Here is a 230,686-nt window from a genome sequence, read left to right on the forward strand (position 1 = left end):
AACAATCAACAACTCGCTAAAAAATCAATACATACAATCGGCGAAACTCAACGGAAAGCCTTTTAATCAAACTTTTATAGACCATTCGATCATTCTGAAGGGAGGAACTTTAGAGTTCGTGATGGGAGCTAAACCCAATAAGTCTTGGGGCAGTAAAAAGACACCGCCTTCCATGAGCAATTGAAAAAAGTGAGAAAGCTTTTACGTAACAAATTACGAGAGCCTGAATAGAAGTGTATTTATGAATTATCAAAAGTTTTGGTTTTTAATATTCATCGGATGCGCAAGCATCCATTCCTGTAATCAAATGGAATTTAAAAAAGAGATTCAACTGACACGTGACCTCACATACAATCACGATTTGGACAACAACGATAATTTTTCTCCTGACGACCTGTGGCTGGTCTATGATACAAGAACCGAATCGGGCGGCATTGGCGGTAATGCGACCATCGAAAAGGTGCATGTGGCAACGGGCGAAAAAAAGGTGCTTTACCATATTCCCGAAAACACGGTGCACGGCCCTGGTGTAGGAGCCGTTAGTTACAGTCACACTAAAAACCAAGTGGCCTTTATTCACGGACTTCTGAATTGTTTTGAGACCAGCCCCTACGAACAGTGGCGGCGTAGTGGTGTTATCATTGATGAAAACAGTTCTGAAGCTCGTATTTTTATGGATGCTCGCGATGTGGAAGCACCTTTTACTGTTGGTGCCCTTAGAGGAGGTACGCACCGGCACGAATGGAGTGGCGATGGGAAATTTATCGGCTTTACCTATAACGATGCCATCATGAAGCAATTGGAAGATTCTACTGGAAGCATTCATAATCTCAGAACTATCGGTGTCTCTAAACGCAATTCTCCCGTAGTTGTGAAAAATGAGAATGCCGAAAATTTTTCGGGAGAGTGGTACAGTGTTTTGGTGGTCAGCGTCGTACCAGAACCCGCTCCCGGAAGTGATGAAATAAGCAGGGCAGCTGGAGATAGTTGGGTCGGTCATAACGGATACATAAAAAAAGATGGAAAAAGGCAAAGAGCGCGAGCTTTTATCGGAACCGTTAAAAATTCAACAGGGGAAAATGTAGATGAGGTATTTATTGTAGATATTCCGGAAGATATCACTCAACCAAATGAAAATAGTCCTTTAGAAGGAACGGAAACTAGCTTGCCCGCTCCACCAAAAGGAGCAAACCAACGGAGACTGACCTTCACTTCAAGGAACGATTACCCAGGCTGCGAGGGTATTGTACGTTCCTCTATCGATGGTTCTCTATTAGCTTTTTTAGCCTATGATAAGAATCACGTAAAACAGGTTTATGCCATATCACCTCTTGGCGGAGAACCCCAACAGCTTACATTTCACAAAAACGATGTTCAAACTGGGGTTCGCTGGCATCCTAGTAGGCAAGAGATTATCTATGTGCAGAATAACTCCATCCACCGAAAAAAAATCAATGCGCAAGAGTCAGAGGTACTCACCCAGCCTACCAATGATGTCCCCACCAATTTGGTATGGTCACATGATGGCCAAACCATTGCCTACAATAGAATGGTCAAAAATTCCAAGGGGGAAAAAACCAAACAGATATTTTTAATCAATTTATAGACCTATTGTTTGATTAGCCAAACATCTGTGACCCGTGACTGCTTGCGCCAGTTTAGGTGCTTCTCATCAGGCTTGTCAAAGGTAATTTTCAAATTACCGTCAGCAATCAATTCTTTCGGCAAGGGAAATTCTTTGAATTCTTCGAAGCCTTTTTCATATTTGGTGGGCTCTAATCGTTCCCCATTCGCTCGTAAGAGCGCCTCTCCGTAACCAGCTACCCTTATGAGATAGTCCGTTTCGAAATTTAAGCCCTCATATTCCAAAACAGGGGAAAATTGAAACAGTTGGGTCGACAACCTCTTTCGGCTTTTTCCATCATGCTCCCATAAGTAGTCAATGGCATCGTCCGTTTCTGAAGTTACGTGCTTTGCCGCCGCACTTGAAATATTGTCATAAAAACTGCCCTCACCCGGACTTTCATACGTTCTTATAAAATCCAATCGGGCTATTTTTTCTTCTTCCGTAGTTAGTTTTTTCACCTTTCCAAACTCATCTTCTAACCACCACCTGTTATTTAAAGGGATATCAAGAAAATCTAAAATAGCGCCCCGTTCGGCACCCCTCGCTTGATATTTTTCTACACTTGTCTGAGCTCCAACGGACTGAAAGAGCTCTTCAGCATACCACTCGATTTTCTTTCGAAGATCTCGGCCAGTTTGCGCCGAATCGGTGGATTTTAAAATTATAAGGGCTTTTTCCATGGCCGCTTCAGCACCCATTTCCGCAGCTTCTGACAGCACTTTATAGGACTTTTGCTCTAAACCTGATTCAAAAACAAGTTTTGCTTTTACATAAGCATCATAATAAGCTCGTAAAATCAGCTGCTGCCACCTCCAGTTTTCTGAAAGTTCAGGATGATTTTTCTCTAAGCTTTTCCATTTTTCAAGCGTACTATCGATTCCTTCATTTTCTAAAATGGGCCCTTTCCAATTTTTTTCCAGTGCAAAAATGCCCTCGGAAGCCTTATCGGCTACTTCCGTACCAAAGAAAAATTGACAATATTCTTTAACCACATCCTCGGTATTTACTTTAGAATTCCATCCTAATTGACTCCATAACACTTTGTTCACATCGTCGTGGGAACCGTCAGAATAGGTGATAAATCCATCGGTTTTAGAAACATCTCTTCTAAAATATTGAGTATATAAATTCGGTTGTGGACTGATAGGTTCCCTACCCAAGGTAAGCGCATAGGCCTGATCCCAACGTAAGGCGGGGTAATGGCATCTCACCGTATGGGTGATATCAGGGTAAAAACGATAAGCGTATTTCTCTGGTAATTGCTCCCTTTCAAAATCAAGCGGTGGACTACTAGGTCCGTTTACCAAACCGGCCAGCCAATCCGGTTTTTCTTTTTGTAGGTATTCAAAAAAATAAGAAGTCTTCTCTTCATTAAAGCCCTGCAAAGAGACCCAGATACCGGCCTCTGGATGGTATTTATGCAAGATAGTGGCCAGATCCTTTAAATAAGGAATCAATACCGACGGATGGTTTTCACCAGGATCACCACCAGGAACAAAAACGGCGTTCAATTTGGGAGTTCTGGCATAAAAAGCTTCTTGTTGTATAAACCCTTCTTCGTGTGCATTAGCTTCCGTTAAATCTTTGGGAGCGGGCGTCCATACCCAATAATCCACCCCGTATTTCTGACATATTTCACTCAATGCTACCTCCATCTCTTGAGGATGCACCTTAAAATGTGGACTCGAACCTGCTTCTTGAAAAGGGATGTTTTCAAAACTGTTAGCACCAAATAGTATTTGTTCACGAAAATGTTGGTCAAATTGCTCCACCGTCCATGCATCCCAAGAATTGGCCGTATTCCGATATCCGAACTGGTGGCCCCGCAGCGGGTACTCAGGTTCAGATACCAGCTTTATACCCTTTTCTAATGTAAATTTATCCCTCGACAGCTGAGCAATTCGCAATAACTTGCCAATTCCGTACAAAAGACCTCGTTCATCGGCACCAACAATCCAAAGGACATCTTGGTCTTCGAGGACTTCATGGTACAGACGAAACCCTTCTTTTTTTAGGCTAGTCTCCAAGAGGAAGCTAGGTACCTTTGAGGATTCAAAGAGGTCTATCTCTCTTTGTAATGCCATTTTGATGACCGTTTTCGCATCTGTAGCATCTCCTTTGTGCAAATTAAAACCGGTTCTCTTAGCAATTTCCTCGGTCAAAACAGCAAAAAGGGTTGCCTGCATTGTTTTATCCACCCCACTGGATATTATTACTACCGCTTTCGATAAATCTAAATGGTCATTCTCAACCTCTGATTTACAACCTAGCAGAAGAACAACTATTCCAATAAAAAAAATTCTGGTTTTCAATGCAGTTTGATAAAATGATAAAAACAAGATAATAGTGCTATCTATCGTTTGTATGCTAAAAAATTACCCGGGGCCAAAACCCCAGGTAATTAAAATAATAAACTAACTCAACAATTAATAATTCTCAAACATCGCTTAGTAGACTACCAAGGTTGATCAACCCCCTGCAGTACCCAAGGTTTTGACCAAGGGGTATCATTTTGAATATAACCTGGTACATCATCCGTATGCTCCGTTTCTTCTAAGCTGTTCAATGCGCTGTAATAGTTTTCACGGTTAAGGGTACTGTTTTCGGTGGGATAAACAAATCTTACGGGAATCACATCGGATTTAGCGAAGGGCCCCGGTCTTAAATCTGGAAGTCCTGTTCTTCTCCAGTCCAAATAGGCTTCCGATGCCGAACTAAAATTGGCTATCCATTTTTGCTCCATCAATTGTTCCAAGGTTCCATCATAGGCAACCCCTTCATTATCGATATAATCTTCATAGGCATCGGCCAATCCCCAAGTTTCTAAAGAGGCCTCCACCCCTTTGTTATAATTACCCTCGGCATCGGTACCCCATCCTTTTAAGGCGGCCTCGGCCTTTAAGAAGCACAATTCAGCATAGGAAAATACCCGTGCTTTTAGATTAGGGCCTTCAAGTTCATTGAACATAGGATTCATTAGGGAAACATGAATATTACCCCCACCCTGTACCGGACTCGGATTCAAGTTATAGGTATAAGGTTCTGTACCTTGGTTAGACACCGGTAAGCCCACAAATACGCCATTGGTATCGATCATAGTAAGCCCTGCCTCACGATCTGCATACCAAGTTGCAGGGTCATAAATGGCCAAGTTTTTACTCGCTAGAGAATCGTTGTTAATATATCGCAATCCGTTGGAAATCTCTAGAAAAGTAGATGGCCCAGAAGGCATTTCGGCGGGAGCGACCACTTGCGTAGGTACCTCAACAGCATCGAACCAGATATCACTTCTAGGGTCATCTAGTTCCTCTAAAGCGTAAATCAATGTGGCACATGGCTTTACCCGAGTAAAATTAGAAGGTGTAGCTGACAAACCGTTACTAGGCTGCGAATCTCCGGGACTAATGCCTAAATAGGAAACAGCAAGCTCATCATCTACACTTTCCATTAGTGGTTTTGCCAAAGTATTTTGGACGCCGGTACTAGCAAATGCAGGGTCTTTTTCAGACAATCGCATGTAATACCTCAAAGCAAGTGAATTAGCGTATTTCTCCCATTTTTCGGCATCACCTCCAAAGAAAATATCCTGAGAAGGGCTTATGGTTTCCAAACTGGACATATTAGATGAAATCAATTGGGATGCAGCTTCAAAATCGGCTATTGAGCCCTTGTAAACCGATTCTTGAGAGTCGTATTTAGGTAAATCGACCCCATCAGCATCTGCCCCTTGCAAGGCTTCCGTATAGGGCACATCCCCATAAAAGTCGGTTAAGAGAGCAAAATTGTGTGCCCTTAAAATCATTGCAATTGCCTCATGAAAAACCAGTCCGGATTCTTGTGAGCGCTCCAAGGCCAGGTTTACGGTTCTTAAATTGTTGTAATAAGTTTCCCATCCGTCGCCTTCCCAATCGTAATCATTGGTGCCCCAAGAATCTTTCTGAATATATTGAACGTAGGCGGCCAAAGGATTGCTATAACCCTTATTGCCTACATCCATAGCCGTATTTACCATAACATCGGTCAACAAAAAGCTAGGATTACCTTCTTCTAGATTGACCCCATTCGGATTGATATTACGCTCCGTAATATCATCATCACACGAACCGAGCACTACTAGCACAGCTAAAAGAGCCAGGTTCATTATTTTATTTAAAGTCTTCATAACTATATCTAATTTTTTATTGAATTGACCTGATTAAAATCCTACACTTAATTTAAATCCAACAGGAATTGCCCACGGATTTACATTAAACCTTTCAATACCTTGCTTGAATTGGATGCCACTTCTTCCCTGCTCGCTAGATTCCGGTTGAAATGCCATTTCTGGATCGATACCAATATCGGCTTTCGTCCAGAGAATCACGTTTCTACTGTACAGGGAAATAGCCAAGTTTTGCAATCCGATTTGTTTAATGGACTTAGAAGGTACGTTGTAGGTCAATGAGATTTCCCGAAGCTTTACATAATCGGCATCAAATGTGGCATTTCTTGTAAAATCCCATCCATAGTGATCTTGGTAACGGGTGTATACCGTTCCGGGCCCGCCTAAATTTTCAGCGGTCGCTACGAAGTTTCCATTTTCGTCATACTCTCCTAGTACACCAGGCATAAACACGCCGTCACTAAGAGTTACGCCTCCTTCTTCTACGGGAAAGCCCCCATCAGCAGCAGTAGGTCCTCCTACCAGTACATAGAATTCACCATCAGGAGAAAGATATTGGTCCGCATTTTCTTTTAAATATGAGGGCAAATCACCTACATCACTAAAGTTGTGCAACTTATCTAACCACCTTTGCGTGTGCATATCAGACTCACCGTAACGGTGGGTTTGGGAAACAAACTGACCACCTTTTCTCCAGTCAAAGTTCATAGAGAGTGTCCAATTTTTATAGGATGCCGAAGTGGTCATACCCAAGTTGAAATCTGGATTGAAATTTCCTATGATGGGTGCTACCCTATTTCCATCTTCATCTTCTCTAGTACGGTCACTACTTTCAAATCCTTCCTCATCGATTATAGGCCATCCAAAATAAGGTGAATTAGGGTCTTCTACCCGAACCATAGCGGCATCAAAAATATTACCGATTTCTTCACCGATCCAGGTGATGGCACCACCACGAGCATCGGTCCAAAGAGTAACGGAAGTCATACCATCCGCCAACTCCATTACCTTGGTACGGTTACGGCTAAAAATAAAGCCCATATCCCAGTTCCAATCGTTTTTGGATACTATAGTCGCGTTCAAACCTGCTTCGATACCTTCACTGGTAATCAGACCGGCATTAATGAACTTAGAGTTATACCCTGACGAAATGGGCGTATTAACCGGAAAAATCTGGTCTTTATTATCGCTTTCATAATACGTAAAATCAAATCGCAACCTGTTACTGAAAAAAGCTAGGTCTACACCTGCTTCCCAAGAATTTTGTTTTTCAGGTTCTAGTTCAGGATTTAGAAGGTTACTGGATACTGATAACAAAGAACCTCCATCCCAAGAGTTTCCACTATTCAAAATAGGTACTAATTTGTAAGGATCTGTATCGTTTCCGACTTCAGCATAACCCGCTCTTAATTTCACCATTGAAACCTTATTCCCCATATTAAGGGCGTTGTTCAACAGCAAACTTGCAGATACCGACGGGTAGTCATAAGCATTTTTGCCTACTGGCAACGTACTGGACCAATCTTTACGGAAGGTAACATCTACAAAGAAAGTATCCATAAAACCAATATTTGCCAGGCCGTATAAACTGTTTACCTGTCTTTCTGTATTATAGGAATTGTAGTTCAAGTTTTCAGGAGCGATATTACTTAAAGTAAACAAGTTAGGCGTCAGTAGCCCTTGCCCCCTATCCTTGGTAGAATTGGTTACCTGAGACGTTCTATTTACCCTTCTGTTACCTCCGAAGGAGGCCGAAAAATCCCAATTATTGAATTTTTTAGCGTAGGTCAAAAGAAAATCGATATTGGTCTCATTTCTAAAAATATCGGTGATACCGTAGGCCCCGTTCATTTCGTTGGTATATCCATTCGAGATCTTAGTTTCACGAACTTCATTAACCTCATCAAAGTTGTAACGGACCATGCCTGACAATTCACTGGTTATCTGCCAGTCTGCCTTTACATTCCCATAAAATCGGTTTCTTTCAAAACTGTTATTGACCTCGTTGGCCAAATAATATGGATTGTTCCATTCTGTCTCCGTTGGGTCATCTCCAAAGGCGTAGGGGGAATTTTGACGAAGTCCTTCATAATCCGTAAGCCAATAATCTTCAAGGTCCCTAACATCAATGTGGGGTGCCAGCTCATACATCGCCTGAATAGGATTGGCTCCCCTATTACCTGCCGGCCTATTATCACTGGCCGTTTTCGTATAATTAAGACTTGAGCTTACGGTAATGTTATCTACCAATTTGAGGGAAGAGTTCAAATTGATGCTGTTCTTGCTCAAATCGGAATTAGGTATAAAACCTTTGTTCTCCAGATTGGTATAAGAAAGCCTATAATTAAGCCTTTCGGTATTATCTTGAATGGAAATGTTGTTGGTTGATGTAATTGCCGTGTTAAAAAAGTTGGCGGCATTGTCATACGATTTCAATTCTCGAGGTACGGGAACCCCGCTTGCAATTTCTTCGGCAGTGTAGGGCCAATGAATGGCATTGATTCCCTGATCCAAAGCAGGACCGGCCCAAGCCGATGAAGTCTCACCTATGAGTATGGCCCCATATTCATTTGAGGGAAAATTATCTTCAGTATATGGTCTTGAGCCCGCAGCAAATCTTGTGTGCGTATCAAGGTATCTGTACGGGATGTCAAATACCGTACTGGAATTAATGGTAACGCCCATCCCCTTTTTGGCCTTTCCGGATTTGGTAGTAATCAATACCACCCCATTACCGGCACGAGAACCGTACAAAGCGGCTGCACTGGCCCCCTTTAAAACCGTCATGGTTTCAATGTCGTCGGCATTAATATCCGAAATAGCATTACCATAATCGACTCGGTTATCGCGACCAACGCCACCCACGTTGTTCAAGGAGTTATAAACCGGAACTCCATCAATTACAAAAAGCGGTTGGTTATCGCTTGAAAGGGAAGTTGCTCCCCTAATAACCATACTTACGGAAGAGCCCGGTGCTCCTGTACTATTGATCGCTACCCCGGAAACTTTTCCCGAAAGGGCGTTCAAAGCATTTTCTTGTGGTACATTGTCCAGTGCATCTCCATCGACCTCACTTACCGAATACCCCAAGGATTTTTTCTCTCGGGAAATACCCAGTGCAGTGACCACCACCTCGTCTAAGGCTTCAGAACTGGGCTCAAGTGAGACATTCAAGGTATTTTGACTTCCAACAGGCACTTCTTTGGAAGACATTCCTATGTACGAAAATAAAAGAATGGCATCATTGCCGGGCACATTAATACTGTAGTTACCGTCAAAATCGGTGCTTACCCCTGTAGTGGTTCCTTTAAGAACCACGGATACTCCGGGTAAGAGTTCTCCATCTGTACTGCTGACAGTTCCGGTAATTTCCCTTTGTGCCATTACCCCTGTTACGGAGAGAACGAAAAAAAGAAAAAGTAACGAACGAATCATTGGTTTTTTCATCTTGGTAGAATTAGTTAATTAGGAAATTGAATGAAATGATGTTTAATTCCTAACAAAACTATCCGATTCTGCCTTTCAAAACATATGGTATATTATTAATTACATATGTAATATTGACCAATATTTTCGCTGTTTTACCACAAGAAAAAATTATGGTTAATATATCATTAATTTTTAGTCAAAAATCATAAGCAAATGAACTAGTGAAAAGACTTATAAGGGCTATTTCCGCCAATTGTAAGACTCAAAATCAATTATAATAATCCAACATTTCTACCGAAATCGATGGTTTGAGTTCTTTTTGAATAAACTACGGAAAGAAAATTGTCCAATGCTCTAAAGACTACTTAATTCCTTATAAGATATTTTAACCTATCCCGACACATTTAAAAGAATAAATCATTGATTATGTTAAAATTTCACGTAAAGTGTATAAAATATAAGAAATGAATTGAAGTCTATTGAGCGTACTTTGTAAGCAATCAAACTATACCATCTATGCTTGCCGGAATCGACTATTTTATTGTCATCGCCTATATCGTAGGAATGCTGCTATTAGGACTTTACTTTAAGAAATTTGTAAATACCTCAGAAGACTATTTTCTGGGTGGCAAAAGCTTGCCCTTTTGGGCCATCGGTATGTCGATAGTCGTATCTGATATTGGGGCACTCGATTTTGTAGGCGTTTCCGGTCAGGCCTATAGATATGGTGTATCAGTAGGTAACTTTGACTGGGTTGGTTCCGTACCGGCCATGCTATTGGCCGCCTTTATTTTTATTCCCTATTTCTGGCGTGGTGGCATGTACACCATTCCCGAATATCTGGGACGCAGGTACAACAAATCGGTCAGAACGATTGCTTCCGCTACTTGGATACTTTTCTTTGCTCTCGATCTTGGTGTACTCTTTTGGGCAAGTGCCGTATTGCTCAACGTGCTCATGGGTTGGCCCATTTGGATTTCAATTCTTTCCACCGCCGGAGTGGTTGGCCTTTATACCTATTTCGGTGGAATTACAGCGGTTATCATGACCGATGTAGTTCAAATGATAATCATGTTCGTAGGTGGATTTGCCCTCGTTTTCTTAGGATTGCACGCCGTTGGTGGATGGGAAAACATGGTAGAGAAAATAAGTACCATGGGACCAGAATACCAAAGCCATTTTGATATCATTCAACCTTCGGACACCACTTCTCCATTTCCGTGGACAGGAATTCTTTTCGGTCTGACCTTTGTAATGGCAAATGCCTACATGATCGGTAATCAGTCTATTGTTCAACGATGTCTTACAGCTAAAAATGAGTGGCACGCCAAAGCCAGTATGATTTTTGGATCGGCCTTAAAAATGTTCATTCCTATTTTGGTGCTATTTCCGGGGTTGATGGCCGTGGTGGTACACCCAGATTTGGCAGATGGTGACCAGGCATTGCCCATGATGATAAAAAGTATTTTGCCCCCAGGATTGGTAGGTCTTATGTTCGCTGCTTTTTTTGCCGGACTTATGTCGAGTGTCGATTCGCTTTTGAACTCTACCGCCACCCTGTTTACCAAAGATATTTATGAGCCTTTTATTAAAAAAGGCGCAAGTGACAAGCATTATTTAAAAGTTGGGCAAATAACCACTTTGATTTTATTGATTTTTGGGGTGGCGACCTCACCAATCAGTAGTGATTTCCCGGGAATATATGTGGCTATACAGACCTTTATGTCCTATTTCCAAGGCCCCCTCTTCGCCATTCTCCTATTGGGCATTTTCTGGAAAAGAACTACTCAATGGGGCGGACTTTCAGCATTGATAATCGGAATTGCCTTTGCCGTTTTCTTAAATGTCTTTAAAGAACACTTTTTTCATATTGAAGACCCCTTCCTCTATATTTCATGGTGGTCTTTTTTAGTGGGATTTGTCATCAATATCGTAGTAAGCCTTTGTACCAAAAAACACTCGGAAAAAGAGTTACAAGGCTTGGTCTTTAACGCGAAAATAGTCACCGAAAACACCTCTATATAATTATGTTGAATTTTGATTGGGCTGCTGGAATATCGCAAGAAACCGCAAAAATGATATTTTTCGGTCTCTATCTAATAATTGGGGCCTTGGTATTGCTTTTGCCTACAGAATACATTTATCAAGGCATTCCAAAAGAAAAAAGATCTTGGTACCATAATCTAAAAATTTGGTCGTGGGCCGTTCTAGGAATTTTGGCAACCGTTTACTACTTATTTTAAAATTTCAACTATGACCGAAATAGAGCTATTGAACAAAATCAAAACGGCCAAGATAAATCGAGCCCTTGGAGTCTTTATATTAATTTTTGGCCTTATGGTGTTAGTTGCCATAGCCTTTACCGAAACTTTTGTGCAACAAATGACCGATTTGGTAGCTGGCATGGTATTGATCCTTATTGGCGGAGGTATGTTTTGGAAATCACAAATGAACTTGGTTCAGCTAAGTACTAAGAATAAATCGCTGTAATATGGCCTTTTATAATTGGGAACTTACAGATAATTGGAGGTTAGAATCCTCTTCAAACATAAAGTATGACGGTAAAGAATTATCGTCACAGGGTGAATGCTCAAATGATTGGATGCGTGTTGATGTTCCGTCTACTGTTTTAGCGGCATTGGTCAAAAATAAGGTCTACGAGAACCTCTATGTTGGTGAAAACCTAAAAACCGTTCCTAAAGAAATTTTTACTGTTCCCTGGTGGTATGTCAAAACTTTTGAACTCAGCAAAAAGCAGGCTAGCCTTTTTGATGAACTTGTTTTTGAAGGAATTAATTACAAAGCGAATATCTGGTTGAACGGAACGAAAATTGCCGATTCCAATTTAATTGATGGAGCATATCGCATTACGACTATAGAAACCAGCGAACACTTAAAAGAAGGCGAGAACCTATTAGCTGTAGAAGTGATTCCTCCTATACCCGGAGATTTTAGTACCGGATTCGTTGACTGGAATCCAAAGCCTCCTGACGGAAATATGGGAATTTTTAGGCCTGTAAAACTACTTTTGCACGGCGGCGTCCTTCTCAGTAAACCATTTGTTAAAACCTATTTAAATGATTTTGTAGGCTCTTCTGCCGAGGTTCATATTTCTGTGGAAGTTGAAAATAAATCGGACACTTCAATAACTGGAGACCTGTATGCAACATTTGGTGATATTAAAATCGAAAAAAAATTACATTTAGAGGCCCATAGCAGTACGATAATTCATCTGAAACCAACAGAATTTGACCAACTGAACATTAAAAACCCGAATCTTTGGTGGCCTGCAGACATGGGAGAACCTCATTTGTATGAACTTCACATGCAGTTTTCCTCTAATAAGAACATACACAGTGTTTGTCAAACCAACTTCGGAATAAGAAGTGTCACCGATTATTGGCTTGATGGCGAACACCGCGGATTTAAGATCAATGGTAAAAAACTATTGATCAAGGGTGCCGGTTGGACGGATGATTTGCTGCTCATGGATTCCCCTGAAAAACTGGAAGCGCAAATTAAATATGTGCGCCATATGAATCTCAATTGTGTTCGACTCGAAGGTTTTTGGGGAACAGATCAAAAATTATATGATCTCTGCGACACTTACGGCATTCTGATTATGGCGGGTTGGAGTTGTCATTGGGAGCATGAAATTCACATGGGAGTTCCTGTCGACGAACGATTCGGAGGTGTTTATAAGCCTGAACACATCGAGCATGTAGCCAAGGCTTGGCAAGACCAAATTACTTGGTTAAGAAATCACCCCAGTATTTTTGTTTGGACGGTAGCTAGTGACAAAGTACCTATTACCGCACTCGAAGAGCAATATATCAAGATCTTTGATCAGTACGATAATACGCGACCTTACCTGAATTCTACAGGAGGCGTTGGCAGTGACCAACATGTGATTGGCAGTGAAGATGTCATTAGCGAAATTAGCGGCTCTTCAGGCGTAAAAATGCTCGGCCCTTATGATTATACGGCGCCAGTCTACTGGTATACGGATACTAATTTTGGTGGTGCCTATGGTTTTAATACCGAAACGGGGCCGGGTGCTCAAATTCCGGAATTGAGCAGCATTAAGAAGTTTATTCCAGACGACAAGATGTGGCCCATTAACGAGGTGTGGAATTACCATTGCGGACTTTATGAATTCGCACATCTCGACAGATTTAAAGAGGCCCTGATTGCCAAGTACGGCGAAGCAAAAAATTTTGACGACTTCAACAGAAAAGCCCAAGCATTAAACTATGAGCTGATGCGCCCCATGTTTGAGGCGTTTAGGGTGAACAAAACTAAAAGTACAGGTGTGATCCAATGGATGCTGAACGCGGCATGGCCCAAAATGTATTGGCAATTATACGACTATTACCTGATGCCAACGGCAGCTTTCTACGCCGCTAGAAAAGCCTGTGCTCCCCAACAGTTAATCTATGAATACGGAAGTCGTTCTGTGTACTTGGTCAATGACCTATTTGATGTAAGTTCTGATTGTATCGCAAAAATTAAAGTTTTTAATATTCATTCAGAATTAATTTTCAGTGTCGAGCACCAAATCATTTCTGAAGCAAATAGCTCGACTCAGTTGTATGAATTAAGTGACATCAACAATTTATCGACTACCTATTTTTTAGATCTCAGATTGTTCGAGAAGGACAAGAATGTGATTAGTTCTAACTTTTATTGGCTATCCACACAAGAAGAGATTTTGGATTACGAAAAAAATTTAGGTGAATTCGCCTTTCATACCCCGAGCAAAAAATTCTCCGATTATACCCTACTACAACAATTGGAAGCACTTGAACTACAAGTCAATTACGAAATAAAATCCAATCAAATAAAGGTAGCGTTAACCAATACCAACAACGCTATAGCATTTCAGATTTCATTGTTTCTTTTGGATGAAAAAGGGAATGATATTCTTCCTATTTTTTGGGATGAAAACTACCTCTCCCTTCTGCCGAACGAAAAGAGAGCGATAAAAGTCCATTTTAATTATCATGGAACTGTCCAATTAAAAATTTCTGGATGGAATATTAAAGAATTTAGAACCGAAATTTATCCAAAAACGATACCAATTTAATCAAACTGAACTATGGAACAACTGGCACTTTTGGATGGGCCATCCGTAAAAAACATATCTAAAGACCCCTGGCCTCAATGGCCTGTTTGGGGTAAAGAAGAGGAAAAAGCCCTCATTGAAGTACTGAATAGCGGGGTCTGGTCTTATAATGGCCCTAAAGAGACGGAATTTAATCAACTTTTTGCTGCTTTCACTGGAACCAAATATTCGGTATGCACCGTAAACGGAACCGTCACTTTACAGATTGCCTTGGAAGCCCTTGAAATAGGTGTGGGAGACGAAGTTATCATTCCCGGTCTTACGTGGCAGGCTACGGCAGCGACGGTCATTGATGTAAATGCGACTCCAATCATTGTCGATGTTCTTGAAGACACTTGGTGTATTGACCCCGAAGCCATTAAAAAAGCCATAACCCCGAGAACCAAGGCAATTATTCCTGTTCACTTGTATGGCGCCTTTGCGGACATGGACTCGATAATGGCTATAGCGAATGAACATGGTTTGCACATCATTGAAGACTGCGCCCACAAACATGGAGGCGAATGGAAAGGGAAGAAAGCCGGAAGTATCGGTGATATAGGAAGCTTCAGTTTTCAACTTTCAAAACATTTGACCGCTGGCGAAGGTGGCGCCGTTACTACCGATGACCCTAATTTGGCAGAACGACTTGACGCCTTAAGAAACTGCGGGAGGAGGCCGGAAGGCAGTTTTAAAAGTGGGGATAAAGGAATTGGTGATTATGGTGACGATGGCAACTTCTTGCAATCGGGTAACTTGAGAATCACCGAGTTTCAAGCAGCTATTTTAGTGGAGGGTCTCAAAAGATTGCCGAAGCAAAATGACACAAGAGACCGAAACGGAGAATATCTCAACGAGCTTTTGAAAGAACTACCCGGCATTCTCCCTTTGAAAAGGGATTCTCGAGAAACTAAAAAAGCCTATTTCAATTTCGCATTTAGATACATAAAAGATGAATTTAAAGGTTTGCCAATTAATAAATTTAGAAAAGCGTTGGAAGCTGAACTAAATATTGTGGTAGACGCTTGTTATGAACCCTTGAATCAATGCCCTTTATACGTACCCCATACAAAGCCGGCCAGACATAAACTCACTGAAGATTATTGGGCTCAAATAGACCCGAAACGATTTCAATTGCCCGTTTGCGAGCGTATCTTTCATGTAGAATCTGTTTGTTTACACCACAAGGTCTTAATGGGAAGCAAAGAAGATATGAGTCTGATTGCAAGTGCCGTTAAAAAAATATATGACCAAGCGGAAACATTAATGGGGTTGTAAATGAAATACCTGCTTTCTATACTAGTAATACTAAGTCCCTTTATCTTGATAGCACAGGAAATGAAACTACCTAAAAAGGGAGTTTGTGCCCACAGAGGTGCTACTGAGAACCATCCTGAAAATACCCTGCCAGCCTTCGAAGAAGCTATTCGGTTAGGTGCCCAAATGATAGAATTTGATGTACAACTTTCAAAAGATGGTGCCTTGGTAGTTATTCATGACGATACGGTAAATCGCACCACCGATGGAAACGGACAAGTATCTCACAAAAATTTAAATGAACTGCGACAATTAGACGCCGGTTCATGGAAATCTATCCAGTTCAAAAATACCCGAATACCCACCTTAGAGGAGGTTTTAGGCCTTATTCATAATAATGTTTGGTTAAATGTGCATTTAAAAGGGGGTGAGGAATTGGGAAGAAAAGTGGCCCTTCAAATTTTGGAATCCAATAAAGAACAGCAGTCCGTCATTGCCTGTGGAAAGGAAGCCTTCGCCGGTGTTCAATCCGTAAATAAAAATTTAATGGTCTGCAACATGGATCGGACTACCACCCGTGACCAATACATTTTGGAAACCATCGATGGTAATTTCAAATTTATCCAATTAAAAAAATCAAGGGAACATGGAAACCTCGCAAAGGAGCTTGCTTTACTAAAAAAGAAAAATGTTCGGGTCAATTATTTCGGCACCGATTCCATACAAGAAATGAAAAAGTTAATCGATTCGGGCGTAGACTTTATTTTGACAGATAGGCTTTCATTATTATTAAGTGCATTTAAAAAGTTAGAAATTGAATCAGATTACCGTTAAATAACTTTCTAATGAAAAGTATAAAAGTAGCATTTATTGGAGCAGGCTATATTGCAGACTACCACGCTAGAGCTATTCAAAAAATAGCACACGTAGAAATGCTCGCCGTAGTGGCCAGAACTTTAAAAAGTGCCCAAAGATTTGCTTCAAAATATAAAATACCACAGGCCTATGATGATATTAAACCCCTACTAGAAAATAGAGCCATTGATGCGGTTATTCTAAGTACGCCTAATGCCCTACACACCCCTCATGCTTTGGCTTTTTTGGATTATGGAAAGGATGTTTTCATTGAAAAACCTTTGGCTATTTCCGAGAAGGAAGCTCTAAAAATAGAAACTGCCGCAAACAATATCCACAAAAAAGTAATGGTTGGCCATATGTGGCGTTTTGATCAAGAAGCTAAATATCTAAAAGAGGTTATCGAAAGAGGAGACTTAGGTAAAATCATTAAAACCAAAGGGTATGGTATACATGAAAATTGGGGTCCCTCAGGGTGGTTTACCGATAAAAAGTTAGCAGGTGGAGGGGCTTTAGCAGATATGGGCGTACATGCCATTGATACGGTACGTTTTCTTCTAAACGACCCCAAACCTGTAAAGGTTTATGCCAGGATCGCTACCAATTTTGGTGATTATGAAGTGGACGACACCGGGATTTTGGTTATCACTTGGAGTAATGGCACTGAAAGTATTATTGAAAGTGGTTGGTGGCAACCCCATATGGATGGCCCTGAGGCCAGCACAGCAATTTTTGGTACCGAGGGTTATGCAAGACTTTTTCCTACATCGTTAAAATTTAAAGACGGGGATTCTAGAGAAATTTTGTCACCCACATTTTCTAAAAAAAATGAACATTGCGATCAAACCATCTATGATAAACAAATGGCTTATTTTATTGACTGTATTCAAAAAAACAGAATCCCAGTACCAGGTTTAAAAGAAGGGATAGTTGTAAACAAAATTGTTGATGCCGCCTATAAATCTTCTAAACTAGGTGAAGCCATAAATATTTTATTTTAAGATCTCATCAGTATTTCCTTATAAAGAAATTTAAAATTGGACAGTCCTTCTGCAAACGATTTCGCACCATTTATTCCACATTGATTTACAGTAAGTTGTAGTTGCCACACAATATTCGGACTAACTTTTCATTATATTTAGTATAGGGCAATTATAAACTACCATCATGAACATTCTATTTATTGAAGACGATGCCATTGAGACCATGAAATTTAAACGTACTCTGGCAAAACTAAATGTTAAACATAAAATTACCGAAGCCAAAAATGGAGAAGAAGCTCTTGAAGTTTTGGGTTCTGGAGACCAATTACCAGATATCATTCTGCTGGATTTGAATATGCCCAGAATGAGCGGCATTGAGTTTTTAAAAATCTTAAAAGCAGATGAACATTATAAATATCTTCCAACAATAATGCTCACAACATCTCAAAATAGGGCAGATTTGCTGGAATGTTACCGTATTGGCATAGCTGGGTATATCTTAAAACCCTTAAAATATGAGGAATACGAAGAAAAACTCATTAAGGTGGTCCATTATTGGGAAGTTAGTGAATTAGTGAAAGCATAACGTTTTTCCTACATTTTACAACATTTTTATTTGATTAAGAAGTCTTTTTCCTACATTTATCGTTAATTAAAAGACCGAATCAAAATTCAACTTAAACCCAATTAAATGAAAGGAATAGTCTTTACCGAGTTTCTTGAGATGGTGGAAGAAAAATTTGGACTCGAAGTAGCCGACTCCATCATTGAGAATTCTGACTTACCCTCCAATGGAATTTATACGGCCATAGGTACGTATGAATTTAATGAAATGCTAAGTTTGATTACCAACCTCAGCTCTGAGGTCAAAATTGATATAGATACTCTAATTTATACTTTTGGCCATTATCTTTTTGCCAGTCTTGGTAAAGCGCACCCTGAGGTAATACAGAGTTATAATAATCCTTTAGGGCTTATTTATGCCATTGAAGACCATATTCACGTTCACGTGCAAAAAATCTATCCAGAAGCGGAACTACCCACATTTAAAATATTGGATAAAACAGACCATTCTCTTTCTATGGTGTACGCATCTTCAAGGGGACTTTATAGATTGGCACACGGTTTAATTGAACGCTGCTTTGAGCATTATAACAGTTCTGCCCAAGTAACATACAAATTATTAAAAGAGGATGGAACAGAAGTACAGTTCGACATCGTCCAAAATGGATAGTAAAGAGGTACAGATGCTTAAACGGGCTTTGGAGCGTCAAAAATTGGCGCGCCAACAGGCCGAAAAGATTCTTGAGGAGAAATCCAAAGAACTTTATGACATGACCCGTCATTTACAAGCTGCCAATAATAAGTTGGAGGGTTTGTTAAACAAAAAGCAGACAGACCTTAGTGATTCTTTTATGGACATCATTGATCCATATGTCATTCTGGACATGGATTACAATGTGGTTACCATGAACGATTCGGCTATCAAGTTTTTAGGGGTAGACCACCGTAAAGAATCCATTAACGTAGGGGCCATGGTACATTATGACTATGTTAATTACACTTTGGAAGCTTTTGGGTCCCTTAAAAAGATTGGTATCCTTAGAAACTATCAAGCCAAAATAGTACTGAAGGACAAGGTTCAAAAATTTATACAGATAAACGCCAGTCTCATTTATGATGCGGAACAAAACCCTATTGGGATTCACGGAATCATGCGAGATATTAGCCGAGAAATGGAAATTAAAGAGTTGTTGGATGAACAACGCAGGGAACTTAATATCATTGTAGATAATTCTCCCCTAGGAATAGCACTGACCGTGGACGGTAAGATAATAAAAGCCAACCCCACTTTCTCACAGCTGCTAGGATATACAGAAAATGAACTGATCAACACCACTCCTCAAGATATCACCACCTGCTATGATGAAGAAGAGTGCTATGAGTTTGTGGAGACTCACAATCAATCCGGTCAGGACAATATTTCGGTGACAAAAGAATACATAAGAAAGGATGGAAGTACCTTTTTTGCCAAAACAAACATAAACGCCGTTAGAGACCAAAAAGGCGAAATTAAATTTCAGGTAGTTGTCATAGAGGACATCACTTTAGAAAAAGAACTACAAAAACAAAAAGAACAACTTTTAGTTGACTTGGAGGCTAGTAACAAAAATCTTCAAGAATACGCACATATAGTTTCGCATGATTTAAAATCACCGCTCCGCAGTATAAGTGCCCTCGCCTCATGGATAAAAGAAGATTACCATGATAAGATTGATGAAGCCGGACAAGAACAACTTTCGCTGCTACAGGAAAAAGTTGCTTCCATGGACAAACTCATCCAAGGGATTTTGGAATATTCTACCGCCAATAGTTCCCAACTATTATCCAGCGAGGTGGACTTAAATGAAGTAATAGATACCATTAAGGAAACTATTTTCATTCCAGACCATGTAAATGTGACCGTTCCTGATCCGTTACCTACTATCATTGGTGACAAGACCAAGATGCAACAGCTTTTTCAGAATATAATAGGCAATGCCGTAGTGCATATTGAAAGGGAAGTAGGCCATGTGCAAGTTCTTTTTAAGGACACCAAAGAATTCTACCATTTTACCATTGAGGATAATGGTGTAGGTATTCCAAAGGAATACCATGAAAAGATCTTTAAAATTTTCCAATCTATAGGAAATAAAGAAAGATCAACAGGCATTGGTCTTTCCATTGTAAAGAAAATTGTAGACCGCTATGAAGGTGACGTATGGGTAGATAGTGAAGTGGGAGAAGGAACGCAGTTCCATTTTACCCTTAAAAAGTCTGTATTAACCGATGAAAATAAAGGGGCATGAAAATAGTTCAAGCAAAAAAAACAAAAGATACTAGCTGGGAGTTTAGCACAGAGAAATCCATCTTAAAAAACCCTTTGGTCCTCGTATTTGGCGACCGGTTTTTATTGGAAGAAGAAAACTGTTTTGAGGAAATTTCACAATTATTTCCAGATGGCCATATAGTAATAGGTTCCACAAGCGGGGAGATTCTAAAAGAGAATGTATTTGAAAAATCAATAGTTCTCACCGCTATAGAATTCGAAAAAAGTAGCTATTTGGTCAAAAGCAAGAATTTAGCAGATTTTGATGGGGATGATAAGTTATTGGGAAAGGCTTTAATGGAAGAATTTCCTCAAGAAAATCTTAAACACATTTTTGTAGTCTCTGAAGGAAGTTCCGTAAATGGAAGCAGCCTAATTGATGGACTTGAGAAAACAAAACAAGCCAACGTCGGGCTTAGCGGCGGCCTTTGCGGAGATGATGCGCGATTTGAAAAAACACTTTCTTCTTATAATACGGCTCCCAAGGAAGGGGAAATTATTGCAGTAGGCCTTTACGGCGAAAGTTTAGAAGTTACTAGTGCCAATTATGGAGGCTGGTCCGTTTTTGGCCCTAAAAGAACTATTACCAAATCTGAAGAAAACATTTTATTTGAGTTGGATGGTAAACCCGCTTTAGACCTTTACAAACAATATTTAGGGGACAAAGCAAAAGATTTGCCCTACTCTGCACTTTTTTATCCGTTAAACGTAGACCAACATGATGGTTCTCAACCACTGGTGAGAACCATATTGAACATAGACGAAGCATCAAATTCCATGATTTTGGCAGGAAATGTCCCCCAGGGATCTTCCGTACAATTAATGATGTCTACCGTAGATGATATTGCGGATGGGGCAAGGGAAGCTGCAAAATTGGCGGTTGAAATTAGAGAAAAGAAAACAGAATTGGCCTTGTTGGTAAGTTGTGTTGGCCGTAAATTGGTTATGGACCAAAGAACGGAAGATGAAGTGGAAGAAGTAATTGATGTCATTGGGGAACAAGCCGCAGTGACCGGTTTTTATTCCTACGGGGAAATGGCACCTTTTGCGGGCCAAGGCGCGTGCAAACTACATAACCAGACTATGACCTTAACCCTACTTAGCGAATAATGCATTCCTTATTAAAAAGACAAATAAGAAAATTTCTCCCAGATGATTTACGGGAAAACGAAGGTCTCCATAATTTTCTAGAAGCGGTCCAAAGGTCCTATCAAGATCAAGACGATAAGCTGGCCATGATTCAAAGGGCAACGGCCATTAGTTCCAAAGAGCTTTATGAGGCAAACAGGGAATTAGAAGCGGAAGCACAACGCCAGAAAAAAATTATAGACGCCCTTGAAAAAGCATTAAAAAGTTTAAATGAAAACTTGAATATCAAAAATGGGAGTCGATCAAGTATTCTAGATGTTGAAAAGTTAGCTACCAAAATTGGCGAGCAAGCAGAGCAACTTTCTAGAATGAGTACGGAGCAGAGCAAATTGATGAAGGAATTGGAATCTCAAAATGAATCCCTCAACAACTACGCCCATGTGGTTTCCCATGACCTAAAATCTCCCATAAGAAACATTAATACGTTGCTGACTTGGATCATGGAGGAAGAGAGAGAAAAATTCTCTGAGGATAGCAAAGCCAATAGCGAAATGATTTCCCAAAATTTAGTAAAGATGGATCGGCTGATAGATGGCGTTCTCAAACATGCCACCGTTTCTACCTTGGAAGAAGAAAAAGCCAATATCAATATTTCAAATTTATTACAGGAAATAGAAAATACCATCTATGTACCTGAAAACGTAACTTTAGATTTTTCGGGGGAATTACCAATCATCCACGGACAAAAATATACCCTTGAGCAACTTTTTACCAATTTAATCACCAACGCTATTACCGCTACGGAAGAGCAGGAAAAAGGAATCATTACGATAAATGCGAAGGAAAATAAATATTATTACACCTTTGAAATAACCGATAATGGTAAAGGAATACCAGAACATCATCAATCCAAGATATTTGATATGTTCAGTAAGCTGAGTAATGAAAACAATGCTACAGGAATTGGACTTTCCCTGGTTAAAAAAATAGTCAATCTATATGAAGGAGATATTAGCCTAACTTCAAAGGAAGGTGAAGGAACCACTTTTTACTTTACCCTAAAAAAACAGAAATAGCTATGGAAACACCTAACAAAAACTATATAAAGCAACTGGCCGGAGATGACTTGGAATTTGAACAACAATTCATCAATATTTTAAAGGAAGAATTTCCTGTAGAAAGAAACGAATACCAAAAAACATTACAAAATAAAGAATATCAAGAAACGGCCCAGCTGGTGCACAAAATTAAACACAAGTTCAATATTCTTGGTCTAGAGGAATCCTATCAATTGGCACAGGATTATGAAGCAGAATTGCTTAAGAGTAAAACTGATATGCAAACAAAATTTGAAGCATCTTTAAATCTGGTGGAAGAATACATTCAAACTATTTAACCTCATACAGTTATTGACAGAAAAAAGATGGGAATCCCCATCTTTTTTTATTTAATCAGGCCCTGTATTCCTAATAGGGTTAATTATCAAGCTTAGCGTAAAAAATTGGTTTTTCCTGTAATTGCCATTTTACCTTCAATCCTACTTCCGTAAATTCAAATCCGGCAGCAGTCGCAGACGCGATATTACTGTATTTTCCATAAAGGTTTCCACTTAACCTCTTATTAAATTGATGGGTAATTCCTGCCTCTGCTCTAAAAATAGCGGTTTGAGGGTCGTTTTGCACACGCTGTAAGCCCGTGGCAGCGCTAAAATTATACTTGGTCTTTTCAGAAAAATCACCACGTAAGTCCGCAAAAACCTCTCCAGCCCTATAAATCTCTGGGCTAAAATAAATTGTGGGTACTTGGTCCTTAAAAGTGATGTATTGATAATTTAGTCCAACTTTGAGAGCTGGTTTACGAAACACGGAATAGTATAGTGAAGTAAATAATAAATTACGAATATTATCATCTGACTGTCTGGTGTGCATTAGCTGCGTGTACCATCCCAAGTTGATGTTGGTTCCTAAATTATAAGTGAGGCCATAGTTATCCATTACTATTTCCCTTTCAATCAAATCGGCATTAAAACTTTGCATTTCACGTTGGTAACCCAATTCTAAATTTTGCAAGCGATAGGGCTTAAGGGCCAATTTAAAATTTAGAACGGGCTGACTATAACTTGTTTCAAACCTACTATTGTTAACTCCAATAAGACTGCTCAGGTTCACATTGGGCATTAACTTGTAGTCTACACCCAAAGTAAACACATGGGATTCCGCTTTGTTCTGGGTAATAGTATTTTCGGTATTTCTATATTGATAACTAACTGAAGTCTTAAATTTTGTACTCCAAGGGACCAAGCCGTTGATGGTATTTGAAAAGGCCACATTGTTACCGTTATCAAATGTATAGGCCGCATGATCTTGTACGGTAGGAACATGCAAACCATTTAGCTTTTCTATAAATCCTTGGGCATCCTTTTGGTTTTTAAAAATTCTCAGGGTCTGGAAGGCCGCACTATAGGCAGGTTTTATTCGATCAGAAGCAAATAATGCGTTGGCCAAACCTAGGTTGCCATCAAAAGAAGTACTATCCTTTTCCAAAATTTCCCTGTAATTTTTAAGGCTCATCTTAAAGTTGGCCGTATACATGCCCAACGTAGCCTTTGAGGCCCTGATCCAATTCCTATCAGGGTTGGTTTTTTCCAGTAGTTCTATTTGCTTTTTTGCCTTGCCAAATTGCCTATTCCAGATAAGTGCTTGTACATACCTATTATTGGTGCGTTCTATTAATTCCGTGTCGTTTACGGAATTCAAACTCTCCATGGCCCGTTGGGAAACTTTCAAGGCTTCCTTGTCATTTTCAGCAATATGCTCTGCTAAAGCAATACCGTTTCTAGCAGTTATAGAGTCTTTTTTATTGGTAGCAAAACGCCAGTAGATTGCTTTGGCCTTATCGGTCTCTTTTGTAATCAAATAAAGATTGGCCAAATTGGTGAGGGCGTCTTTATCCTCTGGAAAATCCTCAAAAATTTGTAACAAAAGATGTTCTGCCTCTTTATATTTCTGGGCATTTGTATATTCATTGGCATACCCTAACCGTATATATTTTTTGGAGACTTTAGCACTAGGGTTTTCCGGGTTAAGATCAATAGCTTTATTCACCCAAACCAAGGCTTCCTCATATTCCTTTAGATTGGAAAGGGTATTTGCATAGCCAAGTACTGCCCCAAATTTATCTGGATAGTCCGTTACTAAATCCTTGTACAAAGGTTTGGCCTTTTCATACTGCTTATCCCATAAAAACGATTCGTTGTAATTGATAGTTACTTCGTAATCGTTGGGGTAGGAATCTTTTAAGGACCCAAATAGTGCTGTAGCTTTCTTAGGATCCCCGTTTAAACCAACCGCTCGACCGTAACAAAGCTTTGCTGTCTTATTTTGTGGATCCTGTTCTAGATAGTCCTCAAAAAAGCTTTCGGCCTTATCAAATTTACCATTTTCCAGTAGTTGAAATCCGGGAGCCATATCCTCTTGTGCCAACAAGTTGGAAGTGATCAAGGTTAAGCCGATTATTGCCAGGAATCGTAACATCAATTTACGTAGGTTTTTATTTACAAAAACTATAACGCAGTATTTACAAAATTATGTTGTCAGGTTTAAAAAATATCGGACCAAGGTCCCCAAAGTATTGAAAGAAGAGAAGTCAATATGGTTCTACCGCTCTATTTATGATACTTGCAGGTATTTTGGGTATAGTCAATACCCATGAATCAATAAACGTTTAATTAATTCTCAATTTACAATTACCCATCGCTAAAACATAAGACTTATCCTACAATAAAAAACAAAATAAACGTTTGTATACTATAAATGATTCGTTGTTTTACACGACTGCCATCATTTTTAAAGACGATAAATCAACATATTAAACAATAGTATGACGGCCATTAGACTAATGCTTCGAAAAGTATCGCAAGAGCAGTTATTTATGTTAAGCGTTCTAATCGTCAACGGTGGTAACTATTTGTACAACCTATTACTGGGAAGGTTCTTAGGCCCCGAAGCATTTTCCGAAGCTGCTCTGCTCATTACCTTGCTACTAGTACTTTCGTTTCTAGGAATGACCTTTCAATTGGCCGTAGCCAAATTTGCGGTACTTTTTACCGGTAACGAATGGCGAATATTCAAAAATAATAGTTACAAACAATCAGCAATTATTGGAACAATAGTTGGGCTTATCATAACTATTTTTTCCAGTAAACTACAAGTCCTCTTCAATGCCCAAAGCCAGTGGATGTTTATCATTTTTGGAATTGGCATACCTATCTATTTTTTCATGAGTGTCAATAGAGGTACGTATCAGGGAAATCAGGAATTCAACAGACTTTCCATCACCTATCAAACAGAAATGTGGAGTAGGCTACTTATCACTATGTTATTACTGATACTCCTTGATTTTGAACCTGGAATTTTGGTATCCACGGGTATATTAATTTCCTTCATGTTTGGACTTTATCCATCTGATATGCAAGGGGTCTCTTTGAACACTTCGGAAAAGTTAAGCCCAGAAAACGCAAAGAAAGTCTCCCAATTTGTCGTACTCACAGCATGTTACGAACTAACACAGATCATCATCAACAATAGCGACATCCTAATGGTCAAACATTATTTTGATGCTCTGGATGCCGGTCTTTATGCTTCTCTAGCCTTAATTGGCAGAGTTGTATATTTTGTTGCTTGGATGTTTGTAATGCTCCTTTTACCTGCCGTAGTACAAAAACAAAAGGATGGTGAACCCACAGCTCCTATCCTATTCAAATACGTAACCTATATAGGCCTGTTATCCGCAGCAATTGTAATCAGCTGCTATTTATTTCCAGATTTGATCATAACCTTAATGTTCGGGGAGTCTTATTTAAGTATGGCCAACCTTTTATGGCAATACGCCTTGGCAACATCGCTCTTTGCCGTATCCAATATTTTTGCCTACTACTTTTTATCCCTTGACCATTACGTACCGGTAATTATTTCCGGAATTCTTGGACTTTCACAAATAGTATTGGTGGCCCTTTTTCATGAAAACCTGGCCACGGTAGTACACATGCAAATCATTGCCATGTCTACCTTGCTTGTTGTACAGATTATCTATTTTTTAAACAAAGAACTGAATAAAAATAACCGACTTACGGACTAATAAATACTAAAATGAAATTAGCAATTGTTACCGCCTATCCCCCCAGCAAAGTTACTCTAAACGAGTATGCCTATTATTTGGTAAAGCACTTTAGGCAACAACCAGAAGTGTCTGAAATTATATTGATGACAGACAGTACCCCTAACCCAAAGGACTTAGATTTTAAAGAACAAGGTTGCCCCATCATCGTTGAGGAATGTTGGGATTTCAATAGCTATAAGAACCTTTTTAGGGTGAACAAAGCAGTGAATAAACATCAACCGGATGCGATTCTTTTCAACTTACAGTTTCTTAAGTTTGGGGATAAAAAGATTCCTGCGGCACTAGGATTAATGTTACCCTATATGTGCAGGCGAAAAGGTATTCCTACTATATCCCTCCTACATAATATTTTGGAGAAAGTTGATTTGGGAAGTGCTGGTTTTACGAATAATAAACTACTGCAGTATGCCTATAATTTTATTGGAACCAATCTTACAAAGTTTATTTTAGCTTCTGATATTGTGGCGGTTACCATAAGCAAGTATGTTTCAACTTTAGAAAAAAAATACAAAGCAAAAAATATTGCGCTTATACCCCATGGATCCTTTGAAACTCCCCCACTTCCAAATTTCAACCTCCCGGAAGGGCCAAAACAAATAATGGCATTTGGAAAATTTGGCACATATAAAAAGGTAGAAGTTCTTATTGAGGCTGTAGAAGTTATCCGAAGCCGTACACATGAAAACATTGAAATAGTTATTGCTGGTACGGATAGCCCTAATACTCCAGGGTATATTGAGGAAATGATGAAAAAATATAGCCATGTAGATCAACTTAGGTTTACGGGTTACGTTGCGGAAGAGGATGTTCCCGTAATTTTTGGCGAAAGCGCTGTTGTGGTCTTCCCCTATACCTCCACTACTGGAAGTTCCGGGGTACTGCACCAAGCCGGAAGCTATGGGAAAGCCGTGGCATTGCCAGACCTTGGCGATTTAAGCATTCTAGTAAGGGAAGAAGGTTATAGAGGTGAATTCTTTGCTCCCGAAGATAAATACTCTTTGGCCGATGCCATTGAAAAGATAATCTTGGATGATGCGCACCGTATAGAATTGGCACAAACCAATTACAAAGCAGCATGTTCTCTTCCTATGAGTACTATTACGAAAATGTACATAGATTACTTCAAAGCCATTCAGGTTCAAAAATCCGAAGGTAGAGTAATAGATGTTAACTCCATAAAACTGTCCCCTGAAACAACAGACGCTTAATTATATCGAGTTACCCTTTAAAAAGCGGAGTTTTTACTCCGCTTTTTTATTTTGCATCAAATACTTTGTTGCAGGTTTTGGCTTGCCTTCCATATCAAAACAACCATAAAATTGCTGTGGTTTTTTACGCCAAGGTAAACGCCCTACTACCGCATTTGGCACCTGGCTAAAGTCATAAAGGGTCCAGAAAAGAAACGGGATATTTTTTTCCTCTAAAATGCCCTGTATTTCTTTGTAGTAATTGGCTTGGTCTTCTTCTGACCCTCTATAAAAATTCCAAAGCCCTCCATAGGAAGAAAGACCGTACTCTTGTAGAACAATAGGTTTTTCAGGATCAGTGACACCCTCCTCAAGTTGATTGTAGGCTTCTTTAAAATCCTTTAATTCCCTATAATAATGAAAGGAAATGAAATCCAATTTCTCGTTTAGGTTCAATGCCCCTTCAGGGGTTGCCCAACCAATAGTAACCGGATGCTTGCCATCCCATTTTCTAACCTCATCTATCATTTGATCAAGCCAGGCCATTACCATTTCCTTTCCTCGAGATTCAAAATCTAAATCAGGTTCATTCTTTATATCCCAGGCCAAAATGGCTTTATGGTCCTTTAAGGCCAAAACCACCTGCTCTACGTGACGGTGGGTCAATGTCCAATCAAAAACATCATAATTTCCGTAAAAATCAAATAAGGTAACCACTACCTTCAGCTCATTTTCGTACGCCTTATCCAATAGCGACTTCACCTTGTCAATTTTCTTCCCATCTACAAATGCTGATCCAAAATCTTCATAAGGAATAAAAATTCTTATGGTATTGAGTCCCATTTCCTTAATTAACCCAAAGTCCTTGGATATAATACTATCGCTGTATTTTTTCCCAAAAACATCCCATGGGGTATCCTTAGGATAGTAGTTAAGACCTTTAATATCCTGAACCAAGGATTTAATACTATCTGTTAATTTTGATCGTGGCTGTGCCGGTTCTATTTTATTTTCCCTTTTGGTAAAATGACGAATTCTCCAAAATCCATCCTCCAAAAGCATTATGACTTTATACGATTCCTTTTTCTTCGATTCGAGGATAGTTTGATTGTTTACCAAGCTTTCTTGATAGATGTCTACATTATGGTCCGTAAAGTAAACTTGGGTTCCATCTGCACTATAAAAATCAAGTTTTGGAAAGTGATTTAAAGTAGTCTGCCTAAACGAAGCTTGTTGCTCTCCATTAAAATCAAGGATACGGTTCACTTTTACCCTTGCACTATCAGTAAAATAATCTGAAAGACCATATCTTTTATTGGTCAACAGAGAATTGTTTTTTACGTACCACCCATTTAGATAGTCTCGCTCAATTGCCGCTAAGGTTAATGGCTCCATGGGCCTTCCTTCCACTTTGGAGGTATCCCACTCCACTTTGGGCAAATACGTTCGTACCTCCTCTAAATTCAAATGCAATCGCGAAGACCTTTCGGCCCCTGTATTTAAATAAGACCAAACAGAACTTATACCAAAAAGAATAAGGGCATTGACACCTAAAAAGGTGATTATTAGAAAACATCTTATGAGTAACCTATTCCAGTTCATTAGTTCCTAAAGCTACTTTAAATTCTTTTTGTAAACCAGCAGTTTCAATTTGTAAGGTATAGAGTCCATTTTCATAAAACAGTTCTTCTAATTCAAAGGAGGCTTTGCCCTTGCTGGAGTTGGTTAATTTGGTGTCCACCAACTCACCCTTATCATTAAACAACTTTAACGTGATCAACAACCCATCAGGAACTAATTGTTCCATAAAACCGTGAATAGGTCCCACCTCAATCAAACGGTTATCATGTAAAAAAGAAACCTCATAATCCTTCACCGCTGGTTTAAATTGTAGCTGAGTCTCGTTACTTTTTGATTCTCCCGTAACATAAGCGGTAACCTTCCAATTACTGGCTTTTGTGGGGTGCAAGAGTTTACCGGTAGCTATACCTGCCAAAGTAGACCCGGCGGTTAGCAATCTAGCCCCATCTTGATCCGTAACTTGAAAATTAACTAATGTTCCATCTGCAACCGTATTGCCAAACCTGTCTTGAATTTCATCTGTTATAAATTCTATTACCTGATTACCATCTGCATAATCATGCACTCTTTTGTAATCAATCTGGAAATTAACTGAATTGGATGGTGCTATCATACTAGTGAGTTCTTTGGAGCTTATTTGATTAACTGTGGCGCTCACCAGCATTCTCCCGGCATAGTTAGAACTAAACAGGTTATGCCATAGATATCCATTTTTTAATTCTCCCTGTATGCTATCTTGAGCATTGTCCATTTGCCTTTTGATAATTACAGATGTTCCGTCTGGTAAAGGATTATCATACACATCTGTTGGTACCATAAATAACATTGAAAAATCATCTCCTCCGGCCCTAATACTTCTAGGACCAAAATAGGTTTCTATTTTGGTTGTCAATTCTTGCTTGGGCAACACCTTTAAATTGCCACTTAACACTACTTGTGAATTATTAATAAGTTCCCATTCATATAAACCTGCTTGCCTGGTATACATTTTCTCTAAAGTGAAAACCAACTTGTTATTGTCCAATCTAGGTTGTAAAATCATTGGGCCCAAACCTTGATGTAACAATAAATATGGATTACCCTTTCCTTTAACTTCAAACGAAAATTGGGCGATTTCCCCAGCGACAATGGATGTAGGTTGCTCATGACCAACAACATTAATATCCTTAGGTACCACAGTCTTTATTTCCTCTCCTCTGCAAGAAAGAATCAAAAAAAACAGGATAATATAAAAATGGCGCCCCAACATGTTTTATTTCGGATTTCCGATATAACTATTCAATTCTAGTTTAACAAAATCAAAACTATTTCCTTTAAGGGGTTGTAATTGGTCCCATTGATGGGTTTGGTTCCTATCAGGAATTACCTTCTCCGCTATAGATTCATTGGGCAATCCATTTACAAAACAATTTTTTAAACTACTGTTAATCGTACTAACATCATCTACATTCAATAAATTATATTGAAAGGGTTGTTTTCTTTGTACCCTAACCCCGTCCTTAACAAATTGATGATCAACCCAAATTAGTTCTTTATTCTCATCATAGTAGGAAATCAATAACAAGGGAATAGTTACTTCCTGAATTCCAGAATTATAGAGTTCCCCATCAATTTGTTGCTCCCCAATATGAAGTGATTGCACTGTTAATCCTTTATAAAGATCCGTATTGGCTACATTGCCTGCACACTGCAGATTAAATTTAGTGGGTTGCTCCTCCAATTCAACCGGCGTAAACTCATCTGGATTAAATGTTGGAGGTATGGTATCTTTTGTCTGCGACCACGCAATTCCTTCAAAATTTATTTTGAACGAAGTAGATTCCATAGGCATTAACTTGTGTTTCATGTGATATTTGGCATCGTAATTGGCCAACTCTTTATTGGCGTCATTATAAAGGGTGGCCTTAATTACCACGTCTGACGGAATATTATCCACATTTTGTATCTCTCCTATAACGGAATATTGACCATTATATTTAACCAGTTTTGCAGTCAACACTTCTAAAACTGGCTGTTTGAGCACATCTTCGTGATAAGTCTGTTGGGTGGTTATTCTACGCCTACCATGGTTATAAAATTTGGTGTCATTACTACTAAAAAGTTGATCGGGTGGTATATCCGTATCTAAATAAGATGGCATAATAAACCAATTGCCATTTCTTTTGACCAAATCATGATGGTAAATCTTCTTCACTCTTTCTAAAGGGGTAACCCAGTCGGTGTCTACAATGGCCTTTGCTCCAAATTCTGTTTCTTCGCTAATGGTAATATCCATTGCATCCAGCTTGGCATAAGAACTTAAAATGCCATCTGTTACTGAAACTTCAAGCATATATTGGGCAATGGGAACTTCCTTCTCCTTATCCAAAAAAGAGTGAGCTGTTTCAAACTCCTTAAAATCCAGAGCATTATAGTATGCTGTAAGTACATTTTCCGGAGATCTCTGGCTCGCATTGTGAATGTAAAACTTGTACATCCCAAAAGCCAAACAAATCAAGACAATTACAGCCCAAATATGATTGATTACAATCATAAAACCAGGAAAACCTTTGTAAGTCACTCGGTACTTAAAATAATCCGGCAAGGGTAATTTTTTTGATTTTAGGACACGGTACCATAACATCTGTACATTGATAAAAAAAGCTACGAGTACTGTTAAAATGGGTATTACCCCCCACATTATTTTAGACCACTTTGGCACATCGTCCTTAGGAAGTATCGCCGGCATTGGCGGTACATTTAATTTTTCCCAGACCATAATCCCGTTTTCCAATTGCTGTAGCCGTTGCCAACCACAGAAGTATAATAGAGGGTCATAAAATTTGTCATTGCTAAAGATGTACTTTAGATTGTATTTTTCAGGTACGGTTAAAAATTGCTGTAAGGAACCAATACCTTCAACTCCCCTAAACTTGGAGTTTTCCAACCTCTCTATGGCCCTTGTAGTTAATTCTGGCAATCGTCTTGCAGAATGATAATTTCCATCTACCGTCATTGCCTTGGTCTGTGCGGACAACCAAGCCATTTGATCACCAAAACCTAGAGGTAAGTATCGCCAGCGATCATGCTGATCTTGATTCAAGAAATTTACGATGGGAAGCATTTTGATTTTTGCCGGTTGCGATGGTCTAAAATATCCTAAACTCATGGTGAAGATGACCATAAAAAGAACACCGCCAGCTATAAAACCACCAAGAATCCTATGGTAAACAGAACCTAATCTTCTCTGAATTTTTTCTTTTATATCACCCTCTACCATTCTAAAAGCAAACTCCCCAAAAATGGGAAGCGCCATAATGGTGGCCCATAAAGTAAACCTATCCAATGTTAGGATATTAAAGGCAGTCTCTCCCAAAAGCATTAAAGGCACGGGCGTGGTTCCCCCTGTTCCTAAAATAGTGAGCATGGTCATGGATAATCCAAAAAACAAATAGCGCTTGCTATAAAACCGGTAAAAAAGATACGGAATGAGAAAAAGTAAGATTCCCCAAGGAATCATGAAAAAGACCAAACCCGAAGAGGTTACTTCCAAAAAATTATCTCTAGAGCCATGAGGTATAGGAACTTGAGTAATAGGATTCTTTTTGGAATTGATCCAATAGGGTAAAATACATGTAACAATAAGTATCAACGAAAAGAACCCAAAACTTACTATTCTCCAAAAAAGCTGTCTGAAGGAATTCCAAAACACTTTGAACCTTAATTCCTTATAAGAATTAACTTTATCTCTGGATACATCCATTACCACCATGCCTATCAATGGAAATATGAAAAAGACCATTCCGAAAATAGGTGTTACATGATGTGAGGTAACCGTTACTGCAATTAAGGATAGACTGGTAAAAAGATAAACACGTTTTCCTGTTTTAAGCCATAAGTATATTTCTGTGAGGGAATGCATTAATATGGATAATGCCGAAATACTAGGAAGCTGTCCAAAAATATGAAGGGTCTCAATAAAAGTAGAGGAAAAAACCGCTAAAATGGCCGTATAACCAGCAACTTTCTTATCACCGGTCATTAAAAGTCCAAACCTATAGGCACCGGTTACATACAGCAAAATGGCCAATAACCCAACTGTAAAAAGCCCAAATTTTAAGCCACCAATATAAGATAGTATACCAATTAATTGATGTACCAAAGGTGGGTATCCTTGAACTGTAAAACCTGTATACCAGCGGTAATCCCAAGGTTCAAACCAGCTGTTGGCATAATGGTCCGCAAAGAATAGGTGTATTAAAGCGTCATAGGTATATTCCAGTGTAAAGAATATACTGGACCCATGGAATGCAAGCCCTATAAATAAGGCTACCACCAACAATACGTTTGTTCCCTTCATTAAAAATGCATAATTGTAAGAAATAACAACAATAATTAGATGAAATTATTGTTATACACTTGTAAAATTGACCTTTTCTAGTGATATAGCAAAACAAATCAATCACCGAAAAGAATATATAGGTCCCAAACCTTATAATTATGAAAATACTAGCTATTGATGACCAGCAACTGATATTGATGTCGGTTAAAAAAAGATTGACCGAGATAGGCTATCAAGTAGAAGTTGCAAATAATGGAGAAAAAGGAATCGAATTATTCGACGCCTTGGAACCGGACTTAGTATTGGTGGATATAAATATGCCCGGAATGTCTGGGTTGGGTGTGGTACAGCATATAAGACAGACCAAAAAATCCCAAACTCCCATAATCATTATGTCAGGAAATACGGATGAAAAAGTAATTGTAGACGGTTTTGATTTGGGAATCAATGACTATATGAAAAAACCCGTGAGCCTGGATGAAATGTCCGCAAGGATTAAACGTATCATAGGAGCTCCTGAGATTACCGGTAATTCCAAGGTTTCTACAGATACACAAATGTTACAAAAGCATTGTGTGGGAGTGGTCATTCCCTGTTATAATGAGGAAGAAAGGCTCTCTGGGGAGGAGTTCAAAAAATTTGCCCATCAAAACCTAGGATATCATCTATGTTTCGTGAACGATGGCAGTACTGATAATACCTTAGGTGTACTTCAAGAACTTCAAAAAGAAAACCCCAGTAATATAAGTGTATACAATTGTGAGAAAAATGGAGGAAAAGCCGAGGCTGTAAGACAGGGCGTCCTTCATATGGTCAAAGATGAACAGTTGGATTATATTGGTTATTTGGATGCTGACCTTTCAACGGATTTCAGGGACTTTGATGATCTGGTAAAAACCTTGGAGAATTCCAACTTTAAAATAGTCAGTGGAAGCCGTATAAGCAGAATGGGAGCTAACATTACAAAGGAGTCTGCCCGTAAAATTATAAGTATGACCATTAATATGATTATACAAAAGATTTTAGGCATGCCCTTTAAAGATACCCAATGCGGAGCCAAGATTATGGATCGAGAAATAGTTACACAAATGTTTCAAAAGAAATTTGTTACCAAATGGTTGTTTGACGTTGAAATATTTATGAGAATGCGCAGGTACTATGGTAAGGATGAAGCAAAAAGATTGATCTGTGAGCAACCCTTAAAACGTTGGATACACGCAGATGGTTCCAAGCTTTCCATGAAAGACTCCGTTAAGATTGTTGGGCAGTTAGCACAAATTGCCATCAAGTACAGATAAAACAATTATTTTTTAAGAAATTGGGAAGTTAGTATCAAAGAAATTTGATTTTAACTTCCTTTTTTTTTAAGCCATTTTAAAGAATTAAAACTTTCATAGAAAATCTATTTTGATGATATTTGCGGGCCCAAAGCAATCATTGCTTTACCGTTCTATTTTTCTGCGCACGTGGCGGAATTGGTAGACGCGCCAGCTTGAGGGGCTGGTGACCATTAGGTCGTGGAAGTTCGAGTCTTCTCGTGCGCACAAAAAGCCATCTTTATTAAATGAAAGATGGCTTTTTTACTATCTTTTTTTAACTCATTTCAATAATCCGACTCTTTTTTTAACTATCTTTTAAGAAATCCTACCAATCAAAGGGTTGTACATTCAGATTAATTTATAAATTTGTTTAACAATATTTATAAAAAGATGAACAACATAAAGAAACGGTTCAGCATACGAGATCTTGAAAACCTTTCGGGTATAAAAGCACACACCATTAGAATATGGGAAAAAAGATATGAGCTGTTATCCCCCGAAAGAACGAGTACCAACATTAGAACCTATTCTTTAAGTAGCCTTCAGAAACTACTGAACATTACCCTTCTTTACAACCACGGCCATAAGATTTCTAAAATTGCCAAAATTCCAGAGCAGAACATACCTGACATGGTAAGGGAAATGGTGGCATCAAATAGCGTAAAAAGTCATAGCATAAACGCCTTTAAGCTATCCATGCTTCACTTTGACCAAGCTCTCTTTATGAAAACGTTTAATGACTTGAGTAAAGACAAGAGTTTTCATGAAATATTTAAGGAAGTTTTTATTCCTCTTATGAACGAAATGGGTGTTTTATGGCAAACGGATACCATCTCCCCTGCCCATGAACACTTTATTACCAATTTGGTAAAACAAAAAATTGTGGTGAATACAGAGGCCTTTCAAACTTTGGAACCTCAACGAAATGACAAGGTATTTGTTCCCTACCTCCCAGATAACGAAATACATGAAATAGGTCTGCTATACTTAAATTACGAGATTGTTAGAAGAGGTTACAGGTCAATTTATTTAGGGCAGTCCGTACCAATGGATAATTTGAACGAGGTATTAAAATATTTTAACGGTGTACATTTCTTATCCTACTTTACCGTAGTTCCTACCAAAGATTATATAGAAAAATATATTGAGGACTTTCAAGCATTTGCCAGCAAATTTGAAAACCCTAAACTGTGGCTTTTAGGGCATCAAGTTCAATATCTAAAGAACAAACAACTACCAGAATTTGTGAGCACCTTCACCTCAATTGACGAAGTGGTCAATCAACTATAATTTTACAATGTCAAAAAAAATAATCGTCATAGGTTCAGGTTTTTCTTCGCTTTCCGCATCTTGTTATTTGGCAAAGGCCGGTTTTGAAGTTGCTATCTACGAAAAAAATTCTACTGTGGGTGGAAGAGCTAGACAGTTCAAAGAATCTGGATTTACTTTTGACATGGGTCCCAGTTGGTATTGGATGCCAGATATTTTTGATAAATTCTTTTCCGATTTTGACAAAAAAACATCCGATTACTATCAATTGGACAAACTTGATCCTGCTTACAAAATTTTCTTTACCGATGAGCAACTGACCATTGGAGATTCTCTGGATAAAATTTGTATGGAATTTGAGCGCATAGAACCAGGAAGTTCTGTTCATCTTAAAGAATTTATATCCAAAGCGGAAACCAATTATGACATAGCCATTAATAAGGTGGTACTTAGGCCCGGCCTCTCCCCTTTAGAACTTGTTACCCCTGAAACTATCATGCGCGTAGATCAGTTCTTTAAAACGATTAGCGGAGAAGTTAGAAAGAAATTTAAAAACCCAAAATTAGTCTCCACATTGGAGTTTCCTGTGTTGTTCTTAGGAGCTAAACCAAGTCAGACCCCGTCTTTCTATAGCTTTATGAATTATGCCGATTTTGGTTTGGGTACTTGGCATCCAAAAGGTGGAATGTATGAAATAATCAGGGCCATGCATAATTTGGCCAAAGAATTGGGCGTAGAAATACATACGGACAGTCCGGTAGAAAAAATTACAACTATCAATGGTGTTTCTAACGGTATAGTTGTCAACGGAAACCAAATAGCGGCGGATGCTGTTTTAAGTGGAGCGGACTACCATCATTCTGAAAGTCTGTTAGCCCCCAACGAAAGACAATATTCAGAAACGTATTGGAAAGACAAGGTTTTTGCCCCTTCATCCCTGCTTTTTTATATAGGTTTCAATAAAAAGATTAACAATGTCGTGCATCACAACCTTTTCTTTGATACTGATTTTGAAAAGCATGCAAGAGAGATTTACGACAATCCTTCTTGGCCACAAGACCCATTGTTCTACGCCAACTTTCCTTCCGTATCGGACAAATCAATGGCACCCGAAGGTTGTGAAACAGGATTCTTTCTTATTCCAATAGCCCCGGGATTGAAAGATAATGAGGAATTAAGGGACCAGTACTTTGATATTGTAATGGATCGTTTTGAAAGAATTACACGCCAAAGCGTTAGAGGTAATATGCTTTTCAAAAGGTCCTTTTGCGTTAATGATTTTCTAGGTGAATATAATTCGTATAAAGGCAATGCCTACGGTATGGCCAACACTCTCACCCAAACGGCTTTTTTACGCCCTAAACTTAGGAGCAGTAAAGTAAAAAACTTATTCTTTACCGGGCAATTAACGGTGCCCGGGCCGGGGGTCCCTCCCGCTTTGATTTCAGGAAAATTAGTTTCCGATTTAATTATGAAAAACCTTAAGTAATAGATTATGAAGGCATTATTTGATCAAGTTTCGTACAATTGTAGCAAGATTGTGACCAAATCCTACAGCACTTCCTTTGGTTTGGCAACTAAAATGTTGGCGCCTTCCATTAGGGCAGATATTTACAACATTTATGGTTTTGTTCGTTTTGCGGACGAGATTGTAGATACCTTTCATGATTATGACAAAGAAGAACTTTTCAAGGAGTTTCAAAGGGATTTAGACAGGGCACTTGAACATAAGATTAGTTTAAACCCAATTTTAAATTCCTTCCAGCATACCTATCACAAATATCAAATACCTTATCACTTGGTTTCCTCCTTTATGAAAAGTATGCGTACGGACCTTTACAAAAACACTTACTTGACAGAAACCGAGTTTAAAGAGTACATTTATGGTTCTGCTGATGTTGTAGGTCTCATGTGCCTAAAGATATTTGTAAGAGGTAATGATGAAAAGTACCATGAATTAAAGGAGACCGCTATGGCTTTAGGTTCGGCATTTCAGAAGGTAAATTTCTTAAGGGACCTTAAGGCAGATTATGAGGAACTGAATAGAAGTTATTTTCCCAATACCAATTTTAAAGAATTGGACGAAGCCACCAAGGAACTTATTGTGGAAGAAATAAAGGCAGATTTCGCTTTGGGCTATTCAGGTATAGTGAAATTGCCCGCAGAAGCCCAATTTGGGGTATATACAGCTTACAAGTATTATTCCAGACTACTTAAAAAATTACAGAATACGCCACCATTGGAAATCAAAAATGTTAGAATACGTGTTCCCAACTATGAGAAATTTGGATTGTTGGCACAGTCCTATGTAAACTATAAATTGAATTTGGTATAATATGAAGTTTTTAATTTGGATGCTGATTTTTCTCGGTACTTTCTGCTTTATGGAATTTATGGCATGGTTTACCCATAAATATATCATGCATGGCTTTCTATGGAGTCTACATAGGGACCACCACAAAAAGGACCACGATTCTTGGTTTGAACGCAACGATGCCTTTTTTATATTTTATGCCATTGTAAGCATGGTTTTGTTTTACCTGGGTGCGCAAACATCATTTTGGTATGGTTGGCCTTTAGGGTTTGGTATCCTAGCTTATGGCATTGCCTATTTTTTGGTGCATGACATCTTTATCCATCAAAGATTTAAAATGTTTAGAAAAGCTGATCATTGGTACGCTAAGGGAGTAAGGAGAGCACATAAAATGCACCACAAACATATTGGAAAAGAAGATGGAGAATGCTTCGGTATGCTATTCGTTCCTTTCAAGTATTTTAAGAACGCCAAAAGTAGCTGATTAATTAATTACCAATCGCATCTAGGATTTCCTTAATTTTATCATTATACCAATCCTTAGAGTCCCTTGACTTCACCCAAATAGAACCTTTTGAGTCAATAATATAGGTTCCAGATGGTTCCAATATTTCAACCGGCGCAGGCTCTCCAACAATTCTATAGGTAAAAGGAAAGGTATATTTGTTCTTTCCCAAAAATTCTTCCACAGGCTCGCGCTCTTCGTTGGTAATAATATAGAAATCCACTTTTCCCTTATATTCATCGTACAGTCTTTGTATGTCATCCAATTCAGAAGAACTGGGCAAATGCCATGACGCCCAAAAATGAATGAATAACGGCTTCCCTTCCGATGTCCTTAAATTAAAATAATCCCAATCTGCGTCCTTTAGTCTCCAATCATATTCTTGCATCTTGGTTCTATCCGCCTGTGGTATAAGCTCAGGGGAAGGTGCAAAAACTTGCATTAATTTTTTCTTGGACCAATACCCTACAGGTGTAATAAAAAAGGATAGGATGAATACAATTAGTAGAAGCGTAAGTACAGTTTTTCTTTTCATGAAGTTATCTTGACACTTTTATACAAGCGTTCCAAAACTAAAAAACTCCCGTTTAAAGCGGGAGTTTTTCTATCGATTATTATAACAGCGATTAAGCAGCGTTTTCTCTCTTGATTACATTTAAGGCAGACCCTTCATTAAACCAACCAATTTGCGCATTGTTATAAGTGTGATTTGCTTTTATAGTATCCTTACTACCATCAGCATGTACTACCTCAATAGTTAACGGCTTATCTGGCGCAAATTCTGCCAAATCAAGGAAGTTAAACGTATCATCCTCTTGTATAAGGTCATAATCACTCTCATTCGCAAAAGTAAGAGCCAACATTCCTTGCTTTTTCAAGTTGGTTTCGTGGATACGGGCAAATGATTTCACCAATACAGCTGCAACACCTAAATGCCTTGGTTGCATGGCTGCATGTTCACGAGAAGATCCTTCGCCATAGTTGTGGTCACCCACTACAATGGTTTTTATACCCTTCTCTTTGTATTCTCTCTGTACATCTGGAACTCCTCCATATTCCCCGGTCAACTGACTTTTTACAAAGTTGGTTTTCTTGTTGAAGGCATTTACAGCCCCTATTAAAGTATTATTGGCAATATTATCTAAATGACCACGGAAACGTAACCATGGTCCTGCCATAGAGATATGGTCGGTTGTACATTTACCAAAAGCCTTGATCAACAACTTGGCTCCTTTCATCTGCTCTGGCTGAATAGGTACGAAAGGACTCAACAGTTGCAATCTTTCCGATTCTGGGGAAACGATCACTTCTACATCAGAACCATCCTCTTTTGGAGCCAAATAACCAGCGTCTTCCACCTCAAAGCCTTGAATTGGTAATTCTATACCCATTGGTTCATCTAGCTTCACTTCCTCTCCATTCTCGTTGATTAAGGTATCGTTCATTGGATCAAAATCCAATTTACCCGAGATAGCAATAGCAGCGACCATTTCTGGGGAACCCACAAAGGCGTGTGTATTTGGGTTGCCATCGGCGCGCTTAGAGAAGTTACGGTTAAAGGAATGTACAATCGTATTTTTCTCCTCGCCTTTCAGGTCACTTCTGTCCCACTGTCCAATACATGGTCCACAAGCATTGGTAAATACGGTAGCTCCTAAATCTTCAAAAATTTGAAGTAATCCGTCCCTTTCAGCGGTAAACCTAATTTGTTCCGACCCAGGGTTGATCCCGAAATCGGATTTTGGTTTTATCTTTTTGGTAATTGCCTGTTTTGCAATGGAAGCGGCACGTGTCAAATCTTCGTAGGAAGAGTTGGTACAAGAACCGATTAATCCCCAATCAACATTAATTGGCCATCCATTTTCTTTAGCCTTTACACCCAATTCACCAACAGGAGTAGCTAAATCTGGAGTAAAAGGTCCGTTCAAATGCGGCCTTAATTCATCAAGGTTTATTTCAATAATTTCATCAAAGTATTCACCAGGATTGGCGTATACCTCTTCATCTGCAGTAAGATACTCGCGTACTTTATTAGCTTCATCCGCTATGTCACTTCTATCGGTAGCTCTTAAATAGCGCTCCATAGAATCATCATAACCAAAAGTAGAGGTGGTAGCACCCACCTCGGCACCCATGTTACAGATGGTTCCTTTACCCGTACAAGAAAGGTTTTTGGCACCTTCTCCAAAATACTCAATGATAGCTCCAGTACCTCCTTTTACGGTTAAAATGCCTGCAACCTTAAGGATAACATCTTTTGCAGAAGTCCATCCAGAGATATTTCCGGTCAATTTAACTCCAATCAATTTAGGGAACTTAAGCTCCCAAGCCATACCGGCCATTACGTCAACTGCATCTGCACCCCCAACACCAATGGCCACCATTCCCAGTCCACCGGCATTTACGGTATGAGAATCCGTTCCGATCATCATTCCCCCAGGGAAAGCATAATTTTCAAGAACAACTTGGTGAATAATACCTGCACCAGGCTTCCAGAAACCAATTCCATACTTATTGGAAACCGACTCCAAGAAGTTAAAAACCTCAGCACTTGTGCTATTGGCAGACTGCAAATCTTTTGCAGCACCGCTTTTTGCTTGAATCAAGTGATCACAATGTACCGTTGTTGGCACGGCCACTTTCTTTTTTCCGGCCTGCATAAACTGCAACAAGGCCATCTGGGCGGTAGCATCTTGGCAAGCAATACGATCTGGAGCAAAATCCACATAGTCCTTACCTCTTTTAAAGGCTGTGGTAGGATTACCATCCCACAAGTGGGAATATAAAATTTTCTCCGAGAGGGTAAGAGGTTTTCCAACTATTTCACGGGCCTTATCAACACGCTCGGCCATGTTGGCGTACACCTCTTTAATCATATCGATATCGAATGCCATTGTCTTTTTACGTTTTAGGTTATTGTAATCCTACAAAATTACTAAAATACAAAGTGTTTTAAAATTTTTTAGAGAAGGTTTATTGTGTTTTTATTGAATTTAAATAACACAATGCATTTTGTTATAAACCCACTATTCCAGTAGTACTAAATAAGATAAGTTCCAATTTGGCAAACAAAGGCTGCTGGAGTACCATTTATTAACAAAAAAACGTTGACATACCAAATCCAAAAGAGATAAGGAAAAAGTAGCTTATAACAGTTGTTGGATGATTTTTTCTTCGGATATACCTTCGGCCTCTGCCTTGTAGTTCTTAATTATCCTGTGTCTCAAAATACCTGTAGCAACGGCCTGTACATCTTCCGCATCAGGAGAATATTTTCCATTGATGGCGGCATGGGCCTTAGCGGCAAGAATTAAGTTTTGGGAGGCTCTTGGACCTGCACCCCAATCCAGATACTGCCTAACAAAATCAGAAGCCGTCTCTAAATTAGGCCTCGTAGAATTTACAAGCTTTACAGCATATTCCACGACAGCATCAGGAACGGGAATTCTTCTTATCAAATGCTGAATATCCAAAATTTCGGACGCGTTGAACATCGAATTAACATGGGTGACATCATCTGAAGTTGTAGCTTTTACCACCGCAATTTCTTCCTCAACTGAGGGATATTTAAGCTCGATGGCAAACATAAACCTATCCAATTGAGCTTCTGGCAATGGGTATGTCCCTTCCTGTTCTATAGGGTTTTGAGTGGCCAAAACAAAATAAGGAAGTTCCAATTTATGCTGTTTCCCTGAAATAGTAACCGCCCTTTCCTGCATTGCCTCAAGCAGAGCCGCCTGGGTTTTTGGAGGGGTACGGTTAATTTCATCGGCCAAAATAATATTACCGAATACGGGGCCTTTAATGAACTTAAAGTTTCGGTTTTGATCCAAAACCTCACTTCCAAGAATATCACTGGGCATTAAATCTGGAGTAAACTGAATTCTCTTAAAATCGAGCCCTAAAGTTTTGGCAATGGTATTGACCATTAAAGTCTTTGCCAAACCAGGAACCCCTATAAGGAGGGAATGCCCTCCCGTATAAATACTTAGAAGAATTTGATTGATTACCTCCTCTTGGCCAACTATAACTTTGGCTATTTCCTTTTTAAGTGCTTGGTGTTTATCAACTAGCTGATCGATTGCCGCTACATCTGACATGCAATTAATTTTTTACCCAGTTGTTGGCAAAATCGCATTCGTGATTGGACTCGTTTACGCTAATATAAGTTTCCTCGATATGCTCGTCCATCCACTCTTTTATGGCTTTATATTGCTTTTCGGTCTTTGCCAGTTGTTGAATCTTTAGATAATCCTTGGCAAAATCGGCCTCATGCTCATCAAATCTATTGGTTACTTTTAAGATTTTATATTTAGGACCGCCTCCCCGTGGGTCTTGCTCCAAAATAGGATATGAAATTTCATCATCCTTTAGATTTCTTACTTGATTGTACAAGGTTGGATCCATTTTGGTAAGTTCAAAACGGGAATCAAAAGTGGTTGGGTTTCTTAGTAGCCCGCCATCATATTTTGTTTCCTTCTCGTCTGAAAAATTCATGGCTGCTTGGGCAAAAGTATATTTTCCTTCCTCTATATGACTTCTAATGGAATCAAGCTCAGATTTGGCATCATCCAATGCCTTTTGGGAAATTTCAGGCTGCATTAAGATATGCCTTAAATCCAGTTCCTGCCCCCTTATCTTTTCTATATAGATAATATGGTAACCAAATTGTGTTTCAAAAGGTTCTGAAATCTCACCTTCCTTAAGACTAAAGGCCACATCCTTAAAGGTCTTGTCAAAACCGGTTTCCTTTGTAATACTGTAAAATCCACCTTTTGACTTTGACCCGGGATCTTGTGAATAAAGAATGGCCTTAACGCTAAAACTAGCATCATTATCCTCAACATCTGCTTTGATCGCATTGAGCTTGTCAATAACATTTTGTTTTTCTTTTTCTGTTGGCTTTGGAGATTTAACTATTTGTGCAATTTCCATCTCCGCACCAAAAACAGGACGCTCATCTTCGGGTATTTTATTGAAGAACTGTCTCACTTCTTCAGGCGTTATTTCAACTTCTTCAACGATACTCCCCTGCATTTTTTCAGAAAGCATTCTAAGTTTGTTGATTTCGTTGATATCCTCCCGCAAACTTGCCTCGTCTTCTTTTTTGTAGAATTTCAACAATTTTTCCATGGAGCCTATTTGCTGCACAAAACCTTGAATTTGTCTCTCCGTAGTAGCGGCAACTTCATCATCGGAAACCAAAAGACTATCTTGAACTGCCTGATGGGCATATAAGCGGTCTTCCATCAATTTCCCCAACAAACCACAACGGGTGACATCGGCAGTTGAAACACCTTGACTTTTTAAATCTATCAGTGTTTTTTCAATATCGGAGTCCAAAATTACGTAATCACCAACCACTGCGGCAATACCATCTAACTTAACCCTTTTAAAATTTCTAACGGTATCCTTCATTACGGCCACCTCTTCCGTTTCAACTGAAGCCATAGCCTCATCCTGACCATCCAGAACGCTTACATCTTCTTGAGCGTAACCAAAATGGATCACCCCCAATATGAAACAAAATAATCCAAAAAGTTTATTCATCTTCTGCATAAATTTCAAATTCATTCTTTTTAATTGCCTCATCCAGCACCTCTGTTTCCAATTGCCTTAGAAAATCCAATTTTCTCCTGCTCAACAAAACCTGTTTTATTTGAGGCTCTACAAAGGAAAGTGGCGCTGTGTCATTAATATTCTTTACATCTACCACTTTGGCCAAATATACCCCGTTATCATCCTCCATCTCAAAAAATTGTGATTTTTTTAGATGTTTATCGGCGTTTTCAAAAGTTAAGGGAGCAATTTCACCAATAACCCTAGGAGCACTCACCCAAATGCTATCGTTAAAGTTCAACTTCTTGAATTGCACCCCAATAGAATCCAAATAGGTTTGATCTTCAGGTTTAAAGCTCTTCAGTTTATCAATAACTTGATCTTTGTTCAAAAATTGTTTGGGAAGCTCCACAAACCTAATTTGAACCACCTTTTCCTTTAATTTAAAGTTCTCTTTCTCAGACTCGTAAAAATTTTCTAATTGAGATTCCGTAATAATGGTATCTATTCCATGGCGCACCAAAGCATCCTTGTAGGCCCTAGTGTACAGGTCTGCTCTATAATCCGCCACCAGAGCATCATATTCACCTAATTTTTCTTCCGGTAGATTGATTTTTGCCCTATCCAACAACAACTGTTTAGATGCCCAATTGTTTATGTAATTAGTTACGAACGAAGCACTATCTTCTTTAGACATTCCTTCTATCAGAAGTTTTTTGATATCTTCTTCAAAAAGATAGTTTTCGCCAACTCTCGCCACAAAGCTAGGCTCCTTCTTTTTAAATAGGGATTCGCATCCTATATTTAAGAACACCATTAACAAAAGGAATGTGTACCATCCCCCTTGTTTTCCCAAGGAATGTGAAAATTTCATCCCGCAAAAATAGCAAAACTGTAATCTCGCACAAAGTCTAATCTATTACTTAACAGATTTTTGGCGTGCGCCCCATTAATTCATTACTTTACAAATATTTTAATCCAACCAATGGAACAACTTATAAAGTTAATTTGGGATTTTCGAGGTCCGGCAGCCAAAAAAACAGCTGAACACCATGAAATACACTTAAAAGAATATATTGACTTAGAAAAAACCAACCTCACTATCACTGGATTCAAAGAGCTAACAGAATTACACAGTATCGCCTTTATGGTGGTAACCAAGTCTGAAATGATTGCCGTAAGAGATGCCCTTAAACCCCATAGAGGAGAGATATACAACCAACATCCCAAAAATGAATAGACTACTTGCCTTGCTACTTGTTTCCGTCATCTATGGTTGCTCTGAAAAAAAAGTTGTTTTAAATCCCTTGGAAGCTGCGTTAACATCTGACCATCCAAAAATCAAAAGGGTGATGGATAGTGTAGAACAGTACGAAGTACAGATACGTTTTACCCAAATAGACCGAAGTACAGGAAAACCACTCTTTAAAAATTATGACTTTCAGGTTAATGAAAATAAATACTTCTACCCCGCAAGTACGGTAAAATTTCCGATTGCAGTACTGGCCTTGGAAAAACTAAACAACATAGATTCCATAGATTTGAATAGTAGGTATTTTGTTGAAGGAGATTCTGTTGAATCCAATTTTGCAAAGGATATTTCACAAATATTCGCTGTAAGTGACAATTTGGCCAATAATAGATTGGTTGAGTTTATGGGGATGGACCACATTAACCATCAATTGGACAAAAAAGGCATTGAGCCAGTTAGAATTTCCCATAGGCTGGGCTACCATTCAGATGACCCTAGTACAAAACCATTGATTGTTTTTGAAAATGACAGTACCACTTACCTGATGGAAGGGACCATCAATACCACGGCAGAACCATTAGACTTATCAGGAATTAAAAAAGGTAAGGGATATTTTGAAGAAGGGGAGCTCATAAACGAAAGTTTTGATTTCTCGCTTAAAAACTACTACCCTATTACGGCACAGCACGAAGTTTTAAAACGTGTGGTTTTCCCAGAAGCGTATGCTAAAACAGAGCGGTTTGAACTTTCTCCCCAACAACATGAGTACTTATTAGAAACTATGCACACGGTTCCCAGAAAAGCGGGGTATGATGAGGCTACCTATTATGATGGTTATTGTAAATTTTTCATCTACGGTGATACCAAGGAGAGAATTCCTGATCATATAAAAATCTATAACAAAGTAGGATTTGCATATGGAACCTTAACGGACTGCGCTTACATAGAGGACGAAAAAAACGATGTGGAATTTTTGCTAACAGCAACCATACTTGTCAATAAAGACGGGGTTTTCAACGATAACCAATACGAATATGATGAAATTGGCATTCCTTTTTTGGCAGAATTAGGAAGACAAATCTATGGGTTAGAGCTAGAACGAAAGAAATAAGACCTTTATCACTTGCTTTACCAGACCCAATCAATGACCCTTTAGATTATGTAGAAAGAATTTTAGATTCTTTTAAATTTGTACTACTAAACAGCGTGGCGTGCAAGAACCCAAACAAACAAGAATTAATAAATATTTGAGCGAAGTTGGCTTTTGCTCGAGAAGAGCTGCAGACAAACTTATTGATCAAGGCAGGGTTACCATTAATGGAAGCGTACCCGAAATGGGTACTAAAATTACCAATGGAGATGAAGTAAGGGTAGACGGAAAACTTATTTCTGAACCTAAGGATAAGCCTGTTTACATTGTATTCAACAAACCGGTTGGCATTGTGTGCACCACCGATACTAGAGTGGAAAAAGATAACATTATTGATTTTATCAACTACCCAAAAAGAATCTTCCCGATCGGCCGGCTGGACAAACCCAGTGAAGGACTTATTTTTTTGACTAATGATGGTGATATAGTCAATAAGATTTTAAGAGCCAGAAACCATCATGAAAAGGAGTATTTAGTAACCGTGGACAAACCAATTTCGGAAGACTTTTTAAACAAAATGAGAAACGGAGTACCCATTCTGGACACTGTCACCCGAAAATGCAAAGTGGAGAAAATAGGTGCTTTTGAATTTAAGATTATCCTCACCCAAGGCCTTAATAGGCAGATTAGGCGAATGTGCGAGTACCTGGATTACCATGTAACAAGACTAAAAAGAATCAGGATAATGAACGTTTCGTTGGATATTCCCGTAGGGAAATGGCGAGACTTAACTGACCAAGAGCTAAAGGAAATCAATCGCTTGGTATCTGCGTCCTCCAAAACCCACGATTAACATAACAAGTTTGAATTACTTTTCATATACCCACAACAATACCTTTTTTTTAACATGGTATCAAGCTAAAAATTAGTAACTTAGAGAGACTCAACTCCTCAAATTAGATAGACATGTTAGGCTCACTAGGTTACATAGCAAGAAATCATTGGATTAATTTGTTGTGCACTGCGTTGTTCTCCGTATTCGTTGGCACAGAATATTCGTTCGCTCTTTTTCAGGAAGAACTCCAGGAAGAAACTAATTTTAAGCTCTACAAGGGTGAAGTAGTTGATTCCGACACTAAAAAACCTTTGGTTTTTGCTTCGCTAATGGTTGAAAAATCCAACATTAGCACCATTACCAATACAGAAGGCGAATTTTCTTTAAAAGTTCCGGAAGATATTACAGATGCCAATATCATAATCTCCTTTTTGGGGTACAAAACCAAGACTATTGCCTTAGGTCAACTTAAAAATGGTGACAACCGTATCGCTATGGATATTTCGGTTACAGAACTTCCAGAAATTAATGTGTCCATTCCAAAAGACGCAGAAAATCTGGTACGGGAAACCCTAAAAAGAAAAGGGGAAAACTATTTTGAAGACCCCACCCTAATGACTGCGTTCTACCGGGAAACGATTAAAAAGAGAAGACAGAATGTTTCACTTTCAGAAGCGGTCGTAAATATTTACAAAACCCCATATACAAGTCTTAAACAAGATGGAGTAAAGCTCTATAAAGCACGCAAAAGTACAGACTATAATAAATTGGATACGGTAGCACTTAAGCTACAAGGAGGACCTTTTAATGCCCTTTTTGTAGATATTATGAAATATCCGGAGTATATTTTTTCACCGGAGTCCATCGATTATTACGACTTTAAATTTGATCGCTCCACCTTGGTCAACAACAAATTAATCTATGTTATAGACTTTGCTCAAAAATCATACATTCCAGACCCTTTGTACAAGGGAAAACTATATATAGATGCCGATAACAAAATTCTTACCAGCGCTATATATAGCCTGAATATAACGGACAAAGAAATTGCATCCAGACTCTTTGTTAAACGAAAACCGGCCAATGCCAAGGTCTGGCCCAATGAAGTGGCTTACCGAGTAGATTACCGAGAAAAAAATGGAAAATGGTATTATGGCTATAGCAATGTCTTATTGGAATTTAAAATAAACTGGGACCGTAGACTTTTCAACTCCGTTTACACCATGACCTGCGAGATGGCAGTAACCGATTGGAAAAAGAACATGGCTGCAGATTATCCAAAATCCCGAGATCGCATAAAGACCTCCATAATACTAAGTGATGAGGCTATAGGGTTTACTGACCCAGATTTTTGGGGTGAATACAATATAATAGAACCTGAGAAATCCATTGAATCTGCCATTAAAAAAATCCAACGGCAACTTAGAAGAGCCAATTCGAGCGGTGGCGCTTCCGTTCCTTGACCCTTATTCAATCCATAAATTAAAACGGTCCTAGTGGCCGTTTTTTTTATTCTTTTTAAATTCACGTTTTTAAACCAAAGCATATGGCCAACCGTAGAAAATTCTTGGGTACTGCTCTTACCGGGGCAGGGGCATTTTTAGCACCCCACGTCTTATCCGCCCACAAACCACTTTTTTTAGAGCAACAGGAAAGAATACTGCCCAAAAAGTTAAAAAAAAGGGATACAATAGGTTTGGTGGCTCCAGGTTATGCCGTAAAGCCCGAAGTACTCAAAGACGCTATTGAAACACTGGTCAAAATGGGCTTTAAACCGCATTACACCAAAAGGATAATTGGTAACCACGGTTATTTTAGCAATACGGACGAGGAAAGGGCAAAAGACCTGAACGAAATGTTTGCCAATCCTGAAATAGATGGTATACTTTGCGCTCGGGGAGGTTATGGGTGCACCCGTATTATGGACATGATCGACTATGACTCCATTCATAAAAATCCAAAAGTACTGGTTGGCTTCAGTGATATCACGGCACTTTTAAACGTCATATTTAAGGAAACGGGTCTGGTAACCTTTCACGGACCTGTAGGGAGTACGCTTAACGATGCCTACAGCATAAATCATTTAGAAAATGTTTTGATGCAGCCAAAGGAAAACTATGAACTCACCAACGTAGAATTGTCTCAAGAGCAAAGTCTAAATCCAGAATACGAACGTTATACCATCACTTCTGGAAAGGCAAAAGGAAAACTATCAGGAGGTAGTTTAACACTGATCAATGCCTTAATTGGCACAGCTCACGAGATAGATTTTACCGATACCATTGTCTGCATAGAGGATGTAGAAGAGGCGCCTTATAGAATAGACCGTATGCTCACTCAATTAATTGAAGGCAAAACATTCAAAAATGCTGCAGCTATAGCAATTGGAGTTTGTGCTGGATGCAATTCTTCCAATAATGACCTATCATTTTCTTTAAGAGAAGTCCTTGTAGACAGACTAAAACCTCTAGGGATTCCGGTAGCTTACGGTCTGAGTTTTGGCCATGTAGAGAACAATTTTACGTTCCCAATTGGAATTGAAGCAGAAATGGATGCGGATAGGCTATCACTTACATTGTTGGAAAAGGCGGTTAGTTAATCCAAATAGATAAAAGCTTTTAAAAGAAAAAGGGTCCTGAAATACTATTTCAAGGACCCTTATTATCAGTTTAATAACCTGAAGGCTAATTAGCGACCTCGCTAATGAATTTAAGACGGTAAAGCCTTAACTCTTCATCCTCGTAATCACCATCAAATTCCTGCATTGCATCTTCTAAATTATCGCTTTCCGCCTCTAGAAAATAATCATGTATTTCTTCTTGTTGATCCTCATCAAGTATTTCATCGATCCAGTAATCAATATTCAGCTTGGTACCGCTGTAGACAATTAACTCCATTTCCTTGATCAACTCCGGAATTTCAAGTCCTTTGGCATCCGCAATATCACTAAGTGGCAACTTTCTATCCACATTTTGAATGATATAAAGCTTCAATGCCGAATTGGCCCCTGTACTTTTAACTACCAAATCATCGGGTCTTACCACATCATTTTCCTCAACATAGTCAGAAATAAATTCCACAAAAGGTTTACCATACTTCTTAGCCTTCCCCTCACCTACTCCATTGATATTGGTCAATTCTTTTAGCGAAATAGGATATTTCATGGCCATATCTTCCAAAGAAGGATCCTGAAATACCACAAATGGGGGTACGCCCAGCTTTTTACTTTGAGATTTTCGAAGATCACGAAGCTGCTTAAGCAAATTATCATCTGCCACGGCGGCCGTTCCCGCACTAACAATAGCATCATTTCCAGTACTGGTATAGGTGTGGTCTTTGGTCATCATAAAAGAGTCTGGCTTGGCCATGAAATCCTTCCCTTTCTGGGTGACATGGAGAATTCCATATTGCTCAATTTCCTTTTTAACAAGCCCGGCCACAATCATTTGACGTATAAGCGCCATCCAATGCTCCTTCCCTTTATCTGACCCAGAACCAAACACATCCTTGTCATCAACCTTATGGGAGGTAATCAACGCGTTTACTTTTCCCGTAAGCGTTTTTACTACTTCCTTGGACTTAAATTTTTCATTGGTACCCTCTATAGCCTTTAAAACCTTGACTACATCTTCAGTGGCTTCAACTTTTTCCTTGGGGTTTCGGGCATTATCGTCCATATCGGCCCCATCTCCATTTACCTCATCAAACTCTTCCCCGAAATAATGGAGCATAAATTTTCTGCGACTCATGGATGTTTCGGCATAGGCCACCACTTCTTGTAAAAGGGCGTTACCTATTTCTTGTTCGGCCACCGGTTTATTAGACATAAATTTTTCCAATTTTTCTATGTCCTTATAAGCGTAGAAGGCTAAACAATGCCCTTCACCGTCATCCCTTCCTGCGCGACCGGTTTCCTGATAATAACTTTCAATACTTTTAGGAATATCATGGTGAATCACAAAACGCACATCTGGCTTGTCTATTCCCATTCCAAAAGCAATGGTCGCCACTACCACATCCACATCCTCCATAAGAAACATATCTTGATACTTAGACCGGGTTTTGGCATCAAAACCAGCATGGTAGGGAACGGCACTCACCCCATTGACCTGAAGTACCTGTGCCAACTCTTCCACTTTTTTACGGCTTAGACAATACACAATTCCTGATTTTCCAGAATTTTTCTTTACAAAGCGAATAATATCGGAATCAATGTTGGCTGTTTTTGGACGAACTTCGTAGAATAAATTGGGCCTATTAAAAGAGGCCTTAAAAGTCTTGGCTCCCGTAATGCCCAAATTTTTAATAATATCTTCTTGAACTTTAGGCGTGGCAGTGGCCGTTAAACCAATAACCGGAATGGAGTCATCTAACCGGTTCACTATATTCCTAAGGTTCCTGTATTCCGGTCTAAAGTCATGCCCCCATTCAGATATACAGTGAGCCTCGTCTACCGCTATAAAGGATAGCTTTACACTTTGTAAAAACTCTATATTTTCTTCCTTGGTAAGAGATTCCGGAGCCACGTAAAGCAATTTGGTGACCCCGTCTAAAATATCTTGCTTTACCTGTCTAATTTCCGTCTTTGTTAAGGAGGAATTTAAAACATGGGCAATACCGTTTTGGTCCGAAATACCTCTTATGGCATCTACCTGGTTCTTCATCAAGGCGATCAATGGCGATACCACAATGGCCGTTCCTTCTTGCATAAGCGCCGGTAATTGGTAACATAAAGACTTACCACCTCCGGTAGGCATGATGGCAAAAGTGTTATTACCTTCTAAAATACTGGTGACGACGTCTTGCTGAAGCCCTTTGAACTCTGCAAACCCAAAATACTTTTTGAGCGCCGCATGCAATTCGCTATCATTAACAACCGGTCTATCACTCGCCATAAGCTATATTATAATGTTGATTGTTGAAAAACAAGTTAAGAGAATTCATTTTTCTTGCGCGGGGGAATTAAGGTTTGAAATAAATTAATTTCGAAGGAGTGAAACTCCCTATAGTTAGTTTTGTAATTTTGTAACTTTAAATATAGCACAATCTTTTCTAAACCATTGGCTTTTTGTATAGTTTTAGGAAAAGTGCATGATTATGCGTTAAAAAGCGCGCAAAGTTAACAACCTTCTAACATTGAATCTAATTTGAGCAATACAAAAGTTATTCTCTCGATTGCTAAAAAAACCATTGAAACGGAGGGGAATGCCATCCTCAATTTAGGCAACCTTTTAAATGAAGATTTTGCAAAATCCGTGGATTGCATTCTTAAATCCAAGGGCAGGGTAATTGTTACCGGTATTGGCAAAAGTGCCATTGTAGCCTCTAAAATTGTTGCCACCTTAAATTCGACTGGAACCCCAGCTATTTTCATGCATGCCGCGGATGCTATTCATGGGGATTTAGGTACTATACAGCAAGATGACGTAGTTATATGCATTTCCAACAGCGGCAATACTGCTGAAATTAAATTATTGGTACCGTTGCTTAAGCGCGCGGATAATCCATTGATTGCCATGACAGGCAACCAGGAATCGTACTTAGCGTCCGAATCAGATTATATCCTAAACACCTTCATTGAAAAGGAAGCCTGCCCCAATAACTTGGCTCCTACTACGAGCACTACGGCACAAATGGTCATTGGCGATGCATTGGCAATTTCCCTATTGGAAATTAAAGGATTTACCAGTAAAGATTTTGCCAAGTACCACCCTGGCGGCTCCTTGGGCAAAAAGCTCTATTTGACCGTAGCGGATATTGTGGCAAAGAACCAAATTCCGCAAGTACATCTTTCCACCGGTGTAAAAGAAGTAATTGTTGAAATTAGCCAGAAGATGTTAGGGGTCACTGCTGTAACCGAAAATGAACAGTTGGTAGGTATTATTACTGATGGGGATATTAGGCGTATGCTAAACAAGTACGATAACATAAGTGGCTTGATTGCCAAGGACATCATGACTTCAAACCCAAAAACCATATCCACTAAGGTTTTGGCTATTGAAGCATTGGAGACCATGCAGGAAAATGGCATTTCACAATTATTGGGTGTAGAGGGTAAAAAATACGTGGGAGTTGTACATTTGCACAATTTGATAAATGAAGGCATATTATAATGGCGAAAGTTAATAAGAAGTCTCCCGACGAAATGTCGTTTCTGGACCACCTTGAAGAATTACGTTGGCATCTAATCCGCTCTACCATAGCAGTTGTCCTTATTGGAAGCGTCGCATTTCTCGCAAAGAGTTTTATTTTTGATACGGTCATTTTCGGACCATCTAAAATGTCCTTCCCCACTTATAAGTTGTTCTGTGATATTGCCACTTATTTAGGTTTTGATTCTGCCTTTTGTGCAGATAAATTACCCTTCAGCATACAGAGTAGACAAATGTCCGCTCAATTTTCCATGCACATTTGGACGTCTATTTGGGCTGGTTTTATTCTGGGCTTCCCCTATATTCTTTATGAGCTTTGGAAATTTATTAGTCCGGGACTTTATGAGAAGGAAAGAAGACATTCCAAAGGATTTATTTTGATAGCCTCCCTCCTATTTTTCATGGGTGTGCTTTTTGGATATTATGTAGTAGCCCCATTATCCATTAATTTCTTAGGAAGTTATCAGGTAAGTGCCGAAATTCTAAATGAATTTGATATTGACAGCTATATCGGAACGGTAAGATCAGCCGTCATTGCATGTGGTATTCTTTTTGAACTACCTATTATCATTTTCTTTTTGACCAAGGTGGGTTTGATTACGCCGGAAATCATGAAGAAATATCGAAAAATAGCTTTGGTAATCGTGCTCATCCTATCTGCAGTAATTACACCTCCAGATGTGGCGAGCCAAATTATAGTGGCGGTACCGGTTTTAATACTTTATCAAATAAGTATTTATATTTCCGGTTACGTCCTTAAAAAAGATGCCAGAAAAGAGCAAAAAGGGTTAAAGAAAACGTAAACCCCTCGCAGTGTGAAAAGTTTCCCTTTTCTTTGATGTCACTTAGAAAATGTATCGACTTTTACTTTTATAAACAATTGTATAAATGAAGTTACGAGCAGACAATATAATGAAATCCTATAGGGGCCGTAAAGTGGTAAAAGGCATATCACTAGAGGTAAACCAAGGAGAGATTATTGGTCTATTAGGCCCTAATGGCGCCGGTAAAACAACTTCATTTTACATGATTGTAGGTTTGGTTAAACCAAACGGTGGCAAAATATTCTTAGATGGTACGGAAATTACCAATTACCCCATGTACAAAAGGGCACAAAATGGTATTGGCTATCTAGCCCAAGAAGCCTCGGTTTTTAGAAAGTTAAGTATTGAAAAAAACATACTAAGCGTTTTACAGTTGACCAAACTGAGCAAGAAAGAACAGCACATGAAAATGGAGTCCCTGATAGAGGAGTTTGGTCTTGGTCATATAAGAAAAAACCGAGGAGACCTACTTTCCGGTGGGGAAAGACGTAGAACTGAAATTGCCCGGGCATTGGCCACGGATCCTAAATTCATCTTATTGGATGAACCTTTTGCCGGGGTTGACCCTGTTGCAGTTGAGGATATTCAGCGTATTGTGGCCCAATTAAAGAACAAAAACATTGGGATTCTTATAACGGACCACAATGTTCAGGAAACCTTGGCAATTACAGAAAGGTCCTACCTAATGTTCGAGGGAGGTATCTTAAAATCGGGAATTCCCGAAGATTTGGCGGCAGATGAAATGGTACGTAAAGTATACCTAGGCCAGAATTTTGAACTACGTAAGAAGAAATTGGATTTTTAATACCCTATTTATTGCTCCCCAATTTTACGACCACAGAAGCAATTATATAAAAAGCTATTATAAACGGTATTGCCAAGTACTCCAAGGTTGCCAACAGCACCAAGCTCAATACTATAAAGATATACCTTAGGGCATTATCCTTAAAACCCCAATTTTTAAATTTTAGGGCGAAAAGCTCAATTTTAGAATTTAGGAGGTAAGCACTTAGGAAGGTTAAACCAATTAAAAACCATTGATTTAAAATAATGCTGTTTAAAATATCGCTTCCATTATGGAATAAAATTAACGGAAGGGATAAAATTAAAAGCGTATTAGCAGGCGTAGGCAAACCTATAAAGGATGAAACCTGATTTTCATCTATATTAAACTTCGCAAGCCTATATGCCGAAGCCATGGTTATAACAAAGCCCAATAGTGGCAACGGTCTAAATACCATGGATATATTTCCGGCAGCTGAACCGGCTTCCATAAAGCCTCCGGCATTCCAACCACCGGTTTCGCTCATTCCTAAAAGCTGAAACATAACGATACCAGGAACAACTCCACTTGTAATCATATCTGCAAGCGAGTCTAGCTGAACACCTAGGTCACTTTGTACCTTTAAAAGCCTGGCCGCAAGTCCGTCAAAAAAATCAAAGAATATGCCCAAGAACACGAAAAGAGCGGCAAACTCCAATTGATTTAAAACTGCAAAAACTACTGCTATACAGCCACAGAAAACGTTCAATAAGGTGATTAGGTTAGGTATATGTCTTTTCATACATGCAAAGTTTCTCAAAAACCCTGAGAATTAAACTAATTGAAATTCCGAATTTGAGTTAAAAAAAGGAAAATTTAAAACAATTTCCCCCCCTTTTTTATAGGATTACGAAGTAAAAATAACACAATTTAACATCAATCAGGTAAGACCATAATTTATTCGCATCTTTGCCCCATTAATTGCCATAACAAGAACGCCATTGAGACAAGTATTTCTGTTGTTACTTACGGCACTCTGCCTAAATGTATATAGCCAAAAAGTAAAACTTACTCCACAATCGCAACTTAGTATTATCACATGCGGACCGGGTGACCAAGTGTATTCATCCTTTGGTCATAGTTCCATTAGGGTTTATGATGCCTCACAAAAAATTGATGTAGTATACAACTATGGTACATTTGATTTTACCACCCCAAATTTCACTTTAAAATTTGCAAGAGGTAAACTTAATTACACTTTGGCCAGACAAAATTTTCCCTATTTTCTATTAAGCTACGAAGAGGAAAACAGGTGGGTCAAGGAGCAGATTCTTAATTTAAACCTTCAGGAAAAGCAAAAACTCTTCCAATTTCTTGAGAACAATTATAAACCGGAAAACAGGGATTATAAATATGATTTCTTTTATGATAACTGTTCTACCAAAATATGGGATATTTTTAAAGAAAACTATGGAAACGAACTACAGTTCAAGGATGACTATTTAAAAAATAAACCTGATGTTTCGCACAGGGCGCTTATCAGGAGTTATGTGTCCATTAATTCATGGCTGGGCTTTGGAATTGATTTGGCCTTAGGCTCTTTAGTAGATGATAATGCCACACCTTTTGAGCATATGTTCCTACCGGATTATACTATGGAACAAATTGCGGTAGCCACCTTAAATGACAAGGCGTTGGCCCAAGATGCCAAAACACTCTTTGAAAGCAAACCAGTAGACAGGTCAACATTTTTTTTACTCTCCCCTGCCTTTTGGTTTCTACTAATATTAATTGCGGTATTATTACTAACCTTTTTGGATTTTAAGAACAATACTCGAAGAAGATGGCTAGATTTTGTGCTTTTTCTAGTACCCGGTCTCATTGGTGCCGGTATTATCTTTCTTTGGTTTTTTACCGATCATACACAGACTGCGGACAATTATAACATCTTATGGGCATTTCCAGCACATCTTTTTGTTGCCTTTATTGTTTCAAAAAGAAAAGGCCCCAATTGGGTTGCTAAATATGCCCTTTTCTCCCTAGGCCTAATCCTGGTAAGCGCAATTGTGTGGCTTGTGGGATTGCAATCTTTTTCACCCGTTTTCATCCTACTTTGGCTTACCTTAGCCGTTCGGTACTTATTTTTATTCTGGTCTTATCAGAAACCTTTATTAGCTTAAAATGAATTTACTTACGGTTCAAAATATTTCCAAATCCTATGGAGAGCGCATTCTTTTTCAAGACCTTTCTTTTGGTGTAAACAACGGTCAAAAAATTGCTTTGATTGCCAAGAATGGTACGGGAAAGACCTCCATATTAAATATCATGTCCGGTGATGACACACCAGATTCCGGTCAAGTTAATTACCGAAAGGATATTCGTGTGAGCTTTTTGGCACAAGAGCCCAATTTAAATCCAGAGTTAACGGTTGAGGAGACCATTTTTGCATCGGATAACGAGATTCTTAAGGTAATTCATTCTTACGAGAAAGCACTGGAAAATCCTGAGGACACAGATACCTACCAAGCTGCTTTTGAAGCAATGGAACGTTTCAATGCATGGGACTTTGAGACGTTGTACAAACAAATCCTTTTCAAGCTAAAGCTAGAAGATTTAAATGCCAAGGTGGGTTTACTTTCCGGAGGACAAAAAAAACGTTTGGCTTTGGCAAACGCCCTTATAAACAAACCAGACCTCTTGGTTTTGGATGAGCCTACCAACCATTTGGACCTTGAGATGATCGAATGGTTAGAAGATTATTTTGCCAAGGAGAATATGAGTCTATTTATGGTGACCCATGACCGCTATTTTTTGGAAAGAGTCTGTAACGAAATTTTGGAATTGGACAATGGACAACTCTATCCCTACAAAGGTAATTACTCCTATTACCTAGAAAAAAAAGAAGCTAGATTAGAGCAAGAAGCTGTAGAACAGCACAAATCTGAACGCTTGTTTAAAAAAGAACTAGATTGGATGCGCAGACAACCCAAGGCGCGTACCACTAAATCCAAATCAAGAATCGATGACTTTCAAACTATAAAAGAAAAAGCGGGCCAACGTAGAAAAGACCATGAAGTTCAGCTAGAAATTAATATGGAACGCATGGGAAGCAAGATTTTAGAGCTTCACAAAATCTCTAAAGCTTTCCCTGAGAAAACCATTTTAGACCAGTTTAACTACACTTTTAAAAAAGGGGAAAGAATTGGTATCATTGGAAAAAACGGTACAGGTAAATCTACCTTTCTCAATATATTGACTGGCAAAGATCAGCCAGATGCCGGTAAGGTTGTCATAGGGGATACCATTAAATTTGGCTATTATACCCAAAAGGGTATAGAGCCCAAAGAAGGTCAAAAGGTAATTGATATCATTCGTGATTTTGGGGATTTCATTCCCCTTAAAAAGGGAAGGCAAATATCGGCACAACAATTACTGGAGCGTTTTCTGTTCGATCGTAAAAAACAATATGATTTTGTAGATAAATTAAGCGGAGGTGAGCGAAAAAGACTTTACCTCTGTACCGTACTAATACAAAACCCTAACTTTCTCATTTTAGATGAACCTACCAATGATTTGGATATTGTTACTCTAAACGTTTTGGAAAGTTTTCTGTTGGATTTTCCAGGTTGTCTAATGGTAGTCTCCCACGACCGCTATTTCATGGATAAAATTGTCGATCACTTATTTGTTTTCAAGGGCGATGGACTAATTGAAGATTTTCCAGGAAATTACTCGGACTATCGAGTTTATGAAGATAGCAAGGTTGCAGAAGAGCGATTGGAAAAAGCAGAAACCAACAAGGAAGCCAAAATTACCGCGGATAGCTACACAAAGGACAAAAGGAAAACCCTTAGCTACATGGAGCAAAAGGAGTTCAAGAATTTGGAAAAGGAAATTGAGAAACTTGAAAAGAAAAAAGTAGAGATTCAACAGCAATTTACAGACGCCGGACTAACCGGGGAACAAATTGATGAATTATCCATTAAGCTCCAAGAAACAATGGACAGTATTGACCAAAAGACCGAAAGGTGGTTTGAACTTTCCGCCATGCTCGAAGATTAAAAATTAGAACCTTGTACCAATTTTTACAATTCTGTCAGTTCCTTTATAAATCTTCCAATGAGCACGGGGTACACTCCCCTTTTGTATTTACCTATGTTACCAAATGTCTTTATTCAAAATCCAAACTGCATAATGATAAAGGGGTGAATGCCCTTTTAAAAAGTTTGGAGTATTTTAGTATTAAAACCGTTAGTATTATTGAGGAGGGCCAGCAGTTTAAAGAAACATTCGAGGGAAATACAGACATTAAAACAACTGCAAAAAATGCTTCTTTTTTGATAATTGACCACCCTAAAAATTTGCCGTTAGACAGTATTTCATATAAAAATGACCTTACTAATGGAACCATGATGTACATACATTCTCCCTATACAAACAAAGCAAAAAAAGAATCATGGGAAATTGTAAAAAATGATTCTCGAGTAACTGTTACGGTAGATATGTTTTATGGGGCTATGGTTTTTTTTAGAAAGGAACAGGTAAAGGAGCATTTTAAGATTAGAATATAATACGCTAATTTTAGGTTGAGTTTAAGCTATGGGAAATACCATTTACATTATTTTGGGTGTAGTTGTCGTCATCTACCTATTCATATCCGTTACCAATCGGAGGCAACACAAGGAAAGAAAAAGCAGAAAATTTATGGAGGGCTATAAGCGTAAAGAGTCCAAAGAAATTGAGGAATAGATCCTACCCTTTCAAAATCTTCATTTAATTTTCTAAATCCATTTTTTTGATATGAAAATCTACACCAAGACCGGGGATAAAGGAACCACATCATTAATAGGTGGTACCCGGGTAAAAAAACACCATATTAGAATAGATAGTTATGGCCATATTGATGAATTAAATTCATGGCTAGGACTAATCAGAGATCAAAATATAGATGGTAATCACCTCAAAATTCTGAAAACTATTCAAAAAGAATTGTTTGTTGTTGGTGCACAATTGGCGTTGGACCCAAATAAAAAAAGTAAAAATAGTTTTCAAATTCCTGAATTCACTGGAAGTAGCACACAACTGCTGGAGTCTCAAATAGACCAAATGAACGAGCTTCTCCCGGCAATGACCCATTTTGTACTTCCTGGAGGACATCCAATTGTGTCATACTGTCATTTAGCCAGAACAGTTTGTAGAAGGGCTGAACGAGCTTGCACGCTGCTAAATGAAGATGAACCGGTAGCGGAGAATATTCTTGTTTTTTTGAACCGGCTAAGCGATTATCTATTTGTATTTGCACGAAAATTGTCACAGGATTTGGAGGTAGAAGAAGTTAAGTGGATTCCCTAAACGTAGGTAATTTCAACATCTCCCACCTACGGAAATAATTAAGGAGGCAATTATTTGCATTTCTCTAATAAATTGATTATTTCTTCGTTATCAAACTATTAAAACAAAAATAATAGCTATAAAATGGTCATTTTTACTTGGCTATGTGTACAGAAAAATTATTTTTGCAAAAATTTTAAAACCGATTTATTACAATGTATTGGACATTAGAACTAGCATCTTATTTAAGTGATGCGCCATGGCCGGCCACCAAAGACGAATTGATCGATTATTCCATTCGTACAGGTGCGCCTTTAGAGGTCGTCGAAAATTTACAGTCCATGGAAGAGGAAGGCGGTGAAATTTACGAGTCTATTGAAGAGATCTGGCCCGATTATCCAACTGAAGAAGACTACCTTTGGAACGAGGATGAATATTAATTATCCTACACCAAAAAAATTATAAAAAAGGCCCCTTTTAGGGGCTTTTTTTGATGAACTTAGTTAAGGAACAAATTGAATTTTAATATATTCCTTTATAGAGGTTTCTTAGAACACAATTTGTTAAATTCGCCACACGTGGCATACAGGCCGGTAACTTCTCTGTAATTTTGGCAGTCCAGTATAGTATTTACCAATTAAATCCATACTGGAACAGCTTTTGAAGAGTAAAGCCAAATAGTTTGAAGATACCTGCACATCACTGTATTCCTGAGTGCTTCAATCATAAAAAAGACAAGATGAGTTTTTTAAATTCCGTACTAAAAATATTTGTAGGCGACAAGTCTAAAAAAGACGTAAAAGAACTTCAGCCTATACTTGATAAAATAAAATCCTTTGAAAAAGAACTGGAAGGGATAAGCCTTGATGAATTAAGGGACAAAACCAAGACTTTCAAGTTAAAGATTGCTGAAGATATTAGTGAGATAACGGCCAAAATCGAGGAATTGGAAGCAGAGGTAAAAACCTCTACTGACATCGATAAAAATGAAGAAACATACGCCGAGATAGACAAACTAAAAGAAGAGGCTTACGCGATTACGGAAAAAACATTGAACGACATCCTACCGGTTGCGTTCGCAGTTGTGAAGGAAACTGCCAAGCGTTTTGCCAAAAACGAAACGCTAACGGTTACAGCCTCTGAATATGACAGGGAACTTTCAGGCAGCAAAAGCTATGTTACCTTAGATGGTGACCAGGCCATTTGGGCCAATTCTTGGGATGCGGCAGGTAAGCAGGTTACTTGGGATATGATTCATTATGACGTACAGCTTATAGGGGGTATTGCTTTGCATCAAGGGAAAATTGCAGAAATGCAAACAGGTGAAGGTAAAACTTTGGTAGCTACCCTGCCACTCTATTTAAACGCTTTGGCGGGTCACGGATCGCATTTGGTAACCGTTAACGATTATTTGGCGAAAAGGGATAGTACTTGGATGGCCCCAATATTTGAATTTCACGGCCTATCCGTAGACTGTATAGATAAGCACAGGCCCAATTCTGCGGGTAGAAGGGCTGCGTATAATGCCGATATTACTTACGGAACCAATAATGAGTTTGGCTTTGACTATTTAAGGGATAACATGGCGCATACACCCAAGGATTTGGTGCAACGCCCACACCATTTTGCCATTGTGGATGAGGTAGATTCCGTATTGATCGATGATGCTAGAACTCCCTTGATTATCTCCGGTCCTGTTCCGGAAGGAGATCGCCATGAGTTTAATGAACTTCGCCCAAAGGTTAGCGATATTGTAAATAAGCAAAAACAGCATTTAACGGGTGTACTGGCAGAGGCCAAAAAGTTAATTTCAGCTGGAGATACCAAAGAAGGCGGTTTTCTCCTATTGAGAGTATATAGGGGCCTACCTAAGAACAAAGCCCTGATCAAGTTCTTAAGCGAGGAAGGAATAAAACAATTACTGCAAAAAACGGAAGGTTTTTATATGCAGGACAACAATAGGGAAATGCCCAAGGTAGATGAAGACCTATTGTTCGTCATTGATGAAAAGAACAACCAGATAGAACTTACGGACAAAGGCGTAGATTATATTTCTGGTGCCCAAGACAGGGATTTCTTCGTCATGCCGGATATTGGTGCCGAAATTGCAAAAATCGAGAACCAAAATCTTGAGCTTGAAAAAGAAGCGGAACTTAAGGAAGAACTTTTTAAGGAATTCGGCGTAAAAAGCGAGCGTATTCATACCATGACCCAATTATTAAAGGCCTACACCTTATTTGAGAAGGATGTAGAATATGTGGTGATGGACAATAAGGTGATGATCGTAGATGAACAAACCGGTCGTATCATGGACGGTAGAAGGTATTCAGATGGTCTGCACCAAGCAATTGAAGCAAAGGAAAACGTGAAAATTGAAGCTTTAACGCAAACATTTGCAACGGTTACCCTTCAGAATTACTTTAGAATGTACAAAAAACTGGCTGGTATGACAGGTACAGCGGTAACGGAAGCCGGTGAATTTTGGGAGATTTATGAATTGGATGTGATGGAAATACCAACCAACCGTCCTATTGCACGTGATGACAGAAATGACCTTATCTATAAGACCAAAAGGGAAAAATACAATGCTATTATTGAGGAGGTAACCAAACTTTCTCAAGCCGGAAGACCTGTTTTGATCGGTACAACATCGGTTGAAATATCAGAGTTGCTTTCTAGAATGCTTACTATTAGAAAGGTACCGCACAATGTATTGAACGCCAAATTACATAAGAAAGAGGCTGATGTAGTTGCAGAAGCCGGTAATGCCGGTGTGGTAACTATTGCTACCAACATGGCGGGTCGCGGTACGGATATTAAATTGACCGATGCGGTTAAAAAAGCAGGTGGTTTGGCCATTATTGGTACAGAAAGGCATGACTCTAGACGTGTGGACAGACAGTTAAGAGGTAGGTCCGGCCGTCAGGGAGATCCAGGTATGAGCCAATTCTATGTTTCTTTGGAAGATAATTTGATGAGACTTTTTGGTTCGGACAGGGTAGCTAAAATGATGGATAAAATGGGGCTTGAAGAAGGTGAAGTCATACAGCATTCCATGATGACCAAGTCTATAGAGCGCGCCCAGAAAAAAGTGGAGGAAAACAACTTTGGAGTACGTAAACGTCTTTTGGAATATGATGACGTGATGAATGCCCAACGGGAAGTGGTTTACAAGAGAAGGCGACATGCGTTGCAAGGAGAACGTTTAAAAGTTGATATCGCCAACATGGTTTTTGACACTTGCGAAGCTATTTCGGATACCAACAAAGCCGCTAGCGATTACAAGAATTTTGAGTTTGAGCTTATTAAATATTTTTCTATTACTTCTCCCATTTCCGAGGATGAGTTTATGAAAATGAACGTTCAGGATATCGCTTTAAAGGTTTATGAAGAAGCCTATAACCATTACCAAGAAAAGATGGAGCGCAATGCCGCTACCGCATTTCCGGTGATTAAGAAAGTACACGAAGATAGTTCCAATAAGTTTGAACGAATTGTAGTTCCTTTTACAGACGGAATTAAAACTCTAAATGTTGTAACCAATTTGCAAGAAGCCTATGATTCCAACGGAAAGCAATTGGTAAACGACTTTGAGAAAAACATAACCTTGGCCATTATAGATGACTCTTGGAAAACGCATTTACGCAAGATGGATGAATTAAAGCAGTCCGTTCAGCTAGCGGTCCACGAACAAAAAGACCCGTTGTTAATTTACAAGTTTGAAGCATTTGAACTCTTTAAGGGTATGATAGATAAAGTGAACAAAGAAGTTGTCTCTTTCTTGTTCAAAGGTGAATTGCCAAGTAGCAATCCAAATGAAATCCAAGAAGAAAGAACAATCAGTAGGCCAAAAGAGAATCTACAGACCAGTAAGGAGGAAATACCCAATAGTGATGAGTTAGCGGCCCGCAACAGAGCAGCTGGGCAAACGCAAGGACAAAGACCACAAGTAACCGAAACTATTATCAGGGAAAGACCTAAAATTGGAAGAAATGATAGGGTTACCATTAAAAATGTGGTAACAGGTGAAAGTAAGACAGTTAAATTTAAACAAGCGGAACCTTTAATTCAAAAAGGAGAATGGGTTTTGACAGAAGATTAAACAGCCTTCTATAACTTGAAATTTATGTACGGCAACCTATTAGGTTGCCGTAATTTTTTGGTAGATAATCGATTAGACCAAATTTATTAGCATTTTTTAAAGTACCTTTTAACAGGGTTAAGCCTACAATTTGTAATAAATAAACCAATAGGCTAACGGACACCTATGGTCAAGGGTTCAAAAATAGACACTTTTAGGTTGGGCAATAAAACAAGTTTATTGCTTAAGTTCAACTATTCCTCTTCCCTACTCAGTTTTGTTTTTGCTTTACTATGTATTTTCCTTTTAGACATAAAAGAGACCATACCCTTCGTCTTTATCCTTTATGCTACTTTAAATGGCATCAATGTTTGGGCTTTTAATCGTCATGGAAATTTAACGACCATGGCTATTTATACCAGTGTATTGTCATGGATTAGTACCATTGTCATCAGTCTTTGTAGTGGAGGCATTCAAAGTCCGTTTCTGTTTGTTTTGTCCATAATAGTATTGGCCGGTTATGTTTCCACTAAATTGTTTGGTACTATTTACCTATATAGTATTACAGCCACTATTTTTATTATTTTTTTTATTGATTATCTCTCTTCGGATGTAATGCAAAATGAAGTGCCGGAGGCATCTAGAGACTTGTTCAGCCTTTTCAGTATGCTATTTGCAGTCTATTTGCTCGGCTATATTTTTGGTAAAAACCTTTTGGAGACCCATCATAATCTTTACCGTTCCAAAAATGAAATTGAAAATCGAATTGAAGAGAAGGAAACACTTTTAAAAGAAGTACACCATAGGGTAAAAAACAACCTCCAAACAGTTTCTAGTTTATTGAATCTGCAAGCAAGGAATTCTAAAAATGAAAAAATCAAAGACTTATTAAAAGGAAGTCAAAACAGGGTGCTATCTATGGCCATGATACATGAAATGCTATATCTCAATCAAAATATTTCAAAAATTGACTTTAGATCCTATGTAGAACAACTAACTGAGTATCTACTAAACTCGGCAATATCAAAAAACAAGAAGATTACGTTAGAGCTAAATATCCCAGAACTACAATTAGGGATAGACACTGCAATTCCTTTGGGTCTACTGATCAATGAGACAGTTACAAATTCCATTAAATATGGATTTACCGAAGAAAATGACGGTATCATTACAATCATATTAGAAAAATTGGAAAAGCCCAATCTTTACAAATTATCCATAAGCGATAACGGTATTGGGTTTAAAGAACAAATCGATCTTAAAGAAATTAAATCGCTCGGGCTTAAGCTTATTCACAACTTAGCCAGGCAATTACATGGTTCTATTAGAGGACTCAACACAGTTTCCGGAACCTCTTACATTTTAACTTTTAAAGAAATAGATAAAAAAGGATAATAGTCCATGAAATCAAAAATATTTACGTAATCTTTATCCTGTTAATTTATTTTGAGAATTCATGATAATCATTTTAAATACCTACTATACAAAGCTTTCAAAATCTTATCCAGAAAGTAATTAGAAATATTTTTTATTCCTATTACTTAAGATTTTTCGTAATAAAATTGTAGTTTAATCCAAAATAAATAGCAATCAACTCAATTTCACTTGAACCTTAGAATTATTTGTATTAAATCAATGAAATAATAGAAATCTTTGGATTTAGATTTTTGTTGTATATCCCAATGCCCAAAAGCCTCAAAATAGACCATCGCCAAGTAAACCAAACCAGGTTACTCAAGAAATTTATTTATAACTCTTCTTTTCTGAGTTTACTCTTTGCGCTATTCTGTATTGTAGCACTGCAGATGAGAGGGCTTATCCCTATAATATTTGGCACATTTGCCATTTGCAACCTTCTCAACCTCTGGCATTTTAAAACTTTTGGCAATTTGACCAAAGGTGCCGTAATGGCGGCTGTGTTTTCATTTGTTGGTGCAGCAACTATCACTCTTTTATCCGGGGGTATCAATAGTCCATTTATTTTCGTAATGGTCATAATAGTGCTGGGCGGGTATGTTTCTGCAAGAAAGTTTGGAAACATTTACCTCATTAGTACCACTTTAGCCATTGTTTTAATTTACACCCTGAGTGAGATAGGCATATATAAAAAGGTCAATGAAGTACCCGAAAATTCAAAGGATCTGTTTGCTCTTATTAGCATTCTGTTCTCCGTTTACATGCTTGGAGGTGTTTTTGGGAAAGACCTTTTAAAATCTTACCATAGAATGGTAGAATCCAAAAACAAAATAGAAAAACGCATTTTAGAGAAAGAGCACCTTTTGAGAACTGTTCATCATCGCGTTAAAAATAATTTACAGACCGTTTCAAGTCTACTTAATTTACAAGCAAAAAACTCTGGAAATGAACAAATTAAAAACTTGGTTCTAAGTAGTCAAAATAGAGTAAACGCCATGGCCATGATTCATGAAATGCTCTATTTACGGGATAATTTATCCAAAATAGAATTTAAACCCTATGTTCGGGAATTAAGTGAATACCTTATTCAATCTACCCATTATGGCAACCATGATGTTAAGATCAAATTAGATATCCCAGAAGTTAAACTTAGTATTGATACGGCCATACCGCTAGGTTTACTTATAAACGAGGCTGTTACCAATTCTCTTAAATATGGTTTTGTTCAAAACAAGAATGGACAAATTGATATTCAACTAAGAAAAGATACAGCCATGAATTCCTATCATTTGAACATATGCGATAACGGCATTGGGTATTCCAAGGATGTAGACTTAAGAACCTCAAAATCCTTGGGTCTTAAACTTATTCATACGTTAGCCAGGCAATTAAAAGGTTCCGTAAAAAGGGATTCTTCAATTAAGGGCACGTGTTATCATATTATCTTTAAAGAAATTACCAATCCTAGTTAAGCTGAAAATTAAACCCATTATTGTGGTTTACTTTTTAAATTGGACTAAGATTATTTGAAAATATGTTGTCCTGATCTACATCTATTTTACATTATTATTTTCGTTTATTTTTCCCCATTCAAACTTCTTAATTTGTTATTAGACAAAACATAAGTAAATTTACTATTAAGAAGTACCTTTTTTTCTTTATGAAAAATCAAGTGTCCCAAAAATTTCCCCTCTATGCCCTGGCAAAATAAAAGACACATAGACGATCGGTTAAAGGATAAGACAAAATTGGTCATTAAGGTAAATTATTTTACCTCCATATTTTCGCTTATATTTTTCCTTGCCTGTCTGTTTGTTTTAAATATTACCGTGGTTATTCCTTACGTGTTCTTAGCGTTTGGTGTCCTCAATCTGATTAATACTTTTCTTTTTAGGTACCATAAAAAATTAACCCTCACCTACAACATAGTTTCTATCATGACTTTGGCCGGTGCCAGTATCATTACGCTTTATAGCGGCGGTATTAATAGCCCCTTCATATTTGTGCTCGCTTTGATAGTTGTTGCAGGCTATGTAACCACAAAGTCATATGGAACCATTTATCTTAATCTCAACTTACTGATAATTGTTCTAATATATTCCCAATCAGTAGTAGATTTCAGTTTTGTAAGTAATGTGGTTCCGGAGAACTCCCGAAATCTTTTTGCTCTTTTAAGCGTGCTCTTCTCCGTATATCTACTGGGGGGAGTATTTGGCAAAAATTTGCTGCACGCTCATCACAATTTGTATAAAACAAAGAATGAACTAGAGGAAAAAATCAATGAGAAAGAAACGTTGATTAAAGAGGTTCACCATCGTGTAAAAAATAATCTTCAAACGGTTTCCAGTTTATTGAGCCTACAATCAAGAAACATTGCGGATAAGGAGGTAAAAGGTTTATTAAAAAGTAGCCAGAACCGGGTAATTTCTATGGCCATGGTTCATGAGATGCTGTATTTAAGAGAAGATCTTTCCAAAATTGAATATCGCTCTTATGTTCAAGAGCTAGCTGAATATCTGATTAGATCTATCAAAGGTACCAGTAGCAACATTACACTAGATATAGATATACCTGATTTGAAACTTAATATTGATACGGCTATTCCCTTGGGGCTTTTAATCAATGAAGCGGTTACCAATGCCCTAAAATATGGTATTGTTGATGAGAACAAAGGTGAGATACATATTAAGCTTACCAAGGATGATGCTAATGAATATCTTTTACATATAGGAGACAATGGTATAGGATTTCCGGAAACGGTGAATCACAAAACGTCTAATTCCCTTGGATTGAAACTGATAAACAATTTAGTAAGACAACTACAAGGAACTATCAAAAGAGACTTTAGTAAAAAAGGAACGCACTACATAGTAAAATTTAAGCACATTAAAAATCAGGTGGCACCGCCAATGCCAACTCCTAGTATTTCCTAATACTTTTTTCTACCCGCACTCTAATAGCTTTAAGTTTTTTATTAGGGCTTGCAAGTAAAAAGGTTAATCCAGTAAAGATAGTGGCCAATAATATCGGAAGTATAAACATAGCTTTATAAAAATTAGTTTCTTACAGGAGTCAAGAATTAAGCCAATCTGGATTTATTATATTTTTTTAATTCGAATGCCAAAGCTTTCTGTACCCTAGAATTTTTAAACTTATACAATCTTGCAACCTCCTGTTTATTTTCTTTAACCGATTTCAATTGTGATGATTCAAATTCGGTGTTGTTCACTAAAACAACTGAAGCTTCCATTCTTTTCATCTTAACTTCTTCAGTTCCATTATTAGCCAAAGCAGTGGTCGTAAAAATAGCAAACAAAAAATAGGTTAAAAGAGCTTTCATAATTGTCATTTGGGTACATCTAAATAACTACAGGTTTAATGCTATTCCAATTTATACCGGATAAAGTGCACTCTTTTTCGGTCTCTGTCATAAAACAGGTTAAAACGCTCATTTTCATCGTTTAGCGAACATTACAGGATAAACACCTTATCCAAAAAAATAGACGTTTTAACGAGAAAGTTTATAACTAAGCCCTGACGAAAAGAAAAAAGCTAACATAATTTGTCGGCTTTATGGTTAAGGGGCCATCCTGAAAGATTCAATTAATACTATGCCATTTTTGCTCTACTTCTTTTTGTTGAGAAAGTAAGGGCCTTCTTTACTCTGGCGTTATCTCTTTTATATAGTCTAGCTACTTCGTGCTTTTCTATTTTCACGTCCTTTTCCAACTGAACATTCATAACGATCGTTTTTTCAATTGTATTAACCTTTACATCAACACCTTCTTGAGCATAAGATACCGTCCCAATAAAAAGAATAAACACAAAACTTACAAAGGTTTTCATGACTGTAGATTTTATATATATAACTCCACAGCCCCCTATTTACGGGATTTTGGTTCGTTCAACAAGAATAAATACTCGTTTAAATGTAATACTTCAGGTAAAATGCAAATTAACTTCGATGAATGAAAATGCGTCTCTCAACACCTCATCGGAACAAAATGCATTTGAGCCGAAATTATCATCGTTAAAATCCTTCGATTTGGACCTAGTTTAGTTACTTTAACTTCAAATTAATTGAGTTGAGCAATTCAAACAACATAAAAACCTTGGCTATAATAGGGCTTGGTCCCAGAGGTCTTTATGCTCTTGAACAATTTTTGAGGTATTCATCTCACCTGAGTAATAAAAATTATTGTCATATTCTCATTTTTGAACCTCAAGAACATTTAGGAGCAGGTAGTGTCTGGAGGATTGAGCAACCCTCTAGTAATTGGCTCAATATTTCTGAACGCTCGTTAGAGGAGCTACCCAAAAGACCAGAAATTAATGGTATGGGCTTTCACATCCCAGGATTTCCAGCATATAGAGCTTGGAGTTTAAAGAATGGATCAACAAAAGAAGGGCAACCAGATGTTTTTCCTCCACGTTCTAAATTGGGAACCTATTTAAATGCCAGATTCAAGACACTGGCAAAAGAGTTGATAGGAAAGGATATAATTTCAATATATAAAGAAAACATCCATCAAATAGCGTTTGAAAAAGAAAAATTCTTACTTACAGATGAAAATTCAAGAAGTTATGAGGCAGACGAAGTTTTGCTTACCGTAGGTCATCAACCCACCAAGTTATCCAATCAGCTAAAATCTTGGAAGGAGCATGCCTCAACCGCTTCGGATATTCTTTTATTTGAAAAAGCTTATCCTATTGAACGTCTTACAAACGAAGTAAAAATTAATCATAGCAGCGTTATAGGCCTTAGAGGTTTTGGTCTATCTATGTTAGATGCAATGAGGGCGCTTACGATAGACCGAGGGGGAGAATTTATCGAAACGGACTCACATACCTTGGAATGTTCTTTTAAAACTACTCCTAAAGTACCCAAAACTTTACTTCCATTTTCCTTAGAAGGGCTCCCATTGGCTCCAAAACCATTAAACGAATCTATTGACAAACTTTACGAACCAACGCAGGATGAAGTTTTAACATTTAAAAAAAGTATCTCAGAAGTAGGTCAAGGAAAATCCATCAAAGAAGACGCACAGTTTTTAAAGGACGAAATTGTCAAAATTGTGGTACGTGTTTATGCCAAATTGCCTAACAAAATTGAAAATCATACTACCCCAGATGAAATTAAAAGAGTATCCCTTGCATGGCTAGAGGATGAAAAATTTCAACATCCCTTGTTATTGAATCACCAATTGAAAAAGCGGGAAGTTATAGAAAGGTTTATTCAAATGGCACTTAATAAATCTGCCATATCCTTGGATTACTGTATTGGTCAAGTATGGAGACACTTGCAATCAACTTGGTACGATGCTTTTTCCCACGCCAATCAACCTGAAGAGACCATCGCCAGAGTAATTGACCTACATGAGCGCCTTAAAAGGTATTCTTATGGCCCGCCCTTAAAAAGTATGCAACAATTAATGGCCTTATTACGTGCAGGAATTATGGACTTGTCCTATGTGTCCGACCCAAAAATTGAACTGGTTGAAACCGGATGGAAATTGACTAAAAATCAAAAAGCCGCGCATGTGAACTGTATGGTCAATTGCGTTTTAGATTCCCCAAAATTGTTGAAGATAAAATCCCCCGTGGTGGTAAATCTTTTAAAAGACAAATTAATTGAACCCATTCATACTGAATTGGGGCTTGATACCTATAAAAATGGATTGGTTAAGTGTAAGGATAAGAGCAAAAATATCCCTTTAGCCGTTTTGGGAAGATTATCTAAAGGAAGTGTAGTGGGTGTGGATGCTATACTGGAATGCTTTGATGGGCAAGTATCTAAATGGGCGGAAGAGAGTGCGGCAAGAATATTGGGAGAACAAACAAATGATTAGGCCATTTTAGCTCTATTGTACTTGGTGGTAAATGAAAGTTCCTTTTTTACTCTAGCATTATCCCTTTTGTATAATCTGGCAACCTGATAACCCATAGAAGTTACTCTCTTTTCAACTTTGATGGTGGTTACAACAGTCATTTCAATAGTCTCAACTTTTACCTCGGCAACCTTGGTTTGAGCTTGTGCACTTAATCCGATAAAAAGAACAAAAACAAAAGTTATAATAGTTTTCATGACTGTAGATTTTATATATATAAAACTCTACAGACCCCTATTTCACTGATGTTGGTTCGTTCAACGAGAAAAAATACTCGTTTAAATGCAACGTACAGGTTAAACGGTAAAAAACCTCCGACGAACGCAAATAGTATTTAAAACCACTTACCGACAAACAGTGCACTTTACCGTAAAATCCATACCTCCTACAAATATAAATTACGTGTAATTTTAATTTTTGATTCCTTCCACAGGTTTTCACACTAATTTTTTTCTACTTTTGACTTTATGGATTTAAAGAAAATTTTTGGAACGGTACTCACCCTTTTAGGAATAGGTGGGCTCATATATACCGGAGTTCTGTTTGCCAACGAACAAGGAACTACTAAAATGCTAATAGTTTACGGAGTACTTGGTGCCATTTTCTTCTTCTCTGGTGTAGGTCTAGTTAGAAATACCAGTTCTAAAAAAAGTTCTTAAGCAACTTCTTTCCTAAGCACCTCCAATGGAGGACTTGAAAGTACATTACGGTTATTCCAAAGTCCTATGGTCAAAACAATGATAGTGATTAATGGAACAACTATTAAAAATGGTTCCCATGAAGGTACGAACGGTGCTTTAAAAACAAAAATGGCCAAAAGCAAGCTACCCGCCAAAGACAATAGCACTCCTATAAAACTCCCAATAAAACCAAGATAGATATATTCCAAAAAGGCAATTTTAGAAATTTGTTTTCCTTTTGCCCCCAAGGTTCTCAAAAGTACACTTTCTTTTATTCTTTGATACTTACTTGTTCTTACCGAACCAATTAACACAATAATACCTGTAAGAATACTAAAGAAGGCCATAAAATTAATGACCCATGATATTTTATCCAGTATGCCTTCTACCACAGTCAACACTTGTCTTAAATCTATGATGGAAACTGTTGGAAACTTTCCCACCATAGCTCTTTGAACTTCGGCAGACTTTTTTGCATTCGCGGCATTAGAAGTGATGACGTGAAACTGTGGTGCCTTTTCCAAAACACTGGATGGAAAAATTATATTAAAATTTAATTGCATGCGGCCCCAATCTACCGATCTAATATGGACAACTTCTGTGTTTATTAGCACCCCCTGAACATTAAAGGTGAGCATGTCCCCTATTCCAACTTCTGCATCACGAGCTACATTGTCCGATAAGGAAATGGGAATCACACCTTCCTCTGAACTATTAGACGGCCAACTACCTTCAACAGAATCTTCGGAACCTATTAATGTATCTCTATAACTTACCCTAAATTCATGGTTAAGAACCCATTCGTTTATGGTAGATGTACTATCATCTCTTATTTCGTTTGCCTCTCGGTCCTTAATTTTTTGTACCCGCATGGTCACGATGGGAATATTATTTATAACTGGCATTTCCAACTTTTTCAAATTTTTAGCAACCTCTTCCTTTTCGTTTGACTGGATATCCAGAAAAATCAAATTAGGCGCCTGAGCGCTATTCTCCAGGTTAGCCTTTGCCAGTAAAATATTCTTGGTAAAGTACAATGTACTGATCAAAAAAGTTCCTGTACCAATGGCCAATATTAAAACAAGCGTTTGGTTATTAGGTCTAAATAGATTTAGTAAACTCTGCCGAGCGGTAAAACCCCATGAATGGGGAAAATGTTTTTTAACAAGCCTCATAAAAAGGATTGCAACTCCCGAAAGAATACCAAATACAACCAATATTCCTAAAACGAAATAAAATGCGTAAGACCATTTTTCCAATAAAAGAAAAGCGAAGACAAAAATAAAACTCAAAATACCGAGAAGAATTATCCCATTTACCTTTTTAGAACTTGAAGGGTTACTTTCCTGTACCCTAAGTACTTGTAAGGGAGAAACATACCACGTACTTAAAAGTGGAGCCAAAGCAAAAAGCACAGACATAATTACTCCTAACAAAAGCCCTAAAAAAACGGGCTTAAAAGAAAAAGTAATATCGATTTCAAATGGCAAGAAACCCTGTATCAATATTGGGAAAAACTGTTGTAGACCAAACCCAAGAAGAGAACCTACCAGACCTCCCAATAGGCCCATACCTGCGATTTGAATTAAAAAAATATAAAAACTCTGCTTTCTAGTAGCTCCTAAACATTTTAAGACTGCTACGGATTGTAATTTTTCTTTCATATAAATATGAACAGAACTCGCAATGCCAACACAACCTAGCAAAAGGGCAATAAAAGCAACAAGATTTAAGAATTTGCCAAAATTATCGTACCTACGCCCTAGTCTCCTACCCGTTGAATCGTGGGTATCCAAATCAGCATTTTCCGCATCAAGTACCGGGTCAAGAATTTTATCCAATTCTTCCATGTTCTGATCCGGCTCTGCCACAAAGAAAAAGTCGTAATCTATTCTGCTACCTACTTGAATTAGTCCCGTATTTTCAACCAATTCATAAGGAATAATGACGGGCGGAGCTACCGAAGCTGAAATTCCTCCCGCCCCCGGTGCAGAAATCAATGCACCTTCAATGGGTATGGTTGTATTTCCGAGACTTATGGAATCTCCTTCCTTTAGGTTAAATTGCAACATTAAGGTGGCATCTACCAATGCCCCTTTGTTCATTTTATAGGAATCTGCAGCTTTTCTGGGTTCGGTCTCCAGTCTTCCATAAAAAGGAAAATTACCTTCTAACCCCTTCACATCTACCAATTTGGTATCCCCATTTTTAGAGAAGAAAGCCATTGATGGGAAACTGACCCCTTTGGCATCTGCTCCTCCCAATGAGTCGATTATTCCCATTACCCTCTCGTTAGGTGGTTTATTACTATCAATTATAAAATCTGCCCCCATAAGTTCTTTAGACTGCAGGGCTATATTTGCCTTTAAATTTTCACTAAAAGATTGTACCGAAACCACTGCTGCAATACCAAGAACAATGGAAGCCATAAATAACAACAGTCTTTTACCACTTGCCCTACCGTCTCGCCAAGCCATCTTAAATAACCAAGAAATATTGGTTTTCGAGCTCTGTTTTTGCCCCATAATTAATTTTCGTGGTTAATTTCTGTAGATTGAATCCTTCCTCCTTTAAGTTTAAGTACCCTGTCACATTTCTTTGCCAATTCCAAATCATGGGTAACAATGACCAAGGTGGTACCGGCCTCTTTATTCAAGTTGAATAATAGCTGAATGACCATCTCCCCTGTTTCCTCATCCAAATTACCAGTGGGCTCATCAGCAAACAAAATGGAAGGGTCACTAGAAAATGCCCTTGCTAAAGCAACACGTTGCTGTTCCCCACCTGATAATTGTGAAGGATAGTGATCCATTCTATCATCCAACCCCACCTTGGCAAGCAACTCGCGACCTGTTTCGATTGGATTGTTTACTCCTTGAAGCTCCAAAGGAACGATAACATTCTCCAAAGCTGTAAGTGTTGGTAGCAATTGAAAATTTTGAAAGATAAAACCCACTTCCCTGTTTCTTAATTGAGCTCTTTCATCTTCACTCAAGGAGGCTAAGTCTGTTGAGCAAAGTTCAACGGAGCCTTCATTGGGGTAATCAAGCCCAGCGCAAAGTCCTAGCAATGTGGTTTTTCCACTACCAGATGGGCCTACTATCGCAAAACTTTCGCCTTTATTAATGTGGAAATCAATTTCCGAAAGAACTGTTAGATGTTTTGAACCACTTTGATAACTTTTTCCCAGCTGGGTAACGTTTAATATCTTTGCCATGAACAGGTATGCTTACTTTTTTCTCCCTTACGGGGTTTTACGCCAAAAGCCGAAAAATAAGCATTTGTATTCAGTTTTAAGCTTAACAAAACATGCATAACATCTTAAAATTAAGTTATTTTTTAGCTGTGCTGATGCTTTTCTCATGTGGTGAAAAGGGCAAAAAAATAAATCAAGAGAATAAATCCACCGAAATATCCTCTCAGGAAGAAACAATTGACTCCGAAGAAAAAATAATTCTCTTTTTTGGAAATAGTCTAACAGCCGCTTATGGTTTAGAAAAAGAGGAAGGTTTTCCTGCGCTTATTCAAGAAAGATTGGATTCTTTAAATATGAACTACACAGCTATTAACTCCGGAGTTAGTGGAGAAACTACTTCTGGTGGACTCAACCGTTTAGAATGGGTACTCAACCAAAAGGTGGACATTTTTGTATTGGAATTAGGTGCCAATGACGGTTTAAGAGGAATTCCTCTGAAGGAATCTAAAAACAATCTCCAAAAGATGATTGAATTGGTCAAGGAAAAGAATCCCCAAACAAAAATTATACTTGCCGGTATGCAAATTCCTCCCAATATGGGTGCGGCATATACTTCTGAATTCAAGGAAATGTATCCACAATTAGCAGAACAAAACAATGTCGCACTTATTCCTTTTCTCTTGGATGGTGTAGCAGGTAATCCAAAACTCAATCTGGAAGACGGTATTCATCCAACTGCCGAAGGTCAAAAAATTGTCATGGAAAACGTTTGGCAAATTTTGGAGGATGTCATTGTAGAAAATTAATTTAATAAAGCATTGGTTTTGAAGTTACCGAAATCACTGGGTTAGACTTAGAATGAGACCTTCCAAAACGTAATCTATATGATCGGGTCACGGTTTCATCTGTAGAAATGGTATGATTAGCCTCATGGTTGTCCAATTTATACACCTTATTGGAACTATTGAATTGTATTAAGAATCCTATGACCGTAAGCATTGTAACTAAATATAATTTCATAATTAGGATTTATTGAAACTAAAACTCGTTGAAAGGTACCGTCAAGCCGTACGACTCGTTGAATTGTCGCACTTTACCGATGAAGTGAAGGATTTTCGACAAACGGTAGAAAATTGTAGTCCAAATTGATATGTTGTAAGAACCGTTTATCCTAAAAAATGAACCGTTTATCGATGCTATTAGCATGCTCTTCAAAGAATATACTGTTTTCATTCCCACTAAGGTTAAATAAAGAGGATTGTATCTTTACCTAAGAATTGAATTTTGCCGTTCAGAACAAATCCTTACTGATAACCTAATATTTTACTTAAGTTGTGAGGTGTATAGAAATTATGGCTCCTCATAAATCCATTAATTATTAAAATATCAGAACGATACCTTACATTATCGCTTATTTATAAAAGGCAGTTGCTGACAATTTGAATTTAAAGACCAACGTCATTTCCTCGTATTTTGTCGATATTTCAAAAAAAATATTGCAGTATGAACAGTATTTGAATAATTTGCATGGATATTCTGAAAAAGAAAATGAATTAATTTTTAAACATCTTAACTATGAAACGTAATTTAATTACTAAATTTTTTCTGTTTACGTTCCTACTGTTCTCTTTTGTAATGGTGCCGGTAGCTTGTAGCAGTGATGACGGAGGAAGCGGTACAGGGCAGGAACAACCTGAGCCGGAACCAGAACCGGAACCAGAACCAGAACCGGAAGCTGATCCGGACCCAACAAATGAAAATACTACAATTGAAGCAACAGAACCGATTCACAGTAACGGAATTGGTACATCAACGGTAACTATTCAATTGGCAGATGCAGATGGTAATTTATTAAGTACTTCAGGAGGAGTAATATCAATTTCGGTAACGGGGTCCACTACAGTTTCCGAAGTTACAGACAATGAGGATGGTACCTATACAGCCACAGTAACTGGAGATTCAGAAGAAGCTGTAGTTGTATCCGCTACTCTGGACGGTACATCAATTACTAATACCGCAAATATTACTTTCAATCCAGATGAATCTAATCCTGCCCAAGAAATTGAACAATCTACTGAACCCGTAGGTCCCTCAATTTTAAGAATTAATTCTGGAGGACCCGAAGTAACTTACGATGACATTACCTTCTTGGAAGATCAATATTTTAATGGCCCTACTGAAGCATACACAAATCCATTTGTTACAGAAATTGATGGTACAGATATGGACGACGTGTTTTTAACTGAAAGAATATCAGATAACACAAAAGTTAGAGGGCCCATTTCTTACAACATACCTGTTTCTAATGGCACATATACCGTAAAATTATATTTCGCAGAGATTTATTGGGGTTCAGAAAATCCAGAGGGATTACAAGGGGGAGATGGCAACAGAATTTTTAATATTGCAATGGAAGATACCCAAGTATTTACAGGTTATGACCTTCATAAGGAACATGGCCCCGCTTCGGCAGGAACTAAAATGTATGACATTGAAGTTTCCGATGGTGAATTAACTATAACATTAGAAGCAACTACCAATAAACCAAAAATCTCAGCAATTGAAGTTTTTGGAACGGGTACCATAGGTAACTAAAATTTTAAACTCTATTTTTTTAAAAGGTCATTTGCAAAGCAAATGACCTTTTTTTTTTGAACCTTATCCGTAAGGTTTCGTACATTATGATAACTAATTAATAAAACTATGTTCAGAATATTACTATCATTATTGGCAATCTCCATATCCTCATCCTGTCAATCTAACGTAAAAAATAAAACGGACAAAGTAGCCACCACTTCTCAATCCGCATCCGAAAATTTTATTAAGCTACATCAGGAAGATTTGGAAAAGTTTGAAACGGCTTATTTTGCAAGTGGTTGTTTTTGGTGTGTTGAAGCAATTTTTGAGAGTGTTAAAGGAGTTAAGGAAGTAGTTTCCGGATATTCCGGTGGAACTAAAAAGAACCCTACCTACGAAGAGGTAGGCGGTGGAAAAACTGACCATGCAGAGGCAGTAAAGGTGTACTATGACCCAAAGGTAATTTCCTTTACGGCCTTAGTGCAAGTATTTTTTGGATCGCACGATCCTACAACCCTTAACCGACAAGGTCCTGACCGGGGACCACAATACAGGTCCATCGCATTTTATAAAAATGAAGAGGAAAAGAAGGTTATTGAGGGTTACATAAAGGCCCTTGAGGAAAATGATGTGTACCAGGGATTACCAATTACTACCCAAGTTGTTCCCTTTAATAAATTTTATGATGCTGAAGATTACCATCAAGATTATGAAAAAAAGCACCCTAATAACTCTTATATAAGAAATGTCTCCATACCTAGATTGAACAGGTTTAAGGAAAATTTTCAAGACTATTTGAAAGATGATGCCAAACATTAAAAAAAGCGACCTGATTAGGTCGCTTTTTCATTTAGTTTCGATATACTTATTTTAACACTATTTCAGAATAGTTACCATTAATATCAATGTTTCCAGTAGATGATTTATTTCCCATGCCACCTGAATAAACCATTTTTCCATTTTTACTAGCTGTATCCACCTTTAAGTTCTTAGGAAAAATAAACTCCATTCCAGAACCTTCTACCCTAAATCTGTAGCCGGAAGAAGGAAGATTACATATAACCTCTCCATTATTTGAAGACACCTGGAATTCTTCAAAATCATGGGCCATAGAATTTACCACCAATGGTCCAAAATCATTTTGTATAAGGGCTTTCTTTACCAATTTATCAATGAAAATTTCGGATGACTTTCCATATAACTCCAAATTGACCACATCCTTTAAATCCACTCCTTTGGAATAGTTGGCATGCAAGGTACCATCAAGCCAGTTTTCTACGCGTATAGGCGAATATGAAACCACCAATACGGTTTCTGTACCATCAATTGCATTGGCCATAAGTTTGGCATGAGAAAATGAAGCATCCAAGTTATGGGTTCTTTCGGCTAGTTTTACCTCCCCGTGTCTCACATTCATTTTTAATTTCGCAGATTTGGGCATTTTAACTTTTATGGTTCTTTTCACCTTCAAATTTTTAGACTTTTCCCCATTTATAAAGTAAAAAGTATTTGACTCCCTATTTAAATTCTTTTGGGCTATTCTTTGCTGTTGAGATTCTATCCTTTCTTTCTGGGCCTGCATTCTTTGTTGGTGGGCCTCCCATCTATGCTCCTTTAACTGCTCCATTTTTTGAGCCCGTTTCTCCATGGTTTCCTTCCGTTTTTCCTCCTCTTTTATTCGTTTATCTTCCATTTTTTCCTGCCACTCCAACATACGTGCTTGGTAAGGTTCTCCAAAATCCTTTTCAAAACTTTCTTGCCATTTTCTCATATAAGCCTCCCCGTCCTTTTTAAAAGCCTCATAATCAAACTTTGGACTGGGCACTGAAGGCATTTCCGGTAAGTCTTCTAATTCTGAAAAATCAAAATCGAACTCAAAATCTTCCATAGATGGCAGGTTGGGTATTTCAATGACCATAGGCCGGGCGTCTTGGACAAAATGAATCGGCTTCACATTACCGCCCTTATTGGAAATATGAATCTTTCTGCTATTTCCTAAAATTTCAAAAAAATCCTTGTCCACATATTTTTCAAACTCAGTTTCGGTAACTCCATCAATTTCAATGGTGGCAATTATTTCTACCTTGTTTTTATTCCATGTATCAAATTCCAAATCCGCATAACTCGTATTTATTTCAATAATTACATTCTCTTCTACATTAAATTCCTCGGTAACACTCCTCTCCTTAGATTGGCCCAAAGCTCCCAGGGTGATGAGGCATGGAAGCATATAAAGGACACTTAACAACTTTTGATTAAACTGTTTCATTTTTTGATTTGTTTATTTTATTTAATTCCTCTTTTAAATTTCGCAACAATTCCAACCTAAGCTGTAAATTTTGAATCATTGCGGTAATAGTTTGATCATTGGGACCGTACAAATTAAGCTCTTCGCTCAATGCTGTATATTCGTTGTTCAATTCTTCCAATTGCGCCATATAACCTTCTATCAATTCCTCGTTTTCTTTTGAAACCGGCAATTTTGCCAGTTCCAAATTAATATTGGCCACATAGTAATCCTCTATTTTTTTTAAATCTGGCGAAAGGTCCCCTAACTTAATGGAAGTATCTTGCTCAGGATGCTCTTTATCCGTATTCACAATTGCAGGCTTATTACTATTTTCTATGGATGGATCATTAATGAACAAAAAGATTCCAAGTAGAATTAAAACTGATGCTGCTATGGCCCATATTGCAACCATCTTTGTGCTGCTACTAGGGAATTCTTTTTCTAATCGATCTACGAATCTTTTTTCATGCCCAATTTTCATTTTGGGCAATTCATTTGCCGAATCTGTTTTTAACAAATCTCTAATATCCCGTGACATATTTTTTCTCTTTTAAAATTTGTTGTAGATAACCTTTGCCCCTCATCAATCTTGTTCTGCAAGCAGATTCCGTTATTTCTAGAACCTGTGAGATTTCACCATGGTCATATCCTTCTAACAAATACATCATGGTTACGTATCTGTACTTATCCGGCAAGTCTTCGATGGCATTTTTTACTTGGCCAACGGTACAATTTTCATCTACCTTCCAATCCCAATTAGGTTCTTCTGGAATATTATCCTCCTCCATTTCCACAAAATCCTGTTTTTGTGCCTTGAGAACATCCAAACACTGATTGATAACAATTTTTTTCAGCCAAGCTCCAAAAGTTACCTCTCCAGAAAACTGTTCCAACTTTTGAAACGCCTTAATGAATGCCTCTTGGATTGCATCTTCTGCATCATCTTTGTTTTTTAAGTACCTAGAGGCCACTATGAACATACCGTCACAATACTTACGGTATAGATGTAATTGGGCCTTTCTATTGTTGGACTGACACTTTCTTATAAGGTCCGGTAGATGCATTGGTGGTTGCGGCCGTTTTAGATTGATGTGTTATCTATTTTTATTAAAGGACGATACAAATAATTGGATGTTGCAAAAAACGAGTAATTTTGATAAAATTTTTTATTGAGCACTCTTGAAACAAGTTACAATTAAGAACGACCATCTCATACTGATGGTCTTGGATTATGGCGCTGTTATCCAAAAATTGATGTTAAAAAATTCAGATGGAACCTATTCTAATGTGGTAGTAGGTCATGAATTCCCTAGCGATTATTTAGATGATGAACTATATCTTGGTGCATGCGTAGGTAGATATGCAGGCCGTATTGGAAAGGAATTTACATTGGATAGGGAAACATATCAATTACCCAATGATCATGGGGTTCACTTACATGGTGGCAGAGAAGGTTTTAGCAAAAAGTATTGGAAATTTGAAGAAGTACACTATGGAGAAAACCCATATGTAAAACTTTCCTACGAAAGTTCCCATTTAGAGGAGGGTTACCCGGGCAATCTAAAAACTACCGTTACCTATGCGTTGAAAGGGAAAAATTTGCGGATTATCTTTGAGGCGGTTACCGATAGAGCTACCGTGGTTAACCTAACCAATCATTCTTACTTTAAACTGGATGATGAGGCTTCTATAAACGATTATAGGTTGCAACTAAACTGTTCTCATTTTTTAGAAACAAAACCCAACCTTTTACCAACAGGAAAGGCCTATCTAACCGAAGGTTCATCGAAGGATTTCACAAAGGAGAAATCAATTGGGGATGAGAGATTAGATACTCCATTCGTCGTAGATATGAATTCTCCAGTTGTCGCCAAATGTAGTTCGCCAAAATCAGGAATTTCCATGGAAGTCGCTACCAATCAAGTTGGAATGGTTGTTTACACACCATCCAACTTTGGTGCTATATGCTTTGAGACACAAAACCTACCCGATGCACCAAATCATAAGAATTTCCCTAACTGCGTTTTAAGACCGAAAGAAAAATATAGGAATATTTCAGAATTCAGGTTCAGTACCAACTAAAAAAAAAGGTTCCGCATAGCGGAACCTTTTAAATTCTCCGAAGCACAATTAAGTAATTACGCTTCAACCATAAGATTTAGTTCAACTGTAATATTGTCTCTAGTTGCTTTACTATATGGGCAAATCTCATGAGCGGCATTTATTAATTTCTCACCGGTTTCCTTGTCAACCGTTGGCAACCAACAGTCCAATGTAGCATCTATGAAAAATCCATCTTCGTCTTTATTGAAACCTACAACGGCAGTAACGCTAAAATCACCAAGGTCATCTACGTTATGTTCCTTTGCAACTGCTTGAAGAGCACCGGCAAAACAAGTGGAATAGGCCGCAGCAAATAATTGTTCTGGATTCGTAGATTTGCCATCTGTTTCTCCCTTAGCATTGGGCATTTTAATTCCCAAATCAATAGCTCCATCATCACTTTTAACGTGACCATCTCTACCGCCAGAATTTGTAGCGCTTGTTTGAAATATAGTTTTCATCGTATTCTTACATTTTGATTATTTCTTGAAGATACGCAGCTTAGCTAAGCTATCATAAAGAGTTGTATTAAATTCATGTGAAAATGATGAATACCGTTAAGAATAGAATTTAAAACATTCAAAAATTGGGTTAAACAAGAAAAATAATACCAAAAAATTCCCTCAACCCTGTTTTTTTATAGGGTTTCATATTTATTTGTACATTAGAATTTCATAATCTTGCTCCCTAAAATAGATTGTGCAACCCTAGAACTAGCACTCAATATGAAATTGTTAAAATGGATTTTAATCATTGTTGCAGCTATGGCAGTCATATTTTTCTTTGTTTTAGAACCATATATGCGCGAGCAAACCAAAAAACACAGTCCGCTTAAAGAGGTGGTTTATGAAAATGATGATTTCCATCTTAAAGTCAACTATTCCAGCCCTCTAAAAAAGAGCCGTGAAATTTTTGGTGAACTTGTTCCCTTTGATACTATTTGGAGAACTGGAGCTAACGAGCCAACTACATTTTTTACGGAGTACAGTATACGAATGGCAGATAAAAGCTTACCTCCGGGCACTTATTCATTATGGACACGGCCCAATAAAGATAGTTGGGATATCATTTTTAACAAGGACATTCCGGATTGGGGAGTTACAGTCATGAGCGGTGGGAAGGAAACTGCTAGAAATCCGGAAGAAGATGTGATTGAAATTACTGTTCCAGTAGAGCGTTTAGAAAAAACTATGGAAAACTTCACCATCGATTTTGAAGATAACGGCGAGCTTTTTATGTTTATGGCTTGGGATAACACCAAAGTAAAAATTCCTGTAAACAATTAATTTTGAAAGATGAAAAGCTCTCTGGAAACCAAGAAACTTCCAATAAGAACAAACTAGGGAGCAAAAGGAATCTTACCTTAAAAGAATTTCAAGAAGGTTTAAAAACTGGAAACACTGCTATTTTGGCAAGGGCCATTACATTGGTTGAAAGTACGAAGGCCGAAGACAAAATATTGGCAAATCAACTGGTAAGCCATTGTCTAAGCAATAGTGTGGATAGCGTGCGAATTGGCGTCACCGGTATACCGGGGGTTGGAAAAAGTACCTTCATTGAAAACATAGGCTCCCTTTTGTTGTCCAAGGGAAAAAAAGTGGCAGTTATAGCCATTGATCCAAGTAGCAATCATAGCTCTGGTAGTATCTTGGGTGACAAGACGAGAATGCCACACTTGGCACAAAGCAAAAATGCCTTTGTGCGCCCTTCTCCAACCAGAAATGCCTTGGGCGGAGTTACCACTAAAACAAGGGAAACTATAGTCCTCTGCGAGGCAGCAGGTTTTAACGTTATTTTTATTGAAACTGTAGGGGTGGGCCAAAGTGAAACTGCCGTTTATGATATGGTAGACTTTTTTCTCCTCTTAAATTTGGCCGGAACAGGAGACGAATTACAAGGAATTAAACGAGGGATAATTGAAATAGCCGATGCCATTGCAATCAATAAAGCAGATGGTGACAACCTCAAAAAAACCCACCAAGCACAATCGCAACTTCAAAGAGCCATGGAGCTTTTCCCTGATAAATATAGCTTTTGGAAGACCAAAGTAAGTACTTGTTCCGCTATGGAAGGAATGGGAATCGATACTATTTGGAAAACAATTCAAGAGTTTGTTTCCTTGGCAAGGAGGACAGGCTCCTTTGAGGTAAAAAGAAAACTTCAACGAGAAAAATGGCTTTATCAAACCATTGACGAAGAGCTAAGGTCACAGTTCTTTGAAGACAATAATAGCGCCGATGCTATAAAATCATTTTTAAAAAAGGTAAGGGACAAACAAATTTCGGCTGGGGAAGCCACCCAACTATTAATGAGAAAATAAAGGCATTACTATAGGCTATAGTTCATCTAACCGCAACTAAGTTATTTACTAGCCAATAAAACCCTAAATTTGCCCACAAACCAAAAAACAGGAATGAACCCTATTACAACGTCGTTGCTTTCCATTGTCGTACCCTTATATAATGAAGAGGATAATGTTGTGTTATTGACACAAAAGATACATGAAAGCCTAATAGGCTACCAATATCAAATTATTTACGTAGACGATTTTTCTACAGATAGTACCCGAAAGGTGGTCAATGATATGCAGGACGAAAAGGTACATCTTATATGCCTTAAGAAGAATTACGGTCAAAGTTTGGCGCTAGCAGCAGGTATCGACTATGCCGAAGGGGAATTTGTAATCACTATGGACGGCGATTTGCAAAATGACCCTACCGATATTCCTGAAATGCTTTCCTATGCCGTAAGTGGTGAATTTGATTTAGTTACGGGTATCAGACAAAAAAGAAAAGATTCCTTGGTCAAGAAAATTCCTTCTAAAATTGCCAATTTTTTGGTTCGTAGGGTGACCAATCTGGACATTAAGGACAATGGTTGCGCCCTTAAGGTTTTTTCTAGGGATATAGCCAAAGACCTTAACCTCTATGGAGAAATGCATCGCTTTATTACTCTTTTAGCTTATTTGGAAGGCGCACAAATAAAACAAGTTCCTGTAAAACATCATGCAAGAAATGCCGGGGTATCCAAATATGGTCTAGAAAGGGTTTTTAAAGTAATTGCAGATATGATGTTATTGCTCTTCATCAGAAAATATTTTCAGCGTCCCATTCACCTTTTTGGAATTTTTGGTGTGTTGCTCATTCTGCTGGGCATTCTTATAAACATGTACTTATTGGTCGTGAAGTTTGGAATGGGCGAAGATATAGGTACAAGGCCCTTACTCATATTTGGAGTTATGCTCATTCTAGGAGGTATTCAACTATTCACTATCGGTATTGTCATGGAACTTCTTATTAGAACTTACTACGAGTCCCAACAAAAGCGTCCATACCGAATCAAAAAAGTATCCGTAGGTGGGCAATCTGCGTAAAAAAAGTATTACGGCGTTCAAATTTGTATTCAGTACTGTACTGGTTTACCTAGTTTTTACGAAAGTAGATATACAACAGGTATGGGAAATAATAAAAACAGTAGATTTTTTATTATTGATAGTGTCACTTATCCTGTTTGTGGCCTCCAAACTTTTTGCAGCCTTTAGACTCAACCTATATTTTCACGAGCTATCGATACCAATAAGTCACAAAAGCAACCTGGAATTGTATCTTCTTGGCATGTTCTACAACCTATTCTTACCCGGTGGTATTGGCGGTGATGCCTATAAAGGATATGTTATAAAAAAGACTTTTGATGTTAAAACCAAAAGCGTAGTCTCTGTTCTTTTACTGGATAGGCTGAGCGGACTCTGTTTCATATGCGTTTATGTCTGTCTAATATTTCTTTTTTTGGAGCATCCGCTTTTAAAGGGGTATCAAATGTTATCATTGCCAGTTCTTGCCTTAGGTTTGCTTGCCTTTTGGTTCATCAATAAAAAATACTTTCCTTCCGTTTTCAGGGTTTATTGGAAATCCTTGGGCTATTCTGCACTTGTACAACTAATGCAGCTCATTAGCGTTTGGCTTTTAATTTTGGCAATGGGTGTTGAAAGTAATATTCTGTCCTACCTTTTTGTTTTCTTGGTTTCTTCCATTGTGGCCGTTTTACCTTTGACCATAGGGGGCATAGGAAGTAGGGAAGTAACCTTTTATTACTTTTCCTTGTGGTTGGGCTTAGACCAAGATATTTCTATAACCTTGAGCATGATGTTCTTTTTAATAAGTGCTTTTACTTCCTTGTGGGGTATAATTTATCACTTCAAAAAGCCAATACTGAAAAACGATTAGTGAATGTGCACCAAGTGCATTTTGGAAAGTACCTTATTGCGTTTGGACGGATTAAGAAATTTTAGGCTCAACCGCGTAATTCTAAACTGATTTCGGGTGTATTGAATGTCCCAATCCATATCCAACTCCTTCAATTGCCTTAGTTCAGTGTCATTTGCGAAAATCCAAATATCCTTTTTGTTCTTTACCCTATCCAATGAAGTAATTTGCACAGGTCGTTGGTTGTAGAAGTCCAATGACCAGGTATGGTAGTCTCCCAGTTTGTAAATTTTGTCGACAGGAATTTCTCTCTCCTGTACCACATTAGCCATACTAGACCCCGCTTGATAGGTTAATAAATTAGGATAAAAATGAAGGTTGAGGGTGGCATTTAAAAGTAGTGCCCCAAACGCGGAAATGGTAATGATCTTCTTAGGATACATCTCATTCTTCAAACAGAAATATATGATGACAGTTATAAAAGTCAGCAATAAAATGAGGGCAAAAATATTACTGAACTCAAATACCAAAAAGCATAACAGTACGGTAGTAATGAAAATAATGCTCAGCACGAAGTATTGAATGCCTAGTAAGATCCTTGCTTTTTTATCTTGTACCAGAGTTAGAATGTAAGAAGCCGTCAATACTGAAAACAGAGGAATGATACTATTTAAATAGTGAGGCAACTTAAATTGCGAAAAACTAGCGATCAAAAAGAAAAATGTAATACATCCCAATGTTAAAAATTCCTGCCCATGCACATAATTGAATCGGCTCTTGAAAATGGCTTTCATCTTAGTACCGTAGGCTAGTAACCCTAGTACCGTCCACGGTAGAAAAACCCATAGAAAAGTATGGAAGAAAAATAAATAATCGCTGCTATTACTTCCCATGCCACCACCGCTCATGCGCTCAAAACTTTGTTCCCAAAAAATAAAGAAGATACCGCTACGCTCACCCTTACCCCTTATTATCTTCTCCGGATGCATGTCAAACTGATGGTAATACGCGTATAGCATAGGAGCAATGGCAATTGCAAAAGCCGCTAGTGCAATTATTACCTTCCAATTGACCAAAACCAACCATTTTCTTCTATAGGTTATATGGCTAAGGAGTGCCAGTCCTATAATTAAAATGGCCAACTGCCCCTTTGTGGAAAATGCAAGCCCCGTAGCCATAGCCCCTAATACGATTGCTTTAATAGAACCCGTATTCACATAAATAGCCAACTGCCAAATGGCTAGGGCAACAAAACCGGTCAAAACTGCATCCGTTCTTACATCAATGGCAGAAAGAACAATAGTCTGGGCGGTCATAAAGATTAAAGCTGCTATTTTTCCAACTCGTCTGTCATACAAGAGTTTGCCCAAACCGTAACTGGAATAGGCCGCCAATAGTACCGCCAAAATACCAGGAATGCGATACGCCCAATCTTCCAATCCAAAGATAACATATGAGAAAGCGGCAAGCCAATAATGCATATGGGGCTTATCCAAATACTCCTCTGTGCCCTTAAAAAGATTTAAGAAATCATTTTCCTGTACCATTCTCATGGACATTACCGCAAACTGGGCAGAATCATTTTCAAAAAGGGTCACGAACATTCCGGTGACATAGACCAGAACTACTAGAAGAACTAAAACCCAATATCTAGAGTTAGATATCATAGAGTTATTTTGTGGTGTGCAAATATAGCCAACTTTGTAAACAACCAGCTAAAAATCAGACCTATTAGAGCACCTGTTAGCACATCTAAAGGAAAATGTACACCTATATAAATACGGCTGTAGGATACCAAAAGCGCCCAAAGTATTAAGAAAACTCCTATATACCGGTAATATGCCCTCAACAAAAAAGTAAAGAAAAGCGCTACTGCAAAATTATTACCGGCATGTGCAGAAAAATAACCGAATTTACCCCCGCATGAATTTTTCACTAAGCGTACCAGTCCATCAAGTTCTGGATCATAACAAGGACGTAACCTTTGTACACCATATTTAAAGAAATTGGAGAGTTGATCGGTAACAACGATCATCAGGGCAACAGATACTAAAATGACAAGAGTACGGTTTAGTCCGTAATGCTTAAAAGTGAGTCCCAATAGCAAGGTATACAAGGGAATAGCACTCCATTTATTGGTGATAAACATCCAAAAAGCATCCCAACTTGGGGTACCCAAATTGTTCAAAAAGAGGAAAAGTTCCTTATCCCATTGAACCAATTCTTGCAACATACCTATTCTTCGTACCTTGAAACTTCCCTATCATAAAAAATACCGGCCTGCTCTATTAGATTTTCGGCTTCGGACTCTAATTCCTTTTCATCCTCTGGCGAAAAATCTTCTAGCCATTCCACCTCATCATTTTCTAGGTTGATTATAAAACGGGGATATTCAGTATGAACAACAAAAATGGCGGTAGGATAATCAGTATTATCACCTAAAAGAAACTTTGGGAAATCCATATACTTAGTTTTGCTATCGGCTTTATACAAGAGTATTCGGCCCCGATTTTGCAATCAATTTATTGGTTAGATAATTAAAGCGAAGATACAACATAATACCCGAAGCTGTAAGCCCTGTAAGCAACCCAAGCCAAATTCCGGTACTCTTAAATTCGGTATGTAAACCCAAATAAAAACTTACCGGAAAACCGATGCCCCAATAGGCAATAAAGGTAATAAGAGTGGGAATTTTCACGTCTTGCATTCCCCTTAAAGCTCCTAAAACCACTACCTGTACCCCATCTGAAATTTGGAAGACCGCCGCTACCAACAACAATTCCGCAGCCAACACGATCACCTCAGAATTATCTGCCATGTTCATGACATCATCTACATCTAGGTATAATGACGGAAACCAATTCCTCCCCCATAGAAACAAAATGGCAAAAACTATTTCCAATAAAAATGTCAAAAAGAAAATGGACTCCCCTATTCTTTTAAGCTCCTTATAATTTTTTAATCCCTTTTGATTACCTACCCGAATCATAGCCGCAACCCCCAATCCCATCCCGAACATAAAGGTCATACTACTTAAATTTAAAGCAATCTGGTTTGCTGCTTGAGCATTTTTCCCCAACACACCACTTAGCCAAATAGCAGCTGTAAAAATGGCCACTTCAAAGAACATTTGAAGGGAAGAAGGAAACCCCAGACTTATGATTTTCTTGATGACCTTTTGCTCTAAAATTTTGAAATTAAACCCAGTAACATAATCATGGAATTTCTTCTTACTTTTTAGTAGGAACCAAATGTACAGTACCATAACAAATCGTGAAATCAAGGTACCAATGGCCGCACCAATTATGCCCATTTCAGGAAAACCAAAGGTTCCAAAAATCAAAAGGTAATTTAAGATGATGTTTACCACATTGGCAATAATGGTGGCGTACATAGGATAGCGAGTTTGCGACAGCCCTTCAGAAAATTGTTTAAAAGCCTGAAAGATTATGAGCGGTACCAATGAGAAGGCCACCAAATCCAAATAGGGTAATGCTAAATCTACCACTTCTGGGGGTTGGTCCATTTTGTACATCAAAGGCTTGGCTAGCAGGATCAGTCCAAATAGTGTTAACCCCAAAACCGAACAAAGAGCGAGTCCATGCTTAAGGGCATTTTTGGCGTCCACCTTATTGCCGGCACCGTCAGCCTCTGCCACCAAAGGGGTAATAGCAGTAGAAAAACCAATACCGATACTCATGGCAATAAATACAAAGCTGTTACCTAAAGAGACGGCCGCCAGTTGTGCCGTACCCAATTGCCCTACCATAATGTTATCGGCCAATTGAACAAAGGTATGGCCCAACATTCCCATAATGACGGGAACGGAGAGTTTTATGTTATATCTGAATTCTTTGGTGTACTGGGCAAACAAAGCAAAAAGTTAAGTTTGATGCTAATTAAAATGTAGTAAAAGCTATGGAGGTTCTGTTATTGATGTTTGGCCTCTTCCCAAAAAACATCCATTTCGGAAAGTGTCATATCTTTGAGATTTTTACCTAGTTCCTTTGCTTTTTTCTCCAAGTATTGAAATCTACCAATGAACTTCTTGTTGGTTCTTTCAAGGGCATTTTCCGGATTGATTTTTAAGAAACGAGCATAATTGACCATAGAAAACATCACATCGCCAAACTCGGCTTCCATCAAATTGGCATCGCCTTTGGCCACCTCAGCTTGAAATTCTTGAAGTTCTTCTTGAACCTTTTCCCAAACTTGCTCGGGCTTTTCCCAATCAAAACCCACACCGGCCACCTTATCTTGAACCCGATTGGCCTTTACCAAGGCCGGTAATCCGTTAGGTACGCCTTCCAGAACACTTTTTTTACCTTCTTTAAGTTTCAGGTTTTCCCAATTACGCTTTACGTCTTCTTCGCTTTCCACCTCCACATCGCCATAAATATGCGGATGACGGTTAATTAGCTTGTCACAAATGGTGTTACATACATCGGCAATGTCAAAATCTTGGGTTTCAGACCCAATTTTAGAGTAGAAGACAATGTGCAAAAGTACATCTCCCAATTCTTTTTTTACTTCCCCCAAATCATCGTCCAAAATGGCATCGCCCAGTTCATAGGTTTCCTCAATGGTTAGGTGACGAAGGGTCTGCATGGTCTGCTTTTTATCCCAAGGGCATTGTTCCCTTAATTCATCCATAATGGTAAGCAACCTATCAAACGCTTTTAATTGTTCTTCCCTAGAATTCATCACCTTTTAATTTTGATGCAAAAATAAGCATCTAGTCAGGGGTAAAACAATTTGTGAAGTATAAAAAGTTAATAAAGCATTTGATGTATAAATTTCATCTTTTCCAAAACGGCAACGGGTATGACAAAGGGATAAATATCCGGTTGCCCCATACTTCTGTTCAAACTATTTAGGGCGAAGGTCAAAGGGGTAAATGCCTCATTGATGCGTTCAAAATCCGGTTCTTGATAGGGGTCAAAAGTAGCTTCCATTTTTAAAGGAGACGCTCCTAATACCTGGTTACCGGTTTGTATGCCAAAGTAAAACGCAGTTTCAAGCATATCAATTATATGAAGGTAATGGGCCCAAGTTTCTGCCCAATCTTCCCAAGGGTGCGAAGAAGCATAGGTACTAATGTATTGCTGGATCCAATCTTGGGATGCCCCTTGTTTATAATGAGTATCCAAAGCTTGTGAATAATCTGTTCGCTCATCCCCAAAAAGATCTCTAAAAGCCTTCAACCTTTCTTCATTATCGGCAATTAAAACATTCCAATAATAATGACCTACTTCATGTCTAAAATGTCCTATTAAGGTCCGGTAGGGTTCAGCCATTTGTTTGCGCATATATTCACGGTGCACTGCATCGGCTTCTGCCAAATTAATAGTTATGACTCCATTTAAGTGTCCGGTGGTGACCCCTCCTTTGGTTGCTGTTTCCGATAAAAATTCAAAAGCCAACCCGTTTGGGTTTTCGTCGGATTTGGGTTCAACCTGCAATCCTAGCCTAATTAGCGAATAAACCAGTCTATGCTTGGCTGTTTCCAATTTTCGCCATTCTTCTAGATTACTTTGGCTGCTTAGGTCAGGAATAGTCCTATTCAAAGCACATGCCGTACAAAAAGTTGTTTCGGTGCTTTCCTCCACCAACCAATTGCAGACTTCATATTGGTGATTTTCACAATAGCGATAATTTTTTCCATCCTCTCCTAAAAAAGAATATTGGTTACCAGTCCTAGTTAGAGGTACGAGCTGGGTAGTTTTTTCCAAGTAACCCAAGCCACTTCCACAAGCGATACACATGGTATTTTCAAAGTACAACGGGCTACCACACTCTTTACAGTTGAAAATTTTCATACTACTAAATTGATATCTAAAAGTAAATCAGCTTTGTAAAACACCCCTACACCAATCACATCTATTTTGAACCTTTTTAAAATGTGTTGTCAGCCAATTTCGCTATCTTGAGCAAGACTAAAATTAACCTTATGAATTCACGTAGAACTTTTATTAAAAACAGTGCCCTTGCTGGTGCTGGAAGCCTTTTGTTACCAACATTTTCCTTTACCAAACATGAGAATGTAGCATACGGGGTACAACTCTATACCTTTAGAGACGAGTTGGCCAAAGATGCAAAAGGCACCTTGAGAAAAATAGCCGATTTGGGGATAAAGAAAATAGAATCCGCTAGAAGCTCCAAAGGTTTATATTACGGTCTTACCCCAAAAGAGATGAAAAAGGAGTGTGAAAATTTGGGAATGAATCTAGTAAGTGGGCATGTAGCTCTTGATGAAAATTTTGACCATACGATGGCACAGGCAGTAGAATCGGGTCAAGAATATGTTATTTGCTCCTCTTTACCTAGCAAGGGACAAACCGTTGAAAATTACAAACGAGTAGCCGATGCTTTTAACAAGGCTGGCGAATCCTGTAAAAAGTTGGGATTGAAATTTGGCTATCACAACCATGAATATGAATTTGAAAGTCATAAAGGCCAAGTGCTGTATGATGTTTTAATGGACTATACCGATCCGGAACTAGTGTTTATGGAGCTCGATTTGGGATGGGTTGTAGTGGCCGGGCTTGAACCTATGGACTATTTTAAAAAATATCCAGGGCGTTTCCCATGCTGGCACTTGAAGGATATGGACATGCACGAAAAGGAAAGTACAGAATTCGGCAAAGGAGGATTGGATATTGCACAAATTATGGACAGCCAAAAAGCATCTGGCGTAGAGCATATCTTTATTGAACAAGAAGAATACGCTAACAATGCCTTGGATAGCATGAAACACAATATGCAATTTCTTAAAGCGCTTTAACCACAACTTTATACGATGAAAAAAATACTGATTTGTGCCAGTTTATTGAGCTGTTTTGTTTCCTGTAAGGCACAAAAAATACCGGAAGACATTGTAGCCAAAGGTGCAGAACTTACTTTGGTTTCTGAAGAGTTTAAGTTTACCGAAGGTCCTGCAATGGCCAAAAATGGAGATGTCTATTTTACGGACCAACCGAATAACAGGATCGTAAAATGGGATTGCAGAAACAATACCGTTAGCGATTACATGAAGCCGGCAGGGCGTTCAAACGGACTTTACATTGACAATGAGGGTGCTATTTTGGCAGCAGCCGATGAAAAAAATGAGCTCTGGAAAATTAATCTAAATAAGGAAGTAACGGTTCTTTTGGATGATTTCGAGAACAAACTATTTAATGGGCCCAATGACTTATGGTTAGATGCCAAAGGTGGTATTTACTTTACGGATCCCTTTTATAAAAGGCCATGGTGGAACCATGAAGAGCCGGAACAAACGGCAAGAAGGGTGTACTACTTGAAAAAGGGGGCTGCTGAACCACAAGTTGTCATTGATGATAACTATGAACAACCCAATGGAATTATTGGAACACCAGACGGAAAAAAACTTTACGTCTCAGACAACGGGGCAAAAAAAACCTACGTATACAATATCGATGCGGCAGGTAAAGTAACCAACAAAAAATTGTTTGCAGATATGGGCTCAGACGGAATGACCGTGGACAATAAGGGCAATGTATATCTAACAGGAGATGGCGTTACAGTTTTTAATGCTGATGGTGAGCAAATAAAACACATACCCGTGCCAGAAAACTGGACGGCCAATGTAACCTTTGGAGGACCAAAGCAAAACATTTTGTTTATAACTGCCATGGACTCCGTTTACACAATTATGATGAACGTTCAAGGGGTAAGATGGTAATAGAAAAGGGCGATTTATATCGCCCTTTTTACTTCTTGTGGTCTTAAACCAAAAATAGTATTTTTCTTTTTATACGCTAGTCTTTAATCATTTACACTACTTACCATTGGTTTTCATAAACCGCCGTAAGGATTTCTACTAATTTGTCTTCAGACACAGGTTTTACCACATAACCCGTTAACTCATCAAATTCCTTGGCGCGCTCCTTGTCCCTTTCACGCTCAGAAGAGGTAACCAAGTAAATGTGAACTGGCGTTGTCATTTTTGATTTTAGATTTCTAAATTCCTTTAAAAATCCCCATCCATCCAAGAAGGGCATGTTTACATCCAAAAGGATGACACCCGGTAGCTCATTACCTTCATTAATACACTCCCCAATGTAATCCAAGGCCTTTTCTCCATCTGTATAAGTGTTTATCTCCAAATTTTCGGAAATACCCTCTAACAGACGTTCAGTTAGGTAGAGATAGATTTCATCATCATCTACCAACAAAATGTTTGCTTTACTCATGTTAGTTGAATTTAATTGTCAAAGGTTTTTCAGCTTGCATTAAAAAAACCTTAAAAGTGTTTGTTACTTAAAGTGTTAGTTACTTAAATTTAAAAAATTATCTTAAAACTCGTACCTTTTCCTACAATACTTTTAACACTTACAGAGGCATCAAGGGATTCTAACAAAGTTTTAATAAGAAAAAGACCCATTCCTTTGCCTGAAATATCTCGGTGAAACCGTCTGTACAACCTAAAAACATTGTGCTTGTGTCTTCTAAGGTCAATTCCCAAGCCATTATCCTCTACATACAACACCCTTTTTCCCTTTTCATAACTGGTTCGAAATTTAACATAAGAATCCACTTCTTTATTTCGGAACCTTATGGCATTGGACAGTAAATTATGAATGATACTTTTCATATAGTATTTGGAGAATATAATGGTATCCCATTCTTTTAAATCATACAGAATCTTAAAGTTGTCATTATCCAATACGGATTCGGAAAAATCACCTCGTACCTTTTCAACAAGTTTCCGAAAATTAATTTCCTTTAAATCCACCTCGTTACGGTCCAATATGGAGATATAGTATCGTACGTCCTCCGTAAGGTTAAAAACACTACTTGCAATAGATTCCAGTTTTGGCAGTAGTGCCTGTACCCCGCTAACATCGTTTTGCTTTTTTAACATATCCAAAATAACCGTCATGTTGGTAACTGGGGAGCGAAGATTGTGGGATATTAAATAACTGAACTGCTCAAGTTGCTCATTCCTAATTTTCAAGCGTAAATTGGATTGCTTTACCTGTTTATTGATCATTTCCAATTCACTCTTATTTTGAAGCAAAGATTCATTCTTGTCCTTCAATTCTCCTACCAGTTTCAATTTGGTCTGCTGATATTTTAAATAACCATAAGCTATCCCTGATAAAGCAACTATTGAAAATAAATGAAGTACCATAAAGTTTTGGTAAATGGGCCAAAGACCTTTACTTATTTCCTCTTCTGGCAATTCACGCACCACAGCCCAATCAGTGGTGGTCCTTAAAGCTTTAGGTTCATTGAAAACAGCACTATTGCGCAAAGCGCCTTTTGTTAAATCCAGCTTATGTAAACTCCAAATGGTGCCGTTGGAAATAAAGGTGGTGTCCTTTAAATTTTGAAGCCCAGCATCTTCCAATCTATATACCCCCTTTAAAGAATCCTGAAATTCCTTTACCTCATTTGGTATCGAATATTTTGTAGTACTAGCGGAAACAATGCTTAAATCAGAATCTACTAAATAGGTATTTCCTTTTGATCTAAAACTTACAATGGGCTTTAGAATATCTTCCATTCTAAAATTGATAACCACCAAACCTAGCTTGTTACTATTAGAATCGTAAATGGGCCCAACAGACCTAAGTACAGGTTTGTAGGGCTGTTCAATCTCGCCGTTTTCCCGATTTAAATTGATACGGGATAAGTAGACTTCCCCTTTATTCAATTTTAAACCTTCTCGCACATATTCTCGATGTACCTTATTCTGTGATTGGGCAAGTTCCATTTCCCTGCCTTCATTACTTTGATACCTCAACATCTCCTCACCGTTCAAATCTATTATCCTAAACTGGTCATAAAAGCCTAGGTTTTTAAGTACATCGAGGTAGGGTTGAAGAAACTCCTTATCCAATCCAAGCGGATCAAAATCAACTGGGTATTTAATTGACGTCCAGTACATAGTGTTGTGTGCAAGATACTGACAGACATCACTTAAGAAATATGTTTTATTAGTGGCAACGGAGGTTTCTTCCTCGTAGAACTCTACCATGCGCGCTCTTCGCTGACCCGCTAACATGAGTAGGGAAAGTACTAATAACGGGATATATAATAATAAGAATATACCGAGGAACTTCTTCAACATATTTTAAAATGACTCAAATCAATTAAAATGGTACTTATTGGAAAGAATTAGGGCTGATTTATTTACGCTATTACCGAAAGGAAATTTAACATAAATTTTGAAGTTACTTATTTTTCCTACAAAATTAAGTATAGATATGTTAATAAATGGTAAAAACCTATTGTTATCGAGAACAATGCTTTTTTAATCACAAAAAAACTGTTGATTTTATAAAATTCTACATTCCCAAGTATCACTATTTCAAGTTATCATGGTTCAAGTTGCTAACTTTTACAAGTTCTTTATTACTTTTAGAACATACTTTTCACCCATAAAATTGAAATCTAAATCTAATGATCATAAAAGATTGTTTTTCACCGGATGTATCCTCTGAACTTGTTTCAAGAATTAACCAACTTTCTCCAGAATCCAAGGGTCTTTGGGGCAAAATGAATGTGGGTCAAATGTTGGCTCATTGTAATGTAGCCTATGATTTGGTGTATACGAACAAATACCCTAAGCCAATGGGGTTGAAGAAGTTTTTCATTAAACTTTTTGCAAAAAAAGTAGTTACGGGACCAAAACCTTATAAAAGAAACTCACCAACTGCTCCCGTTTTTTTGATTACGGATGAAAGAGAGTTTGAAACTGAAAAAAAGAAACTCGTAGAACATGTGGAAAAAACACAAAAATTAGGTAGCTCATATTTTAATAATAGGGAGTCTCATGCTTTTGGTCCGCTAACTTCGACTGAATGGAATACACTATTTTATAAGCACATTGATCATCACCTGCAACAATTTGGGGTTTAAAGTACTGCCGTCTTTAATTTCACCATAAAATAATTCCAAACTGAAAAATAAAATCCAAGGCCTGCTGTAAATCAAAAAACAGATATTTACAGAATAATTGACTTATAATTGTATCTTTCGTAAAAAACAAAACGATTAAACGTCATTTTACTAAATAAAGTTATTTCTCTGCCTAAACCAACCAACATATGAATGTTTATTTATTTGAATTTATTGGCACTTGCATGCTTATTCTACTGGGTAATGGAATTGTTGCTAACCTGGTATTAAAAGGAACAAAGGGTTCAGATTCTGGATGGGTTGGCATATCATTGGCCTGGGGTATTGCAGTCTTTGTTGGGGTTTATATAAGTGCTGACGTTAGTGGTGCACATCTAAATCCGGCTGTTTCCATTGGTTTGGCCGCTGCGGGGAAATTTGGCTGGGATTTGGTTCCCGGTTATATAATAGCACAGATATTAGGCGCCTTCACGGGTAATATATTGGTATGGTTAACTTACAAAAAACAGTATGAAGCCACTGATGATAAAGGTTCTATTTTAGCGACCTTTTCCACCGCCCCTGCCATACGAAGTCCCTTCTGGAACCTTGTTACAGAAATTATCGGAACCTTTGTATTGGTATTTGGGGTGTTCTATATTGCTGGAGGAACTATTTCTAACGAGCCTGTTTCTCTAGGGTCCCTAGATGCACTCCCTGTTGCCTTGCTGGTTATGGGCATAGGTTTCAGCTTAGGAGGGCCCACCGGCTACGCCATTAATCCTGCCAGGGATTTGGGACCTAGAATCGCCCATAGTATTCTTCCTTTAAAAAATAAGGGAAAAAGCGATTGGAGCTATGCTTGGGTTCCTATTGTAGGCCCCGTGATTGGCAGCTTTCTTGCGGCGTTCGCGTTCATGGCCCTTAGCGTATAAAACCCTTACTGATGAAAAATCTATTCTCCATTTTAATGTTGCTATCCTTTTCTACCTGTTTAATTGCACAGGAAATTATCAAAGTACCCCACGAAAAATCTGATAACGTAGTTTGGAATACAAAGGAGAATCAATACTACTCCAATATTTGGGACACCCAAGTTGTTACCAATGTGAGCTCTCCCACCATGCAAGTGTTTAAACCATCTACTTCTAATGGTACGGCCGTAATTATAGCCCCCGGAGGGGGACTTTATGGGCTAAGTATTGAAAGTGAAGGAAACATGGTTGCCAAATGGCTTAGTGAAAGAGGAGTAACAGCTTTCGTCCTAAAATATAGGTTGGTCCCCACAGGTAAGGATGGGGTACAGGAAATTACGGATGAAGGCACCAATAATCCCGCTAAAATTGGGGAGCGAATTAAACCAGTGCTGCCATTATCCATAGCAGACGGACTTTCTGCAGTTGCCTATGTGAGGGAGCACGCCAATGATTATGATCTGGATCCTGGAAAAATTGGATTTATGGGTTTTTCCGCTGGTGGGGCTGTCACTATGGGAGTAGGCTACTATTCCAAAATATTGGACCGACCAGATTTTATTGTTCCCGTGTATCCTTGGACCTCTGCTTTTCCTGTTCAAGAAGCTCCTAAAAATGCTCCTAAAATGCTTGTTATTTGTGCTACTGACGACCCCTTAGGACTTGCCAAGGGCAGTATTGAGCTTTATACTTCTTGGTTAAAGACCGGAAATACCCCTGCATTACATATGTACTCCCAAGGTGGTCATGGCTTTGGAATGAAAACCCAAGGACTGCCTTCAGATAGTTGGATCGAGCGATTTTATGAATGGGCCAAGGCAGAAAAAATTATTGAAAAAGTACCAAAAGGATAGTTTATTCAAATAATGGAACATCCTTGTCTGCATATTTTTTCATTCCATCCTCATTTATTTCCACCCCTATGCCCGGCTTTTCCGATAGCGTGATAAATCCATCCTTAACCATCTCGCCCTCATAACTTACAATTTCTTTGTACATAGGGTTCTTGTGAAAGTATATCTGCCATTCCAATATCATGAAATTAGGAACAGAGGCACACACATGACAGGAAGCCATGGCACCTAAAAAGGAAGCGACCATATGGGGTGCGAAAGGCACGTAATACAAGTTGGCTAAATTAGCAATGCGCTGCGCTTCTCCCAATCCGCCCGCTTTTTGCAAGTCCGGCATTATAACATCTACGGCACCGTTTTCCAATAAAGGTCTAAAACCATGCGCCAAATAATGGTTTTCTCCTGCACAGATCGGTGTACTGGTAGACTCCGTAATTTTTTTATAGGCATCTACATTCTCAGCAGGAATGGGCTCCTCGAGCCACATCATATGAATTGGCTCTAACATTTTTGCCACCTTTTCACCAGTAATGGCATCGTACCTGCCATGCATATCGGCACAAATATCGATAGTTGGACCCACAGCTTCGCGGGTTGCAGCCATTTGATCGTACATGCGTTGTAACTCCGCGGGGCTAGCGGTCCAATTATATGCATCATATTTATTGGGGTCGTTTGCTTGATCTAAATCAAACTTTACCGCCGTAAAACCCATATCCACCGCCTCCTTGGCACTGGCTGCAAAATCCTCAGGTTTGGGTAGTCTACTTTGGTATAAAGCCGTATCCATATACACCCTAATCCTATCCCTAAATTTACCTCCTAATAGTTGATATACCGGTAATCCAAGGGCTTTCCCGGCCAAATCCCAAAGGGCGGTCTCCACCGCGGTTAGAACAGCAACGTACATTCCGGACTGCGCCCCTTCAAAAAAACCAATCCGTCTTATATCTTCAAAAAGTCGGTGGACGTTCAAGGGATTCTTACCTTCCAACCTTTTCCCGAACATCTTCACCAAATGAAAAGTTCCAGGAGTAGCATCCACACCTTCACCGTGACCAACTATATCCTGATTGCTGTATATTTTAACAAAAAGGCTATGCCCTCCCCTAATGTAACCACATTTAATATTTGTTATTTTTAATTCCGATGGAGCCGATAATTTTTGGGTGTTATCAATGGCTTTAGAGTACTCCCTTCCAAAAGTTGCAAAAGGAAGGGTTGTAAGTGTCGTGGCGGCAGCCGCTTTTGTAAAAAATTGTCTTCTTGAGTTTTTCATCGGTCGGTATAGATTTTATAGTATTCTTAACAAATACGAACCTAAAATGACAAAACCCTAAATTTTTAATTAAAAAAACACAACTATCACCTTACCAGGTCCTGTTTTTCAATAATTCTTGAATCTGCTCTTTTGGCACAGGCAATTCATCTATATGATCGTTCAACCATTGAGAGAAATCCTTTTCAATTTCCTCAGACCATCTGTTGTCAATTTGGCCAGGGGTATACTTTTGTTCTCTTAACCTCTGGTGGCCAAACATATCCCTAAGCCTAACAACTTCCGAGGTTTTCACCACTTTCTCAACTAAATGTGGCGGAATGAAGATTACCCCTCCGTCCCTACCTAAAACAACATCACCTGGTATTACAGTAGCCAAACCTATTCTGGTAGGGGTATTAATTCCAATGAGCGTCCTATTCAGTTGTCCGTCCGGATTATTTAGATGATGGGAAGGGTGATAGCTTCTAAAAAAAGAAGTAAAACCACCAATTTCCTTTAGTCCGTCAATATCCCTAATAGCACCATCATACACGATTCCGTTGCCCGTTTTGGCGTAGATTGAGTTCCCAAGGTTGTCTCCAATGGTAGGACCGTCTACATGGGCACCAAATTGATCTACTACATAAACATCTCCCTTTTGCAATAAATCTATGGTCCAGGCATTTTGTGATTTGATCCTACCATCCCGCTTATGTCCTCTTTCATCAATCACCCTATGTATATCAGGCCTTCCAGGAACAAAAACTGCAGTTACCGCCCGGCCTACCAAAACACTGTCCGGATTTATGGTTTGCCACCCCTCTGCATATTGGTATTTAAAATTTTCACCCTTTAGAACTGCCCATGCCTCTTCCAATGTAACTCCTTTCATCCGTTGCAATAAATTATCGGGGACCTTTGGCCTACCATCTTCAAAACGTTCACCTTTCCACTCGGGAGTTAGAAAGATTAGTTCATCTTTAGAGATTTGCTGGGATTGAACCGAAGACAGCAAAAAGAATACAATTAGGCCAAGTAGGACCTTTTCTAAATTGGGAATCAAAATAACTAGTTTACACGATTGAAGAGAGCTATTCACCACCCCGTATGAATACGAAGACAAATTCCATAACCCTAATATTACTTTTGTACACCGGTAAATATGAACTAACTTGTGTCTCTTAAATATTAAGCATGAAAAACATCCTTACCTTACTTACCGTTTTAATTACCTTTCAAACTTTTGCCCAAGATCCCAACCGTTATAAAAAACAAGTTTCTGAGCTTGATACCAAATATGATAGCATTTGGGACCCAACCAAGGAAACAATTGTATTTACAGGAAGTTCCAGTATACGCATGTGGAAGGATGTACAGGAGCGATTTCCAGGTCAACAGGTCATCAATACAGGATTTGGAGGCTCCCAGGCTTCAGATTTACTATACTTTGCCGATAATCTGATTCTGAGATACAAACCTAAACAAGTTTTTATTTACGAAGGGGACAATGATATTCAAGCCAAGAAAAAACCAAACGATGTTATAGCGGATACCAAACAAATCATCAATTTGGTAAGGGAAAGATACCCCGCTACCAATATCGTACTCATTTCCGCCAAACCCAGTATTTCAAGATGGAAATTAAGAGGTAAATACAAAAGATTGAACCGCAAATTCAAAAGAATGGCCCAAAAGGACCCCCTATTGGATTTTGCCGATGTTTGGAAACCCATGTTAGACGGAAGAAAACTTCAAGAAGACTTATTCATTGAAGATGGTCTCCACATGAACCCAAAAGGATACGAAATTTGGTTTGGGGTAATGAAAGATTACATCACAAACTAAACAACCAAAAATAACGTACCATGAAGAAACTTTTAGTGCAATGCTTTGTTCTAGGCATTGCGATTACGGCAACTTTTTCCTGTGAACCGGAAAAGAAAAAGAGAGTCCTAAATCTGCCAAAAACAGATTTGGCCAAGGGAGATTTAATACCGATGCCGCAAAAAATATTGGCTACTGAAAAAGCTTTTGCCTTAGACCAATTTACGGCCATTTATACTTCTGAAAACGCTGTTGGTTTTCCTGAGGCAGGAAAATTCCTAGCCAAATCTATAAAAGCAAAGACAGACCTTGATATCCCTGTAAATGTGGAAGAAGTTCCCAGTAGGGAAGGAATTATTTACATCAATCAATCGGACAGCTTGGAACTGGATATTCCTGAGGCTTATCAATTATACATTACACCGGACTCGGTAATCCTAAATTCCAATACGGCTCAAGGGGCCTTTAGGGGTATACAAACCCTAAGGCAAATTATACCCGAGGTAAGTTTGGATACCATTGCAGATTATAAGGTTTGGCCCATACCTACTGGAAAAATTACGGACAGTCCCGTTTTTGCGTATAGAGGTAGCATGTTAGATGTTGCTCGTCACGTTTTTAGTGTAGACGAGGTTAAGAAATATATTGACTTATTAGCCTATTACAAGTACAATGTTCTTCACCTTCATTTGACGGACGACCAAGGATGGCGGATAGAAATTAAGTCATGGCCCAAACTAACCGAAATTGGCGGTAGCACAGAGGTAGGCGGCGAAAAAGGCGGCTTTTTCACCCAAGAACAATACAAGGATATTGTTGCCTATGCCGCTGAAAGATATATTACCATAGTTCCCGAAGTTGATATGCCGGGCCACACCAATGCCGCTTCTGTTTCCTATCCTTTTTTAAACGGAAACGGAAAAAAAGTAGAACTCTATGAAGGTACCCATGTTGGTTTTAGCACTTTTGATACTAGAAAAGATACCGTATATGCTTTTATTGATGATGTGGTAAGAGAGATTTCTGAGATGACCCCTGGACCTTACTTTCATATTGGCGGTGACGAAAGCCATGTGACCAAGAAAAAAGATTATATCTATTTCGTAGAAAAAGTAGAAAAAATAGTCCACAAGTATGGCAAGACCATGATAGGATGGGATGAAGTAGTAACAGCGGATATTGATTCCAAATCCATAGCTCAATTTTGGTCCAGCAAGAAAAATGCAGATTTGGCAGTTAAAAAAGGAATGAAAATAATTATGTCCCCAGCAAAAAAGGCCTACTTAGATATGCAGTATGATTCGCTTTCCAAGCATGGTCTTCACTGGGCAGCTTTTATTCCCACGGACACGGCCTATATCTGGACCCCAGAAAAATATGAGGGAATTCCTGTAGAAAACATTTTGGGAATTGAAGCACCCCTCTGGTCTGAAACGGTGAGCGATATTGGCGAAGCTGAATATCTTGCCTTTCCAAGAGCTATTGGTTATGCAGAGTTAAGTTGGTCTACCCCCGAAAATCGTAATTGGGAAAATTATAAAATACGATTGGGCAATCAAGCACCCTTTTTAGACCGAATGAACGTAAAGTATTACCCCTCTCCACTTATTGATTGGAAAAAGAGCAAATACACCTACGAGGAAATTAAGAAAGATTAAGGTACGATTCCCGAAAAATGAAGATTAAGGTTGGCGTAATACAGGATAATCCAGTTTTCTTTGATAAGGAGAAAACGTTGGACAAATTACAGACTCTTGTCATTTCTTACGCCAACCAAGGTCACGAACTTTTGGTATTCCCGGAATCCTTCATTCCCGGCTACCCAAGAGGCTTTACATTTGGCACCAAAGTAGGTAGCCGCAGTGAAGAAGGTAGGACCCAATATGCTAAATACTATGAAAATAGTGTGGATTTAGGAGGGCCGGACTTACATAGACTGGAAACCATTTCAAAAGAGAACAATGTCTATTTGATCATTGGCATAACGGAAAAGCAGAATACTAACGGAAGTTTATTTTGTTCCATGGTTTATATATCGCCTACCAATGGATATTTAGGTGTTCACAGAAAAATTAAACCTACGGCTGCAGAGCGTGTTATATGGGCAGAAGCCGATGGTACATCTTTGGTAACGTATGATACTAAAATAGGGAAGCTTGGTGGACTCATCTGTTGGGAAAACTATATGCCTTTGGCAAGAATGGCAATGTTTCAAAAAGGAGTAGAGGTATATATAGCTCCTACGGCCGACTCCCGCGATAACTGGATAGCTACCTTAAAACACATTGCGCTAGAAGGCAGATGTTTTGTTCTGGGTTGCAATCAATATTTCACAAAGGAAATGTATCCAAAAGAATATCAGGATTTTCCTGACGAAGAAGAATCATCCATTTCCAAGGGAGGAAGCGTAATTATATCGCCTATGGGAGAGATTATGGCCGGTCCACTTTTAGATCAGGCAGGTATCGTTTCTGCAGAACTAGACTTAAATCAAGTTATTAGGAGTAAATTGGATTTTGACGTAATTGGGCATTATGCCAGGGAAGATATTTTTAAGCTAACTGTAAAACATCAGCCTGAAATGAAAAAAGAACCTTGAACAAAAAACCCTCGCAATGCGAGGGTTTTACTTATTCTTCTTCAGATGAAGATTTTTCTTCGGGATCGTTAAATTCTGTAATCCCATTATCGTGAAGAATATTATACCACTGTATTACTTTTTTAATATCACTGGCATACACCCTATCTTCATCATAATTGGGTAGTATCTCAAAGAAATACTCCTCTAATTTTATCTTTTCTTCCTTGTGACCAACAGAAGTTTTACCTCCCTTTTCCTTTACTTGAATATTTAGGAAAACCTGTCTTAAGGGAACTTCCTCTTCTAAAGTGTATATAGCTATTTCAGAAAGTACGCTTACGTTGTTTCGCATACTCACGCTAATACGTTTCTTGTCCAATAAGGATTCCGCAACAAAACCGGTACGCGTCTGCGTTACTAATTTATAAAGGCCTGGTTTGCCTCCAATAGATAAAACTTTGTCTAAACTCATATAGAAATTTACGTTTTAGGAGCGCAAAATTATACTTTTAGCTGGATTAGGGTAAAATTTAACGTCCTTTTTTCATATTAGGAAAACGCATGCGATATTCTACGTTAATTTTTCCTTTTGAAATATTGCTAAGCTTACTCTTTAGCATTCTCTTTTTTAGGGGGCTAAGTTTATCTGTGAACAACACACCTTCTATATGGTCATATTCATGCTGTATGACACGTGCCAATAGGCCATCATAGGTTTCTGTGTGTTCTTTAAAGTTCTCATCTAAATAATTGATGGTCAAGGTATCCTTTCGCTTCACATCTTCACGAACATCCGGTATACTTAAGCAACCTTCATTAAAGGCCCATTCAGTTCCGGTTTCCTCTTCTATGTAGGCATTGATAAAAACCTTCTTGAACCCATTAAGTTGTTTTTGCTCTTTTTTAGAAAGGTCTTCATCATTGGCAAAGGGAGTCGTATCTACCAAAAATATTCTTATAGGAAGTCCAATTTGAGGAGCGGCCAATCCCACTCCACTCGCGTTGTACATGGTCTCCCACATGTTTTCCAACAATTCGTCCAACTTAGGATAATCTTCCGAAATATCCTCTCCTACTTTTCTTAAAACCGGGTCGCCATAGGCAACAATGGGTAATATCATTTGATTTTATTTAAATAATCTTGCAAAATTATGGTCGCGCTGATCTGGTCTACCAAAGCTTTGTTCTTACGCTGCTTTTTTTTGAGTCCTCCTGCAACCATGCTCTTTACTGCCAATTTAGAGGTGAACCGCTCATCTTGGCGTTCTATGGGGATATTGGGAAAAACGGACTTCAGGCTCAATATGAACTCCTGAATATAAACCTCGGATTGCGAAGGGGAATTATCCATTTGTTTAGGCTCCCCTATAATGAACCGTTCAACATTTTCTTGTGCCAAATAGTCCTTAAGAAAATCAACTACCTTCTCCGTGGGTTCTGTAGTTAGGCCTGAGGCAATGATTTGAAGTTCATCCGTTACGGCTATTCCCGTTCTTTTCTGTCCAAAATCCAAAGCCAATAGTCTTCCCAAGCCTAATTTTTTGCCAAAAATAACTCATAAATTGTTATAAGCGTAAAATTGGGCGTCTAAATGAGTATGCTAGCTTATATTTGCATCGCTTTAACAGCCACTTCACAAAGAAGTTTGAATTTTTAGACAACAAAATCAAAAGAATATAACACCATGACGGAATTAAGGAAAACCATAGAGAATGCTTGGGAAAACAGGGAACTTTTAAAGGAAGCATCTACCCAAGATGCCATTAGAGAAGTTATCAATCTTTTGGATTCCGGTGAATTACGTTGTGCAGAACCTACTGAGAATGGTTGGCAAATTAATGAATGGGTTAAAAAAGGTGTAGTGCTCTATTTTCCCATTCAAAAAATGGAAACCCTGGAAGCCGGAATTTTTGAGTATCATGATAAAATTCCCTTGAAAAAGGGTTATCAAGAAAAAGGGATTAGGGTTGTACCTCACGCTGTTGCTAGACACGGTGCCTATATTTCCTCGGGTACCATTTTAATGCCGTCTTATGTGAATATTGGTGCTTATGTAGATGAAGGAACCATGGTTGATACTTGGGCCACCGTTGGAAGCTGTGCCCAAATCGGTAAAAATGTCCACTTAAGTGGAGGTGTTGGCATTGGAGGTGTTTTAGAGCCTTTACAGGCAGCACCCGTCATTATTGAAGATAATTGTTTTATAGGATCTAGGTGTATTGTTGTAGAGGGGGTACGTGTGGAAAAGGAGGCCGTACTAGGTGCCAATGTAGTATTGACCGCTTCTACCAAAATAATAGATGTAACTGGAGATAGCCCTGTTGAACTAAAAGGTAGGGTTCCGGCAAGGTCAGTTGTTATACCGGGGAGTTACACCAAGAAATTTGCCGCAGGCGAATTTCAGGTGCCATGTGCTTTGATTATTGGAACGCGAAAAGAAAGCACCAATAAGAAGACATCCTTGAATGATGCCCTACGTGAGTATGATGTTGCTGTATAAATTGTAGGATTTTTTTGATTAAACATAATTTTTTTGTTTTTTCTTTGTTATTAAAGGGTAGGATTTTTATTGAGCCTGAAAACGCAACCTTTTCAGTTCTTTTTAATCTACAGAGTAGTATGCTTAACCAAACCCAAATAATCGCAAATGCCAAAGGACAACAAAAAAGTATCGGCCCTAATCATTACCTATAACGAAATAGGCTATATTGAAAAGTGTGTAGAATCTGTTGAATTTGCAGACGAGATTATTGTTGTTGATTCCTATAGTACGGACGGTACTTATGAGTATTTAAAGGCACATCCCAAGGTTAGGGTCATACAACATCCTTTTTCCAACTTTACCCAACAAAAATCATTTGCATTGGATCAGGCCTCCAATGACTGGGTTTTGTTTTTGGATGCAGATGAAGTAGTTTCCCAAAAACTACAATACGAGATTGTTGAAACCATTGAAAGTAATCCGGAGGACGTTGCCTTTTGGTTCTATAGAAAATTTATGTTCGAGAACAGTCCGCTACATTTCAGTGGTTGGCAAACAGATAAAAACTATAGGCTTTTTAGAAAAAGTAAGGCTCGATTTTCCGATAAAAAAATAGTGCATGAAACCTTGGTTGTTCAAGGCACTTCGGGAATCTTAAAAAATAAGCTTACCCATTACTGCTACAAGAGCTTTGAGGATTATAAATCCAAGATGCTAAAATATGGCAGATTAAAAGCGAAAGAAGACTTTTATAGGGAGAACAGGTACAATGTACTATCTTTAATATTTAAACCTGCTTGGAAGTTTTTTAATCACTACATTATACGTTTGGGGATTTTAGATGGGCGAAAAGGTATCACCATTTGTTATCTAAACGCCTTGGGTGATTTGGAAAGATATAGAGAATTGAAAAAGCTGGAAAAGAAAAATGAGCTTGCCTATTATTTGGTAATGCCGTGATAGGTCCAAACACTTTTGTTTTGTCTTACCTCTCTTCTAATTACTTGATTTTTGGCAATTGCTTCAGGGGTTTTATAACCTCGAGCATGATCTAAATGTACACAGACAGCACTATATCTCAATTGCTTGGATTTTACCCCAAAATTAAATAGTCGCTCACCAAATTCACGGTCTTCCCCACCATATTGCATACGTTCATCAAAGCCGTTCACATTGTAGATATCCTTTTTCCAACCTGAGGAATTATGGCCGTTCCAACTGGCGTTTGTTGGCGTGAAAGTGTTGAACAAGGTTGAAATAAAGCCCCTTGCCGTAAGTTTATTGTTTTTAAAGGTTTTTGGTATACCCATTTCCTTTAACCATTGTATATTGAAACAGTTTTGTTCCTCAATATCCTTTAATGTTATGGCTTTGGAAATATTCATTGGCAGCATGTAATATCCACCAGAAATAAAATAGCCAGGTTCTTTATTAATGTAATGTACCTGGACAAAATCTTCCCTTGGAATGCAATCCCCATCGGTCATAATCACATATTCTGCACTACAAGATTTTACCGCTTTGTTGAGAATCCTACACTTTTGGAAGCCATCATCTTCCTGCCAAACGTGTTTTATTGGAAACTTGACCTTTTTTTCAATTTTCTCAATGAGTTGCTTTGTTTCTTCTCCACTACCGTCATCGGCAATAACCACTTCAAAATCCTTATATGTTTGGCAATGGAAACCCCAAAGAACTTTTTCCAACCACTCCGGATGGTTATAGGTACTAACGATAACACTTACCGTACTCATGAAGAACAATTTAATTTTAGCTACTTTTGCAAATGTAGTTTTTTGAGGTCCATTCCCAATAACAATTTTTTAAATTATATGAAGCGAACCTACGTTGGCTCCACAATTTACCACATCTATCTTTCGCTTCTTCATATAGTAAAAGACAGCAATTTTGATTCTGTTGAAAGAGGAGATAACCTTCTCTTCTTGGTGGAAAGCACTCCTTTAATAGAAACACTTATCCCCAGTCTAAAAAAGAACTTTTTTAGGGATGTTCACATTATTTCCAAGCGTAAAATCCACAAGAATGATGTAGGACCTTTCAATTATGCGTTTAGACGAAAGGGTAGACTACTACCCTATTTAAGAGAGAAGCATCCGGTTTTGGTTAAAGAGCATTCTTTTATAGAGAACTCAGACCTATTTTTATGTGACACAGATTCTTCAAAAAGCTATTTCTTGTACACTTATGGACACAAGAAGATAAACATGATTGAAGATGGGGCTAGGACCTATTGCCAGCGGCACTCCAAATTTGAACAATTTTATAGGGAATTTATTACCGGTACACCCATTGGTGGCGGATTTGATGAAGAAATTGACACCATTTATGCTCAATTTCCAGAAAGGCTTCCTGCAGGTATAAAGGAAAAAGCAGTTGAACTTAATATAAGTAAGATATGCTCGAAGTTAACTCAGCAAACCAAAGATGAAATTTTTGATTTATTCTTACCCAACAGTTCACTTACCATTAACAACCCAAACAGCGCCTTGATTCTTACGCAACCTATTTCGGAAGATAAGGTTATAGCAAATGAGCAAGAAAAGATATCCATTTACAGGAATATTATTTCAAAAATTCCTGAGGGGATGCATATAGTTTTAAAAACCCATCCAAGAGAACGTACCCAATATGAAAAACATTTGAAGGGTATCACTGTTTTGCCTGGACTTTTTCCTATTGAAATACTAACCTTAAAAGACGGTTTCTACTTTAAAAAAGGATATACTCTATTTTCTACAGCTCTCAATAATTTGGATATGGTTGAAGAGCGGTTTTTTTTAGGTAAAGAATATTTGGATAAATTTACCTCCAAATCAACTCGCAACCTTATAAAAAATATGGTTGTAAACCCATAGAATTCCATATATGGCCTACAAAACAATTGGATTTATTCCTTTAAGAAAAAACTCAAAAGGTATTCCCGGCAAAAACAAAAAAAAGCTTTTAGGAAGACCTTTATTTACTTGGGTCTTAACAGAAGCTATATTCTCAAAACTAGACGAAATCTATGTTTTTACAGATGACGAATATATTATTGAATACATAAACGCGAATTTTCGTTGGACCAATAAAGTTAAAGCCTTAAAACGCTCTGAGGAGAATGCATCTGATACGGCATCTACCGAAGCGGCGATGATGGAGTTTAGTAATGATCATAATATTGATTTTGACGTTTTCTGCTTGTTACAAGCTACTTCTCCCCTAACAACTAGGAAGGACATCAATGAAGCATTGGATAAGCAAAAACTGGACAAATTAGATGCAGTACTCAGTGTAGTCAAAACGCATAGATTTATCTGGTCCAATGAGGGTAGAGCGCTCAATTATGATTATAAGAAGAGACCTCGTAGACAAGATTTCAAAGGACTTCTTATAGAGAACGGAGCTATTTACTGCACCTCAAAAAATGCACTTTTAAAGTCTAAAAACAGACTAAGTGGCCAAATTGGACTCATTGAAATGGATGAGGATACATTGACCGAAATTGATTCTGAAACAGATTGGTTGTTAATTGAACAGCTATTGGTCAACAAATTTAAGACTGATAAATCTTCACGGCGTATCAACTATCTTATTTTAGATGTTGATGGGGTTTTTACAGATGGTAGGGTTCATTTTTCTTCAGAAGGAGAACTCTCAAAAGTTTTTGACATGCGAGACGGTATGGGTCTTGAAATTCTAAGACAGCACGGTGTTCAAGTCATTGTAATGACTTCGGAGCAATCTGAGGTGGTTGCCAAGAGAATGGCAAAACTTCAAATCGAAGATGTTTTTTTAGGTGTTAAAGACAAGTACTCCCTATTAAGTCACCTCTGCTCTCAACGAAAAATAGTTCCTCAAGAAATAGCCTATGTGGGGGACGATATTAATGACTGGAGCAACATGTTGCGGGTTGGGTGGTCTTTTTGTCCGGCCAATGCCACCAAAACAATCAAATATCACGCAGATATGGTTCTTAACAATAATTCCGCTTCTGGAGCTATTAGAGAAACCTCGGAATTTATTATCAACTACAATTTAAGATTTAATGACTTATAAAAAACCCTACGTAATTGCAGAAATTGGTTGTAACCATAAAGGGGATATTAAAATTGCCAAAGAGCTCATTAATATGGCAAAAATTTTTGGCAATGCAGACGCTGTAAAATTTCAAAAAAGAAACAACAAGGAGTTATTGACAGAGGTACAGTATGCCGCTCCGCACCCGAATCCTTCCAATTCCTATGGTGATACGTACGGCGAACACAGGGAGTTTTTGGAATTTACGGTTGAGCAGCATAAAGAGTTAAAGGAATATTGTGAAGAATTAGGAATCACGTATTCCACTTCTGTATGGGAAACAACTTCAGCAAAAGAAATTGCTAGTTTAAATCCTGAGTTCATTAAAATTCCATCAGCCTGCAACAATAACTACGAGATGTTAGGTTGGTTATGTGACAATTATAAGGGGGAAATTCATATTTCAACAGGCATGACCACCAAAGATGAAATTGAATCCATTATAAATTTCTTCGAGGAAAGAAAACGAAACAAAGATTTAGCGGTATATAATTGTACTTCTGGCTACCCGGTGCCGTTCAAAGATGTTTGTCTTTTGGATATTTTGAAGTTAAAGGAAAAATATGAACATAGGGTTAAAAGCATTGGTTTCTCTGGGCATCATCTTGGTATTGCCATAGATGTTGCTGCATATACATTGGGGGCACATATTATCGAAAGACATTATACCTTAGACAGAACGTGGAAAGGTACGGACCATGCAGCTTCTCTTGAACCCATGGGCCTAAGAAAACTTTGCAGGGATTTAAAAGCTACTTATGAAGCCTTAACCTTTAAACAACAGGATATTCTCGATATTGAGGATGTTCAACGAAAAAAATTAAAATATCAGAAGTAATGCCTACCGCCTTTTCCCAAGAAATAAACAACTGCGTAGAGGTCCTAAAAAATGGTGGGCTCATACTCTACCCTACGGATACGGTCTGGGGAATTGGCTGTGACGCAACCAATAAAGAAGCGGTTAAGAAGGTTTATGACTTAAAAAACCGGGAGGATAGCAAGGCTTTGATCTGCTTGGTAGGAAATGACGGCATGCTGGAGAAACACGTGGAAAATGTACCGGACCTAGCTTATGATCTTATTGACCTATCTACAAAGCCTACTACCATTATTTACGACCATCCCAAGGGTATTGCCAAGAACTTGGTAGCAAGTGACAATACATTAGCTATCAGGGTTGCGTCGGATAAATTTTGTCAGTACCTAATCAATAAATTTAGAAAGCCCATTGTTTCTACCTCGGCAAACATCTCCGGGCAACCTACACCTAAGTCTTTCGATGAAATTAGCAGCGCAATTTTAAAAGGTGTAGACTATGTGGTAAATTTGCAGCCCGAACATCAAAATTCGGTACCATCGTCCATTATAAAATTGAGCAATGATGGTACGGTAAAGGTCATTAGGGAGTAATGTAAAGAAAGTAGGATCCCTTAATCCAGGAGGATTCCGTTAAATGCTATCAATTGAACCATCAAGAGGCTTTAGAAAATCCAATATTTAAAATTGTTTCCGCTGCCGCGGATGAATTAGGGGTAACCGCTTATGTTATTGGTGGCTACGTAAGGGACTATTTGCTACAAAGAGGAATACCAAAGGACATTGATATTGTTGCCATTGGCAGCGGTATTGAGCTAGCAAAAGCCGTAGCTGACAAATTAAAGGGAAAGCCCCAAGTTTCCATTTTCAAGAATTTTGGTACGGCCATGCTCAAACATGAAGGTATTGAATTGGAGTTTGTGGGAGCTAGAAAGGAAAGCTACCAAAGAAATAGCCGAAAACCTATTGTAGAAAACGGCACTTTACAGGACGATCAAGACAGACGTGATTTTACCATCAATGCCTTGGCCCTATCATTGAACGCTTCAGACTTTGGGAAATTATTAGATCCATTCAATGGAGTTGCAGATTTACAGGAGCAGATTATTAGAACCCCTTTAGAACCGGGCATTACTTATAGTGATGACCCCTTGCGAATGATGCGCGCCATTAGGTTTGCCACACAATTGAACTTTACTATAGAATTAAAGTCGTTACAAGCCATCACTTCTCATAAGGAGAGAATCAAAATTATATCCAAAGAGCGAATTGTAGATGAACTGAATAAAATTATGGCCAGTCCAAAGCCCTCCAAAGGCTTTGCCCTTTTAAATAAAACAGAGCTTTTATCATACATTTTACCGGAATTGACCGCTCTACAAGGTATTGAGGAAAAGGAAGGTCAGCGCCATAAGGACAATTTTTGGCATACCTTGGAAGTCGTTGATAATATTTCGAAAGAAACTGATAATCTTTGGTTACGCTGGGCGGCTTTATTGCATGATATAGGCAAAGCACCTACTAAAAAGTTCCATAAGAAAATAGGGTGGACTTTTCACGGTCATGAATTTGTGGGAAGTAAAATGGTGTACAAGCTCTTCAAACGCTTGAGAATGCCCCTCAATGACAAAATGAAGTACGTTCAAAAAATGGTTTTGATGAGTTCGAGGCCACAGATACTTTCTGAAGATTTTGTAACGGATTCTGCCGTAAGGCGCTTGGTATTTGAAGCAGGGGACCATGTAGACGACTTGATGACGCTATGCGAGGCAGACATTACTACCAAGAACTCCAAGAAACAAAAGAAATATAAGAACAACTTTAAGCTTGTACGCCAAAAGATCAAAGAAGTTGAAGAACGTGATCATATTAGAAATTTTCAGCCACCAGTAAGCGGCGAAGAAATTATGGACACCTTTAATCTTAAACCCTCTCGGGAAATTGGCTTAATCAAAGATGCTATCAAGGAAGCCATACTAGAAGGTGAAATCCCAAATGAATATGAAGCTGCTAAGAATTTTATGCTTCAAAAAGGAAAGGCACTCGGTCTAACGACCAAAAATTAGTTTTACGAAAGAAATCCCCCAATTTTTGTTTGGTAAGTCAGTGGTAAATAGTATGATGACAGAACTCCTTTTAAACTACCATCAATAACCCTAACACTTTTAAGTGTAGTAGATAATTACAATGAGTAAAACTAAAAAGTCTAACCATACTACTGTCTGATATAATTATTGATAAACATCAAAAAAATTAGGGTTTACATCATTATACTAACATCACTCAACAATATTATGGAGAAAGGTAGACTTTAGTATAAATTTGATTAACCTACGAATTTTATAATATTATTCTTACAATTTAATAGGGGTTATAAATAATAATATCACACATTCCTATGTCTTTTAAAGGAATATTATTAAGGTTAGAAGTTTAATTGGATAACTTTAATCTAAAAATTAATGTAGGTCAATCATCGCGTAAATAAAGAATCATGAAGAAACTAATGCTAACCATTACCCTAATTGGTATCACCTGCTTTACTGGATGGGCCCAACAAGATGCCCAATATACGCAGTACATGTACAATACTATGGCAGTAAATCCAGCATATGCTGGCTCTAGAGGGGTATTAAGTATTGCAGGGCTCCATAGGTCCCAATGGATTGGCCTAGACGGTGCCCCCAAAACCCAGACCCTTAATTTTCATAGTCCGGTTTCTGAACGGGTGGGTATAGGCCTTTCCATTGTCAATGATGAAATTGGAAACGGAACCAATCAAGAAACCTATTTTGATGGCGTGTTTTCCTATACCATTCCTTTAGCCAGGGAAGCAAAACTCTCTTTTGGGGTCAAGGCCTCTGCCCATCTCTTAAATGTAGATTTCAACAAATTGGCAAATTATAACAATGAAGCTAGCTCATTGGGTTTAAGCAATATTGACCGTAAATTTTCACCCAATTTTGGAGCCGGAGTTTATTATCATACAGACAATGCCTATATTGGATTGTCCGTACCTAATTTCCTAAAGACAAAGCATTTTGATGATTCTTCTTCCAGCACTTCCTTTTTGGCGGAAGAGCGTATGAATATCTATATGATTGCGGGATATATCTTTGACATCCACCCTATCTGGAAATTTAAACCTGCCGCACTCGTTAAGGCTGTTAGCGGTGCTCCGTTGCAAGTAGATCTATCCGCTAACTTTTTATATAATGAAAAGTTTACTCTGGGAGCAGCCTATAGGTGGGATGCAGCTGTAAGTGCTATGTTCGGTTTTCAATTGACCGACCAATTTCTAGTAGGTCTAGCCTATGATAGGGAAGTAACGGAACTAGGCGGAACAAGATTTAATGATGGTTCCTTTGAAATCATGCTTAGATATGAATTCCTTACAAGGTATAAGCGTGTCATTACCCCAAGATTCTTCTAAACCAGCAATGATGAAAAAGAAATATGTAACAATTTTTGCATTCTCCTTGCTAATAGGAAGCGTAGGATATGGCCAGTCTCAAAAAGCACGTAAAGCAGATAAGGCTTACGATCAATTAGCCTACCAAAATGCCATTGAAAGTTATGAGACCCTAGTTAAAAAAGGGTATTCAGATGAAGAAATCTACAAGAATCTAGGTGATGCCAATTATTTAAATGCTAATTATGCGGAGGCTGCCAATTGGTACGGAAAATTGTTCATAAAAGATAACGAACCAGCAAGTGCAGACCATATGTACCGCTATGCACAATCTTTAAAATCCAGCGGAGAATACGAAGCATCCAATATTTGGATGGAAAGATTTGAAGACGCTATTGATACTGATTTACGGGCAAAAAACTACAATGAAAATCAGGATTATTTAGAAAAAATTGAGCGTATGTCCGGTCGGTATACCATAGAAAATATTCCTATTAATTCACCAGAATCTGATTTTGCGCCCTCACTTAAAGATCAAGAACTTATTTTTTCAACCGCTAGGGACACCGGCAAAACATTTAGAAACATTCATGAGTGGACAAACCGTTCCTTTCTAAACTTGTACAAGGCAACTTTCAACAATGGAACTTTCTCAAATGCAGAAAGATTGCCTAAAAGTATGAACAAGAAAACGCATGAATCTACCACAGCTTTTACCAAGGATGGGAAAACCGTTTACTTTACAAGAAATAATTCCGAGAAAGGTAAATTCGCACGAGATAATGAAGGGGTAAGTCGACTTAAAATTTATAGGGCCACCATAGAGGGAGATGAGTGGAAAGACATCACAGAATTACCATTTAATGGCGATGAATTTTCTACGGCCCACCCTACCCTTAATCCAGATGAAACCAAGTTGTACTTTGCATCAGATAGAGAGGGTACCTACGGCGCTTCGGACATATATGTGGTTGATGTAAACGAAGACGGAAGTTTTGGAACGCCAAAAAATCTCGGAAACTCCATCAATACGGAATCTCGTGAAACTTTTCCATTTGCAGCAAAAAATGATATTCTCTATTTTGCTTCAGATGGTCACCCAGGACTTGGGGGACTGGATATATTCGCCGTACAAATAAGGGGAGATGAAATCTCGGAAATCATCAACTTGGGCAAACCCCTAAATGGTGAGCAAGATGATTTTTCTTTCTATTATAGCGAAGAATCCGGAAGTGGCTTTTTCGCTTCCAATAGAGATGGAGGCGTAGGTAGTGATGATATTTACTCCTTCCAAGAACACGAACCCATAACATTCGAGTGCACTTCGTTAATCAACGGAATAGTTTTGGATAAAGAAAAAAACTTGCCTCTAGCTAATGCAAAGGTCCTAATAGTGGACAAGACTGAAAAAATTGTGACTGAAAGCATAACTGATAGGGATGGTAGATTTTCAGCCAATGTGGATTGTAACGCTAAACAATTAAAAGTAGTAGCCTCTAAAGAAGACTATGATTCTAGTGAAAAATCCTGGGTGGCCACCCAAAATTCAGATGAAATAGTAAACCTAAAACTTACTAAATCCCTTAAGGCAGCTCCGGTTGGTACAAATCTCATTACGTATCTCAATTTGCAACCTATCTATTTTGATTTGGATAAGGATGTCATTAGAACGGATGCCATGCAAACTTTGGAAAAGGTAATTGCCTATTTAAATACATTTCCAAATACAAGAATAGAAGTACAATCGCATACAGATGTTAGAGCCAGCGAAAGCTATAATCTCAATTTAAGTGCGAGAAGGGCAAAAAATACGGTTGCTTACCTTATTGCCAATGGAGTTGAGGAGAATAGATTAGAAAGTAAAGGATATGGTGAATCTCAATTGGTAAACAACTGTGAAACCAGTTCATCCTGCACAGATAAAAGGCATGAAGAAAACAGACGATCCGAGTTTATCGTAATTAAATAAATTTTCGCGTAAATTTTTCCAAACCCTTCTTCTGAAGGGTTTTTTTGTACCTCAAGTGAGATAAAATTCATGATAAACCGGTACATCAATAGGTGGTTTCAACAAAATAAAAAGGTTATACATCTATTCCACAGGAGTATACAACATATAATTCCTCAACCCCATTATTGCCTTTAATTTTATCGTTTTCAATGTTGTAGACTTTCAATTGAAGCGGGAGTCCATTTAAATATTCCCTATTGGTGAATAATCTTAAAAAATTTCTGGGGCTCCTTTTCTTATTTCTAATTAACATTTTTGGAAACGCCCAGCAAACCACAAATTGGACATCGGTTTCATCAACCGTATGGGAATCCTTTTCGTCTGACGGGTTGGTTCGGGTAGAATGTAGGGTCACGGGCGGTGTATCCATTCTAGGAAATGAAACCATGGGCTGTGTAGATGCATCTACCTACAGCGACCCTTCCATTTTTGGAAGCAATTCGCTTGAAATTGAAGTCAATAGTTTTAATGCTGGCACGCTTACATTTAACTTTTTCGATGCCACTACCGGCGATCCTGTTTTTATTGTACAACCTATTCTACATGTAGATAAAGTCGGAACTATTTCCGTTGTTCCATTATTATCCGGCACAGCTACGGCAAATTTTAACCTTAATAATGGTACTTGGACAGAAATTAGTTCCAACGGTCCGATTTTTAATTCAACACCAACCCTATTTAATATAGATGACAATGCATTGCTATTGACCCCTGGGGGAGAATGCAATAATGGGGTAGACCAAGGAACCGGAGGGGGAAGTATGCGACTGAATCATCCAAGACATGCGATCGCAATGAATGTTAATATGTCTGGAGGACTGTTATCCTTATTAAACGCACAAGACGAAGTCGAATTTGTGCTCTCCGACCTAATTATTGCAGAACCTTCCATTGAAGCCACTAAAACGGTGACCGAAAGTTACTCGGCACCTGTAAGTGCAGGCGACCAAATTTCCTATGAAATAGAAATAACAAACACCGGAAATGTCACTCTAAACAACATTTCGCTAAACGATACTTTTACTGATGTGGATGGCAATACTTTAAGCCTAACTAGTGCACCAAGCCACACTAATTCTACCATGGGGTCACCAGATGGCACGCTCCAACCAAATGAAGTGGCGACCTATATTGCCGGTTATACCATGGTTACGAACGACTTACTTCATGGCGGATTTTTAAATCAGGTAACGGTTACTGCCGATAGTCCATATGGTCCGGCCGATACTACCGATATCTCCGATGATGGATTGGATAGTGATGACAATACGGAAAATGATGTTACGGAAAGCTACTTTCCAGTTCCGATTGATGATACAGCAAACACAGATGAAGACAATCCGGTACAAATCGATGTTGTAGTAAATGATGATTTTAGTGGAAACGGACTTGCAACTAACGACATCTTCTTGGTAAGCACTCCCAGTAATGGAACGGTGGCCTTATTTATTAATGGTACACCAAACAATCCACTTGACGATTATTTTGTGTATACCCCTGCGACCGATTTTTCTGGAACGGATACTTTTAATTACGGTATTATGGACGGGAAAGGATATATAGGTCATGCTACGGTGAACGTGACTATAAATTCTTGTCCCGAAGCTGGATTAAATTCAAGCTTACAAATTTGCGAAGGAAGCACTCCTAGTGATTCCGATTTGTTCAACGCCTTGGGAGGTTCCCCTGATACCGGCGGTACGTGGACCAAAAATCCTAGTGGCTCCTACACCTACTCTATCACCGGGACCGCCCCTTGTTCGTCAACTAGCGAAGCGACTGTATTCATTACCGAACAGGCTTCTCCCAACGCCGGAACCGATGGTACCTTGACCATTTGTGAAGGAGAAACCGTTACCGAGGCACAACTTTTTGCGCAGTTGGGGAATTCTCCCGATACCGGAGGGACATGGTCCCCTGCCCTTGCCGGTGCTGGAACCTATACCTATACCGTGGTGGCAACATCGCCATGTTCCGTGGACGATACGTCGGAAGTGGTGGTCACCGAACAGGCTGCTCCCAACGCCGGAACCGATGGAACTTTGACCATATGCGAAGGAGAAATTGTCACCGAAGCACAACTTTTTGCGCAGTTGGGAAATTCGCCAGATTCCGGGGGGACCTGGTCACCTGCGCTCGCCGGTGCCGGAACCTACACCTATACCGTGGCAGCGACATCACCCTGTACCGTGGACGAGACCTCCGAAGTGGTGGTCACCGCACAAGCTGTACCCAATGCCGGAACCGATGGTACTTTGACCATCTGTGATGGGGAAACCGTCACCGAAGCACAACTTTTTGCCCGGTTGGGAAATTCTCCCGATTCCGGAGGGACATGGTCCCCTGCCCTTGCCGGTGCCGGGACCTACATCTATACCGTGGCGGCAACATCACCTTGCACGACCGATGATACGTCCGAAGTGGTGGTCACTGCACAGGCTAATCCCAACGCCGGAACCGATGGTACTTTGACCATTTGTGAAGGAGAAACCGTTACGGAAGCACAACTTTTTGCCCAATTGGGAAATTCTCCAGATTCCGGAGGAACCTGGTCGCCCGCCCTTGCCAGTGCCGGAACCTACATCTATACCGTGGCGGCAATTTCGCCCTGTACCGTGGACGATACGTCGGAAGTGGTTGTCACTGCACAGGCTGCTCCCAACGCCGGAACCGATGGAACTTTGACCATTTGTGAAGGAGAAACCGTTACCGAAGCACAACTTTTTGCACAGTTGGGGAACTCTCCCGATTCCGGAGGCACCTGGTCGCCTGCCCTTGCCGGTGCCGGAACCTACACCTATACCGTGGCAGCGACATCACCCTGTACCGTGGACGATACGTCGGAAGTGGTGGTCACCGCACAAGCTACGCCCAATGCGGGAACCGATGGTACTTTGACCATATGTGAAGGCGAAACCGTCACCGAAGCACAACTTTTTGTCCAGTTGGGGAACTCTCCCGATTCCGGAGGGACCTGGTCACCTGCGCTCGCCGGTGCCGGAACCTACACCTATACCGTGCCAGCGACATCACCCTGTACCGTGGACGAAACCTCCGAAGTGGCGGTCATTGCACAGGCTGCACCCAACGCCGGGACCGATGGCACTTTGACCATCTGTGAAGGAGAGACCATTACCGAAGCACAACTTTTTGCCCAGTTGGGGAACTCTCCCGATTCCGGAGGGACCTGGTCGCCTGCCCTTGCCGGCGCCGGAACCTATACCTATACCGTGACGGCAACATCACCATGTTCCGTGGATGATACCTCCGAAGTGGTGGTCATCGCACAGGCCGCTCCCAATGCTGGAACCGATGGTACTTTGACCATTTGTGATGGGGAAACCGTTACGGAAGCACAACTTTTTGCCCAGTTGGGGAACTCTCCCGATTCCGGAGGGGCATGGTCACCTGCGCTCGCTGGTGCCGGAACCTATACCTATACCGTGACGGCAACATCACCATGTTCCGTGGACGATACCTCCGAAGTGGTGGTCATCGCACAGGCCGCTCCCAATGCTGGAACCGATGGTACTTTGACCATTTGTGATGGGGAAACCGTTACGGAAGCACAACTTTTTGCCCAGTTGGGGAACTCTCCCGATTCCGGAGGGGCATGGTCACCTGCGCTCGCTGGTGCCGGAACCTATACCTATACCGTGACGGCAACATCACCATGTTCCGTGGACGATACCTCCGAAGTGGTGGTCATCGCACAGGCCGCTCCCAATGCTGGAACCGATGGTACTTTGACCATTTGTGATGGGGAAACCGTTACGGAAGCACAACTTTTTGCCCAGTTGGGGAACTCTCCCGATTCCGGAGGGGCATGGTCACCTGCCCTTGCCGGCGCCGGAACCTATACCTATACCGTGACGGCAACATCACCTTGCACGACCGATGATACCTCCGAAGTGGTGGTCACCGCACAAGCTGCTCCCAATGCGGGAACGGATGGCACTTTGACCATCTGTGAAGGCGAAACCGTCACCGAAGTACAACTTTTTGCCCAATTGGGGAACTCTCCCGATTCCGGAGGGACATGGTCGCCTGCCCTTGCCGGCGCCGGAACCTATACCTACACCGTAGCGGCAACTTCGCCTTGCACTACTGACGATATATCCGAGGTAATCGTAACATCACAGGCTAATCCCAATGCGGGAACCGATGGCAATTTGACCATTTGTGATGGGGAAACCGTTACGGAAGCACAACTTTTTGCCCAGTTGGGGAACTCTCCCGATTCCGGAGGAACCTGGTCCCCTGCCCTTTCTGGTGCAGGCACCTATACCTATACCGTGACGGCAACATCACCTTGCACTACTGACGACACGTCGGAAGTGGTGGTCACCGCACAGGCCGCTCCCAATGCGGGAACCGATGGTACTTTGACCATTTGTGAAGGCGAAACCATTACCGAAGCACAACTTTTTGCCCAGTTGGGGAACTCTCCCGATTCCGGAGGGGCATGGTCACCTGCGCTCGCTGGTGCCGGAACCTATACCTATACCGTGACGGCAACATCACCTTGCACGACCGATGATACCTCCGAAGTGGTGGTCACCGCACAAGCTGCTCCCAATGCGGGAACGGATGGCACTTTGACCATCTGTGAAGGCGAAACCGTCACCGAAGTACAACTTTTTGCCAAGTTAGGGAACTCTCCCGATTCCGGAGGGACCTGGTCGCCTGCGCTCGCCGGTGCCGGAACCTACACCTATACGGTGGCAGCGACATCACCTTGTACTACTGACGACACGTCTGAAGTGGTGGTCACCGCACAGGCTAATCCCAACGCCGGAACCGATGGTACCTTAACCATTTGTGAAGGAGAAACCGTTACCGAAGCACAACTTTTTGCCCAGTTGGGGAACTCTCCCAATTCCGGGGGAACTTGGTCGCCCGCCCTCGCAGGTACCGGAACCTACACCTATTCTGTGGCCGGTAATGCCTGTACCAATAGCACCTCACAAGTGGAAGTATTTGAAGAAAAACGTCCGGACGCGGGTACTAGTATTACCTTGGAATTATGTATGGGAGAAGTGGTTTCAACAAACCAATTGTTCAACCTATTGCAAACGACCGACACTCGCGGTTCTTGGAATCCGAATCCCGAGGGTGCCTCCGAGGGAAGTTTCACGTATTCAATACCCGGAACTATTTGTTCAAGTTCTTCGGCGACCATAACAATTATTCAATCAAATCTTGATAGCGACGGTGACACCGTATTGGATTGTCAGGAAAATATAGATGGTACAGATCCAACCGATGATTGCAATTCTCTAAATGGAATGCCATTACCTCAAAGTGATTGTGATAACGACTAGTTAACGGAGGAGGAAGAAGCCTTGCTTGGTACCGACCCTACGAACACTGACACTGATGGAGATGGTGTTATTGACGGCATGGAAGTGACCGACAATACGGATCCCCTTGACCCTTGTGATTTCCTATTAGTAAGCCAAACTGTGGAACCTTCACCAGAATGGAAAAATCAGGATTGCGATATGGACGGCCTAAACAACGAAGATGAAATGGAGAGAGGTACAAATCTTACCAATCCTGATTCCGATGGAGATATGATACTTGACGGTCAAGAAGTAAACGATTATACCGACCCTCTTGATGCCTGCAGTTCAAAAGGTGGTACGGCCCCATCCAATATTTCTTGTGAACTTTTCGTTGAATTAGACCTGGTTAAACCGGGGGATATTCTCAATGGGTCATTCAGGATTATCAATATCGACCGTTTTCCTGACAATAGAGTGGAAATTTATAACCGTTGGGGAGTCCTTGTTTGGGAAACCACGGGCTATGACAATGAAAATAATGCCTTTGATGGAAAATCTATGGGAAGAATTACCATTATTGAAAACCAGAAATTACCGGCAGGAGTCTACTTCTATGAAATAAAATACGTTCATAAAGGAGAAGACAAAATGAAAAATGGGTATTTGTATCTAATGAGATAGTAGAGATGAAAAAAGCGCTTAGGTCTTTATTTATTTTACTTGTGGCACCAACTTTTATGTTTGGGCAACAAGATGCGCAATTTACACAATACATGTACAATACGTTGACGGTAAACCCTGCGTATGCTGGCTCTAGAGATGTTTTAGGAGTCTCCTTGTTACACCGATCCCAATGGATTGGTCTCGATGGAGCCCCGAGTACTCAGACCTTTAACATTCAAGGTCCGTACAATGAACGGGTAGGGCTTGGATTTTCCATTGTACATGATGAAATTGGCAATAACACCAATCAAAACACCTATTTTGACATTGCCTTTTCATATAGTGTGCCCACTTCAGAAAAGAATACTCTTTCATTTGGATTGATGGCAGGGGGTCATATGCTAAATATAGATTTCAACAAACTAAGGAATTACAGTGCAAGTTTGGCGCCTTCAATCGAAGAAGAACTTTACAAGCGTTTTTCACCAAATATCGGAGCAGGTGTCTATTACCATAATAACCAATTTTATATAGGCTTTTCAGTCCCCGATTTGTTGGAAACAGAACACTTTCAAAATCCCGAAGATGCCGGTACAGCGATAACAAAGGAAAAAATGAACTTCCATCTCATTTCGGGCTATGTATTTGATTTGAATCCCTCCTTAAAATTTAAACCGGCCACTCTGATAAAGGCAGTACCAGGATCACCTTTACAAGTGGATGTTAAAGCAAATTTTTGGCTTCAGGAGAAATTTACCCTTGGGGCTGCCTATCGTTTAGATGCTGCCGTAAGTGGATTGTTCGGCTTTCAGATGGGAAAAAATTTCATGTTGGGACTCGCATACGACCGGGAGGTTTCATCCTTGGGCGGAACTAGATTTAACGATGGCTCTTTTGAAGTGTTTTTACGGTATGAGTTTATTAAAGCAGAAAAAATTGATATAACCCCAAGATTCTTTTAAGATGGTTAAAGGTGTAAGATATCATATCGTTCTACTTTTTTTCTTTTGCTGGAGCAACTGTTTTTCCCAAATAAACCGAAAAAAGCAAGCTGAAGACAATTTTGACCATTACGGACATATGTCCGTCATAGAACCTTATCAAAGTCTTCTTAAAAAAGGATATGAAGAAACGGATATCTACAAGAAACTAGGGAACGCCAAATACTACAGTGCCAATTACGATGTGGCCAACTATTGGTACGAGAAATTATTGACCAGCCAAGAAGTAGCTGTTTCGCCGGATTATTTGTATCGATATTCGCTGACCCTCAGAACATTAAAAAGGTATGATGAAGCAGATGAATGGATGAACAAATTTAATAAAGTAAAATCCAATGATTCCAGGACCCAACGCTATCAAGAAAACTCTGATTACCTAAAAAAAATAGAAATTCCTCAGGAGCAATACACCATTGTCAATCTTGAACAACTCAATTCTGCCGAATCCGATTTTGCTCCCTCATTCTACAAGGATCAACTTGTCTTTACCACGGCCAGGGACCTGGAAATGCAAAAGTACAACCCACTGCCCTACCTAAATCTTTATCAAGCTTCTTTAGATGGCAATCAAGAACCCATACCAGTTTCCCAACTAGAAATAGACCTCAACACAAAGGCGAACGAGTCTACCACGGCCTTTTCCAAAGATGGTTCAACTTTATATTTTACCCGTAACAATTATTCAAACAAAAAGTTTAAACGGGACAAAAAAGGGGTCAGCAGGTTAAAAATTTACAGAGTGGAGAGGGAAAGAAACTCATGGAGTGCCCCTGAAGATTTACCTTTTAATGGTACCGACTACTCAGTCGCCCACCCAACCCTAAACGCCACAGGTACAAAAATGTATTTTGCTTCCGATATGCCCGGAGGTAAAGGTGCCTCGGACCTCTACGAAGTTGCCATACATGCCGATGGTTCTTTTGGAGAACCAATAAATTTAGGAGCGCCCATCAATACAGAAGGCAAAGAAACCTTTCCCTTTATCTCGGAATCGGGGGTACTCTATTTCGCTTCTGATGGACATCCTGGACTTGGAGGCCTTGATATTTTTAAAGTTGATATTGAAAATAAATCCACTGATATTAGAAATCTCGGTAGTCCCATAAACAGCTCTGAGGATGATTTTTCAATTGTTATGGACCCCAAGGAAGAAAAAGGATTTTTTGCCTCTAATCGGAAGGGAGGCCTTGGAAAAGACGACATCTACCAGCTAAAAAGAAATGACATTGAGTGTTTTACCTTTATTAGTGGAACGGCTTATGATAAGGATTCTGGAGAACCGCTATCAATTACTCAAATAACTTCTCTAGACCATAAGGGGGTACAAATTGGTGAAACTATCACGGCATCCGATGGGAGCTATACCATCCGAATTCCTTGTCAAGAAAAACAATATCAGCTTATAGGTAATAAGGAAGGCTATGAAAATGGCAGTCTCTTTATGCTTACTCGAACAGATCAGAAGCAAATTAAAGGTACCCGTTTAGAGCTAGAGAAAAGTGAGAAAGTAGCCTCTGTAGGTTCAGATTTGGTCAAAATACTCAAATTGACGCCCATCTATTTTGATTTGAATAGTTCGTACTTACGAAATGATGCCTACCCAGAGCTAGATAAAGTTGTAGCTTATATGAGCAAACGACCTGATATTAAAATTGCCGTAGGCTCACATACCGATAGTAGGGAAAGTGATACTTACAATATGTGGTTATCCAAAAGAAGGGCTAAAAGAACTGTTGAATATATTATTTCAGAAGGGATTAGTGCCTCCCGGGTAACCGGAGAAGGATATGGCGAAACTCGCTTATTGAACAAATGCTCTAATGGGGTCAAATGTTCAGAAAAGGAGCATCAACTAAACAGACGGTCCGAATTTATTATTATGGAAAAATAGATTCAATCTTAACTCTGGAAGGTATAAGATTTTTGCCCTTTGAGTAGTATTTTTGCATGTAGAAACGGACTTATGCAAAAAAGATTTAGAAAGTTAGCAAAAATTTCCTTGGTGTTGGTTTATTTGGTCATTATTGCGGGCGCAGTGGTACGTATGACCGGTAGTGGAATGGGGTGTCCGGATTGGCCCAAATGTTTTGGCCACTATATTCCTCCAACAGATGTTAGTGAACTGCAATGGCTCCCTAACACTTTCTTTAAAAAAGGGCAGGTTATTATAGTTGATGAAACTTTACAAGTAGCGATTTCAGACCTTACAACTTCCAAAAATTTTACCCCAGAAAATTGGGAGCCATACACTAAACATGACTATGCCAAATTCAATGTAGCACATACATGGATAGAATACATCAATAGATTATTTGGTGCACTTGCCGGTTTGGCCACCTTGGCTTTAGCATTTTACTCTTTTGCCTTTATCAAGACGAAAAAGACTTGGGTGTTCTTATCTTGGCTTGTAGTTTTTGGAATGGGTTTTCAAGCCTGGTTGGGAGCCACGGTAGTCTATTCTGTCTTAGAACCGGCAAAAATAACTGTCCATATGGTTATGGCGTTGGTCATAGTGGCCATGTTACTCTATATTATTCATATGACCAAAACCAAGGAAGAAGAGACCGTCAATCAAAAAGTAGCTATTTTTCCTTTAGCGGTCATAACTTTACTATTGACACTATTCCAAATTGTACTTGGAACCCAAGTTAGGCAATTAGTAGACCATCAAATTGATGTAGTAGGAGAGTTATCTAAGGACTTATGGCTATCAACAATTGATTGGAGATTTTATATGCACCGTACTTTCTCACTGGTCGTTCTTATTTTAAATATTCTCTTGGCCCAACGTATCTACAAACACCAACTAGACTTTAGGAAAATTAATTGGATAATGGGTTTTATTGTACTTGAAATAGTTACAGGTATGACCATGTACTATTTAGAATTTCCATTCGCTACGCAACCTTTACATCTGGTCCTTGCCTCACTTCTATTTGGTGTTCAGTTTTATCTGGTAATGGAGGCCTTTAGTTCTAGAAAACGATATAAATCTTTGTAACTTTGCGTCCGCCCAAAAAGCAAAGACTATGATTTATAAGATACGTATCATCTTGGATGCACAAGAAGATATCTTTCGCGATATTGAAATAGAGGCCAGTAACTCTATGGAAGAGTTTCATAATGCCATTGCCCAATCCTTTGGTTTTTTAGGCAGTGAGATGGCTTCATTCTACACCTGCGATGAGGAATGGAACCAAGATGAGGAGATTGCTCTTTTTGATATGAGCGAAAATGGTTCGGACGTTAAGTTGATGAACGAAACATTTCTGGAGGATGTTTTAACCCGTCACACTCCCAAACTTATCTATGTATATGATTTTCTGAATATGTGGACCTTCTTTGTTGAACTGGCCGATATTGTGGAAAATGAACCAGGGCAATCCTACCCCAATCTGTTGTTCAGTTTTGGGGAACTTCCTGAAACCCCTCCGGAAAAAAACTTTGAATCTACACCAAAGTTCGATTTTGATGACACCTTGGATAACTATGACGATTTGGATTTTGATGAAAATTGGAACTAAAGAAACTTTTAATCCAATTTAATTTTAGCCTTCAACTACTTTTTGAACTTTATTAGACACCTATTTACCTATGATCAATTTATATCCTACCCAAATTGAAAGCATTTCATTGCACCGCGTTGGCAATAAAAATAAAAGCGAGGGTATATTTCTATCGGCAGAACCATTTGCCCTAAATGATGAAACAACGGGACTCTTAAAAGAATATTTCTTCAAACCCTTTAGGGAAAAGGAGGAAAATTACTTTAGGTTCACCAATGAAGTAGATGTGGAATTTAATGAGTTATGGAGAGTAGCTTCAAACATTTTTGCCGATCCTGATAGCACTCACGAAAACTCCAAAAGAATTGCCAGCCACTTATTTGAACAAAGCAACCATCCACATATCAAAAGTGGGGAAGTCTATGTTGCCTACCTTTCCGGTTTAATGCTGGATAATGAAAAAGTAGATGCCATAGGTATTTTCAAAAGTGAGCTGAAGCATGATTTTCTGCAATTTGAAGAAAAAGGTAGTAACCTTGATATCGTAATTCAACAAGGTATCAATATCAACAAATTGGATAAAGGATGCCTTATTTTCAATACCAATAAAGAAGATGGTTTTAAAATCCTATCCGTTGACAGTAACAGATACGACACCAAATATTGGTTGGAAAATTTCTTGGATGTTGAAGCCTTGGCAGATGAAAACTTCTACACTAAAAACTACCTTAAATTCTGCCAGAATTTTGCTAAGGATGTGGTACTACCGGCCGAAGACAAACAGCAAGAGGTGCTATTCATGAACAGAGCGGTCAATCACTTTGCCAAAAATGATTCTTTCGAAGAGAGTAATTTCTTGAATGAAATTATGGAAAATCCTGAGTTTATTCCAGAATTCAAGCACTATAAAACGGAGAAAGGACCTAAGTATAGCATTGAGGACGTTTCTAATTTTGATATTGCGAATAAGGCGGTAAGTGATGCCCGGAAGAAAATTAAAAACGTCATCAATCTTGATACCAATATTCAGATCAAAATGGATTTCATTAATCCGGAATCTGCACAAAAATTTGTGGAAAAAGGGTGGGATGAAGAACGTCAAATGTACTACTACCTAGTCTACTTCAACAAGGAAGAAAAGAGCTAACACCTTTATAAGATACTTAAAACCAACCCTATAGAACTATTCCATAGGGTTTTGTTGTATTTTGATGTTTTGTTCTATGATTTGCTTCATACTTACATCTTCATAATTTCTTCTCACGAAGTCAAGGGCCAAGTCCAATACCTCTCCCATATTGTTACATTTCCTGAAATTAAGGTCTAAAGTGAGGTCATAAATCTGTTCTTTGAGCATGTCCACATTTTCCGGTGTTGATATATCGTCCTGCTTAGCAATTGTTCTAAGTTTTCTAATCCTATTTCCAGAACTTAGAATTCTTTTAGCTACTATAGAGCGTTCCTCAAGTTTATACTGGTCCACGGAATCTCGCAAGAGTTTGTTCCTCACCAATTCTACCATTTGAAAATTTTCTTTAAAAAACTGGGGGCGGTACACCTTTAGTTTACCTTCAAAACACTGCTGATCAAAATCAATGGCCCTTATTCTATACACTACATGGTCAAAATCATGTACTGGCACAATAACGTAATTATAAGACCTCATATCACCTAAAAGCCGAATCATACAGCGTTCATTGAACTTTACGAACTCCTTGGCAAGCTGCGCCTTTTCAGACTCTGTACAGCTTGGCAGCATATCCTTAATAAAAACGTCTCCAGGTATTCCGGCAATATGTTCCTCAATTAAAGTGTCCTTATAAACCAAAAAATTTAAGTTATAGGGAGATAGCATATGTTCCAGTTCTAAGCCATAAATTCTAGAGGCATCTGTACGCTTTACATAAAAATAGGTAAAGTTGTCATTAAGGATGTTCCTAACCTTGATTCTAAAAGGTTTAGAGTTGCCAAAAGTGCAAAAATCCACTGCATCAACATTCAAGTATTGATGAATATAACTACTCCCATCAGAATGTAAAATGGAGTAAACTTTCTTTAAGGAATTGTCAATTTCCTGACGGTCAAATTCAGAATAGAAAACACGGATCCACAAAGTATCTTCATCATTGGAATCATAGACTACAACAGAACCGGAAAAGCGTAGGAGATCCTCATAAAAAATAGGTATTTCACTTTTTCTGCTATAGTGTGCCAAATATCCATCCAACTCTTTGGTAACGGGATACGCCGGCTTTTTTTTTGACATTAATCTTTCCTCGGACATAAACTTAATTTTTCCTACAAAATTCTTACAAAAACTCTAATTCTAATCACGACTGAGCCTATAATTTGTTGGTTTTATCGGCATACAACAAATCCAACCCCATTGGCAACATTAATTTATTCAACTCAGGGATGGCAACTAATTTTGTAATACCCAAATTAAACCAAGCTAAGCTGATGAATACGTGGAGCCACTCTAGAATCAATTTACTGCTATTCGCATTTTTTCTTTTCTTCTCCCATATAGGGTTTTCGCAGTTAAGTGACCTTCATTACCTGCCTCCTTTAAAGCAAGGTAGGAATAATCAGGCGGTTCAACAACAGGCAATTTATTTGTCAACACCCGAACCTACCACTTTTACGGTTAATGTATACAGAGGAACCAGTGGTACGCCCATTACTTCCTTTAATATTTCCAATACAGCGTCAGCAGTTTACAACTTGCCTAATGGTGACAATAATATTACCCTTGTTGACAACAACCATACAGGTATAGTTTTAAATGATGCCGGTCTCCGTTTTGAATCCCCCAGTGGCAATAAGTTTTATGTAAACTATAGGGGTAACTCCAGTGCTCAAGCCGCATCTCTTACTTCAAAGGGTAGGGTGGCCATAGGAACCAGGTTTAAATGGGGCGGTCTGCCCAATCTTGGGGCACATAATACCAAGTCCAATACCTTGGGTATCATGGCCACCGAAGACAATACCACTGTTAGACTTTTTGGTTATGATGCAGCCTGTGAATTTAGACTTCAAGGCGATGCAGACGGCTTAACAAATGATAGTTATACCATCACCTTGGATGCCAACGAATCTTTTGTATTTGAAACCTACCTCTCTGAAAGTCCCGCTCACGTTGATGGTTGGATAGGTGCAACCGTTGAATCGGACAAAGGTATTGTCATAAGTAACGGTGGAATGAATACCGGTAGACAGTTGAATAACGGAAACCGTGACGCTGCCATTGACCAACCAGTACCTGAAAATAGATTGGGTAAAGAATATGTTTTTGTTAGAGGTAACGGAACCAATGCCACCGAATTTCCTTTAATCATTGGTATTGCTGACAATACGCAGGTTTTCGTAAACGGCTCCACAACTCCTTTCGCCACTATTAACAATGGTGATTATGTAGAAATACCAGGAACTTTTTACTCCAGTGGTTCAGCCGGAGCTAATATGTTGGTAACTACTTCCAAAGATGCCTATGCCTATCAATCAATGGCAGGTGGCTCTGCAGTGTACACACACGGACTCAATTTTGTGGCTCCCGTAAATTGTCTTTTGCCAGATGTCATGGACAATATTCCTGATATTACCAATATGGCCGGTACTACGGTAAATGGCGGAGTTACCATCGTAGCCGCAACGGCAACCCCAGATGCAAATATTACGGTTACGGACGGTAATGGTCCCGTAACCCTACCTCCGTCCAGTCCCGTTGCCGGGACCAGTGATTGGAAGACCATATTTATTCCCAATTTAACGGGGAACGTAAGCGTACAATCCACCGGCCCCATTGCGGTCGGATTTTTTGGTTTGAACGGGGCACGCGGCGTTGCCGGATATTTTTCCGGATTTGATACCGTTCCTGTGGTAAACTTGGAAATACGAGGTGGAAGCGGTTGTTTTGTGGGTTCTGAAATCTTTGAGGCAACCGGTAACTTTGATGCGTATCAATGGTTTGGTGACGGTGAAATGATACCCGGAGCCAATAGTGAAAATTTTGCCCCTACCGTCGCAGGAGATTACTTTGTTCGCGGCACCAAAGGGCCTTGTACATACGACTCTCAGCCAATTTCAGCCTATTATTGTGACCCAGATGTGGTTTTGGACAAGACCGTAGATAGACCTGAAATCAGGGAAGGAGAAAGAGCTACTTTCACAATAAGAGTACGAAATTTAGGGGTTGGGCCTCTCACTAACCTCAGAATTACAGACAATATTCCGTCTGGGCTAACTTTAATAAGTGCCCAGACCATTACAGGTGGTTGGAGTGGAAACACATGGAACATAGGTACCCTTAACGGTGGGGAAACAGCCTTTTTAAACCTAGAGGTGCAAGCGGATGAAATTGACATCTTACCATTACTCAATTTAATCAATACAGCTACCAACTCACAGGATCAAACAGACACCAATATCACCAAGGACAACCCCTCTGCGCGACTCATTGTACATAACGATTTTGACAATGACGGGGTGGTAGATAGTGTAGATTTGGATGATGACAATGACGGAATTCTAGACACTGTTGAACAAATGTGCGTCATTTCTAATGATGTAAACTTCACTTCTCCATCAACTACAGTTCAAGGTGGAAGTGCCGTTACTGAAATCTTCACGAATTTTGATGATTTATGGAGGAGCTCCAGTTCTTCAAGAAATCCTTTATTACCTAATTTATCGCATGAGTTATTGGCCTTTACCTCTGGTGGCACCACCTTTACCACTGGGGTTTTAGACGATGACCTTTATGATTCTAATGGTAATGGATTATTAGATGGGATTGATACCAATAATGATGGTACTGCGGATATTTCGGCTACCGAATCCAGCTGGATGGCCTTATCCCCCTCAAAAAATATTTATAGCGAGGCTACCATAGAGGCCAGTTTAAATGATGGTGACCCCAACAATGCACAAGGATTGACCGTTGTAAACGACCCTGCGACCGACCCTCTAAATCCGTTATTAACCAATGGCCAGAACGGATTAGATCTTGGTACCGGTATTGCCAATGTTGGTGATACTTGGGTATATGAAATAGACCCTATTGTAGCCACAAACGTAGGGAATGGAATTCCTGATATATTATTGACCCAAGTGGCCGACCCTAGCGGTGTAGCCCATACTGTAAGTCTATATGATGCTACGGGAGCTCCCTTAGGGAACGCCGTTCGTGTCCAAGCATCAAGTGGAGGAGCCCTCAACAGCGTAGTAGGTTCCTATAGATTAGATGTTTATCATGCCAATGGAAGTGTCTTTTTCAATAATACGACAAGAGATTATCGTTTGGCCACCGTTGAGTTATCAGAGTTTAATGTTCCAGCCGCTAGTTTGAGTGATGTGGCTTATCTACGATTGGAGCTTGGTTCCAGCGCCGATGTGGCTTTTCTATCTTACAACACGGCCTCCTTTTCAGGTTTCTGTGCCAATTTGGATACCGATATGGATGGCTTTCCTGATCATTTAGATTTGGATAGCGATGGAGACGGATGTAGTGACGCTAACGAGTACTACAAAGACAACAATGCCGATGGTGGAGATGGTGGAGAATACGGAACAGGAGCACCTCCGGTGGACCCTAGTGACGGAACAGTCATAGATGCCCCTTACGTACAAGTATTTGCCCCTATTATTATTCTTGGAAACACCTCTGAGGATTTAGGCGGCGCAGATATCAACGGGCAAGAACTTAGTTTGGGCCAAACCTTCAACTATGCCATCAGGTTTCAGAATAACGGTGATGATGACGCGACCAATTTCACCATAAGAAATGTACTTCCTAATGGAGTAACAGTTGAGGGTTTTGATTACTCCAACGCCCCCGGAGTCACTGAAAATTATGACCCTATAAGCCATACGGTCACTTTTACCATTCCCGATAACTTAGTGGAAATAGGTGACCCTGAGTATAAAATTAACATTGAGGTTACCGTTTCGGGTGACTGTTCAGAATTCGTAGCAGCCTGTGCATCCCAATTGGAAAACCATGCTTATGCTACTTATCAAGGAATTGCGAATACCAGTACGTTCTCAGATGAAGACGGTAGTAATCCTGCAGGAGCTTGTATTACAGACCAAGAAGTAGCCACCAATAGTTTGGCCAATGCCTTGCAAGATTGCGATGTAGCTAGATCGGTACTTCTTTGTGGTGATTTTGTAACCCTAACCGCCGGAGAAGGATTCACTTCTTACAATTGGGCCATTGACAACAATAACAACGGTCAAATAGACGGTTCAGATACCCTATTAAATGATGGTGACTCTGATTCAGACCCAAGAACAATGGTGGTGACCAGTATAGGAAATTATATTGTAGAAAAAACGGCCGCTTCTGGCTGTGCTGACCATATTGAAAGAATTAGGGTCAATCGCTTTGGAGATGTTCAGACCAATCCTATTGTAGATTACTTCAATCAGGTAAATGGTGATTCGAATCCTGATAATGATTTACAGGGCGAAATTGTCACTTGTTCCATTGATGGGGATGAATTGCCAAAAATATTCCTTTGCGGATCCAACGACAGTGCTCTTTTGCAGTTAGGAATTACTGACGCTCAAAGCATCACATGGCAGAAATTGGACGAAACTAGTTGTTCTTCAGCTGGCGACGACTGTGCCAACAAAAATGGAACCTGTACTTGGAACAATCTGGTAGTACAGAATAACTATACAGTTACCGAAAGCGGCAGCTATCGCGTGGTAATCGCCTATGAAAACGGGTGTTTCAGTAGATTTTATTTCAATGTTTTCCAAAATACATTGGATATTGCCTACATCCCTACAGACATTGTTTGTAACACCAACGGTAGTATTCGCATAACCAACCCTACCAGTGGGTATGGATATCAATTATTCAACGTAACCAATGACGCCATAGAGATTCCGTTTAGTGCTGGACAGGGACCAAATTTTGAAATTGCCAACAACGGAACTTATAAAGTTCAGGCTACCCAGTTGAATCCTTCAACAGGTGAACCCATTGCCAATAGCTGCGTTTTTGAAACCGAAGATATAGGTATTCAAAGAAGGGATTACGAAGTGAACCTTAGCAGCACTACGGCCGATTGTGATGAACAGGGTACCATTAGCGTTCAAGCACTCAACGTGCTTCCAGATTATAGCTATGAATTATACATTGATGACGGAAGCAATGCTGGTGCAGGTAGTTTTGTTACCTCGGAACTGGTAAAAGCAGACAACACCCATACGTTTACAGGTGTGGCTCCAGGCGACTATATTGTTGTCACCTCCACCACAGATGGCTGTACGGACACCCAGACCATCACCGTAAATGAAATTCCGGAATTACGATTAACGGCAAATACCGAAAATCATATCACTTGTAGTGCCGGAGTGGTAAATCTTGCAGTAACTGGAGGAACTACCGGCCACCAATATGCAGTTTGGAGTAAAGATGGAGTTTTAAATTATACTGATACGGCCAGCATACCAGATACCGATTTTGTGGGTAGCACTAATTTCTACTTCGGATATAGAGGAAATCCTGCCACCTACTTCCCCAATGAAGATGGTGAATATGTTTTTGTGGTCAAGGATGATAATGGATGCTTTGCATTTTCAAATAGTGTTCAAGTGGATGATTTAGGAGCAGTGAGCGTTACCGCCTCACATACCGATATTCTTTGTGCTGATTCTGCCACCTCAACATTGACCATCAATGCGACGGGAGGCACCGCTCCTTACCAATATAGCTTGGATGGCGGTATTACCTATCAAAATGAAAACTTCTTTAACAATTTAACCGCAGGCATTTATACCGTTACCGTTAGTGATTCTAGCGGAACCGTAGATAGCAGATGTACCGAAAGTATCGACTACGAAATTACCCAACCGTTCAGGTTAACGGGCTCCGCCACCATTGTAGAGGACGCTTCATGCGACCCAAACGGCGCTCTAGTAAAAATACTGAATCCTAATGGAGGCCAATCTCCATATGAATATAGCTTTGATGGAGGCTCTAACTTTGTCGCTACGGATAACAGCAGACTGACCGCTGGCTCCTATCAATTGGTACTTAGAGATGCCCTTGGCTGTACTTTTGATATGGAACTGACCGTACCTAGTGAGACCCCAGACCCAAATCTTGATTCCGCAATTACCTATAATTGTGATGGAACTGGTGAAGTAACGGTAAATACGGATAATACTACCGACTTTAATTATACCTATAGCATCAATTCCGTCCCTAACACTCCTGAAGACTCCAACATTTTCAGCAGTGTGGCCGCAGGTACCCACACCATTACGGTTGGTTATTCCAGTGCCTTGGGAGCAGACCAAAGTACTTTGTTCTTTGAGAATTTTGGAACAGGTGCCACAACACAAATCGCGGAAATAGGCACAGGATATTGCTACGAACCGCAAAATGGCTCCGAAACGGCCTGTAATTTGGGGCCTGCAGGAATTTTGGTGAGTGGGGAATACACTGTGACCAATTTTGTGACCAATCCAATTTCGGCATGGAGAAGTCCCAACGACCATACAGGCCTGACCGATGGTAGGTTCTTGGCCGTAGATATTAGAGTGCATGATAACGTAGACGACTCCATTCTTTGGAGGAGGGAAAATCTAGAAGTGCTTCCCAACAGACCGATTTCAATAGCGTTCTCGGCTTATAACTTACGTAGGGTAACTGCTAACGGAAACAATCCGGATGTATTGGTAGAATTAGTGAACGGCTCAGGTACCGTTTTAGGTTCGGCTACCACCGGAGATATTCCGAAAAACACCGATGCCGATAGCTGGCACGATTACAGTTTTACTTTTGACCCAGGTGCAAACACCAATGTAAGTGTCATCTTTAAAACCAATTTGAACAGCGCCGATGGTAACGACCTTATTCTAGACGACATTCACGCTACACAAATACCGGAAGTTTGTGAAAAAACCCAGGATTTGACCATAGTAGTGGAGTCAGGAACAGAATTTGAAGTAGCTATTTTAGGTAGCTCCTCTCCTACTTGTAATGGTGCGAACAATGGAAATATCCGCTTTGAGGTGAGCAACTTTGATGCTGCATTTGGATATGAGTATTCTCTGGATGGAGGTACCACATGGATAGCGGAAACGACTTCGCCATTTACCACTCCGGCTACTTTAGGAGATGGCAGCTACAACGTAATGGCGAGAAAAGTAGACGAAAACGCTTGTACAGCTACATCTGCGACTTCGGTTACCCTAACCTCTCCAAATGCCTTAACGGCCTCCTTGGTACAGACAGCAGATTTCACTTGTTACAATACGGGTGCCACTCTAGAAGCATCAGCAACCGAGGGCACTCCTGGGTATGAATATCAATTGGAAAGAACGGACACTACCCTGGAAAGAGCCTTTCAATCCAGTCCTGTTTTCCTAAATGTAGGTGCAGGAGATTATGTAGTGAGGGTTCGTGATACCAACAATTGTGAGGTTGTTTCAACTTCGCCTGTGACCGTTGCTGCTCCTAATGCATTGACCTTAGGTCTTTCGGCTACCCAATGCTATGATGGGCAAAATAATGCGACCATCACCGCAACGGCCAACGGAGGCAATGGCAACTTTACCTTTAGATTGAACGGCGGCGCATGGCAGACCCCTACTCCAAGCACTTCTTTATCATTCACGTTTAACGGACTTTCCAATGGAAGTTATGATGTAGAAGTGATGGATCAATATGGTTGTGCCTCACCTCTTGAAACTATTGTCATTGCTCCAGATTTAACCCTGTCTGTTGATGTCACCAATGCCAGTTCTTGCGTAGACGGTACGCTAACGGTAACAGCCGTGGGCGGTACAGGAACCTATTTGTTCGCTTTTGTCCCATCCGGAAATACAGTTACCGATGGTGATTTTGCTCCTTCCAATACTTTTAATGTTCCACTAGCAGATGTTGGTCAGTACGACATCTATGTAAGGGACAACTTTGGTAATCCGGGTTATTGTACTGAAATGGTGACCGAAGAGGTTCAAGCCAATCCGAGTTTAACCTATACTGCTACACCTAACGATGCCGAATGTTTTGGAGGTATAGGAAGTATTGAAGTAATCATTACGAGCGGACTAGCACCTTATGATTACGAATTGGTGGATGTCACCCATGGAACCGCAAACCAAACTTATACCGATGTGGTATCTGCGGATAGAACTTTTTATAATCTACTAGCAGGAACCTATGACATAATTATAACAGATGCTGCCGGATGCTCTCAAACCCAATCGGGTATCATTGTAGACGAACCTGCAGAGTTAACAGCCGACATCAACGGTGTTACTCCTGCTAACTGTACCGGTCTGGCCAGTGAATTCGGTTTTGACTTTGACAATTACCCTCTAACAGTTGGTACCATTGAATTTAGTGCCGATGGCGGTACTACATGGCAGTCTTCCGATGAGTTTAGAGGATACCTTTCTGGGGAAGAGGTTTACCCTTCTTTAAGAACCATAGACGGTAGCGGAAACACCATTTGCCAAACGGATTTACCAAGATACACCATCCCTTATCCTCTAGATGATTTGGATATTACGGTGTTGCCTATAATTGTTAATTGTAACGAGCTACAAGTAAGTGTTCGAGGGCAAAATGGTACGGCCCCTTATGAATATACGTATTCCGAAGACCCGGCCAATTTTGACCCTGCAGTGCCTACGCACCCGTGGACAGGTCCTTTTGCGGCTGGAGTTACCCATACTTTTACAAATTTGGTACCGGGTAGAACATACGCTTTCTACGTTCGTGATAATGTGGGCTGTATTAGGCAAAGTAGCGTGAATGTAAACGACGTTGTTACCAATCCAATGGAAATTTCAGCAGTGGTAACACCCGCTTGTAACGGTAACACCAACGGTGTTCTAAACTATACGATTGTTGACAATGATGGTAGTACAGAACCTAGTATGGAATGGTTCCTGTACGACACTACGGGTGCCGTAGTTGCCAACAGCGGTGGTGTGGTAACCTATTCAAGTACCATTCAGATTACCGGCCTAGCACCAAACGAATATTACATTGAGGTACAGGAAATTGATGCCGGTGGAACACCACAATGTATCAGCGCCAGTGAAAATGCGCTTTTAGATGAGTTGGATGTTATTACTGGCTCACCACAATCCATTCAAGATATCAGTTGTGAGAATCCGGGACTTATCGAAATAGATAATGTTCAAGGCGGTGGCGGAACCTATTTCTATACCGTTACAGGGCCCGGCACTTTTACGACTATCACCGCGTCAGGAGATAATCCAATAGAAATACCTGCCAACTCCCCTGCCGGAAATTACAACGTAAGCGTTGAAGACCAATATGGTTGTAGTTATTCGTTGGGTTCGCTTACCATGAACTTCATGGCAGCCCCGTCCATTACCAATGTGGTTATCGATAATTGCAACGCCAATGCTACAATTACCATAACCGCTTCTGGAACAGGAACTGTTTTGTATTCCATTGATGGAGGTAGCAACTACCAAACCAACAATGCATTTAACAATGTGCCTGCTGCTAATTACAACATTTATGTAAAGGATGCTTCTGGTTGTACCGATAATCTTAATAGAGATGTTCATCCTAACCTTCAGGCTACAGCGGCCTTAGATGTTCAATTAGGTTGCGGACCAGGTAATGAAGCTGAAATTACAATAGAAGCATCTGCTGGTTCAGGTAACTATGAGTTTGAAGTGTTGGATAGCGCTTCTGGCATTGCCATAGTACGTCAAGTTTTGGCAACGAATCCTCAAAATGTTCAATTGACGATTGCGGATACGTATACGGTGAATGTCTATGATATGGGTACGGACAGTCCTGTTTGTAACCGATCATTAACGGTTGAAGTCCCTGCAGCCATAGTTCCGCAATTTACCGCTGACCCCACCGCCGTAACTTGCCCAGGTGCCAATGATGGCCGTATAGAACTAAGTCAGGTAAATAATGGCAACAACCCATTAGTCTACAGCTTAAGCCCTATGCCTGTTAGTGCTAGTTGGGATGCGGCAACGCAATCCTTCATCAACCTACCGGGCGACAATTACACCGTAATCGGTACAGGACCAAATGGTTGTGAAACAGTAATAAATTCCACGGTAGATGAAAATGCCGTACTTGCTTTTGATATTCCAAACGTGGTACAATTCGGCTGTTCTAGCGATAATGACGTAAATAATGCTACAATTTCCATTAATACAGCTAGTATTACTGGTGGTACCGGTACTTATAATCGATTTGTTTTTATTGATGATGCTACCAATAATGTACTTCAAGATAGCAACAGCGCCCTTTATCCTTATACCAATGTAAATGGAGGAGACGTTAGGGTACGTGTTTATGATAACCAGGGTTGCCCTGCTGAACATGTGGTAACTGTAAATGCTTATGATGCCTTAGTGGATGCCACTATTATGGTGGATAGAAACATTGACTGTGTCAATAGCGGTGAAGATATCAGTATTGATGTAACCAGTGCTTTCACTAACTATACTGCCAACCCGGCCAATTATGAGTTTAGACAATTACCTTCGGCTACATATCAAGCATCGAATCAATTCTTGAATCTTTCCGCTGGTACATACACTTTCGGAATCAGAAATGTAACCACGGGATGCGAGATTACCAGAAGCCACACGGTAGAAGAACCCAATACCTTTGATGTTACGGTAGAGAAATTATCGGACGTAATTTGTCACGGAGGTGATGGAAGTATTCGTTTGACGGTGGTAGATGCTGTTTATACAGGTGGATTTAACTATACTATTTTCAATAACTCAGGAACACCTGTTGAATCAGGAAGTTCCGCCAACGTAGGTCCTACCCCAGCTATTTTGGTACCCGCCGGAAATTACACGGTAGAAGTGACACAAGATGCCTTCCCCGAGTGTACGCAAACAAGAAGTTTTAGTATTGCCACTCCGGAAGCTCCAATTGCTCTCGACCCAATTATCACGGAGGAAGTTGGATGCAACAACGATCGAGGAAGTGCCCAAATCGTACCTACCGGTGGCGAGGCACCTTACGACATTGTTATGACCCATGATGCTTCTGGAACCAACTATACGGCAAATGATGTACATTCTTTCTTGTTCCAAGGTCTAGGTGCCGGTCAGTACAACATTCAAATTACAGATGCTTTAGGCTGTGTTGCCAACTTTAACAATGCGTTTGATTTGGTTGTTCCCGATCCTATATCTGCATCCATTTCCAATACGGATTTGGTTTGTGAAGGTGATAATGACGCATCGGTGACGGCATCGGTCAACCCGAGAAATGTTACTGCCAATTACAGATACATCTTAAACAGCTATGCTGACCTGGCTGGAAGCAATTTGATAGTTACATCGGCATCCCAGACAAACAACACCTTCAATAATTTGACCAGTGGTTTCTATAGCGTTTCTATTTTCGATGATATGGACTGTTCTTTTGAAACAACCATTATCGAAATTGTAGAGCCTACGGAAGTTGAAGGATTATTGACCACTGCCCAAATGATGACCTGCCAGAACAATGCGGAATTATTGTTGACAGCATCAGGAGGTACTGCACCCTACATGTGGAGTGTTGATGGAATTTATTTTAATGCCATGAACGGTTCAGGCGGCACAAACACACACTTATTCACCAATGTGACACAAAGCACTTATCAATACTATGTGCGAGATAGTTTTAATTGTGTATCCGTACTTTCTAATTCGGTAAATGTTAACGAGGTGGAAGATTTAACGGCTACCATTGACCTATCTGCTGCGCAAGTGGCTTGTCATGGCAATAATACAGCGGTTATTCTTGCTCAAGCGGATGGAGGTCTAGGAAATTACCAGTATGCTTTGTTTAGCGATTCAGGTCTTATCAACGAAGTAAGACCGAATCAGACAAACGGCCTATTCACAGATTTGAGTGTTGGCGACTATTATTTAAGGATACAGAGTGGCGATTGCCAGTTTGTTTCTGCCAGAATTCAGATTGCGGAGCCCACACCATTGGTTGTCTCGGCAGATATAAACAACGTTAGTTGTAATGGGGCCGAGAACGGCAGTATCGAAATTAATGTTACCGGTGGTGCCGGAACCTACCAATATGCGATTTCACCCAACTTAAACCAATTCTTTGACGAAGGTGTTTTTGATGAGTTGGCCCCTGGGGATTATACCATTATTGTTCAAGATGCGAATGGTTGCTTTGACGTCATGGCGGCTACCATTGTAGAGCCTGAAGTACTTGAGGTAAGTGCCACTACAACTCCTGAGATTTGCGAAGGCGAAGAAAATGGAACTATCGATCTAACGATCACCGGTAGTACCGGACCTTATAGCACTCGACTTTCCACTGAATCCAATTTTGTAGAGAATAGAACTAGTTTCTCTGGATTGGCAGCAGGTGATTACATTATTTTCATTGAAGATGCTCAAGGTTGTGAGGATAATTTAATGGTGACGATTGACTCCGGGGTTAACCTAAACGCCACGGTGGAGGCCATTTACGGTTGTAACGGGAACAGTCCTAACAATTATGTGAACATAGTGCTTGAAGACGCTGGTCTGGAGAATGAAGTTTTATTTGGACTGGATACTATGGATCCAATGGAAATGCAACTAAACCCCTTCTTTAGGGACTTGGAGCCGGGCTCCCATTATATTGCCATTTCCCATGAAAACGGTTGTATTACCACCCATGAGTTTGAAGTTCAATACTTTGCTCCATTGGAACTAACGGTAACCCAAAGCAACATAAATGAAATTACGGCAACCGTAAACGGTGGCCGTGAGAACTACACCATCTATTTTGGTGACGTCAACAACGGTGAGGACAACATCTTCCATATTACCAAAACGGATACCTATATAGTTACGGTGGTTGATGAAAATGGTTGTGAAGTATCCGCAAGTATTTTTATGGAGTTCATTGATATTGAAATACCTAATTTCTTTACCCCTAATGGCGATGGAGAAAATGATATCTGGAAACCAAAGAATATTGAGGTATACCCTAATATTTATATCAGCATCTATGATAGATATGGACGGACCGTTTACACCTTTCAGGATAATTCAGACGGCTGGAACGGTATTTACCAAGACAGCAACCTTCCATCCGGCGATTATTGGTATATCATTAAAATGAACGGCGAAGCAGATACTCGTGAGTTTGTTGGCCACTTCACCTTATACAGATAATTCTGAATGAAACTTAGGTTATTTATTTTGACTTTTATGCTCAGCATGGGTGCCTTTGCCCAGCTGAGTGACCTTCATTATCTTCCTCCCTTAAAACAAGGAGATAATAATCAAGCTATTCAACAACAGGAAGTACATTTATCTACTCCAGAAACTGCGGCGTTTACCGTAAATGTTTATAGGGGCACAAGTACTTCTGTTTTAACATCGTTTACAATTTCCAACGCTACACCGGCCGTTTATAGCTTGGCCAATGGAAACAACAACATTACTTTAGTGGATAATGGCAATACCGGGGTTGTGCTTACAAATGGGGGACTCCGTTTTGAGGCCCCGAATGGGGAAAGGTTTTATGTCAATTACCGTGGTCAGTCTGGGTCACAGGGTGCCTCCCTCACCTCAAAAGGTAGGGCGGCCATGGGTAGAAGGTTTAAATGGGGAGGTGTGCCAAATTTAGGAACCCATGTTTCAAAATCAAATACTTTGGGAATCATGGCTACAGAAGACAACACAACCATAGATGTTTCGGGTTATGATCCCAATTGTGTTTTTAGACTGGGAAACAATGCATCAGGGATTACTTCGGATACCTTTCAAATAACACTAAATGCTAATGAATCATTTGTATTTGAAGCTTATTTAGGAAATACATTTTCAGCAGCTCAAAGTCAAGGCTGGCTAGGAGCCAGTATTGTTTCAGATAAGGATATAGTTATTAGCAATGGATCGTTAAACTACGGTAGACAGGCAAATAATTCCAATAGGGACGCAGGAATTGATCAACCTGTTCCAGAAAATAGAATTGGAAAAGAATACGTCTTTATAAGAGGAAACGGAAATTCAAACGGCTGGACGGAGTTCCCGCTCATTATTGGAACCCAGAACAATACGGAAATTTTTGTCAATGGGTCCGCTACACCCATAGCTACCATTAACAACGGAGATTATTTTGAAATTCCTAGCAGCCTCTATTCCTCCAATTCCGTAGGCGCCAATATGTTCGTTACCACCTCAAAAGATGCCTATGCCTACCAATGTATAGGGGGTGACGATAAACCTTATACGCAAGGATTGAATTTTGTGGCACCGGTAAACTGTTTATTACCGGATACGATGGATAATATACCGGACATTAGAAATGTAGCCGGCGTTACCATTACCGGAGGTGTTACCATAGTTGCCTCTACTTCTACCCCAGATGGCAATATTACCGTTACGGATGGCAACGGCCCCGTAACCTTACCTGCCTCAAGCAGCGTAGCAGGAACTCCTTTATGGAAGACTTTCTATGTTCCCAATTTGACCGGAAATGTAAGTGTACATTCCACCGGCCCCATAGCGGTAGGCTTTATAGGTTTTAATGGTGCCAGAGGTGTTGCCGGTTATTTTTCCGGTTTTGATACCGTTCCAGAGGTTGATTTACAAGTTATGGGTGGAGGATGCTTACCAGGTGCCACCATTGAGGTAATAGATGCAAATTTTGATGCCTACCAATGGTATCAAAACGGCACATTGGTTCCCGGAGCTATTTTATCAAGCTATACGCCCAATGAGGCCGGTGATTATTTTGTGAGGGTAACAAAAGGTGGATGTACTTACGATTCCCAACCTATTGCCGCCTATTATTGTAATCCGGACATAATCATAGAAAAAACAGCTAACCAATCCGAGGTTTTAGAGGGCGAAACGGTAAATTTTACCATTACCGTGGAAAGTTTAGGAGCGAATCCGGTTACGAATTTAGTGGTTTCTGATGTTATGCCCTCTGGATTCACATTAATTTCCGCAAGTCCATCTGTCGGAAATTGGAACAATCCAAATTGGACCATAGGCACTCTCAACGCGGGCGAATTACAATCCATCACATTAGTAGCTTCCGCGAACGAACTACCCGTAAACACACAGTTACAAAGCTATACCAACACTGCTACGCACACTCAAGACCAAACAGACACTAACACTTCTACGGATACCCCAACAGCGAACATTATAGTCCATAATGACAGTGACCTGGACGGTATTTCAGATAGCGATGATTTAGATGATGATAACGATGGGATATTGGATTCTGTAGAATGTGCTTCAGGTGGAGGTGGAACCAATCTGGTGTTCAACGGTGATTTTTCTTCTTGGTACTATAATGGTTGGACTCCAGATGGTAGCAATTGGCAGGAACCTGGCTCTGGTCTCTATGCTTTTTATGAAGATTATAATACGGGAACTTACCCCTTGTATCAAGATGTAACAGTCACCAATGGCACAACCTATGTATTTTCCTTTGATGTTGGTACTATGTCAACGTATTCCAATTCAAGTACTTTTAGGGCCTATATCGATGGAACATTAGTATATACCAAGCTATCTGACCAAATGAGTATTGACAATGGAGGTGATACGGCTGATACGGGCGGTGGCAATTTATCAAATACGGAAACCGTAACCTTTCTATTTACGGCCAGTTCCAATTCGGCAAGAATTCTCTTTGAAGGATTTTCAGCATCACAGCCTCATGATGAGTTTTTTTTGGATAATGTAAGCTTAGTTGCCGCAGGCGGGTGTAGCGATACGGATGGCGATGGCATAGAGGATAGAGTGGATTTGGATAGTGATGGAGATGGTTGTTCCGATGCCAATGAGGCCTATAATGATGCTCATGCCGATGGTGGGGATGATGGTAGATACGGTTCGGGCACCCCATCCGTGAACAGTGACGGAACAGTGACAGCGGCTTCCTATAACGTACCTGTGGATAACAACACTAATGGCAGTTATGACTTTCAAGAAGTTGGTTCTTCTCCCAATATTTTAGGACACCCTTCTGATGTTTCCGTTTTCGTTCCCGACAATGCCAATTTCAATGTAAATGCAACGAATGCAGATAATTACCAATGGCAATTGAGTGTTGACAATGGTATTACTTTTACTAACATTACAGATGGTATCCTCTATAATGGCACTTCTACGAACGCGCTAACAGTACAAGGCCCTACCCTTGATATGAACAATTATCTGTATAGGGTCATTATTACAAACAATGATTATATCTGCGGAGAAACGATATCCAATTCAGCTCGTTTAACAACCAGGATTAGAACCGTAATCACAAATAGGAGAATCACCTATAGAACCAACAAAAATTAACCCATAGTGTAACAATTGGCCTCACAACTCGTCAAGTAAATGGAACCTTAAAAGAAGTTTATATTGGCGACCATCCTTTCCGTTCACGATCTTACCAAAAATTTTGGAGCATTAACTGCCGTTAAAAACGTAAGCTTTACCATAGAAAAAGGTAATGTCTACGGTATTCTTGGCCCAAATGGCAGTGGTAAAAGTACCACCCTTGGTATTGTATTGAACGTTGTTAATAAAACATCGGGTGACTTCAAATGGTTTGATGGTAACACCTCTACTCACCAAGCACTAAAGAAGGTCGGGGCCATCATAGAGCGTCCTAATTTTTATCCGTACATGACCGCCGTTCAAAATTTAAAACTGGTCTGCAAGATAAAGGAAGTTTCAAATGAAAAAATTGAGGAAAAATTGAAGCTAGTAGGACTGTTGGAACGTAAAAACAGTAAGTTCAGAACCTTTTCCTTAGGTATGAAGCAACGTTTGGCAATTGCTTCTGCCCTACTTAATGATCCCGAAATCCTTATTCTAGACGAACCCACAAATGGTTTAGACCCCCAAGGAATACATCAAATTAGAGAGATCATAAAGAAAATAGCTGCTAAAGGAACTACCATTCTTCTGGCATCTCATTTACTGGACGAAGTGGAAAAGGTATGTTCGCACGTTATCATTCTAAGAAAAGGCGAGAAATTATATTCGGGTAGGGTTGACGGTATGTTGGCAAGCCACGGTTTTTTTGAACTAAAAACTGCAGACTTTGGAAAGTTACAGGTGTATCTGGAAAAACACGCAAGCTTTGGAGATATCAAAGTCAATAATGAGATAATCACCGCCTTCTTAAAAGAAGAAATGAGTGCTACGCAATTAAATTCATCCCTTTTCGATCAAGGTATTGTATTATCACATTTAGTAAAAAGAAAAGAAAGTTTAGAAGAACAGTTTTTGACACTTACTAAAAATGCCCAATGATGACAAGGCTATTACAAATTGAATTTATTAAACTTTGGAACAATAGGTCCAGTAAAGTCCTTATTCTCGCCTATTTTATTTTGCTCACTTCCATAGCGCTTTTTGCATCCATCAAATTTGATATCGGCCCTATTAAATTTCATTTGGCCGAACAAGGAATTTTCAATTTTCCCTATATCTGGCACTTTAATACTTTTATTACCGCCCTTTTCAAGTTATTTCTTGCCATAGTTATTGTATCCATGATGTCCAATGAATACAGCAATAAGACTATCAAACAAAACCTCATAGACGGTCTTTCCAAAAAGGAGTTTATAGCTTCCAAGTTTTTGACTGTAGTGGCTTTTTCACTTCTTTCAACCATTTTTGTGTTTGTTGTCTCGATGATATTGGGACTTGCTTATTCTGATTTTAATGAGTTGAGTATAATTTTTTCGGATTTAGAATTTCTACTGGCCTTCTTTGTAAAACTTTTGGGATTCTTTTCTTTTTGTCTTTTTCTAGGCATATTGGTAAAAAGGTCTGCCTTTGCGCTTGGTTTTTTAATCCTTTGGATGATTACTGAGCAATTGATATATGGGTTTCTAGGTTGGAAGTTGGTCTCATGGGAAACGGCCTCAACCATTAAAAATTTACTTCCCTTGGAATCAATGGCCAATTTAATCAATGAACCATTTTCAAGGTTAAAAGCCGTACAATCTGTAGCTGCCCAAATGGGGGAGCGTTTTGAATTCGATTATGGGGTTCATTGGTATGAAATCCTATTGGTAATTTTCTGGAATACCTTTTTTATTTACTCATCTTATGCCATTTTGAAAAAAAGGGATTTGTAAATACATCTATCGATAATTATTATAATTCATCGATGTCATCTACTTACATTTACAATTTATGGTATCTTGTCATAACTTGACCTTAAGGATGACTATATTAATTGTTACAATTTTTAGTTCAAGTTTCAGTGACGGCTTTAAATGGAAATTAGGAAACTTAGATATCATCAGTTAAAAATAATGCTGTTCGCATTTGTGGTACTAGTTTCAATCAATCTGAATGGCCAGACCTGCTCTTCCCTTAGTACACCAATCAATGGCTCTGTTGATGTTGATGTAGATTCTCCAATTAGGTGGAGGGCTATTCCAAACATTATTGGTTATGTAGTGTCCTTAGGAACTACTCCTGGAGGAGGGGAAATATTGAATCGTAGATCATCTGGGCAGCAAAACTTTTACAACCCTGAAGTAGGTTTACCTGCAGATACCCAAATTTATGTGACCATTGGCTATTTTAAGGCAGGGCAAGATTTTACCACTTGCAACATTGAAAGCTTTAGAACCGTTGCTGTAACCGAAGTACCTGAATGTACTGCATTGGCAAGTCCTTTGGACAATAGCGCGAATATTGCCGCAGAGGTAGAACTCGTCTGGGATTATGCCCCAACTGCTACCGGATATTTTCTTTCTATTGGTACTTCTGAAGATGGGAATGAAATACTCAACAATGTAGATGTAGGCAATAAACTTAGTTATGAATCTCCAGATGGTTTACCTGCAGATACGGAAATATTTGTTAAGGTTACACCCTATAATGAAATAGGTGAGGCAGCATTCTGTGCTACAGAGAGCTTTCAAACAACATCTGCCGTAATTAATTGTGGACCTTATTTTGATTACCGCACTGGAACTTCTATAAACCTAGGTCCTGAAATTACTTTTCCAGACGTGGTCGGTTTTTGTTTACGGACCAACTCTACTACCGTAGTAAGTGAAGACCAAGCTGACGGGCATAGGTGGTATGCTCTTGAAGCAGATGGAAGTGAGCGAGTGATATCTACATCAATCTTTGCAGAAATTGAGGGCCCTGGTATGTACCGTTATGAAGCATTCAATAACATAACGCAGTCTACAACCACGGTTGAATGTAGCAATTCAAAAATTTTTCACGTTTTTTCTTCAGAGATTCCTATCGTAGAGACCATTAAGGAGTCAAGAAGAAACGGAGAACGCAGAATTGAGGTGAAGACCAAAGGTGCCGGAACTTATGAATATGCATTGAACAGTGAAGACGGCCCTTATCAAGACAGCCCAGTATTCGAGAACATTTCAAATGACTTCCAACGCATTTTTGTTCGTGATAAAAATGGCTGTGGTATTGCGGAAACCTCCGTTCAACGTCAACTAAGTACGGAAGATTTTCCAAAATTTTTCACTCCAAATGGTGATGGAGTCCATGATTATTGGCAATATAAAACACCTGATAGAGAAGGTGAAATTGTAATTGTTTCTATTCGTATTTTCAACAGATATGGAAATCTATTATTTATGTTAGACCCAAAAATAAAGGGTTGGGACGGAACGTATCAAGGAAGGCCTTTACCTGAATCCGATTACTGGTACCGAGCTATTGCCTCAAATGGAGATGAAATAAAAGGTCATTTTACCTTGAAACGATAATATTGACAGATTGTAGAGTTTTTACAATACTTCTTATCCCTACTTCTAAATTGGCTCTCAAACGATAGAGCTATATGAAATTTTATCCCAACCTATTTGTAGTGATGGGTCTTTTTCTTTCACTATTTATCAATACAAATGGAATAAGTTACGGACAAGTGCCTCCACAAAGACCGTTCATTTCCACTTGGAAAACAAACAACTCTGGAATCTCTAGCTATAATCAAATTACTATCCCAACTTTTCCTGGGGAGAACTATAACTACACAGTAGATTGGGGAGATGGTACAGTTACCTATGGGCATACTGGAGATGTAACTCACACCTATTCTGTACCGGGTAGCTATCAAATCAGAATTACGGGGGATTTTCCCAGAATATACTTCAAGGAATTAATAAATGATATCTTCACTCAAAAGGATACAGAGAAAATTCAATCTATCGATCAATGGGGTGATATTGAATGGCATTCCATGGACTCGGCCTTTTCCGGATGTCGTAATTTAGATGTAAAAAGTACCGATATCCCAAATCTAAATTCAGTACAATCCTTAGAACGTATGTTTCAAAGTTGTTCTTCTTTAATTGGAACAGCTGCTTTTAATAACTGGGACGTTTCAAATGTAAAAAAAACCAGTTGGATGTTCTTTGGTGCAACATCTTTTAATAAAAACATAAGTAATTGGGATGTCTCAAATGTCTATGACATTTCAGGTATGTTTAATTCTGCTGAATCCTTTAATCAAGACATAAGCAAGTGGGATGTTTCTCAAGTTACTGATATGAGCGGTCTCTTTTATAGTGCGAGGGCTTTTAATCAAGATATAAGTCAATGGAATGTGTCCAATGTTATTGACATGGGAGGTATGTTTTCTACTGCTACTTCCTTCAATCAACCTATTGGAATATGGGACGTTTCAAATGTAAAAAATATGTCCAACATGTTCTCACAAGCCACAATATTTAACCAAGACATAAGTAATTGGGACGTTTCAAATGTCACTAATATGCATTCAATGTTCGATGGTGCTGAATCATTCAATATGCCTATAGGCAACTGGAATGTTAGTAATGTAAAAATAATGGCATCCATGTTCAGTTCTGCTAGTAAATTTAATCAGAATCTTGTTAATTGGGATGTTTCCAGTGTTGAGCAAATGTACTTTATGTTCGCCTTTACCGAGGCTTTCGACCAAGACATTTCAACCTGGGACGTAAGCAATGTCACCTACATGGATTATATGTTCGCCTTTGCTAAATCATTTAACCAACCCATCGGAACATGGCAAGTTGATCAAGTTATCTATATGGATTATATGTTCGATAATGCAATATCATTTGACCAGCCCTTGGGCAACTGGAGCGTAGGTAATGTAGGCCAATTGGATGGTATGTTCCGTAACTCGGGACTTTCAACAGAAAACTATGATCAAACTTTAACTGGTTGGAGCAAACTTCCGTTACTTCAAAATGGAATTACATTTGATGCCGGAACCAGTCAATATTGTATGTCCGAAAATGCACGTCAAATGATTATTGATACGTATGGTTGGACCATCAATGACTCCGGTAAAACCCAAAACTGCTCCGACGATGAAGCTTTTATCTCCATTTGGAAAACCGACAATCCTGGAACTTCTAATGACAATCAAATAAAAATACCGGTCAACATTAATTACACTTATGATTATAAAATAGATTGGGGAGATGGAAATATGGATTATGGTGTCAATGGCACAATAACTCACACCTACGCACAACCCGGTACTTACTCCATAAAAATAACCGGACAATTTCCCAGCATACCCTTTGTGAATAGTGGAGATAAAGATAAAATACTATCAATTGACCAATGGGGCGCAATAAAATGGAGTTCCATGGAAGGAGCTTTTGAAGGGTGTTCCAATTTAGACGTTATAGCGAAGGATTCACCAGATTTCACTAATACGATATCTCTAAACTCGATGTTTAAGGACTGTATTTCCTTAGAAGGGAACGAATCTTTCAATGGATGGAACCTTTCAAATATTACAAGCATTAAATCTATGTTTTCCGGAGCTATCAAATTTAACCAAAGCTTAGAAAATTGGGATGTTAGCAATGTTATTGATATGAGCGGAACCTTTGGCTGGGCAACCCACTTTAATCAACCATTGGATAAATGGAACGTTACTAATGTAAAAGCCATGTTTGCCATGTTTTTTGCAGCCGAGTCATTCAATCAAGATTTAAGCTCATGGAATGTAAGCAATGTACGCTCAATGGACAGTATGTTCGATTCCGCTAGTTCTTTTGATCAGAATTTAGGAAGCTGGAATCCACAAAACTTAACTAATGCCACTCTAATGTTCAATCGGGCGGGTCTTTCAAGAGAAAACTATGATTCCCTGTTAATTGGTTGGAATGGAAATCAACTGATGAAAAATGTAAAATTTGATGCAGGATATAGCCAATACTGTGCTGGAGAAAATGCCAGACAAAACTTGATTAATTCATACGGGTGGAACATTACGGATTCTGGTTCAAAAAAAATTGAAATTGATAAAATTGCATTACAATCCGTTGATGGAGGATACTTATTACCTACCATAACGGGTACCAATTTAAGCGGTAATGAAAAATACTATACCGGACCTAAGGGGACCGGTGAGGTTTTTGAGGCAGGAGCTAAGGTTCTTTTTTCAGATTTTGAAAAATCGCCTGTCATACTCTATATATATGACTCTGAAGGAGAAGGAAAATCAGTATGTTCGGGAGAACTTAGTTTTGAGCTTGCATTTGAATCATCCTGCAATAATTTTAAAGCCGATGTACTTTCCCAGCAGGTAAGTTGTACCAAGTTTTTACTACCTGAACTTTCTACTGGCAATAAATATTATACAGGACCTAACGCCACCGGTATGGAGTTAAAGGCCAATGATTGGATATATACCTCAAAGGAAATCTATATTTACAAAGGTTCTGGGAACTGTTATGATGAAAGTATTTTCACCATTACTATCAATCCCTCTTTATGTAAGACACCAATAGATTTTTGCACTTTAACATTTTCTACATTTATCACTCCCAATGGTGACTCAAAAAATGACTCTTTTAAGGTTTTACAAAACTCTTGTGGAAAAACCGGCAAATTAAGCATTGTTGACCGGTTTGGTAGGCTTATCTATCAAACTAGAAATATAAATGAAGGATGGGATGGATTTCACAGCTCCAAATACTTACCCGAGGCCGATTATTGGTACCAATTTATTGATGATGAAACAGGTAAGGTATACACAGGCCATTTTACCCTTTTAAGATAATTGAAGCCAAAAACTAAATCAATCTACTTTTAACCCCGTTCTTTCGTAATTTTACGAAATGAAATTTAAAGTCGTATCAGAATTTGAACCTACTGGAGACCAACCCAGTGCCATTAAGCAATTGTCTCAAGGCATAGAAGCCAATGAACCCTACCAGACACTCCTTGGTGTTACAGGATCAGGAAAAACGTTTACTGTGGCCAATGTGGTAGAATCAGTGCAAAGACCAACGCTGGTTTTGGCGCACAATAAAACCTTGGCAGCTCAATTATACTCGGAATTCAAACAGTTTTTTCCCAATAATGCCGTTGAATACTTTGTTTCCTATTACGACTATTACCAACCGGAAGCCTTTATTCCTACCTCTGGTTTATATATAGAAAAAGACTTGTCCATTAATGAGGATATTGAAAAACTACGGCTTAGTGCTACCTCCTCCCTACTTTCCGGTAGACGTGATGTCTTGGTGGTAGCCTCTGTATCCTGTCTCTATGGTATTGGTAATCCAATAGAGTTTCAAAAGAATGTTATTTCAATTAAGAAAGACCAAGTAATCGCTAGAACAAAGTTCATGCATCAATTGGTTCAAAGTCTGTATTCCAGGACCACAGCCGATTTTCGAAACGGAAATTTTAGAGTAAAAGGTGATGTTGTGGATGTGTTCCCCAGTTATGCGGACCACGCCTTTAGAATTCATTTTTTTGGGGACGAAATAGAAGAAATCGAGGCTTTTGACCCATTCAACAACAATGTCTTGGAAGTATATGAAAATCTCAACATCTACCCTGCCAATATGTTCGTTACCTCACAGGATGTTCTACAAAACGCCATTCATCAAATTCAGGATGATTTAGTGGCCCAGGTCAACTATTTTAAAGAAATAGGAAAACCTTTGGAAGCAAAAAGACTGGAAGAGCGTACCAATTTTGACCTTGAAATGATTCGTGAACTGGGCTATTGTTCAGGAATAGAAAACTATTCCAGATACTTAGATGGAAGACAACCTGGTACAAGACCCTTTTGTCTTTTGGATTATTTTCCTGATGATTATTTAATGGTTATAGATGAAAGCCATGTGACCGTGCCACAAGTCCATGCCATGTACGGTGGTGATAGAAGCAGAAAAGTTAATTTAGTGGACTACGGTTTTAGATTGCCTGCTGCCATGGATAACAGGCCGCTAAAATTCGAAGAATTCGAGGCCTTACAGAACCAAGTTATTTACGTTTCGGCCACACCTGCCGATTATGAGCTACAGCTGAGCCAAGGTGTATATGTGGAGCAAATCATTAGACCTACCGGTCTATTAGATCCCATCATTGAAGTGCGCCCTAGTTTAAACCAAATAGACGATTTGGTAGAAGAAATACAGACCCGAGTAGAGAAAGACGAACGAACTTTGGTCACTACATTGACCAAACGCATGGCTGAAGAACTTGCAAAATACCTGACCAGAATACAAGTAAGGTGCAGATATATTCATAGTGATGTTGATACCTTGGAACGGGTAGAAATTATGCAAGACCTTCGTAAAGGTATTTTTGATGTGTTGATCGGAGTGAATTTATTGAGGGAAGGATTAGATCTTCCAGAGGTTTCTTTGGTCGCTATTTTGGATGCGGACAAAGAAGGATTTTTACGTAACAATCGATCGCTTACACAGACCGTTGGAAGAGCTGCAAGACACCTAAATGGAATGGCAATAATGTATGCCGATAAGGTGACCGAAAGCATGCAAAAAACAATAGATGAAACTACCTACCGAAGGGAGAAACAAATGGCCTATAACGAAGCTCATAATATTACCCCAAAAGCCTTAAATAAAAGTCTTGATAGCGTACTGGCAAAAAACTCGGTTTCTACCTATCATTTTGAAAAAGAAGAGATGCGCGCCGCAGAACCGGATATGGATTATTTGACCAAAGATCAAATTGAAAAATTGATCAGGGAAAAACGGAAAGCGATGGAGAAGGCAGCAAAGGAATTAGACTTTATGCAAGCTGCAAAATTAAGGGATGAAATAAAGGTTTTACAAGAAAAAGAGGCCTAAAATGGGTAAATAAGCTCTCAAGCAAAAAAGCTCAATATTTACACAAAATAACCAACTCTTAAATTCTGATTTTAAAATATTTAAATAATATTTTTAGGCAAGTCTAAAACATGTTTTTCCCTCCAAAAAAGTTATTTGATATTTGTCCTGGCTTAGATTTAAATGTATGAAATTATAATTCACAATTTGTCTGCTCAACAGTATATTTTAAGAAAACTGTAGACATAAATGTTGACAAAAAATAAGTAAAATGTAGGACGATTATTGTTCAAATAAGATGGTGCAATCAATTTTCATTATTGTAATTCTATAGGAATTTATCACAATAATACACTTCATCAACCCTATTCCATATGAAGTATTGAAGATACTTTTAACCCTCAAATAACCTCGGTGGATTAAAGAACAATTCAGCTGAATTATAATCAAAATTAGACATCGTTTTAGCTCAAAAAATGACTTGATTTTAGATAGAAAAAAGCATAAAAAAACGCCCCGAAATTTGAACATGAAATCAGGGCGTTTTCCAACTAACCAACTAAACTTAAAAACTCCTTACATTAACCGGCAAGGACGGCTCAAAAACTCATGATTATTTTAACTCAATCAACCTTTTTGGTTTAGGTAAAGACTCCTCTTTTTTAGGAAGTACAAACTTCAAGATACCGTCCTCGTACTCCGCATTAATTTTATCGGAATCTATAGTTTCCGGTAAGGTAAAAGACCTTTTAAAGGATGAGAATGAAAACTCTCTTCGGGTATAATTACCCTCTTTTACCTCATCTTCATGCTGCCTATCAGAAGAAATAGTCAATACATCATTATCAACTTCAATATTGAAATCTTCTTTCTTTCTTCCCGGAACAGCCAATTGAAGCTCAAATTCCTTCTCATTATCCTTAATGTTCACAGCAGGAACATCAAAACTTATATGGTCCACACCTCCAAACCAATCGGGTTTGAAAATCTCGTTCATTAAGGAAGGGAATACCAAATTGTTTCTTTTTACTATGCTCATAATATGTCGTTTTATTTTGTTAGACTTTAAATTCAACCAACAAAAGGCAAATCATATACCAACTAATAAAAACTGTCTTTATGTCATTTTTCAACAATTTAATAGTGCCATTTTGACATACTCACCCATTGTTTTCATGTCAAACGTTCCCATCCTATAAAAGTAGATACTAATTGTAATGAACTTTAAATATATCAATGAGTACCTTAGGGGGCACTACACCGCCCGGGTAATCGTCCATTACGGCCAAAACTCTATGTATAGCCATAGGAGGCAATCCCATTCCCAGTCCAATATTATGGATCTTGGTTACTTCCAAATCCTTTTTTTCTTGATCTACATTCATTAGCAGCACCAATCTATGGAACTGAAGAATACGCTCTGCTTGGGACTTTGGTACTACATATTCCGCATCAGAAATAAATAAAGAATTGAATTTTTCCCTATCCACGCCTAATTGTTCGGCCACTCCCAGCAAAAAATTGAACTCTAGCTCCTTAATTTGCCCATCAACCTTTGCAAACTCAATCATTTCGGATAGAATGCTCAACTTCTCCTTTTCGGTAGCCATATATTGTATAGATTTTAATGTAGTAAAATTCTTATTATATAAAATTACTAAATTGAGCAATACCCTCTATGTTAAAAATCTGAAATGAGCTAGTATTCTACAAATAGTGATAACTTGCCCAAAAATTGAGAAGATGACCAACAACGACATATTTAAAAAGCTAAGGGTAGCCCTTATGCTACGCGATGATGATATAATTGAAATTCTGAAATTAGTAGATTTTAATGTGAGTAAGAGTGAATTAGGAGCTTTTTTTAGAAAGGAAGACCACCCTAACTACCGAGAGTGTGGTGATCAGGTGCTACGCAATTTCCTTAATGGCCTGGTCATACATTTGAGGGGCTCCAAAGAGGCCCCAAAATTTCCGGGTGATGTCCTGTCCAAGAAGTCGGACACCCCCAAAAACAAACCTAAATCAACCAAGAAACCTTTTCAAAAGCATCAACCGGATATTTCTTCAGTAAAATACAAAAACAAGCCAAACCAGAGAAAAGGGCAAAAAAAATCCTGAAACCAATGAACGTTTCAGGATTTTTCTCAGCTAATTCAAATAATTATTATCTAGCAATCCTTACGGACACCGTATATAGTTTACCTTCTGTAAAATCTTCCAATTGAACTTTTTTGTAGTTCAACTTTGCCTTTACAAAACCTTCCAAGTCAGCATCTTCCGAATCTACGGACAACACCACTATTTCACGCTCCTTATTTAAGGTAAAACGTACTTGGGCACTCATGTCTATTACCTCTTGGGACAAAGAGTTTTCACTTAAGATGTTGGTGATTTGCTTGGATAAGGTGTTGGATTTTACCTTAGGCTCAGAATCATTGGCAAGAACAGTTCCAAAACTCATTAACAATGCAGATGCAATAACTAAACTAATTTTTCTCATGACTTCGTTTTTTAAATGATTGATGATTGATGATATATCTAAAAGACGAGCACTAAGGGAAAATGTTACTTCAGAAGAGCGTTTTTAACAATATTTTAAGGTTTAAGCCTTAAATATTTGGGTTTTATAGAAATAACCGACTACCCCTCTTCCTCAAAAGATATATGCCTATTCATATTTTCTTCCAAAGAAATGAAGGATTCTATCTCCCTTATCCCTTCTATGGTAAGTATAGACTCTTGATAGAGTTGTCTGTAATGTATACTGTCTCGCGCATGAATTTTAACAAAAATGTCATATTTTCCTGTGCTATGGTGAATCTTGACCACCTCTGGAATCAGGGCCAATTGATTAATCACACTTTTATATAAAGACGCCTCCCTTAAATGTACCCCCAAAAAAACGGTCATTTTCCAGCCTAGAATACTATAATCCAACGACAAAGTCGCCCCTTTGATAACTCCCAAATTTTTCATTTTTCTAGTACGCATATGAACCGTACCCGGAGAAATACCTGCACGTTTAGCAACCTCGGTATAATTCATTTGGGCGTCTTCTGAGAGAATTGATAATATCTTGTGATCTACAGCGTCTAACCTGTCTTTCATACTCCTATAAATTATTAATCTAGTTGCAGTAAATCAGCGTTTTGCTTTCCAACTTTAGAAGAATTCTACACGCAAACGTTGAATTAAAACTGTTAAAAATGTGTTTTCCGTAAATTTAATTCAAGCTTTTGAAAAAAAGCGTAATAATATGACAATAAAGACCCGTAACTAATGAAAAATGTATTTTTTTTATTTGGTCAAATTTTGGATGTCATAAATATGATTTTTTGACATAATATCTCATATTAACAGTTTTTTAACCCTGTAACAATAAAAATCTATCGATTCGTTAGATTTTTATAAAATAAATATCTATTCATCAGATTTAATCCTCATAACCATCTAAAATACAGTGTTTTAAGGCGTTTGTGTATTTTTTTTTGTGAAAAACTACCCCTAATATTGTCTTGTTGTTATGTCAGTAACAAGACAGCAACAAAGTGAAGTATCCGGAACTTTTCTTTCATTGATTTTGACCCCCATTCCATTCAAGTTTGGATGAGGCGTGGTTGGCCAAATGACAACGTTTAGTATCAACCAAAACCTTGTATTTTATGAAGAAAGCTCTCATACTATCATTATTATTTATGTTATCTCTCACCTTAGGGTTGGCACAAGAGATAATGATTACCGGTAAGGTAATTGATGATCAGGGAGTAGTTCTCCCAGGCGTAGACATAGTTATTAAAGGAACCACGAAGGGAACCACTACAAATTTTGACGGAGAATACACTATCGATGCTCCATCTGATGCCATCCTAGTTTTCTCCTCATTAGGATTTTCTAAAAAAGAAATTTCCGTAAACGGCCAAAAGGAATTGGACATGATTTTAATTCCGGCGGCAGAGCAATTACTTGAAACCATCGTAATTGGTTCAAGAAGACAAGGGCGATCAAAATTGGATACGCCCGTACCAGTAGATGTGATAGATATAGCATCAGAATCTATTAATATGCCACAACAGGACATTTCACAAATGCTTACAGCAGCGGCGCCATCCTTCACAGCTTTTACAAGTGGAGGTGGCGACCTTTCATCTTTTGTAAGTCAGCCAAGTCTTCGGGGACTTGCTGCCAGTCAAATGCTTGTGCTCGTTAACGGTAAAAGAAGACACACTTCTGCAATTCTAGCGGGAAACCAAACAGGTACTCCCGGTCCCGGGGTAGATATGAGGTTTATTCCTTCCATTGGAGTAGATCGAATTGAGATTTTAAGGGATGGTGCATCTGCCCAATATGGTTCAGATGCTATTGCAGGTGTAATAAACATGGTTATGAAAAAAGGCACCGGAGAATTTAAAGGAACATTGACCGCCGGTGCTTACACAAATAAACTTGGGTATGATGAATCTGCCCTTACCCCTGAAGAAAGAGAACTTACACGTTCATTGGATGGCTGGGACGGTCAAAATTTTCAATTTGACGGTAATTATGGCATCGGGTTCGAAAATGGCGGCTATTTTAATGCCTCCATCATGTTGGCAAAATCTGAACGAACTGTGCGTCCTACCGTACTATCGCTGGACAGAGCTCCACTATATGACAACTTATATTTAACCAATGGTCGCACCACGGTTAACGGAAACCCCATTATTACCAACCCAGAACTTATAGCCGCCCAAGCCAGCGGTGATGCTGGTTTAATAAGCTCCCTACAAACCGTAGAAGGTTTGATGGCTGCAAGGGATATTGAACAAATTGATGTTTCTACCTACTCAGGTCTTCCTGCTAAAACCAATATGAGTTTAGCTTTCAACTTGGAGAGCCCATTAACAGAAAACTCTGATTTTTATGCTTTTGGAGATATCGGTTACCAGTATTCCGATGCTTATAGCTGTTTTTACAGACGTGCCGCCCAAGCGGACAGGGCTAGTTACGAGCTCTTTCCCAACGGTTTTCGCCCACAAATCTATAATGACCAATACAACATTTCTTTGGCCACTGGAATTACCGGCATGATCGGGGACTACGATTTTGACTTGAGCAATACTTTCGGTACCAACTCTGCACAATATGGCATGTTCAATACTTGGAATGCTAGTATCGGTACCGGCTCACCAACGGATATGAACCTTGGTACACACAGATTCTTACAAAACACCATCAATATGGATGCCTCCCACTTTTATGAGGACATTCTTTCCGGCCTTAACATAGCATTTGGAGGTGAACTTAGATTTGAAAACTATGCTATTGAAGCTGGCCAGGCAGAAAGTTGGACTGCTGGAGATGCAGGTGTGGTAACAGCAACTGAGGACAATCAAGCATTGATTGGACCTGACGGCTTTCCTCTGGAAGATTTGAACGGAAACCCTTATGTAGACGAACTTGGACTTCCTGTAAGCTTAGAACATGCTGGTGTGAGTCAGCTTTTGGTTAAGAACTACGCTTTGAACTGTCAGTGTTTTAGGGGATTTGCCCCTGAAAACGAAGGCAATAGCTGGAGGTCCGTTATGGCTGCCTATGTTGACATGGAATTAGATTTTACCGAAAATTTCTTGATGTCCGGTGCCCTTAGGGTTGAAAACTATTCCGATTTCGGGAACGTTTTAACAGGTAAATTGGCAGGACGCTATTCTATAGGAGATAATTTCTCCTTCAGAGGTTCTTTCAGTAGTGGATTTAGAGCTCCCTCCTTACAGGAGTTGAACTACTCCCACAGTTACACTTTCTTTGTTGATTTGGTTCCTTTTGACGGAACTTTATATCCTAACAATAGTTCTGCAGCCAGTGCTTTAGGAATTGGAGCATTACAAGAGGAAAGATCTAGGAACTACAGCTTAGGTTTTACCACGAAAATTGGAAAATTCGATATTACCGTTGATGCCTATAAAATTGACATCTATGATAGGATTTTTGAAACTGGTGAATTCGATTCTTCGGATGCGCCCGTACTCGACCCCATTATCGGAAGTGGTTTGGCAAGTTTCAGAATCAACGGAGGTGATATTAGTACAAAAGGTATAGAGGCCGTTGTTAACTACAATACTAGATTGGGCGATAGCAAATTAGGATTTGTTTTGGCAGGTACTTTTAGGAAAAACAAGTTTGAAGGAGTAAATCTTCCGGACTTGAACACCAATCTAACGGATGAGGAATTAACGGATAATTATGTAAGCCGTTCTTTGATTGGTCAATTTGAAACCGGTACCCCAAGTAGCAAGATTATTGGAACGGTCAACTATTCAATAGGTAAGTTTTCCGCCATGTTAAGAGGTACTCGCTTTGGTTCTGTACAAACAAGGGACAACAACTTGAGAACATTGGTTCCAGAAGGTACCCAAGGCTATGCCGATCAGTATTTTACCCCAGAATTCACAACCGATATAGGTTTGACTTATGAGTTTACCGATGCTTTGAGCCTAACGATAGGTGGTAATAATATTTTCAATGAATATCCTGAAATATTAAGATATGAGCTACGTGGATTTAATCTTTACTCTCAATACCAACAAGGTTCTGCAGGTGCCTACTACTTTGGAAGACTAACCATTAACTTGTAATTGAAGGTAACAGTAATTTAAACAGAAGATTATGAAAACATATAAAGCAATCATCTTAATTTTTATACTAGCCCTAGGTATCACCTCCTGCGAACAAGAAAGGTTGGAACCAGTATTGACAACTGCAGAAGGAGGAGGTATATTGAATACCTATATGGCATACACTATAGAATCTACGGACCCCACGGGCTCCAATGTTTATGGTAGGATAGTTTTTTATAAAAGCACTTTAGACCAAACCTTGGTACAAGTATCCTTATACAACACTATTGATGAAATTATGCACCCAGCTATAATTCTTGGCGGGGCCATTGGGGATGAAACTACGGCCATTACAGAATTGGATGCTATAGATGGGTCCACTGGTGAATTCTCCTCCAACAAATTTTTTGTCATAACAGATGAGTCGTATTACGATGCTATCAGCGGATTGGACGCACATATAAATATCTACTTGAGTTCTGCAGACGATACCATTGTTGCAACTGGCAATATTGGCGCCAATGCGGAGCCCGTAGACATGAACTAGAACTTTTAACTTAAATATATAGCACTATGGAAAACTTAAACAGAAGAGCTTGGTTAAAGCGAGGAGCTTTAACAGCCGCAGGAGCAATGGTTATGCCGCACCTCACATTTGGTGAGACACCCATGACCCAATTGAAGTATGATTCTGAAGGAAGAAGCCTTTACAGTCCTTTCTTTAAAGAATTTAACGCCAACATATTTCCGGACAGCGCCAAACTTTTGGCAAAACTGAATGCTAACGAAAACCCTTATGGTCCTTCGCCTAAAGCAGTTGAAGCTTTTAAGAATGCGACCCCCTTAGGTAACCGCTATGCCTGGAGAGAACTTTTTGACCTCATGGGCAAAATTGCCGTAAAAGAAGGAGTGAAGATGGAAAACGTTATGATGGGCCCCGGCTCATCTGACCTGCTTGAAAAAACCGCTATGGTGCTTTTTGCAAATGGTGGCAACGTTGTGAGCGCAGATCCATCTTACATGTCACTTATTCGTGTGGCGGAAGCTACCGGTGCAAGCTGGAAACCAGTACCCCTAAAAAAGGACTGGTCCCATGACCTAAAGGCAATGGAAGAGGCCATTGATGAAGATACCAAGTTGGTCTACATATGCAACCCAAACAACCCAACCGGTAGCATGACAGACCATGCAGAATTGGTTGATTTCTGCTCAAGGGTTTCAGAAAAGGTCCCTGTTTTTGTTGATGAAGCTTATATGGGATTTTTAGAGGACGGGGACAAGAAGAGTATGGTATCCTTGGTAGCCCAAGGAAAAGATGTCATCATTGCACGTACATTTTCTAAAATCCATGGTATGGCAGGATTGAGAGTAGGATATATTGTTGCCTTGGAATCTACCCTTGATAAAATTCAGGAAATAACCAGAGGAGGTATGGGTATAACCTATCCATCCGTATACGCTGCATCCGCAAGTATGGATGACATAGAATTCCAAAATAAATCGAGAAAATTAAATGCCGAATGCCGAGAGTTCGTTTATGAAACATTGAATAAGATGGGATATGAATATGTACCCTCTTCCACCAGTTTCATCTTATTTCCTATAGAAATGGACGGCGAAAAATTCTTGGAAAAAATGACCGCCGAAGGTGTGGGCGTCAGAGCATTTGACATCATGGACAGAAACTGGTGCCGTGTTAGTATGGGCACCATGGATGAAATGAAAGTATTTGCTTCGGCTTTACAAAAAGTGCTAGTTTAAAGTTGAGTCAACCCAATGAGCCGGATTTTAGTCAGATTGCCTTGATACCATAATTCGGCTCCTTTGGGTAATTCCGTTCTATGAGAACACCCACAAACCTTAGTTTAAAAATTAAATTCAACATATGAACTTTGCGCTTCAAAATACATTAGAACTTCTATTGATTATAGGCTTAGGGCTACTGTTGCAAAAAAAGGTAGCTAAGCAAGATTTGAAAGGAGTAAAAACTATCATCTTGAGTATAGCGCTACCCGCCGTTATTTTCGTTGCCCTTTTAAAAATTAAACTTGAAAGTTCCTTAATCGTTTTTCCTTTGTTGGCATTGACATTCAACTTGGTCATGCTAGCCAGCTCAAAATATTTGCTCAACGCAACTTTATCTAAAAAAGAAGAGTCTAAAAGACGTACGGTAATAATGTTAATACCATCATTGGCTCCCGGTCTTTCCTGTTTTCCTTTTATCGTTTTGTATTTGGGGGACGATTCATTGGCATTGGCAGCTTTGGCAGATGTAGGAAACAAAATATTTGTCCTCATTCTCCTCTATATGCTAGCTATGAACTGGTACAGGAAAAGGTCTTTGCAAGATGCCAAAGCCTCTACCTCCAGCAAATTAAAAAGCTTAGCCCTTTCTTTATTAAAGGAGCCTATTAACATGGTCATCATTGTAGGCCTATTACTATTGTCTTTTGGACTTAATATGGCATCTCTTCCCGAGTTTTTACAAAACACGATCGGTAGCCTAAAAACGATCATGACCCCATTGATCTTATTGTTTATTGGAATGGCCGTAAGGTTAAAAGGTGGCGAGTTTGGTACCATAGTATCCTTGCTTGCTAGACGTGCAGGTATCACATTTATTTTGTCCGCTATTTTTGTATTTGCTTTTCCGGCTCTTTCGCCAGCGTTAATTTTATTACTAGTGGTCTTTCCACAAAGTTCCTGTAGCTTCTGGCCTTTTGCCCATATGAGTGCGGTATCATCCTTTGAAGATAACGATGGACAAAAAGAACCTACTTTCGATATTAACTTTGCCGTAAATATCCTGGCATGTTCGCTACCTTTTTCTACTATTCTGATTATTGGAATATTCTCCTTTAGCGAATATTTTATGAACCCAACCATCATTTTATCTGCTGGAGTATTTTTGACCACTATTTCATTCATCCCAAGCTTAGTAAGTAAAATAAAGAGAGCAAGGGAAGAAAAGCTGGAGTCTGACAATTGCAGAAGTTATGCTAGTTTTAATGCAACACCACAAACTAGCGACGAGAGTTAAACTATCATTTCGAAATGATTGTATAAAAAAACCTCCAGAGAGTATCTGGAGGTTTTTTTAGCTATATATCAAGTAATTATTCTTTTACTTCCACTGGAACCCTATAGACCACTCCTTGCTCAAAAGTGCCAGGGGATAACCTTTGGAAATCTACATTGGTTTTGATGAAGGCCTTTAACGCCTCGCTTTCAGTTTCAATAGAAAGGATTCTAAGATAATTCCCTCTATCAACTGCCAATCTAACTTCTGCTCTTTCACCCCTGATCGTTTCCGGGATTACAGGAACGTCCAACATTTTGTAAACTTGAGCCGCTACCGCTTTGGACGGCACAACATTCACATCATAATCGGCACTTGAGGCATAACTAGCATTCAAGGCCAAAACTGCTATAATTGTATAAAAAATCTTTTTCATTTGTGGTAAACTTTTATTTGGTTTCAACTAATTCAATGTAAAGATAATACAATTTAAAGGACGTAAATTACTGATTTACCAATTTTTAACACATCAAAATAAGAATAATTGAATTTTGAATCAAAATCTAACGATTCATCAGTTTTTCTACAAAATCCTACTTTAACGATTTCGTGGAATTTTTAAAATTTGAAATAAAAAAGAATCGAACAAAAAAAGGGAGGCGTTTGCCTCCCTTTTTTAGGTGTATTATAAAAAATTAAGCTAGCACTTCTTTTACTTTATCCGCAGCTTCTTGAAACTGAACTGCGGAGTGAACTGCCAAACCAGAATTATCAATTATTTCCTTGGCCAATTCTGCATTCGTTCCTTGTAAACGAACAATAATTGGAACCTTTATCGCATCTCCCATATTTTTATAGGCATCCACCACTCCCTGCGCCACTCTGTCGCAACGTACAATACCACCAAATATGTTTATGAGAATAGCTTTTACCTCAGGATCCTTAAGTATGATTCTAAAGGCTTCTTCAACTCTTTTGGCATCTGCGGTACCTCCAACATCCAAAAAGTTTGCAGGTTCTCCTCCGGCCATTTTAATTAAATCCATTGTGGCCATGGCCAATCCTGCTCCGTTAACCATACAGCCCACGTTTCCGTCAAGATCAACATAGTTAAGACCAACTTCCCTTGCTTCCACCTCTATAGGGTTTTCCTCGCGTAAATCGCGCATTTCTGCATAGGGTTTTCTTCTAAAAAGAGCATTGTCATCTATGGATACTTTGGCATCAACAGCCATGATCTTATCATCCGAAGTCTTTAAAACCGGGTTGATTTCAAACATGCTGGAATCACTTTCCACATAAGCCTTGTACAGGGCAGAAACAAACTTGGTCATTTCTTTAAAAGCAGTTCCTGAAAGTCCTAAATTGAACGCAATCTTTCTAGCCTGAAAGGGCATTAATCCCGTTGCTGGATCAATTTCCTCTGTAAAAATCAAATGAGGCGTTTTTTCCGCTACCTCTTCAATATCCATACCGCCTTCTGTAGAATACATAATCATATTTCTACCTGTACCCCTGTTCAAAAGAACGGACATATAGAACTCACTGGTTTCGCTATCGCCGGGATAGTAAACATCTTCGGCAACCAAAACTTTATGAACTTTCTTACCTTCCGCAGAAGTTTGTGGCGTAATAAGGTTCATTCCTATGATGTCACCTGCCAGTTCTTCTACCTCTTTAAGGTTTTTGGCTAATTTAACACCTCCACCTTTTCCTCTACCACCAGCGTGAACCTGGGCTTTGATTACGTGCCAGCCTGTTCCGGTTTCAGCAGTCAGTTGTTTTGCGGCCTCTACAGCTTCTTTTGCGTTGTGGGCCACTATGCCACGCTGAATGCGTACTCCAAAACTGGCCAAAATTTCTTTTCCTTGGTACTCGTGAAGATTCATATGTTAAGGGTCTAATTTTTACGTTTAGGAACAAAAATAGGTAACTGTACGGTCTTTTTACAATTTAGGCGTAGCAAATTCCAAAAAAATGCTTCAAAAAGAAACACTTTTGTTTATTGTCCCCTTATAGAATACAAGATGGCGATTTAAAAACAGCTTACATATTAAAGTCCTTGAAGTCCAAGGGGTCAAAATTCCTAAAATCCCCATTCATCTTTATAGTCTTTTTTGTTCGGTCTACCTCGGTCAATACTGCAATAGTAGAAAGCAAATGTTCATAGATGTAATCCAAACGTTTTGATTCACTGGACATTTGCAAAAGTTCATATTCTTGATCGAAAGACAAGCCCATTTTGTGGATCAATACATAACTGTGAAATTTCTCTATGGGCATACGGTCGTAGGGCACTTCCATAATATCATAGAGCTCATATATCTTATTTAAAACCTTTTCTCGTTGTTCTAGATCAGTATCATTGATATTTTCAATAAAATCAACTTCTCCACCTGCATAGAGCTTTCCATCCATTTTATTATCAAAACTTAGAATTTTAAAGGCTTGGCGCGCAATACAGGTAACATCCATCTCGCCTCCTTCATAAGTATTTACAATTTCTACCAGTTGCACCTCTGTACCGTAAACCATTTTATTGTCTATAAAAACTGGAATACCAAAGGTGATGGCCTCACCCCTACAATCCCTGATCAATTGCTTGTAACGATCTTCAAAGATGTGAAGAGGAACCGTTTCCCCAGGAAAAAAAATAGATTGTAAAGGAAAAAATGGAAGTCTCATTTTAAGTGTATTTCACGTAAAAATACAACTGAATTTAAGGCTGGGCAAAAAAAGAGTTCTTATACGATTGTTTTATTTATAACATTATGTTTTATTTTTAAAACCTGTATTTGATTTCTTGCCCATATCAATAGAACACGTTAGTTTTGCGCAAAACTTAAAGGACTATGAATAATGCCGATTTGCTCAAGATAGCCAAGACTTATGGCGATCCCGTTTACGTTTATGATTCAGAAAAAATCATTTCCCAGTTTAACAGACTTACCAATGCTTTTAACACTGTTAAAAAGTTAAAACTAAACTACGCAGCCAAGGCCCTATCAAATATTGCCATTCTTAAATTGATGAACAGTTTAGGTAGCGGATTGGATACAGTCTCCATACAGGAGGTACAATTAGGCTTAATGGCCGGTTTTAAACCGGAGTCCATTATATTTACACCAAACGGCGTTTCTTTAGAAGAAATAGAAGAGGCCGCCAAGTTGGGCGTACGTATCAATATAGACAACCTATCTATCTTGGAGCAGTTTGGTAGCAAGCATCCGGATATTCCGGTATGTATTCGCATCAACCCACACGTAATGGCAGGTGGAAACTCCAAAATTTCCGTTGGACATATAGATAGTAAATTCGGCATCAGCATACATCAAATTCCGCACTTATTGCGAATTGTTGAAATCACCAAAATGAATATAAATGGTATTCATATGCATACAGGAAGTGATATTCTGGATATTGATGTATTCCTTTATGCTTCTGAAATTCTGTTTGAAACCGCCAAAAACTTTAAAAATCTTGAGTTTATAGATTTTGGTAGTGGTTTTAAGGTTCCTTACAAAGAAGGCGATATAGAAACAAATGTGGAGGAGTTGGGCAAAAAACTTGGGTCTCGCTTCAATGAGTTCTGTAAAGAATATGGCAAAGAGTTGACCTTGGCATTTGAACCCGGTAAGTTCTTGGTGAGTGAAGCCGGTAACTTCTTGGCCAAAGTAAATGTTGTTAAGCAAACCACTTCTACGGTATTTGCCAGTATAGATACAGGTTTTAACCACCTTATTAGACCAATGTTGTATGGTGCTTCCCATAGAATTTTAAATATTTCAAACCCTGATGGGCGTGAACGCTATTATTCCGTGGTAGGCTACATATGTGAAACGGATACGTTTGCAAGTAACCGACGTATTAACGAAATTTCTGAAGGCGATATTCTATGCTTTAAAAACGCCGGTGCGTACTGTTTTACTATGGCGAGTAATTACAACTCACGCTTTAGGCCCCCAGAAGTGCTTTGGCACGAAGGAAAGGCCATTTTAATTCGGGAACGGGAATCTTTTGACGACCTTATCAAACTACAGGTTGATGTAAAGGATTTATTTGCACCTAAAAAGGCAAAAGCTGAAGCAAAATAAAAAGGCATAATTTTTCGTTAGCTTTGGTATAATTGTTGGACTAACCAACTATGTAAATTCCATAAGTATGAAAATTGCTTTTACCAGAAGTTTGCTCTTAGGTTTCCTAACCTTGCTTTCAGCTTCCTTTAACGCCTATGCGCAGGAAGTGGAATGGCTATCTTGGGACCAAGCCGCCGAATTGGCCAGTACCGATAAAAATCCTAAAAAGATTTTTGTAGATGTGTACACCGATTGGTGCGGATGGTGTAAGAAAATGGACAAGGACACCTTTCAGGACCCGGAAGTGGCAGAATACATGGCCAAAAACTTCTATATGGTAAAATTAGATGGTGAAGGTAAAGACCCTATTGAATTTAAAGGAAAGACCTATAAGTTTGTTCCGCAAGGAAGAAAAGGATATCATGAATTTGCTGCAGCCCTTTTACAAGGAAGGTTAAGCTACCCTACTACCATCTTTTTGGATGAGGAAATGAACATGCTTAGCCCTGTACCGGGATACCAGAAACCAGAGCCCTTTTTGGCCATTGCCAAATATTTTGGAGACAATATTTATAAAGAAAAAGATTGGTCCTCCTATTCGGGACAAGGTAAATAAAAAGAAACCCCAACATTTAAGTTGGGGTTTTTTGTGCTATTTTTTTAAGTATTTCTGTCCACAACCTTCAATACATGGATAAGAAAGAACAAGTGAACCTTCCTCAAGATGGTAAAAGATTTTAAAATCTTCCGTAGTACATCCATCCGGTAGTAAATAATTTTCAGAAGAAAATTGAGAGATAATAGTGTCGTTCATCACATACGCACCAGAAGTATTGGCACCGGCGTCGGAATTTAAATCACAAAGCTCACCATTGGATTTAAAGATTCCGTCTTCTAAAAATTCAATCGACTTTTCACTATCAACTTTTTGGTATTCCCCACTTCCGTCACCTGGATCGGTATATTGTTCCACCAATAACCAAGTACCGATCAACCCGGGATTCTCTGGATTTATTTCATCGTCATTATCCGAACAGGATAAACCTATTACCGTAAATAGAAACAAAAAACTCCATTTTTTCATATTGTATTTTTTAATCTAAACAGATATAATATGAAAAAATTGTTCTTTTTCCCGAAAAGATAAGTGTCTACCTACTATAATTTGGAGACTCTTTGGTGATGGTAACGTCATGTGGATGACTTTCATTGATACCACTTGAAGTTATTTTTACAAAGCGACCGCTCTCCTTGAGGGAATTAATATCCTTAGCTCCACAATAGCCCATACCCGCACGTAGACCACCTACAAACTGATGGATACTTTCATACAATTCTCCTTTATAGGGCACACGACCTACAATACCTTCCGGAACCAATTTTTTAATGTCATCTTCCACATCCTGGAAATAACGGTCTTTACTACCTTCTTTCATAGCTTCTACGGAGCCCATTCCCCTATAGGACTTGAACTTACGACCTTCATAAATGATGGTCTCTCCTGGAGATTCCTTGGTTCCCGCTAAAAGACTACCTAACATAACCGTATCTGCCCCTGCAGCAATTGCCTTGGGAATATCTCCCGTATAACGGATACCTCCATCTGCAATGACCGGCACTCCCGACCCTTTGATGGCGGCCGCAACTTCCAACACCGCTGAAAACTGAGGAAAACCAACCCCGGCAACTACCCGGGTGGTACAAATGGAACCGGGTCCAATACCAACTTTAACCGCATCTGCCCCTGCTTCGACCAAATATTTTGCCGCTTCGGCCGTAGCAATATTTCCTACTATTACTTCCAGATTTGGAAATTTGGCCTTTACCTCTTTTAACACGGAAACAACACCTCTGGTATGCCCATGAGCTGTATCAATCACCACAGCATCCACTCCGGCTTCCACCAAAGCTTCTGCCCTATCTATGGCATCTGGCGTTACACCAATGGCAGCTGCCACACGTAAACGACCAAATTCATCCTTATTGGCAATTGGTTTAAGGGTGAGTTTTGTAATATCCCTAAAGGTAATAAGCCCAATCAGCTTATAATTTTCATCAACGACCGGAAGTTTTTCAATCTTGTTTTCTTGTAAAATATCTTCCGCTTGCTCCAAAGAGGTCTCCCTACCTACCGTAACAAGGTTTTCTGAGGTCATTACCTCTGAGATGGGCCTGTCATTATTTTTTTCAAATCTTAAGTCCCTATTGGTTACGATACCCAAAAGTTTATTGTCCTCATCCACAATTGGAATACCACCAATACTAAACTCTTTCATACTCGCCTTGGCATCCCTCACCTTAGAGTTTAGGGGTAAGGTTACAGGGTCTAAAATCATACCACTTTCCGCACGTTTTACCTTACGTACTTTTACCGCTTGTTGATCTATGGTCATATTCTTATGAAGCACACCTATACCACCTTCCTGCGCCATGGCAATAGCCATTCTAGATTCTGTAACGGTGTCCATAGCAGCGGAAACTACCGGTACATTGATAGTAATGTTACGAGTGAATTTAGTTTGAATATTTACTTCTCTGGGAAGTACTTCAGAATAAGCTGGAACGAGGAGTACGTCATCATACGTTAGACCTTCTCCTAGTATTTTGTTAAGGTGGGCTTCCATAGCAATTAAAGATTTAATTGCGTGCAAATGTAATGAATTTTATTGGTTTTGTGGCCCGAATACCGCCCCGGTTGTTATGTGCTAAAACCGTTGTGAAATTTAACTGGAAACCTTTCTATTTAATTGTCATATTTTCCATCAAAAATATTCGAAAAGGTACTTATAAAAACACCTATTTAGTACTAGGAAACCCTTGAAGAAAGGGGTGAACTCACTGAGTTTTTCCTTTTATATTTTCTACCATACCACAGTAAAACGCCCGTAACCGGTAAAGAGGCTACCACCAAGCTACTTAAAAAAGCTATTATCTTTCCAAATATCCCACCAATAGCACCTACGTGAATGTCGTAATTCATACGGATAAGCTTATCCGCTAATTTGGCATCCCCGTACTTGCCATAAATACCTTCAGTTTCAATTTCCTCTAATGTGGTCTGATCAAAATAGCGATAGTCGTTTTCGTAGTACAATCCGTCCGTTTTTGCTACCTCAACATAAATACTAACGCTGTCTGCGTAGGGGTAATGAATTTCATAATTGAGTGCCGTAGGGTCTTCTCTTCGCAATCGGGATATTAAACGGTCTATTGGTGGAGCATTTGTTTCGGCTGGGTCTTTTTCAGTTTTGTTATTGGGAATATAGAACATGGCTGTTTTCTCTCCCCCAATTCCCTTATAAACGGAGGAGTACATCCAATCAAAAGCCATTATTGAACCCGTAAAGGCCAATATAAATCCAAGAATATAAACATAGAAACCCAAGACAGCGTGTAAATCGAAGTTTTTGCGTTTCCATTTTGTGGTTGCTTTCCAATCAAATTTCAATCGTTGCCTAAAATGTTTTCGTTTCTTGGGCCACCATAAAATTAGACCGGATACCAGAATAAACATAAAGAGGAAAACAGAAATAGAAACCACTTGTTCCCCAATTTCTGCAGGCAGCCAGAGCCTAACATGACCTTTAAGTACAAAGGCAAAAAAGCCACTAAAATGGTCCTTAAGGCCCAAAATCTCCCCAGTATAAGGGTTTAGAAAAACGCTTTGATAAAACTCAGGATCCAATTCATAAAAAATAACATCCAGAGCCTCATTTGGTTGGCCAAAAATAGTTCCATGAACATGCTTATTGGGAAAAACTTCCTTGGCCAAATTTTGTGCTTGTGTCGCAGTAATCATTTCACCATCCTTTTCCACTACGATAAAAGGCTCTACATATAAAGATTCAATTTCATCCTTAAAAACCCATAAGCAACCGGTGATACTCACGATAAAAACTACGATTCCCGTAACCAACCCTAAAATTTGATGAAACTTAAGAACTGTTTTTTTAAAAGAAAACTTTGCCATTAAAAAGAAAGAAGAATTTATGGTTGAAACGAAATGGTGTACCTACAAAAACGGTGTTTTAATTCTTGATGCGATATTGTTTTAAGGTCTCATCCATATTTAAAATAAATTGGGTTCCCTTGACCAAATCTTCCATTTCTTCCAAAATGGGCTCTGAAACTTTAAGGCAAATATCCACCAAGGGATTGCTACACCAAATCTTATTGCACTTGCCTCCTTTGCAGGTAGCGCATTGGCATGGTGCATCCGAATCCTGAATGACACTTAGAAAATGGCCCAAATCAGACGCTGACATAAATATGCCTACCGTATCTACCACAAGTTGCAATTTGCATTCTTTGTTAGGTGCTTCAAAAATTTTATAAAAGGCTCCATAATTGTTTCCATATATAAGTTCCATGAAATTTTGTTGGATTTAAAAAAAGCCGACAACCCAACCTAGAAAAGGTTGCCGGCAAAACTAACTCAAACATTTAGTTCTACGAAAAATCGTAGGATTATCAGAAATTGATTTCCGATAACAAAACGAAGATACACACTTATTTTTAATCAATCTAAATAAAATTATTAAATTTGGATGAGCCTTTAATCTGATAATCTTCTATGGACGATATACACCTTTTATATAATAATAACTTAGGCTTAGCCTTTCAATGGAAATATGTTAATTCTGAAAAGCAGAAAAAGGTACAGCTTGTTTTTAGGGACACTGGCTTGTTTCTAAGTATTCCCCAACTAGTTATTTTTTCGAATAATATCAAAACATGTAAGCTTTCTTCCCAATGTACACCATGCCCAAGCAACAGTAATTGCAGAAGTATTTTGATAGAATCACCTTTTAAAAGTGTTTCTTTTGCCATGAACCAGAAGGAGGTGGAGGAAATTGAGGACCTTGTGGAAGGAACTCTTTTTCAATTGAATTTAGATGAGTACCTAAGTGACCTTATCAACAAGTAATTATTAATGGTAAACACTAAAAAGCTCCGTAGCTTTATTGTATGCCGCTTCAAAGACCATCCAATTAACTCCAGAATCGGCTTTTACGGCTGTAAGATAAGAGAGCATTTTTTCTGTGGGCATATTGCCTGTAAGTTCATCCTTCGCCATTGGGCAACCACCAAAGCCTTGAACCGCCCCGTCAAAACGCCTGCATCCAGCTTTGTACGCAGAGTCTACCTTTTCATGCCATTTAGTTGGGGTAGTATGTAAATGAGCCCCAAACTCTATCTGAGGATATTGCGGTATGAGATTGGAAAAAAGATAATCGATATTTTCTGGAGTGGAAGACCCCACGGTATCTGATAAGGATAAAATGGACACGCCCATATTTGCTAGCTTCTGGGTCCATTCCCCTACAATATCCACATTCCAAGGGTCTCCGTACGGGTTTCCAAAACCCATGGATATGTATACTACCACTTCTTTGTCACTGGCGTTGGCATTGTCCAATATTTCCTTTAAGATATCGATGGATTGTGCAATAGTCTTATGGGTATTCCGCATTTGAAAGTTTTCCGAAATGGAAAAGGGATACCCCAAGTAGTCTATTTCCGGATGTTGGCAAGCGTCCACAGCTCCCCTTACATTCGCTACAATGGACAACAGTTTACTTTTTGATTTCGAAAGATCTAATTGAGAAAGCACATCTGCGGTATCTACCATTTGCGGAATCGCTTTGGGAGAGACAAAACTTCCAAAATCAATAGTATCGAATCCGCAGCTCAGTAAAGATTGAATATACTTTACTTTCTCCTTTGTGGGAATAAAGGTCTTGAGGCCTTGCATGGCATCCCTGGGGCATTCAATAATTTTTACTTTCTCTTGCATTCCTACCCAAAATTACCACTATTTATCTGATATTAATAAGTACACTGCAATCCCCACAAATACAATTATTTGCAACCATTTTAGATACCCACCTATACCGGGATTTTCTTTTATTCGGGAGGAAATAACACCCGATAATAAAGCAATACTTCCAAAAATGACGGAGGAAACCAACACAAATAAGGCTCCCAATATATAAAATTGAACTACCGTACTCACCGAATCACTAAATAAAAAGCCCGGAAAAAAAGCCAAAAAAAAGATAGTAACCTTAGGATTGAGCACATTCATGATAAAACCTTGTTTAAATAAGGCTCCTAGACTCTTTCTACCCACACCTTCCTTGGAAATAACCAAACTGGCATCGCTTTTAAACACTTTATAAGCCAAAAAGAACAGATAAATGGCTCCTAGCAACTTAATCCCAAAAAAAAGTACATCGCTTTGCTTGATAATCGCAGACACCCCAAATGCCAATAGGGTGGTGTGAACAATACAACCGGACATTAAACCCGCCATAGTGGCCAATCCATACTTTTTACCATTGACCAAACTTTGCATGAGCACATAAATGTTATCCGGGCCGGGTGAGATGGCAAGCGCTGCGGTGGCAGCCATAAATGCATAGAGCGTTTCGTAATTCATGCGTTAAACTTAACCATTAAATAGAAATTTCAATTTGAGGTCTTTTTCATATCTTACCCCAAAATTACACACCATGAAATCAATTCAACTGACTTTATTATTTGTTTTAATCAGCTCCGGACTTTTTGCAACGGAGTATTCAAAAACCATCAATCCAAAATTTCATATGGAAAAAGACAGCCTTTTGCGCCATGTAGTTATGTTCAAATTTAAAGAGGGAACTTCGCAGGCAGATATCGATAAGGTTCAAGAAGCATTTAGCGCCTTACCGGGTAAAATACCTCAAATTGCCTCCTACGAATGGGGAACCAATAACAGTCCGGAAGGGCACGACAAGGGTTTTACCCACTGCTTCTTTCTTACTTTTAAAAGTGAGGCAGACCGTGCCATTTATTTACCACACCCAGACCATAAGGCGTTTGGCGGCATTCTAGGCCCTTACCTAGAAGACGTTATGGTTCTTGATTATTGGACTAAGGAATAGATATACCTTACTAAAAATATTCTCTGGCCCGCTGCTATTTCCTTAGTTTCGGGCCAGTATTGCTTTATTAATACTTTTTATAAGACCTGGACCTTCATAAATAAAGCCGGTATAGAGTTGAACTAAGTCTGCCCCAGCCTCCAACTTTTCTAGAGCATCTTGGGCACTATGAATACCTCCTACCCCAATTATGGGAAATGCTTTATTGCTTTTTTCTGCCAAAAAGCGAATCACTTCCGTGCTTCTAGAGGTTAATGGTTTGCCGCTCAAGCCACCTGTTTCTTTTACTAAGCTTTTATCTGATTTTAAGTTTTCGCGACTGATTGTGGTGTTGGTAGCGATAACCCCATCTATATGGGTGTCCTTTATAATTTGAATGATATCTAACAATTGATCATCGGTCAAATCAGGTGCTATTTTCAGCAGAATGGGTTTTTCCTTTATGGAAAGTTTTTTGGCTTTAGAACTATTTTCTTCTTTCAACCTGTTCAACAATGCCGTTAGAGGCTCTTTATCTTGCAGTTCCCTTAATCCTGGAGTATTAGGCGAACTTACATTTACCACAAAATAATCTACATGATCAAAAAGCGTATTAAAACAAATAAGGTAGTCATTTACAGCCTCGTCATTAGGAGTGACTTTATTTTTACCTATGTTTCCCCCAATCAATATATTACGATTCTTTTTTAAGCGTTCAACGGCATCTTCTACCCCAGAGTTATTAAAACCCATTCGGTTGATAATGGCCCGGTCTTCTTTTAACCTGAACAGTCTTTTTTTAGAATTTCCAGGTTGCCCCTTGGGTGTTAGGGTCCCTATTTCGATAAATCCAAACCCAAAATTGGACAGTTCCTTAAACAGTTTGGCATCCTTATCAAAACCTGCCGCCAAACCCACTGGATTTTTAAATTTTAATCCGAAGACCTCCTTTTCCAATCGAGGGTCTTGAAAATTATAAAGGGATTTGAAAATAGAAGAAAAACCTATTTTACTTAAGTTGCGCACCATTGAAAAAGTGAAGTGGTGTGCCTTTTCTGCGTCCATTTTAAATAATAAGGGACGTATGAAGGATGTATACATGAAACGTGTTGTGGTTTGCACAAAAATACAAACTTAATTCACGTTATTATTCAATTTTTGACCGAAGATTAAATGTCAATCCTACAGATGATAATTAAATTCATCATTCCGGACTTGCTTCTTCCGCATCGTATTCCATAGGAATGGCCTTTATAGGACGTCTATAAGCAGCGTTGCACAACTCAAGATACCTCTCATACTGTTTGGCATTGAACGTTTCCAAGAATTTTTGTTCCACATCAAGGGAAAGTGAAATTAATTGCCCTTGTAATTGCTTATACTTATCTCCCATTACTATTAAATCCTCCTCTTTGCTTTGCGGATGTTCTTTCAACAACAAATCAATTTGATCTTGAATTACCTTTGTCTGCACCTCCAGCTCACCTTTCAAGCTCTCCATAGTTGTCAATTGGCTATCGTTCAATTGAAAAGTTTCTTCGATCATTTTAGTATCCTTACCTCCAATTCCTAAAAAACAGTCTTGTGCAATACCCACGAAAGAAAGTGAAAAACATAGCATTAGCACGTAAAAGGATTTATTGAACATTCTAAAAATTTTAAAAAGTTAACATAGTGCCGCTTTTTAATAGCAACAAAATCAAAAAAGTAACACCGGTACTGAGACCAATCAAACCTTCCCAATAAAAAGTTCGTTGCCCCCAAAGGGTACGTCTTTTAGGACCGAACTCCTTCTTATAACGACCAATTGTGAGTTTGCGTACACTAAAGAGGCTTACCAAAAAAATACAAGCCACCAAGGCTATCTTCCAATAGTTTTCCATCGCTTAGGGATTTAAGTAGTTAAAAATAGGGTTTTAGAACTTTATATAAAATAAAAACCCCGCTCTCACGAGCGGGGTTTAAGGAATAACTAAGTTGTATTAATTAAGAGCCAAATTCACCCGAGCGAATAAAAAGCGGCCACCGATACCAAATTGTTGGGCTCTACGTGACCAATCGAAACGGCCACCGCTACGGTTACCAAAACTCTCCTCGGCCCTGTCCGGATAAATATCAAAAAGGTTGTTGGCCCCAATGGTAAGCGTAAGCGCATCTGATGCTTTATAACCAATGGAAAGGTCCGTTACCAGTTTGGTACCAAAAACCTGCTGGTTGGCCACTACCGTTGTAGCTTCGGTAACCTCGCCAAAATATACGTTCCTTAAGAACATAATCCAGCGGTCTGAGGTTAGGCTATTGGAAAGGTTCACTTTGGTTCTTGGTACGGCCTCCTCTAAGTATACCCTACTATCTTCAGGAAAATAGGTATCAACCTGCCCAGCATTCCGTAGTACTTCGGACGCATTGATATCCCCTATTTGGTTGGTTCTCGAAAAAGTACCTGCCAAATCTGACTTTAACCTGAAGTTGTCGCCAATATTAGTTTTATGCGTAATAACCACGTCCAAGCCTCTAGACTCGGTATTGATTGCATTCGCAAAGAAGGATGCTGCAGTAGCATTGGCCTGTCTTAGCAAATTATCCAATTCGGTTCCTGTTCCTGGGCCTTGAAATTGCCCTGTGTACACCACCCGATCATTGATTTCAACGTAATAACCGTCCACCGTAAAGGTAAGATTGGCATCCGGTATATTAGCTGTAAAACCCAAACTTACACTACTTGAGGTTTCCTCTTTAAGTTCTGGAATACCCAATAATTTTGCTGCTCTACTATTATTGGCAAACGTTCCTACTTCCTGCGGATTTCCATTTTGGTCAAAAATCGTTGATGTAGAATTAAAATTGATCTGGTGCAAGGATGGAGCTCTAAAGCCTGTATTTGCGGCTCCCCTGATATTCAGGTTATCGGATATTTTATAGCGCGTTGCCAATTTAAAGTTGATGGTAGATCCAAAATCGCTATAGTTTTCAAAACGGGTAGCAAAGCTGGCCAACCATTTTTCGGAAAAGTCGGCCTCCACATCAAAATATCCGGCAATACTACTTCTGCCCCGTGATAGCTCATTAGAAGGACTGAAACCGGGAAATACCTGTGATCCTCCCGGACGTGCATTTCCAAAAAAGTCTTGTGAAGGTTGTTGTGAAGCCAAGGTTATGCGTTGCCCATCCGCTGTATATTGAGAATAGGAAGCTTCTTCTCCAGCAACAATATCATAGTTTTCAACCCTATACTCCGCTCCAAAGGCCACGTTCAACCCTGACATGACGTCTTCAAAAAACCGGTTTACATCTAAATTGGAGGTGTTCTGTGCGAAAGAGAATCCCCCTGCATCAAAGAATGTGGGCGAAGCATTTTGCAATGAGGCGTTGAATGTATTTCCAATCGTATACAGAAAGGAGTTCTTACCATAGGTATTACTTAAATCTACGTTCCACTCGTTAATTTTACCTTTGATACCTACGGACAAAGATCTATCCTTAATGGTAGAATTGATTTCCGGCAGAAACCCATTGATGTAAGCCGGAGTGTACGTTCTGCTTTGGTTAGGCAATCGATAAAAACCAGCAGAATTACCCGTTCTAGAGCTAATTCCCGCAAAGGAATATACTTCGGTTCCGTTATCATCGAGTGGCAGGGCAAAATTGGCAAAAAGACGACCACCTCTTAAGGCCGATTGTCCTACCCTCATGTTATAATCGCTGCGCTGTTGATTTCTTGCCGCCAGTTCCGAAGTGGTGGCATCTTGGGATAAAATAGGTTGCAACTCTTCTTTCGTGGTTGCCCCGTTTAAAGCTATTCCCGCTTGGTTAGCGTATTGGATCACATCGGATACATCATCATCCAATAACGCAGATAAATCATAACCATCATTATTTGCAAAACGCTCCACCACATTGTATTGGTTGAACACCTCACCTTCCCATTCCTTCATTCTGCTATAATCCTCACGCACATCAAAATCACCTGAAAGATTAAAATATCCTCCATTATCGCCCAAGGGCAAACCGTAGCTTGCGGCAACGTTGGTAGTTTCCCCATCTACCCCACCTGTCTGGTCATTCGCATTTTTAGAGAAATTGGCACCCGTAGTAACCGTGGCATTTAATTCGTTTACCGACTTGTTCAGAACTATATTAATTACCCCAGCGATAGCATCAGAACCATATTGGGCCGCTGCACCATCTCTTAAGACTTCTATTCTCTGAATGGCGGAAGCAGGTATGGCATTTAAATCCGTTCCCACGCTACCTCTACCAAACGTACCGTTTACATTGATCAAAGAAGAGGTATGCCTTCTTTTACCGTTGATCAAAACCAAAACCTGATCGGGACCCAATCCCCGTAAGGAGGCAGGGTCAATATGGTCCGTACCATCAGAAATCGTTTGGGTGTTTGAAGTAAATGAAGGCGCTACATAATTTAAAATCTGATTTAAATTCACCTGAGGAGCCACATTGTTCAGTTCCGCCATGTCAATGACATCAACGGGAACCGTGCTTTCTGTAGCTGTCCTATTTGGGTTACGCGAACCGACTATCACCACCTCGGACAATGCTACCCCTGAGGATAATTGTATTCTCATCTCACCGCTGGTAGCTGTTACTTCTTTGGTTTCAAAACCTATGTAAGAAACCACTAAATTGTCTCCAGGCTCAGCGTTAATAGAAAAATTACCATCAAAATCGGTTGTTGAACCAGTTGTAGTACCTTTGACAACAACTGAAGCTCCCGGAAGGGGAACCGAATCATCATCGATCACGATACCCGTTATTTGGGCATTGGCCAAACCAATCACCCCAAAAACGAGAATCAAAATGTTAAAAAATTGCTGTTTCATATAGTTGTTTTTAAGTTATGTTAACAGCAAGTTAGGTAAAAAGAGCTGAAAAATGTAAGAAACCACCTCTTTTGAGTTACAAATTTTAACTTTTTAATAGGTTTTTAGATAAAAATTACACTTAATACAACAATTAACAATGCAGCATATTATCAATCGATTTTTAAACTACGTAAAAATTGATACTCAAAGCAATCCTACGTCGCAAACCACTCCCAGTACTGAAAAGCAATGGTATTTAGCCGATTTACTTGTAGATGAATTGAAGGAGATTGGAATGCAAGATGTTTCCATTGACGACAATGCCTATATCATGGCCACTTTGCCAAGTAATATAGAAAATGACGTACCAACGGTAGGATTCATTTCTCATTTTGATACCTCTCCGGATTTTTCAGGCAAGGATGTAAATCCGCAAATTATAGAAAACTATGATGGAAAGGACATTGTTTTGAACGCTAGGGAAAACATTATTCTCTCTCCTGATTATTTCGAGGATTTACAACAGTACAAAGGCCAAACGTTAATTACTACAGATGGAACCACGCTATTAGGTGCGGATGACAAGGCTGGCATTGCCGAAATTGTTACAGCTATGGAATACCTTATCAACCATCCGGAAATAAAACATGGTGATATAAGAATTGGCTTTACACCAGACGAGGAAATTGGCCGAGGAGCTCACCTTTTTGATGTGGACAAATTTAATGCAGACTGGGCCTATACCATGGACGGCTCCCAAGTTGGGGAACTAGAATATGAAAATTTTAATGCTGCCAGTGCCAAAGTAACGATCAAAGGCAAAAGTGTACACCCAGGTTACGCCAAAAATAAAATGGTAAATGCCATTAGCATTGCCAATGAGTTTTTGAGTATTCTGCCTCCTGAAGAAACTCCCCAAAATACAAGTGACAGAGAGGGATTCTTTCATGTTCATCATATAAAAGGCGAAATTGAACATGCAGAATTTGAGATGATTATTAGGGACCATGATAAAGACCTCTTTGAAAAAAGAAAACAGTTAATAAAGGATATTAGTGCTCAACTGAACAGTGATTACGGCGATTGTATACATACCGAAATCAAAGATCAGTATTTCAATATGCGGGAAAAAATAGAGCCGGTTTCCTTTATTGTTGATATTGCCAAAGCCGCTATGGAATCCGTTGGCGTGAAACCTATTATTAAACCTATAAGGGGTGGCACAGATGGGTCTCAGTTGAGCTATAAAGGTTTGCCCTGCCCTAATATTTTTGCTGGCGGACATAATTTTCATGGAAAATATGAATACGTACCTGTGCAAAGTATGTTGAAAGCTGTGCAGGTAATTGTTAAAATTTGTGAGATAGTGGGCACTGCGAAACCTAAAAATGCCTAACTTATAGGGAAAACAATTAAAGATGGACCGGCAAGAAAAGATGTTCAAATACTACGAAGAGGAACATCAATTTAGGACTGCGATTGGAGTGCTTCGTGATTTGGCCCTAAAAACTGGTTTGGAGGAGACCTACAAATGGAATTTCCCTACCTACACCATAAACGGGAAAAACGTTTTGGCTATTTGTAAATTTAAACAGCACTTTGGCATATGGTTTTTTAACGGAGCAGTTTTAAGCGATTTTGACCAAGTTTTAGAAAATGCTCAAGTAGGGAAAACCCAGGCAATGCGCCATTGGAAATTCAAATCCCAAGAGGATGTAGACCCAAAAAAGGTTACTTCTTACATGCTAGAGGCCATTGACAACCAGAGAAAGGGTATTGAACATAAAACCTCCAAAAAAAGCACTTCAGGGAAAGTTGACATTCCTGAGCTTCTAAATAAAGCTTTAACGGAAACCGATGGCGCCCAAAATGCTTTCGAGGGCCTATCAAATTATAAAAAAAGGAATACATCGAATATATCGTTACGGCAAAACGGGACAGTACCAAGCTGTCCCGTTTGACCAAAATTTTACAGCTAATTTTAGAAGGCAAGGGTTTGCATGATGCCTACCGATAATACCGTAAAAAAGTTATAGCATTGGCAATTTCCAACCGTTTTGATAGTTCGCTTTTAAAAATTGATTGGCCTCCGTTTGTTTAAAGCCTGCTTTGGCATCATCCCAATAAATTCTATTCCCAGATTTATAGGCCACGTTACCCATATGTGAGACCAAAGCCGCGTCATACCCAACTTTTATGGGTGCATTTAGTTGGGATGCATCCCTACTCTTCACCGCATCAATGAAATTGGCCGTGTGTAGGTCCAACCCACTTTTATCCCCCTTATCCTTTTTTATTGCCTCCATTTTTGGAATGCCCTTTTTACCCCATCCTTGAAACTCTTCCTCCGGAATGACCTCCCAACCATTACGATCCACTACCAAGGTTCCGTTGTTTCCTATAAAAGCGATTCCGTGATTTCTTCCATAATTCCCACCATCTATTCCGGTGGCGTGCTCCCACAAAATTGAAAATCCGTCATATTCAAATACGGTCTGTAATGTATCTGGGGTTTCGGAAGCGTCGTTTGGATATGCAAATTTTCCACCTAAGGCCATAACGGATTTGGGTCTACCGGCCTTCATACCATACAATGCATAATCAATTAAATGCACGCCCCAATCGGTCATGAGTCCGCCCGCATAATCCCAAAACCATCTAAAATTAAAATGAAATCGGTTTTTGTTGAACGGCATTTGAGACGCAGGGCCCAACCACATTTTATAATCTACCCCTTCTGGAACGTTGGTGTTTTCCAAAACGGGAACAGGTTTCATCCAACCTTGATAGGCCCACGCCTTGGCCAAACGAATTTCCCCCAATTTTCCGGAGTGAACAAAATCAATTGCATCTACAAAATGAGGCTGACTACGTTGCCACTGACCTACTTGAACGATACGGTCACTAGCACCAACATAGTTCAACATAATATCTGCCTCTTCTACGGAATTGGCTATGGGCTTTTCGCAATACACATCCTTACCGGCCTTTAAAGAATCAATTAATTGGAGACAATGCCAATGATCGGGAGTTCCTATAATTACGATGTCAACATCCTTATCTTCTAACAACAGCCTGTAATCCTTATACCATTTGGGTTTTTTAACCCCGGCCTTTTCCAAATCTGCCGTTCTTTTCTTTAAAACGGACTCATCCACATCACAGAGAGCGGCAACATTGATTTCATTAAGCTTTAACATAGATGACAGGTTGCTAAAACCCATACCGTTGCAACCAATGAGCCCTACGTTGATTTGGTCGTTGGGGCTTACTCTTTTTCTCATGCTCGCCAAAAGCTCCATAGGAAACATAAACGCAGCGCCCGTTCCCATAAAAGCCAAGGACCCTTTCCTTAAAAATTGTCTTCTAGTACCGTTCATTCTCTTAAATAGTTTAAGTTGATGTTTGAAGATACAAATTTACCGGTAAAACAAGTGCAAAAAAAAAGCGCCCTCAAGAAATTGAGGGCGCTTTATCTTTTATAATCAAAGGGTTACTTTTTTTCTGGCGCATTTAACTTTTTGCTCATTTCCATAGAAATAGCAGAACGGTCAAATTTTAACTTCCCGGCCATGGTCTCAAGAATACATGAAAAATCCTTGTCGTTCAACTCCATAATTTTTCCGTGAAGTCCACTTTTAGTAATTACCCTGTCTCCGCGCTTTAATTCTGCGGTAAATTTCTTTTCATCCTTCTGACGTTTAAGTTGTGGACGGATCATAAAAAAATATGCCACCACAAAAATCAAAATCATTGGAAGAAATTGGCCTAAATCGCCCATAGTCTATGCTTTAAATTGGTTATTTGGAAGTTGGTCCTACGGGAGCGGCTCCCTTAGGATTTACAAAAGCCTTTATGCGTAACAATTCTGAACCCTTTTCCGTATTTGCGTTCACGGTAATGGTCTTAGTAACTTGATTTTGTCCAGAACCATTGAACTTAACTACCAATTCTCCTGTATCTCCAGGGGCGATAGGGTCTTTTGGCGGATCAGGAACTGTACACCCACAAGAACTTGTTGCATTGGTAATGATCAAAGGTGCATTACCGGTGTTGGTAAACTTGAATACGGTCTCCTGTGGAGTTCCCTGCTCTATGGTTCCAAAATCATGCTCCTCCTTTTCAAAGGACATAACAGGAAGTTGCTTGCCAGCCTCATCTCTTTGAGCAGCTTCGGCTACATTATCAGACTTTACTTTACTGGATGCATTTTCCTTACATGAAACGAATGCAAAAATGGAAAATACACTTAATGCTAAAAGTGCTTTTTTCATGGTTATGATTTTATTTTCGTGCAAAATTAGTGAATTAATTTATATACAACGGGTGGGACAAATGTTAAGTATCCCTAATAAAACAAATACGGGTGCCATAAAGATTACATCAATCCCCTGCCAATTTTATTAAGCTTTCCTGTGGATTTGTATTCTTTTACCAGTTTATCCAAAATACCATTGATAAAAATACTACTCTTAGGAGTACTGTATTCCTTTGCAATTTCCAATGCTTCGTTAATGGTTACCTTTTCCGGTATGGAAGGAAAATTTAATAACTCACAAATGGCCATTTTTAAAAGAATGGCATCAATATCTGCAATACGATCTTTATCCCAATTGGGTGTTTTGCCCTCAATTTCTTTATTCCATTCGGCCTCCTTCAACAAGGTTTTGGTCAAAAGCTTTTTGGCGAATTTCATATCGTCCTCGTCTTTTAAAAGACGTGGCAGAAAGAAACTTTCCGGATGGCTCTCCTTTGCTTTCTTGAGTAGTTTTAGAACAAAGGTGTTTACAATTGGAAAATCATCTACCCAAGTAAGTTTATCATCTTCAAAATAATCGTAAATCTTTTCGTTGGGTGCAATGATGTCCTTAAAAAGAAGCACCAAAAAATCCTTATCCTCAGCAAAACTTTGAGAACCGGATTGCATGTAGGCAGCGTATGCCTCACTTTCAATCATTTCCTTATAGATGATCCGAACATATTCCTCATTGAGATACCAATTGTTGAGCTTGCGCTTTTTAAGTTCCTCTTTTAAGGCTTCGTTCCTAACTATCTTAAGCAAAAGACCGTTCTTTACAAACTTTTTCTGATCTGGATATTGGTCTTCATTGGATGCCAAATACTTTTTAGAAGAAAGTTGCAATTGCTCGCTAGCACGCTGGTGTAGCTCAATGAGCAGACTCAATTCCAATAAATATAGGGTGTACATGCTATCAATACTATAGCGAAGAAATTTTTCCTGTTTTTCCAAGGAATCATCTTTGGACTGGGTAAGGGCATAAATGCATTGCATAACCTTAACCCTAATGTGTCTACGTGTTAGCATGTTCAAGAACTTTTTACTGTGGTGTTGGCAGTGGTTTTCACGGGCACAAAAGTAATAATAAATGCAGTGTGGATACCTAAATAAAAGTTCAAATAATTGAAAAGATTCTTATTCTTATACGTTTTAGAATTTAAAATAAAACACTTTACATTGATTGCTGTTGAAATAATTAAACTATTCTCAGTTATTTTCAAAAATTGTTATGTAGAATACCTTATATATTTTATAACATTTGCTTTTAACACAAAAAGCTATCTTTGACGAGTTCTAGAAGACGCTAAACAACTAGCTTACCCAATTAAATGAAGGAACTAAAACACCTCAACAAATATTTTAAAAAATACTGGAAGAAACTTGTTCTAGGTCTTTTCATAACCATGGTGGCCAGAATTCTTCAGTTGGTCATGCCTTCGTATGTAAAGGAATCCATAGAAGTAATTGAAGATTTTACCGCCTCTGAAATTACAGAATCCGTAGCGCGCGGGTTTCTATTTGAGTATATCCTGATCATTGTAGGAGCTGCGCTACTCTCAGGGGTTTTTACCTTTTTAATGAGACAGACCATTATAAATGTATCCAGATATATTGAGTTCGATTTAAAAAATGAGGTTTTTGACCATTACCAGCTATTGAGTCTCAACTTTTACAAAAAGAACCGGACTGGAGACTTAATGAATAGGATCAGTGAAGACGTTAGCCAGGTAAGAATGTATGCGGGTCCGGCATTAATGTACGGTATAAATACCGCCACTCTATTCATATGTATCATACCCATTATGTTTATGACGGCACCAAAATTGGCCGCCTATACGCTCATTCCATTACCAATTTTATCTGTTCTTATTTACAAAATAAGTAAAGTAATACATCAAAGAAGTACCGTAGTACAAGAATACCTTTCTACCCTTTCAACCTTTACCCAAGAAGTATTCTCCGGTGTTTCTGTCATAAAGGCATATGCCCTAGAACCACAGATAAACAAAGACCTTTCCGTATTGGCGGTAGAAGGTAAGAACAAAAGTATGGACCTGGCCAGAGTAAATGCTTGGTTTTTTCCATTGATGGTACTGCTTATTGGAGTAAGTAACATTCTGGTCATTTACATTGGCGGAAGACAAATACTTAACGGGGAAATTGATTCCGTGGGAGTTATTGCCGAGTTTATTATTTATGTAAATATGCTTACTTGGCCGGTAGCGATTATTGGTTGGCTTACTTCGATCATCCAAAGGGCCGAAGCCTCGCAAAAAAGAATCAACGAGTTTTTACAGGAACAACCCGAAATTAGGAACGACATTCTCGAAGAAACCGAAATTACTGGTAAAATTGAATTTAGAAATGTAAGCTTCACCTATGAGGATACGGAAATTACAGCTCTAAAGAACATTTCTTTTACGATAAATGACGGGGAAACCGTAGCTATTTTGGGAAAAACAGGTTCTGGAAAATCTACCATTTTAGACCTGATCGCCAGATTATATGACGTTTCCGGTGGAGAAATTTTAATAGATAATGTACCCATTAAAAAACTGAATGTAGAAAGTCTTAGAACATCCGTAGGTGCGGTACCGCAAGATGCCTTTTTATTCTCAGATTCCATAGAGAACAATATTAAATTTGGCAAGTACAATGCTTCGGAAGCCGAAGTAGTACAGGCAGCCAAGAATGCCGCCGTTCATGATAATATTGAAGGGTTTTCAAAAGGATATCAAACCGTTCTTGGAGAAAGAGGAATTACGCTAAGCGGTGGTCAAAAACAACGGGTTTCCATTGCCCGCGCTCTATTGAAAGATCCAGAAATTTATTTGTTCGATGATTGCCTTTCTGCTGTTGACACGGAAACTGAGGAAGAAATTCTCAACAATCTCAAAAAGGCGTCCAAAAACAAAACCACGCTAATCGTGAGCCATAGGGTATCTTCTGCCAAAAATGCGGACAAGGTATTAGTTTTGGAGGACGGCAGGCTTTTACAAGAAGGTTCCCATGAAGAGTTAAATTCCCAAAACGGGTACTACAAAGAACTGTATGCCACGCAACTCTCTGAGAAAGAAAATTAGAAAATTTTGGCGTATTCACATTTTTTTCACATTTTTGGTTGATTAACTATTAACTAGACACCATTTCGAGATGAGCGAAAAAGATGCAATGGATCAAGAGGAGATTTATTCTAAAGTTTTAAGAGCGGGTAGAAGAACCTATTTCTTTGATGTAAGAAGTACTAAGGCCGGAGACTATTATCTAACAATCACAGAGAGCAAAAAATTCACTCATGATGATGGATCGTTCCACTACAAAAAACATAAAATTTACCTTTACAAGGAAGACTTTTCCGCGTTTAGGGAAAATGTAGAGGAAATGATGGATTACATAATTTCAGAAAAAGGTTCTGAAGTTATTTCTGAACGCCATCAGAAGGACTTTAAAAAAGAAGAAGAACCTAGTATGAACGGTCAAGTAAAAACTTCTGACAGCTTTACGGATGTAAGCTTTGATGACATTTAAATTACTAACTCTAAACATATGAAGGCGGCCCTTTTTAAGGGTCGTTTTTCATTTTATAAAGATTTCAAATAATCCGGTTTCCTTAGGTTCAATGCTTTTTAGGTACATTTATAAGCAAATGAGACCTCTATGAAAACGCTTACCTCTCTTTTACTTGTTTTATTTTGCTATTCCATCCAAGCACAACAAAATGTTGACCTCTCCTATTATTTACCCGATAGCATTGCATACAATCCACAAATTCCCACACCTAAACAAATAATTGGCCATGAAGTTGGGGAATGGCATGTGACCCATGATAAATTAGAGCAGTATATGCGCGCTTTGGCAAAGTCCAGTGAACGCATAAAGTTAGAAGAACGCGGTAAGACATTTGAAGGGCGGTCTTTGTTATTATTGACCGTTACCTCTCCCGAGAACCAGGGGCAACTGGAGGGTATACGACAGGAACATTTAAAATTATCGGATAGCAATCGAAATTCCATTTCGGTCAATGGAATGCCAGTTGTGGTCTATCAAGGGTTTTCCATACACGGCAACGAACCTAGTGGATCCAATGCCGCATTGGCTTATGCCTATTATTTGGCTGCCGCCGAAGGGCCAGAAATTGAGGATATCCTTAAGAACAGCGTCATTCTTTTAGACCCCTGTTTTAATCCGGATGGCCTACAACGATTTGCCCACTGGGCCAATTCCAATAAAAACTTACAACCCAACCCAGACCCCAATGACAGAGAGTTTCATGAATCTTGGCCGGGTGGCCGAACGAACCATTATTGGTTTGATATGAACCGCGATTGGCTTCCCGTTCAATTACCGGAAAGTAGGGCACGCATTGAAACCTACCACCGTTGGATGCCCAATATTCTTACCGATCATCATGAAATGGGAACCAATTCTACCTTTTTCTTTCAACCCGGAGAACCTACAAGAGTTCACCCTTTAACACCTAAGGAAAATCAATCGCTAACAGCAGAAATCGGGAATTTTCACGCTAGGGCTTTGGAAAAAATAGGTTCACTCTACTATTCGGAAGAAAATTATGATGACTATTATTATGGAAAGGGATCCACCTTCCCGGACATCAATGGCGGAATAGGAATTCTATTTGAACAAGGAAGCTCACGTGGACACTTACAAGAATCTGAAAATGGACTTCTCACTTTTCCGTTTACCATCAGAAATCAAATGACCGCTGCGTTATCTACGATTGAAGCTGCTACGGAACTACGGCCCAAAATTTTACGCTACCAACAGCAGTTTTTTAAGGAAGTAGGGCTTGAATCGGTCATTGGGCGATCTAGGGCCATCGTATTTGGTGATAGCAAGGATGCAGCTAAAACCCAACACTTGGCAGAAATTCTCCATAGGCATAAAATAAAATTCCATCATATAAAAAATGATTTTAGATACAATGGAATGGATTTTAAAAAGGGTGCGAGTTTTATGGTACCATACAGCCAAAAGAACCACAGGCTCATAAAGGCCATGTTCGAAAAACGAACCTCATTTACAGACAGTATTTTCTATGACATTTCTGCATGGACTTTTCCTTTAGCGTTTAATATGGATTATGCCGATATACGTTCGCTTCAAAATATGGGTGATGAAGTAAAAGAGCTTGCCGAACCTAAGGGCAATTTAACCGGTAATGGAGGTTACGCCTATCTTTTTGAATGGAACGAGTATTATACACCCAAGGCTCTAGATCAAATTTTAAAAAAAGGTATTAGAGCCAAGGTGGCCAAGAAAAGATTTAGTCTGGAAAACAAGAATTATGGTTACGGAACTATAATGGTCCCCATGCAGAACCAAAACCTTCCAACGGAAAAAATAAAGGATATTTTGTCCAAAATAGCACAAGACTGTGGCATTGAAATAACAGCTGTGGCAACCGGTCTCACCAATGGAATTGATCTTGGCAGCAATGATTTTGAACACATTAAAAGACAGAGAGTAGGCATCTTAACCGGTAATGGGGTACGCTCCTATGATGCGGGAGAAATTTGGCATTTGTTAGATACGCGGTACCAGATGAAACTAAGCAAACTGGATGTGGCCTATTTTAGCCGCATAGATTTGAACAGATATACAGATATCATTGTTCCAAGCATAGCAAGTAACGCCCTGGGAAACAGCAACATTAAAAAGCTAAAGGATTGGGTACAGGATGGCGGCACTTTAATCACCTATCGCTCCGCTGTTGAGTTTTTTGCTTCCAAAAAATTTATAGATCTCCAGTTTAAAAAAGACACCCTAATTGCCAAAAATATATCCTTTGAACAAAAACAAAATTTTACCGGAGCACAAGTAACTGGCGGCGCCATATTTGAAGCTGAATTAGACCTTTCGCACCCCATTGCCTTCGGTTATAAAAATAATACCTTACCACTTTTTAGAAATACCAATATTTATATTGCACCAGACAAGAATAGCTACAACAATCCTATAAAATATACAGGAGATCCGTTACTTAGCGGTTATATTTCTGAGGAGAATTTGGAGATGATTAAAAACAGTGTTCCCTTTCAGGTACAACGTTTGGGTAAAGGTCGTGTAATTGCATTTACGGATAATACCAATTTTAGGGCATTCTGGTACGGTACCAATAAATTGCTGATGAACGCTATATTTTTTGGTAACCTAATGTAATCTTAAGGCCCCCCTTTCACATAAGCCCAATTAAAAAGTACATGAAAGAAAACTAAAATAATCGCTACACCAAAACCAAAACCTGCGGTAAAAAGCGATAAAAAAAGTATATAACAAATTGGATACACCACCATAGCGTATGCGAACCTGAGAGTGGACAGAAACTCAGGCTCCCAAACTTTGGGTTTCATCCATAATCTCCACGGCACTAAAGCGGCTACATTACAAAGCTGAAAAACAGATTTAAAAATGACAGGTTTGGAATTCTTACCAGATTCCCGCTTTGTTTTGCTTTCAGACGATTTAATGAATTTATTACTTTCCATGGGGTTCAAAAAGTTGACATTCTTTTCTTCCATTATTTGTATGATGGCCTCGTAATTTGGTTCATCTTCAATATGGGTAGTCAACTGCTTCAACTGTTCCTTCACTTGCTTCTTAGTATTTTGAACGGATGTAAAAACATCATGTGGGTCATACAATTGGGAACTCACAATGGGTTTTCCGTAATAAACAGCCACTTTATCGGGAAAACCCGTACTCTTTAGGTAGTTTAGTCCAACGGGGATCATCAAAATTTCATTTGACGGGCTCTGCTTTAATGAATGGAATACGATCCTCGTAAAACCTTTGCTTAAGTTGCGCACCCTTCGTCTTAGATTGTGATTAGCTTCAGGAAAAAGAACAATAGCCTCCTCATTTTCAAAAAGTTCCGTACACTTTTTAAAAACTGCCTCATTGTTCTTCAATTGGTTTCGCCCATCCCGCATTCTGTATATCGGAATCATTTGTAGAAAAGCAAAAAATCTCCTTAACACTTGTTTATTAAAAACATCGGAACGAGTCAAAAAGTAAGGTTTCCTATGGCAATCTGTAACAATCAAAAGAACATCTATCAAGGCCTTTTGGTGATTTGGTAAAAAAAGAACCGCCCCCGTTTTGGGAACATTTTCCAATCCATGAACTTCTATCCTTCCAAAATACAGATGAAGGGCAGCTTTCACATAAATTTTAAGGAGCCAATAGAAGAAGTTTTTCAAACCAGTTTTTCTGTATTTATAGCCCTATAATTCCAAAATGCAGCCAACAGCAATCCAGAAACTAAATGCCATATACCCCAAAAGGCCGCCAGAATAGCCATACCACCAAGTCCGTCAAAGAATGAAAAAATAAGAAGCAAGCCCAATCCCGAATTCTGTATCCCCGTTTCAACGGTAATGGAGCGTACGTCCCTGGAAGGCAATTTAAACAATTTAGCTATTGAAAAACCTGTAGAAAATGCAACAAGATTATGTAATACCACCAACCAGAATACATAAAATACGTACTCCATAAAAATCTCTTTATTATTGTAGAGAGCAAGAAAAATCAATAGTACAAAGAACAATAAAGAAGCCATTTTTAAAACCTTTCCAATTCTTCGTGCTATGTTTGGGCTAAAATGGTTGATTAACAATCCCAGAATTAACGGGAGTCCCAATAACAAGGCTACCAACTGCACCATTTTCCATGGGGAAATGGCAACATTCTTGAGTATTGTATGAGTAGGAGCGTACATCCCTGCCCAAAATTGAAGGTTCAATGGCGTCATTATCACCGCCAACAAAGTTGCCATAGCCGTTAGACCAATGGATAAGGCCGTATTGCCGCCTGCTAAATGGGTAATGAAATTGGAAACATTTCCGCCAGGACATGCTGCCACCATGAACATCCCCATAGCTATGCTCGGTAAGGGGTCTATAAAATATACCAACAAAAACGTAATAAAGGGCAGTACCAAAAATTGACTAACCACCCCAACAACTATAGATTTTGGATGATTGGCAACCCTTTTAAAATCTGACATTGAGATTTCCAAGGCAATGCCAAACATAACAAAGGCCAATGCAATGTTAAGTACCCACTGAGAACGGGCATCGAAATTAAGAAGAACGTTATCTATCAGGTTTTCATTCAAAGAATCAAGATATTTTAAGGCCGTTAATTACCTTGCCGGTAGGTTGTAGCAAGGTTACTTCCTTTTCATTCACTGCTCCCAAGATAAGACATTCACTCATAAAATTGGCTATCTGTTTTTTAGGGAAATTGACCACAGCTATGACCTGTAACCCTACCAAATCCTCTTTTTTATATTTTAGGGTAATTTGTGCCGATGTCTTTTTTACTCCTATCTCCTCCCCAAAATCAATATGGACCTGATAGGCCGGGTTTCTTGCTTCGGGAAAATCATTTACTTCTATTACCGTACCTACCCGCATATCAATTTTGGCAAAATCACTCCAAGAAATATGTTCCTTCATAAATAGTAAAGAATTTAAAATAGCCGTCAATATAGCAAAGGTTGGGCAATTAACTTTTTAACTTTGCGGATAAATACGTGAGAAAATGGCTAGAACACCAAGTAATATGCTTCCTTTAGGCACCTCAGCACCAAAATTTAGTCTATTGGATACTGTAAGTAATCAACAACTTCACCTTGATGACTTAAAAGGCGATAAAGGAACGGTTATCATGTTTATTTGTAATCACTGTCCTTTTGTAAAGCATGTTAATAAAGCTATAGCGCAATTAGGTAAGACCTATCAAAAGCAAGGTATTTCTTTTGTGGCTATATCAAGCAACGATGTGGAAAACTACCCTCAAGATGCGCCACACCTCATGAAACTAACCGCTGAGGAAGAAGACTACACCTTTCCCTATTTATACGATGAAGACCAAACAGCTGCCAAAGCATACGATGCCGCCTGTACTCCAGATTTCTATCTTTTTGATGACAACTTAAATTTAGTTTATAGGGGCCAACTGGATGATTCCAGACCTGGTAACGAGTTACCGGTTACAGGAAAAGATTTGGAAGATGCTATACTAGCTGTTTTAAACGATAAATTGGTTTCTGAAATACAGAAACCGAGTATAGGATGTAACATCAAATGGAAATAGGATTGATTTAGAGCCAACCTTCTCTTTTGAGTAAATTTTCTATCTGCGTATAATGGTGTTGGCCGTGCCAAGCATATCTTCCCACATTTTCATCCAAACTGGTTTCTACACGGCCTTCTGGATGAATGAAGATTCTTTTTAAAGATTCGCGTGACAAACCTCTGAGAAGGTAGACCAACTTTGCGTGAACGGCACTTAAATGAGTAAGGGAAAGTTCTATGGGAGCCGTTTTTGCATCAAAAAGTTTGGACCATTCTTTTTCATCATACGCCTTAATGACCGGACTGTTTTCGGTTAGGGCCCATTTGAACCTCAAATAACTGTTATGGTGGCTATCGGCTATATGGTGAACTGTCTGCCTTACGGTCCATCCTCCAGGCCTATACGGAGTTTCAAGTTGGGATTCAGACAATCCTTCAACCAAAATTTTCAGCCTATTGGGAATTTTTTCCAAAATGATTATCCACTCGTTTAAAATATCATCAGTGATTACTTCCGGTACCTCAAAGGTTCCTATGGGGTATTTCAGTTGATATAGTTCATGTTCTTCCATAAACTAAAAGTAACAAACTTTAATACATTTTTAACCATAAAAGAATGTCTAAAGACCTTTAATCTACTAATTTTATAGGAATTTAATTTTAACCCAGTAAATACTATATAAATGGCAACAATAAGATTGGGCGATAAGGCCCCAGACTTTACCGCAGATAGTTCTGTAGGTACCATAAATCTTTACGATTATTTAGGCGACGGTTGGGGAATTTTATTTTCCCACCCTGCAGATTTTACCCCGGTTTGTACCACGGAATTAGGGACGGCCGCTAAATTTAAGGATGAATTTGATAAGCGAAACGTTAAGATGTTGGCCCTGAGTGTAGATGGAGCCAGCTCCCATAATGAATGGATCAAGGATATTAATGAAGTACAGAACACTACTGTTAACTTTCCCATTATTGCAGATGAGGACAAGAAAGTATCTGACTTGTATGATATGATCCATCCCAACGCCGATAATAATTTAACGGTTCGTTCTGTTTTTATCATCGCTCCGGATAAAACGGTGAAACTCATCATCACTTATCCGGCTTCCACAGGCCGAAATTTCTATGAATTGCTAAGGGTCATCGATTCCTTACAATTAACAGCATATCACAAAGTAGCTACGCCTGCCAATTGGAAACAGGGAGAAAGTGTGGTAGTTAGCCCAGCAATTTCTACCGAGGACGCCAAAGAGATGTTTAAAAAAGGAGTAGAGGAAGTAAAGCCATACTTACGTATGACTCCGGACCCTACCGCTTAAAACCGGATATTCTTAAACAAGAAACCTCATAACAGTGTTATGAGGTTTTTTATTTTAAAATTCATAAAACGCACCAGGTTTGACTGGCTGACCCAAAATATTTGTACACTTAAAATCTTTCTTCATAACTTGTAATTAGATAAGTCGTGAATGAAAATTTTTAAAACATTTCTTTTTGCTATTTCCTTCATGTCCTTACTTATGGGATGTGTAAATCTGGGCCACGTCACCAATTTTTCCAAAACATCAATAGAGGCCCTGCAAACCTACGGAAACCTATCTCAAAGCTTCACCTCTGTTTGCACTCAAGATTGTGAACTTAAACATATTTCCAATTACAATGTATACAAAACCAAATGCGAATGTGGCGGTAACGTAAAAGCGGATAGTATTACCAATGCAATTTATAGGGCTACGGTAGAATACCTGCATGGTTTAATGGCAGTTAGTGACAAAACCTCCGCAAAATTTGAAACAGCAGATCTTACCAATACATTGGCTACAGGTAATTACGGTCCAATTAAATTAAACTCAGAAGATGTTGCTTCCTATTCAAAGCTAACCTCACTTATTTTAAGAGCCTATAGCGGAATCCGGTCAAGGAAAAAAATAAATAGTTACGTGACGGAGGGGCATGAGCCTTTTCAGCATTTATTATACTTTTTAGAATTCAATCTATCTCAAAATCTTAACGGAAAACTGGAAGTACAAAAAAAGAGTATTCAAAATTTTTATTTTGATTTCGTTCATGACACCCATCTTTCTTCTTATGAGCGCACCAAATTTGCAGAGGATTACTTTGAAAAAAAAGCAACCATAGAAAGACATCAAAACGAATTGAAGCTTTTTGGCGATTTAGTGAATGAGGTAAAAGAAGGTCACAAACTACTTTTGCAAAATCTAGATCAGTTAACTGATGAGGAAGTTAAGAACAATTTGGCCAAAACGGCTCAAAAACTCGCTTTGGGAGCAAGAATTATTTCTCAGTTAAAGTAAGTAGCATGGCAAATTTAACATCTGAACAAGTAAAGGAATTAGCAGACAATCTTTTGAGAATGACCAATGCCCTTGGCGATTTTAGATATGAAAATTATTCAAAGTTAAACCCTCAAGAAAACAAACGGTTAAAGGAATTACATAACAACTTATTGGAGCAAACTACCGAACTTTATACAAAATCCGCAGTTTTAGTATTGGATGACGCAGAAGAAAGCCTAAATAAGGTCAAGGTAATAACCGCAAAGACCCAAGAACTCTATTCCAATCTGGATAATATCCAAAAAGGAATTAACTGGGCTACCAAAATACTAGGAATGGCTTCTGCTATCTTAAGTTTGAATACGGAATCTATTGCAGCATCCATAAAAAGTATCATCAGTTAAGGGGTTTGGTTACCATATTTTTCAGTATATCCATTAAAATTTGACAACCTCCAAATATAACTAACGAAAAATCACTCATTTAAATTTAATAACAGTACATTTGCGCTTTAATTAATTTAATTTTTTATTATGAGTAAAGGAACAGTTAAGTTCTTCAATGATTCAAAGGGTTATGGCTTTATCACTGAAGAAGGTTCAAGCGAAGATCACTTTGTACACATTTCAGGACTTATTGACGAAATACGCGAAGGTGATGTTGTAGAATTTGAGCTACAACAAGGTAGAAAAGGACTGAACGCGGTGAATGTGAAAGTAGTTGACTAAGACGACGCATTAACTCTTTTTATACAGTATCAACCCCAACAATTTGTTGGGGTTTTTTTATTCATAATCAACACATTAGTCATATTTTTCATACATTTGTTTGCGTTTTAACGCAACCCCACTCCAATTTGTGCATCTAATAAGCGGATAGCAAAATTTCCCCATCACCTAATTAATGAATTATGACTACTTTTTTCGGTATTCTATTTCTATTGCTTATTGTAAACGTTGTATTGTTTCTAGTAAGCTCAGATAGGGCAAAGAAATCCCAGCGATAACTTATCTAAGGGGCCCTTACATTTTCAATTAAATTTTATGATGCCTTTTGGCACTGGAAAATCTATGTTTTCACCCCAGATTATTTTGGTGAAAATGGTAAAATAGGCCGCATAAAAAAGCCCCGATAACGTCGGGGCTTCATTTATATCAAACAGATACTAGTTTTACTTCACATCCATTAATTCTACATCAAAAAGCAAAGTTGCATTAGGAGGAATAACTCCACCTGCACCAGCGCTACCATATGCCAAATCTGAAGGGATTACAAAGCGAGCCTTGTCCCCCACTTGTAAAAGACCAATGCCTTCATCCCAACCTGGAATAACTTGACCTACACCGATTTGAAAATCTATGGGTTGTTTCCTTTTATAGGAGGAATCAAAAACTTGACCGTTCATTAAACTACCCTCATAATGAACAGATACCTTGCTTCCCTTTTCAGCTTTAGCTCCGTCACCTTTTTGAATTACTTTATAACGCAGTCCGCTAGGGGTACTTTCAAAACCGGCCGCTACCTTTTCAAGTTCCGCTTCCTGTTTTGCTTTTTCTTCTGCAATTCTTTGTTCCCTGGAATTCTGAAATGACTTAAAGGCATCTACTGCATCCCAATTTTCTGCTTCGTCCCCTACCCTTACAATTTCCAAAGTTTCAATAGCATCTCCTTGTGCAATGGCATCCACAACTTCCTGACCACTTTCTACATGACCAAAAACGGTATGTTTACCGTCTAACCATGGGGTTGGGACGTGAGTGATAAAAAACTGACTTCCATTAGTTCCAGGCCCAGCATTGGCCATAGAGAGAACTCCTGGTTCTGAATGCTTAAGTTCCGGATGAAATTCATCATCAAATTTGTAACCAGCATCGCCAGTTCCTGTTCCAAGAGGACAACCTCCCTGAATCATAAAATCTGGAATTACTCTGTGAAACTTAATTCCGTCATAATAAGGCTCACCCGCTGCCTTAACCTTATTTTCTTGCTTTCCTTCCGCCAAGGCAACAAAATTGCCAACGGTACCCGGAGTTTTATCGTGGGTTAATTTTACCAGTATCTCTCCTTTTGAAGTATTGAATTTTGCGTAGATTCCTTCTTGCATTTTTATGCTTTTTTAATTGAGCGGCAAAGGTAAGGATTTAAGCCGGTTTCGGCATAATTGAGAACTTGGTTTACCCCTAACCTTTAATCTTGTTATTGGGGATAATGCCGTATTTATCAAAAAGATAGATCAAACTGGCCATGCTGGCCGCACCAAGTTCCAATTCCCGTTTATTAACATGCTCAAAAGTATCTGTTTCTGCATGATGATGGTCAAAATACCTTTGTGAATCTGGTCGTAGACCGGCCAATACCATATCTTGGTTCTTAAGAGGGCCAATATCCGCACCGCTATATCCCTTAACGAACATATGAATTAGATAGGGTTCAAATAATTTTTTCCACTCCTGTACCCGCTCTAAGTTAGCCTCAGAACAATCAAAAGAAAAGCCTCTGGGGGTAAATCCTCCTGCATCGCTCTCTAGGGCAAAAACGTGGTTCTCTTTTTTATTTTTGGCAACTTCCGCATATTTATTGCCTCCCCTTAATCCATTTTCTTCGTTCATAAAGAGGACCACCCTTATTGTTCTCTTGGGTTTATATCCCGTCTTTTTTAAAAGTCTCAGTACATCCATACTTTGCACGCAGCCTGCACCATCATCGTGTGATCCATCGCCTAAATCCCAAGAATCCAGGTGACCGCCAACTATCATAATTTCATTAGGAAATTGGCTTCCGGTTATTTCGCCAATGACATTATAGGATTCCACATCATCAAACTGTTTACAGTTTTGTCTAAGGTAAAACCTGGTCTTGGGATTCAGTTTTATAGTGGTACTTAAAAGTTCAGCACCATTGGTACTAATGGCCGCTGCGGGAATTCTATCGGCCACCGGGGTATCACCATAACTCATGGATCCTGTATGCGGATGATCATCCAATTTGAGACTCATGGAACGTACAAGGACACCTACGGCTCCGAATTTAGCTGCTTCGGCCGCTCCGGAATATCGCTGGTCCACACAACCTGAATAGGATTCGAAAGTACTAATTACTGTTGGGTCCATGGGCCTATTGTAGAACACTATTTTCCCTTCTATTTTTTCCCTTCCCAAACTTTTTAAATCCTCTATTCCATTTACCTCAACCAATTCTGCCTTAAGACCGCCCACTGGGGTTGCCACAGAACCGCCCAAGGCACAAACGGAAACATTGGTAGACTGGCCCGGTGCTGTTTCAAAATAAGCGAACTCAGGCGTTCCACGCACCCATTTGGGTACCATTACCGGTTGGAGCCAGACTTTATCCAAACCTAATGACTCCAATTCAGCTTTGGTATAATCCACGGCCTGTTGCGCCTGTACCGAACCTGATAATCTACCTCCAATTTGATTGCTCAAATGATTTAACCAATCATAAGCTTTCCCTTCGGTTAACGCCGTTTTATAAATCTTATCCATTTGTTCAGCATCTTCTTGGGAATTCACGGTCCCTGCCAAACATAATATCATTAAAAAAAAGAGCTTTTTCATTCGTTTTCGTTTTCCAGCTGTTGTTTGTAGGCTTCTAAATTAACCTTAATTTTTTCGTCCAACTCGGGTTCCTGAATATCTTTATACTTTTTTAACTCTTGTAATAAAATACTGGCCACACTAACACGGGCCGCTTTTTTATTGTCCGACGGAATCACGTACCAAGGGGCGTGAGCCTTTGAAGTCCTATTAATGGCTTCTTCATAACAAGCCTGATACTGGTTCCATAGCTTACGTTCTTCCAAATCACCCGGTGAGAACTTCCAATTCTTTCTTTTTAGCGCGAGTCTTCTCAATAATCGCTGTCTCTGTTCCTCTTTGGATATATGAAGAAAAAATTTGAAAACAAGGGTGCCATTCTCTGCTATATGCCTTTCAAAATTATTTATTTGATCAAATCTTTTGTTCCAAAATTCTTCATCAATATCTTCTACCGAATGAATTCCGGGCAGGTATTCTCCCAAGATATATTCTGGATGTACACGGGTAACCAAAACATTTTCATAATGGGTTCTATTAAAAACACCAAACTTTCCCCTAGCTGGTAAGGCAATATAGTGTCTCCACAAATAGTCATGTTTCCTTTCCAGTTCCGTAGGTACCTTAAAACTATGGACAACTACTCCCCTGGCATTAAAGTCTTTAAAAACTTCACGAATCAAGCTATCCTTACCCGCCGTATCTATCCCTTGAAGACAAACCAGAACGCTGTACTTTCCATGTGCATAAAGGGTATCTTGAAAGTCTCCTAACGCTTCCCTTACATTTTCCAACTCTCTTTTAAGTTGTTTATCCGATGAGCTAAAGTCTTCATAAGTAGACACTTGAGACAATTGAATGGCCTCAGTCACCTTGTACGTAGTAATTTTTGATGTATCCATAGTTGGAATATAAAATAAAACATCGTTGAAAGGGTAAAAATGTTAAAGAAAATGGTCGTTAAACACAAAAAAAGGCAGGTTAATCCAAAAAAGTATAATCAAGAGGCGTTCCATCGAAAAAAGTAGGTCTTAGGCAACAGTTGGTCTTAACTTTGTAAACGTAGAATGTCCCAAATTTTACAACCTTTTTATTGACTATGAAGCAGTTAAGAATTTTTTTAATACTTTGCTCCGTTGGTATATTATCTTCGTTTACCACGGGTCAATCCTGTAAATATGCCAACTCCAATATTGGATATGTAAAAACCGAAATTGAAGCAGCTTTGGGAATGACAGATCTTCAATTGTCTCGATTTCATACTTTCAAAGCAATTAATGCCATAGAAAAATCCAAGAACGATTTGGAAGAATGTGGCTGCGAGTACGCTATTGATAATATTACTGAAGGTTCCGAGCATCTTAAACTAGCAACCAAAACTACCTCCATTGCCAGTACCAATATTCTTTTGAACAAGGCATTAAAAGAAACAATTGCCACGTTGGAATCCTTGAACGAACACGATAGCCATGGGAGCAATTACGGTAACGACGTACTTAGCTTAAATACCGTAAATCTAAATAATGAATCCAAAAGCACCTACGAACCTCCTTCCGAAATATTACTTCGCAAAAAAGTAGATTCTTCATTAGTGAACTATAGAAAGTCACTGGAAAACATGGTCAAAACCGTCAATTGCACAGAGGCCAGGGCATTTGCAAATAGGGTGTATGAGCATTGTGAGCAGCAATTATTGAAACCCAATCTTTCCGAAGGCAAAAAATATTACAACCTTAAAACCAAGGAGATTACCAAGAAGGCTTTGGACCAACTAGGTGAGTGTGGCAAATAAATATATTATTTGCTTGCAAAAAGTTTTACATCTTCTTCACTTACTTCTTTTCCTCCTAATATAATTAATCGCTCTACCACGTTTCTTAGCTCTCTGATATTCCCTGTCCAATCGTAGCTTTTTAGCAACTTTACGGCCTTATCGGAAAATGTTTTTACGCCCATTCCTTGCTCCTGGGATATTTTTTTCGAAAAATAATCTATCAATAAAGGGATGTCTTCCCGTCTATCATTCAATGCCGGAACCTTAATCAGGATTACGGCAAGCCTATGATACAAATCTTCCCGAAAACGATTTTCTTCAATTTCCTTTTTCAAATCTTTGTTGGTTGCGGCTACCACTCGTACATCAACCTTTATATCCTTATCCGTACCTACCCTAGAAATCTTATTCTCTTGTAACGCCCTTAATACCTTTGCCTGTGCAGAGAGGCTCATATCCCCAATTTCGTCCAAAAAAATAGTACCCTTATTGGCTGCCTCAAATTTTCCCGCACGATCTTTGACCGCAGATGTAAAGGCTCCTTTTACATGGCCAAAAAGCTCACTTTCTATCAATTCCGATGGAATGGCCGCACAGTTCACTTCTATAAAAGGCGCGGAACTCCTAGCACTTTTTTGATGTAACCAATGAGCTACCAGTTCTTTTCCGGTACCATTAGATCCCGTTATCAAAACTCTGGCATCTGTAGGTGCCACTTTTTCGATGATGTCCTTAATAGCTGAAATCCCCTTACTTTCACCTATCATTTCATAATTCTTACCTACTTTCTTCTTAAGAATCTTATTCTCGGTCACCAACACCTTTCTATCCAAGGCATTGCGTACCGTGGTAAGCAACCTATTTAAATCTGGCGGTTTGGAGATATAGTCAAACGCTCCCATTCGCATAGTATTCACGGCCGTATCCAAATCACCATGACCGGAAATCATGATAAAAGGGATTTCTGGCTTAATTTTCCGGGCGGCTTCCAACACCTCTACTCCATCCATTTTGGGCATTTTTATATCACAAAGGACCAAATCGTAATCATTGTTCTTAATGGCCTCCATACCTTTTAAACCGTCTTCCGCTTCTTCTAATTGATAGGAATCGTTCTCTTCGGAAAGTATTTTGACCAATACCCGGCGAATAGCAGCTTCATCTTCAATCAGTAATATTTTTGACATAAGGAATTACTTCAATTGTTAATCTTTTGGTAAGATACAAGTACCAGTCAAGACTTGGAAAGTTTTAACTACATTTTAATCGTTTGATTACACATTACAATGGCCATCAACTTAGAGTCCTACTCTAAAACCTGTCCTAAAATAAAAACTGGGATCATCATTGAGGGTAAAAATATCATTCCGCTCTTCATCTCTAAGCACCCCATCTTGAAAAACCGTATGCCCTACATAACCATATAAAAACGTACTTTTTGCCAACTTGTATTGGTACCCTATTGTAAATAAAGCCGCAGAGGAAGATACAGAAGAGGCGGTAACGGTACTGGGCAGCACAATGTTGCTTTGTAAATTCACGTAATACCCGTCAAAAATAAACTCTGTCTGAAATTGATGTTGTTCGTTTAAGTGGTATTTAAAGCCAGACTTAGGTATCCCCAAAACATAACTCCAATCTGGTCTAAACCGCTTTTCATAGTATATAATTGGTAATGGGATTCGTAAGGCTACAGTTGAATTGTAAGCGATTCCCATGACCAATTTCATGGGTTTAGGTACATTTTTCTCCTCTTTTAAAAAACCTACCGTAGCATTTATGGAAAAATCTCCATTTTCCAAAGGTTTGCTTAAAGTGGAAGCCAATCTAGGGGTGATTACCCCAATAAATCGCCATTGGGGTTTAAATTTCCAAACGTAGGCCATGTTCAAGTCCAAGACATGAAATTGCTTTAATCCGGCATTACTAAACGGAAGCTCTCTTTGCAAGTCGTATGCCAACCGGTTGTACTCGCTACCAAAAACCAGGTTATTGGAATCTGCAACGGTAATAGGAAAGTTTACCAAAAATTTGAGACGTGAAAGGCTGGCGTCCGATTTATTTCTAGGCATCAACATATATTCCGCCCTTATAATATCAGGAGTTTGTGCTTGACCAAAATATCCAATTGCCAAAAAAGCAGCAATGACCCAGTTAAACAGTCTATGATTCATTCGAGTTCTTGGCGGTGCCAATTGAAGTGTGACGAAATGGTAGGTCTTGAAAAATATGAATATCCCTTTGTGGAAACGGTATGGTTATATTATGCTCCCTAAATTTAGCGTCGATCTTATAGCGCATTTCACTTTTGATTCTTGGGTCCGAAAAACTGTCGGAAATAAAAAAATTAACCGAAAATAATAAGGCAGAATCACCAAAATCATCAAATAGTACAAAAGGTTTGGGGTTTTTCATTATTCCTTCTTGACCTTCTGCAATTTCCATTAAAATCTTTGTAACCACATCTATATCACTACCATAGGCCACACCCACTATCACCTTCTCACGAGTGGTTTTATGGTTTTGGGTATAGTTGTAAATAATTTCACTGATGAAATGATGATTTGGTATGATTATCACCTTGTCATCTCTAGTAATGGCCCTAGTTGTTCGCAATTTTATCTCAAAGACTTTGCCCACTTTACCGTTTACCTCAATGATATCGCCCACGTGCAAAGATTTGTCCAGAATTATGAAAATACCCCCGATCACATCTTGGAAAAGTTCTTGTAAGGCCAAACCTAAACCAACGAACAATGCGGCCGAAGCTGTAAGTAAAAGTGTAATATCTATACCCGCCGCACTCATGGTAATGATAATGACCACAATATAAATTACATAGCGTATAAACTTGAAAACACTAATGAACTTTAACCGATCATCATTTGCCATGCGAGAAGTGAGTAGAGACCTCAACCACCGCAATAGAAAATTGGTGACGAGCAAAGCCACGCTTAGCATTATAAGTAGACCAATGGTAATTTCTATCCGCTGGTCTCCAGAACCATAGCCAATACCAATCTGCAAAAACTCCTTTATTGCCCCCCAAATATCCTCTTCAATCACCTCAACCACCTTGTTGGGTTCTTCTTGAAATGCACTAATCATATTTAAGCCACTTGAAAAGTTCTTTGTACGTTGGTTTTTTACCATACATAAGAATACCCACCCTATAAATTTTGGCGGCCAACCATACAATACCTATAAAGGTACCGAATAATAAAAGGATTGAGGTCACCAATTCCCAAACAGGAACGCCGCCTTCACCTATACCACCGGGCAACCGCATCAACATAACAATAGGCGAGGTCAATGGAAACAGGGAAAAACCTACCGCAATAGGCCCGTGAGGATTGCTAAAAACCGAAAAGAACCCTACATAAATAGCCAACATTAACGGCAATATAATAGGAAAGATAAATTGCTGGGTATCCGTTTCATTATCAACCGCCGCTCCAATAGCGGCATAGATGGAACTGTATATTAAGTACCCCAACAGAAAATAAACCAAGAAAAAGAAAATGAGCATTACCCAAGGTATACGAAAAAGTTCTTGAGCATAGAGCTGCATTGTTTGATCGGCCGTGGGTATAGGAGGTGCCATATTTGCCCCCATACCAGTTTGTAGATGAGCACTGGTGTTCAATGCCGATGGATCGATATCAAAAACGGCAAAAGCCACCAGCAATAATAATGATGCCGAAACCAGCCAAATACCAAATTGGGTAATTCCTGCCAATGAGGTTCCTATAATCTTACCCAACATTAATTGAAAAGGCTTTACCGATGAAATAATCACTTCTATAATCCTGCTTGTCTTTTCCTCAATCACGCTACGCATAACAAAGCCTCCATAGATAATGATGAACATCATGATCAGGTAACCAAAACCACCCCCAATAAAAGCTTTAATTTCATTGATACCCTTAACATTGGTCTGCCCATCAAAAGTGGCGGTACGAATATCAAACCGGGTATCCACCTTTTCAAACTCAGATGCGGTAAGTCCTAATTCCAGAAGTCTTGACTGCCTCAATCTTTCTTGAAAAACAGCATCTATTTTTTCGGTTATATCCGTGCTTGGCGCATCTTCGGTGTAAAAAAATGAACGATCGCAAACCTTTTCTATATGAATTTCATCCGGAATGTAAAGTAGCCCGTAGAACCCCAAACTAGCAACTGAATCCTTTGCCGTTTCCAAAGACACATCATCAAAATTGACATAGGAAGTGGAAGTCGTTGCAATAAACTCATTTGAAAAAAAATTACTCTCGTTTAAAATTGCAATTACCTTGTGGTCGTTGTCATTTACTTTTGTGAGGTAAGCAATAAGCACAACCATTCCCACCATTAGGATTGGACTTAAAAAGGTCATAATCACAAATGATTTGTTTCGCACCTTGGCCAAATATTCCCTTTTGATAATAAGCAATAGTTTACGCATTCAATTCTTTGCTTTGTACGGTTCTTATAAAAATTTCACTGGTTGACGGAATGGTCTCTACAAAACGGTTCACATTTGCCTTATCGGAAAGATATGCCAGAACCTCTCTTGAGTTTTCATCAGGCAGTTGCAGGGTAAAGTCCAACTGGTTTTCCAAAGAATCGAAGGAAGAATTGGACACCTTAAATTTCTCAGTAATTTCAGAAAGGATCAATTCCGCGTTTGCCGTTTGCAGCCCTACTCTAAATACATTGTTTTTATAAGCCCTCTTAATATCGGATAGTTTACCATCCAATACTTTCTTGGACCTATGTATTAAAGCAATATGCTCGCAAAGCTCCTCAACGGACTCCATACGGTGCGTGGAAAAAATGATGGAAGTACCCTGTTCTTTTAATTTTAAAATTTCGTCTTTGATGATATTGGCATTAATGGGGTCAAACCCGCTAAACGGCTCATCAAATATTAAAAGTTTAGGTTCGTGAAGCACAGTTACTATAAACTGGATTTTCTGGGCCATACCTTTGGATAGCTCTTGAATTTTTTTGTTCCACCAATCTCCAATTTCCAATCGCTCAAACCAAAATTTCAACCGTTTTTTGGCTTCGGCCTTATCCAACCCCTTTAATTGAGCCAAGTAAAGTGCCTGCTCCCCTACCTTCATACTCTTGTAGAGTCCCCTTTCTTCCGGAAGGTACCCAATTTGTGCCACGTGATGGCTCTGCAAAGCCTCCCCATCAAAATAAACCTCGCCTTTATCTGGATAGGTAATTTGATTTATTATTCTAATAAGTGTGGTCTTACCGGCACCATTGGGACCAAGAAGTCCATAAATACTATTCTTGGGTATATTCAATGATACCTCATCAAGTGCAGTGTGTTCGCCGTATTTTTTGGTGACTTCCTTAGCGACCAAAATATTGTTCATGCAAGCAATTTTGTCAAAGATATATAAAAGAGTTGTCAGTTAAACTTGAGGAAGAAGCTTAGTTTAAAAGACCTTTCAATCACCTAGCAATCTCCCTAAAAACAAAACCCACCCTTAAATGCATTTAAGGATGGGAAAAAAATTGCTATGAAAAAGAAAATTTATATTGGTTTCCCAATATGAATCAAATATACGTTTTTTATTTAAATCCCAAACTTTTTGGGTTAAGAGAACATATCCTTCACTTTTTCGAAGAAAGATTTATCAGATTTCTCAGGTTTTGGATCAAAATTTTCATTGCCCTGCATTCGCTCAAAGAACTCCCTTTGTTCTTTGTTAAGTTCTTTAGGAGTCCATACGTTCACATGGACCAATAAATCTCCGCTACCATACCCATTGATACTGGATATTCCTTTTCCCCTTAACCTTAATATCTTTCCGGATTGAATGCCAGGCTCTAGCTTTATGCGCACTTTCCCCCCTACGGCGTCAATTTCTTTAGAAGTACCTAGAACAGCTTCAGAAAAGCTAATGTAAAGATCATAATGAAGATTATCTCCTTCTCTTTTAAGTGTCAAGTGCTCTTCCGTTTCAATGGCTACCAACAAATCTCCAGCAACACCATTTCCAGGAGCATCGTTACCCTTTCCGGGCACTTTCAATTGCATACCTTCTTCAACACCTGCAGGAATCTTTATTGATACGGTCTCCTCTTGAACCTTAAGACCTTGAGCGTCTGCATCACTCGGTTTTTTATCAATAACTTGTCCGCTACCACCACAGGTACTACAGGTAGTTGCGGTTTGCATTCTACCCAAAATGGTATTGGTAACCTTGGTAACTTGGCCTCTACCACCGCACGTACCACAGGTTGCATAGCTTACCCCTTCTGCCTGTACTTTTCTGCGAACTTTAACCTTTTTCTCAACCCCGTTGGCCACTTCTTCAAGGCTAAGTTTCACCCTTATTCTAAGGTTACTGCCTTTTACCCTTCTTTGGCCTCCACCGCCAAAACCGCCAAAACCACTGAAACCTCCGCCACCGCCAAAGGCGCTTCCGAAGATATCACCAAATTGACTAAAGATATCGTCCATATTCATACTGCCACCGCCAAAACCGCCGGCGCCATCAAAGGCAGCATGACCAAATTGGTCATATCTAGCTTTCTTATCCGGGTTGCTTAGTACCTCATAGGCTTCTGCGGATTTTTTGAACATCTCTTCCGCTTTAGAATCCCCTGGGTTTTTGTCCGGGTGATATTTTAAGGCCATCTTTCGGTAAGCCTTCTTTATCTCCGCCGCACTGGCACTTTTACCAACCCCTAATACTTCGTAATAATCTTCCTTCATACTTCAATTTAGTTTCCAACAACTACTTTTGGATGACGAATAATACGCTCCCCGAGCTTATATCCTTTTTCCACTACGTCTACAATCTTGCCTTTTAGCTTTTTGTCCGGAGCTGGAATTTGGGTAATGGCATCGTGAACCTCGGCATCAAAAGTATCTCCTTGTCCGGCCTCAACTTCTTCAAGGCCCTTGGATTTCAGGGTTTCACGAAACTTGACCCTTATAAGCTCCACACCTTTGAACATTTCCTTGTCATCAGACTTCGCCAACTCCTTCAAGGCACGATCAAAATCATCTAAAACCGGTAACATGGAAACCATGATTTCCTGCCCCGCCGTTTTGAACATTTCCATTCGTTCTTTAGATGTTCTTTTCTTAAAATTTTCAAACTCTGCAAACAAACGCAAGAACTTATCTTTCTCCTTAGCCAAATCTTCCCTTAGTTGTTCCTCTACACTAAGCTCCCTATCTACGGCACCTTCGGCATCTTTTAACTCTTCATTGGCAGCATTCTTTTGCTCCTCTTCTAAAGCCTCTTCAAAATCTTCGGTTATGTCTTTATCGCTCATTTTTTCTTCGCATTTAATTTTACGGTAACGAGGAGGCAAAAGTACTGCCATTTCTTTAAAAATGTCAAAATGTCATTAAAAACTAAGATGACTGCATAGCCTATAGAACATAAAAAAATCCGCCATTAGACGGATTGTTCAAAAAAGATCTTAAAACCTCTACGAGGAATATTCTTTTTTCAAACCCATTTCCGAAGTTTTACTTGAAGATTTAACTCCGTAAATTTCTTGGAGTGCAGGACAGACATTGGTATACTTAAAAGAAAAACCTGTTTCCTCAATTTTCTTGCTACTCACCCTCTGACTGCTAAAAAGTAGGTAACTCATTTCACCCAGAACCAACTTCATTACAAACTCTGGTATATTAGGCAAGAACAATGGTTTTTTTAGAACATCCGCTATTTTTTTAACCAATTTTTCATTGCTCACAGGATTAGGGGCCACGCCATTGAAAACTCCCGAAAGTGTATTGTCTACGGCAAAAAGAAACATTCTTGCCAAATCTTGGATATGAATCCACGATTGCCACTGCTCACCACTACCAAAGGCAGAGCCCACATAATTGTCGATTGGTTTGGTCATCTGAGGCAAAGCACCGCCATCCTTGGCCATAACCAAGCCAATTCTAATTTTTGCAACCGGAAAAGGAAAACCTTGAAATTGATCTGCCTCTTGTTCCCACCTTTCTACAACTTCACCCAAAAAACTATTATCCACCGCTTGTTCCTCCTCCGTGTAATAATTACCCACGGAACTAGGATAAATTCCGATAGCGGAAGCAGAAACAAAGGATTTTATATATTCAGAACCAAATTCCAGCAGACCTTTGTGTAACGTTTGAAGGGATTGAACCCTGCTGGAAAGTATTATTTTCTTGTATTTAGGTGTCCATCTTTTAGCTATTGAAGCGCCTGCTAAATTGATGATGGCACTTACCCCTTTAAAGCAATTTAAATCTATTTCGCCTTTGTCCGGATTCCAATAAAAACCTTGATATTCCGTTTTGGAAACCAATTTATCCTTACTTGTGGTAAGATAATTCACATGTATATTTTGTGCATGGCACTGCCTCACAATTTCACTCCCCACAAGACCTGTTGCACCTGTAATCAAAATTCTCATACTCAAATATAAAGCTTTGATTTGGGTGTTGAATTGTCTTTAATTCCGATTTAACACAAATGCAAAAGCATCTGTTAAATTATTTGTTTAACAAACTGAAAATTAACTTTTTATATGGAAAATATACTATTTTTTGGCCCGAAGCATTTCGCGCTTCCCTGGAGGTCCAGGTAGCTTTTCTACGCTAAAACCTACAGCCTGCATAGCCCTTCTCACACTCCCTTTGGCGGCATAGGTTACCAATACACCCCCTTCCTTAAGCGCGGCGTACATTAGGGAAAAAATAGCTTCGGTCCATAACTCGGGTTGCACCCGAGCTCCAAAAGCATCAAAATAAATAAGGTCAAATTCATTCCGATCTCGTATTTCAGAAAAGTCCATCCTTCTTTTTACCAAGCTAAAATTGGGATGTATTTTATGTATTTCTTCCCAAGGTACCTCGTGCATTTTTTGAAAAACGGCGTGTTCACTTTTGGCATTCAAGGTTGTAGAATAATCCAGAAGTGCAAGCTCATCATCGTTTACGGGAAACTTTTCAACACCGCAATAGTTAATTGTAAGTTGCCTGGACGAGGACTCAAGCAAGGTAATAAATGCATTAAGACCAGTACCAAACCCAATCTCCAAAATACCAAGCTCCGTATCCCGAAAAAGGTCTAACCCGTGTTTTATAAAAACATGATAAGCTTCCTGTACGGCACCGTGCTTGGAATGGTATTGCTCATCCCAATCCAAAATTTGAATGGTTTTGGACCCATCGCCCGTGGAAATAATTTTTCGCTCCAATGAACTAGGTGCTTACTGTTTTACAGGAACCAGCACACCATCTGCCTCAAAACCGTAAGATTTTAAGGGTGCTGTTATTAGTGCTATTTCATCTTCGGATTTACCGGCATCCTCCGCGTAGTGTTTTTGGTCTTCCACGCTCATAGACTCCACAAAAGCATAACCATTTATGACCACTTCCTTTCCAGTAATATCATTTGGCATGAAAAAACCGTAGTCCTTAAATCTAACCATGGCTTCGTTACCTTCCGGCAACTGAACTTTCATCCAACAGCCCTTCACTTTACAAACATCGGTAACCATTCCCTTAAAGGTGACCTCCAAGGTGTCGGCAACCTTCATTTCCTCATATTTAGAGGCCAGAAATTGTACATCTTCTACTGGCTCGGACCCCATCTTTTCGCCAAATGATTTGAAAGTTGTTTCTTCATTTACCTTAGGGCTCTCAATTGTCTTTTTTTCTTGTCCTTTACATGCTACAATCAGCATAAAAAACACAAGTAAAGTGTTAAATCTTTTCATATCCCTCAAAAATTTAAATGCCTTTACAAAACTGCTAATTTTTCCCGCAATTATAAAGGTTTCATGAATTTAAAATTGGTATTTTTATTCCTTAAAATTTGATATTATGAGTACAACCATGCAAAAAATCAGCATTGAGAAGGTAGCTAAGTCAAAAATTGACCAAGTAGATTTTGATAATCTTGCTTTTGGAAGCGTCTTTACCGATCATATGCTCGTCTGTGATTATAAGAATGGAGCATGGGAAGCACCCAAAGTAATGCCCTACCAAGCTATTAGCTTGGAACCATCTGCAAAAATTTTCCACTATGGACAATCCATTTTTGAAGGTATGAAGGCATATAAGGATACGGACGATAAAGTTTGGTTGTTTAGACCACTGGACAACCATAAGCGTTTGAATATCTCTGCCAAGCGCATGGCCATACCGGAAGTACCCGAAGAATATTTTATGGAAGGCCTTAAGGCTTTGGTCAATTTAGACAAAGATTGGATTCCACAAAAAGAAGGAAGTTCTTTATATATACGTCCTTTTATATTTGCCTCTGGAAAAGGGTTCCATGCTTCGCCGGCCAATGAATATAAGTTTATTATATGTCTGGCTCCTTCCGGCTCCTATTTTTCCGGCAAGGTAAAAGTATTGATTGAAGAAACTTATTCCCGATCTGCCAACGGAGGTGTTGGCTATGCAAAGGCCGGAGGTAATTATGCCGGACAGTTCTATCCTACCCAATTGGCTGCCGAAAAAGGATACAGCCAAGTAATTTGGACCGATGACAACAATCACGAATTTATTGAGGAAGCGGGTGCCATGAACATTTTTGTAAGAATCAATGATACCTTGATTACCGGCCCCACAAGCGATCGTATTTTGGATGGCATTACCCGAAAAAGTATTTTACAGATTGCAGAGGACGAAGGAATCGCCACGGAGGTTAGAAAAATAACAGTTTCCGAGGTGGTAGAAGCTGCTAAAAATGGAAGTCTTAAAGAAATGTTCGGTGCCGGAACTGCCGCTGTTATCTCCCCTATCTCCACTTTTGGGTTCAGGGACGTGGATTATGATTTACCGGAATTGACCGAAAGCTTTGCTACAAGACTCAAAAAACGGATTACGGATATTCAGTTCAACAGAGCTGAAGACCCTTTTGGTTGGAGAATGGGCATTTAGTCCAATCCAAAAATTGGTTTTAGGAAAAACAAAAGCCCTTTCAAAGTTTTTTGAACGGGCTATTGTATTCCTTCCTGTATAATAGGACTTAATCTTCTAAAATCTTTAGAATATTTGGTTTAAAGTAATTGGGGCCTTTCAACACTTTACAATCTTCCCTGTAAATGGGTTTGCCATCCGCTCCCAATTTGCTCATATTGCTCCGTTGAATTTCATTGAAGACCTCTTCAATTTTATACTGCATACCATGTTCTAAAATAGTGCCACATAAAATATAAAGCATGTCACCCAGGGCATCGGCCACCTCCACCATATCATTATTATTGGCCGCTTCTAGGTATTCCTTATTTTCCTCATCCATAAGATTGTACCTCAATGTGTTCTTTGCTTTGCCCAAATCCGCTTTCATTGTTTGCGAAACACCAAGCCCAAAGGAGGTATGAAACAATTCTACCGCGCTAATTTTACTCTTCATAGGTGACAAATAATTTTATTAGGTAGCAGAAAACCTGCCCTTTTAATGTAATTTTGCCTTAAAAGTAACGAATATGTTCAGCACCGGACAAATCATTTTTGCCGTCCTCTTCGCCATAGTTTTTGCGTTGGTCATCATATCTACCTACAAAAAAGACAAAAAACTCCATGCCAAAAATTATGGAGGTGTTAAATGGATTGCCATTGCTTTTGCCATCTTTATAGGAATTTTGTTCTTTCTCAAGTTTTACCTAAAAAATTAACAGTTAAATTCTGTATTTGCGAAAAATTAGACTTACAACATCTTATCGCAAATTTTCCTTCGTATAACATAACAAAACGAAGAATTATACGTTAGTAGAAAAAGGGGCAAACAAAATGATGACATTTTTTACCATATTATTGATTTTAGTTGGAGCAAATGCCATATTTATGGTCTTCAGTTTAAGTGGTGTTTCTGCAAAGGATAAAAAAGGGAGTAATGATGCGGTAGATTCAAAAACTACTGTCTATCCTTTACAATCCAATTCAAAACTAAAAAAAGCCGTTTAACACCACTATCTTTTGAGTGTTTGCAAAGTACCGGGACTTGGGTCGTGTCTTATAGACTTATCCCATATTATTCAATTATCATTTATTTTTTCGTACTAATCTGTTTGTAAATACAGAGCATTGCTTACTTTGCATTAATGAAACAGTTATTAGTTGTTTTTTTAGGGGGTGGTGCTGGCAGTCTTTTGCGTTATGCCTTTTCCAAAACATTTAATGGTTATTTCTCTCATTTTTTTTTAGGAACATTTTTAGCCAATATTCTAGGATGTCTTCTAATAGGTTTTATTTTAGGAATGTCCGCTAAAGGAAATGTACTTACAGAAAATCAAACGTTACTTCTGGCAACCGGGTTTTGTGGTGGCTTTACCACTTTCTCCTCATTTGCCTTTGAAAAACATTCCCTTCTTACCAACGGAGACATTCTTCAATTTCTACTTTATACCTTATCAAGCATCATTATAGGTATCTGCGCTATAGCTTTGGGTCTTTGGGCCTCCAAATTGTTATAATCATAACAATTCATTAACATTCGCGATTTATTTAACGAAAATTCAATAAACACAGGGTAACTCTACTTATTTTTTAGGGTTTACCCCAGAACAACCTACATTTTTCCTTTTTCTATCGTTTTTCAAAAATCACAACGAATCATATTTCAATAATTTTCACTTGTAAATTATACACCCCCAAATTTTTGGGGGGTATAATTATTATAATTACAAAAATTACAAGACACACCCCCTTTTTTTTATGGTGTTAATGTTTTTAACATATATTTGGCTCGAATTCAATAATCAAATTATGAAACAAATCGAGGCAGTTATCAGGAAATCCAAGTTTGATGAAGTCAAGAAAGCTCTTCATGAAATCGAGGTCAACTTCTTCACTTACTGGGATGTAACAGGAGTTGGAAATGAAAAACAAGGGCATGTCTACAGAGGCATCTCTTATAGTACTAGTGACATACAACGTAGATATTTATCCATTGTGGTGTCCGATGAATTTTTAGAAAGGACCGTAAACAAACTTCTAGAGGTCGCCTACACAGGTAATGTAGGAGATGGTAAGATCTTCGTTTCAGAGGTAATTGATGCTTACCGTATTAGAACAAAAGAATCTGGACAGGCCGGAATCAACTAATTACCAACCCACAAAAACTTTAAGAAATGGACGCAGGATTATTTACAGCAAATAACGTATGGATGATGTTGGCTACCGCATTGGTATTCTTCATGCATACTGGTTTCGCCTTTTTGGAAATTGGCTTGACAAGACAAAAAAATACAATCAATATTCTTTTTAAGAATATTTTCATTATTACCGTTGGACTTTTACTTTACTACGCATGGGGCTTTAATATGATGTACCCTGGTTTTGAAGAAGGTTCTTCTGGAATTTTCGGCTTCGCCGGATTTGGTATCGCAGCTCCAGAAGGGGGTATGACACCTGATTATGCGGACGGAGGTTACACATGGTGGACAGACTTCCTTTTTCAAGGAATGTTCGCCGCCACAGCAGCAACTATTGTATCTGGTGCCGTAGCTGAGCGTATCAAAATTGGTTCCTTCATGATCTTTACCGTTGTTTACGTAGGCCTTGTTTACCCTATAGTAGGCGCTTGGAAATGGGGTGGCGGATTCTTGGATTCTTGGGGATTCTATGATTTTGCCGGTTCTACTTTGGTTCACTCCGTAGGTGGATGGGCCGCATTGGTAGCTATCTTCTTATTAGGGTCTAGAGTTGGAAAATTCGATGAAAACGGAAAACCTAAAGCCATTCCCGGTCATAACATTCCATTGGCTACCGCCGGTGTATTGATCCTTTGGTTAGGTTGGTTTGGATTCAACGGTGGTTCTGTACTTTCTGCAGATCCAGAATTAACTTCCTTGGTATTGGTTACAACTAGTTTAGCTGCCGCAGCTGGTGGTGTAGGTGCATTTATCCTTTCTACCATATTATACAAAAATATGGACCTTACCATGTTCTTGAACGGTATTCTTGGTGGATTGGTAGGTATAACTGCCGGTGCAGACCTAATGTCTCCTAATGAAGCTGTAATTATTGGTTTCGTGGCAGGTTTGATTATTGTATTAGGTGTAGCCTTTATTGACAAGCTTAAATTGGACGATCCTGTAGGTGCCGTAACCGTTCACTTGATTACAGGTATCTGGGGAACGCTGGCCGTGGGTCTTTTTGGAGATAAAGCGGGTGCAGGTCAGTTCATGACCCAACTGTACGGTGTACTTATAGTAGGTGTTTTCTGTATAGTATGTTCTTTCATCATTCTTGGAGCGCTTAAAGCCATCATGGGTCTTAGGGTTTCTAAAGAAGAAGAAGTTGAAGGACTTGACCTTCATGAGCACGGAATGGATGCTTACCCAGATTTCACTAACGACTAACTCATATAATGTAGAACGGAGCGTTCTGCCAAACGCTCCGTTCAAAAATTACTCTCAACAAATAGGACCCTCATGTCAATAGCTGGGTCCAAAAACTCAAAATCTTCCCAAACACAGGGAAAACTAAAATTGAAACATATGAAAGCAATTATCAATACAAAGTTCTTAAAAAATCTTTTCTTGTTCGCAGTTCTTTTTTCTTCTGCAACAGTAGTCATTGCACAGGATGACGAGGAAGAAGGCTCTAAATTTTCCTTTAGCGGGTCTATAGATGCCTATTATAGAGCAAATTTAAATGCTCCAAATGGAGCGGATGCCCAAGCTCCTGGTTCATCTTTTGCGAACCTTCCAGGTTTTGCGTTGGGTATGGCCAACGTTATTGGAGCCTATGAAGGCGAAAAAGTTGGATTTGTGGCCGATTTAGTATTTGGCCCAAGAGGTACAGATGCCATCTTTGCATCTCCCATGTATTCCGCAACCGGGAACATTGTTAACCAATTATACGCGTACTGGAACGTTTCCGATGCTGTAACCCTTACCTTCGGTAACTTCAATACATTTTTAGGATATGAAGTTATTTCCCCTGTAGCTAACTTTAACTACAGTACTTCTTACCTTTTCTCATACGGACCTTTCTCGCATACTGGTTTAAAAGCTGACTTTGCATTATCTGACGACTTTAGCTTAATGTTAGCCGTAATGAACCCAACTGACTTAACGGAGTTCAATCCAACCGGTCAATATGCTTGGGGTGCTCAATTGGGCTATAGCGGTCAATACTTGAACCTTTTGATAGACAACGGTTCTTACGAAGTGGATTTTACGGGTGGTTTTGATTTATCGGAAACTTTCTTCCTAGGATTGAACGCCGCTTATTTTGACGGTGATGAGGAAGACGGTGTAGGTAGTTTTGCAGGTGTGGCAGTTTATCCACAGTTAGCTACTTCAGATAACTTCTCCATTGGCCTTAGAGGTGAATACTTTGCCGAAACTGATTTCTTTGGAGCCGTTGGTGGTACGGATGCAGATGGCGATGCCAGTGTATTTGCTGTAACCTTAACCGGTAGCGCTACTATTGGAGATTTAATGATCAAGCCAGAATTGAGATTGGATAGCGCTTCCGAAGAAGTATTTATAGATTCTGATGGCGTACCTATGGCAGGTTTGACTTCCTTTGTATTGGCTGCCATCTATTCTTTCTAAGCTGAATTATATTGATTGAGTGTTTATAGTTTTAAGTTGTACAAAAATCCCATCCAATTTTCCGGATGGGATTTTTATTTTGATGCGGGTTTAAAGTCCTTGACCCCCACTTCTACCCGTACTGCCAAATCATTTACACTAGGCACAATGGGACAGGAAAATTTTTTGTTATAGGCACAATAAGGATTATAGGCCCGGTTGAAATCGATCATGATCGAATCGGAATTGGGTATTCTTAAATCAATGTACCTTCCACCTGTGTATGTTTCTTCTCCATTGGTAAGGTCTGTAAAAGGCAAAAAGAGATAATCTTCATAACCTTCCTCAAGCATCAGTTCCTCATTTTGATAGACTTCTAATTGCCATTTTTGCCCCTTGAGTTCAAAATGGGCAATACCATAAACCACTTCCTTCGTTTCCCTGTCTGTTGTGGTAGGCATCATAAAGGGCAAAGCATCTGGGGTTCTTACAAATTTCGCCTTCACCACATAATTGGTATCCGCCGGAAAAAAGTCTAAACTTTCAAAGTCCTTTCTATACCTATCCGGCAAAGGAGATTCTTCGGGATTTTTAAATTCCTCATTCAATTCCTCCTGAAACTTCAAAATTTGCTTTAGACCGTTGGCAGCGACCAATTCGGATTTTTGCTCTTGCTCATCGTGGTATTTCTTCTCCGGTTTACAAGAAAAAATGATTAGTATAGAAAACAAAATAACATACTTCATAAATCGGGCTTTTTATTTGAGTTCAAAAATACGACATATAGAATTTCCAAACCGCTGCCTCCCTAGCATGCATACAATCGAAATGTCCTTAAATCTATTATTTAAAGACTCAAACAGAGTTTACCAAGAAGTTACGAAACAAGAGAAAAGAAAATGTGATATACCCCAACCGAAATGAGAATATAGAACTAACTAAAACTAATTCGGAACCACTTCATAACGTGCCTTCTTCAAGTATTTTTCAACTACTTCATTAAATTCCGGGGTTATCCTTAAAATCGCAGTATAATCCAAGGAATACAATTTATTTTGATTTTTATATCCCGTTTTTAACAATTCTTCCAAATAAAAAAGGGCTGCTCCGAAATCATCTAATTTTGAGCTTAGTGATATTACATTCAGGTAAGCTTCCTCATTTTTAGGTTCCAAAATGGTTTGTAGCATGTAAAGAAAATTGAGCCCCTCCCAATCTTTGGTATCCTCATCTGCCAACATTTCCAGATTATCTTCTAATAAGGCCTTTACGTAACCATCCAGTCTATTTCCCATTTGCTGTGTCAATATATCCGGGTTCTTTTTATACTTGGACAATTCTTCCATTTGATACTTCCACCAGCCCAGATTATTGTAATTATAGGTAAGCAGATCTTCTTCCATATAATAAGCATAGTCTTCTTTAGAGAACTGTTCCTTTAAAAAAAGATTATTTTGGGTCCTGTTCTGAGTTTTATACCTGCTTGTTTTTCGTATTACCTTACCACTGTCCTTTATAGAATCCGTTGGTCGAAACGGGCGATAGATTTCCATCATTTCATCTAAATAATGATTTGCCTGTAAAGGCTTGTTCGCACTTAGCAATCTACTTACCCTAGCCAAATCATCCCTATAATTATTCGCCACAAAAAGAGAGTCCATATCCATTTTACCTTTTGCCATAGCCCCTAAATCCAGAATTTTCATTGCCTTGGAAATATAGTCTGATGATGGCCACTCATGAACACCATCAAAAATGAGAAGCTGATTGGGTACTCGCAGTCGGTTTAACGTACTTTCCATGGCCAAAATATCAGGATAATTATAATCCGATGTACCTACAATGCCCACTAAATGGAAAGGGTTTTTACTGGTCAAGACTTCAGTATTTGCAATAGTGGCACCACAGGAAATTACACCATTGACCGGTTGAAGAAAAGTTGGAACGATGGTGGCGAACTTGGCTCCTTTTGAAAAACCACCTGCATAAATCCTATTCTTGTGAACAGGAAAAATAGAAACCACTGTATTTATTAAGCGCCTGGTAATTAAAATATTTTTGGAAAGCGAAAGGGTATCACTTAAATTATTGGATGCCGCCAAAAGAAAGCCCTGTTCTTCTGCAGATTGTTTGAACATACTCAAGGCTTGTTTTCCCTTTCCGTCCATATCAAAAACAAAGACTACGGGCCAAACCTTGTCTGTTTCAAAATTGGTGGGCAAGTAGAGTGAAAATGTTTCTGAAACGGTGTCCCTAACCGCAAGGGAATCTAAAATAGCTCCTTTCTTTAGCACAATTTGTTGGGCACTTCCAAAAAAACCAAAGATGAGGGCCCAAGCGAGTAATAATTTTTTCATATTCTTTTGATTCATCAAAAATCTAGCCAAATTCCGAAGAATAATGTTTCCATTGCCCAGAAATCATTCTCCAATCTTTCCTATTTCCACTCCTTCTGAGTAGGCCACCTTTATATTGTGACTATGAAAGGCGTTTTTAATCGCTTTATGTGCATTGAAGGTCACTTCCCAAAAGTTATCCGGTTTCACATAGGGTCTAACAGTGAGCTGAACATTGTGTGAATCAAAATTTAGAATACCTATTTCAGGTTTTGGTTCATCCAAAATATGTTCAACATCCTTTAATGCCGTACATAAAATGCGTTCTACCTTGGGAAAACTCTCTTCATACGGCATGGTAACCTCCAGCTCAAGACGAATCATACCCTTCTCCGTAAAATTGGTTACCACAGATTCTGTAATCATGGAATTTGGTATAATCAATATTTTGTTCCCTGGGGTAAGTACATCAGTACTGAATATGCCAATTTCCGTCACCCTACCAAACTTATCGTCTACCTGTATCCAATCCCCTACCTTAAAAGGTTTAAGCGTCAAAATAAGGATTCCGGATGCAAAATTCCCCAAACTTCCTTGCAAGGCCATTCCTATGGCAAAGGCCGCTGCTGCCAGAATCGCGAACAACCCTGTTAAATCCGCACCAAGAACGGTAGCAATAATAAAAAGGACCGCTCCTTTGAGTACAGCACCTACCGTAGAGGCCAAAAACGGACGTAAGGTTTCAGAGAAACCGGTTTTCTCCAAACCTTTTTTAAGTAGTTCCACCAGTTTTTGAACCAGTTTAAAACCTACCCAGAATATGATGATCGCCAATAAAATCCTAGGAAGGTAAAAAACAACCTTGTCCGTTGCCAACTGTAGATATTCGTCTATTTTATTCCAATCCATAAACTAAAAATAACAATAAGCAGTTTTTAGGAGATAAGAAAAACCTCATTTTTTTACCCTGTTTTGACTATTGCTTTTTCATGGGCGCATTGGAGACCACATTTGAGAGGATAATATGGGTTCTTGTTTCCCCGTACTGAATGAGTTTATCAATAAACTTTTCTAAATGAAATTGATCTTTTAGCACCACTTCCATCACAATATTTTCATTTCCGGTAATCCGGTAACAGTTGACTACCTCGTTAAATGTCTTTACCAACTCTAAAAAGGGTTTCAATTTTCCCATAAAGGCCCTTAAAGTAATGATGGCCCTTAATTGATGCCCTGTCATTGCATGCGATACTTTGGTACGGTATCCTTCAATAATCCCAAGGTCTTCCATTTTCTTTACACGTTCGGCCACCGCGGGTGGCGTCAACCCAACCCTACGGCCAATATTGGCAAAACTTTCGCGCGCATTATCCTGTAGACACTGAAGGATTTTCCAGTTTAAATCATCGATGTTTGTATTCGAAACCATAAATTAAAATTAATTTATTTTCAAAACCTAATTAACAATTTAGCCATTGAAACTAAAGGCAAATATACCAAACCAGCAGTAATTTTATAGTAATCAATTGCTAGAAAAGAAAATGTCCTACGATAAATTGGGCACGTTGCCCGTATACATAAAGGCACTGGAACTCTGTAAGATAAGCAGGGAAATTGCCTCTTATGTAACTTTTAACAAAGATTTGCTCAAGCTGTATCAATCCAATAGCTTGCGGGATATTATTGCAGATTCCATTCTTACGGATTCCAATCTCATTCATCAAAAAATCGCCCTTGCAGAAACTAAAGGTTGCCACTCGGAAAAGTTAAGAAGTGCAGCTTTCATCAACGTGATGACCAGGAACATTATATCTTACTGCAACGGACTGGAAATGGACGGAGTTAAGGAAAAAGAATACCTTAATTTACTTAGACAAGAAGTTATTTCCTTTAGAAAATCTTTTAGAGCGTGGAGAAAGTCTTTTAGGGACAACAATAATTCCTAACAAAAATGTACACTTGCCCTTAAAGTTGTTGTTTTCAACTTTATTTTCCGAAATTATAATCCGAAAATCCTATTTTTAGTCCTTAAAAGAATTTTTTTGAAAACTACAATTTTAATAAACTGCCCTGATCAATCCGGAATTATCAATGCCGTTACGGGATATATTCATAAGGCGGGAGGAAATGTCATTTATCTAGACCAGCATGTAGATAAGGATGCAAATGTTTTCTTTATGCGATTAGAAAGTGAATTTGATGCCTATAGCTTCTCCCAAGATGATTTCTCAAAAGGCTTCCAAACAGAATTAGCCGACAGGTATGATATGCAGTGGAGTATTCATCAAGCAGTGCCAAAACCAAGAATGGCATTGTTTGTATCAAAGTACAACCACTGTCTTTATGACCTTTTAAGTAGATTTCATTCTGGGGAGCTGGAAGTTGATATTCCCTTTATTATTAGTAACCACTCAGACCTTGCGTATATTGCCGATCAATTTAGCATACCCTACCATCATATCCCTGTTACCAAGGATTCGAAGGAAGAGGCAGAAAATCTACAATTACAACTACTTAAAGAAGAAAAAGTAGATTTTATAGTCTTGGCTAGGTATATGCAAATTGTTAGCCCAAAAATAATTGATGTTTATACCAATAAGATCATCAATATTCATCACTCTTTTCTTCCGGCCTTTGCCGGGGCCAAACCGTATCATGCAGCCTTTAAAAGGGGCGTTAAAATTATTGGCGCCACCAGCCATTATGTAACGGAAGAGCTTGATGCGGGGCCAATCATTGAACAGGATGTGACTGCAGTTTCGCATTCCCACAGTATAAAGGATTTTATTGCCAAAGGGCGGGATTTGGAAAAAATTGTACTCTCAAGAGCCGTAAAATTGCACGTGCAGCGCAAAACCATGGTCTACAACAATAAAACCGTAATCTTTTCATAAAATTCTCTACAGCTATATGATTTTGGGTTTGCACCCGTTTACTTTGTAAATAAAATCTTAATTAAAGTAAACCTAGCACCAAATTCTTTAGCTATGATCAAGAAGATATTAATCTGTTTTGTGGGCATTAGCCTTTTTTCTTGCAATGAACTTCAACAGGTTGTCAATCAATTACCCCAAGGGGAAACACCTTTAGGTACCGCACAAATTGCCCAAGGGCTTAGAGAGGCCTTGGATAAAGGCATAGACAAGCAGGTAAGCAAACTTACCCAAGAAAATGGCTTTTTTAAAAATGAGCTCGTAAAAATTGTGTTGCCCGAAGAACTACAAAAAGTAGACAAAACCCTTCGTGATATAGGTCTGGATAATTTAGCAGATGAAGGTTTAAAGATTTTAAACAGAGCGGCGGAGGATGCCGTAGGAGAAGCCACTCCTATCTTTGTAAATGCGGTAAAGGGGATAACATTCAATGATGCCAAGAGTATTCTACTGGGGTCAGATAATGCGGCTACCCAATATTTGACGTCTGCAACCAAAACAGAATTATACGCCAAGTTCAATCCTGTCATAAAGAAATCATTTGAAAAGGTAGGTGCAGACCAAATTTGGTCCAACCTTATTTCTAGATATAATAGCATTCCCCTAACCAAAAAGGTAAATCCAGATTTAACAGATTATGTCACAAATGAGGCATTAACCGGGGTTTACACAATGATTGCAGTGGAAGAAAAAGAAATAAGAAACAATGTTTCGGCAAGAACATCAGACCTTCTACAAAGGGTCTTTAAACTACAGGATTAGGAATCTTGAAAATTTCTCACAAGTGACTATAATATATTGATATATAAACCGTTAAAATTATATCAATCTAGTTGTTTGATTTATTTCGAGTTTGTAAAATTTTTGAGTTAGTTAGTTTTAAAACCGGTGTTCTCACCGGTTTTTTTGTGTAGAAATTTAACCAAAGGGATATTAATTGAAATCCCCTATGTATGAAATTACAAATTGATTAAACATGCTGGGCTGTTCCACATTTACAACGTGTCCACAATTTTCAATGGTAAGCAGACTTGCGGTTGATTGTCTATGGACCATCTTTTTAACGGAAGGCAAAAACAGGTAATCCTCACCCCCCATTACGTACAAAGTAGGTATTTTAATGTCCGTACCCCTAAACATTCGCAAAAGGGTACTTATCTGTGAACCCATTTTATACCATCTTAAAAACTCCTTTTGATATAGTTTTTTGGCTTCCCTAACAAAAAGCAGTCTCGATTCCTTGTGATTGCTATCCGGCATAATTACGAAAGTAAACATACGATACAACCAAATATAAGGCACCAAGGATTTGAACATGTTACCAAAGACCATCAACAACCTAAACCTCATATCCAATCTTATAATGGCTCCCCCCATGACCATGCTTACGACCCTTTCAGGATGCTTCTCAGCCAAATTTCTAATGAGTACCGTACCTAAAGAGATACCAATAAAATGAGACCGCTCAATCTTTAGATGATCAATCACTTCAATGATATCATCCGTTACATAATCAAAAGTATACTTATCATCAAAAGCATCTTTTAATGCAGGTTTGGATTTACCGTGCCCTCTTAAATCAAGTAAAAGCACATTGAATTGTTTCCTAAATTCCCGTACTTGTTTATACCAAATAGAGGAACTGCCACCTGCACCATGTACAAAGGTGACCCAAACAGAAGAATCTGAATGTAAGTATGTAGTGTAATTAAGCAACAGTGTTCTCGTTGAATTTCCCATTTGGAAACCTTGCAATGTATTAAAAACTTTGAAAACAAGGCGTTTAGCTTATCAATTTTTATGAACAGAGAACATTTAAGGGGGCCAAATTTTACTTTTCCTGTTTTTAGCCTGCATTTTATTGTAGAATTGAGAAAGTAAATCGACTATAAAATTTAAAGAATTATGAGGTTTTCAACAAAACGAACCAATTATTGAACATGTGCACATTAGAAGTGTGTTAAATTTTAGTCAATTAAACTAAATTTTTAATCCAGATGACGATTTGTAAAGTCCAAAGCTAAAATTCCACCGTATATTTGAGAGAATCTGATTGAATTATGGAAAATCAATATTGTAAAGTAGGACAGGTAACTCCCATTGAAGCTAACAGAAACGCTATCAATTTATTGGAGTACCAATATCAAAACTTCATAGAGAAGGCCAGTAATTTGGAATACACCGATGCCAAGCTGATAGAGTTTTTTGAGCAAAAGGCCCAGAAAATTCAAAAGCTATTGGAAAACATGGTAAAATAGCATCAATTGCTATCAAGCAAAACTGCCATCTGGTTTTGTAGTTTTTCCGCTTCTATTTTCGCGGCCTTGGCGAAATTTGCACTATCCGAAGCATAGATAATTCCTCGTGAAGAATTGATGAGTAGCCCCACGTCTTTGGTCAAGCCATAGCGGCAAACCTCTTGCAAACTACCACCTTGTGCACCTACACCCGGGACCAAGAGAAAATTGTCCGGTATTATCTCCCTTATGGCCGTAAGATATTCGGCCTTAGTTGCACCTACTACGTACATTAAGTTTTTGGAATTCTCATACGTCCTAGACGTTTTCAACACTTTCTTATACAATTCCGTACCATCAATGATTTGGGTTTGATAATCAAAAGCCCCTTCATTTGATGTTAGCGCCAAAAGTATGGTATGCTTGCCTTGAAACGCTAAAAAGGGCTCCACGGAATCCTTACCCATATAGGGTGCAATGGTAATACTGTCAAAACTTAGTTCTTCAAAAAAGGCTTTGGCGTATCTGGTAGAGGTATTGCCAATATCACCTCTTTTAGCATCGGCAATAGTGAAAATCTCAGGATAATTTTTGTTCAGATAATCAATGGTTCGCTCCAAAGACTTCCAACCTTTTAACCCATAAGCTTCATAAAATGCAATATTTGGCTTATACGCTACGCAAAGTTGATGGGTAGCATCAATAATCGCCTTGTTAAACTCAAAAATTGGATCTTCTTCCTCCAATAAGTGTGATGGGATTTTTTCTAAATCGGTATCCAAACCAATACAGAGGAAAGACTTCTTTTTTCTAATCTGGTCTACAAGCTGTTGGGTAGTCAAAACCTAATTTTTTTTTGAATTGCTGAAGTAAAAATTGAAATTTAAAAAGTCTCTGAAGCCTCCCTTAGCTTTTCGGTATTTTCTACCAAACTAAGCTCGTCTATAATTTTTTGGATATCTCCGTCAATTATATTCTGCAGGTCATATAAGGTTAAACCAATACGATGATCTGTAACCCTTCCTTGAGGATAGTTATACGTTCTAATTTTTGCAGAACGGTCACCACTACTCACTTGGGAGTTTCTTTTGGCTGCGTCTTCCTCCTGTTTTTTGGCCAATTCAAGGTCATATAAACGGGAACGCAAAACCCTAAACGCCTTCTCCTTGTTCTTATGCTGCGATTTTTGGTCTTGACATTGTGCTACCAACCCTGTAGGGACGTGGGTTAAACGTACTGCTGAATAGGTAGTGTTCACGGACTGACCACCAGGCCCGGATGAACAGAAATAATCGATTCGGACATCCTTTGGGTCTATTTGAACATCAAAATCCTCCGCTTCAGGAAGCACCATTACAGTTGCAGCACTAGTGTGTACCCTGCCTTGGGTTTCCGTTTGTGGAACACGTTGCACACGGTGTACGCCGGCTTCAAATTTTAAGGTACCGTACACATCTTGTCCGGTAACTTCAAACTGAATTTCCTTGTACCCACCACTTGTACCCTCACTCAAATCTATGACGTTGGTTTTCCAACCTTTGGATTCACAATACTTGGTATACATCCTAAAGAGATCTCCTGCAAAAATACTGGCCTCATCACCTCCGGTACCAGCCCTGATCTCTACTACTACATCTTTTGCATCTTCTGGGTCCTTAGGTATCAAAAGGAATTTAATTTCCTCTTCCAATTGTGGAAGTTTGCTTTTGGCCTCCTCCAACTGCATCTTGGCCATTTCCAACATTTCTGCATCACTGCCATCCGAAATAATTTCTTCGGCTTCCTCAATATTGCCGGTAATGGCAACGTATTCATCTCGCTTTGCCACCAGTTCCTTAAGGTCTGCGTATTCCTTGGTCAGTTCTACATAGCGTTTTTGATCCGCAATAATATCAGGCTGAATTATAAGGTCTGATACCTCATCAAAACGCTGCTTTACAATATTTAATTTATCTATCATATGCTTGCCACAGTTGGACTGCGAATTTACGATAAATTTGCGCAAATTTAATCAGCATATTTACGAACCAAGATTATTTAAAAATTTGAGAAAAACTAATCAGTGGATCCAGGAGAGATAACCGAATGGATAGATATTAGGGAGTCTTTTCCAAAAGAATACCGCTACTTTGGTAAACCTTGTTCTCACTATCGATCAAAACCACTTCAATACCACCAAGCTGACTAATTAGCTCCAAGCCTTCATCCTTGCCTAAAATATAGATAGCAGTGGCCAAGGCATCACACATTTCCGCAGTTTTAGCAAAAACAGTTACGCTGTTTACCCCAGAAGTTGGATAACCGGACCTAGGGTCAATTATGTGGCTGTATTTAACACCTTCATGAAAAAAATGTTTCTCATAATTTCCGGAGGTAGCTACGGAAGATTCCACCACCGGTAGCCAAGAAAAAATTCTTTCGGCACTTAATGGGTTGGCTATTCCTATCAACCATTTTTCTCCGTTAGCCTTGGTACCCCAAGTAGTAAGGTCTCCCGCAGCATTTATAATACCGCCCACCACCTGCTTGGACACCAACAACTCCTTGGCCTTATCTGCGGCATAGCCTTTACCAATTGCACCAAAGGAGATTTTCATTCCCTTTTTAGCCAGATATACGGTCTGTTGCTTTGCATCTAAAACTATATGCCGGTAGCCTACTTTTGAAATGGAACTCTTCACTACGTCTGCAGAAGGCATTTCTTTCATGGTACCATCAAACTTCCAAATGTTGTCCAAAGAAGCATAGGTAATATCAAAAGCACCATCTGTTAATTGTGATACCTGCACAGCTCTTTCTATTAAGGAAAATAATTCCTGACTAACTTTTACGGGTTTTATACCTGCATTTTGATTGATAAAAGAAGTTTCGGAATCAGGATTCCATGAAGAAATAAGCGCCTCGATCCTTTCAATTTCCGCAGCGGCCTCATCAATATTGATTAACCCAACATCTTCACTTGAAGCCACTACCGTAATATCAAACCTACTTCCCATAAGCTCCATGGCCTTATGAACAGTAACCATTTTATTGCTTTGAGCCCCTAGGAATAAGGTTAGGAAAAGTAATATGAATGATAAGCGAGCTTTCATTATTGCAATTTCTTAATATCGGAAATATATTCTTGAGGTGATACATTTTTGTACCCCAGATTCCCAAGGGAATTACCCTCATTATCTATAAGTACTACCAGCGGGAAAAAACCTCGGGGATTAAATCTCTCTGCCAGTTCCTCATTCTTTTGTTCAATTTCCCTGGTAAGTTTATTCGCTTTCTTCCTAGGAAAATCAGCCTTATATAAAACCAAATTCTCCTTGGAGTAGCCTATAAATTCCTTAGATTGCCATATTTGACGGTCGAGTTTAATACAGGGTGCACACCAATCCGACCCAGCAAAAACTAACATTAAGGGTACACTTTTTTGGGTAGCCAATTCAGAGCTTTTTTCAAAAGTAGTTTGCCATTCTTGCGAAAAAACAAGAGCGGAAACCAAAAAAGTGAATATGGTGAAAATGTGCTTCATGATTTATCTATAGTCAAAATCATGCCAAATTATTCAAAGACGCGAAGAGTGCTTCCGTCCAATTCTGTTTTAAAAATCTTCAAAGGTCTGGGAGTGCTACTATCAACTTGGTTTATAGGAGAACCATCTTGCTCAAATTGGGAACCATGAACATCACAGTAAAAAATACCGCCATTTTGAGAAACAAAGCGCACCTCATTATAACCTTGATGGCTACATACTTGACTTGCGGCTACATATTCTCCTTCCAAATTGCGAGCCACTACTACATCATCTTTAAGGATATAACCTCCGTTCTCGGCCAAGGCTGCATTTTCAGAAGCTTGTAAATCCAATGAAAAGTCCACCCCTACCGGAACCTCCAAATTACCTTCCTCTTGTTGAGCCTCCCCACCATCATCACTTGAACATCCTTGAACGCAAGGAAAAATGACCGCAAATGCCGCAGCAGAACCAATACTCCTAAGAAACTGTTTTCTTTCCATAACAAAACAATACTTTATATAAAGAAAACGGGAATATGGCGGTAATCGTATGCTCTAATATACAAACTGGCCATAAGGACTGGAGATAGTCAATTGCTTTTTGTCCCCAGCTTCTACCCTACCTACCACTTGGGCATCTACACCAAAACTATTTGAAATACCGATTAATTTTTCAGCATTTTCAGGACTGGTATAAATTTCAAGACGGTGACCACAATTAAAAACTTGGTACATCTCTTTCCAATCTGTTTTGGATTGCTCCTGAATCATTTTAAATAAAGGAGGAACTTCAAAAAGATTATCCTTTACAACATGAAGACCTTCTCCCAAGAAATGAAGAATTTTTGTCTGTGCTCCTCCGCTACAGTGTACCATTCCGTGAATTTCCTTAGCCGTAAATTGTTGAAGTATTTTTTTTACGATAGGCGCATACGTACGGGTAGGTGAAAGTACGAGCTTACCCGCATCCAATTCCACACCGTCAACTGCATCCGTTAGTTTTACACCACCTGAATACACCAATTCTTCAGGAACGGAAGCATCATAACTTTCCGGGTATTTTTTGGCCAAATATTTGGAGAAAACATCGTGTCTTGCAGAAGTGAGTCCGTTACTACCCATACCACCATTGTATTCCGTTTCATAATCTGCCCTACCAAAAGACGCCAATCCAACAATAACATCTCCTTTTTGGATATTGGCATTATCAATCACATCACTGCGCTTCATCCTGGCGGTAACGGTAGAATCTACAATAATGGTCCGCACCAAATCCCCAACATCAGCGGTTTCCCCACCTGTTGAATGTATGATTATTCCATGATTTTTTAAATCACTTATCAATTCTTCGGTCCCATTAATAATGGCAGAAATAACCTCCCCAGGAATCAAGTTTTTATTTCGCCCTATAGTAGATGAAAGCATAATATTATCCGTAGCACCCACACAGATCAAATCATCAATGTTCATGACCAAGGCATCTTGCGCTATACCTTTCCAGACAGATACATCACCAGTCTCTTTCCAGTACATATAGGCAAGAGAAGATTTAGTTCCAGCACCATCAGCATGCATAACCAAACAATAGTCCTCATCGTTCGTTAGATAGTCGGGCACTATTTTGCAAAAAGCTTTTGGAAAAAGGCCTTTGTCAATATTTTTTATGGCGTTATGCACATCTTCTTTGGAAGCCGAGACACCTCTCTGGCTATATCTTTCACTTGCGGACGAACTCATTTTCAACGATTGGTTTGTGGCAAAAAT

At 39.0% G+C, this 230,686-nt stretch carries 199 protein-coding genes and 1 tRNA gene (1 of these 200 running past the window's edge); 111 read left to right on the plus strand and 89 right to left on the minus strand.

The features are described from left to right. Positions 1–184: the final stretch of a GH92 family glycosyl hydrolase gene (locus IL355_RS12840; protein WP_192462527.1), read on the plus strand. It extends 2,171 nt beyond the left edge of the window; the window shows 184 of its 2,355 coding nt (coding positions 2,172–2,355); the start codon falls outside the window, past its left edge; its stop codon occupies positions 182–184. Between the two features lie 123 nt (positions 185–307). Beyond that, positions 308–1,606, plus strand: a complete 1,299-nt coding sequence (locus IL355_RS12845) for a DUF3748 domain-containing protein (RefSeq protein ID WP_225621234.1) — start codon at positions 308–310, stop codon at positions 1,604–1,606. A gap of 2 nt (positions 1,607–1,608) precedes the next feature. Here IL355_RS12845 and IL355_RS12850 read toward each other — a convergent pair whose 3' ends face one another. The 3 genes from IL355_RS12850 to IL355_RS12860 all read right to left on the minus strand — a co-directional run bounded on the left by IL355_RS12850 (position 1,609) and on the right by IL355_RS12860 (position 9,236). Then, a complete protein-coding gene (locus tag IL355_RS12850) occupies positions 1,609–3,939 on the minus strand; it encodes an alpha-glucuronidase family glycosyl hydrolase (RefSeq protein WP_192462529.1) in 2,331 nt (776 codons plus the stop codon). Positions 3,940–4,082: 143 nt separating this feature from the next. Further along, positions 4,083–5,789 carry a SusD/RagB family nutrient-binding outer membrane lipoprotein gene (locus tag IL355_RS12855; protein ID WP_192462530.1) on the minus strand — a complete coding sequence of 569 codons (1,707 nt, stop codon included), beginning with the start codon at positions 5,787–5,789 and terminating at the stop codon, positions 4,083–4,085. 33 nt (positions 5,790–5,822) lie between these two features. Then, positions 5,823–9,236, minus strand: a complete 3,414-nt coding sequence (locus tag IL355_RS12860) for a SusC/RagA family TonB-linked outer membrane protein (protein WP_192462531.1) — start codon at positions 9,234–9,236, stop codon at positions 5,823–5,825. A gap of 498 nt (positions 9,237–9,734) precedes the next feature. Here IL355_RS12860 and IL355_RS12865 point away from each other — a divergent pair, with 498 nt between their 5' ends. From IL355_RS12865 to IL355_RS12920, 12 genes are all read left to right on the plus strand, one after another. Next, positions 9,735–11,243: a sodium:solute symporter family protein gene (locus IL355_RS12865; RefSeq protein WP_192462532.1), complete on the plus strand. Its 1,509-nt coding sequence runs from the start codon at positions 9,735–9,737 to the stop codon at positions 11,241–11,243. 228 nt (positions 11,244–11,471) lie between these two features. Then, the gene (locus IL355_RS12870) at positions 11,472–11,708 is read left to right on the plus strand and encodes a hypothetical protein (protein WP_192462533.1); all 237 of its coding nucleotides are present in this window, start codon (positions 11,472–11,474) and stop codon (positions 11,706–11,708) included. A 1-nt stretch (position 11,709) separates the two neighbouring features. Then, positions 11,710–14,304 (plus strand): glycosyl hydrolase 2 galactose-binding domain-containing protein, encoded by a 2,595-nt coding sequence (locus tag IL355_RS12875; RefSeq protein WP_192462534.1) that lies wholly within the window; start codon positions 11,710–11,712, stop codon positions 14,302–14,304. Between the two features lie 12 nt (positions 14,305–14,316). Continuing rightward, complete coding sequence (locus IL355_RS12880) at positions 14,317–15,600, plus strand: DegT/DnrJ/EryC1/StrS family aminotransferase (protein WP_192462535.1); 1,284 nt, start codon at positions 14,317–14,319, stop codon at positions 15,598–15,600. Then, a complete protein-coding gene (locus IL355_RS12885; protein ID WP_192462536.1) occupies positions 15,601–16,413 on the plus strand; it encodes a glycerophosphodiester phosphodiesterase in 813 nt (270 codons plus the stop codon). An 11-nt stretch (positions 16,414–16,424) separates the two neighbouring features. After that, complete coding sequence (locus tag IL355_RS12890; RefSeq protein ID WP_192462537.1) at positions 16,425–17,435, plus strand: Gfo/Idh/MocA family protein; 1,011 nt, start codon at positions 16,425–16,427, stop codon at positions 17,433–17,435. Positions 17,436–17,601: 166 nt separating this feature from the next. Continuing rightward, positions 17,602–18,003 (plus strand): response regulator, encoded by a 402-nt coding sequence (locus IL355_RS12895; protein WP_192462538.1) that lies wholly within the window; start codon positions 17,602–17,604, stop codon positions 18,001–18,003. A gap of 105 nt (positions 18,004–18,108) precedes the next feature. After that, positions 18,109–18,651, plus strand: a complete 543-nt coding sequence (locus IL355_RS12900; protein WP_192462539.1) for a heme NO-binding domain-containing protein — start codon at positions 18,109–18,111, stop codon at positions 18,649–18,651. Continuing rightward, on the plus strand, positions 18,611–20,266 hold the full coding sequence (locus IL355_RS12905) for a PAS domain-containing sensor histidine kinase (protein ID WP_225621235.1): 1,656 nt from the start codon (positions 18,611–18,613) through the stop codon (positions 20,264–20,266). Before IL355_RS12900 ends, IL355_RS12905 begins: the two co-directional genes overlap by 41 nt. Further along, complete coding sequence (locus tag IL355_RS12910) at positions 20,263–21,396, plus strand: FIST signal transduction protein (protein ID WP_192462540.1); 1,134 nt, start codon at positions 20,263–20,265, stop codon at positions 21,394–21,396. The genes IL355_RS12905 and IL355_RS12910 overlap by 4 nt, the downstream gene beginning before the upstream one ends. Then, positions 21,396–22,451, plus strand: coding sequence for a sensor histidine kinase (locus tag IL355_RS12915; protein ID WP_192462541.1), 1,056 nt, complete (start codon positions 21,396–21,398; stop codon positions 22,449–22,451). Before IL355_RS12910 ends, IL355_RS12915 begins: the two co-directional genes overlap by 1 nt. 2 nt (positions 22,452–22,453) lie before the next feature. Continuing rightward, entirely contained in the window at positions 22,454–22,771 is a 318-nt protein-coding gene (locus IL355_RS12920; RefSeq protein ID WP_192462542.1) for an Hpt domain-containing protein, read from the plus strand. Between the two features lie 79 nt (positions 22,772–22,850). On the opposite strand, the gene IL355_RS12925 is transcribed toward IL355_RS12920, so the two are convergent. Further along, positions 22,851–24,908: a tetratricopeptide repeat protein gene (locus IL355_RS12925; RefSeq protein WP_192462543.1), complete on the minus strand. Its 2,058-nt coding sequence runs from the start codon at positions 24,906–24,908 to the stop codon at positions 22,851–22,853. A gap of 346 nt (positions 24,909–25,254) precedes the next feature. Here IL355_RS12925 and IL355_RS12930 point away from each other — a divergent pair, with 346 nt between their 5' ends. Both IL355_RS12930 and IL355_RS12935 read left to right on the plus strand, forming a co-directional pair. Next, on the plus strand, positions 25,255–26,511 hold the full coding sequence (locus IL355_RS12930; RefSeq protein ID WP_192462544.1) for an oligosaccharide flippase family protein: 1,257 nt from the start codon (positions 25,255–25,257) through the stop codon (positions 26,509–26,511). 11 nt (positions 26,512–26,522) lie between these two features. Further along, the gene (locus IL355_RS12935; protein WP_192462545.1) at positions 26,523–27,761 is read left to right on the plus strand and encodes a glycosyltransferase; all 1,239 of its coding nucleotides are present in this window, start codon (positions 26,523–26,525) and stop codon (positions 27,759–27,761) included. 33 nt (positions 27,762–27,794) lie between these two features. Here the strand turns inward: IL355_RS12935 and IL355_RS12940 are convergent, their stop codons facing one another. The 3 genes from IL355_RS12940 to IL355_RS12950 are packed head-to-tail and all read right to left on the minus strand — an operon-like array spanning position 27,795 to position 33,660. Beyond that, positions 27,795–29,342: a cellulase family glycosylhydrolase gene (locus IL355_RS12940; protein WP_192462546.1), complete on the minus strand. Its 1,548-nt coding sequence runs from the start codon at positions 29,340–29,342 to the stop codon at positions 27,795–27,797. Further along, positions 29,329–30,534 carry a hypothetical protein gene (locus tag IL355_RS12945; protein ID WP_192462547.1) on the minus strand — a complete coding sequence of 402 codons (1,206 nt, stop codon included), beginning with the start codon at positions 30,532–30,534 and terminating at the stop codon, positions 29,329–29,331. The genes IL355_RS12940 and IL355_RS12945 overlap by 14 nt, the downstream gene beginning before the upstream one ends. Before the next feature lie 39 nt (positions 30,535–30,573). Further along, positions 30,574–33,660: a hypothetical protein gene (locus IL355_RS12950; protein WP_192462548.1), complete on the minus strand. Its 3,087-nt coding sequence runs from the start codon at positions 33,658–33,660 to the stop codon at positions 30,574–30,576. A gap of 140 nt (positions 33,661–33,800) precedes the next feature. On the opposite strand from IL355_RS12950, the gene IL355_RS12955 reads away from it, so the two are divergent. From IL355_RS12955 to IL355_RS12980, 6 genes are all read left to right on the plus strand, one after another. Next, entirely contained in the window at positions 33,801–34,940 is a 1,140-nt protein-coding gene (locus tag IL355_RS12955) for a response regulator (RefSeq protein ID WP_192462549.1), read from the plus strand. Between the two features lie 162 nt (positions 34,941–35,102). Next, positions 35,103–35,186: transfer RNA gene (locus tag IL355_RS12960), tRNA-Leu, on the plus strand. A gap of 165 nt (positions 35,187–35,351) precedes the next feature. After that, a complete protein-coding gene (locus IL355_RS12965; RefSeq protein ID WP_192462550.1) occupies positions 35,352–36,251 on the plus strand; it encodes a MerR family transcriptional regulator in 900 nt (299 codons plus the stop codon). Positions 36,252–36,258: 7 nt separating this feature from the next. Next, positions 36,259–37,719: a phytoene desaturase family protein gene (locus tag IL355_RS12970; protein ID WP_192462551.1), complete on the plus strand. Its 1,461-nt coding sequence runs from the start codon at positions 36,259–36,261 to the stop codon at positions 37,717–37,719. 6 nt (positions 37,720–37,725) lie between these two features. Then, positions 37,726–38,565: a phytoene/squalene synthase family protein gene (locus IL355_RS12975; protein ID WP_192462552.1), complete on the plus strand. Its 840-nt coding sequence runs from the start codon at positions 37,726–37,728 to the stop codon at positions 38,563–38,565. Between the two features lies 1 nt (position 38,566). Next, on the plus strand, positions 38,567–39,028 hold the full coding sequence (locus tag IL355_RS12980) for a sterol desaturase family protein (RefSeq protein ID WP_192462553.1): 462 nt from the start codon (positions 38,567–38,569) through the stop codon (positions 39,026–39,028). Between the two features lie 4 nt (positions 39,029–39,032). Here the strand turns inward: IL355_RS12980 and IL355_RS12985 are convergent, their stop codons facing one another. The 5 genes from IL355_RS12985 to IL355_RS13005 form a co-directional block, all read right to left on the minus strand. Next, positions 39,033–39,584 carry a peroxiredoxin family protein gene (locus tag IL355_RS12985; protein ID WP_192462554.1) on the minus strand — a complete coding sequence of 184 codons (552 nt, stop codon included), beginning with the start codon at positions 39,582–39,584 and terminating at the stop codon, positions 39,033–39,035. A 91-nt stretch (positions 39,585–39,675) separates the two neighbouring features. Beyond that, on the minus strand, positions 39,676–41,943 hold the full coding sequence (locus IL355_RS12990; protein WP_192462555.1) for an aconitate hydratase: 2,268 nt from the start codon (positions 41,941–41,943) through the stop codon (positions 39,676–39,678). Between the two features lie 252 nt (positions 41,944–42,195). Next, positions 42,196–43,149 (minus strand): AAA family ATPase, encoded by a 954-nt coding sequence (locus tag IL355_RS12995; RefSeq protein ID WP_192462556.1) that lies wholly within the window; start codon positions 43,147–43,149, stop codon positions 42,196–42,198. A gap of 4 nt (positions 43,150–43,153) precedes the next feature. Further along, positions 43,154–44,599, minus strand: coding sequence for a peptidylprolyl isomerase (locus IL355_RS13000; RefSeq protein ID WP_225621236.1), 1,446 nt, complete (start codon positions 44,597–44,599; stop codon positions 43,154–43,156). Next, the gene (locus tag IL355_RS13005) at positions 44,592–45,482 is read right to left on the minus strand and encodes a peptidylprolyl isomerase (RefSeq protein WP_192462558.1); all 891 of its coding nucleotides are present in this window, start codon (positions 45,480–45,482) and stop codon (positions 44,592–44,594) included. The genes IL355_RS13000 and IL355_RS13005 overlap by 8 nt, the downstream gene beginning before the upstream one ends. Positions 45,483–45,593: 111 nt before the next feature. Between IL355_RS13005 and IL355_RS13010 the strand changes: the two genes are divergently transcribed. The 5 genes from IL355_RS13010 (at position 45,594) to IL355_RS13030 (ending at position 50,384) form a co-directional block, all read left to right on the plus strand. Beyond that, on the plus strand, positions 45,594–45,848 hold the full coding sequence (locus IL355_RS13010; protein WP_187457807.1) for a hypothetical protein: 255 nt from the start codon (positions 45,594–45,596) through the stop codon (positions 45,846–45,848). Next, positions 45,841–46,971: a serine hydrolase gene (locus IL355_RS13015; protein ID WP_192462559.1), complete on the plus strand. Its 1,131-nt coding sequence runs from the start codon at positions 45,841–45,843 to the stop codon at positions 46,969–46,971. Before IL355_RS13010 ends, IL355_RS13015 begins: the two co-directional genes overlap by 8 nt. Positions 46,972–47,071: 100 nt before the next feature. Next, positions 47,072–47,803 carry a 23S rRNA pseudouridine(2604) synthase RluF gene (rluF, locus tag IL355_RS13020; protein WP_192462560.1) on the plus strand — a complete coding sequence of 244 codons (732 nt, stop codon included), beginning with the start codon at positions 47,072–47,074 and terminating at the stop codon, positions 47,801–47,803. 113 nt (positions 47,804–47,916) lie between these two features. Further along, the gene (locus IL355_RS13025) at positions 47,917–49,248 is read left to right on the plus strand and encodes a carboxypeptidase-like regulatory domain-containing protein (RefSeq protein WP_192462561.1); all 1,332 of its coding nucleotides are present in this window, start codon (positions 47,917–47,919) and stop codon (positions 49,246–49,248) included. Between the two features lie 83 nt (positions 49,249–49,331). After that, entirely contained in the window at positions 49,332–50,384 is a 1,053-nt protein-coding gene (locus tag IL355_RS13030) for a S66 peptidase family protein (RefSeq protein ID WP_192462562.1), read from the plus strand. 85 nt (positions 50,385–50,469) lie between these two features. Here IL355_RS13030 and recQ read toward each other — a convergent pair whose 3' ends face one another. After that, entirely contained in the window at positions 50,470–52,680 is a 2,211-nt protein-coding gene (recQ, locus tag IL355_RS13035) for a DNA helicase RecQ (protein WP_192462563.1), read from the minus strand. Between the two features lie 252 nt (positions 52,681–52,932). Here recQ and IL355_RS13040 point away from each other — a divergent pair, with 252 nt between their 5' ends. The 3 genes from IL355_RS13040 to lptB all read left to right on the plus strand — a co-directional run bounded on the left by IL355_RS13040 (position 52,933) and on the right by lptB (position 55,566). Further along, positions 52,933–53,898: a KpsF/GutQ family sugar-phosphate isomerase gene (locus tag IL355_RS13040; RefSeq protein ID WP_192462564.1), complete on the plus strand. Its 966-nt coding sequence runs from the start codon at positions 52,933–52,935 to the stop codon at positions 53,896–53,898. Then, the gene (tatC, locus tag IL355_RS13045) at positions 53,898–54,740 is read left to right on the plus strand and encodes a twin-arginine translocase subunit TatC (RefSeq protein ID WP_192462565.1); all 843 of its coding nucleotides are present in this window, start codon (positions 53,898–53,900) and stop codon (positions 54,738–54,740) included. The genes IL355_RS13040 and tatC overlap by 1 nt, the downstream gene beginning before the upstream one ends. Before the next feature lie 85 nt (positions 54,741–54,825). Continuing rightward, positions 54,826–55,566, plus strand: a complete 741-nt coding sequence (lptB, locus tag IL355_RS13050) for an LPS export ABC transporter ATP-binding protein (RefSeq protein ID WP_187457800.1) — start codon at positions 54,826–54,828, stop codon at positions 55,564–55,566. Positions 55,567–55,570: 4 nt separating this feature from the next. On the opposite strand, the gene IL355_RS13055 is transcribed toward lptB, so the two are convergent. Further along, positions 55,571–56,326 carry a CDP-alcohol phosphatidyltransferase family protein gene (locus tag IL355_RS13055; RefSeq protein WP_192462566.1) on the minus strand — a complete coding sequence of 252 codons (756 nt, stop codon included), beginning with the start codon at positions 56,324–56,326 and terminating at the stop codon, positions 55,571–55,573. Between the two features lie 199 nt (positions 56,327–56,525). Between IL355_RS13055 and IL355_RS13060 the strand changes: the two genes are divergently transcribed. The 10 genes from IL355_RS13060 (at position 56,526) to IL355_RS13105 (ending at position 69,285) form a co-directional block, all read left to right on the plus strand. Beyond that, positions 56,526–57,704, plus strand: a complete 1,179-nt coding sequence (locus tag IL355_RS13060) for a lipoprotein N-acyltransferase Lnb domain-containing protein (protein ID WP_192462567.1) — start codon at positions 56,526–56,528, stop codon at positions 57,702–57,704. A 1-nt stretch (position 57,705) separates the two neighbouring features. Further along, positions 57,706–59,586: a ribosomal protection-like ABC-F family protein gene (gene abc-f, locus IL355_RS13065; protein ID WP_192462568.1), complete on the plus strand. Its 1,881-nt coding sequence runs from the start codon at positions 57,706–57,708 to the stop codon at positions 59,584–59,586. 11 nt (positions 59,587–59,597) lie between these two features. Further along, a complete protein-coding gene (locus IL355_RS13070) occupies positions 59,598–60,095 on the plus strand; it encodes a hypothetical protein (protein WP_192462569.1) in 498 nt (165 codons plus the stop codon). Positions 60,096–60,123: 28 nt separating this feature from the next. Beyond that, the gene (locus tag IL355_RS13075; RefSeq protein WP_187457795.1) at positions 60,124–60,273 is read left to right on the plus strand and encodes a hypothetical protein; all 150 of its coding nucleotides are present in this window, start codon (positions 60,124–60,126) and stop codon (positions 60,271–60,273) included. Between the two features lie 51 nt (positions 60,274–60,324). Continuing rightward, positions 60,325–60,876: a cob(I)yrinic acid a,c-diamide adenosyltransferase gene (locus tag IL355_RS13080; protein ID WP_192462570.1), complete on the plus strand. Its 552-nt coding sequence runs from the start codon at positions 60,325–60,327 to the stop codon at positions 60,874–60,876. A gap of 194 nt (positions 60,877–61,070) precedes the next feature. Then, the gene (locus IL355_RS13085; protein ID WP_013994285.1) at positions 61,071–61,295 is read left to right on the plus strand and encodes a DUF2795 domain-containing protein; all 225 of its coding nucleotides are present in this window, start codon (positions 61,071–61,073) and stop codon (positions 61,293–61,295) included. A gap of 299 nt (positions 61,296–61,594) precedes the next feature. Continuing rightward, positions 61,595–64,957, plus strand: coding sequence for a preprotein translocase subunit SecA (secA, locus tag IL355_RS13090; protein WP_192462571.1), 3,363 nt, complete (start codon positions 61,595–61,597; stop codon positions 64,955–64,957). A gap of 165 nt (positions 64,958–65,122) precedes the next feature. Next, positions 65,123–66,331 (plus strand): sensor histidine kinase, encoded by a 1,209-nt coding sequence (locus tag IL355_RS13095; RefSeq protein ID WP_192462572.1) that lies wholly within the window; start codon positions 65,123–65,125, stop codon positions 66,329–66,331. A gap of 287 nt (positions 66,332–66,618) precedes the next feature. After that, a complete protein-coding gene (locus IL355_RS13100; protein ID WP_192462573.1) occupies positions 66,619–67,824 on the plus strand; it encodes a sensor histidine kinase in 1,206 nt (401 codons plus the stop codon). 222 nt (positions 67,825–68,046) lie between these two features. Continuing rightward, the gene (locus IL355_RS13105) at positions 68,047–69,285 is read left to right on the plus strand and encodes a sensor histidine kinase (protein WP_192462574.1); all 1,239 of its coding nucleotides are present in this window, start codon (positions 68,047–68,049) and stop codon (positions 69,283–69,285) included. Positions 69,286–69,431: 146 nt separating this feature from the next. Here IL355_RS13105 and IL355_RS13110 read toward each other — a convergent pair whose 3' ends face one another. Beyond that, a complete protein-coding gene (locus IL355_RS13110) occupies positions 69,432–69,692 on the minus strand; it encodes a hypothetical protein (RefSeq protein WP_192462575.1) in 261 nt (86 codons plus the stop codon). A 269-nt stretch (positions 69,693–69,961) separates the two neighbouring features. Then, positions 69,962–70,198 carry a hypothetical protein gene (locus tag IL355_RS13115; RefSeq protein ID WP_192462576.1) on the minus strand — a complete coding sequence of 79 codons (237 nt, stop codon included), beginning with the start codon at positions 70,196–70,198 and terminating at the stop codon, positions 69,962–69,964. Positions 70,199–70,437: 239 nt separating this feature from the next. Here IL355_RS13115 and IL355_RS13120 point away from each other — a divergent pair, with 239 nt between their 5' ends. After that, a complete protein-coding gene (locus IL355_RS13120) occupies positions 70,438–72,201 on the plus strand; it encodes an FAD/NAD(P)-binding protein (protein ID WP_192462577.1) in 1,764 nt (587 codons plus the stop codon). On the opposite strand, the gene IL355_RS13125 is transcribed toward IL355_RS13120, so the two are convergent. Continuing rightward, a complete protein-coding gene (locus IL355_RS13125; RefSeq protein WP_192462578.1) occupies positions 72,198–72,437 on the minus strand; it encodes a hypothetical protein in 240 nt (79 codons plus the stop codon). The genes IL355_RS13120 and IL355_RS13125 overlap by 4 nt on opposite strands. 270 nt (positions 72,438–72,707) lie before the next feature. Here IL355_RS13125 and IL355_RS13130 point away from each other — a divergent pair, with 270 nt between their 5' ends. After that, positions 72,708–72,899 carry a hypothetical protein gene (locus tag IL355_RS13130; protein ID WP_192462579.1) on the plus strand — a complete coding sequence of 64 codons (192 nt, stop codon included), beginning with the start codon at positions 72,708–72,710 and terminating at the stop codon, positions 72,897–72,899. Here the strand turns inward: IL355_RS13130 and IL355_RS13135 are convergent. Next, positions 72,896–75,445, minus strand: a complete 2,550-nt coding sequence (locus IL355_RS13135) for an ABC transporter permease (protein ID WP_225621237.1) — start codon at positions 75,443–75,445, stop codon at positions 72,896–72,898. The genes IL355_RS13130 and IL355_RS13135 overlap by 4 nt on opposite strands. 2 nt (positions 75,446–75,447) lie before the next feature. Continuing rightward, a complete protein-coding gene (locus tag IL355_RS13140) occupies positions 75,448–76,137 on the minus strand; it encodes an ABC transporter ATP-binding protein (protein WP_192462580.1) in 690 nt (229 codons plus the stop codon). 92 nt (positions 76,138–76,229) lie between these two features. Here IL355_RS13140 and IL355_RS13145 point away from each other — a divergent pair, with 92 nt between their 5' ends. Further along, positions 76,230–76,922 carry an arylesterase gene (locus IL355_RS13145; protein ID WP_192462581.1) on the plus strand — a complete coding sequence of 231 codons (693 nt, stop codon included), beginning with the start codon at positions 76,230–76,232 and terminating at the stop codon, positions 76,920–76,922. Between the two features lies 1 nt (position 76,923). Here IL355_RS13145 and IL355_RS13150 read toward each other — a convergent pair whose 3' ends face one another. Continuing rightward, on the minus strand, positions 76,924–77,136 hold the full coding sequence (locus IL355_RS13150) for a hypothetical protein (protein ID WP_192462582.1): 213 nt from the start codon (positions 77,134–77,136) through the stop codon (positions 76,924–76,926). Positions 77,137–77,691: 555 nt separating this feature from the next. Between IL355_RS13150 and IL355_RS13155 the strand changes: the two genes are divergently transcribed. Beyond that, entirely contained in the window at positions 77,692–78,711 is a 1,020-nt protein-coding gene (locus IL355_RS13155; protein ID WP_192462583.1) for a malectin domain-containing carbohydrate-binding protein, read from the plus strand. 108 nt (positions 78,712–78,819) lie between these two features. Then, positions 78,820–79,512, plus strand: coding sequence for a peptide-methionine (S)-S-oxide reductase MsrA (gene msrA / locus IL355_RS13160; RefSeq protein WP_192462584.1), 693 nt, complete (start codon positions 78,820–78,822; stop codon positions 79,510–79,512). Positions 79,513–79,558: 46 nt separating this feature from the next. Here msrA and IL355_RS13165 read toward each other — a convergent pair whose 3' ends face one another. Genes IL355_RS13165 through IL355_RS13175 form a run of 3 tightly spaced genes read right to left on the minus strand, consistent with a single transcriptional unit; the run spans position 79,559 to position 82,047 of the window. Further along, positions 79,559–80,962: a hypothetical protein gene (locus tag IL355_RS13165; protein WP_192462585.1), complete on the minus strand. Its 1,404-nt coding sequence runs from the start codon at positions 80,960–80,962 to the stop codon at positions 79,559–79,561. Next, positions 80,949–81,521, minus strand: coding sequence for a hypothetical protein (locus tag IL355_RS13170; RefSeq protein ID WP_192462586.1), 573 nt, complete (start codon positions 81,519–81,521; stop codon positions 80,949–80,951). The genes IL355_RS13165 and IL355_RS13170 overlap by 14 nt, the downstream gene beginning before the upstream one ends. Beyond that, positions 81,505–82,047 carry an RNA polymerase sigma factor gene (locus IL355_RS13175; RefSeq protein ID WP_192462587.1) on the minus strand — a complete coding sequence of 181 codons (543 nt, stop codon included), beginning with the start codon at positions 82,045–82,047 and terminating at the stop codon, positions 81,505–81,507. The genes IL355_RS13170 and IL355_RS13175 overlap by 17 nt, the downstream gene beginning before the upstream one ends. A 115-nt stretch (positions 82,048–82,162) precedes the next feature. Here IL355_RS13175 and IL355_RS13180 point away from each other — a divergent pair, with 115 nt between their 5' ends. Next, on the plus strand, positions 82,163–83,065 hold the full coding sequence (locus IL355_RS13180; protein WP_192462588.1) for an aldose epimerase family protein: 903 nt from the start codon (positions 82,163–82,165) through the stop codon (positions 83,063–83,065). 56 nt (positions 83,066–83,121) lie between these two features. Here the strand turns inward: IL355_RS13180 and IL355_RS13185 are convergent, their stop codons facing one another. Beyond that, the gene (locus IL355_RS13185) at positions 83,122–83,547 is read right to left on the minus strand and encodes an organic hydroperoxide resistance protein (RefSeq protein ID WP_192462589.1); all 426 of its coding nucleotides are present in this window, start codon (positions 83,545–83,547) and stop codon (positions 83,122–83,124) included. Positions 83,548–83,850: 303 nt separating this feature from the next. On the opposite strand from IL355_RS13185, the gene IL355_RS13190 reads away from it, so the two are divergent. The 4 genes from IL355_RS13190 to IL355_RS13205 all read left to right on the plus strand — a co-directional run bounded on the left by IL355_RS13190 (position 83,851) and on the right by IL355_RS13205 (position 87,309). After that, positions 83,851–84,372: a DUF2911 domain-containing protein gene (locus IL355_RS13190; RefSeq protein ID WP_225621238.1), complete on the plus strand. Its 522-nt coding sequence runs from the start codon at positions 83,851–83,853 to the stop codon at positions 84,370–84,372. A 2-nt stretch (positions 84,373–84,374) separates the two neighbouring features. Next, positions 84,375–85,406 carry a methylmalonyl Co-A mutase-associated GTPase MeaB gene (gene meaB, locus IL355_RS13195; RefSeq protein ID WP_225621239.1) on the plus strand — a complete coding sequence of 344 codons (1,032 nt, stop codon included), beginning with the start codon at positions 84,375–84,377 and terminating at the stop codon, positions 85,404–85,406. 93 nt (positions 85,407–85,499) lie between these two features. After that, positions 85,500–86,459, plus strand: coding sequence for a glycosyltransferase family 2 protein (locus IL355_RS13200; protein ID WP_192462591.1), 960 nt, complete (start codon positions 85,500–85,502; stop codon positions 86,457–86,459). Further along, positions 86,443–87,309 carry a lysylphosphatidylglycerol synthase transmembrane domain-containing protein gene (locus tag IL355_RS13205; RefSeq protein ID WP_192462592.1) on the plus strand — a complete coding sequence of 289 codons (867 nt, stop codon included), beginning with the start codon at positions 86,443–86,445 and terminating at the stop codon, positions 87,307–87,309. The genes IL355_RS13200 and IL355_RS13205 overlap by 17 nt, the downstream gene beginning before the upstream one ends. Here IL355_RS13205 and IL355_RS13210 read toward each other — a convergent pair. From IL355_RS13210 to IL355_RS13235, 6 genes are all read right to left on the minus strand, one after another. Beyond that, entirely contained in the window at positions 87,306–88,955 is a 1,650-nt protein-coding gene (locus IL355_RS13210; RefSeq protein WP_192462593.1) for an ArnT family glycosyltransferase, read from the minus strand. The genes IL355_RS13205 and IL355_RS13210 overlap by 4 nt on opposite strands. Beyond that, a complete protein-coding gene (locus IL355_RS13215; RefSeq protein WP_192462594.1) occupies positions 88,952–89,521 on the minus strand; it encodes a phosphatase PAP2 family protein in 570 nt (189 codons plus the stop codon). The genes IL355_RS13210 and IL355_RS13215 overlap by 4 nt, the downstream gene beginning before the upstream one ends. A gap of 2 nt (positions 89,522–89,523) precedes the next feature. Then, positions 89,524–89,751, minus strand: coding sequence for a hypothetical protein (locus tag IL355_RS13220; RefSeq protein ID WP_192462595.1), 228 nt, complete (start codon positions 89,749–89,751; stop codon positions 89,524–89,526). A 22-nt stretch (positions 89,752–89,773) separates the two neighbouring features. Further along, positions 89,774–91,162 carry an MATE family efflux transporter gene (locus tag IL355_RS13225; protein ID WP_225621240.1) on the minus strand — a complete coding sequence of 463 codons (1,389 nt, stop codon included), beginning with the start codon at positions 91,160–91,162 and terminating at the stop codon, positions 89,774–89,776. 56 nt (positions 91,163–91,218) lie between these two features. Beyond that, entirely contained in the window at positions 91,219–91,992 is a 774-nt protein-coding gene (gene mazG, locus IL355_RS13230; RefSeq protein WP_192462596.1) for a nucleoside triphosphate pyrophosphohydrolase, read from the minus strand. 68 nt (positions 91,993–92,060) lie between these two features. After that, a complete protein-coding gene (locus IL355_RS13235; protein ID WP_192462597.1) occupies positions 92,061–93,107 on the minus strand; it encodes a zinc-binding metallopeptidase family protein in 1,047 nt (348 codons plus the stop codon). Between the two features lie 131 nt (positions 93,108–93,238). On the opposite strand from IL355_RS13235, the gene IL355_RS13240 reads away from it, so the two are divergent. Both IL355_RS13240 and IL355_RS13245 read left to right on the plus strand, forming a co-directional pair. Further along, the gene (locus tag IL355_RS13240; protein ID WP_192462598.1) at positions 93,239–94,072 is read left to right on the plus strand and encodes a sugar phosphate isomerase/epimerase family protein; all 834 of its coding nucleotides are present in this window, start codon (positions 93,239–93,241) and stop codon (positions 94,070–94,072) included. A gap of 15 nt (positions 94,073–94,087) precedes the next feature. After that, a complete protein-coding gene (locus tag IL355_RS13245) occupies positions 94,088–94,990 on the plus strand; it encodes an SMP-30/gluconolactonase/LRE family protein (RefSeq protein ID WP_192462599.1) in 903 nt (300 codons plus the stop codon). A gap of 100 nt (positions 94,991–95,090) precedes the next feature. On the opposite strand, the gene IL355_RS13250 is transcribed toward IL355_RS13245, so the two are convergent. Both IL355_RS13250 and IL355_RS13255 read right to left on the minus strand, forming a co-directional pair. After that, entirely contained in the window at positions 95,091–95,501 is a 411-nt protein-coding gene (locus IL355_RS13250; RefSeq protein ID WP_192462600.1) for a response regulator, read from the minus strand. Between the two features lie 89 nt (positions 95,502–95,590). Continuing rightward, complete coding sequence (locus IL355_RS13255) at positions 95,591–97,384, minus strand: sensor histidine kinase (RefSeq protein ID WP_192462601.1); 1,794 nt, start codon at positions 97,382–97,384, stop codon at positions 95,591–95,593. A 332-nt stretch (positions 97,385–97,716) separates the two neighbouring features. Between IL355_RS13255 and IL355_RS13260 the strand changes: the two genes are divergently transcribed. From IL355_RS13260 to IL355_RS13270, 3 genes are all read left to right on the plus strand, one after another. Further along, positions 97,717–98,175, plus strand: coding sequence for a DUF1569 domain-containing protein (locus tag IL355_RS13260; protein WP_192462602.1), 459 nt, complete (start codon positions 97,717–97,719; stop codon positions 98,173–98,175). A gap of 188 nt (positions 98,176–98,363) precedes the next feature. After that, a complete protein-coding gene (locus IL355_RS13265) occupies positions 98,364–99,089 on the plus strand; it encodes an MIP/aquaporin family protein (protein ID WP_192462603.1) in 726 nt (241 codons plus the stop codon). 11 nt (positions 99,090–99,100) lie between these two features. Then, positions 99,101–99,982 carry an alpha/beta hydrolase gene (locus tag IL355_RS13270; protein WP_192462604.1) on the plus strand — a complete coding sequence of 294 codons (882 nt, stop codon included), beginning with the start codon at positions 99,101–99,103 and terminating at the stop codon, positions 99,980–99,982. 1 nt (position 99,983) lies between these two features. Here the strand turns inward: IL355_RS13270 and IL355_RS13275 are convergent, their stop codons facing one another. Further along, positions 99,984–101,261 (minus strand): mandelate racemase/muconate lactonizing enzyme family protein, encoded by a 1,278-nt coding sequence (locus IL355_RS13275; protein ID WP_192462605.1) that lies wholly within the window; start codon positions 101,259–101,261, stop codon positions 99,984–99,986. 91 nt (positions 101,262–101,352) lie between these two features. Continuing rightward, positions 101,353–102,306 carry an RraA family protein gene (locus IL355_RS13280; RefSeq protein ID WP_225621241.1) on the minus strand — a complete coding sequence of 318 codons (954 nt, stop codon included), beginning with the start codon at positions 102,304–102,306 and terminating at the stop codon, positions 101,353–101,355. A 131-nt stretch (positions 102,307–102,437) separates the two neighbouring features. On the opposite strand from IL355_RS13280, the gene IL355_RS13285 reads away from it, so the two are divergent. Genes IL355_RS13285 through IL355_RS13295 form a run of 3 tightly spaced genes read left to right on the plus strand, consistent with a single transcriptional unit; the run spans position 102,438 to position 105,666 of the window. Next, positions 102,438–103,088, plus strand: coding sequence for an SGNH/GDSL hydrolase family protein (locus IL355_RS13285; protein ID WP_192462606.1), 651 nt, complete (start codon positions 102,438–102,440; stop codon positions 103,086–103,088). A gap of 20 nt (positions 103,089–103,108) precedes the next feature. After that, complete coding sequence (locus tag IL355_RS13290) at positions 103,109–104,725, plus strand: family 20 glycosylhydrolase (RefSeq protein WP_192462607.1); 1,617 nt, start codon at positions 103,109–103,111, stop codon at positions 104,723–104,725. Positions 104,726–104,742: 17 nt separating this feature from the next. Continuing rightward, entirely contained in the window at positions 104,743–105,666 is a 924-nt protein-coding gene (locus tag IL355_RS13295) for a carbon-nitrogen hydrolase family protein (RefSeq protein WP_192462608.1), read from the plus strand. A 31-nt stretch (positions 105,667–105,697) separates the two neighbouring features. Here the strand turns inward: IL355_RS13295 and IL355_RS13300 are convergent, their stop codons facing one another. The 3 genes from IL355_RS13300 to ruvX are packed head-to-tail and all read right to left on the minus strand — an operon-like array spanning position 105,698 to position 107,179. Further along, positions 105,698–106,120, minus strand: a complete 423-nt coding sequence (locus tag IL355_RS13300) for a DUF5606 family protein (RefSeq protein ID WP_187457755.1) — start codon at positions 106,118–106,120, stop codon at positions 105,698–105,700. Positions 106,121–106,178: 58 nt separating this feature from the next. Then, positions 106,179–106,769 (minus strand): peptide deformylase, encoded by a 591-nt coding sequence (def, locus tag IL355_RS13305; protein WP_187457754.1) that lies wholly within the window; start codon positions 106,767–106,769, stop codon positions 106,179–106,181. Continuing rightward, entirely contained in the window at positions 106,766–107,179 is a 414-nt protein-coding gene (ruvX, locus tag IL355_RS13310; protein WP_192462609.1) for a Holliday junction resolvase RuvX, read from the minus strand. Before ruvX ends, def begins: the two co-directional genes overlap by 4 nt. A gap of 153 nt (positions 107,180–107,332) precedes the next feature. On the opposite strand from ruvX, the gene IL355_RS13315 reads away from it, so the two are divergent. Together IL355_RS13315 and IL355_RS13320 are read left to right on the plus strand one after the other, a co-directional pair. After that, a complete protein-coding gene (locus tag IL355_RS13315) occupies positions 107,333–108,148 on the plus strand; it encodes a 2,3,4,5-tetrahydropyridine-2,6-dicarboxylate N-succinyltransferase (protein WP_187457752.1) in 816 nt (271 codons plus the stop codon). Positions 108,149–108,295: 147 nt separating this feature from the next. Next, entirely contained in the window at positions 108,296–109,090 is a 795-nt protein-coding gene (locus tag IL355_RS13320; protein ID WP_192462610.1) for a glycosyltransferase family 2 protein, read from the plus strand. On the opposite strand, the gene IL355_RS13325 is transcribed toward IL355_RS13320, so the two are convergent. Continuing rightward, the gene (locus tag IL355_RS13325) at positions 109,072–109,884 is read right to left on the minus strand and encodes a glycosyltransferase family 2 protein (RefSeq protein ID WP_187457750.1); all 813 of its coding nucleotides are present in this window, start codon (positions 109,882–109,884) and stop codon (positions 109,072–109,074) included. The genes IL355_RS13320 and IL355_RS13325 overlap by 19 nt on opposite strands. Positions 109,885–109,962: 78 nt before the next feature. Here IL355_RS13325 and IL355_RS13330 point away from each other — a divergent pair, with 78 nt between their 5' ends. From IL355_RS13330 to IL355_RS13395, 14 genes are all read left to right on the plus strand, one after another. Beyond that, on the plus strand, positions 109,963–111,006 hold the full coding sequence (locus IL355_RS13330; RefSeq protein WP_192462611.1) for a glycosyltransferase family 52: 1,044 nt from the start codon (positions 109,963–109,965) through the stop codon (positions 111,004–111,006). A 10-nt stretch (positions 111,007–111,016) separates the two neighbouring features. Next, a complete protein-coding gene (locus IL355_RS13335) occupies positions 111,017–112,189 on the plus strand; it encodes an acylneuraminate cytidylyltransferase (RefSeq protein WP_192462612.1) in 1,173 nt (390 codons plus the stop codon). Continuing rightward, the gene (locus IL355_RS13340) at positions 112,179–113,048 is read left to right on the plus strand and encodes an N-acetylneuraminate synthase family protein (RefSeq protein WP_192462613.1); all 870 of its coding nucleotides are present in this window, start codon (positions 112,179–112,181) and stop codon (positions 113,046–113,048) included. Before IL355_RS13335 ends, IL355_RS13340 begins: the two co-directional genes overlap by 11 nt. Then, positions 113,048–113,620, plus strand: a complete 573-nt coding sequence (locus IL355_RS13345) for an L-threonylcarbamoyladenylate synthase (RefSeq protein WP_192462614.1) — start codon at positions 113,048–113,050, stop codon at positions 113,618–113,620. The genes IL355_RS13340 and IL355_RS13345 overlap by 1 nt, the downstream gene beginning before the upstream one ends. 53 nt (positions 113,621–113,673) lie before the next feature. After that, positions 113,674–115,092: a CCA tRNA nucleotidyltransferase gene (locus IL355_RS13350; protein ID WP_192462615.1), complete on the plus strand. Its 1,419-nt coding sequence runs from the start codon at positions 113,674–113,676 to the stop codon at positions 115,090–115,092. A 428-nt stretch (positions 115,093–115,520) separates the two neighbouring features. Beyond that, the gene (locus IL355_RS13355; protein WP_192462616.1) at positions 115,521–116,459 is read left to right on the plus strand and encodes a PorP/SprF family type IX secretion system membrane protein; all 939 of its coding nucleotides are present in this window, start codon (positions 115,521–115,523) and stop codon (positions 116,457–116,459) included. Next, positions 116,410–118,407: an OmpA family protein gene (locus IL355_RS13360; RefSeq protein WP_225621242.1), complete on the plus strand. Its 1,998-nt coding sequence runs from the start codon at positions 116,410–116,412 to the stop codon at positions 118,405–118,407. The genes IL355_RS13355 and IL355_RS13360 overlap by 50 nt, the downstream gene beginning before the upstream one ends. A 242-nt stretch (positions 118,408–118,649) precedes the next feature. Further along, the gene (locus tag IL355_RS13365; RefSeq protein ID WP_192462617.1) at positions 118,650–123,773 is read left to right on the plus strand and encodes a beta strand repeat-containing protein; all 5,124 of its coding nucleotides are present in this window, start codon (positions 118,650–118,652) and stop codon (positions 123,771–123,773) included. A gap of 21 nt (positions 123,774–123,794) precedes the next feature. Continuing rightward, complete coding sequence (locus tag IL355_RS13370; RefSeq protein ID WP_192462618.1) at positions 123,795–124,418, plus strand: gliding motility-associated C-terminal domain-containing protein; 624 nt, start codon at positions 123,795–123,797, stop codon at positions 124,416–124,418. 5 nt (positions 124,419–124,423) lie between these two features. Next, entirely contained in the window at positions 124,424–125,362 is a 939-nt protein-coding gene (locus tag IL355_RS13375) for a PorP/SprF family type IX secretion system membrane protein (RefSeq protein WP_192462619.1), read from the plus strand. 1 nt (position 125,363) lies between these two features. Beyond that, positions 125,364–127,292: an OmpA family protein gene (locus tag IL355_RS13380; protein WP_192462620.1), complete on the plus strand. Its 1,929-nt coding sequence runs from the start codon at positions 125,364–125,366 to the stop codon at positions 127,290–127,292. Between the two features lie 72 nt (positions 127,293–127,364). Beyond that, complete coding sequence (locus tag IL355_RS13385; RefSeq protein WP_192462621.1) at positions 127,365–128,402, plus strand: COX15/CtaA family protein; 1,038 nt, start codon at positions 127,365–127,367, stop codon at positions 128,400–128,402. A 28-nt stretch (positions 128,403–128,430) separates the two neighbouring features. After that, positions 128,431–128,925, plus strand: coding sequence for an IS1096 element passenger TnpR family protein (locus IL355_RS13390; protein WP_187459548.1), 495 nt, complete (start codon positions 128,431–128,433; stop codon positions 128,923–128,925). Positions 128,926–128,995: 70 nt separating this feature from the next. Beyond that, the gene (locus IL355_RS13395) at positions 128,996–130,054 is read left to right on the plus strand and encodes a nucleoid-associated protein (protein ID WP_192462622.1); all 1,059 of its coding nucleotides are present in this window, start codon (positions 128,996–128,998) and stop codon (positions 130,052–130,054) included. Between the two features lie 36 nt (positions 130,055–130,090). Here IL355_RS13395 and IL355_RS13400 read toward each other — a convergent pair whose 3' ends face one another. Beyond that, positions 130,091–131,191, minus strand: coding sequence for a hypothetical protein (locus IL355_RS13400; RefSeq protein ID WP_192462623.1), 1,101 nt, complete (start codon positions 131,189–131,191; stop codon positions 130,091–130,093). A 176-nt stretch (positions 131,192–131,367) separates the two neighbouring features. Here IL355_RS13400 and IL355_RS13405 point away from each other — a divergent pair, with 176 nt between their 5' ends. The 7 genes from IL355_RS13405 (at position 131,368) to uvrB (ending at position 155,984) form a co-directional block, all read left to right on the plus strand. Further along, complete coding sequence (locus IL355_RS13405) at positions 131,368–144,075, plus strand: T9SS type B sorting domain-containing protein (protein ID WP_192462624.1); 12,708 nt, start codon at positions 131,368–131,370, stop codon at positions 144,073–144,075. Between the two features lie 6 nt (positions 144,076–144,081). Next, positions 144,082–147,216, plus strand: a complete 3,135-nt coding sequence (locus IL355_RS13410; RefSeq protein WP_192462625.1) for a DUF11 domain-containing protein — start codon at positions 144,082–144,084, stop codon at positions 147,214–147,216. 63 nt (positions 147,217–147,279) lie between these two features. After that, positions 147,280–148,179, plus strand: a complete 900-nt coding sequence (locus IL355_RS13415; RefSeq protein WP_192462626.1) for an ABC transporter ATP-binding protein — start codon at positions 147,280–147,282, stop codon at positions 148,177–148,179. Further along, positions 148,179–149,012: an ABC transporter permease gene (locus IL355_RS13420; protein ID WP_192462821.1), complete on the plus strand. Its 834-nt coding sequence runs from the start codon at positions 148,179–148,181 to the stop codon at positions 149,010–149,012. The genes IL355_RS13415 and IL355_RS13420 overlap by 1 nt, the downstream gene beginning before the upstream one ends. A 141-nt stretch (positions 149,013–149,153) precedes the next feature. Beyond that, positions 149,154–150,632 (plus strand): T9SS type B sorting domain-containing protein, encoded by a 1,479-nt coding sequence (locus tag IL355_RS13425; RefSeq protein WP_192462627.1) that lies wholly within the window; start codon positions 149,154–149,156, stop codon positions 150,630–150,632. 74 nt (positions 150,633–150,706) lie between these two features. Then, positions 150,707–153,934: a BspA family leucine-rich repeat surface protein gene (locus IL355_RS13430; protein WP_192462628.1), complete on the plus strand. Its 3,228-nt coding sequence runs from the start codon at positions 150,707–150,709 to the stop codon at positions 153,932–153,934. A gap of 58 nt (positions 153,935–153,992) precedes the next feature. Beyond that, the gene (uvrB, locus tag IL355_RS13435; RefSeq protein ID WP_187459715.1) at positions 153,993–155,984 is read left to right on the plus strand and encodes an excinuclease ABC subunit UvrB; all 1,992 of its coding nucleotides are present in this window, start codon (positions 153,993–153,995) and stop codon (positions 155,982–155,984) included. Positions 155,985–156,576: 592 nt separating this feature from the next. Here uvrB and IL355_RS13440 read toward each other — a convergent pair. Both IL355_RS13440 and IL355_RS13445 read right to left on the minus strand, forming a co-directional pair. Further along, positions 156,577–157,002: an Hsp20/alpha crystallin family protein gene (locus IL355_RS13440; protein WP_192462629.1), complete on the minus strand. Its 426-nt coding sequence runs from the start codon at positions 157,000–157,002 to the stop codon at positions 156,577–156,579. A 169-nt stretch (positions 157,003–157,171) separates the two neighbouring features. Continuing rightward, positions 157,172–157,573 carry a TerB family tellurite resistance protein gene (locus IL355_RS13445; protein ID WP_192462630.1) on the minus strand — a complete coding sequence of 134 codons (402 nt, stop codon included), beginning with the start codon at positions 157,571–157,573 and terminating at the stop codon, positions 157,172–157,174. Between the two features lie 133 nt (positions 157,574–157,706). Between IL355_RS13445 and IL355_RS13450 the strand changes: the two genes are divergently transcribed. Further along, positions 157,707–158,084 carry a DUF1456 family protein gene (locus IL355_RS13450; RefSeq protein WP_192462631.1) on the plus strand — a complete coding sequence of 126 codons (378 nt, stop codon included), beginning with the start codon at positions 157,707–157,709 and terminating at the stop codon, positions 158,082–158,084. Positions 158,085–158,130: 46 nt separating this feature from the next. On the opposite strand, the gene IL355_RS13455 is transcribed toward IL355_RS13450, so the two are convergent. Continuing rightward, complete coding sequence (locus IL355_RS13455; RefSeq protein WP_192462632.1) at positions 158,131–158,466, minus strand: hypothetical protein; 336 nt, start codon at positions 158,464–158,466, stop codon at positions 158,131–158,133. A gap of 140 nt (positions 158,467–158,606) precedes the next feature. Next, entirely contained in the window at positions 158,607–159,074 is a 468-nt protein-coding gene (locus IL355_RS13460; RefSeq protein ID WP_192462633.1) for an Lrp/AsnC family transcriptional regulator, read from the minus strand. A gap of 554 nt (positions 159,075–159,628) precedes the next feature. Here IL355_RS13460 and IL355_RS13465 point away from each other — a divergent pair. The 4 genes from IL355_RS13465 to IL355_RS13480 all read left to right on the plus strand — a co-directional run bounded on the left by IL355_RS13465 (position 159,629) and on the right by IL355_RS13480 (position 165,599). After that, positions 159,629–162,577, plus strand: a complete 2,949-nt coding sequence (locus IL355_RS13465) for a TonB-dependent receptor (RefSeq protein WP_192462634.1) — start codon at positions 159,629–159,631, stop codon at positions 162,575–162,577. A gap of 31 nt (positions 162,578–162,608) precedes the next feature. Next, the gene (locus tag IL355_RS13470) at positions 162,609–163,106 is read left to right on the plus strand and encodes a hypothetical protein (RefSeq protein WP_192462635.1); all 498 of its coding nucleotides are present in this window, start codon (positions 162,609–162,611) and stop codon (positions 163,104–163,106) included. 26 nt (positions 163,107–163,132) lie between these two features. Beyond that, positions 163,133–164,320: a pyridoxal phosphate-dependent aminotransferase gene (locus tag IL355_RS13475; RefSeq protein WP_192462636.1), complete on the plus strand. Its 1,188-nt coding sequence runs from the start codon at positions 163,133–163,135 to the stop codon at positions 164,318–164,320. A gap of 124 nt (positions 164,321–164,444) precedes the next feature. Continuing rightward, positions 164,445–165,599 carry an AEC family transporter gene (locus IL355_RS13480; RefSeq protein WP_192462637.1) on the plus strand — a complete coding sequence of 385 codons (1,155 nt, stop codon included), beginning with the start codon at positions 164,445–164,447 and terminating at the stop codon, positions 165,597–165,599. Positions 165,600–165,675: 76 nt separating this feature from the next. On the opposite strand, the gene IL355_RS13485 is transcribed toward IL355_RS13480, so the two are convergent. The 3 genes from IL355_RS13485 to IL355_RS13495 form a co-directional block, all read right to left on the minus strand. Beyond that, positions 165,676–166,014: a hypothetical protein gene (locus IL355_RS13485; RefSeq protein ID WP_192462638.1), complete on the minus strand. Its 339-nt coding sequence runs from the start codon at positions 166,012–166,014 to the stop codon at positions 165,676–165,678. Between the two features lie 259 nt (positions 166,015–166,273). Continuing rightward, complete coding sequence (gene sucC / locus IL355_RS13490) at positions 166,274–167,467, minus strand: ADP-forming succinate--CoA ligase subunit beta (RefSeq protein ID WP_187457217.1); 1,194 nt, start codon at positions 167,465–167,467, stop codon at positions 166,274–166,276. A 157-nt stretch (positions 167,468–167,624) separates the two neighbouring features. Continuing rightward, the gene (locus tag IL355_RS13495) at positions 167,625–168,263 is read right to left on the minus strand and encodes an LON peptidase substrate-binding domain-containing protein (protein WP_192462639.1); all 639 of its coding nucleotides are present in this window, start codon (positions 168,261–168,263) and stop codon (positions 167,625–167,627) included. A gap of 167 nt (positions 168,264–168,430) precedes the next feature. Here IL355_RS13495 and lysA point away from each other — a divergent pair, with 167 nt between their 5' ends. After that, positions 168,431–169,672 (plus strand): diaminopimelate decarboxylase, encoded by a 1,242-nt coding sequence (lysA, locus tag IL355_RS13500; RefSeq protein WP_192462640.1) that lies wholly within the window; start codon positions 168,431–168,433, stop codon positions 169,670–169,672. Between the two features lie 67 nt (positions 169,673–169,739). Beyond that, the gene (locus IL355_RS13505; RefSeq protein WP_192462641.1) at positions 169,740–170,270 is read left to right on the plus strand and encodes a thioredoxin family protein; all 531 of its coding nucleotides are present in this window, start codon (positions 169,740–169,742) and stop codon (positions 170,268–170,270) included. 36 nt (positions 170,271–170,306) lie between these two features. On the opposite strand, the gene IL355_RS13510 is transcribed toward IL355_RS13505, so the two are convergent. The 6 genes from IL355_RS13510 to IL355_RS13535 all read right to left on the minus strand — a co-directional run bounded on the left by IL355_RS13510 (position 170,307) and on the right by IL355_RS13535 (position 176,096). After that, on the minus strand, positions 170,307–170,738 hold the full coding sequence (locus tag IL355_RS13510) for a hypothetical protein (protein WP_192462642.1): 432 nt from the start codon (positions 170,736–170,738) through the stop codon (positions 170,307–170,309). 67 nt (positions 170,739–170,805) lie between these two features. Continuing rightward, positions 170,806–172,278 carry an IMP dehydrogenase gene (guaB, locus tag IL355_RS13515; protein ID WP_192462643.1) on the minus strand — a complete coding sequence of 491 codons (1,473 nt, stop codon included), beginning with the start codon at positions 172,276–172,278 and terminating at the stop codon, positions 170,806–170,808. A 182-nt stretch (positions 172,279–172,460) separates the two neighbouring features. Then, a complete protein-coding gene (locus IL355_RS13520) occupies positions 172,461–173,624 on the minus strand; it encodes a PepSY-associated TM helix domain-containing protein (RefSeq protein ID WP_192462644.1) in 1,164 nt (387 codons plus the stop codon). 58 nt (positions 173,625–173,682) lie between these two features. Further along, on the minus strand, positions 173,683–174,024 hold the full coding sequence (locus tag IL355_RS13525; protein ID WP_187457210.1) for a hypothetical protein: 342 nt from the start codon (positions 174,022–174,024) through the stop codon (positions 173,683–173,685). 560 nt (positions 174,025–174,584) lie between these two features. Further along, positions 174,585–175,451 carry a hydroxymethylglutaryl-CoA lyase gene (locus IL355_RS13530; protein ID WP_192462645.1) on the minus strand — a complete coding sequence of 289 codons (867 nt, stop codon included), beginning with the start codon at positions 175,449–175,451 and terminating at the stop codon, positions 174,585–174,587. Positions 175,452–175,469: 18 nt separating this feature from the next. After that, complete coding sequence (locus IL355_RS13535) at positions 175,470–176,096, minus strand: LysE family translocator (protein ID WP_192462646.1); 627 nt, start codon at positions 176,094–176,096, stop codon at positions 175,470–175,472. 73 nt (positions 176,097–176,169) lie between these two features. On the opposite strand from IL355_RS13535, the gene IL355_RS13540 reads away from it, so the two are divergent. Beyond that, positions 176,170–176,580, plus strand: a complete 411-nt coding sequence (locus tag IL355_RS13540) for a Dabb family protein (protein WP_192462647.1) — start codon at positions 176,170–176,172, stop codon at positions 176,578–176,580. A 42-nt stretch (positions 176,581–176,622) separates the two neighbouring features. On the opposite strand, the gene IL355_RS13545 is transcribed toward IL355_RS13540, so the two are convergent. The 4 genes from IL355_RS13545 to IL355_RS13560 all read right to left on the minus strand — a co-directional run bounded on the left by IL355_RS13545 (position 176,623) and on the right by IL355_RS13560 (position 181,400). Continuing rightward, positions 176,623–177,660 (minus strand): quinone-dependent dihydroorotate dehydrogenase, encoded by a 1,038-nt coding sequence (locus IL355_RS13545; protein WP_192462648.1) that lies wholly within the window; start codon positions 177,658–177,660, stop codon positions 176,623–176,625. A 103-nt stretch (positions 177,661–177,763) separates the two neighbouring features. Then, on the minus strand, positions 177,764–178,207 hold the full coding sequence (locus IL355_RS13550; RefSeq protein WP_192462649.1) for a hypothetical protein: 444 nt from the start codon (positions 178,205–178,207) through the stop codon (positions 177,764–177,766). Between the two features lie 10 nt (positions 178,208–178,217). Next, positions 178,218–178,442: a hypothetical protein gene (locus IL355_RS13555; protein WP_192462650.1), complete on the minus strand. Its 225-nt coding sequence runs from the start codon at positions 178,440–178,442 to the stop codon at positions 178,218–178,220. Between the two features lie 99 nt (positions 178,443–178,541). After that, on the minus strand, positions 178,542–181,400 hold the full coding sequence (locus tag IL355_RS13560; RefSeq protein WP_192462651.1) for a TonB-dependent receptor: 2,859 nt from the start codon (positions 181,398–181,400) through the stop codon (positions 178,542–178,544). A gap of 139 nt (positions 181,401–181,539) precedes the next feature. On the opposite strand from IL355_RS13560, the gene pepT reads away from it, so the two are divergent. From pepT to IL355_RS19375, 3 genes are read left to right on the plus strand one after another with little or no spacing between them, the layout of a single operon-like run. After that, positions 181,540–182,778, plus strand: a complete 1,239-nt coding sequence (gene pepT / locus IL355_RS13565; protein ID WP_192462652.1) for a peptidase T — start codon at positions 181,540–181,542, stop codon at positions 182,776–182,778. A 22-nt stretch (positions 182,779–182,800) separates the two neighbouring features. Next, positions 182,801–183,343 (plus strand): DUF1801 domain-containing protein, encoded by a 543-nt coding sequence (locus tag IL355_RS13570; protein ID WP_225621243.1) that lies wholly within the window; start codon positions 182,801–182,803, stop codon positions 183,341–183,343. Then, entirely contained in the window at positions 183,301–183,399 is a 99-nt protein-coding gene (locus IL355_RS19375; protein WP_317175499.1) for a hypothetical protein, read from the plus strand. The genes IL355_RS13570 and IL355_RS19375 overlap by 43 nt, the downstream gene beginning before the upstream one ends. Before the next feature lie 13 nt (positions 183,400–183,412). Here IL355_RS19375 and IL355_RS13575 read toward each other — a convergent pair whose 3' ends face one another. From IL355_RS13575 to nusB, 4 genes are all read right to left on the minus strand, one after another. Next, a complete protein-coding gene (locus IL355_RS13575; RefSeq protein ID WP_192462653.1) occupies positions 183,413–184,762 on the minus strand; it encodes a Gfo/Idh/MocA family protein in 1,350 nt (449 codons plus the stop codon). 113 nt (positions 184,763–184,875) lie between these two features. After that, positions 184,876–185,163, minus strand: a complete 288-nt coding sequence (gene yajC / locus IL355_RS13580; RefSeq protein WP_192462654.1) for a preprotein translocase subunit YajC — start codon at positions 185,161–185,163, stop codon at positions 184,876–184,878. A 19-nt stretch (positions 185,164–185,182) separates the two neighbouring features. Further along, the gene (locus IL355_RS13585; protein ID WP_187457198.1) at positions 185,183–185,656 is read right to left on the minus strand and encodes a DUF1573 domain-containing protein; all 474 of its coding nucleotides are present in this window, start codon (positions 185,654–185,656) and stop codon (positions 185,183–185,185) included. Positions 185,657–185,760: 104 nt separating this feature from the next. Then, entirely contained in the window at positions 185,761–186,708 is a 948-nt protein-coding gene (gene nusB / locus IL355_RS13590; RefSeq protein ID WP_192462655.1) for a transcription antitermination factor NusB, read from the minus strand. 302 nt (positions 186,709–187,010) lie between these two features. On the opposite strand from nusB, the gene IL355_RS13595 reads away from it, so the two are divergent. The 3 genes from IL355_RS13595 to IL355_RS13605 all read left to right on the plus strand — a co-directional run bounded on the left by IL355_RS13595 (position 187,011) and on the right by IL355_RS13605 (position 191,862). Further along, positions 187,011–188,765: an ABC transporter ATP-binding protein gene (locus IL355_RS13595; RefSeq protein ID WP_192462656.1), complete on the plus strand. Its 1,755-nt coding sequence runs from the start codon at positions 187,011–187,013 to the stop codon at positions 188,763–188,765. A gap of 70 nt (positions 188,766–188,835) precedes the next feature. Then, on the plus strand, positions 188,836–189,210 hold the full coding sequence (locus tag IL355_RS13600) for a PUR family DNA/RNA-binding protein (protein WP_192462657.1): 375 nt from the start codon (positions 188,836–188,838) through the stop codon (positions 189,208–189,210). Positions 189,211–189,339: 129 nt separating this feature from the next. Then, positions 189,340–191,862 (plus strand): M14 family metallopeptidase, encoded by a 2,523-nt coding sequence (locus IL355_RS13605; protein WP_192462658.1) that lies wholly within the window; start codon positions 189,340–189,342, stop codon positions 191,860–191,862. Between the two features lie 2 nt (positions 191,863–191,864). Here IL355_RS13605 and IL355_RS13610 read toward each other — a convergent pair whose 3' ends face one another. Genes IL355_RS13610 through IL355_RS13620 form a run of 3 tightly spaced genes read right to left on the minus strand, consistent with a single transcriptional unit; the run spans position 191,865 to position 194,162 of the window. Beyond that, complete coding sequence (locus IL355_RS13610) at positions 191,865–192,902, minus strand: lysophospholipid acyltransferase family protein (RefSeq protein ID WP_192462659.1); 1,038 nt, start codon at positions 192,900–192,902, stop codon at positions 191,865–191,867. Beyond that, positions 192,899–193,819 carry a bile acid:sodium symporter family protein gene (locus IL355_RS13615; protein WP_192462660.1) on the minus strand — a complete coding sequence of 307 codons (921 nt, stop codon included), beginning with the start codon at positions 193,817–193,819 and terminating at the stop codon, positions 192,899–192,901. Before IL355_RS13615 ends, IL355_RS13610 begins: the two co-directional genes overlap by 4 nt. Positions 193,820–193,823: 4 nt before the next feature. After that, positions 193,824–194,162, minus strand: a complete 339-nt coding sequence (locus IL355_RS13620) for a tRNA-binding protein (RefSeq protein WP_192462661.1) — start codon at positions 194,160–194,162, stop codon at positions 193,824–193,826. A gap of 85 nt (positions 194,163–194,247) precedes the next feature. Between IL355_RS13620 and IL355_RS13625 the strand changes: the two genes are divergently transcribed. After that, the gene (locus IL355_RS13625; RefSeq protein WP_192462662.1) at positions 194,248–194,802 is read left to right on the plus strand and encodes a thioredoxin family protein; all 555 of its coding nucleotides are present in this window, start codon (positions 194,248–194,250) and stop codon (positions 194,800–194,802) included. A gap of 7 nt (positions 194,803–194,809) precedes the next feature. Here IL355_RS13625 and IL355_RS13630 read toward each other — a convergent pair whose 3' ends face one another. Further along, a complete protein-coding gene (locus IL355_RS13630) occupies positions 194,810–195,355 on the minus strand; it encodes a YfiT family bacillithiol transferase (protein WP_192462663.1) in 546 nt (181 codons plus the stop codon). A 111-nt stretch (positions 195,356–195,466) separates the two neighbouring features. Between IL355_RS13630 and IL355_RS13635 the strand changes: the two genes are divergently transcribed. From IL355_RS13635 to IL355_RS13650, 4 genes are all read left to right on the plus strand, one after another. Further along, positions 195,467–196,105: a peroxiredoxin gene (locus tag IL355_RS13635; protein ID WP_192462664.1), complete on the plus strand. Its 639-nt coding sequence runs from the start codon at positions 195,467–195,469 to the stop codon at positions 196,103–196,105. Positions 196,106–196,255: 150 nt separating this feature from the next. Then, entirely contained in the window at positions 196,256–197,101 is an 846-nt protein-coding gene (locus IL355_RS13640; RefSeq protein ID WP_192462665.1) for a hypothetical protein, read from the plus strand. Between the two features lie 5 nt (positions 197,102–197,106). After that, a complete protein-coding gene (locus tag IL355_RS13645) occupies positions 197,107–197,487 on the plus strand; it encodes a hypothetical protein (RefSeq protein WP_192462666.1) in 381 nt (126 codons plus the stop codon). 129 nt (positions 197,488–197,616) lie between these two features. Continuing rightward, positions 197,617–197,811, plus strand: a complete 195-nt coding sequence (locus IL355_RS13650) for a cold-shock protein (protein ID WP_187457186.1) — start codon at positions 197,617–197,619, stop codon at positions 197,809–197,811. Positions 197,812–198,254: 443 nt separating this feature from the next. On the opposite strand, the gene IL355_RS13655 is transcribed toward IL355_RS13650, so the two are convergent. From IL355_RS13655 to IL355_RS13665, 3 genes are all read right to left on the minus strand, one after another. Further along, positions 198,255–199,187 carry a peptidylprolyl isomerase gene (locus tag IL355_RS13655; RefSeq protein WP_192462667.1) on the minus strand — a complete coding sequence of 311 codons (933 nt, stop codon included), beginning with the start codon at positions 199,185–199,187 and terminating at the stop codon, positions 198,255–198,257. A 76-nt stretch (positions 199,188–199,263) separates the two neighbouring features. Continuing rightward, the gene (locus tag IL355_RS13660; protein ID WP_192462668.1) at positions 199,264–200,658 is read right to left on the minus strand and encodes a M20/M25/M40 family metallo-hydrolase; all 1,395 of its coding nucleotides are present in this window, start codon (positions 200,656–200,658) and stop codon (positions 199,264–199,266) included. After that, positions 200,655–201,539 (minus strand): PPK2 family polyphosphate kinase, encoded by an 885-nt coding sequence (locus IL355_RS13665; RefSeq protein WP_192462669.1) that lies wholly within the window; start codon positions 201,537–201,539, stop codon positions 200,655–200,657. The genes IL355_RS13660 and IL355_RS13665 overlap by 4 nt, the downstream gene beginning before the upstream one ends. Positions 201,540–201,736: 197 nt before the next feature. On the opposite strand from IL355_RS13665, the gene IL355_RS13670 reads away from it, so the two are divergent. Next, positions 201,737–202,429, plus strand: a complete 693-nt coding sequence (locus IL355_RS13670) for a hypothetical protein (RefSeq protein WP_192462670.1) — start codon at positions 201,737–201,739, stop codon at positions 202,427–202,429. A 5-nt stretch (positions 202,430–202,434) separates the two neighbouring features. Here the strand turns inward: IL355_RS13670 and IL355_RS13675 are convergent, their stop codons facing one another. From IL355_RS13675 to IL355_RS13720, 10 genes are all read right to left on the minus strand, one after another. After that, entirely contained in the window at positions 202,435–203,598 is a 1,164-nt protein-coding gene (locus tag IL355_RS13675) for a sigma-54-dependent transcriptional regulator (RefSeq protein WP_192462671.1), read from the minus strand. A 111-nt stretch (positions 203,599–203,709) separates the two neighbouring features. Continuing rightward, positions 203,710–204,585 (minus strand): DUF6268 family outer membrane beta-barrel protein, encoded by an 876-nt coding sequence (locus tag IL355_RS13680; RefSeq protein WP_192462672.1) that lies wholly within the window; start codon positions 204,583–204,585, stop codon positions 203,710–203,712. Beyond that, positions 204,575–205,519, minus strand: a complete 945-nt coding sequence (locus IL355_RS13685) for a mechanosensitive ion channel family protein (protein ID WP_225621244.1) — start codon at positions 205,517–205,519, stop codon at positions 204,575–204,577. Before IL355_RS13685 ends, IL355_RS13680 begins: the two co-directional genes overlap by 11 nt. Continuing rightward, positions 205,512–206,855, minus strand: a complete 1,344-nt coding sequence (locus tag IL355_RS13690; RefSeq protein WP_192462674.1) for an ABC transporter permease — start codon at positions 206,853–206,855, stop codon at positions 205,512–205,514. The genes IL355_RS13685 and IL355_RS13690 overlap by 8 nt, the downstream gene beginning before the upstream one ends. Next, on the minus strand, positions 206,848–207,783 hold the full coding sequence (locus IL355_RS13695; RefSeq protein ID WP_192462675.1) for an ABC transporter ATP-binding protein: 936 nt from the start codon (positions 207,781–207,783) through the stop codon (positions 206,848–206,850). The genes IL355_RS13690 and IL355_RS13695 overlap by 8 nt, the downstream gene beginning before the upstream one ends. Positions 207,784–208,007: 224 nt before the next feature. After that, positions 208,008–209,132, minus strand: a complete 1,125-nt coding sequence (gene dnaJ, locus IL355_RS13700) for a molecular chaperone DnaJ (RefSeq protein ID WP_192462676.1) — start codon at positions 209,130–209,132, stop codon at positions 208,008–208,010. Between the two features lie 8 nt (positions 209,133–209,140). After that, positions 209,141–209,701 carry a nucleotide exchange factor GrpE gene (locus IL355_RS13705; RefSeq protein WP_192462677.1) on the minus strand — a complete coding sequence of 187 codons (561 nt, stop codon included), beginning with the start codon at positions 209,699–209,701 and terminating at the stop codon, positions 209,141–209,143. 159 nt (positions 209,702–209,860) lie between these two features. Further along, positions 209,861–210,823 carry a TIGR01777 family oxidoreductase gene (locus IL355_RS13710; protein WP_192462678.1) on the minus strand — a complete coding sequence of 321 codons (963 nt, stop codon included), beginning with the start codon at positions 210,821–210,823 and terminating at the stop codon, positions 209,861–209,863. Between the two features lie 126 nt (positions 210,824–210,949). After that, on the minus strand, positions 210,950–211,609 hold the full coding sequence (gene mnmD, locus IL355_RS13715; protein ID WP_192462679.1) for a tRNA (5-methylaminomethyl-2-thiouridine)(34)-methyltransferase MnmD: 660 nt from the start codon (positions 211,607–211,609) through the stop codon (positions 210,950–210,952). A 12-nt stretch (positions 211,610–211,621) separates the two neighbouring features. Next, positions 211,622–212,131: a DUF4920 domain-containing protein gene (locus IL355_RS13720; RefSeq protein ID WP_192462680.1), complete on the minus strand. Its 510-nt coding sequence runs from the start codon at positions 212,129–212,131 to the stop codon at positions 211,622–211,624. A gap of 106 nt (positions 212,132–212,237) precedes the next feature. On the opposite strand from IL355_RS13720, the gene IL355_RS13725 reads away from it, so the two are divergent. Then, positions 212,238–213,302: a branched-chain amino acid aminotransferase gene (locus IL355_RS13725; RefSeq protein ID WP_192462681.1), complete on the plus strand. Its 1,065-nt coding sequence runs from the start codon at positions 212,238–212,240 to the stop codon at positions 213,300–213,302. A gap of 88 nt (positions 213,303–213,390) precedes the next feature. On the opposite strand, the gene IL355_RS13730 is transcribed toward IL355_RS13725, so the two are convergent. Further along, on the minus strand, positions 213,391–213,777 hold the full coding sequence (locus IL355_RS13730; protein ID WP_192462682.1) for a pyrophosphohydrolase domain-containing protein: 387 nt from the start codon (positions 213,775–213,777) through the stop codon (positions 213,391–213,393). A 377-nt stretch (positions 213,778–214,154) separates the two neighbouring features. On the opposite strand from IL355_RS13730, the gene IL355_RS13735 reads away from it, so the two are divergent. The 5 genes from IL355_RS13735 to IL355_RS13755 all read left to right on the plus strand — a co-directional run bounded on the left by IL355_RS13735 (position 214,155) and on the right by IL355_RS13755 (position 217,930). Then, on the plus strand, positions 214,155–214,328 hold the full coding sequence (locus IL355_RS13735; RefSeq protein ID WP_192462683.1) for a hypothetical protein: 174 nt from the start codon (positions 214,155–214,157) through the stop codon (positions 214,326–214,328). 137 nt (positions 214,329–214,465) lie between these two features. Continuing rightward, entirely contained in the window at positions 214,466–214,837 is a 372-nt protein-coding gene (crcB, locus tag IL355_RS13740; RefSeq protein WP_192462684.1) for a fluoride efflux transporter CrcB, read from the plus strand. A 292-nt stretch (positions 214,838–215,129) separates the two neighbouring features. Next, entirely contained in the window at positions 215,130–215,468 is a 339-nt protein-coding gene (locus IL355_RS13745; RefSeq protein WP_187457168.1) for a P-II family nitrogen regulator, read from the plus strand. A gap of 26 nt (positions 215,469–215,494) precedes the next feature. Further along, on the plus strand, positions 215,495–216,727 hold the full coding sequence (locus IL355_RS13750; RefSeq protein WP_192462685.1) for an ammonium transporter: 1,233 nt from the start codon (positions 215,495–215,497) through the stop codon (positions 216,725–216,727). Between the two features lie 138 nt (positions 216,728–216,865). Next, a complete protein-coding gene (locus tag IL355_RS13755; protein ID WP_192462686.1) occupies positions 216,866–217,930 on the plus strand; it encodes a porin in 1,065 nt (354 codons plus the stop codon). A 74-nt stretch (positions 217,931–218,004) separates the two neighbouring features. Here IL355_RS13755 and IL355_RS13760 read toward each other — a convergent pair whose 3' ends face one another. From IL355_RS13760 to IL355_RS13775, 4 genes are all read right to left on the minus strand, one after another. Beyond that, complete coding sequence (locus IL355_RS13760; protein WP_192462687.1) at positions 218,005–218,655, minus strand: DUF1684 domain-containing protein; 651 nt, start codon at positions 218,653–218,655, stop codon at positions 218,005–218,007. A gap of 198 nt (positions 218,656–218,853) precedes the next feature. Further along, positions 218,854–220,266: an alpha/beta hydrolase gene (locus IL355_RS13765; protein WP_192462688.1), complete on the minus strand. Its 1,413-nt coding sequence runs from the start codon at positions 220,264–220,266 to the stop codon at positions 218,854–218,856. Positions 220,267–220,329: 63 nt separating this feature from the next. After that, a complete protein-coding gene (locus IL355_RS13770) occupies positions 220,330–221,154 on the minus strand; it encodes a mechanosensitive ion channel family protein (RefSeq protein WP_192462689.1) in 825 nt (274 codons plus the stop codon). 67 nt (positions 221,155–221,221) lie between these two features. Then, a complete protein-coding gene (locus IL355_RS13775; protein WP_192462690.1) occupies positions 221,222–221,674 on the minus strand; it encodes an Lrp/AsnC family transcriptional regulator in 453 nt (150 codons plus the stop codon). Positions 221,675–221,786: 112 nt separating this feature from the next. Between IL355_RS13775 and IL355_RS13780 the strand changes: the two genes are divergently transcribed. The 3 genes from IL355_RS13780 (at position 221,787) to IL355_RS13790 (ending at position 223,940) form a co-directional block, all read left to right on the plus strand. Beyond that, complete coding sequence (locus IL355_RS13780; RefSeq protein ID WP_192462691.1) at positions 221,787–222,191, plus strand: hypothetical protein; 405 nt, start codon at positions 221,787–221,789, stop codon at positions 222,189–222,191. 96 nt (positions 222,192–222,287) lie between these two features. After that, a complete protein-coding gene (gene purU, locus IL355_RS13785; RefSeq protein WP_192462692.1) occupies positions 222,288–223,139 on the plus strand; it encodes a formyltetrahydrofolate deformylase in 852 nt (283 codons plus the stop codon). Positions 223,140–223,232: 93 nt separating this feature from the next. After that, the gene (locus IL355_RS13790; RefSeq protein WP_192462693.1) at positions 223,233–223,940 is read left to right on the plus strand and encodes a DUF4197 domain-containing protein; all 708 of its coding nucleotides are present in this window, start codon (positions 223,233–223,235) and stop codon (positions 223,938–223,940) included. A gap of 171 nt (positions 223,941–224,111) precedes the next feature. Here the strand turns inward: IL355_RS13790 and IL355_RS13795 are convergent, their stop codons facing one another. Continuing rightward, positions 224,112–224,894, minus strand: coding sequence for an alpha/beta fold hydrolase (locus IL355_RS13795; RefSeq protein WP_192462822.1), 783 nt, complete (start codon positions 224,892–224,894; stop codon positions 224,112–224,114). Between the two features lie 344 nt (positions 224,895–225,238). On the opposite strand from IL355_RS13795, the gene IL355_RS13800 reads away from it, so the two are divergent. Next, complete coding sequence (locus tag IL355_RS13800; protein WP_192462694.1) at positions 225,239–225,436, plus strand: hypothetical protein; 198 nt, start codon at positions 225,239–225,241, stop codon at positions 225,434–225,436. A gap of 2 nt (positions 225,437–225,438) precedes the next feature. Here the strand turns inward: IL355_RS13800 and pyrF are convergent, their stop codons facing one another. The 6 genes from pyrF to IL355_RS13830 form a co-directional block, all read right to left on the minus strand. Next, on the minus strand, positions 225,439–226,257 hold the full coding sequence (gene pyrF, locus IL355_RS13805; protein WP_192462695.1) for an orotidine-5'-phosphate decarboxylase: 819 nt from the start codon (positions 226,255–226,257) through the stop codon (positions 225,439–225,441). A 41-nt stretch (positions 226,258–226,298) separates the two neighbouring features. Next, on the minus strand, positions 226,299–227,375 hold the full coding sequence (gene prfA, locus IL355_RS13810) for a peptide chain release factor 1 (protein ID WP_192462696.1): 1,077 nt from the start codon (positions 227,373–227,375) through the stop codon (positions 226,299–226,301). 136 nt (positions 227,376–227,511) lie between these two features. Beyond that, positions 227,512–228,441 (minus strand): FAD:protein FMN transferase, encoded by a 930-nt coding sequence (locus tag IL355_RS13815; protein ID WP_225621246.1) that lies wholly within the window; start codon positions 228,439–228,441, stop codon positions 227,512–227,514. 65 nt (positions 228,442–228,506) lie between these two features. Continuing rightward, positions 228,507–228,938 carry a thioredoxin family protein gene (locus tag IL355_RS13820; protein WP_192462698.1) on the minus strand — a complete coding sequence of 144 codons (432 nt, stop codon included), beginning with the start codon at positions 228,936–228,938 and terminating at the stop codon, positions 228,507–228,509. 29 nt (positions 228,939–228,967) lie between these two features. After that, entirely contained in the window at positions 228,968–229,423 is a 456-nt protein-coding gene (locus IL355_RS13825) for a QcrA and Rieske domain-containing protein (protein WP_192462699.1), read from the minus strand. Positions 229,424–229,477: 54 nt separating this feature from the next. Beyond that, entirely contained in the window at positions 229,478–230,659 is a 1,182-nt protein-coding gene (locus tag IL355_RS13830) for an AIR synthase related protein (RefSeq protein WP_192462700.1), read from the minus strand. Positions 230,660–230,686 lie beyond the last annotated feature (27 nt).

It is taken from the genome of Euzebyella saccharophila (genome assembly GCF_014855495.1).
Lineage (GTDB): Bacteria > Bacteroidota > Bacteroidia > Flavobacteriales > Flavobacteriaceae > Euzebyella > Euzebyella saccharophila.

What these genes read in the sequence shown, in the direction of transcription:
- IL355_RS13255 (WP_192462601.1), bottom strand. Translation starts at nt 97,384, where the DNA reads ATGTTGAAGAAGTTCCTCGGTATATTCTTATTATTATATATCCCGTTA.
- pepT (WP_192462652.1), top strand. Translation starts at nt 181,540, where the DNA reads ATGCAGCATATTATCAATCGATTTTTAAACTACGTAAAAATTGATACT.
- IL355_RS13190 (WP_225621238.1), top strand. Translation starts at nt 83,851, where the DNA reads ATGGCAGTCATATTTTTCTTTGTTTTAGAACCATATATGCGCGAGCAA.
- IL355_RS13030 (WP_192462562.1), top strand. Translation starts at nt 49,332, where the DNA reads ATGGCCAACCGTAGAAAATTCTTGGGTACTGCTCTTACCGGGGCAGGG.
- IL355_RS13110 (WP_192462575.1), bottom strand. Translation starts at nt 69,692, where the DNA reads ATGAAAGCTCTTTTAACCTATTTTTTGTTTGCTATTTTTACGACCACT.
- IL355_RS13555 (WP_192462650.1), bottom strand. Translation starts at nt 178,442, where the DNA reads ATGGAAAACTATTGGAAGATAGCCTTGGTGGCTTGTATTTTTTTGGTA.
- IL355_RS12900 (WP_192462539.1), top strand. Translation starts at nt 18,109, where the DNA reads ATGAAAGGAATAGTCTTTACCGAGTTTCTTGAGATGGTGGAAGAAAAA.
- IL355_RS13285 (WP_192462606.1), top strand. Translation starts at nt 102,438, where the DNA reads ATGAAAAACATCCTTACCTTACTTACCGTTTTAATTACCTTTCAAACT.
- IL355_RS13620 (WP_192462661.1), bottom strand. Translation starts at nt 194,162, where the DNA reads ATGAAGGAACATATTTCTTGGAGTGATTTTGCCAAAATTGATATGCGG.
- IL355_RS13425 (WP_192462627.1), top strand. Translation starts at nt 149,154, where the DNA reads ATGGAAATTAGGAAACTTAGATATCATCAGTTAAAAATAATGCTGTTC.
- IL355_RS12860 (WP_192462531.1), bottom strand. Translation starts at nt 9,236, where the DNA reads ATGAAAAAACCAATGATTCGTTCGTTACTTTTTCTTTTTTTCGTTCTC.
- IL355_RS13135 (WP_225621237.1), bottom strand. Translation starts at nt 75,445, where the DNA reads ATGGGGCAAAAACAGAGCTCGAAAACCAATATTTCTTGGTTATTTAAG.
- IL355_RS13505 (WP_192462641.1), top strand. Translation starts at nt 169,740, where the DNA reads ATGAAAATTGCTTTTACCAGAAGTTTGCTCTTAGGTTTCCTAACCTTG.
- IL355_RS12990 (WP_192462555.1), bottom strand. Translation starts at nt 41,943, where the DNA reads ATGGCATTCGATATCGATATGATTAAAGAGGTGTACGCCAACATGGCC.
- IL355_RS13145 (WP_192462581.1), top strand. Translation starts at nt 76,230, where the DNA reads ATGCATAACATCTTAAAATTAAGTTATTTTTTAGCTGTGCTGATGCTT.
- IL355_RS12950 (WP_192462548.1), bottom strand. Translation starts at nt 33,660, where the DNA reads ATGAAGGGAACAAACGTATTGTTGGTGGTAGCCTTATTTATAGGGCTT.
- IL355_RS13450 (WP_192462631.1), top strand. Translation starts at nt 157,707, where the DNA reads ATGACCAACAACGACATATTTAAAAAGCTAAGGGTAGCCCTTATGCTA.
- IL355_RS13685 (WP_225621244.1), bottom strand. Translation starts at nt 205,519, where the DNA reads ATGATTAGTGCATTTCAAGAAGAACCCAACAAGGTGGTTGAGGTGATT.
- IL355_RS13745 (WP_187457168.1), top strand. Translation starts at nt 215,130, where the DNA reads ATGAAACAAATCGAGGCAGTTATCAGGAAATCCAAGTTTGATGAAGTC.
- IL355_RS13530 (WP_192462645.1), bottom strand. Translation starts at nt 175,451, where the DNA reads ATGCAAGAGAAAGTAAAAATTATTGAATGCCCCAGGGATGCCATGCAA.
- IL355_RS13705 (WP_192462677.1), bottom strand. Translation starts at nt 209,701, where the DNA reads ATGAGCGATAAAGACATAACCGAAGATTTTGAAGAGGCTTTAGAAGAG.
- IL355_RS13650 (WP_187457186.1), top strand. Translation starts at nt 197,617, where the DNA reads ATGAGTAAAGGAACAGTTAAGTTCTTCAATGATTCAAAGGGTTATGGC.
- IL355_RS13630 (WP_192462663.1), bottom strand. Translation starts at nt 195,355, where the DNA reads ATGGAAGAACATGAACTATATCAACTGAAATACCCCATAGGAACCTTT.
- IL355_RS13660 (WP_192462668.1), bottom strand. Translation starts at nt 200,658, where the DNA reads ATGAAAAAGCTCTTTTTTTTAATGATATTATGTTTGGCAGGGACCGTG.
- IL355_RS13075 (WP_187457795.1), top strand. Translation starts at nt 60,124, where the DNA reads ATGGGAAATACCATTTACATTATTTTGGGTGTAGTTGTCGTCATCTAC.
- IL355_RS13375 (WP_192462619.1), top strand. Translation starts at nt 124,424, where the DNA reads ATGAAAAAAGCGCTTAGGTCTTTATTTATTTTACTTGTGGCACCAACT.
- IL355_RS13750 (WP_192462685.1), top strand. Translation starts at nt 215,495, where the DNA reads ATGGACGCAGGATTATTTACAGCAAATAACGTATGGATGATGTTGGCT.
- dnaJ (WP_192462676.1), bottom strand. Translation starts at nt 209,132, where the DNA reads ATGAAGGAAGATTATTACGAAGTATTAGGGGTTGGTAAAAGTGCCAGT.
- IL355_RS13335 (WP_192462612.1), top strand. Translation starts at nt 111,017, where the DNA reads ATGGCCTACAAAACAATTGGATTTATTCCTTTAAGAAAAAACTCAAAA.
- IL355_RS13780 (WP_192462691.1), top strand. Translation starts at nt 221,787, where the DNA reads ATGTCCTACGATAAATTGGGCACGTTGCCCGTATACATAAAGGCACTG.
- IL355_RS13300 (WP_187457755.1), bottom strand. Translation starts at nt 106,120, where the DNA reads ATGAGTTTAGACAAAGTTTTATCTATTGGAGGCAAACCAGGCCTTTAT.
- prfA (WP_192462696.1), bottom strand. Translation starts at nt 227,375, where the DNA reads ATGATAGATAAATTAAATATTGTAAAGCAGCGTTTTGATGAGGTATCA.
- IL355_RS12885 (WP_192462536.1), top strand. Translation starts at nt 15,601, where the DNA reads ATGAAATACCTGCTTTCTATACTAGTAATACTAAGTCCCTTTATCTTG.
- IL355_RS13400 (WP_192462623.1), bottom strand. Translation starts at nt 131,191, where the DNA reads ATGTCCGAGGAAAGATTAATGTCAAAAAAAAAGCCGGCGTATCCCGTT.
- IL355_RS13575 (WP_192462653.1), bottom strand. Translation starts at nt 184,762, where the DNA reads ATGAACGGTACTAGAAGACAATTTTTAAGGAAAGGGTCCTTGGCTTTT.
- IL355_RS13325 (WP_187457750.1), bottom strand. Translation starts at nt 109,884, where the DNA reads ATGAGTACGGTAAGTGTTATCGTTAGTACCTATAACCATCCGGAGTGG.
- IL355_RS13800 (WP_192462694.1), top strand. Translation starts at nt 225,239, where the DNA reads ATGGAAAATCAATATTGTAAAGTAGGACAGGTAACTCCCATTGAAGCT.
- IL355_RS13240 (WP_192462598.1), top strand. Translation starts at nt 93,239, where the DNA reads ATGAATTCACGTAGAACTTTTATTAAAAACAGTGCCCTTGCTGGTGCT.
- IL355_RS13380 (WP_192462620.1), top strand. Translation starts at nt 125,364, where the DNA reads ATGGTTAAAGGTGTAAGATATCATATCGTTCTACTTTTTTTCTTTTGC.
- IL355_RS13535 (WP_192462646.1), bottom strand. Translation starts at nt 176,096, where the DNA reads ATGAATTACGAAACGCTCTATGCATTTATGGCTGCCACCGCAGCGCTT.
- sucC (WP_187457217.1), bottom strand. Translation starts at nt 167,467, where the DNA reads ATGAATCTTCACGAGTACCAAGGAAAAGAAATTTTGGCCAGTTTTGGA.
- IL355_RS13000 (WP_225621236.1), bottom strand. Translation starts at nt 44,599, where the DNA reads ATGAATAAACTTTTTGGATTATTTTGTTTCATATTGGGGGTGATCCAT.
- IL355_RS12920 (WP_192462542.1), top strand. Translation starts at nt 22,454, where the DNA reads ATGGAAACACCTAACAAAAACTATATAAAGCAACTGGCCGGAGATGAC.
- IL355_RS13760 (WP_192462687.1), bottom strand. Translation starts at nt 218,655, where the DNA reads ATGAAGTATGTTATTTTGTTTTCTATACTAATCATTTTTTCTTGTAAA.
- IL355_RS13320 (WP_192462610.1), top strand. Translation starts at nt 108,296, where the DNA reads ATGCCAAAGGACAACAAAAAAGTATCGGCCCTAATCATTACCTATAAC.
- IL355_RS13455 (WP_192462632.1), bottom strand. Translation starts at nt 158,466, where the DNA reads ATGAGAAAAATTAGTTTAGTTATTGCATCTGCATTGTTAATGAGTTTT.
- IL355_RS13005 (WP_192462558.1), bottom strand. Translation starts at nt 45,482, where the DNA reads ATGAAATTTTCACATTCCTTGGGAAAACAAGGGGGATGGTACACATTC.
- IL355_RS13695 (WP_192462675.1), bottom strand. Translation starts at nt 207,783, where the DNA reads ATGAACAATATTTTGGTCGCTAAGGAAGTCACCAAAAAATACGGCGAA.
- IL355_RS12975 (WP_192462552.1), top strand. Translation starts at nt 37,726, where the DNA reads ATGAAGGCATTATTTGATCAAGTTTCGTACAATTGTAGCAAGATTGTG.
- IL355_RS13710 (WP_192462678.1), bottom strand. Translation starts at nt 210,823, where the DNA reads ATGAGAATTTTGATTACAGGTGCAACAGGTCTTGTGGGGAGTGAAATT.
- IL355_RS13465 (WP_192462634.1), top strand. Translation starts at nt 159,629, where the DNA reads ATGAAGAAAGCTCTCATACTATCATTATTATTTATGTTATCTCTCACC.
- secA (WP_192462571.1), top strand. Translation starts at nt 61,595, where the DNA reads ATGAGTTTTTTAAATTCCGTACTAAAAATATTTGTAGGCGACAAGTCT.
- IL355_RS13025 (WP_192462561.1), top strand. Translation starts at nt 47,917, where the DNA reads ATGTTAGGCTCACTAGGTTACATAGCAAGAAATCATTGGATTAATTTG.
- IL355_RS13095 (WP_192462572.1), top strand. Translation starts at nt 65,123, where the DNA reads ATGGTCAAGGGTTCAAAAATAGACACTTTTAGGTTGGGCAATAAAACA.
- IL355_RS13790 (WP_192462693.1), top strand. Translation starts at nt 223,233, where the DNA reads ATGATCAAGAAGATATTAATCTGTTTTGTGGGCATTAGCCTTTTTTCT.
- IL355_RS12905 (WP_225621235.1), top strand. Translation starts at nt 18,611, where the DNA reads ATGGAACAGAAGTACAGTTCGACATCGTCCAAAATGGATAGTAAAGAG.
- yajC (WP_192462654.1), bottom strand. Translation starts at nt 185,163, where the DNA reads ATGGGCGATTTAGGCCAATTTCTTCCAATGATTTTGATTTTTGTGGTG.
- IL355_RS13245 (WP_192462599.1), top strand. Translation starts at nt 94,088, where the DNA reads ATGAAAAAAATACTGATTTGTGCCAGTTTATTGAGCTGTTTTGTTTCC.
- msrA (WP_192462584.1), top strand. Translation starts at nt 78,820, where the DNA reads ATGTTCAGAATATTACTATCATTATTGGCAATCTCCATATCCTCATCC.
- IL355_RS13360 (WP_225621242.1), top strand. Translation starts at nt 116,410, where the DNA reads ATGAATTCCTTACAAGGTATAAGCGTGTCATTACCCCAAGATTCTTCT.
- IL355_RS13250 (WP_192462600.1), bottom strand. Translation starts at nt 95,501, where the DNA reads ATGAGTAAAGCAAACATTTTGTTGGTAGATGATGATGAAATCTATCTC.
- lptB (WP_187457800.1), top strand. Translation starts at nt 54,826, where the DNA reads ATGAAGTTACGAGCAGACAATATAATGAAATCCTATAGGGGCCGTAAA.
- IL355_RS13265 (WP_192462603.1), top strand. Translation starts at nt 98,364, where the DNA reads ATGAATGTTTATTTATTTGAATTTATTGGCACTTGCATGCTTATTCTA.
- IL355_RS12870 (WP_192462533.1), top strand. Translation starts at nt 11,472, where the DNA reads ATGACCGAAATAGAGCTATTGAACAAAATCAAAACGGCCAAGATAAAT.
- IL355_RS13125 (WP_192462578.1), bottom strand. Translation starts at nt 72,437, where the DNA reads ATGAAAACTATTATAACTTTTGTTTTTGTTCTTTTTATCGGATTAAGT.
- IL355_RS13680 (WP_192462672.1), bottom strand. Translation starts at nt 204,585, where the DNA reads ATGAATCATAGACTGTTTAACTGGGTCATTGCTGCTTTTTTGGCAATT.
- nusB (WP_192462655.1), bottom strand. Translation starts at nt 186,708, where the DNA reads ATGCTAACACGTAGACACATTAGGGTTAAGGTTATGCAATGCATTTAT.
- IL355_RS13295 (WP_192462608.1), top strand. Translation starts at nt 104,743, where the DNA reads ATGAAGATTAAGGTTGGCGTAATACAGGATAATCCAGTTTTCTTTGAT.
- IL355_RS12995 (WP_192462556.1), bottom strand. Translation starts at nt 43,149, where the DNA reads ATGTCAGATGTAGCGGCAATCGATCAGCTAGTTGATAAACACCAAGCA.
- IL355_RS13765 (WP_192462688.1), bottom strand. Translation starts at nt 220,266, where the DNA reads ATGAAAAAATTATTACTCGCTTGGGCCCTCATCTTTGGTTTTTTTGGA.
- IL355_RS13330 (WP_192462611.1), top strand. Translation starts at nt 109,963, where the DNA reads ATGAAGCGAACCTACGTTGGCTCCACAATTTACCACATCTATCTTTCG.
- IL355_RS13655 (WP_192462667.1), bottom strand. Translation starts at nt 199,187, where the DNA reads ATGCAAGAAGGAATCTACGCAAAATTCAATACTTCAAAAGGAGAGATA.
- IL355_RS13100 (WP_192462573.1), top strand. Translation starts at nt 66,619, where the DNA reads ATGCCCAAAAGCCTCAAAATAGACCATCGCCAAGTAAACCAAACCAGG.
- IL355_RS13080 (WP_192462570.1), top strand. Translation starts at nt 60,325, where the DNA reads ATGAAAATCTACACCAAGACCGGGGATAAAGGAACCACATCATTAATA.
- IL355_RS13405 (WP_192462624.1), top strand. Translation starts at nt 131,368, where the DNA reads ATGAATACGTGGAGCCACTCTAGAATCAATTTACTGCTATTCGCATTT.
- IL355_RS12965 (WP_192462550.1), top strand. Translation starts at nt 35,352, where the DNA reads ATGAACAACATAAAGAAACGGTTCAGCATACGAGATCTTGAAAACCTT.
- IL355_RS13210 (WP_192462593.1), bottom strand. Translation starts at nt 88,955, where the DNA reads ATGATATCTAACTCTAGATATTGGGTTTTAGTTCTTCTAGTAGTTCTG.
- IL355_RS13755 (WP_192462686.1), top strand. Translation starts at nt 216,866, where the DNA reads ATGAAAGCAATTATCAATACAAAGTTCTTAAAAAATCTTTTCTTGTTC.
- IL355_RS13105 (WP_192462574.1), top strand. Translation starts at nt 68,047, where the DNA reads ATGCCCTGGCAAAATAAAAGACACATAGACGATCGGTTAAAGGATAAG.
- IL355_RS13540 (WP_192462647.1), top strand. Translation starts at nt 176,170, where the DNA reads ATGAAATCAATTCAACTGACTTTATTATTTGTTTTAATCAGCTCCGGA.
- IL355_RS13270 (WP_192462604.1), top strand. Translation starts at nt 99,101, where the DNA reads ATGAAAAATCTATTCTCCATTTTAATGTTGCTATCCTTTTCTACCTGT.
- IL355_RS13130 (WP_192462579.1), top strand. Translation starts at nt 72,708, where the DNA reads ATGGATTTAAAGAAAATTTTTGGAACGGTACTCACCCTTTTAGGAATA.
- IL355_RS13170 (WP_192462586.1), bottom strand. Translation starts at nt 81,521, where the DNA reads ATGTCACGGGATATTAGAGATTTGTTAAAAACAGATTCGGCAAATGAA.
- IL355_RS13665 (WP_192462669.1), bottom strand. Translation starts at nt 201,539, where the DNA reads ATGGATACATCAAAAATTACTACGTACAAGGTGACTGAGGCCATTCAA.
- IL355_RS13015 (WP_192462559.1), top strand. Translation starts at nt 45,841, where the DNA reads ATGAATAGACTACTTGCCTTGCTACTTGTTTCCGTCATCTATGGTTGC.
- IL355_RS13480 (WP_192462637.1), top strand. Translation starts at nt 164,445, where the DNA reads ATGAACTTTGCGCTTCAAAATACATTAGAACTTCTATTGATTATAGGC.
- IL355_RS13570 (WP_225621243.1), top strand. Translation starts at nt 182,801, where the DNA reads ATGGACCGGCAAGAAAAGATGTTCAAATACTACGAAGAGGAACATCAA.
- IL355_RS12925 (WP_192462543.1), bottom strand. Translation starts at nt 24,908, where the DNA reads ATGTTACGATTCCTGGCAATAATCGGCTTAACCTTGATCACTTCCAAC.
- IL355_RS13675 (WP_192462671.1), bottom strand. Translation starts at nt 203,598, where the DNA reads ATGTCAAAAATATTACTGATTGAAGATGAAGCTGCTATTCGCCGGGTA.
- IL355_RS13340 (WP_192462613.1), top strand. Translation starts at nt 112,179, where the DNA reads ATGACTTATAAAAAACCCTACGTAATTGCAGAAATTGGTTGTAACCAT.
- IL355_RS13175 (WP_192462587.1), bottom strand. Translation starts at nt 82,047, where the DNA reads ATGCATCTACCGGACCTTATAAGAAAGTGTCAGTCCAACAATAGAAAG.
- recQ (WP_192462563.1), bottom strand. Translation starts at nt 52,680, where the DNA reads ATGGCGAGTGATAGACCGGTTGTTAATGATAGCGAATTGCATGCGGCG.
- IL355_RS12930 (WP_192462544.1), top strand. Translation starts at nt 25,255, where the DNA reads ATGACGGCCATTAGACTAATGCTTCGAAAAGTATCGCAAGAGCAGTTA.
- IL355_RS13440 (WP_192462629.1), bottom strand. Translation starts at nt 157,002, where the DNA reads ATGAGCATAGTAAAAAGAAACAATTTGGTATTCCCTTCCTTAATGAAC.
- IL355_RS13495 (WP_192462639.1), bottom strand. Translation starts at nt 168,263, where the DNA reads ATGAGACTTCCATTTTTTCCTTTACAATCTATTTTTTTTCCTGGGGAA.
- abc-f (WP_192462568.1), top strand. Translation starts at nt 57,706, where the DNA reads ATGAATTTACTTACGGTTCAAAATATTTCCAAATCCTATGGAGAGCGC.
- IL355_RS13150 (WP_192462582.1), bottom strand. Translation starts at nt 77,136, where the DNA reads ATGAAATTATATTTAGTTACAATGCTTACGGTCATAGGATTCTTAATA.
- IL355_RS13825 (WP_192462699.1), bottom strand. Translation starts at nt 229,423, where the DNA reads ATGGAAAGAAAACAGTTTCTTAGGAGTATTGGTTCTGCTGCGGCATTT.
- def (WP_187457754.1), bottom strand. Translation starts at nt 106,769, where the DNA reads ATGATATTACCCATTGTTGCCTATGGCGACCCGGTTTTAAGAAAAGTA.
- guaB (WP_192462643.1), bottom strand. Translation starts at nt 172,278, where the DNA reads ATGGAAGCCCACCTTAACAAAATACTAGGAGAAGGTCTAACGTATGAT.
- IL355_RS13055 (WP_192462566.1), bottom strand. Translation starts at nt 56,326, where the DNA reads ATGAAAAGACATATACCTAACCTAATCACCTTATTGAACGTTTTCTGT.
- IL355_RS12895 (WP_192462538.1), top strand. Translation starts at nt 17,602, where the DNA reads ATGAACATTCTATTTATTGAAGACGATGCCATTGAGACCATGAAATTT.
- IL355_RS13315 (WP_187457752.1), top strand. Translation starts at nt 107,333, where the DNA reads ATGACGGAATTAAGGAAAACCATAGAGAATGCTTGGGAAAACAGGGAA.
- IL355_RS12845 (WP_225621234.1), top strand. Translation starts at nt 308, where the DNA reads ATGGAATTTAAAAAAGAGATTCAACTGACACGTGACCTCACATACAAT.
- IL355_RS13140 (WP_192462580.1), bottom strand. Translation starts at nt 76,137, where the DNA reads ATGGCAAAGATATTAAACGTTACCCAGCTGGGAAAAAGTTATCAAAGT.
- IL355_RS13690 (WP_192462674.1), bottom strand. Translation starts at nt 206,855, where the DNA reads ATGCGTAAACTATTGCTTATTATCAAAAGGGAATATTTGGCCAAGGTG.
- IL355_RS12955 (WP_192462549.1), top strand. Translation starts at nt 33,801, where the DNA reads ATGAAAATACTAGCTATTGATGACCAGCAACTGATATTGATGTCGGTT.
- IL355_RS13770 (WP_192462689.1), bottom strand. Translation starts at nt 221,154, where the DNA reads ATGGATTGGAATAAAATAGACGAATATCTACAGTTGGCAACGGACAAG.
- IL355_RS13595 (WP_192462656.1), top strand. Translation starts at nt 187,011, where the DNA reads ATGAAGGAACTAAAACACCTCAACAAATATTTTAAAAAATACTGGAAG.
- lysA (WP_192462640.1), top strand. Translation starts at nt 168,431, where the DNA reads ATGAATAATGCCGATTTGCTCAAGATAGCCAAGACTTATGGCGATCCC.
- IL355_RS13355 (WP_192462616.1), top strand. Translation starts at nt 115,521, where the DNA reads ATGAAGAAACTAATGCTAACCATTACCCTAATTGGTATCACCTGCTTT.
- IL355_RS13550 (WP_192462649.1), bottom strand. Translation starts at nt 178,207, where the DNA reads ATGTTCAATAAATCCTTTTACGTGCTAATGCTATGTTTTTCACTTTCT.
- IL355_RS13220 (WP_192462595.1), bottom strand. Translation starts at nt 89,751, where the DNA reads ATGGATTTCCCAAAGTTTCTTTTAGGTGATAATACTGATTATCCTACC.
- IL355_RS13820 (WP_192462698.1), bottom strand. Translation starts at nt 228,938, where the DNA reads ATGAAGCACATTTTCACCATATTCACTTTTTTGGTTTCCGCTCTTGTT.
- IL355_RS13345 (WP_192462614.1), top strand. Translation starts at nt 113,048, where the DNA reads ATGCCTACCGCCTTTTCCCAAGAAATAAACAACTGCGTAGAGGTCCTA.
- IL355_RS13260 (WP_192462602.1), top strand. Translation starts at nt 97,717, where the DNA reads ATGATCATAAAAGATTGTTTTTCACCGGATGTATCCTCTGAACTTGTT.
- IL355_RS12875 (WP_192462534.1), top strand. Translation starts at nt 11,710, where the DNA reads ATGGCCTTTTATAATTGGGAACTTACAGATAATTGGAGGTTAGAATCC.
- IL355_RS13545 (WP_192462648.1), bottom strand. Translation starts at nt 177,660, where the DNA reads ATGTATACATCCTTCATACGTCCCTTATTATTTAAAATGGACGCAGAA.
- tatC (WP_192462565.1), top strand. Translation starts at nt 53,898, where the DNA reads ATGGCGAAAGTTAATAAGAAGTCTCCCGACGAAATGTCGTTTCTGGAC.
- IL355_RS12890 (WP_192462537.1), top strand. Translation starts at nt 16,425, where the DNA reads ATGAAAAGTATAAAAGTAGCATTTATTGGAGCAGGCTATATTGCAGAC.
- IL355_RS13605 (WP_192462658.1), top strand. Translation starts at nt 189,340, where the DNA reads ATGAAAACGCTTACCTCTCTTTTACTTGTTTTATTTTGCTATTCCATC.
- IL355_RS13115 (WP_192462576.1), bottom strand. Translation starts at nt 70,198, where the DNA reads ATGAAAACCTTTGTAAGTTTTGTGTTTATTCTTTTTATTGGGACGGTA.
- IL355_RS13445 (WP_192462630.1), bottom strand. Translation starts at nt 157,573, where the DNA reads ATGGCTACCGAAAAGGAGAAGTTGAGCATTCTATCCGAAATGATTGAG.
- IL355_RS13010 (WP_187457807.1), top strand. Translation starts at nt 45,594, where the DNA reads ATGGAACAACTTATAAAGTTAATTTGGGATTTTCGAGGTCCGGCAGCC.
- IL355_RS13830 (WP_192462700.1), bottom strand. Translation starts at nt 230,659, where the DNA reads ATGAGTTCGTCCGCAAGTGAAAGATATAGCCAGAGAGGTGTCTCGGCT.
- IL355_RS13385 (WP_192462621.1), top strand. Translation starts at nt 127,365, where the DNA reads ATGCAAAAAAGATTTAGAAAGTTAGCAAAAATTTCCTTGGTGTTGGTT.
- IL355_RS12935 (WP_192462545.1), top strand. Translation starts at nt 26,523, where the DNA reads ATGAAATTAGCAATTGTTACCGCCTATCCCCCCAGCAAAGTTACTCTA.
- IL355_RS13510 (WP_192462642.1), bottom strand. Translation starts at nt 170,738, where the DNA reads ATGAAAAAATGGAGTTTTTTGTTTCTATTTACGGTAATAGGTTTATCC.
- IL355_RS12980 (WP_192462553.1), top strand. Translation starts at nt 38,567, where the DNA reads ATGAAGTTTTTAATTTGGATGCTGATTTTTCTCGGTACTTTCTGCTTT.
- IL355_RS13560 (WP_192462651.1), bottom strand. Translation starts at nt 181,400, where the DNA reads ATGAAACAGCAATTTTTTAACATTTTGATTCTCGTTTTTGGGGTGATT.
- IL355_RS12940 (WP_192462546.1), bottom strand. Translation starts at nt 29,342, where the DNA reads ATGAACTGGAATAGGTTACTCATAAGATGTTTTCTAATAATCACCTTT.
- IL355_RS13640 (WP_192462665.1), top strand. Translation starts at nt 196,256, where the DNA reads ATGAAAATTTTTAAAACATTTCTTTTTGCTATTTCCTTCATGTCCTTA.
- IL355_RS13585 (WP_187457198.1), bottom strand. Translation starts at nt 185,656, where the DNA reads ATGAAAAAAGCACTTTTAGCATTAAGTGTATTTTCCATTTTTGCATTC.
- IL355_RS13730 (WP_192462682.1), bottom strand. Translation starts at nt 213,777, where the DNA reads ATGAAGAGTAAAATTAGCGCGGTAGAATTGTTTCATACCTCCTTTGGG.
- IL355_RS13185 (WP_192462589.1), bottom strand. Translation starts at nt 83,547, where the DNA reads ATGAAAACTATATTTCAAACAAGCGCTACAAATTCTGGCGGTAGAGAT.
- IL355_RS13470 (WP_192462635.1), top strand. Translation starts at nt 162,609, where the DNA reads ATGAAAACATATAAAGCAATCATCTTAATTTTTATACTAGCCCTAGGT.
- IL355_RS13085 (WP_013994285.1), top strand. Translation starts at nt 61,071, where the DNA reads ATGTATTGGACATTAGAACTAGCATCTTATTTAAGTGATGCGCCATGG.
- IL355_RS13155 (WP_192462583.1), top strand. Translation starts at nt 77,692, where the DNA reads ATGAAACGTAATTTAATTACTAAATTTTTTCTGTTTACGTTCCTACTG.
- IL355_RS13275 (WP_192462605.1), bottom strand. Translation starts at nt 101,261, where the DNA reads ATGAAAAACTCAAGAAGACAATTTTTTACAAAAGCGGCTGCCGCCACG.
- IL355_RS13165 (WP_192462585.1), bottom strand. Translation starts at nt 80,962, where the DNA reads ATGAAACAGTTTAATCAAAAGTTGTTAAGTGTCCTTTATATGCTTCCA.
- IL355_RS13645 (WP_192462666.1), top strand. Translation starts at nt 197,107, where the DNA reads ATGGCAAATTTAACATCTGAACAAGTAAAGGAATTAGCAGACAATCTT.
- crcB (WP_192462684.1), top strand. Translation starts at nt 214,466, where the DNA reads ATGAAACAGTTATTAGTTGTTTTTTTAGGGGGTGGTGCTGGCAGTCTT.
- IL355_RS12970 (WP_192462551.1), top strand. Translation starts at nt 36,259, where the DNA reads ATGTCAAAAAAAATAATCGTCATAGGTTCAGGTTTTTCTTCGCTTTCC.
- IL355_RS13815 (WP_225621246.1), bottom strand. Translation starts at nt 228,441, where the DNA reads ATGGTTACTGTTCATAAGGCCATGGAGCTTATGGGAAGTAGGTTTGAT.
- IL355_RS13525 (WP_187457210.1), bottom strand. Translation starts at nt 174,024, where the DNA reads ATGGAACTTATATATGGAAACAATTATGGAGCCTTTTATAAAATTTTT.
- IL355_RS13635 (WP_192462664.1), top strand. Translation starts at nt 195,467, where the DNA reads ATGGCAACAATAAGATTGGGCGATAAGGCCCCAGACTTTACCGCAGAT.
- IL355_RS12880 (WP_192462535.1), top strand. Translation starts at nt 14,317, where the DNA reads ATGGAACAACTGGCACTTTTGGATGGGCCATCCGTAAAAAACATATCT.
- IL355_RS13410 (WP_192462625.1), top strand. Translation starts at nt 144,082, where the DNA reads ATGAAACTTAGGTTATTTATTTTGACTTTTATGCTCAGCATGGGTGCC.
- IL355_RS13420 (WP_192462821.1), top strand. Translation starts at nt 148,179, where the DNA reads ATGACAAGGCTATTACAAATTGAATTTATTAAACTTTGGAACAATAGG.
- IL355_RS13725 (WP_192462681.1), top strand. Translation starts at nt 212,238, where the DNA reads ATGAGTACAACCATGCAAAAAATCAGCATTGAGAAGGTAGCTAAGTCA.
- IL355_RS13235 (WP_192462597.1), bottom strand. Translation starts at nt 93,107, where the DNA reads ATGAAAATTTTCAACTGTAAAGAGTGTGGTAGCCCGTTGTACTTTGAA.
- IL355_RS13290 (WP_192462607.1), top strand. Translation starts at nt 103,109, where the DNA reads ATGAAGAAACTTTTAGTGCAATGCTTTGTTCTAGGCATTGCGATTACG.
- IL355_RS13775 (WP_192462690.1), bottom strand. Translation starts at nt 221,674, where the DNA reads ATGGTTTCGAATACAAACATCGATGATTTAAACTGGAAAATCCTTCAG.
- IL355_RS13460 (WP_192462633.1), bottom strand. Translation starts at nt 159,074, where the DNA reads ATGAAAGACAGGTTAGACGCTGTAGATCACAAGATATTATCAATTCTC.
- IL355_RS12915 (WP_192462541.1), top strand. Translation starts at nt 21,396, where the DNA reads ATGCATTCCTTATTAAAAAGACAAATAAGAAAATTTCTCCCAGATGAT.
- IL355_RS13430 (WP_192462628.1), top strand. Translation starts at nt 150,707, where the DNA reads ATGAAATTTTATCCCAACCTATTTGTAGTGATGGGTCTTTTTCTTTCA.
- IL355_RS13625 (WP_192462662.1), top strand. Translation starts at nt 194,248, where the DNA reads ATGGCTAGAACACCAAGTAATATGCTTCCTTTAGGCACCTCAGCACCA.
- IL355_RS13200 (WP_192462591.1), top strand. Translation starts at nt 85,500, where the DNA reads ATGAACCCTATTACAACGTCGTTGCTTTCCATTGTCGTACCCTTATAT.
- IL355_RS13735 (WP_192462683.1), top strand. Translation starts at nt 214,155, where the DNA reads ATGATGACATTTTTTACCATATTATTGATTTTAGTTGGAGCAAATGCC.
- mazG (WP_192462596.1), bottom strand. Translation starts at nt 91,992, where the DNA reads ATGAATTCTAGGGAAGAACAATTAAAAGCGTTTGATAGGTTGCTTACC.
- IL355_RS13670 (WP_192462670.1), top strand. Translation starts at nt 201,737, where the DNA reads ATGAAGCAGTTAAGAATTTTTTTAATACTTTGCTCCGTTGGTATATTA.
- IL355_RS13520 (WP_192462644.1), bottom strand. Translation starts at nt 173,624, where the DNA reads ATGGCAAAGTTTTCTTTTAAAAAAACAGTTCTTAAGTTTCATCAAATT.
- IL355_RS12910 (WP_192462540.1), top strand. Translation starts at nt 20,263, where the DNA reads ATGAAAATAGTTCAAGCAAAAAAAACAAAAGATACTAGCTGGGAGTTT.
- IL355_RS13475 (WP_192462636.1), top strand. Translation starts at nt 163,133, where the DNA reads ATGGAAAACTTAAACAGAAGAGCTTGGTTAAAGCGAGGAGCTTTAACA.
- IL355_RS13395 (WP_192462622.1), top strand. Translation starts at nt 128,996, where the DNA reads ATGATCAATTTATATCCTACCCAAATTGAAAGCATTTCATTGCACCGC.
- IL355_RS13600 (WP_192462657.1), top strand. Translation starts at nt 188,836, where the DNA reads ATGAGCGAAAAAGATGCAATGGATCAAGAGGAGATTTATTCTAAAGTT.
- IL355_RS13390 (WP_187459548.1), top strand. Translation starts at nt 128,431, where the DNA reads ATGATTTATAAGATACGTATCATCTTGGATGCACAAGAAGATATCTTT.
- uvrB (WP_187459715.1), top strand. Translation starts at nt 153,993, where the DNA reads ATGAAATTTAAAGTCGTATCAGAATTTGAACCTACTGGAGACCAACCC.
- IL355_RS12855 (WP_192462530.1), bottom strand. Translation starts at nt 5,789, where the DNA reads ATGAAGACTTTAAATAAAATAATGAACCTGGCTCTTTTAGCTGTGCTA.
- IL355_RS13485 (WP_192462638.1), bottom strand. Translation starts at nt 166,014, where the DNA reads ATGAAAAAGATTTTTTATACAATTATAGCAGTTTTGGCCTTGAATGCT.
- IL355_RS13720 (WP_192462680.1), bottom strand. Translation starts at nt 212,131, where the DNA reads ATGAAAAGATTTAACACTTTACTTGTGTTTTTTATGCTGATTGTAGCA.
- IL355_RS12865 (WP_192462532.1), top strand. Translation starts at nt 9,735, where the DNA reads ATGCTTGCCGGAATCGACTATTTTATTGTCATCGCCTATATCGTAGGA.
- IL355_RS13215 (WP_192462594.1), bottom strand. Translation starts at nt 89,521, where the DNA reads ATGTTGCAAGAATTGGTTCAATGGGATAAGGAACTTTTCCTCTTTTTG.
- IL355_RS12985 (WP_192462554.1), bottom strand. Translation starts at nt 39,584, where the DNA reads ATGAAAAGAAAAACTGTACTTACGCTTCTACTAATTGTATTCATCCTA.